This is a genomic window from Pseudoalteromonas sp. THAF3 (assembly GCF_009363775.1).
Taxonomy (GTDB): Bacteria; Pseudomonadota; Gammaproteobacteria; order Enterobacterales; family Alteromonadaceae; genus Pseudoalteromonas; species Pseudoalteromonas ruthenica.
In genome coordinates this window covers 1,842,932-2,073,617 of the sequence record NZ_CP045418.1, presented here as the reverse complement: position 1 = coordinate 2,073,617, position 230,686 = coordinate 1,842,932, and the positions used below count along the sequence as shown (strand labels likewise).

General features: G+C 47.6%; 196 protein-coding genes, 14 tRNA genes, 1 other RNA gene and 1 pseudogene (1 of these 212 only partly in view). 133 read left to right on the top strand and 79 right to left on the bottom strand.

The window, feature by feature from the left end; all coding sequences use genetic code 11:
• On the top strand, positions 1-189 hold the 3' end of the coding sequence (locus tag FIU82_RS09535) for a class I SAM-dependent methyltransferase (RefSeq protein WP_022946713.1). The gene continues 570 nt to the left of window position 1, outside the view; only the last 189 of its 759 coding nucleotides appear in the window; its start codon lies off the left edge, out of view; it ends in the stop codon at positions 187-189.
• Here FIU82_RS09535 and FIU82_RS09530 read toward each other — a convergent pair.
• Positions 137-958: an MBL fold metallo-hydrolase gene (locus FIU82_RS09530; protein ID WP_152440944.1), complete on the bottom strand. Its 822-nt coding sequence runs from the start codon at positions 956-958 to the stop codon at positions 137-139. The two genes, FIU82_RS09535 and FIU82_RS09530, sit on opposite strands and share 53 nt — an antisense overlap.
• Before the next feature lie 90 nt (positions 959-1,048).
• A complete protein-coding gene (gene rnhA, locus FIU82_RS09525) occupies positions 1,049-1,519 on the bottom strand; it encodes a ribonuclease HI (protein ID WP_152440943.1) in 471 nt (156 codons plus the stop codon).
• A 66-nt stretch (positions 1,520-1,585) separates the two neighbouring features.
• Between rnhA and dnaQ the strand changes: the two genes are divergently transcribed.
• The 9 genes from dnaQ (at position 1,586) to FIU82_RS09480 (ending at position 4,521) form a co-directional block, all read left to right on the top strand.
• A complete protein-coding gene (gene dnaQ, locus FIU82_RS09520) occupies positions 1,586-2,299 on the top strand; it encodes a DNA polymerase III subunit epsilon (RefSeq protein ID WP_022946716.1) in 714 nt (237 codons plus the stop codon).
• Between the two features lie 24 nt (positions 2,300-2,323).
• Complete coding sequence (locus tag FIU82_RS09515) at positions 2,324-3,694, top strand: TIGR03503 family protein (RefSeq protein ID WP_130148401.1); 1,371 nt, start codon at positions 2,324-2,326, stop codon at positions 3,692-3,694.
• Between the two features lie 100 nt (positions 3,695-3,794).
• Positions 3,795-3,871 (top strand) — tRNA-Asp (locus tag FIU82_RS09510).
• Between the two features lie 25 nt (positions 3,872-3,896).
• Positions 3,897-3,973, top strand: a tRNA-Asp gene (locus tag FIU82_RS09505).
• Positions 3,974-4,000: 27 nt separating this feature from the next.
• Positions 4,001-4,077: transfer RNA gene (locus FIU82_RS09500), tRNA-Asp, on the top strand.
• Between the two features lie 29 nt (positions 4,078-4,106).
• Positions 4,107-4,183 (top strand) — tRNA-Asp (locus tag FIU82_RS09495).
• A gap of 43 nt (positions 4,184-4,226) precedes the next feature.
• A tRNA-Asp gene (locus FIU82_RS09490) sits at positions 4,227-4,303 on the top strand.
• A gap of 38 nt (positions 4,304-4,341) precedes the next feature.
• A tRNA-Asp gene (locus FIU82_RS09485) sits at positions 4,342-4,418 on the top strand.
• 26 nt (positions 4,419-4,444) lie between these two features.
• Positions 4,445-4,521: transfer RNA gene (locus tag FIU82_RS09480), tRNA-Asp, on the top strand.
• Between the two features lie 233 nt (positions 4,522-4,754).
• Here the strand turns inward: FIU82_RS09480 and FIU82_RS09475 are convergent.
• Both FIU82_RS09475 and fadE read right to left on the bottom strand, forming a co-directional pair.
• Positions 4,755-6,680, bottom strand: coding sequence for a S9 family peptidase (locus FIU82_RS09475; RefSeq protein WP_152440942.1), 1,926 nt, complete (start codon positions 6,678-6,680; stop codon positions 4,755-4,757).
• Between the two features lie 188 nt (positions 6,681-6,868).
• Positions 6,869-9,328: an acyl-CoA dehydrogenase FadE gene (gene fadE, locus FIU82_RS09470; RefSeq protein ID WP_152440941.1), complete on the bottom strand. Its 2,460-nt coding sequence runs from the start codon at positions 9,326-9,328 to the stop codon at positions 6,869-6,871.
• Positions 9,329-9,780: 452 nt separating this feature from the next.
• Here fadE and FIU82_RS09465 point away from each other — a divergent pair, with 452 nt between their 5' ends.
• The 5 genes from FIU82_RS09465 (at position 9,781) to FIU82_RS09445 (ending at position 18,833) form a co-directional block, all read left to right on the top strand.
• A complete protein-coding gene (locus FIU82_RS09465) occupies positions 9,781-10,545 on the top strand; it encodes a class II glutamine amidotransferase (protein WP_022946720.1) in 765 nt (254 codons plus the stop codon).
• Between the two features lie 108 nt (positions 10,546-10,653).
• On the top strand, positions 10,654-11,604 hold the full coding sequence (locus FIU82_RS09460; RefSeq protein WP_022946721.1) for an acetoacetate decarboxylase: 951 nt from the start codon (positions 10,654-10,656) through the stop codon (positions 11,602-11,604).
• Entirely contained in the window at positions 11,597-13,813 is a 2,217-nt protein-coding gene (locus tag FIU82_RS09455) for an NAD(P)-binding protein (protein WP_152440940.1), read from the top strand. Before FIU82_RS09460 ends, FIU82_RS09455 begins: the two co-directional genes overlap by 8 nt.
• Positions 13,814-13,866: 53 nt before the next feature.
• A complete protein-coding gene (locus FIU82_RS09450; protein WP_253946311.1) occupies positions 13,867-16,122 on the top strand; it encodes a TonB-dependent receptor in 2,256 nt (751 codons plus the stop codon).
• 20 nt (positions 16,123-16,142) lie between these two features.
• Entirely contained in the window at positions 16,143-18,833 is a 2,691-nt protein-coding gene (locus FIU82_RS09445) for a 7TM diverse intracellular signaling domain-containing protein (protein ID WP_253946310.1), read from the top strand.
• 60 nt (positions 18,834-18,893) lie between these two features.
• On the opposite strand, the gene rsmS is transcribed toward FIU82_RS09445, so the two are convergent.
• Genes rsmS through dinG form a run of 6 tightly spaced genes read right to left on the bottom strand, consistent with a single transcriptional unit; the run spans position 18,894 to position 23,739 of the window.
• On the bottom strand, positions 18,894-19,055 hold the full coding sequence (gene rsmS, locus FIU82_RS09440; RefSeq protein ID WP_022946725.1) for a pleiotropic regulatory protein RsmS: 162 nt from the start codon (positions 19,053-19,055) through the stop codon (positions 18,894-18,896).
• A complete protein-coding gene (locus tag FIU82_RS09435) occupies positions 19,027-19,317 on the bottom strand; it encodes a late competence development ComFB family protein (protein WP_022946726.1) in 291 nt (96 codons plus the stop codon). Before FIU82_RS09435 ends, rsmS begins: the two co-directional genes overlap by 29 nt.
• 53 nt (positions 19,318-19,370) lie before the next feature.
• Positions 19,371-20,285, bottom strand: a complete 915-nt coding sequence (locus FIU82_RS09430; RefSeq protein WP_152440939.1) for a histone deacetylase — start codon at positions 20,283-20,285, stop codon at positions 19,371-19,373.
• Positions 20,282-20,890 (bottom strand): primosomal replication protein, encoded by a 609-nt coding sequence (locus FIU82_RS09425; RefSeq protein WP_022946728.1) that lies wholly within the window; start codon positions 20,888-20,890, stop codon positions 20,282-20,284. Before FIU82_RS09425 ends, FIU82_RS09430 begins: the two co-directional genes overlap by 4 nt.
• Positions 20,890-21,666 carry a TSUP family transporter gene (locus FIU82_RS09420; RefSeq protein ID WP_022946729.1) on the bottom strand — a complete coding sequence of 259 codons (777 nt, stop codon included), beginning with the start codon at positions 21,664-21,666 and terminating at the stop codon, positions 20,890-20,892. The genes FIU82_RS09425 and FIU82_RS09420 overlap by 1 nt, the downstream gene beginning before the upstream one ends.
• Complete coding sequence (dinG, locus tag FIU82_RS09415) at positions 21,667-23,739, bottom strand: ATP-dependent DNA helicase DinG (RefSeq protein WP_152440938.1); 2,073 nt, start codon at positions 23,737-23,739, stop codon at positions 21,667-21,669.
• A 147-nt stretch (positions 23,740-23,886) separates the two neighbouring features.
• On the opposite strand from dinG, the gene FIU82_RS09410 reads away from it, so the two are divergent.
• The 3 genes from FIU82_RS09410 to FIU82_RS09400 all read left to right on the top strand — a co-directional run bounded on the left by FIU82_RS09410 (position 23,887) and on the right by FIU82_RS09400 (position 31,025).
• Positions 23,887-26,187 (top strand): DNA polymerase II, encoded by a 2,301-nt coding sequence (locus FIU82_RS09410; protein WP_253946309.1) that lies wholly within the window; start codon positions 23,887-23,889, stop codon positions 26,185-26,187.
• 246 nt (positions 26,188-26,433) lie between these two features.
• Complete coding sequence (locus tag FIU82_RS09405) at positions 26,434-29,295, top strand: TonB-dependent receptor (RefSeq protein WP_152440936.1); 2,862 nt, start codon at positions 26,434-26,436, stop codon at positions 29,293-29,295.
• Between the two features lie 95 nt (positions 29,296-29,390).
• Complete coding sequence (locus tag FIU82_RS09400; protein ID WP_172972725.1) at positions 29,391-31,025, top strand: sulfotransferase; 1,635 nt, start codon at positions 29,391-29,393, stop codon at positions 31,023-31,025.
• A 6-nt stretch (positions 31,026-31,031) separates the two neighbouring features.
• Here FIU82_RS09400 and FIU82_RS09395 read toward each other — a convergent pair whose 3' ends face one another.
• The 3 genes from FIU82_RS09395 to FIU82_RS09385 form a co-directional block, all read right to left on the bottom strand.
• Complete coding sequence (locus FIU82_RS09395; protein WP_301539935.1) at positions 31,032-31,277, bottom strand: putative 2OG-Fe(II) oxygenase; 246 nt, start codon at positions 31,275-31,277, stop codon at positions 31,032-31,034.
• Positions 31,278-31,283: 6 nt separating this feature from the next.
• Positions 31,284-31,538, bottom strand: coding sequence for a hypothetical protein (locus FIU82_RS09390; protein ID WP_152440933.1), 255 nt, complete (start codon positions 31,536-31,538; stop codon positions 31,284-31,286).
• 335 nt (positions 31,539-31,873) lie between these two features.
• Positions 31,874-33,079 carry a DUF547 domain-containing protein gene (locus FIU82_RS09385; RefSeq protein WP_152440932.1) on the bottom strand — a complete coding sequence of 402 codons (1,206 nt, stop codon included), beginning with the start codon at positions 33,077-33,079 and terminating at the stop codon, positions 31,874-31,876.
• Positions 33,080-33,516: 437 nt separating this feature from the next.
• Between FIU82_RS09385 and FIU82_RS09380 the strand changes: the two genes are divergently transcribed.
• The 7 genes from FIU82_RS09380 to FIU82_RS09350 all read left to right on the top strand — a co-directional run bounded on the left by FIU82_RS09380 (position 33,517) and on the right by FIU82_RS09350 (position 39,555).
• Entirely contained in the window at positions 33,517-34,287 is a 771-nt protein-coding gene (locus FIU82_RS09380) for a DUF3450 domain-containing protein (RefSeq protein ID WP_026111376.1), read from the top strand.
• Between the two features lie 6 nt (positions 34,288-34,293).
• Positions 34,294-35,658 (top strand): MotA/TolQ/ExbB proton channel family protein, encoded by a 1,365-nt coding sequence (locus FIU82_RS09375; RefSeq protein WP_022946737.1) that lies wholly within the window; start codon positions 34,294-34,296, stop codon positions 35,656-35,658.
• Positions 35,658-36,182, top strand: a complete 525-nt coding sequence (locus FIU82_RS09370) for a MotA/TolQ/ExbB proton channel family protein (protein WP_045979764.1) — start codon at positions 35,658-35,660, stop codon at positions 36,180-36,182. The genes FIU82_RS09375 and FIU82_RS09370 overlap by 1 nt, the downstream gene beginning before the upstream one ends.
• 14 nt (positions 36,183-36,196) lie before the next feature.
• Positions 36,197-36,598, top strand: coding sequence for a biopolymer transporter ExbD (locus tag FIU82_RS09365; protein ID WP_022946739.1), 402 nt, complete (start codon positions 36,197-36,199; stop codon positions 36,596-36,598).
• Positions 36,598-37,215 (top strand): energy transducer TonB, encoded by a 618-nt coding sequence (locus FIU82_RS09360; protein WP_022946740.1) that lies wholly within the window; start codon positions 36,598-36,600, stop codon positions 37,213-37,215. The genes FIU82_RS09365 and FIU82_RS09360 overlap by 1 nt, the downstream gene beginning before the upstream one ends.
• A gap of 12 nt (positions 37,216-37,227) precedes the next feature.
• A complete protein-coding gene (locus FIU82_RS09355) occupies positions 37,228-38,493 on the top strand; it encodes a lipopolysaccharide assembly protein LapB (protein WP_022946741.1) in 1,266 nt (421 codons plus the stop codon).
• An 81-nt stretch (positions 38,494-38,574) separates the two neighbouring features.
• Positions 38,575-39,555, top strand: a complete 981-nt coding sequence (locus FIU82_RS09350) for a hypothetical protein (RefSeq protein WP_152440931.1) — start codon at positions 38,575-38,577, stop codon at positions 39,553-39,555.
• On the opposite strand, the gene FIU82_RS09345 is transcribed toward FIU82_RS09350, so the two are convergent.
• A complete protein-coding gene (locus FIU82_RS09345; protein WP_138509042.1) occupies positions 39,524-39,895 on the bottom strand; it encodes a TraR/DksA C4-type zinc finger protein in 372 nt (123 codons plus the stop codon). The two genes, FIU82_RS09350 and FIU82_RS09345, sit on opposite strands and share 32 nt — an antisense overlap.
• Positions 39,896-39,998: 103 nt before the next feature.
• Complete coding sequence (locus FIU82_RS09340; protein ID WP_152440930.1) at positions 39,999-40,955, bottom strand: tRNA-dihydrouridine synthase; 957 nt, start codon at positions 40,953-40,955, stop codon at positions 39,999-40,001.
• A gap of 188 nt (positions 40,956-41,143) precedes the next feature.
• Here FIU82_RS09340 and FIU82_RS09335 point away from each other — a divergent pair, with 188 nt between their 5' ends.
• The 4 genes from FIU82_RS09335 (at position 41,144) to FIU82_RS18650 (ending at position 43,526) form a co-directional block, all read left to right on the top strand.
• On the top strand, positions 41,144-41,674 hold the full coding sequence (locus FIU82_RS09335; RefSeq protein WP_152440929.1) for a hypothetical protein: 531 nt from the start codon (positions 41,144-41,146) through the stop codon (positions 41,672-41,674).
• Between the two features lie 80 nt (positions 41,675-41,754).
• The gene (locus FIU82_RS09330; protein WP_022946746.1) at positions 41,755-42,600 is read left to right on the top strand and encodes a DUF692 domain-containing protein; all 846 of its coding nucleotides are present in this window, start codon (positions 41,755-41,757) and stop codon (positions 42,598-42,600) included.
• Positions 42,601-42,602: 2 nt separating this feature from the next.
• On the top strand, positions 42,603-43,346 hold the full coding sequence (locus tag FIU82_RS09325; protein WP_152440928.1) for a DUF2063 domain-containing protein: 744 nt from the start codon (positions 42,603-42,605) through the stop codon (positions 43,344-43,346).
• 18 nt (positions 43,347-43,364) lie between these two features.
• The gene (locus tag FIU82_RS18650) at positions 43,365-43,526 is read left to right on the top strand and encodes a hypothetical protein (RefSeq protein ID WP_022946748.1); all 162 of its coding nucleotides are present in this window, start codon (positions 43,365-43,367) and stop codon (positions 43,524-43,526) included.
• A gap of 52 nt (positions 43,527-43,578) precedes the next feature.
• Here FIU82_RS18650 and FIU82_RS09320 read toward each other — a convergent pair whose 3' ends face one another.
• From FIU82_RS09320 to map, 4 genes are all read right to left on the bottom strand, one after another.
• A complete protein-coding gene (locus tag FIU82_RS09320; RefSeq protein ID WP_152440927.1) occupies positions 43,579-44,628 on the bottom strand; it encodes an LD-carboxypeptidase in 1,050 nt (349 codons plus the stop codon).
• A 122-nt stretch (positions 44,629-44,750) separates the two neighbouring features.
• A complete protein-coding gene (gene dapD / locus FIU82_RS09315) occupies positions 44,751-45,575 on the bottom strand; it encodes a 2,3,4,5-tetrahydropyridine-2,6-dicarboxylate N-succinyltransferase (protein ID WP_026111377.1) in 825 nt (274 codons plus the stop codon).
• 22 nt (positions 45,576-45,597) lie between these two features.
• Complete coding sequence (glnD, locus tag FIU82_RS09310) at positions 45,598-48,228, bottom strand: [protein-PII] uridylyltransferase (RefSeq protein ID WP_022946751.1); 2,631 nt, start codon at positions 48,226-48,228, stop codon at positions 45,598-45,600.
• Positions 48,229-48,246: 18 nt separating this feature from the next.
• Positions 48,247-49,035: a type I methionyl aminopeptidase gene (map, locus tag FIU82_RS09305; RefSeq protein WP_152440926.1), complete on the bottom strand. Its 789-nt coding sequence runs from the start codon at positions 49,033-49,035 to the stop codon at positions 48,247-48,249.
• A 304-nt stretch (positions 49,036-49,339) separates the two neighbouring features.
• Here map and rpsB point away from each other — a divergent pair, with 304 nt between their 5' ends.
• The 13 genes from rpsB to lpxA all read left to right on the top strand — a co-directional run bounded on the left by rpsB (position 49,340) and on the right by lpxA (position 62,339).
• Positions 49,340-50,068, top strand: a complete 729-nt coding sequence (rpsB, locus tag FIU82_RS09300) for a 30S ribosomal protein S2 (RefSeq protein ID WP_022946753.1) — start codon at positions 49,340-49,342, stop codon at positions 50,066-50,068.
• Between the two features lie 111 nt (positions 50,069-50,179).
• Complete coding sequence (gene tsf, locus FIU82_RS09295; protein ID WP_022946754.1) at positions 50,180-51,031, top strand: translation elongation factor Ts; 852 nt, start codon at positions 50,180-50,182, stop codon at positions 51,029-51,031.
• Positions 51,032-51,242: 211 nt separating this feature from the next.
• Complete coding sequence (gene pyrH / locus FIU82_RS09290) at positions 51,243-51,989, top strand: UMP kinase (protein ID WP_026111378.1); 747 nt, start codon at positions 51,243-51,245, stop codon at positions 51,987-51,989.
• A gap of 13 nt (positions 51,990-52,002) precedes the next feature.
• Positions 52,003-52,560: a ribosome recycling factor gene (frr, locus tag FIU82_RS09285; RefSeq protein WP_022946756.1), complete on the top strand. Its 558-nt coding sequence runs from the start codon at positions 52,003-52,005 to the stop codon at positions 52,558-52,560.
• A gap of 81 nt (positions 52,561-52,641) precedes the next feature.
• Positions 52,642-53,427, top strand: a complete 786-nt coding sequence (uppS, locus tag FIU82_RS09280) for a polyprenyl diphosphate synthase (protein WP_022946757.1) — start codon at positions 52,642-52,644, stop codon at positions 53,425-53,427.
• A gap of 16 nt (positions 53,428-53,443) precedes the next feature.
• Positions 53,444-54,310: a phosphatidate cytidylyltransferase gene (locus FIU82_RS09275; RefSeq protein WP_138590905.1), complete on the top strand. Its 867-nt coding sequence runs from the start codon at positions 53,444-53,446 to the stop codon at positions 54,308-54,310.
• Positions 54,307-55,512 carry a 1-deoxy-D-xylulose-5-phosphate reductoisomerase gene (ispC, locus tag FIU82_RS09270; protein WP_152440925.1) on the top strand — a complete coding sequence of 402 codons (1,206 nt, stop codon included), beginning with the start codon at positions 54,307-54,309 and terminating at the stop codon, positions 55,510-55,512. Before FIU82_RS09275 ends, ispC begins: the two co-directional genes overlap by 4 nt.
• Positions 55,505-56,857, top strand: a complete 1,353-nt coding sequence (gene rseP, locus FIU82_RS09265) for a sigma E protease regulator RseP (protein WP_152440924.1) — start codon at positions 55,505-55,507, stop codon at positions 56,855-56,857. The genes ispC and rseP overlap by 8 nt, the downstream gene beginning before the upstream one ends.
• A gap of 202 nt (positions 56,858-57,059) precedes the next feature.
• Positions 57,060-59,531, top strand: coding sequence for an outer membrane protein assembly factor BamA (gene bamA / locus FIU82_RS09260; protein ID WP_152440923.1), 2,472 nt, complete (start codon positions 57,060-57,062; stop codon positions 59,529-59,531).
• Between the two features lie 17 nt (positions 59,532-59,548).
• Positions 59,549-60,067, top strand: coding sequence for an OmpH family outer membrane protein (locus tag FIU82_RS09255; RefSeq protein ID WP_022946763.1), 519 nt, complete (start codon positions 59,549-59,551; stop codon positions 60,065-60,067).
• Positions 60,067-61,092 carry a UDP-3-O-(3-hydroxymyristoyl)glucosamine N-acyltransferase gene (lpxD, locus tag FIU82_RS09250; protein ID WP_172972741.1) on the top strand — a complete coding sequence of 342 codons (1,026 nt, stop codon included), beginning with the start codon at positions 60,067-60,069 and terminating at the stop codon, positions 61,090-61,092. Before FIU82_RS09255 ends, lpxD begins: the two co-directional genes overlap by 1 nt.
• A 21-nt stretch (positions 61,093-61,113) precedes the next feature.
• Positions 61,114-61,566 carry a 3-hydroxyacyl-ACP dehydratase FabZ gene (fabZ, locus tag FIU82_RS09245; protein ID WP_022946765.1) on the top strand — a complete coding sequence of 151 codons (453 nt, stop codon included), beginning with the start codon at positions 61,114-61,116 and terminating at the stop codon, positions 61,564-61,566.
• 2 nt (positions 61,567-61,568) lie between these two features.
• Positions 61,569-62,339, top strand: coding sequence for an acyl-ACP--UDP-N-acetylglucosamine O-acyltransferase (gene lpxA, locus FIU82_RS09240; RefSeq protein ID WP_022946766.1), 771 nt, complete (start codon positions 61,569-61,571; stop codon positions 62,337-62,339).
• A 55-nt stretch (positions 62,340-62,394) separates the two neighbouring features.
• Here the strand turns inward: lpxA and cydC are convergent, their stop codons facing one another.
• The 5 genes from cydC to FIU82_RS09215 are packed head-to-tail and all read right to left on the bottom strand — an operon-like array spanning position 62,395 to position 68,715.
• Positions 62,395-64,107, bottom strand: a complete 1,713-nt coding sequence (gene cydC / locus FIU82_RS09235) for a thiol reductant ABC exporter subunit CydC (RefSeq protein WP_152440922.1) — start codon at positions 64,105-64,107, stop codon at positions 62,395-62,397.
• Positions 64,100-65,866: a thiol reductant ABC exporter subunit CydD gene (gene cydD, locus FIU82_RS09230; protein WP_152440921.1), complete on the bottom strand. Its 1,767-nt coding sequence runs from the start codon at positions 65,864-65,866 to the stop codon at positions 64,100-64,102. The genes cydC and cydD overlap by 8 nt, the downstream gene beginning before the upstream one ends.
• Positions 65,867-65,869: 3 nt before the next feature.
• The gene (gene cydX / locus FIU82_RS09225; RefSeq protein WP_022946769.1) at positions 65,870-65,995 is read right to left on the bottom strand and encodes a cytochrome bd-I oxidase subunit CydX; all 126 of its coding nucleotides are present in this window, start codon (positions 65,993-65,995) and stop codon (positions 65,870-65,872) included.
• Between the two features lie 9 nt (positions 65,996-66,004).
• The gene (gene cydB / locus FIU82_RS09220) at positions 66,005-67,144 is read right to left on the bottom strand and encodes a cytochrome d ubiquinol oxidase subunit II (RefSeq protein ID WP_152440920.1); all 1,140 of its coding nucleotides are present in this window, start codon (positions 67,142-67,144) and stop codon (positions 66,005-66,007) included.
• On the bottom strand, positions 67,141-68,715 hold the full coding sequence (locus FIU82_RS09215) for a cytochrome ubiquinol oxidase subunit I (protein WP_022946771.1): 1,575 nt from the start codon (positions 68,713-68,715) through the stop codon (positions 67,141-67,143). The genes cydB and FIU82_RS09215 overlap by 4 nt, the downstream gene beginning before the upstream one ends.
• Before the next feature lie 263 nt (positions 68,716-68,978).
• Here FIU82_RS09215 and lpxB point away from each other — a divergent pair, with 263 nt between their 5' ends.
• Genes lpxB through FIU82_RS09185 form a run of 6 tightly spaced genes read left to right on the top strand, consistent with a single transcriptional unit; the run spans position 68,979 to position 76,865 of the window.
• A complete protein-coding gene (gene lpxB / locus FIU82_RS09210; RefSeq protein ID WP_152440919.1) occupies positions 68,979-70,133 on the top strand; it encodes a lipid-A-disaccharide synthase in 1,155 nt (384 codons plus the stop codon).
• A complete protein-coding gene (gene rnhB, locus FIU82_RS09205) occupies positions 70,123-70,719 on the top strand; it encodes a ribonuclease HII (RefSeq protein ID WP_138588302.1) in 597 nt (198 codons plus the stop codon). The genes lpxB and rnhB overlap by 11 nt, the downstream gene beginning before the upstream one ends.
• Positions 70,719-74,210 (top strand): DNA polymerase III subunit alpha, encoded by a 3,492-nt coding sequence (gene dnaE / locus FIU82_RS09200; RefSeq protein ID WP_152440918.1) that lies wholly within the window; start codon positions 70,719-70,721, stop codon positions 74,208-74,210. The genes rnhB and dnaE overlap by 1 nt, the downstream gene beginning before the upstream one ends.
• A gap of 16 nt (positions 74,211-74,226) precedes the next feature.
• Positions 74,227-75,183, top strand: coding sequence for an acetyl-CoA carboxylase carboxyl transferase subunit alpha (accA, locus tag FIU82_RS09195; protein ID WP_022946673.1), 957 nt, complete (start codon positions 74,227-74,229; stop codon positions 75,181-75,183).
• Positions 75,184-75,231: 48 nt separating this feature from the next.
• The gene (gene tilS, locus FIU82_RS09190) at positions 75,232-76,545 is read left to right on the top strand and encodes a tRNA lysidine(34) synthetase TilS (RefSeq protein WP_152440917.1); all 1,314 of its coding nucleotides are present in this window, start codon (positions 75,232-75,234) and stop codon (positions 76,543-76,545) included.
• Positions 76,518-76,865 (top strand): hypothetical protein, encoded by a 348-nt coding sequence (locus tag FIU82_RS09185; RefSeq protein WP_152440916.1) that lies wholly within the window; start codon positions 76,518-76,520, stop codon positions 76,863-76,865. The genes tilS and FIU82_RS09185 overlap by 28 nt, the downstream gene beginning before the upstream one ends.
• Here FIU82_RS09185 and FIU82_RS09180 read toward each other — a convergent pair.
• On the bottom strand, positions 76,790-77,767 hold the full coding sequence (locus FIU82_RS09180; protein ID WP_082342223.1) for a GGDEF domain-containing protein: 978 nt from the start codon (positions 77,765-77,767) through the stop codon (positions 76,790-76,792). The genes FIU82_RS09185 and FIU82_RS09180 overlap by 76 nt on opposite strands.
• A gap of 142 nt (positions 77,768-77,909) precedes the next feature.
• Here FIU82_RS09180 and FIU82_RS09175 point away from each other — a divergent pair, with 142 nt between their 5' ends.
• The gene (locus tag FIU82_RS09175) at positions 77,910-79,877 is read left to right on the top strand and encodes a monovalent cation:proton antiporter-2 (CPA2) family protein (protein ID WP_152440915.1); all 1,968 of its coding nucleotides are present in this window, start codon (positions 77,910-77,912) and stop codon (positions 79,875-79,877) included.
• On the opposite strand, the gene FIU82_RS09170 is transcribed toward FIU82_RS09175, so the two are convergent.
• The gene (locus tag FIU82_RS09170; protein WP_022946669.1) at positions 79,874-81,013 is read right to left on the bottom strand and encodes a patatin-like phospholipase family protein; all 1,140 of its coding nucleotides are present in this window, start codon (positions 81,011-81,013) and stop codon (positions 79,874-79,876) included. The genes FIU82_RS09175 and FIU82_RS09170 overlap by 4 nt on opposite strands.
• Positions 81,014-81,159: 146 nt before the next feature.
• Between FIU82_RS09170 and FIU82_RS09165 the strand changes: the two genes are divergently transcribed.
• The gene (locus FIU82_RS09165) at positions 81,160-82,050 is read left to right on the top strand and encodes a DUF3014 domain-containing protein (RefSeq protein ID WP_152440914.1); all 891 of its coding nucleotides are present in this window, start codon (positions 81,160-81,162) and stop codon (positions 82,048-82,050) included.
• A gap of 45 nt (positions 82,051-82,095) precedes the next feature.
• Here FIU82_RS09165 and FIU82_RS09160 read toward each other — a convergent pair whose 3' ends face one another.
• Complete coding sequence (locus FIU82_RS09160) at positions 82,096-83,940, bottom strand: M20/M25/M40 family metallo-hydrolase (RefSeq protein ID WP_152440913.1); 1,845 nt, start codon at positions 83,938-83,940, stop codon at positions 82,096-82,098.
• Between the two features lie 59 nt (positions 83,941-83,999).
• Entirely contained in the window at positions 84,000-86,180 is a 2,181-nt protein-coding gene (locus FIU82_RS09155; RefSeq protein WP_152441488.1) for a M4 family metallopeptidase, read from the bottom strand.
• A 468-nt stretch (positions 86,181-86,648) separates the two neighbouring features.
• Between FIU82_RS09155 and ffs the strand changes: the two genes are divergently transcribed.
• Both ffs and FIU82_RS09145 read left to right on the top strand, forming a co-directional pair.
• An RNA gene (gene ffs, locus FIU82_RS09150) (signal recognition particle sRNA small type) lies at positions 86,649-86,745 on the top strand.
• Between the two features lie 758 nt (positions 86,746-87,503).
• Positions 87,504-88,364 (top strand): DUF417 family protein, encoded by an 861-nt coding sequence (locus FIU82_RS09145; protein WP_152440912.1) that lies wholly within the window; start codon positions 87,504-87,506, stop codon positions 88,362-88,364.
• Here the strand turns inward: FIU82_RS09145 and FIU82_RS09140 are convergent.
• The 3 genes from FIU82_RS09140 to FIU82_RS09130 form a co-directional block, all read right to left on the bottom strand.
• Entirely contained in the window at positions 88,361-89,329 is a 969-nt protein-coding gene (locus tag FIU82_RS09140; RefSeq protein ID WP_152440911.1) for a sensor domain-containing diguanylate cyclase, read from the bottom strand. The genes FIU82_RS09145 and FIU82_RS09140 overlap by 4 nt on opposite strands.
• Before the next feature lie 233 nt (positions 89,330-89,562).
• On the bottom strand, positions 89,563-90,387 hold the full coding sequence (locus FIU82_RS09135; protein ID WP_152440910.1) for a DUF4437 domain-containing protein: 825 nt from the start codon (positions 90,385-90,387) through the stop codon (positions 89,563-89,565).
• Positions 90,388-90,461: 74 nt separating this feature from the next.
• Entirely contained in the window at positions 90,462-91,448 is a 987-nt protein-coding gene (locus FIU82_RS09130) for a zinc-dependent alcohol dehydrogenase family protein (protein ID WP_152440909.1), read from the bottom strand.
• Between the two features lie 106 nt (positions 91,449-91,554).
• Between FIU82_RS09130 and FIU82_RS09125 the strand changes: the two genes are divergently transcribed.
• The 3 genes from FIU82_RS09125 to FIU82_RS09115 are packed head-to-tail and all read left to right on the top strand — an operon-like array spanning position 91,555 to position 94,151.
• Entirely contained in the window at positions 91,555-92,457 is a 903-nt protein-coding gene (locus FIU82_RS09125) for a LysR family transcriptional regulator (RefSeq protein ID WP_138509059.1), read from the top strand.
• 44 nt (positions 92,458-92,501) lie between these two features.
• Positions 92,502-93,125: a TetR/AcrR family transcriptional regulator gene (locus tag FIU82_RS09120; RefSeq protein WP_216651813.1), complete on the top strand. Its 624-nt coding sequence runs from the start codon at positions 92,502-92,504 to the stop codon at positions 93,123-93,125.
• Positions 93,126-93,170: 45 nt separating this feature from the next.
• Positions 93,171-94,151, top strand: a complete 981-nt coding sequence (locus tag FIU82_RS09115; RefSeq protein ID WP_138509016.1) for an MDR family oxidoreductase — start codon at positions 93,171-93,173, stop codon at positions 94,149-94,151.
• A gap of 163 nt (positions 94,152-94,314) precedes the next feature.
• Here the strand turns inward: FIU82_RS09115 and hmpA are convergent, their stop codons facing one another.
• Genes hmpA through FIU82_RS09100 form a run of 3 tightly spaced genes read right to left on the bottom strand, consistent with a single transcriptional unit; the run spans position 94,315 to position 96,981 of the window.
• Complete coding sequence (gene hmpA / locus FIU82_RS09110; RefSeq protein ID WP_152440908.1) at positions 94,315-95,496, bottom strand: NO-inducible flavohemoprotein; 1,182 nt, start codon at positions 95,494-95,496, stop codon at positions 94,315-94,317.
• Between the two features lie 15 nt (positions 95,497-95,511).
• Positions 95,512-96,708 carry an NnrS family protein gene (locus FIU82_RS09105; protein WP_152440907.1) on the bottom strand — a complete coding sequence of 399 codons (1,197 nt, stop codon included), beginning with the start codon at positions 96,706-96,708 and terminating at the stop codon, positions 95,512-95,514.
• A complete protein-coding gene (locus FIU82_RS09100; RefSeq protein ID WP_152440906.1) occupies positions 96,709-96,981 on the bottom strand; it encodes a hypothetical protein in 273 nt (90 codons plus the stop codon).
• A 174-nt stretch (positions 96,982-97,155) separates the two neighbouring features.
• Between FIU82_RS09100 and norR the strand changes: the two genes are divergently transcribed.
• The 6 genes from norR (at position 97,156) to FIU82_RS09070 (ending at position 109,160) form a co-directional block, all read left to right on the top strand.
• On the top strand, positions 97,156-98,778 hold the full coding sequence (norR, locus tag FIU82_RS09095; protein WP_152440905.1) for a nitric oxide reductase transcriptional regulator NorR: 1,623 nt from the start codon (positions 97,156-97,158) through the stop codon (positions 98,776-98,778).
• 219 nt (positions 98,779-98,997) lie between these two features.
• Complete coding sequence (locus FIU82_RS09090; protein ID WP_152440904.1) at positions 98,998-101,109, top strand: EAL domain-containing protein; 2,112 nt, start codon at positions 98,998-99,000, stop codon at positions 101,107-101,109.
• Positions 101,100-102,017: a diguanylate cyclase gene (locus FIU82_RS09085; protein WP_152440903.1), complete on the top strand. Its 918-nt coding sequence runs from the start codon at positions 101,100-101,102 to the stop codon at positions 102,015-102,017. The genes FIU82_RS09090 and FIU82_RS09085 overlap by 10 nt, the downstream gene beginning before the upstream one ends.
• An 84-nt stretch (positions 102,018-102,101) precedes the next feature.
• Entirely contained in the window at positions 102,102-103,370 is a 1,269-nt protein-coding gene (locus FIU82_RS09080; RefSeq protein ID WP_152440902.1) for a PotD/PotF family extracellular solute-binding protein, read from the top strand.
• A 9-nt stretch (positions 103,371-103,379) separates the two neighbouring features.
• Positions 103,380-105,671, top strand: coding sequence for an ATP-binding protein (locus FIU82_RS09075; protein WP_152440901.1), 2,292 nt, complete (start codon positions 103,380-103,382; stop codon positions 105,669-105,671).
• A gap of 12 nt (positions 105,672-105,683) precedes the next feature.
• Positions 105,684-109,160 carry an ATP-binding protein gene (locus FIU82_RS09070; RefSeq protein WP_152440900.1) on the top strand — a complete coding sequence of 1,159 codons (3,477 nt, stop codon included), beginning with the start codon at positions 105,684-105,686 and terminating at the stop codon, positions 109,158-109,160.
• Between the two features lie 103 nt (positions 109,161-109,263).
• Here the strand turns inward: FIU82_RS09070 and FIU82_RS09065 are convergent, their stop codons facing one another.
• The gene (locus FIU82_RS09065) at positions 109,264-109,443 is read right to left on the bottom strand and encodes a DUF6435 family protein (RefSeq protein ID WP_152440899.1); all 180 of its coding nucleotides are present in this window, start codon (positions 109,441-109,443) and stop codon (positions 109,264-109,266) included.
• A 112-nt stretch (positions 109,444-109,555) separates the two neighbouring features.
• On the opposite strand from FIU82_RS09065, the gene FIU82_RS09060 reads away from it, so the two are divergent.
• The 4 genes from FIU82_RS09060 (at position 109,556) to FIU82_RS09045 (ending at position 111,876) form a co-directional block, all read left to right on the top strand.
• Complete coding sequence (locus FIU82_RS09060) at positions 109,556-109,876, top strand: cupin domain-containing protein (RefSeq protein WP_152440898.1); 321 nt, start codon at positions 109,556-109,558, stop codon at positions 109,874-109,876.
• 77 nt (positions 109,877-109,953) lie between these two features.
• Positions 109,954-110,589 (top strand): energy transducer TonB, encoded by a 636-nt coding sequence (locus FIU82_RS09055; RefSeq protein ID WP_152440897.1) that lies wholly within the window; start codon positions 109,954-109,956, stop codon positions 110,587-110,589.
• Between the two features lie 41 nt (positions 110,590-110,630).
• Positions 110,631-111,269, top strand: coding sequence for an RNA polymerase sigma factor (locus FIU82_RS09050; protein WP_152440896.1), 639 nt, complete (start codon positions 110,631-110,633; stop codon positions 111,267-111,269).
• On the top strand, positions 111,262-111,876 hold the full coding sequence (locus FIU82_RS09045) for a hypothetical protein (RefSeq protein WP_152440895.1): 615 nt from the start codon (positions 111,262-111,264) through the stop codon (positions 111,874-111,876). Before FIU82_RS09050 ends, FIU82_RS09045 begins: the two co-directional genes overlap by 8 nt.
• 37 nt (positions 111,877-111,913) lie before the next feature.
• On the opposite strand, the gene FIU82_RS09040 is transcribed toward FIU82_RS09045, so the two are convergent.
• The 5 genes from FIU82_RS09040 to cmoA form a co-directional block, all read right to left on the bottom strand.
• On the bottom strand, positions 111,914-112,711 hold the full coding sequence (locus FIU82_RS09040) for a DUF3108 domain-containing protein (RefSeq protein ID WP_081604421.1): 798 nt from the start codon (positions 112,709-112,711) through the stop codon (positions 111,914-111,916).
• Positions 112,644-113,303, bottom strand: a complete 660-nt coding sequence (purN, locus tag FIU82_RS09035) for a phosphoribosylglycinamide formyltransferase (protein ID WP_152440894.1) — start codon at positions 113,301-113,303, stop codon at positions 112,644-112,646. The genes FIU82_RS09040 and purN overlap by 68 nt, the downstream gene beginning before the upstream one ends.
• A complete protein-coding gene (purM, locus tag FIU82_RS09030; RefSeq protein ID WP_022945148.1) occupies positions 113,303-114,355 on the bottom strand; it encodes a phosphoribosylformylglycinamidine cyclo-ligase in 1,053 nt (350 codons plus the stop codon). Before purM ends, purN begins: the two co-directional genes overlap by 1 nt.
• A gap of 98 nt (positions 114,356-114,453) precedes the next feature.
• Positions 114,454-115,422 (bottom strand): tRNA 5-methoxyuridine(34)/uridine 5-oxyacetic acid(34) synthase CmoB, encoded by a 969-nt coding sequence (cmoB, locus tag FIU82_RS09025; RefSeq protein WP_045978442.1) that lies wholly within the window; start codon positions 115,420-115,422, stop codon positions 114,454-114,456.
• An 11-nt stretch (positions 115,423-115,433) separates the two neighbouring features.
• Positions 115,434-116,159: a carboxy-S-adenosyl-L-methionine synthase CmoA gene (gene cmoA, locus FIU82_RS09020; RefSeq protein WP_152440893.1), complete on the bottom strand. Its 726-nt coding sequence runs from the start codon at positions 116,157-116,159 to the stop codon at positions 115,434-115,436.
• A gap of 223 nt (positions 116,160-116,382) precedes the next feature.
• Between cmoA and FIU82_RS09015 the strand changes: the two genes are divergently transcribed.
• Positions 116,383-117,072, top strand: coding sequence for a DUF3334 family protein (locus FIU82_RS09015; RefSeq protein ID WP_022945145.1), 690 nt, complete (start codon positions 116,383-116,385; stop codon positions 117,070-117,072).
• 85 nt (positions 117,073-117,157) lie between these two features.
• Here the strand turns inward: FIU82_RS09015 and FIU82_RS09010 are convergent, their stop codons facing one another.
• Positions 117,158-118,015, bottom strand: a complete 858-nt coding sequence (locus FIU82_RS09010) for a DUF72 domain-containing protein (RefSeq protein WP_152441486.1) — start codon at positions 118,013-118,015, stop codon at positions 117,158-117,160.
• A 186-nt stretch (positions 118,016-118,201) separates the two neighbouring features.
• Here FIU82_RS09010 and aspS point away from each other — a divergent pair, with 186 nt between their 5' ends.
• The 17 genes from aspS to FIU82_RS08925 all read left to right on the top strand — a co-directional run bounded on the left by aspS (position 118,202) and on the right by FIU82_RS08925 (position 130,187).
• Positions 118,202-119,980: an aspartate--tRNA ligase gene (gene aspS, locus FIU82_RS09005; protein WP_045978441.1), complete on the top strand. Its 1,779-nt coding sequence runs from the start codon at positions 118,202-118,204 to the stop codon at positions 119,978-119,980.
• A gap of 111 nt (positions 119,981-120,091) precedes the next feature.
• Positions 120,092-120,613: a crossover junction endodeoxyribonuclease RuvC gene (ruvC, locus tag FIU82_RS09000; protein WP_152440892.1), complete on the top strand. Its 522-nt coding sequence runs from the start codon at positions 120,092-120,094 to the stop codon at positions 120,611-120,613.
• Positions 120,614-120,615: 2 nt separating this feature from the next.
• Positions 120,616-121,236, top strand: a complete 621-nt coding sequence (gene ruvA / locus FIU82_RS08995; RefSeq protein WP_152440891.1) for a Holliday junction branch migration protein RuvA — start codon at positions 120,616-120,618, stop codon at positions 121,234-121,236.
• Between the two features lie 13 nt (positions 121,237-121,249).
• Positions 121,250-122,257, top strand: a complete 1,008-nt coding sequence (gene ruvB, locus FIU82_RS08990; RefSeq protein WP_022945140.1) for a Holliday junction branch migration DNA helicase RuvB — start codon at positions 121,250-121,252, stop codon at positions 122,255-122,257.
• A gap of 797 nt (positions 122,258-123,054) precedes the next feature.
• Positions 123,055-123,756 carry a protein TolQ gene (gene tolQ, locus FIU82_RS08985; RefSeq protein WP_022945138.1) on the top strand — a complete coding sequence of 234 codons (702 nt, stop codon included), beginning with the start codon at positions 123,055-123,057 and terminating at the stop codon, positions 123,754-123,756.
• Complete coding sequence (tolR, locus tag FIU82_RS08980; protein WP_022945137.1) at positions 123,743-124,168, top strand: protein TolR; 426 nt, start codon at positions 123,743-123,745, stop codon at positions 124,166-124,168. The genes tolQ and tolR overlap by 14 nt, the downstream gene beginning before the upstream one ends.
• Before the next feature lies 1 nt (position 124,169).
• On the top strand, positions 124,170-125,102 hold the full coding sequence (tolA, locus tag FIU82_RS08975; protein WP_138547487.1) for a cell envelope integrity protein TolA: 933 nt from the start codon (positions 124,170-124,172) through the stop codon (positions 125,100-125,102).
• Positions 125,103-125,111: 9 nt separating this feature from the next.
• Positions 125,112-126,467, top strand: a complete 1,356-nt coding sequence (gene tolB / locus FIU82_RS08970; RefSeq protein WP_152440890.1) for a Tol-Pal system beta propeller repeat protein TolB — start codon at positions 125,112-125,114, stop codon at positions 126,465-126,467.
• A 122-nt stretch (positions 126,468-126,589) separates the two neighbouring features.
• Positions 126,590-127,123: a peptidoglycan-associated lipoprotein Pal gene (gene pal / locus FIU82_RS08965; protein WP_022945134.1), complete on the top strand. Its 534-nt coding sequence runs from the start codon at positions 126,590-126,592 to the stop codon at positions 127,121-127,123.
• 17 nt (positions 127,124-127,140) lie between these two features.
• On the top strand, positions 127,141-127,926 hold the full coding sequence (gene ybgF, locus FIU82_RS08960) for a tol-pal system protein YbgF (RefSeq protein WP_152440889.1): 786 nt from the start codon (positions 127,141-127,143) through the stop codon (positions 127,924-127,926).
• A 186-nt stretch (positions 127,927-128,112) separates the two neighbouring features.
• Positions 128,113-128,188 (top strand) — tRNA-Lys (locus FIU82_RS08955).
• Positions 128,189-128,236: 48 nt separating this feature from the next.
• Positions 128,237-128,312, top strand: a tRNA-Lys gene (locus tag FIU82_RS08950).
• Between the two features lie 42 nt (positions 128,313-128,354).
• Positions 128,355-128,430: transfer RNA gene (locus FIU82_RS08945), tRNA-Lys, on the top strand.
• Positions 128,431-128,472: 42 nt separating this feature from the next.
• Positions 128,473-128,548 (top strand) — tRNA-Lys (locus FIU82_RS08940).
• Between the two features lie 184 nt (positions 128,549-128,732).
• Positions 128,733-128,808, top strand: a tRNA-Lys gene (locus tag FIU82_RS08935).
• Between the two features lie 142 nt (positions 128,809-128,950).
• A complete protein-coding gene (gene nadA, locus FIU82_RS08930) occupies positions 128,951-129,994 on the top strand; it encodes a quinolinate synthase NadA (RefSeq protein ID WP_138547550.1) in 1,044 nt (347 codons plus the stop codon).
• 102 nt (positions 129,995-130,096) lie between these two features.
• Positions 130,097-130,187, top strand: a tRNA-Ser gene (locus tag FIU82_RS08925).
• Between the two features lie 663 nt (positions 130,188-130,850).
• Here FIU82_RS08925 and FIU82_RS08920 read toward each other — a convergent pair.
• From FIU82_RS08920 to FIU82_RS08895, 6 genes are all read right to left on the bottom strand, one after another.
• On the bottom strand, positions 130,851-131,135 hold the full coding sequence (locus FIU82_RS08920; protein WP_138507897.1) for a hypothetical protein: 285 nt from the start codon (positions 131,133-131,135) through the stop codon (positions 130,851-130,853).
• A gap of 14 nt (positions 131,136-131,149) precedes the next feature.
• Positions 131,150-132,088, bottom strand: a complete 939-nt coding sequence (locus FIU82_RS08915) for a LysR family transcriptional regulator (protein WP_022945972.1) — start codon at positions 132,086-132,088, stop codon at positions 131,150-131,152.
• A 61-nt stretch (positions 132,089-132,149) separates the two neighbouring features.
• Complete coding sequence (gene aceK, locus FIU82_RS08910) at positions 132,150-133,856, bottom strand: bifunctional isocitrate dehydrogenase kinase/phosphatase (protein ID WP_152440888.1); 1,707 nt, start codon at positions 133,854-133,856, stop codon at positions 132,150-132,152.
• Between the two features lie 65 nt (positions 133,857-133,921).
• Complete coding sequence (locus tag FIU82_RS08905; protein ID WP_130147574.1) at positions 133,922-134,404, bottom strand: DUF4124 domain-containing protein; 483 nt, start codon at positions 134,402-134,404, stop codon at positions 133,922-133,924.
• Positions 134,405-134,519: 115 nt separating this feature from the next.
• Positions 134,520-136,010 carry a DUF3413 domain-containing protein gene (locus FIU82_RS08900; protein WP_152440887.1) on the bottom strand — a complete coding sequence of 497 codons (1,491 nt, stop codon included), beginning with the start codon at positions 136,008-136,010 and terminating at the stop codon, positions 134,520-134,522.
• Positions 136,011-136,014: 4 nt separating this feature from the next.
• Positions 136,015-136,227 (bottom strand): DUF1414 domain-containing protein, encoded by a 213-nt coding sequence (locus FIU82_RS08895; protein WP_022945968.1) that lies wholly within the window; start codon positions 136,225-136,227, stop codon positions 136,015-136,017.
• Positions 136,228-136,289: 62 nt separating this feature from the next.
• On the opposite strand from FIU82_RS08895, the gene yejK reads away from it, so the two are divergent.
• Positions 136,290-137,300 (top strand): nucleoid-associated protein YejK, encoded by a 1,011-nt coding sequence (gene yejK, locus FIU82_RS08890; RefSeq protein WP_022945967.1) that lies wholly within the window; start codon positions 136,290-136,292, stop codon positions 137,298-137,300.
• Between the two features lie 101 nt (positions 137,301-137,401).
• Here yejK and rne read toward each other — a convergent pair whose 3' ends face one another.
• A complete protein-coding gene (gene rne, locus FIU82_RS08885; protein ID WP_152440886.1) occupies positions 137,402-140,626 on the bottom strand; it encodes a ribonuclease E in 3,225 nt (1,074 codons plus the stop codon).
• A gap of 637 nt (positions 140,627-141,263) precedes the next feature.
• Here rne and rluC point away from each other — a divergent pair.
• Together rluC and FIU82_RS08875 are read left to right on the top strand one after the other, a co-directional pair.
• On the top strand, positions 141,264-142,220 hold the full coding sequence (gene rluC / locus FIU82_RS08880; protein WP_152440885.1) for a 23S rRNA pseudouridine(955/2504/2580) synthase RluC: 957 nt from the start codon (positions 141,264-141,266) through the stop codon (positions 142,218-142,220).
• Positions 142,221-142,260: 40 nt separating this feature from the next.
• Positions 142,261-142,863: an HAD-IA family hydrolase gene (locus tag FIU82_RS08875; RefSeq protein WP_152441485.1), complete on the top strand. Its 603-nt coding sequence runs from the start codon at positions 142,261-142,263 to the stop codon at positions 142,861-142,863.
• Here the strand turns inward: FIU82_RS08875 and FIU82_RS08870 are convergent.
• Positions 142,852-143,439, bottom strand: a complete 588-nt coding sequence (locus FIU82_RS08870; protein WP_152440884.1) for a nucleoside triphosphate pyrophosphatase — start codon at positions 143,437-143,439, stop codon at positions 142,852-142,854. The two genes, FIU82_RS08875 and FIU82_RS08870, sit on opposite strands and share 12 nt — an antisense overlap.
• Positions 143,440-143,559: 120 nt before the next feature.
• Between FIU82_RS08870 and yceD the strand changes: the two genes are divergently transcribed.
• The 14 genes from yceD to FIU82_RS08800 all read left to right on the top strand — a co-directional run bounded on the left by yceD (position 143,560) and on the right by FIU82_RS08800 (position 155,284).
• Positions 143,560-144,084, top strand: coding sequence for a 23S rRNA accumulation protein YceD (gene yceD / locus FIU82_RS08865; protein WP_022945961.1), 525 nt, complete (start codon positions 143,560-143,562; stop codon positions 144,082-144,084).
• 10 nt (positions 144,085-144,094) lie between these two features.
• On the top strand, positions 144,095-144,265 hold the full coding sequence (gene rpmF, locus FIU82_RS08860; RefSeq protein ID WP_045978428.1) for a 50S ribosomal protein L32: 171 nt from the start codon (positions 144,095-144,097) through the stop codon (positions 144,263-144,265).
• Between the two features lie 11 nt (positions 144,266-144,276).
• Positions 144,277-145,311 carry a phosphate acyltransferase PlsX gene (gene plsX, locus FIU82_RS08855; RefSeq protein ID WP_022945959.1) on the top strand — a complete coding sequence of 345 codons (1,035 nt, stop codon included), beginning with the start codon at positions 144,277-144,279 and terminating at the stop codon, positions 145,309-145,311.
• 79 nt (positions 145,312-145,390) lie between these two features.
• Complete coding sequence (fabD, locus tag FIU82_RS08850) at positions 145,391-146,320, top strand: ACP S-malonyltransferase (protein WP_152440883.1); 930 nt, start codon at positions 145,391-145,393, stop codon at positions 146,318-146,320.
• Between the two features lie 12 nt (positions 146,321-146,332).
• Positions 146,333-147,079, top strand: a complete 747-nt coding sequence (gene fabG / locus FIU82_RS08845) for a 3-oxoacyl-ACP reductase FabG (protein WP_022945957.1) — start codon at positions 146,333-146,335, stop codon at positions 147,077-147,079.
• Between the two features lie 242 nt (positions 147,080-147,321).
• Positions 147,322-147,558 (top strand): acyl carrier protein, encoded by a 237-nt coding sequence (acpP, locus tag FIU82_RS08840; protein WP_022945956.1) that lies wholly within the window; start codon positions 147,322-147,324, stop codon positions 147,556-147,558.
• Positions 147,559-147,643: 85 nt separating this feature from the next.
• Positions 147,644-148,882 carry a beta-ketoacyl-ACP synthase II gene (fabF, locus tag FIU82_RS08835; RefSeq protein WP_152440882.1) on the top strand — a complete coding sequence of 413 codons (1,239 nt, stop codon included), beginning with the start codon at positions 147,644-147,646 and terminating at the stop codon, positions 148,880-148,882.
• A 79-nt stretch (positions 148,883-148,961) separates the two neighbouring features.
• Positions 148,962-149,774 carry an aminodeoxychorismate lyase gene (gene pabC, locus FIU82_RS08830; protein ID WP_152440881.1) on the top strand — a complete coding sequence of 271 codons (813 nt, stop codon included), beginning with the start codon at positions 148,962-148,964 and terminating at the stop codon, positions 149,772-149,774.
• Positions 149,774-150,763 (top strand): endolytic transglycosylase MltG, encoded by a 990-nt coding sequence (mltG, locus tag FIU82_RS08825; RefSeq protein ID WP_152440880.1) that lies wholly within the window; start codon positions 149,774-149,776, stop codon positions 150,761-150,763. The genes pabC and mltG overlap by 1 nt, the downstream gene beginning before the upstream one ends.
• Positions 150,753-151,376: a dTMP kinase gene (gene tmk, locus FIU82_RS08820; protein ID WP_022945952.1), complete on the top strand. Its 624-nt coding sequence runs from the start codon at positions 150,753-150,755 to the stop codon at positions 151,374-151,376. Before mltG ends, tmk begins: the two co-directional genes overlap by 11 nt.
• Entirely contained in the window at positions 151,376-152,275 is a 900-nt protein-coding gene (gene holB / locus FIU82_RS08815) for a DNA polymerase III subunit delta' (RefSeq protein ID WP_022945951.1), read from the top strand. The genes tmk and holB overlap by 1 nt, the downstream gene beginning before the upstream one ends.
• A 13-nt stretch (positions 152,276-152,288) precedes the next feature.
• The gene (locus FIU82_RS08810) at positions 152,289-152,615 is read left to right on the top strand and encodes a PilZ domain-containing protein (protein ID WP_022945950.1); all 327 of its coding nucleotides are present in this window, start codon (positions 152,289-152,291) and stop codon (positions 152,613-152,615) included.
• Positions 152,616-152,649: 34 nt separating this feature from the next.
• Positions 152,650-153,429 carry a TatD family hydrolase gene (locus FIU82_RS08805; RefSeq protein WP_045978422.1) on the top strand — a complete coding sequence of 260 codons (780 nt, stop codon included), beginning with the start codon at positions 152,650-152,652 and terminating at the stop codon, positions 153,427-153,429.
• A 19-nt stretch (positions 153,430-153,448) separates the two neighbouring features.
• Positions 153,449-155,284 carry a metallophosphatase gene (locus tag FIU82_RS08800; RefSeq protein ID WP_152440879.1) on the top strand — a complete coding sequence of 612 codons (1,836 nt, stop codon included), beginning with the start codon at positions 153,449-153,451 and terminating at the stop codon, positions 155,282-155,284.
• A 3-nt stretch (positions 155,285-155,287) separates the two neighbouring features.
• Here FIU82_RS08800 and FIU82_RS08795 read toward each other — a convergent pair whose 3' ends face one another.
• Positions 155,288-155,605: a hypothetical protein gene (locus FIU82_RS08795; protein WP_045978420.1), complete on the bottom strand. Its 318-nt coding sequence runs from the start codon at positions 155,603-155,605 to the stop codon at positions 155,288-155,290.
• A gap of 302 nt (positions 155,606-155,907) precedes the next feature.
• Between FIU82_RS08795 and FIU82_RS18645 the strand changes: the two genes are divergently transcribed.
• Entirely contained in the window at positions 155,908-156,057 is a 150-nt protein-coding gene (locus FIU82_RS18645) for a hypothetical protein (RefSeq protein ID WP_172972724.1), read from the top strand.
• Positions 156,058-156,203: 146 nt separating this feature from the next.
• Here the strand turns inward: FIU82_RS18645 and FIU82_RS08790 are convergent, their stop codons facing one another.
• Both FIU82_RS08790 and rsmF read right to left on the bottom strand, forming a co-directional pair.
• Positions 156,204-157,025, bottom strand: a complete 822-nt coding sequence (locus FIU82_RS08790; protein WP_253946308.1) for a polysaccharide deacetylase family protein — start codon at positions 157,023-157,025, stop codon at positions 156,204-156,206.
• Positions 157,026-157,553: 528 nt separating this feature from the next.
• Entirely contained in the window at positions 157,554-158,996 is a 1,443-nt protein-coding gene (rsmF, locus tag FIU82_RS08785) for a 16S rRNA (cytosine(1407)-C(5))-methyltransferase RsmF (RefSeq protein WP_152440877.1), read from the bottom strand.
• A 229-nt stretch (positions 158,997-159,225) separates the two neighbouring features.
• On the opposite strand from rsmF, the gene FIU82_RS08780 reads away from it, so the two are divergent.
• The 6 genes from FIU82_RS08780 (at position 159,226) to azu (ending at position 166,475) form a co-directional block, all read left to right on the top strand.
• Complete coding sequence (locus FIU82_RS08780) at positions 159,226-159,912, top strand: GntR family transcriptional regulator (protein ID WP_022945943.1); 687 nt, start codon at positions 159,226-159,228, stop codon at positions 159,910-159,912.
• 24 nt (positions 159,913-159,936) lie between these two features.
• Positions 159,937-160,815 carry a methylisocitrate lyase gene (prpB, locus tag FIU82_RS08775; protein ID WP_053910898.1) on the top strand — a complete coding sequence of 293 codons (879 nt, stop codon included), beginning with the start codon at positions 159,937-159,939 and terminating at the stop codon, positions 160,813-160,815.
• A gap of 43 nt (positions 160,816-160,858) precedes the next feature.
• Positions 160,859-161,983 carry a 2-methylcitrate synthase gene (gene prpC, locus FIU82_RS08770; RefSeq protein WP_022943823.1) on the top strand — a complete coding sequence of 375 codons (1,125 nt, stop codon included), beginning with the start codon at positions 160,859-160,861 and terminating at the stop codon, positions 161,981-161,983.
• 57 nt (positions 161,984-162,040) lie between these two features.
• The gene (gene acnD / locus FIU82_RS08765; RefSeq protein WP_152440876.1) at positions 162,041-164,629 is read left to right on the top strand and encodes a Fe/S-dependent 2-methylisocitrate dehydratase AcnD; all 2,589 of its coding nucleotides are present in this window, start codon (positions 162,041-162,043) and stop codon (positions 164,627-164,629) included.
• 43 nt (positions 164,630-164,672) lie between these two features.
• Complete coding sequence (gene prpF, locus FIU82_RS08760) at positions 164,673-165,842, top strand: 2-methylaconitate cis-trans isomerase PrpF (RefSeq protein WP_152440875.1); 1,170 nt, start codon at positions 164,673-164,675, stop codon at positions 165,840-165,842.
• Between the two features lie 192 nt (positions 165,843-166,034).
• Positions 166,035-166,475: an azurin gene (azu, locus tag FIU82_RS08755; protein ID WP_022943820.1), complete on the top strand. Its 441-nt coding sequence runs from the start codon at positions 166,035-166,037 to the stop codon at positions 166,473-166,475.
• 47 nt (positions 166,476-166,522) lie between these two features.
• Here azu and FIU82_RS08750 read toward each other — a convergent pair whose 3' ends face one another.
• The gene (locus FIU82_RS08750; RefSeq protein WP_152440874.1) at positions 166,523-167,425 is read right to left on the bottom strand and encodes an AraC family transcriptional regulator; all 903 of its coding nucleotides are present in this window, start codon (positions 167,423-167,425) and stop codon (positions 166,523-166,525) included.
• 138 nt (positions 167,426-167,563) lie between these two features.
• Between FIU82_RS08750 and FIU82_RS08745 the strand changes: the two genes are divergently transcribed.
• Positions 167,564-169,084, top strand: a complete 1,521-nt coding sequence (locus FIU82_RS08745) for an aldehyde dehydrogenase family protein (RefSeq protein WP_152440873.1) — start codon at positions 167,564-167,566, stop codon at positions 169,082-169,084.
• A 103-nt stretch (positions 169,085-169,187) separates the two neighbouring features.
• Here FIU82_RS08745 and FIU82_RS08740 read toward each other — a convergent pair whose 3' ends face one another.
• From FIU82_RS08740 to FIU82_RS08725, 4 genes are all read right to left on the bottom strand, one after another.
• Positions 169,188-170,699, bottom strand: coding sequence for a leucyl aminopeptidase (locus FIU82_RS08740; RefSeq protein WP_152440872.1), 1,512 nt, complete (start codon positions 170,697-170,699; stop codon positions 169,188-169,190).
• A gap of 93 nt (positions 170,700-170,792) precedes the next feature.
• Positions 170,793-171,827 (bottom strand): CNNM domain-containing protein, encoded by a 1,035-nt coding sequence (locus FIU82_RS08735; RefSeq protein WP_022943816.1) that lies wholly within the window; start codon positions 171,825-171,827, stop codon positions 170,793-170,795.
• 153 nt (positions 171,828-171,980) lie between these two features.
• Positions 171,981-172,397 carry a hypothetical protein gene (locus FIU82_RS08730; RefSeq protein ID WP_152440871.1) on the bottom strand — a complete coding sequence of 139 codons (417 nt, stop codon included), beginning with the start codon at positions 172,395-172,397 and terminating at the stop codon, positions 171,981-171,983.
• A gap of 54 nt (positions 172,398-172,451) precedes the next feature.
• Positions 172,452-172,940: a helix-turn-helix domain-containing protein gene (locus FIU82_RS08725; protein WP_152440870.1), complete on the bottom strand. Its 489-nt coding sequence runs from the start codon at positions 172,938-172,940 to the stop codon at positions 172,452-172,454.
• A 249-nt stretch (positions 172,941-173,189) separates the two neighbouring features.
• On the opposite strand from FIU82_RS08725, the gene FIU82_RS08720 reads away from it, so the two are divergent.
• Complete coding sequence (locus FIU82_RS08720) at positions 173,190-174,512, top strand: AarF/ABC1/UbiB kinase family protein (RefSeq protein WP_152440869.1); 1,323 nt, start codon at positions 173,190-173,192, stop codon at positions 174,510-174,512.
• Between the two features lie 41 nt (positions 174,513-174,553).
• On the opposite strand, the gene FIU82_RS08715 is transcribed toward FIU82_RS08720, so the two are convergent.
• Complete coding sequence (locus tag FIU82_RS08715; protein ID WP_045978407.1) at positions 174,554-175,138, bottom strand: hypothetical protein; 585 nt, start codon at positions 175,136-175,138, stop codon at positions 174,554-174,556.
• Between the two features lie 173 nt (positions 175,139-175,311).
• On the opposite strand from FIU82_RS08715, the gene FIU82_RS08710 reads away from it, so the two are divergent.
• Positions 175,312-175,560: a hypothetical protein gene (locus FIU82_RS08710; protein ID WP_045978406.1), complete on the top strand. Its 249-nt coding sequence runs from the start codon at positions 175,312-175,314 to the stop codon at positions 175,558-175,560.
• 29 nt (positions 175,561-175,589) lie between these two features.
• On the opposite strand, the gene FIU82_RS08705 is transcribed toward FIU82_RS08710, so the two are convergent.
• On the bottom strand, positions 175,590-176,075 hold the full coding sequence (locus tag FIU82_RS08705; RefSeq protein WP_349284443.1) for an acyltransferase: 486 nt from the start codon (positions 176,073-176,075) through the stop codon (positions 175,590-175,592).
• Between the two features lie 523 nt (positions 176,076-176,598).
• Here FIU82_RS08705 and FIU82_RS08695 point away from each other — a divergent pair.
• The 4 genes and pseudogenes from FIU82_RS08695 (at position 176,599) to FIU82_RS08675 (ending at position 182,129) form a co-directional block, all read left to right on the top strand.
• The gene (locus FIU82_RS08695; RefSeq protein WP_152440868.1) at positions 176,599-178,725 is read left to right on the top strand and encodes a retron Eco8 family effector endonuclease; all 2,127 of its coding nucleotides are present in this window, start codon (positions 176,599-176,601) and stop codon (positions 178,723-178,725) included.
• A gap of 111 nt (positions 178,726-178,836) precedes the next feature.
• Positions 178,837-179,871, top strand: a complete 1,035-nt coding sequence (locus FIU82_RS08690) for a reverse transcriptase family protein (RefSeq protein WP_152440867.1) — start codon at positions 178,837-178,839, stop codon at positions 179,869-179,871.
• 1 nt (position 179,872) lies between these two features.
• Complete coding sequence (locus FIU82_RS08685) at positions 179,873-180,754, top strand: DUF6602 domain-containing protein (protein ID WP_152440866.1); 882 nt, start codon at positions 179,873-179,875, stop codon at positions 180,752-180,754.
• 236 nt (positions 180,755-180,990) lie between these two features.
• Positions 180,991-182,129 (top strand): annotated as a pseudogene (locus FIU82_RS08675) (IS3 family transposase).
• A gap of 897 nt (positions 182,130-183,026) precedes the next feature.
• On the opposite strand, the gene FIU82_RS08665 reads toward FIU82_RS08675, so the two are convergent.
• Positions 183,027-183,103, bottom strand: a tRNA-Pro gene (locus FIU82_RS08665).
• A gap of 153 nt (positions 183,104-183,256) precedes the next feature.
• Complete coding sequence (locus FIU82_RS08660; RefSeq protein WP_152440865.1) at positions 183,257-183,877, bottom strand: arylesterase; 621 nt, start codon at positions 183,875-183,877, stop codon at positions 183,257-183,259.
• On the opposite strand from FIU82_RS08660, the gene FIU82_RS08655 reads away from it, so the two are divergent.
• On the top strand, positions 183,878-184,594 hold the full coding sequence (locus FIU82_RS08655; RefSeq protein ID WP_138587619.1) for an ABC transporter ATP-binding protein: 717 nt from the start codon (positions 183,878-183,880) through the stop codon (positions 184,592-184,594).
• Positions 184,584-187,085: an ABC transporter permease gene (locus tag FIU82_RS08650; RefSeq protein ID WP_152440864.1), complete on the top strand. Its 2,502-nt coding sequence runs from the start codon at positions 184,584-184,586 to the stop codon at positions 187,083-187,085. The genes FIU82_RS08655 and FIU82_RS08650 overlap by 11 nt, the downstream gene beginning before the upstream one ends.
• A 30-nt stretch (positions 187,086-187,115) precedes the next feature.
• Here the strand turns inward: FIU82_RS08650 and FIU82_RS08645 are convergent, their stop codons facing one another.
• Positions 187,116-188,006, bottom strand: coding sequence for a TIGR01777 family oxidoreductase (locus tag FIU82_RS08645; RefSeq protein ID WP_152441483.1), 891 nt, complete (start codon positions 188,004-188,006; stop codon positions 187,116-187,118).
• A 157-nt stretch (positions 188,007-188,163) separates the two neighbouring features.
• Here FIU82_RS08645 and FIU82_RS08640 point away from each other — a divergent pair, with 157 nt between their 5' ends.
• Positions 188,164-189,210, top strand: a complete 1,047-nt coding sequence (locus tag FIU82_RS08640) for an AI-2E family transporter (protein WP_045978403.1) — start codon at positions 188,164-188,166, stop codon at positions 189,208-189,210.
• Here FIU82_RS08640 and FIU82_RS08635 read toward each other — a convergent pair.
• From FIU82_RS08635 to FIU82_RS08615, 5 genes are all read right to left on the bottom strand, one after another.
• Positions 189,207-189,617 carry a lysozyme inhibitor LprI family protein gene (locus FIU82_RS08635; RefSeq protein WP_022943805.1) on the bottom strand — a complete coding sequence of 137 codons (411 nt, stop codon included), beginning with the start codon at positions 189,615-189,617 and terminating at the stop codon, positions 189,207-189,209. The genes FIU82_RS08640 and FIU82_RS08635 overlap by 4 nt on opposite strands.
• 7 nt (positions 189,618-189,624) lie before the next feature.
• Positions 189,625-190,962, bottom strand: coding sequence for an ATP-binding protein (locus tag FIU82_RS08630; protein ID WP_026110951.1), 1,338 nt, complete (start codon positions 190,960-190,962; stop codon positions 189,625-189,627).
• Positions 190,956-191,630 (bottom strand): response regulator transcription factor, encoded by a 675-nt coding sequence (locus tag FIU82_RS08625; protein ID WP_022943803.1) that lies wholly within the window; start codon positions 191,628-191,630, stop codon positions 190,956-190,958. Before FIU82_RS08625 ends, FIU82_RS08630 begins: the two co-directional genes overlap by 7 nt.
• Positions 191,630-191,884 carry a PepSY domain-containing protein gene (locus FIU82_RS08620; protein ID WP_022943802.1) on the bottom strand — a complete coding sequence of 85 codons (255 nt, stop codon included), beginning with the start codon at positions 191,882-191,884 and terminating at the stop codon, positions 191,630-191,632. The genes FIU82_RS08625 and FIU82_RS08620 overlap by 1 nt, the downstream gene beginning before the upstream one ends.
• Positions 191,885-191,984: 100 nt before the next feature.
• The gene (locus tag FIU82_RS08615; RefSeq protein ID WP_026110949.1) at positions 191,985-192,287 is read right to left on the bottom strand and encodes a YciI family protein; all 303 of its coding nucleotides are present in this window, start codon (positions 192,285-192,287) and stop codon (positions 191,985-191,987) included.
• A gap of 171 nt (positions 192,288-192,458) precedes the next feature.
• Here FIU82_RS08615 and FIU82_RS08610 point away from each other — a divergent pair, with 171 nt between their 5' ends.
• On the top strand, positions 192,459-193,883 hold the full coding sequence (locus tag FIU82_RS08610) for a sodium-dependent transporter (RefSeq protein ID WP_152440863.1): 1,425 nt from the start codon (positions 192,459-192,461) through the stop codon (positions 193,881-193,883).
• A 20-nt stretch (positions 193,884-193,903) separates the two neighbouring features.
• Here the strand turns inward: FIU82_RS08610 and FIU82_RS08605 are convergent, their stop codons facing one another.
• Both FIU82_RS08605 and FIU82_RS08600 read right to left on the bottom strand, forming a co-directional pair.
• Positions 193,904-194,542, bottom strand: coding sequence for a CPBP family intramembrane glutamic endopeptidase (locus FIU82_RS08605; protein WP_152440862.1), 639 nt, complete (start codon positions 194,540-194,542; stop codon positions 193,904-193,906).
• A gap of 59 nt (positions 194,543-194,601) precedes the next feature.
• Entirely contained in the window at positions 194,602-195,183 is a 582-nt protein-coding gene (locus FIU82_RS08600; RefSeq protein WP_053910389.1) for an inner membrane-spanning protein YciB, read from the bottom strand.
• A 133-nt stretch (positions 195,184-195,316) separates the two neighbouring features.
• On the opposite strand from FIU82_RS08600, the gene FIU82_RS08595 reads away from it, so the two are divergent.
• Entirely contained in the window at positions 195,317-195,595 is a 279-nt protein-coding gene (locus FIU82_RS08595) for an HU family DNA-binding protein (RefSeq protein WP_022943797.1), read from the top strand.
• On the opposite strand, the gene trpA is transcribed toward FIU82_RS08595, so the two are convergent.
• From trpA to FIU82_RS08565, 6 genes are read right to left on the bottom strand one after another with little or no spacing between them, the layout of a single operon-like run.
• Positions 195,592-196,398 carry a tryptophan synthase subunit alpha gene (trpA, locus tag FIU82_RS08590; protein WP_152440861.1) on the bottom strand — a complete coding sequence of 269 codons (807 nt, stop codon included), beginning with the start codon at positions 196,396-196,398 and terminating at the stop codon, positions 195,592-195,594. The two genes, FIU82_RS08595 and trpA, sit on opposite strands and share 4 nt — an antisense overlap.
• The gene (gene trpB / locus FIU82_RS08585; RefSeq protein ID WP_045978473.1) at positions 196,395-197,582 is read right to left on the bottom strand and encodes a tryptophan synthase subunit beta; all 1,188 of its coding nucleotides are present in this window, start codon (positions 197,580-197,582) and stop codon (positions 196,395-196,397) included. The genes trpA and trpB overlap by 4 nt, the downstream gene beginning before the upstream one ends.
• 7 nt (positions 197,583-197,589) lie before the next feature.
• Positions 197,590-198,954 carry a bifunctional indole-3-glycerol-phosphate synthase TrpC/phosphoribosylanthranilate isomerase TrpF gene (gene trpCF, locus FIU82_RS08580; protein ID WP_152440860.1) on the bottom strand — a complete coding sequence of 455 codons (1,365 nt, stop codon included), beginning with the start codon at positions 198,952-198,954 and terminating at the stop codon, positions 197,590-197,592.
• On the bottom strand, positions 198,947-199,951 hold the full coding sequence (gene trpD, locus FIU82_RS08575; protein ID WP_152440859.1) for an anthranilate phosphoribosyltransferase: 1,005 nt from the start codon (positions 199,949-199,951) through the stop codon (positions 198,947-198,949). The genes trpCF and trpD overlap by 8 nt, the downstream gene beginning before the upstream one ends.
• Before the next feature lie 3 nt (positions 199,952-199,954).
• Positions 199,955-200,545, bottom strand: coding sequence for an aminodeoxychorismate/anthranilate synthase component II (locus FIU82_RS08570; protein ID WP_152440858.1), 591 nt, complete (start codon positions 200,543-200,545; stop codon positions 199,955-199,957).
• The gene (locus FIU82_RS08565) at positions 200,542-202,119 is read right to left on the bottom strand and encodes an anthranilate synthase component 1 (protein WP_022943565.1); all 1,578 of its coding nucleotides are present in this window, start codon (positions 202,117-202,119) and stop codon (positions 200,542-200,544) included. The genes FIU82_RS08570 and FIU82_RS08565 overlap by 4 nt, the downstream gene beginning before the upstream one ends.
• 482 nt (positions 202,120-202,601) lie before the next feature.
• On the opposite strand from FIU82_RS08565, the gene FIU82_RS08560 reads away from it, so the two are divergent.
• From FIU82_RS08560 to rluB, 5 genes are read left to right on the top strand one after another with little or no spacing between them, the layout of a single operon-like run.
• A complete protein-coding gene (locus tag FIU82_RS08560; protein ID WP_152440857.1) occupies positions 202,602-203,435 on the top strand; it encodes a PHP domain-containing protein in 834 nt (277 codons plus the stop codon).
• A gap of 25 nt (positions 203,436-203,460) precedes the next feature.
• Positions 203,461-204,081: an L-threonylcarbamoyladenylate synthase gene (locus FIU82_RS08555; RefSeq protein WP_152440856.1), complete on the top strand. Its 621-nt coding sequence runs from the start codon at positions 203,461-203,463 to the stop codon at positions 204,079-204,081.
• A complete protein-coding gene (locus FIU82_RS08550) occupies positions 204,081-204,899 on the top strand; it encodes a ScpA family protein (RefSeq protein ID WP_022943562.1) in 819 nt (272 codons plus the stop codon). Before FIU82_RS08555 ends, FIU82_RS08550 begins: the two co-directional genes overlap by 1 nt.
• Positions 204,900-204,957: 58 nt before the next feature.
• Positions 204,958-205,548 (top strand): SMC-Scp complex subunit ScpB, encoded by a 591-nt coding sequence (scpB, locus tag FIU82_RS08545; RefSeq protein ID WP_022943561.1) that lies wholly within the window; start codon positions 204,958-204,960, stop codon positions 205,546-205,548.
• Positions 205,545-206,408 carry a 23S rRNA pseudouridine(2605) synthase RluB gene (gene rluB, locus FIU82_RS08540; RefSeq protein ID WP_138507858.1) on the top strand — a complete coding sequence of 288 codons (864 nt, stop codon included), beginning with the start codon at positions 205,545-205,547 and terminating at the stop codon, positions 206,406-206,408. Before scpB ends, rluB begins: the two co-directional genes overlap by 4 nt.
• Before the next feature lie 58 nt (positions 206,409-206,466).
• On the opposite strand, the gene FIU82_RS08535 is transcribed toward rluB, so the two are convergent.
• On the bottom strand, positions 206,467-207,216 hold the full coding sequence (locus FIU82_RS08535) for a YciK family oxidoreductase (protein ID WP_152440855.1): 750 nt from the start codon (positions 207,214-207,216) through the stop codon (positions 206,467-206,469).
• Positions 207,217-207,414: 198 nt separating this feature from the next.
• Here FIU82_RS08535 and FIU82_RS08530 point away from each other — a divergent pair, with 198 nt between their 5' ends.
• Both FIU82_RS08530 and sohB read left to right on the top strand, forming a co-directional pair.
• Positions 207,415-209,820: a VolA/Pla-1 family phospholipase gene (locus FIU82_RS08530; protein WP_152440854.1), complete on the top strand. Its 2,406-nt coding sequence runs from the start codon at positions 207,415-207,417 to the stop codon at positions 209,818-209,820.
• A 100-nt stretch (positions 209,821-209,920) separates the two neighbouring features.
• The gene (sohB, locus tag FIU82_RS08525) at positions 209,921-210,937 is read left to right on the top strand and encodes a protease SohB (protein WP_152440853.1); all 1,017 of its coding nucleotides are present in this window, start codon (positions 209,921-209,923) and stop codon (positions 210,935-210,937) included.
• A 54-nt stretch (positions 210,938-210,991) separates the two neighbouring features.
• Here the strand turns inward: sohB and FIU82_RS08520 are convergent, their stop codons facing one another.
• Positions 210,992-212,326 carry a dicarboxylate/amino acid:cation symporter gene (locus FIU82_RS08520; protein ID WP_152440852.1) on the bottom strand — a complete coding sequence of 445 codons (1,335 nt, stop codon included), beginning with the start codon at positions 212,324-212,326 and terminating at the stop codon, positions 210,992-210,994.
• Positions 212,327-212,491: 165 nt separating this feature from the next.
• Between FIU82_RS08520 and FIU82_RS08515 the strand changes: the two genes are divergently transcribed.
• Positions 212,492-215,383 carry an Ig-like domain-containing protein gene (locus tag FIU82_RS08515; RefSeq protein ID WP_152440851.1) on the top strand — a complete coding sequence of 964 codons (2,892 nt, stop codon included), beginning with the start codon at positions 212,492-212,494 and terminating at the stop codon, positions 215,381-215,383.
• A gap of 266 nt (positions 215,384-215,649) precedes the next feature.
• Positions 215,650-218,295, top strand: a complete 2,646-nt coding sequence (topA, locus tag FIU82_RS08510; RefSeq protein WP_152440850.1) for a type I DNA topoisomerase — start codon at positions 215,650-215,652, stop codon at positions 218,293-218,295.
• Between the two features lie 77 nt (positions 218,296-218,372).
• Here the strand turns inward: topA and FIU82_RS08505 are convergent, their stop codons facing one another.
• Complete coding sequence (locus tag FIU82_RS08505) at positions 218,373-218,609, bottom strand: hypothetical protein (RefSeq protein WP_022945095.1); 237 nt, start codon at positions 218,607-218,609, stop codon at positions 218,373-218,375.
• 187 nt (positions 218,610-218,796) lie between these two features.
• A complete protein-coding gene (locus FIU82_RS08500) occupies positions 218,797-220,416 on the bottom strand; it encodes an alpha-glucosidase family protein (protein WP_152440849.1) in 1,620 nt (539 codons plus the stop codon).
• Between the two features lie 652 nt (positions 220,417-221,068).
• Between FIU82_RS08500 and FIU82_RS08495 the strand changes: the two genes are divergently transcribed.
• From FIU82_RS08495 to FIU82_RS08475, 5 genes are all read left to right on the top strand, one after another.
• Positions 221,069-223,873 carry a TonB-dependent receptor gene (locus FIU82_RS08495; protein WP_152440848.1) on the top strand — a complete coding sequence of 935 codons (2,805 nt, stop codon included), beginning with the start codon at positions 221,069-221,071 and terminating at the stop codon, positions 223,871-223,873.
• Positions 223,874-223,959: 86 nt separating this feature from the next.
• Positions 223,960-225,453: a tryptophan halogenase family protein gene (locus tag FIU82_RS08490; RefSeq protein ID WP_152440847.1), complete on the top strand. Its 1,494-nt coding sequence runs from the start codon at positions 223,960-223,962 to the stop codon at positions 225,451-225,453.
• The gene (locus FIU82_RS08485) at positions 225,453-227,267 is read left to right on the top strand and encodes a glycoside hydrolase family 13 protein (RefSeq protein ID WP_253946307.1); all 1,815 of its coding nucleotides are present in this window, start codon (positions 225,453-225,455) and stop codon (positions 227,265-227,267) included. The genes FIU82_RS08490 and FIU82_RS08485 overlap by 1 nt, the downstream gene beginning before the upstream one ends.
• A gap of 82 nt (positions 227,268-227,349) precedes the next feature.
• Entirely contained in the window at positions 227,350-229,182 is a 1,833-nt protein-coding gene (locus FIU82_RS08480) for an alpha-amylase family glycosyl hydrolase (protein ID WP_152440846.1), read from the top strand.
• Positions 229,182-230,669, top strand: a complete 1,488-nt coding sequence (locus FIU82_RS08475; RefSeq protein WP_152440845.1) for an MFS transporter — start codon at positions 229,182-229,184, stop codon at positions 230,667-230,669. The genes FIU82_RS08480 and FIU82_RS08475 overlap by 1 nt, the downstream gene beginning before the upstream one ends.
• The last annotated feature ends 17 nt before the right edge of the window (positions 230,670-230,686 follow it).

Genomic DNA, 230,686 nt, shown 5'->3' with positions numbered 1-230,686 from the left:
GCCCGCTGGCGCAGTTTTTGCCGTCAATATTTAAAACCCATGGGCAGTGTGTATATGCTGGTGGCACGTAAGCGGGTGACACCCCTGACCCCCATAAAGCCTAAATGGCACGCACGGCCAAGTTTTAAACCTGCTATTAAAGGCGTTGAGGTGAGTCGGCGGCACCGACGCGCGCACCCTGAAGATTAAATGGCACAGCTTTATCCATTAACTTAGGCTTATTGAGGGTGGCATCACGTTGCTGACGCTGTGCGATAAACTGCGGTGCTGATTGTTGTAAATGCACATTTTGTTCACGCTGACAGCCAATGGTGCTGTGGTAGTCTAAAGCTCGCCCCTCAGGTTGATAGTCGTGACACACCCACACCTTGGTGTCACTGGGTAGAGATAACAACTTTTGGATTGAATGGTAGAGCTGTTCAGCACTGCCTTTAGGGAAGTCACAGCGCGCGCTCCCAGAATCGGGCATAAACAAGGTATCGCCAATAAACAAATGGCCATCAACGTAAATGCTGATGCCATCTGGGGTGTGCCCAGGTGTTGCAAGCACCTTAAGCTCAAAATCACCTAAGGGTAGACAGTCGCCATCATTGACTTGCTTATCAAATTGCTCGCCATTAGTGGCACACGCTAGTTGGTATATGGGTTTAAGTGTTTTTTGCACATCGCGGATATGTTGACTGACCACCGTTTGCCCACCACATTGCTCACCAACGTAGTTACATGCGCTGAAGTGGTCGGCGTGCACATGTGTTTCAATGAGCCATTTAAGTGTTAATTGGTGGCGCTCAAGGTAGCGGATAATGATATCGGCACTGGCAAAACTCAGTGTGTCTGTCGCCGCATCGTAATCAGCGACCGCATCAATCAACGCTGCATGTCGCGTGGTAGGGCAAAACAGCACATAACTTAACGTGTGACTAGGAGAATGATAAAAAGGCACCACGGTGAGAGACATAGTTAATCCGTTTTAGGTATATGATATAACCAAAACTTATATTATATGTCTGCGTCTGTAAAGAGGGACAAGATGGGTGCCTCAACACCGTCAATCTGTTGGTTGATAGCCGGTGTCTTCCAACAACGATGCGCTGGTTGCGGCAGTGCGTGCGAGCTCATCGACGATGTCATTTTCTTTATGTCCGCTGTGGCCTTTAACCCAGCGCCAATCAATGGTGTGGCGTTGGCAAGCCTCGTCAAGGCGCTGCCATAAATCAACATTTTTAACCGGTTGCTTGCTGGCCGTACGCCAGCCGCGTTTTTTCCAATTCGCTAACCAACTTTCTATGCCTTCTTTTACGTATTGGCTGTCGGTAGTAAGGACAATGTCACAGGGGCGGGTGAGCGATTCCAAAGCGACAATTGCAGCGAGTAATTCCATGCGGTTATTGGTCGTGGTTTGATACCCTTGACTTAGCGTTTTCTCGTGCTTTCCGTAACGCATAAGAATACCGTATCCCCCAGGACCAGGATTCCCCAAACACGAACCATCGGTATAAATTTCTACGCTTTTTTGCACGCTTTACCTTGTTATTATGTACAATGAACGAAGCAGCAAAGATAGCAAATATGAGCGTAAACTGATATGGCGCAAAGACAAATAGTGCTTGATACCGAAACTACAGGCATTAGCCCGAAAGAGGGGCACCGCATTATTGAGATTGGTTGTGTGGAGTTGATCAACCGCCGGCTAACCGGTAACAATTTTCATGTTTACATTAATCCCCAGCGCGACATCGAAGACGAGGCCATCGACGTGCACGGGATCACCAATGAGTTTTTGCAAGATAAACCGCTATACCACCAAATAGCCGATGAGTTTCTTGACTATATCCGTGGTGCAGAACTCGTTATTCACAATGCCCCGTTCGATGTGGGCTTTATGGACCACGAATTTGCCATGCTGAATCGAGGCTACCCTAATACTGAGCAGGTGTGCCAAGTACTCGACACTTTAACCATGGCCCGGGAAATGCATCCCGGACAAAAGAATAACCTCGATGCGCTTTGCCGCCGTTATGATATTGATAATGCAAAGCGAACGTTGCACGGCGCATTGCTGGATTCTGAGATTCTTGCTGACGTCTACTTAGCGATGACCGGCGGTCAGAAGAAACTTAATTTGGCGCAACATAATGAACAGCAAAACCAAGGCGACGATGGTGACATCATTCGTTTAAACCCAGATAGACCTGCCTTAACGGTGCTGCGTGCCGACGAACAAGAGTTGGCGGCACATGAGCAGCGTCTAGACTTGGTAGAGAAAGAGGGCGGTCATTGTTTGTGGCGCACTCAGTAGAGATAAAAGGTGAAAAGGGTGGTGATGGCAAAATTAATTCTCATCAGTATGGTGCTGCTACTTGGTGTCGGTGTCAGTGCGCCAGCACTGGGCGATGAGCAGGAAAAGCTGACCGTATTGGCCGAGGGCAATGAAATCCCGCTGTTGGATAACCGCTTTCGGATTGACCACGATGTTGACAAGATTACGCTGCTCTTTTTTCGCCGCCAAGGCTCACCCGCCGTTGTGTTGGTGCGCCCGGATGGAAGTAAAATTTATGCCACCCACTCACTCAATGACGACAACCTACAATGGCATGATGAGCTCGGCTACGACTTAATCGTGCTCAACAAACCGATGCCAGGGCCTTGGCAAGTGGTTGGGCAAATTTTGCCGGACAGCCGTATTATGGTTATCGGCGATATCTCTCTTCAAGTTGATGAACTTCCCCCTCTGCTTTTCCGTGGCGAAATTATTAAGCTGACGGGGAAGGTGTTAAATGATGGTGAGCAGGTGAAAATTGGCCGCTTCCGTGATGTCATTAACATGCAAGTTGATTTCGTTAGTACTAATAATAATGAATATAGTAACTTTGGTGCCCGCACAGAGCATGTTGCCAACTTTAAAGATGATGGCCGAGGTTTTGATGAACGCCCGGGTGATGCGATTTTCACGGGGGAGTTTCGTCTTGATTTTGCCGCCGGACAGTGGCGGCCAGAGATAGCCCTGACCACGCCCATCATCCAACGTAAAGTGGTGCAAGAGCCAGTGGTGGTCAAAGAGCCGCCGCTCACCTATGAGCTTCATGAGGGAGCCAAAGGCGAAAGCCACGAGTTACACATTACCCTTGATGAGCAGCTACTCGATCCGCAATCGGTGTTGCTCCAAGGAAAGATCTTTTATCCCAATAACGATGAACAAGCCTTTTCATTGCCAGCTGAGCAAGATAACACGCGCGTGATCACCATTAGCAATTACGAATGGGGGCGTTATTCGCTGCAAATAGAGCTATACGGCACGAACAGTAATGGTCGTGAGTTTATGGCAGCCTTACCGGATTATGAATTTGCCATTGCTCGGCCCATAGAAAAGGTCGAAGAAATAGCGCCCCCGGTGAGCCAAGGGCCTACCGAATTGGCAGAGCAAAGTGATCAGCCAAGTGCGATGAGCAATGCGTTATTCTACAGCTTAGTGGTGTTAGGGAATGTGTTTATTTTGCTCGCTGGGTGGGCAGCCATTCGCGTCTTGGTGCAAAAAAAGCCACTTTTAGGCAATATTAATTTATTGTTCTGGAAGAAAAAAAGTGCCCAAAGTGATGAGCAAGAAACAAACAGCTCTGAAGCTAACTCAGATAAAAATGGCTCAAAAAGTGATAAATCAGGTGAAATTTTAAACCTTTCGATGTCAGATGACTAAAAAAGCCCTAAAAATTCAAAAAAACTATTGACTCACCAAGGGGTGATTCGTATCATTCACGCCGCTGTCAGGGCAGAGCTTCTGGCAGTTTGGATATCGCGGAGTGGTAGTTCAGTTGGTTAGAATACCGGCCTGTCACGCCGGGGGTCGCGGGTTCGAGTCCCGTCCACTCCGCCAGTTATCCAGTGTTTGCTTACTCGTTGGAGTGGTAGTTCAGTTGGTTAGAATACCGGCCTGTCACGCCGGGGGTCGCGGGTTCGAGTCCCGTCCACTCCGCCAGTTAAGTAAACAGCCTTATTCCGTCGCGGAGTGGTAGTTCAGTTGGTTAGAATACCGGCCTGTCACGCCGGGGGTCGCGGGTTCGAGTCCCGTCCACTCCGCCATTCGGAATAGAAAAAATATAAATCTCTGCGGAGTGGTAGTTCAGTTGGTTAGAATACCGGCCTGTCACGCCGGGGGTCGCGGGTTCGAGTCCCGTCCACTCCGCCATCTTTATATTTTTTAGTACATTGCTTTATTCAGCGCTTGTCGCGGAGTGGTAGTTCAGTTGGTTAGAATACCGGCCTGTCACGCCGGGGGTCGCGGGTTCGAGTCCCGTCCACTCCGCCAATGTCTGAATCAATGCTATGTACACACATCGTCACTGCGGAGTGGTAGTTCAGTTGGTTAGAATACCGGCCTGTCACGCCGGGGGTCGCGGGTTCGAGTCCCGTCCACTCCGCCACTTAGACGATGCACTCATACCACTGCGGAGTGGTAGTTCAGTTGGTTAGAATACCGGCCTGTCACGCCGGGGGTCGCGGGTTCGAGTCCCGTCCACTCCGCCACTGAGTGTGCTCACTCAGTATTTCCAGATACATTCTTGTTATTCCTTTATCTATTCCCTTTTAATCCCCGCTATGGGTGCTGCTTCTATTTACCTGTAATAAGCCTAGATAGGCGGGTGCTGTGTTTTCTAGCTATAAGCGCGCTAGCAAAGAACGACGCGACATGTGTAGGCGGTGCGTGAAGGCAGTTAACAGGGGAAAGGTGTGGCCAGCATGCACTGGCCACAGCAGTATTATTGATCTCTTAAATGTTTATCAAGAAAAGACAGATACGCATTGGCCGCTGTAATGCGGTTCTCACGCTTACTAAAGCCGTGGCCCTCGTCGGGGAAGAGTACATACTCAACTGGCACCCCGTTGGCTTTCACTGCGGCAACAAGCTCATCGCTTTCAACCTGTAGAACTCGGGGATCATTGGCTCCTTGTACCACTAATAACGGTTTTTTGATGTTATCTGCGTGGAACAGCGGTGAAATACGACGATGACGCCCTTCATCGGTGGCCGGATCGCCCATCTCATCGTAGAGTGCCTTTTTGTAGCTCTCCCACCAAGGTGGAATGGATTTTAGTGTCCGCACCCAGTTAGTGACACCAAAGATATTGATACCCACTTCAAATTCGTCGGGGGCGAAGGCGAGTGCTGCCGCCGTCATATAGCCACCGTAACTGCCGCCGATAATGCCAATCTTATCGTTATCGACCCAATCCAGTGTTTGTAAGTGCTTTTTGCCGTAGATAATATCTTGTAAGTCTTCTTCACCGTGCTTTTTGTCATCGAGGTGAAAGAAGGTTTTGCCATAGCCGGCACTGCCACGGTTATTCACTGCAAAAACCGCGTAACCTTGGTTCACTAAGAACTGTCGCATAGCATTATAACCCGTGCGGCTTTGGCCACCTGGGCCACCGTGCACCCAGACTAAAGCAGGAACTTTATTCGTGGCTGAAGCCTGCTTAGGCTTATATAAAATGCCCGGAATGGTGAGTCCATCAAAGCTTTTAAAGCGGACCACTTCGCTGCTAACGAGGTTTTCTTCAGCAATGTTTGCACTCAGGGTGTTGGTGAGACGCTGCGCTTGGTCGCTGCCAATTCGCCATACATATAGATTGCGTGGGCTGGTATCTGAGCTTAAATAAAATGACATGATTTGCTCATCATCACTAAATTCGACGCCACTGAGCGTGCCTTTAGGCAGTGTCGATGGCAATGCCAGCTCTTGGTTTGTCTTAGTATCTAAAATCGTTACCTGCGTGCTGGCATCGGCATTGACGGCGCTGACGCGGTATCGTCCAGACTTTGAGTACTCCATAAAGCTGACATCCCAGTCGGCGTCCAAAGCAAGTTCATGCTCTTGTGTGGCCAAGTTATAGCGCCACATCTGGCGAAACTCGCCTTTGGCATTCGTAGTGTAATACAGTGATTGCCCATCAACACTGAAACTCCAGGCGCTATACTTGGCTGGTTGCTCGTGAGCGCTGAGAAGCTTAGGGCCTTCACCCGATGCAGTATCCAGTAGGTAAAAATCACTATCACGGTTATCGTGATGCTTAGTTAGCGCAATATAACGGCCATCTGGGCTAATGGCACTGACATCAAGCCCCGTTTCGTTGGTATAAACACGCTGAGACTCATAACTATTGCTATCGAATTTGTATAAGTCCATAAACTTGGCGTCACGCTGGTTGCTCAGCACATAAAAATGTTGCCCGTCTTGGCTAAAGCCTGCAAATGCCGCGCGGGTCTCTTCGCCGGGCGTTAAATCGGTGATCTCGCCTTGCTGATCGCGAACAAACACGTGGGTACGCTCGTTACCCCCGCTATCTCGGCTAAACAGAATTCGGTCGTCCTTGGGGAAAAATGCCAGTGCATAGGTGCTGTCTTTGGCATCGGTTAGCTGTGTGCGGACGCCGGTTTTAATGTCTACCTCATAGAGGTTAAACACCCCATTCTCATCACTGCTCAGTAGCAGTTTATCACCACTATGGTTGATGCTATTGCCCGTTAAACTTACGGTATCGTAGAAGGTCTCGGCACTGTAAGTTTGGAACTGGCTTTGCGTTTGTACACTTTGTAGCTCGTTAGAAGCGCTCTGCTGGCATCCAGCTAGAGAGAGCGCGATGGCGCCTGCTAGGGCGCTGGCAATAAAATGCTTCGCTATCATAAATATATATCCTGTTAGTTTTTTAGGTATTGTTATTTTCGCTTTTAGTGTTCGGGTTCACGCTGGGAAAAGCAAGGCTAGGGAGGGGCTTTTTTAGGTGCAAATTGTTAGCAAATTTTGCAACAGCCATAAAAAAGCCAGCATATGCTGGCTTGGTGTCGTGGAAAAGTGCAATTGTGCACAAATTATTAAGCAGCAGACGCCTTTTTGTTTGGTCGTCTGCGCGCCGCTTTACCCGCGAGTAGGTCGGCGGGATCAAAGTCATCAACGTTGATCACATCCAAACGTTGCTGCTCGACATCGCGCAATTGATGGGCTTCTTGCTCACTGAGCACGCCTTCATTAAGGCCCATTTGTGCCACCTTATCAAGCTGAGTGAAAGGCAGCTTTTTGCCCGTCGCGCGGCATACCTTATCGAACAGCGGCTCCACAGCAAGAATGTTGCGTAGTGTCTGCTCTTGTTTACCGAGTAGGCTGTGTGGGCCATCGGTTAAGAAAATATGCTGTGACAAGCGCTCACGAGTCTCGTTAGGCGTTTGCAGTAGCTGGGCAATAACATGCTCTTGCTTATCGGTTGGCTTGCGCACTGGGCGGCCCCAAGGGAACAAAATAACCTTAAGCACACCGCGCAAAAACACTGAGGGCATGTTATTGATTAAATCAGCCAGCGCACGCTGACAGCGATACAAGTATTCCTGACAGGCCCATTTAACTAATGGCAAATCTTCTTTGCGGCGGCCTTCGTCGTTGTAGCGTTTCAAAGTCGCTGAGACTAAGTACAGGTAACTTAGCATGTCACCAAGGCGTGCAGAGATGCGCTCTTTGCGTTTTAGTGAGCCACCAAACACTGCCATACAAATATCAGACATCAGCGCCAAAGAGGCACTGAAACGCGCCGCATCGCGATAAAACTCTGTGGTTTCATCCTTATAAGGCACGCTGGTAAAACGCGCTCCGGTTAATGCTAGCCACTTCGTACGTACCAAGTTAGAAATGGTGTAGCCGATATGGCCCATTAGGGCATTGTCGAATACATCCAAAGCTTCATTGCTGTCTTCGATGCTGCAGGCATTCAGCTCGGTTAACACAAACGGATGACAGCGAATCGCGCCTTGACCGTAAATAATCATGTTACGAGTGAGGATGTTGGCGCCTTCTACGGTGATCGCAATAGGGGCACCTTGATAACCTCGGCCAAGGTAGTTATTTGGCCCTAGGCAAATGCCCTTACCGCCATGAACATCCATGGCATGCATGGTGGACTCACGCATTTGCTCGGTCAGGTGATATTTCAAAATGGCTGAAATGACAGATGGCTTTTCACCTAAATCAACCGCGCCGGTAGACATACTGACCGCCGCATCACTGGCATAGGCGTAACCGCCCAGTTTCGCCATAGCTTCTTCAACACCTTCCATTTTGCCAATGGGTAGGCGGAATTGGCGGCGAATACGGCTGTAAGCACCGGTGGCAACAGCAAGCGATTTAATGCCGCCCGTTGAATTTGAGGGTAGGGTAATAGCACGACCAACCGACAAACATTCAACCAGCATACGCCAGCCTTGACCAGCCATTTTTGGACCACCAATAATGTAGTCTAATGGCACGAAAACGTCTTCGCCTTGGGTTGGACCATTTTGGAACGGCACATTCAAAGGGAAGTGGCGACGGCCAATTTTAACGCCTTCCATATCGGTTGGAATAAGCGCACAGGTAATGCCGAGTTCTTTTTTATCGCCCAGCAAGCCGTCTGGATCACGCAGCTTAAAAGCAAGACCAAGCACTGTCGCGACCGGTGCAAGTGTGATGTAGCGCTTGTTCCAAGTTAAGCGAATACCAGTAACTTCTTCGCCGTTAAATTCACCCTTACAGACCACACCAAAATCAGGAATGGCACTGGCATCAGAACCCGCTTCGGGTGAGGTCAGTGCGAAGCATGGGATCTCATCACCTTTAGCCAAACGAGGGAGGTAATGGTCTTTTTGCTCTTTGGTACCATAGTGCTGGAGTAGCTCGCCCGGACCTAATGAGTTAGGGACACCGACAATTGACGATAACAAGGTCGACTTACTGGTGAGCTTTTGCAGCACACATGATTGGGCGTAAGCTGAAAACTCCAAGCCACCAAATTCTTTTTTGATGATCATGGCGAAGAACTTATTGTCCTTCAGATATTGCCAAACCTCTTCCGGTAAATCGGTAAGCTCGTGGGTTGCTTCCCAATCGCTAAACATACCGCACACTTCTTCCACGGGTCCATCAAGGAAAGCCTGCTCTTCAGCGCTCAGCTTTGGAATGGGGTACTGATGTAGTTTATTCCAGTTAGGACGACCACAAAAAAGATCCGCTTCCCACCATGTAGTACCAGCATCAATGGCTGACTTTTCGGTATCTGACATCGTCGGGGTGACTTTTTTGAAAGCCGCAAAAAGAGGTTTTACTAGGTATTGCTGGCGAACTGTCGTTACAGACAGAGGCACGGCAATAACTAAAAAGATAAGCCAGCTAATGATACCAAAACCACCGGCAATGGTGCCGACAATCATTGTTGCAACGGCAAGACCGAGGCAGGTATTAAAACTGGCGCGATGGTAACTGGCGTAAGACAGCACCACAATAAGCGCAAGTATAAAAAAAAGAAGTGTCATAATCTGATTCCTTGTTAGAGGTCTGACCACTAGCAGCTAGATTAGCGTTACTCAATTAGGGTTGCAAGCCCTCTTGGACTAATTATAGGGTGCTTGCACCTTTTATCACTGACAAATTTTAGTCAATGATAACAAAGGTGATAGGCTCTACTCGTTTTATGCTCAATCTAGTACGTACAAACGGCAATAATGGCGTAAGTCTGATCATTTTAAAATGGGCTGTGCACCTTGCCTTCTCGTTATTTATTCAATAATCAAGTGGTAAGAGTGCAGCCAGATAAGCAGGGGAAAATTTGAATTTGGCTCTGGCTTTTAACCCCTTGGCGTTTTTGTGAAATAATAGCAGTATAGAAAGCTGGCGAATAACCCCTTACTACTAGTTGCGCAGCTTGAATACCAAAACATGCTTGTTCTTAAGCTAGTTTATCTTTGATTTTATTGGGAAGTGTTAAATGTGTGAGTTGCTTGGCATGTCTGCCAACGTACCAACAGATATTTGTTTTAGTTTTACCGGCTTGTTAGAGCGTGGCGGAAATACGGGCCCGCACAAAGATGGTTGGGGGATCACGTTTTATGAGGGTAAAGGGTGTCGCTCATTTAAAGACCCATTGCCGAGTAGCGAGTCGGAAATAGCCAAACTGGTGCGCGCGTATCCCATAAAAAGTAAGTCGGTGATCAGTCATATTCGTCAAGCGAATCGTGGACGAACTTGCTTGGAGAACACCCATCCGTTTACTCGCGAGTTATGGGGTAAGGAGATAACCTACGCGCACAATGGTCAGCTCTCAGACTACAGTGATTTAAAGCCCTCTTACTATCGTCCTGTTGGTAATACCGACAGTGAGCTGGCGTTTTGCTGGTTGCTCGACAAAATTCGTGAAAAGTACCCCACAAAACCCAGCAATATGGCGAGTGTTTTTCGTTACGCAGCCAAACTGGCGCACCAACTAAGAGAAAAAGGCGTATTTAATATGCTGCTAACCGATGGTGTGTTTGTACTGGCGTATTGTACTAACAATTTGCACTGGATCACTCGCCGCGCACCTTTTGGTAAGGCCACGCTAATCGATGCTGATATGGTGGTTAACTTTCAACAGGAAACAACACCTGATGATATAGTGACGGTCATCGCAACGCGGCCATTAACCAATGATGAGCGTTGGCAAAAAATGCAACCTGGCGAGTTCGTCTTGTTTAAGTTGGGCGAGAAAATTTAACAACGTACTTGTTTAAATAATGTGAACAAATAAAAAGCCATCTATACTCGGTGCACGCGTTGCCCTAACTTTTGGGCCTAAAAGATTAAAACCAGCGAGTAGAGTAGGATGGCTTTACCTTATATTCATTACCCTTCAAACCCCATCGCCAAACCGCCGTGTGGCATGAAAGATGCGCGCATGTTCGGCTTTTTCTTAGCAGGCTGTGAGCAAAAAATGCAGCACTTTGTTGATACCACGTTGAATTCAATCGACTCCTCACCTTACTTTTTTAAAGTACTGGGCTCATCGCCGTTACTAAGCTTTACTGATATCACCCGCATCGCTTCGTTGCAGGCGCCCTTTAGTGAGTATGGCTGGATGCAAGAGACTGATATCATCATCTGGTTGCCCGTCGTCAAACAAGCAAAGGGTGACGACCGCGCTTTGCATCTATATTGGTTTCCTGCCTTTATTTGTGTAAATAACATTAATGCTTTAATTAATGGCCGCGAGATTTGGGGTTATAACAAATATTTATGTCGCTACAGCATGCCCGAGAATAAGCAGGCAAACAGTGACTTTTCGCTGCAACTAGAAACCTTTCAACCTTACCACCCAAACACACAAATGGCCTGGCATGAGCTATTACGGGTTCGTAGAGTGGATGATAATGACAATTGGCTAAGCGAAGCGTATGAGACGACTAAAGAGATAGCCGAGTTATTGTCGCAAGGAGCGCAAGGGGCGCACCTGAGCAAAGAGCTCATCAAACAGTTGTTAGGCGGGGTTACACACCCTTATTTAGATCAAATTTTGTTTAAACAATGCCCGGATGGAATGGCCCAAAACAGTCTTTACAGCGCCGTGCTGCACTCGCCCTCAACCATCAATGCGATTCATGAGGTGGGGTTATTAGAGGGGGAGTATGAGGTTGATATTCGCCATCTTGATGCCTTTCCACTGCAGCAACTCTTTGGTATCGCTACAGGTAAGCAATGGGCGCGGCTGCCTTATTACGTCAATATGGACTTTGAGCAGGCTGGAGCAAGGGTAATTGTGGAGCAAGGCTATGTCTGAGCAGCAAAAAATCGCGATTCTTGGTGGTGGCGTCAGTGCTATGACCGCTGCTGTGTATTTAACGGAAAAAGCCAATTGGCAACAACAGTTTGATATAACCGTGTATCAGCAAGGCTGGCGTTTGGGTGGCAAAGGCGCCAGTGGTCGCAACGCAAATATGGGCCAACGTATTGAAGAGCATGGCTTACATGTTTGGTTTGGCGCCTATGTAAATTCGTTCCGCACCATAGAGCGAGTTTATCAAGCACTGGATAGACCTGCGACTCACCCTATGGCAACGTGGCAACAGGCATTTAAACCCCATGATGTTATCGCCTTGCAAGAGCATATTAACGGCCAATGGCAGCCTTGGGCCATTGAATTTCCACGAATCGAGGGGAACCCTAGTGCGGGCACTTTGGATTTACACTTTTGGCAAATTGCTCGGCTTTTGGTCGCCTGGCTAGAGAAGTTTGTCGGCGATATAGAGCATGAGCTGGCACATAAACCTGTACTCACCACTCGGAAGCGGCGTGATCAGCATCTTTTAGCCAGCATTATGGAGCAAGTGCAAAGTACCTTCAGCAGTATCACTCTGGAGGTAAGTCAGTTTTACACCGAGCTACGTCAAGATGCGCAGCAGGTTATTTCTAACCCTAGGTTATTATTAGAGCAGCTTAGTGCTTTACTCAATTTGCGTGTTAACGACGAAAGTTTTAGTCACAAGTCGGATCGTTTGGGAACTTGGTATATTGTCCGCAAGCTTAAGCGCTGGCTGCGTGAAGAAGTTCGTGAATTACTCGATGACAATGCGAAGCTGCGTCAAGCCTATATTTGTGCCGATTTAGCGATTGCCATGTTGGTTGGTTTAATACGCGACAAAGTTCATGAGCGTGGCTTTGCCAGTATTAATGACCGTGATTTACGCCAGTGGCTTAGCGATAATGGTGCAGACCCGCACTTTAGCGTTGATAGCGCTCCAGTAAGAGGGTTTTACGACTTAGTGTTTGGCTACCAAGATGGCGATTTTAGCAAACCGAATGTGGAGGCGGGGGTCGCAGCCTTGGCTATCCTACGAATTCTGCTGTGTTACCGTGGCGGCGTAATGTGGAAGATGCAAGCGGGAATGGGCGATGTTATTTTTGCGCCCATCTACGAGCTATTAAAGCAGCGCGGCGTGAAATTTGCCTTTTTTCATCAGGTGCAGCAATTGTATCCCGACAGTAGCGGGCGCTTTGTGCAAAAGATTGAGCTGTGCAAGCAAGTTGATCTTAAGCACCCAGATTATCATCCTTTAGTGGATATCCACGGCTTACCTTGCTGGCCAAGTGAGCCGTTATATACACAAATTAACGCAGACCAAGCGCAACTATTAAAGACCCACAACATAAACCTAGAGTCACATTGGAGTGATTGGGAGGCTGTGTATGAGCGTCATTTCTCTGCACCGCTTGAGCGCATTACCCTTGAGCGCGCAGTGGACTTTGATCATGTGATATGTGGTGTATCAGTGGCAAGCATGGAGCATATAGCGCCGGCGCTTTTAGCAACAGACACTCGGTTAGCGACGAGTGTTAAGGAGCTTGGCACCGTGGCGACCCAAGCAATGCAGCTGTGGCTAAATAAAGACGACCGGCAGCTAGGTTGGCAAGCATCGACAAAACCGCCTATCCTCAGCGCGTTTTCCAAGCCCTTCGACACCTGGGCCGCGATGGCACACCTATTACACTGGGAACAGTGGCCAGAGGATAATCAACCAGTTAATGTCGCGTATTTTTGCAGCGCGTATACGTGCGCTGATTTCCCTCCCGCGAGCGACACGGGTTTTGTGCAGCAGCAATTGCAAAACGTGAAAAACAATTGCCTCAACAAACTCAAGCACAGCATGCATTGGCTGTGGCCAGAAGCTGGCGATAGGGAAGGCTTCCAATGGCATACTTTGTATGCTCCTGCGAGCGCACAGGGTGAGCAACGTTTTGATTATCAATATTGGCGCGTAAACCTCGACCCCAGCGAGCGTTATGTGTTGTCATTAACTGGCACGAGTCAGTACCGTTTGCATACGCAAGAAACCGACTTTAGCAACCTCTACATTACTGGAGATTGGATTAGCACCGGCGTTAATGCCGGTTGTGTAGAGGCGGCGGTGATGGCTGGCATGCAAACAGCACGGGCGCTATCCGGCGTGCCAACCCATATTAGTGGTGAGCGCGGCTTTTTACCTTGGTAACACGCTACTGTTATGACGAGGTTTCTTCTATACTAAGATCAATAATTAAATTAATGCGTTATAAAAAAATGACTTGGCAACTTAAGCGGACTCTGCTGTGTATACCTTTTGCTTGTACGACGGTCGCACAGGCTCAACAAACTTCAGCTGATGAGCAGATGGAAGTGATCGAAGTGTACGCGCAAAAACGGGCTCAGCAAGCCAGTGAAGTCGGTGTATCGATTACCTATATCGGCGAGCAACAGCTCACGGATGCGGCTATCAAAAATACCACCGAGTTAGGACGGTTCTCGGCAAATGTGAAAATATCGCAAAATGCCGCCGAAGGTACACCGCCGGCCATTAATATTCGTGGTGTCGGGCTGATTGATTACAATACCGCTAATACTTCCCCGGTCGGTTTGTATGTTGATGGGGTAAACAGCGGCTCTGCCAGCCATCAAATTGCTAACCTATACGATATACAGCAAGTGGAGGTTCTGAAAGGGCCACAAGGTACGCTTTTTGGCCGTAACACCACAGGGGGCGCAATTTTAGTGCGCACTGCACGCCCTGAGTTCGATAACTACGGCTACGCCAAAGGCGCTATCGGCAGTGATGATTGGCGTCAAGCGCAGCTGGTGGGGAATATGCAGCTGTCCGAACAGCAAGCTTTGAGAGTAGCGTTAAATCACCAGAAATATGATTACACCAGTTACAACCTAGCCCAAGCCTACCCCGAAGCCGGCCTTGAGCAAAATGACGCCCGGGTTAGTTATTTAGGGCAGTGGCAACAGCTCAATTGGTTCACTAAAGTTGAGTACAGTCGCTGGCAGGGACTGACACAGCCTGTCGGAAACATCGGAATTATATCTCCCAGCGATGGCTCACCTTGTACATTGGCTCAAATTAACCAAGGTGGGTGTGTTGACGCATTTGGTTTTAATGATGGCAGCGATGACTTCTGGGCGGTGAAGGTAAACAACAACAATGCTCATGAAACCACCCGTTGGGGACTCACTAATGAGTTAGGTTGGCAAGTGAACACTCACTGGCAAGCGCTCTGGTTACTGGGAGTGAGCGACCTTGAGCGCGACCATGGTTTTAATTGCGATGGCTCGCTCGCGCGGTTGTGCGAGGGAAACCTCGGGTTGCAGACACGCAGCTTGAGCAACGAACTAAGACTGCAAGGGCACTATCAGCAGCATCATATTACTTTGGGTGCATATCAGTTATCCGAGCAAATAGAGCAGTTAAATAATAATGATTTGCTGCGTGACTTTCGCGGCATCTTAGACCCGAGCCTGACGGCTAATTTTTTATACGATAACGAGATAGACACTCGCTCTTGGGCACTGTTTGCTCATGCCCAATGGCAGTTATCGCCGCGTTGGGCATTGATAACTGGGGTACGCTACAGCGATGAAACTGTCGAGTATGATTCTCTCTCCACACTCAATGTGCCGATTGCCGCAGACCCTCAAGGCGGCATCACCATTGATTATTACCAAGTCAGTGGACAGCAAGATGATGACGGCGTTTCTACGGAGCTGGCGCTGCACTACAATGATAGCCGTGATAACCTTTATTATTATCGTTATTCAGACGGCCACAAGAGCGGGGGCTACAATGGCGGTTTCTTATCTACGCCAGAGCAGGCGCAACAGGCTAACTACGGACCAGAGCAGCTTAGTGCCCATGAGATAGGGTTTAAAACGCCATTAATGCGCTCAGGGTTTGGTTTTGATGGGGCTATTTTTTACTATCAGTACGACGACCAACAAGTCTTCATGAATCAAGCTTCAGCTAACCCACAGCAACCGCCTTTGCAATTGTTGGAAAATGTCGCTAGTTCGCGTATTAGCGGAGCGGAGCTGGCAATGCACTATCGCCCTAAAGGGCCCTGGCGTGCACACTTAGCACTTGGTTATATCCCTAATGCAGAGTTTGAGCAATATACAGATCCCTTAGGCAACACCTTGACGGACCATAGGTTGCCATTTACCTCTAAGTGGAATATCAATGGCGCACTGGCTTACTCGTGGGTATGGACCAACGTCGATATGAGGGCGGGGGTGTCATTTGATTTCCAATCAGATTATTATTTTGATCAAAACGAAAACCCTATTGCGTCTCAAGGCGATTATACACTGTGGGATGCGCATATTGTGGCCGATTACCAGCAATGGCAAGCAAGGTTATGGGCAAAAAATGTGTTTGATACACACTACAGCCATTTAAAGTTCGATCTCAGCGAGTTTTTAGGAATGTATGAAGACTTCAAGGGCGAAGGCCGGCGTGTAGGTTTGGATGTAACCTTCCATTTTTAAGATAGATCCTTGAGGTTGTTGTGACGAGGCACTTAATACAGGTATTGATGGGGTTACTGTTGCTGATAAGTGCCCAGACACATTCGGCGAGTTTGCAGCACGTGGTGGTAACACAGAATTCCATGGATTTTGACGCGCCACCCCATTACTACCGCATCAGCGAAACAGCTCAATTACCGACATCAAAAAAACAGTTACTTAGCTGGCTGGAACAGCAGCCTAAAGTAGAGCGTCCGCAGTTATTTGGTGGGCGTTACGTCAGCGTTTACAAGGTCACGAATCAGTCTTCGCAGCAGCAGTGGGTGTATGCCCCCTACAATAGCGTGGTATCTGTCATTAATACGCAGGTATTTACGCAATCAGGAAGCACGCTTTATCAAAGCGGTGAGCGCGGTCAGTATGAGTTTGCTTTTCACTATGGGAAAACACTCACCCTGCCGTTAGATGAGTCGGTAATTATCGTGACCGAGTTTCATAGCGCGGCATTTTATACCCCGCCAAAGATAAAGCTATCTACGCCGAGTGACTATCAGCAGCAAGCGATTTGGGAAAACCTCATCATGATGCTGTGTTTCAGTGTGGGTATTGTACTGGGGCTCTATAACTTATTGATTTACCTAGGCTCAAAAGACAAAACCCATCTTTACTATGCATTTTTTACTGCTGCCTGGGTGTTTGCATGGAGTCACTTCTTTCATATTCCGAGCCAGCTTTTTGCCATCGACTTGACCGCTCTGCACTGGTTTGGCTTTATTCTAACACCTTTGGCTAACACCCTATTTTACATCCACCTGCTCAAGCTTAATGAGACCCATCCACGATTTGCCCGAGGAGCGTTAATCTTCTCATGGGTGTCGTTAATTGGTTTGCCAATAAGTGTAATCTCCCCCGGAGCTGGGTTTATTTGGGCCACATTCGCGACCGCGATAGCGCTGTGTTTAGGGCTTTACATTGGTATTAGACGAATAATGCAAGGCTACAAACCAGCCCGTTATTTTGTGTTGGCTTACATGTGTATGGCGCTACCAAATATGGTGGGCAACTTAACTAATCTTGGGCTATTGCCTTCGGTCAATATTAATTTGTATCACCTTGGTTTAATCGGTACAGCGTTGGATGCGTTGTTACTCGCTTTTGCCGTGGCCGACAAGTTTAGACTGATTAATGATGCCAATGTTGAATTAACTAAAAATCTTGAAGCAAAAGTGCAAGAGCGTACGGGTGAGTTGCAGGCGTTAACGGTTGAGCTACGGGATGCCAGCGAAGCAAAAACTCGCTTTTTGGCGAACATGAGCCATGAGATCCGCACTCCTATGACATCTATCATTGGTTACGCTGAAGGGCTGTTATTAGGGGATGTAAAAGCGAATGAGCAAAGCCAAGCGACCCATGTGATTGCACAAAACGCCCGCCATGTGCTTGGGTTACTCAATGATATTCTCGACATGTCGAAAATAGAAGCAAACCGTCTTGAAGTCGAAAGCGCGAAAACGCACTTATTTAGCGCCATAGGCCAAGTGGAGTCTATTCTTGGTAAGCAAATTCGCGATAAAGGTTTGGGATTTTCGTTGCATTACCACTTTCCATTGCCGGACTATATCTACACCGACGCCACTCGGTTACGACAAATACTGTTAAATTTAACCGCCAACGCCTTAAAATTTACCAGTGTTGGCAGCATTAATATTGATGTTGCAGCAAAGGGTGAGCGCCTTATTATCACCGTAAAAGACACCGGTATTGGCATGAGCGAGCAAGAACAGTTTCAGCTATTTGAAGCCTTCTATCAGGCGGACTCTTCCACTTCACGTAAATACGGTGGCACTGGGTTGGGCCTAAATATATCAAAGAGCTTGGCGCGCAAGCTCGGTGGCGACATTGACGTGCAGAGTATTCAGGGGCAGGGCACCGCTTTTACTGTAGATTTGGCACTTAAAACAACCGAGCAAACGCAGTGGTTAGAGAGCTACAGCAAAGCGCTCAATGCGGATGAGCATAGTGAGGACTGTATCGCTCAAAGTGAGCTGCATGGCCATGTACTGTTGGCAGAGGATAACCGTGATAATGCCAAATTGCTGCAACGTATATTGGAGCGCATGGGATTGCAGGTGACTTGGGTCGAAAACGGTCAGTTAGCTGTCACTCAGGCGTTGGAAAGAGACTTCGACCTAGTGTTGATGGATATCCAAATGCCCATTATGGATGGCGAGCAAGCACTGTCGTTTTTGCAAGCGACGGGGTGTACTACGCCGGTGATTGCACTCACGGCGAATACCATGAGCCATGAAATTGAGCGATATTTAAAGCTTGGATTTGCGGATCACCTTGGTAAACCCATCGACAGAGAGCAGTTTGCTAAAAAGATTGCCCACTATCTCGCACTGCCGGAGCAATTTGTTGATATTGATTTGCCTGAGTCGGATATGCAGGCTCTTCGCGATGACTATGTATCAGGGTTGGCTGAGCAGCGGGTGCAGCTAGAAAACCAATCCAGATATGGGGACCTGATCGGGCTTGGTAAGTCGGTTCATGCCCTTAAAGGAAGCGCTGCAATGTTTGGTTTCGAGCAGCTTCAAGCGTTAGCGGAGCAAGCGGATAAAATATTAAAAAGTGAGCACCCGGAACAGGCTATGGGGTTAATTGATGGCCTCATCGCAGAGCTGGCTAAGCTTGAGCACGATGCGCTTAAGCGCGACCCGAACTTATGTTAATGGGTCGCTTTTTCAAGTTAAAGCAAGCGAGGACAGTTGACGCGGTTTAGATTAGACGACTCAGTCTGATTGTAATCGCCTTTGCATATCTTGGCGCACAATATCCAGTGCCGCGAGCGCGGTACTTGGTTCAATGTCGTTTTGTTCCAACAGCATGATTAGGTCTACGGCTAATTTTACTTCTTCTGGTGCGTTATCGAGATTGTTCTCGGGTTTGGGCATGACTTCCTCGCTTTGCGATTAGGCTTAAGGCTACTTTTACGGCGGCCTCAACCTTCTCCTGCATTTGCTCAGCCTCAGCTGTGGATAGGTAAAATGCCATGTCAACATCAAAGCGAATATAGCGGGGTGGAAGTTGATTGAGCACCGTACAACATAGGTCCGCTAGTGTATCGCTGTCATACATATGCTGCAATTGTTGGCGATCGATTTCCTCTAATACCAACTTTTCGTAATAATTGTGGACGTCGTCATGTAGTTTCATAACTCACTGTTTTCCCGTAACTATACCATCTTAATTAGCATAGCTCAGGTTACCTAACTGTCCAATATAAAGCACTGATGAAATTGCTCTACAAGTTGCCAATGTACTTTGACAAGCTGCTCTACATTGCGTTGATATCCGCCGCCAAGCATAGTGCAAATTGGGATTTGATGGTGTTTAGCATGAGTAAGCACCTGAGCATCACGGGCGCCGACACCGGCCAAGCTTAGGCTCAGGGTTCCTAACTCGTCATCGCTGTGTACATCGGCCCCGGCATTATAGAAAATAATATCCGGGCGATGCAGACGCTGCGTTAACTTTAGCGCTTGTGTGAGTGTCTCCAAGTAAACACGGTCGTCGCAATGCAAGGGCAGAGCAAAGTCGTAGTCTGAGCTTTGCTTGATGCGTGGAAAGTTGCGCTCACCATGCAATGACAAGGTTGTAATGGCGTCGTCCCTTTCAGCGATGGCGGCGCTGCCATCACCTTGGTGAACATCTAAATCAATAATAAGGGCGTTATCAATGAGCCCCACTTGATACAAATATCGAGCTGCGGTGATAGCATCATTAAAAATACAAAAGCCACTGCCATAGTTGCCAAAGGCATGGTGGTAACCGCCCGCTAAATTCATCGCGGCCCCGTCTTTAAGTGCCGCTTGGGCTGCGCCCAAAGTGTTGCCAACTGATTGTAGGGTGCGCTCTACCAATGCGTCGCTGTGGCAAAAGCCGATGCGTTTTTGCGCTTTATCCGCCAACGTGCCAGTGATGAACTGATTAACATAGTCAGCATCATGAGCAAGCTCTAACGTGCTCACCGAGATAGGTTCGGCGCAACTAATAGTAAAACCTGATTTGAGTTCTGGGTGTGCGCACAGCATGTCGAAGAGTTGTTGATATTTACTGATTGGAAAACGATGGTGAGCAGGTAGGTCGAGCTGAGAGTAGATAGGGTGATAAAATAATTTCATCGTATCGCTTGTTTCTCTGCTAATTGTATTTTTTCTTCACAGGCGCTAATGGCCTTACGACAGCGTCCTAAGCGTGCGTGCAGCGCTAAGACTTCCTGATTTAACTTAGCAACGGTGGTGGCATCAGCGCCATGCATCTGTTGTTTGCGGTCGTCAATCATTTGCCCCAAGCGACGTTCAAATTCGTGATTTTTAGCCAGCTCTTGATAAAGCTCATTGGTTGGCTGAATAATTTTTTTCACCGCTTTTTGGTACTTTTTTGCCCTCGCCGTAGGTGTATTTTCTTTCGCCCACACAGAGGTTGCTTTAAGCACTTTGACGATGGCTTCTATTTGCTCGGTAATGTGCGTGAGAGCGAAACCATATTGATGACGACCTTGATGCTCAAGGCTTCTCGTGAGTCTTTCAAGTTGCGTTTGCACTTCATCAACGTAATCAACGAGCAGCATACTTTTGCTATTAAACACACTGCGATCGAACAATGCATGTTTGGATTGCATAAAACGATTTTTAGCAAACCAATTGGCTTTATCAAACTGTTCAGCATCGCTGCGCAGACGCTCCAGTTGTTGCTGTAATCGCGCTAATGCATGGCCAGAGCTCATTATAAATAAGCCTCATAGACGAGTTTCAGTGCTAGCACAATAACAACGGTGTTAAATACCGGGCGGATCATTTTTGAGCCGAAGCGAATAGCTGAATGAGCCCCGAGCCAGGCCCCTAACATCAAGAATAACCCCATGGTGGCGCCGAGTAAGAAGTTAACATGACCGAGTGCTACAAAGGTGATCAGCGAAATAAAGTTACTGACAAAATTCATCGAGCGGGCTAAACCGCAATTGATCAACAGGCTCATTTTATAAAGGAGGCTATTTGACGCGGTCCAGAATGTGCCCGTGCCCGGGCCAGCCATGCCATCGAAAAAGCCTAAGGCTAAGCCTTGGAGCCACTGTTTTATACGCATAGCGCCAGAGAGCAGCGGTAAATCGTTACTTTGCTGTGGACTGAGCTTGCCAAATAAGGAGTAGATAGCGACGGCGATGATCACCACAGGAATGAGTTTGTTGAGAAACTCGGTGCTCATACTATCGACCAATAAGGTGCCTAGGGTAGCGCCGATAGCGGTGGCTAGAATCGACGCAGCCCAGAATTTAGGGTCGAACAAACGTTTACGGTAATAGGTGACACTGGCTGTCAGTGAGCCAAAACTGGCCGCTAACTTGTTAGTCCCCAGAGTTAAGTGCGGGGGTAATCCGGCAGTAAGTAGGGCAGGTACGGTTAACATACCGCCGCCGCCGGCGATAGCATCTATAAAGCCTGCAGCAAGGGCTACGGCGCATAAAATGGCCCAAGTCGATGGGTCGAGAGCTAGTTCAAACATCTAATAATCTATTTTTCGTTTAAAGGGCGGCAAGGTATCGAGCATGGCTTTACCATAACGCTTGGTGATTAAGCGGCGGTCGAAAATGGTAATAACACCACTGTCTCTTTCTTTGCGCAGCAGTCTACCACAGCTTTGTACTAATTTCTTGGCGGCGTCCGGTACGGTAATGGATAAAAACGGGTTGCCTCCTTTTTGCTCTACAAACTCTGCTTGCGCTTCTTCAATCGGTGAGGTGGGCACCGCAAACGGGATTTTTGTGATCACTAGATTAGTCAGGTAATCGCCTGGCAAATCGAGGCCTTCAGACAAACTTTGGGTGCCAAACAGCACACTGCCTTGGGCATCATCAATACGGCGCTTATGGCGTCGGATCAGTGTATCCCGAGAGAGCTCGCCTTGCATTAAAATATCCCACCCTTGTTTACGCAAACGCTCTGCGACATGGTGCATTTGCCAATAGGAAGCAAACAACACCAGATTGGCTTTGGATTTATCTAGGGTATTGGGCAGTGCTTTGGCAAGGTAATCGCTAAACGCTTTGTCGGTTGGTTCACACTCGGTTTTGGGAATATGCAGCTGCGCTTGATTGGGGTAATCAAACGGTGAGGGCACCTTGATAAACTTAACTCCTTGCTCTGAGCGTAGCCCGCTTTCATGGGCAAAATGTTCAAAGGAGCCCAAGACGCTGAGCGTGGCCGAGCACAATACCGCTCCTGCACACTCGCGCCATAATTTATCTTTGAGGTAAAACCCCACTTCAATAGGGCAGTCACTCAGGAGGTAGTCATGGTGGTTTTTATACTCCATGCGCTTTATCCACCTGGCATGGGGAACGCTTTCGCTTTCTTTAGCATAACTTTGCCACAGCTTTTGTAGCGTTTCTAAACGGGCTATATATTGCCCACTTTCGGCTAAAATAGGGTCAGCAATAAACGGCTTCACATCGCCATCATTTACGTCGCTACTGAGCGCTTCGTGCATCTTGTTGAGGGTGCGTAGTGCCGTTTTACTGGCTTCACTGATATCTTTGGCTTGCACTGTGAGCTGTTGGGGCAGCACTCCGTGAGAGAAACGATAGGTGTCGTCTTCGGTATATTGAAAGTCTGCACTATCAAGCATACTCAGCACGGCTTTCATGCCTCTGGCCACATCATCAAGGGCATCATTGAGTTTAAACTGGCTACCTGATGCGCTGGCGCTAAAAATGGTTTGCGCCATTTTGCCGCTGAATTTGAGTAGTTTCTCGAGCCAATCCTGAGTCCCTTTTAAGGTGGCTGCTGCAGATGAAAAGTCGCGAGTGATATGCGGTAAGTGGTGCGCTTCATCAATGACATAAATACAGTTTTCTGGCTCCGGCAAAATCACGCCACCGCCGAGCTCCAAGTCGGCCAACAATAGACTGTGGTTGGCCACTAACACATCCATTTGCGCTATTTTTTGCCGCGCAAGATGGAAAGGGCAGGTTTGGTGTGCTTTCATCTGCCGTTGGCAGGCATGCTTATCACAGGCAATAAGGTGCCATACGCGATCTGGGATCACGTCGGCCCATGAGTCTCGGTCACCTTGCCACTGTTTGTTTTGGTAAGCATCATGCAGCTGATGCAGGCATTTTTGCTCCATGTCACTCAAAGGAGAGTTTAAAGTGGGCATCAACGCGAGTTGCTCTTGTTCGCCATTGACGGCGTTATGGAGCTTATGGGCGCAGATATAGCGCCCCCGGCCTTTGACCAAATCATAACTAAAAGTAAGACCGCTGTGCTGGGCAAAAAAGGGTAACTCTTTATAGAGCAACTGCTCTTGCAAGGCCACTGTAGCGGTTGCAATCACCAGCTTTTTATTACGTTTGAGTGCCAGTGGTAAGGCACCTAAGCAATATGCCAAAGATTTGCCGGTTCCGGTTCCGGCTTCGACCACGCAAATGCGTTGCTTTTTGTCATATTCACCAGCGAGTGTTTTTGCTATTTCTGCGACCAAGTAGTTTTGGCTAGCACGAGGGCGATAATCGTCCATGCTTGAAGCTATCCGCTGATGAGCGTTTCGGATTGTTTTTTTCAGCGGATCGGATAGCATGGTGTATCAACTTATGTATATATTTACAGTGCGACCATTTTAGAGTGTGGCTGCATATGACTCAAGTGACAATTCACTTATGTCGTGATGCTTGGGCAAAACATAGAAAACAACGCGCTGTATTTACTCACTTCTATAGGTATTCGGTTGGCTCCAATAGCAGGGTTTATCCTTTCCGCGCAAACACGGCAACTGAGCGATGGTATCAGCCATGTCTTTTGGCTTGCTACAGACAACGGCCCAGTTAAAGCACAAGCTGTCGCTGAGTCTGCGGTATTTTTCGTTGCCCAATCGCAGCAGCAGCGAGTGATAAAATTGCTCCAAGCCGCTAATTTGCCTTGTGATATACGCGCAGTAACGCTGCACTCTTTTGCCGGTAAACCCATGGCAGGGTGTTATTTTACGCACTTGAATCAGTTTTATGCAGCGCGAGAACAGCTTAAAGAGCAGGGGATTACGTTATACGAAGATGATATCCGCGCGCACGAGCGTTTCTTAATGGAGCGATTTATTCGCGGCGGCGTTTGGGTAGACGGCACCTCCAGTGCTAATGGCTCCTTAGTCCAAGCGCGGTTTAAAAGCCATCCTCACTACCGGCCCACTTTGCGGGTTTTATCGCTGGATATTGAATGCAGTGGCGATGGTGTGCTTTACAGTGTTGGCTTGGTAAGTGAACGGTTTAAAAAGGTGCTGATGGTTGGGCGTAGCACCGAAGAGCGTCCGTGGCTTGAATATGTTGAGGATGAGGCCGCTTTGCTCGTGCGGTTACAAGAGCACATACACCATATAGACCCTGATGTGATCGTTGGTTGGAATGTGGTCGACTTTGACTTTCAGCTGCTGTGCTATCGCGCTCAACAATTGGGTATTCGTCTTAATTTAGGACGCAATAACGAGGCGGTTGTGTGGCGCGGAGGAAAAGTCGCTAAGCTTATAGTTCCCGGGCGCGCTGTACTTGATGGCATTGATATGCTTAAAAACGCCACATATTACTACCCCAGCTTTGCCCTTGATAATGTTGCCCACGAAATCCTTGGCGAGCGAAAGCTTATCGAAAACAAAGACAAAGTTTCCGAGATTTCCCGGCTTTTCAACGAAGATAAACTGCAACTTGCTGAATATAACTTAAAAGACTGTGAGCTTGTATTAGCCATCTTTGCTCGTCTTGAATTGGTCGACTTTGCTATTGTGCGGACCCAGCTTACAGGGCTGCCATTGGAACGGCTAGGAGGGTCGGTGGCGGCGTTCACTAACCTTTATTTGCCATTGTTACATCGCAGTGGTTATGTGGCTCCTAATTTAGGCGATCATGGATTGACCTTCGACAGCCCAGGCGGTTATGTGATGGACTCGGTGCCCGGTCTTTATCAAAATGTTGCAGTTCTTGACTTTAAAAGCCTTTATCCGAGTATTATTCGTACCTTTTGTATCGATCCCATGGGCTTAATAGAAGGGCTCAATGCTCCTGATGACGCAATTGCTGGGTATCATGAGGCATTTTTTTCTCGCAGCAAACATCATCTTCCTGATTTGGTTGCCAGCCTCGCACAGGCCCGCCAAGAGGCCAAAAAGCACCGCGACCCTCATCTTCAGCAAGCTATTAAGATTATCATGAACAGCCTATACGGCGTGCTTGGCTCAAAAGGTTGTCGCTTTTATGACCCTAGACTAGCCAGTTCGATTACCCTGCGCGGGCACGATATTATGCAAACAACGCGACAGTGGCTGATTGAATATGGTGTTGATGTGATTTACGGCGATACCGACTCTACCTTTATCGCACTACCCGAAGAGCTTAGTGACGAACAAAGTCATACGTTAGCCAAAGAGTTAGTGATAAAAATTAACAACCGTTGGCGGCAAACACTTGAACAAAACTATGGAATACCTAGCTATTTGGAGCTTGAATACGAAAGCCTATATCGACCTTTTTTTATGCCCAAGGCAAGGCATAAAGACGTGGGAACGAAGAAACGTTACACTGGTTTATTGGTCCAGAAGCACCGAGAGCTCGTTTTTAAAGGCATGGAGTCGGTGCGTAGCGATTGGACGCCACTGGCGAGAAAGTTTCAAGGTGAACTGTTTCAAGGATTATTCACTGGTGCAAACCTGCAACATATCGTTGATAATTATGTTAACACTTTAAAGAAAGGGGATAGCGCTCAGCTCTTAACTTATGCCAAACGCTTAGGCAAAAACCCTGATGAATACACCAAAGCAACCCCCCCTCATGTGAAAGCTGCACGAAATAGTACTCAAAGTTACACTAAAGGTGATTGGGTTGAGTACGTTATAACAGTTGATGGTCCTCGCTGCACCCCTAGCAGTAGGCCACTGGACTTAGCACATTACCTTGAGAAACAGCTAAAACCCATCATCGATGATATTGCTGATGTGTGCGACGCATCGCTTCACTGCCCTCTAGATAGTCAGTTTACATTAATTTAATCTTAAAGACCTGCTATTTACATGCTGATTTGGTTTGCTCCAGATTTCCAATATGGTGTCGTGTTGTTCTGTCTGTTTTTTGATTGCTTGTTACTTTTGGAGGTGTTTTGTTAATTTGGTGTTGACCCTAGATTCTTTAATTGTTTATTATCGTAACCAAAGTGCATTACTTAGTGCATTTAATTACAAACGGTTAACAGCCGAGATAAAAACAATCACGTCTACAAGTGATCCAGGGAGAATCTAATGTTAAATAGCAAAATCGCAAAATCAGTGCGTTTAGCACTCGTTTTTGGTGCTGCTTCAACAGCAGGCATTTCAGCAAGTGCCATTGCTGCTGAAGAAGGTGCTGATGATGTTGAGCGTATCGAAGTAACCGGTTCGCGTATCAAACGTACTGATCTTGAAACAGCTACTCCAGTACAAGTAACCTCTGCAGAAGATATCGCTATGTCGGGCTTTACCCGCGTCGAAGATATCATGAATAACCTGCCGCAAATCGAGGCATCGCAAACTGCGTTCCAATCAAATGGCGCAACCGGTACAGCAACGCTTGACCTTCGTGGTATGGGTCCTCAGCGTACACTAGTACTTATCAATGGTCGCCGTGCACAGGCTGGTGGTATTTACACACAATCAGCTGATATTAACCAAATTCCAGCTGCACTAATTAAACGCGTTGAAGTAATGACCGGTGGTGGTTCAACAACTTATGGTGCTGATGCAGTAGCGGGTGTTGTTAACTTCGTAATGAATGATGATTTCGAAGGTTTCCAAGTTGATATAGGCGGCTCTGCGTACCAACACGATAATGACAATGAGTACATGCAAGGGTTGATGGACGAGAAGGGCTTCGAATACCCAAGCGGCAGCGATGGTTTTGATGGCGCGGCGTTCGATTTTAGTGCAACACTTGGCGGCACCTTTGATGGTGGTAAAGGTCATGCAGTTGGTTATGTAACCTACACCAAGCAAAATGAATTGCGTCAAGGAGCGCGTGACTACTCTTCATGTGCATTGAACGCCGCAGGTACTGAGTGTGGTGGTTCTGCCAACGCTATTGTGCCAAATTTCTTTATTGCTCCGCTTAATGGTCCTGGTGGTACTTATAACGCTAGTGAAGAGGTTTTCTGGAACTTAACCCCGGATGGAACGTTTGTCCCTGATGATGGCTCCAACCGCTATAACTATGCGCCAGTCAACCATTTTATGCGTCCTGATGAGCGTCATACCTTTGGTTTATTTGCTAACTATGAAATTAATGAGCACTTCAACCCTTATCTAGAGACAATGTTCATGCGAGACCGTACAGGCGCGCAAATCGCTGAGTCTGGAACGTTCTTTGATACGGCGTATGAGTTGCCAATCTCTAGTCCATTGTTTTCTGATGCTCAACGCCAACAATTTAAAGATGCGTTTGGAATTGGCGACGATGACTCTATAGGTGCTTATATTGGTAAGCGAAATGTTGAAGGTGGTCCTCGTACCGATGAGCTAGAGCATAGTTCTTTCCGAATGGTACTTGGTACACGTGGTGAGCTGAGCGATCTTTGGACGTATGATGTGACTGCTCAATACGGCTCAACGTCGTCGTCGTCAGCATATATCAATGACTTCTTTGGTCCACGTATTACCACAGCGCTTTCAGCGAATGGTGAAAGCTGTGCTGACACAGAGGGATGTATTCCTTACGAGGTGTTTACTTACGAGGGCGTGACTCCTGAAGCGGCTGCAGCATTAACAGGTACAGCTATCTTGAATGGTGTTACTGAACAGCTCATCCTAGGTGGTTTCGTATCAGGTGAATTTGATTACTCGCTACCGAGCTCTGATTACCCAATCGCAGCAGTATTTGGTGCAGAGTACCGTGAAGAAACCTTCGAACGTACAGCGGATGAAGTATACGCGCAAGGTCTTCTTCTAGGTCAAGGTGGCACAACTAAGAGTTTGGAAGGTAGTTACGATGTAACTGAATTTTACACAGAGGTAAGTTTACCAATTGTTGAGGGTAAAGCCGGCTTCGAAAACTTCACTCTTGATTTAGCTTATCGTTGGTCAGATTACAGCACCTCAGGCTCTGAGCCTGCTTATAAAGCCGCAATTAACTGGGATATCACGTCAGACTGGAAAGTTCGCGCTAGTTATAACCGTGCGGTACGTGCTGCTAACAATGGCGAATTGTTTGCGCAAGAAACAACAGGCCTTTGGGAAGGTTCAGACCCTTGTGCCGGAGCTACACCAGAGCTAAGTGCTGCGCAGTGTGCAAACACAGGTGTAACAGCAGCTCAGTACGGTACAATTAATCCTAGTCCGGCTTCTCAGTACAATGGACTTTTCGGAGGAAATCAGGAGTTAAAACCTGAAATCGCCGATACAGTTACTTTTGGTTTGGTAGCTGAGCCAATTGAAGGATTAAACTTCACTATTGACTACTGGGATATCGAACTAGAAGGTGCAATTGATAATATTGATCCTCTAATTATATTAGAGCAATGTGCAAAAACTGGTGACGCATCATTTTGCGACAATGTACAACGTACTCCAGGAAATGGCAGCCTATGGGTAGGTAGTGGTCAAATTACATCCTTTGACGTTAACTTAGGTCAGCTAACGTGGGAAGGTATTGATCTGTCTGCCAACTATGATTTTGAGGTTGCTGGTGGCACTTTATCGACTAACCTTCTTGGCTCCTATTTCATTACTAAAGAGTATGACAACGTACCGGGAATTTCTGACATTTACGATTGTGTAAGCAATCTCAATGATGGTTGTTTCGCGCAACCTGAGTGGCGTCACGTGTTCACTATGGACTACGATACGGGAAGTTTCTGGCGTGCAACTTTGAAATGGCGTTATTATGGTGAAGTCAGTGACTACACAGGTCCTGATACGCTTGTTCAAGATGGTATCAGTTCACAAAGTTACTTAGACCTTAAAGGTAGCTTCACTATCAATGATTACACCAGCGTATTAGTGGGTGTTAATAACATCATGGATAAAGAGCCACCATTAGTAGGCGGTTCACTTTCTACCAACGGTAATGCGATTGCGGGTTTCTACGACACATTAGGTCGTTATTTCCACGCAAACGTAACATTCAAGTTCTAAACTTGTTTAATGTCTGAAAAAGCGAGCTTCGGCTCGCTTTTTTTGTTGCTAAATTTTAATATTAATAATCCTAATTTATGGTTTTTGGAGGCCGCTTGACTAGCTTGCAACATGCCGCAGCGCTATTAAAAGAAGACAATAAAAAGCAAGCCATTACTCTGCTCCAAGAGTTGGCTAAGAAAACCGACAAAAAAGAGCCTGCGTTTCGCCAATTACTGCGTTTAGCCTTAGCAGAGCAGCACTGGGAGGAAGCGAAAAACTATGTTGTGTGTTTACAGCAACTAAACCCGAGTAGTCGCGAGTACCGTCAAGTTATTATGGATATCGGTACGCGTTTGGGAGACTTCGCTTTTATTTTCGCTGGATATGAGCGTTATCTGCAGTGTCATGACACCGACGACACAGCACATTTCAATTGTGGGTATTACGCCCGCAAGGCGAGACGTCCTAAAATAGCGATAGCGCACTTTAAGCGCGCCTTAGAGCTCGGCATTGAAGACCCTCATGAGGTGCATCTCAATCTGGCGTTAGTGTACTCCGAGCTGTTACTCGACCCAGAGACCGCGCAACAGTGGCTAGGTAAAGCATTGGAGCTAAAACCTGATTATGTTGATGCACTCTTTAACCTAGCTGCGATCAAAGAGTTTGCCGGAGACAGACGTGCTGCAAAGCAATTGTTTGAACAGGTACTGACCATTGACGCGCAGCACCCATTGGCACTGTCGCGACTTGCGGACCTTGATCAGTTCAATACTGAGTCGGCGCACAATTATGTGACTCGATGCCAAGATGTGATGACTAATATGCCCGCGCAACTAAGGTGTGATTTACACTATAGTTGTGGCAAAGCGCTCGATGATGCGAAACTGTATGAACAGGCATGGATGCATTACTATCAAGCTAACACTGTCAATAAGCAATCTCTTGCACCTTTCAATGTCGCTTCACTTGAGCATACTGAACGAAATATTTTTGCCCGCGCTGAACATATATCTCAGTTAGCCGCGCAAGACTCGCCATCAGTACAGCCAATCATCATTTGTGGTATGTTCCGCTCGGGGTCGACCCTAGTAGAACAAATATTAGGCGCTAGCGGCTGTATTCAGGCTGGTGGTGAGTTGGAGTTTGTACATCGCCAGCTTTTTGAGCTCACCAACAAACCAACTCAATTGCTAAATAAAGCAGGGACGCCGGATTTCGCTCAAGCGTATGATGACTTGTTAGTGAGTGTGGCGAAAGGGCACGATTGGGTTACTGATAAGCGGCCCGAAAATTACCTCTATATAGACATATTAAAGCAGCTCTACCCCGGCTTAAAAGTGATATGGACGCAACGTGATTTAAGAGACAACGCGCTTTCAGCTTACTTTCAGCGCTTGGGGCCGAGCCTTAACTATGCAACTGACCTTGATAACATTCGCCATATGTATGAACATCAACAGCGCCTCAAAGCGCACTGGCATCAGCAGTACGGCAATGACATCATTACTGTCGAGTATGAAAAACTAGTAGCGCAGCCGGAGCAAGTGCTCACGACATTGTTTTCTCAGCTAGGTATCCAGTATAACGGAGAGGCAGAGCGCTTTCATAATCAGCGCTCACATGTCAGAACTGCAAGCGTATGGCAAGTTAGAAAGCCTTTGTATAGCTCATCCGTCGGCCGTTTTGAGCATTATAAAGAGGCGATTTTAGCGCAGCGCGCATTCCCCTATTTCAGTGAACTGCTGTGAGCCGGTTCAAGCGGTTGGCATAATGTCTGTGGGCAAGGTGATACGCGGTTGTTCGCTGGTGATAGGGTAGGTGCCATGCCACAGGTAGCTTGGGAAAATAATAATCCGCCCCGACTGTGAGCAAATGAGTTTATTTATCTGCTCTCGCTCACCTAAATTCAAACAGGTTTCTCCAAGGCGCAGCCACCCACTTCGTATGGGATCGTTCTCATGCATTGACTGCGGTACTTGAATATAAGCCGGGGCTGAAATCCATCTTTAGGGGTGGATATGGTTGCGATGATAACCGCCTTTTCCAAGCTGTACCGACCAACTGCCATTGACTTTAAACTGGCCATAGTTACGTCTATAAAGGGAATGTGAACGATCGGTTGGTAGAGATGCTAAATATTCTGTAATGGCTAGGTGCAATGCCCATTTGTATTCTTTTATGAGCACATAATTAGGAAACAGCAAGTTACCTGAAGTTTGTGTGCCTAATTCAACGCTTAGATCTAATGGTTGTTTGGTCACTTTACGGTGCTTGGCTGTTAAAAGCGCTGAGAGTTCTGATAAAAAGCTAGGTAGTCGAGAAAGCTAGCAGGCGTAGGTAATGATTTAATCTTAACCGTGTGCTCGTAGTCCGACAGCTATTGCTCATCAGCAGTGTACTAATAACCCTGATTAATTTTGCAGTTGGTTAGGCTAATTTGGAAACGAGCTGTACAGGGTGTAAACTGACGGCATCTCGAAACTAGGTATGTATAAAAATACTTATTTTGATAAAGCGCGAGCACCGTTAATAGCTCAATACAGCATTGAGAAGTCAATCTCACTTCATGGTAACGTCTCAATGCTGCATTTGAAATTTAGTCTTTTGACTTTTCCTTTTTCACTCTATCAATATCTTTGATTTCCACAGAGCCGGCAGCCAATTCCTGTTTCTCCTTTAGTTTACGCAGAATTTCTGCTTGCTCAGGAGTAAAGCGACCAAAGTTCGCTGTGCGTGTTTGCATAGTTTGTGATACCACGCCCACGTTTTGTGCACCTAAACCGCCATCCGCGCCCGCCATACCCGTAGCTTGTCCACCAGAACCATTGACAACAGCATCGAGCATTCCTGCTTGATTATTAGCTACGCCGCTACCTATTTGGCGGGCTGAACTGGTTAAGTCGGCGAGTGTGTAATCTTCAATTTCAATCTCCACTTTTTCAACGTTACGTAGGTCATATTCGAATTGGCCTTTAGCATAAATAGCAATATGGCGTTTCAAGTCATCTTGAAGCTGAGGGAAATAAAATGTGGCTTGTCGGTAATACTGCGACACTTCAAGTATTTCATCATCAATTTGAGCGCCGCGATTTGAATTAATGAACTCTTCTGCGCGTTTTTCTAGTTGCTTATATACAGTGGCCCCTTTAAACGCTGTGGGATGAAGGCTGGGGCTGCCAATGTAACCTTGATAGAAGCCATAGATGACATTCGGCTTTTCTGAGAAATTGGGATACACAATACGTTGCTGGATGTCATTGAGTGAAAGTGGGTGGCCCGCAACGGTAATGAGTTTAGCGTCAAGGAGCCCTTCATCTTCAATTTCATCATCTAATGAGTGCAGCGGATAACGCTTAACCAGCTGCTCTAACAGAGTCATGTTATAAAGATTGAGCCAATAGGCGAGCTGCTCTTTCTTATTAAGCTCACTTAGGGGCATTTCTTGCGGTAAGTTTTCCAGGCTTTCTCTTATTTTAGTGAGTGCGAGCTTTAGATCAGACTTTTTGACTCCCTCGAAATAAAAGCGATTAGCTTCAAGCGCTGTTGCTTTATTACGACCCGATGTCATGCGCGTGCCGATAGTTTGCTCGCTTTTCAAGCGCGAGCGATCCGACATTCCCGTGTTAACAACGGTCATCGCTAACAGTTGGTCAATATCATCGTATGCGACTTCAAATTGGGAATTCCATTTGAAACCACCGAAGGCCTGCGCCAATGTTTGCTCCTTAGCTTGCTGTGCCAAGCTTGGAGCACTGCATACAAATATAAGCACGGTGGTGAGTACAGTGGTGAATCTAAACATAGAAGGTCCTTGTTATTTATTGTTATATAGTTGCCTTATGTTGATTGCGAGCAACACAGAGTAACTAACCTACACCTACCAAGTAGGTGTGAGACTACTTATAAAAGGTACAAATGGCCGATATAGACTGACTTAGTAAGCAACTTACCGCTAATACCTCACTTACTGTAAAAAAAAAGAAATTTAACTTTTCATTTCCAAATTATGTCAATGCCCAGTATAGCGGCTTATAAGTAGAATTGATTTGTTAAAAATATGTTTAAACCAAAAAAGTAAGACGAAATCAAGGAAAATTGCGATAAACATCAAGTTGACAGCACTGGAACCTTTTAGCATTATTGGCAAGTTGGTATCAGTAGAAAGATACCTAGGTTGGTTTGTCACAAGGCAAGCTAATTAAAATTCAAAAAGTAACATTACTTAATTGGTTGGGAACTATGTCTGTTAAAATCAGAAAGAGTCTTGTAGCTTCTGCGTTGGTTGGCGCAGCTGCACTTGCAAGCAACAATGTGATGGCAGATCCGTTGAATGACATCCACAAAGCGGGTGCAACTATCCAAACGGCTGCTAAAAAGTCTCAAACTAAAATCGATAACATCTATGGTCAAACGCAAGAGCTAATCGCTGATTACCGCGCGACTGTTGATGAAACTGAAATCATGAAGGTCTATAACGACCACGTTCAGCGTCTAGTTGATGATCAAAATTCACAAATTGAATCACTAGAGCGTCAGATTGCAGGTATCGACAAAACTAAACAAAACGTTGTGCCTTTGATGTATCGCATGATCGATACGCTTGAGCAATTCATCAAAGCGGACGTTCCGTTTAATACCGAAGATCGCCTAGCTCGCGTTGAAAAGCTACGTGAAATCATGAGCAGTGCTTCTGTAACGACTTCAGAGAAGTTCCGTCAGGTACTTGAAGCATACATGGTTGAGAAAGACTACAGCACGACAATGGTTGCTGACCAAGGTAGCCTGAATATCGACGGTCGTGACATCTCTGTAGACTTCGCACGTCTAGGTCGTATTGCTTATGTTGCGCAATCATTCGACCAGAAGAATGCTTGGGTGTGGAACAACAGCACTAAGCAGTGGGAAGCTTTGGGTGAAGAATTCCTAAAGCCTGTTAAAGAGACAATCCGTATGGCCCGTAAACAGGCTGCACCGGATCTTGTTAAACTTCCAATCTTCGGCGCGGAGTAATAGAGAATGAAGAAACTATTTAAAGGTTTTGCTGTTGCAGCAGTACTATCAGTTTCTGCCGGTGCTGCGCTTAACGCTCATGCAAACACAGAAGTACTTGACCAGATCCTTGATCAAGTTAAAAAAGAGCGTATCTCTGAAGGCAAACTAAACAAACAGCGTGAACAAGAGTTCTTGTCTGCACGCGCTGACAAGCAAGCGTTGCTTAACCAAGCAAAACGTGAACTTGCAGCAGAAAAGGCACGTGGCGAGCGTCTACAAAAAGAGTATGCTCAAAACGAAGTAACCCTAGCGGAAAAAGAGCAAGCGCTTGAAAACGCAAAAGGTACACTAGGTGAGATGTTCGGTGTTGTACGTCGTGCAGCGCAAGAAACCATTGGTTCAATCGAAGCGTCACTAGTTAGTGCTGAAAAGCCTGGCCGTGCTGAAATTCTTCGTTCACTAGCGGCAGCGAAAGAGCTACCAACTACACGTGAACTAGAAGAGCTTTGGATTGCCCTACAAACTGAAATGACTGAGTCTGCGAAAGTTTCTTCTTTCGAAGCTGAAGTTTCAGAGCTAGACGGTTCAACATCAACTAAGCAAGTAACTCGTATCGGTAACTTTAACCTTATTACTGATGACGGTTATTTAGTTTACTCTGCTGAAAACCAAGCGATTCAACCGCTAGGTCGTCAGCCAGACGGTTTCGTACTTGATTCAGCGAAAGACCTAATCGGTACTTCAGCAGACCAGTACACAGGCTTTTACATTGACCCAACTCGTGGCTCAATCCTGCGTCTGAACACGCAAAAAGCTACACCTGAAGAGCGCTTCCACCAAGGTGAAGAAGTAGGTTACATCATCGCTGTACTACTAGTGATTGGTCTACTTATCGCTGTTGTGCGCCTAATCGACCTAACTATCGTTTCAGGTAAAATCAAGAGTCAGCTTAAGAACACCAGCTCACCTTCAGAAGGTAACCCGCTGGGCCGTATTCTTAAAGTTTACCACGACAACAAAAACCAAGACGTTGAAAACCTTGAGCTTAAACTAGACGAAGCGATTCTACGTGAAACGCCACGTATCGAAGCGGGTATCAACATCATCAAGATCTTAGCTGCTATCGCGCCGCTACTAGGTCTACTTGGTACCGTTGTTGGTATGATCAACACCTTCCAACAAATTACCTTGTTCGGTACAGGTGATCCGAAGATCATGGCTGGTTCAATCTCAATGGCTCTAGTAACCACAGCTCTAGGTCTAATTGCGGCACTACCGCTAATCCTAGTTCACGCTATTGTTGCTGGTCGCAGTAAATCAATCATCCACGTTCTTGATGAGCAAAGCGCCGGTATTATCGCTGCTCACGCGGAGAAGGAGAAAGCCTAATGCTAGTCCTGATGGAGATTTGGGAATCTATCAGGGATTTTGTTGGCACAGGCGGCCAGGTATTATACGTGGTCGCGATAGCACTCTTCCTCATGTGGGTTTTAATGATTGAGCGCTATTGGTTCCTACTCTCTGAGTTCCCGAAAATGAAAAAGGGGATTGTAGCGAAGTGGGACGCCCGCCAGGACACTACGTCTTGGTACGCACACAGAATCCGCGATGCATGGATTTCTGAAGCGTCTGAAAAATTAGATGAGCGCATGTTGTTGATTAAGACATTGGTAGCTGTATGTCCACTTATTGGTCTATTAGGTACTGTAACTGGGATGATCGCGGTTTTCGAAACCATGGCAACTCAGGGCACAGGTAACCCTCGACTAATGGCATCAGGTATTTCAATGGCAACAATCCCAACAATGGCTGGAATGGTTGCGGCACTATCGGGTGTATTCTTTAGTACACGTCTTGAAGCACGTGCAAAAATGGCTAAAGAGAAGCTCGTCGATAGCTTGCCTCATCACTAGAGAGAGATTTGAATATGGCACGTAAACAACGTTTTCGTGAAGAAGAAGAAGCAGCCGTCGATATGACGCCGATGCTGGACATCGTATTCATCATGCTTATCTTCTTTATCGTAACTACTTCGTTCGTTAAAGAAGCGGGTATTGATGTAAATAAACCGGAAGCAGCGCAAGCGACTAAGAAGAAGAATGCAAATATCTTCATCGCTGTTCGCTCTAACGGTGAAATTTGGATGGACAAGCGTCAGGTTGATGTCGAGCGTGTTGCTGCAAACATTGAACGTCTATTGGCTGAGCAGCCTACCGAAATCGTAATTATCCAAGCGGATAAAGATGCGAAGCACGGTGTGGTTGTGAAGGTCATGGACCAGATTAAAGCTGCAGGTATCGATAAGATATCAATCGCTGGAGATAAGTAATGATTCGTTTTCTGTTTTCACTGATTGCAGGTGGGGCAGTTACTTTCGGCTTATTCTTTTTCATGGCTTACCTAATCTCCGGTGGAGATAACAGGGCAGCCAACGAGAAAGAGAAGATCGTTGTCGAAATTATGACGAATCCACCTGAATCCAAGGTGCAGGAGCGTAAGCGTGTACCGCCGCCGCCTCCACCACCGCCTAAGCAGCCGCCTAAACCGCAGCCGCCACAGCCTGAGAATAGTAACCCTAACCCAGGTTCACTCGGTTTCAATATGCCAAGTGTTAATGTAGGTAGCTCAGCGGGTGGTCTAAGTGGCCCAGGTGCATTTGGTCGAGATGGTGATGCAACACCTCTTGTTCGAATTGAACCTAAATACCCGGTGCAAGCCGCGCGTGATGGTAAAGAAGGCTGGGTACAGCTTTCATTCACCATTAACGAAGTGGGCGGTGTAGAAGATGTAGAGGTAATCGATGCAGAACCTCGTCGTATCTTCGACCGTGAAGCTAAGCGTGCCTTGCGTAAGTGGAAGTACAAGCCAAAAGTAGTTGATGGCAAGCCGGTTAAACAGCCTGGCATCACTGTTCAGCTTGACTTCAAACTTAACCAAGACCAGTAAGGAGAGTGTAGTATGAAAAATCTATCTAAAGTGACTGCACTCGCTCTGCTTATCTCGTTGTCTGGTAGTGTAGTGAGTACTTCGGTATTTGCTGCGCCTAACTACGAAGAGATAGAAAAGCGCAAAAACGCTAAGACCAAGGTCATGAGTGAGCGCACTGGTAAGAAGGTCATGAAAGCGTTTGAGTTTGTTGATGCAGAAGACTTCAACGGCGCAATCGCAGTTCTTAAAGAACTCGACCCGTCTGATGAGTTTGACCGTGCGACTATTGATCGCTACTTAGGTCAGCTGTATGCCCAAGTAGACAACTATCAGTTGGCTATTAAGTATACACAAGACGCAATCAAGCCAGATGAGCTTAACTTTAACGACCAAGAGCAGGCGATGAAGCTGCTTGGTGACTTGTTGGCTAACATCAAGAAGTACAAAGAAGCAAAGCAAGCGTATATCGACTGGATGGACTTCACTGGTGAAGAAGATCCCACTGTATACACGCGTATCGCTCAAGCGAGTTATGAGCTTGGTCAGTTTAAAGATGTGGTAGAGCCTGCTGAGCGTGCTATTGAGCTCAATGCTAAAAAAGAGCCAAAGAAAGCACCGTTTCAGTTATTGATGGCAGCTCACTATGAAGCAAAAGAATTTGATAAAGCAGTAAAAATTCTTGAGCGCATGGTGAAAACCTGGCCAACAGACGGCAAAGCCTGGGTTAACCTTGGTAAGTTCTATATGCAAGTAGAAGACTATGAAAAAGGTCTCACTACGATGGATATTGCTTACGACAGTGGTTTCTTTGAATCAGAAACTGACTATAAAGTGTTAGCACAGCTCTACTCATTTGTAGGCGTTCCTTACAAAGCCGGTTTCCACATGGAAAAGGCCATCACTGATGGTAAGGTTAAGCGCATTAAGCAAAATGTCACGGCAATGGCTAGCTACTTTCATAATGCTAAAAACATTAAGACAGCAGCGAAGTATTACGAGGAAGCCGCAGAGTTTGATAACGATGCAGAGCTATTCCGTAAAGCCGGTGCCTTGCGCTTACAAGAGGAACAATTCGATAAAGCAGTGGTTTTATTGAAGCGTGCTCTTGATGAAGGCTCTGATAAGAAAGGGACTATTTACTCTGACTTAGCAGAAGCTTACCTACAGCAAGAAAAGTATAAGCAAGCCTACGCTGCGATTACTAAAGCAGCAGAAGATCCAAGCACGCGTAAATTCGCGCGTAGTTGGAAAACCTTCATTAAAGATAAAGCACAACGTAATGGTGTGAGTCTTTAAGCTCCTTATGCAATAATAAAAGGCCCCTTCATTGGGGCCTTTTTTATTTCCACGCAATGCTTATTTAAGGAGCCATACGCGGTGCGCATACACAGCTTAATCTTGCTTGCTTTAGTAACAACAGGGTGCTCTGAGCCTCAATCTATTTCAGCAACTACCTCGCAGCAGGCCTTAGTACAATTGAACGCCAAACTTACAGGCGATTTAACCAGCCCCTTAACGCCTTGGCCTTATTCTGATGCGTATCTCAAGCAGCGCCACGACCTATATCAGCAGTTTGATAGAGCGGCGCTCAGCAAGGCACAGCGCGCAACCTTGGACTATTTAATTACCGAGCAAAGGTATGTACGTCGCTATCAACCTTGGCCGCTAGGCAGCGCTATTTTCCGCTCTGAGCAGGCATTGCAAGATAGTCAAACGCAAGAACAAGCAGCGCAGTGGCTTGAGTTAGTGAAAAGCCGCTTGCAGCAAGGTGAACAAAGCCAAATTTTTGTTAATCGCTATGAATTAGCAATGATGCAAGGTGAAGTAGAGCGGTTAATCGAGCTCGCTGATAACAGTAAACTCAAAAGTGCAGCGGCCCAACTACAACAGTATTTAGTTAACTATCGCCCTCGCAACCAGCTGGGGCTAAGTCAGCTGCCAAATGGCACTCAGTGGTATCAAGCAAAACTAAATTACTACACTGACCAGGTGCAGGCGCCGATTAAATGGCTTATGCAAATTCAAAGTAAGCTGGCTACACTCTCTGAATATGGCATCGCGCCTTTGCGCCAACCAGACAATGACCAGCGCGATGTAGGGCTAGATTGGCGACAAGGCTATGTGAATAAGCGCCTGTGGGCTCAGCAACAGAGTTTGAGTGTGGAACAAACGCGGTTAGCGCTTTTGTATATGGAGCTTGATATAGGTATTCACAGCCAACTTTGGACTGAGCAAATGGCGCTAACGTCGCTAGCCAAACAGGGGATCAGCGAGCGACGAGCAAAGCAAATGGTGTATGAGGTGGTCGCTTATCCAGCGATGAGCTTTATTTATGGCCATTTAATTGCGCGCGACTGATACTGTCGCAGCGCGCGCAGCGCTGCGTCGTCACATCTTTTTCTAAACGGTGTGGCTCTATGGGCTCTTCGCAGTCAGAGCAAAAGCCAAATAACCCCAAATCAAACTGGCACTGAGTCGCTTCTAAGCGCTCTAGCCGGATAATGAGGTCTTTGTATTCTGGGCCTAAATGTTCGCTCAGTAATGCCACCCAGTCGCTTTCCGGCTCGTTGGTAAGCTTAGCATGCAGTCTTCTTTCATGGACTTGTGAAGCTTGTTGTAGCTTTGCCAAGAGTTGTCTGCGCGCATCCGCAAGTGCCTGAGAAACCTGTTGCTCGAAGTCATGGGTGAGGATACTCATAAATCGCCCCGTGTTTGCCTTGAATTGACTTTTATTGTGGCCAATATTCAAACTTGGGAACATGACAAGGATCAACCTTGGCGAATTTAGCAGATATTTTTTATCATCGTTGAGCGTGGTGCTGTAATTGTGCGAGCACTTCTTCCTTATCATGTAGCCGACGAATATCATCAAATAGCTGATCTGCTTGATGGTAAGTTCGTCGTAGATACCCTAACCACTGTTTAGTTCTGTTGGCAAAATAACGCTTCGCTTTGGTGTCGTCATCGTGCATAGATGAGTGAATAATATGGTAAAGCACATCGTGCCAAGTCATTTTCTCATGTATTTTGTTTTGGTCTGCGGCTTTGATCCAAGCCGCTAAGTCTGGCATTGCAAGCGCGCCGCGACCGAGCATCAGATGTTGGCATAAGCTTTGATTTCTCGCACTATGAGCATCGTCGAGGCTCCAAATCTCTCCGTTTGCAACAATTTCAATATCAGCGTTACGCTGCACCAGCGGTGCCAGCAAGTGCCAATAAGCGGGAGGGCGATAGCCGTCGCGTTTAGTACGGGCGTGGATAGCAATACTGTCTGCGCCTGCTTGCACAACAGCATCAAAAATTTCACTACTACGTGAGGTATCGTCAAAGCCCAAGCGTACCTTAGCGGTTACCTTGTGTTCTTGTGCTACTGCTTCACGTACTGTTTTAACGATTTGATAAAGCTGTTCGGGCTCTTTGAGTAGTACGGCGCCGCCTTTACTTTTATTGACCGTCTTTGCTGGGCAGCCAAAGTTAAGGTCAATGCCATGAGAACCGAGCTCTATAGCCTTAATCGCATTTTCTGCCAGGCACTGTGGATGCTGTCCAAGTAGTTGAATCCTCACGGGCGTTCCTGCACGCGTATAACCGCCGTTGAGTAGCTCAGGGCAATAGCGTAAGAAAACACGGCGCGGTAATCGCTGATTGACTACCCGCACAAACTCGGTCACACAGAGGTCAAAGCCGCCAATATCGGTAAGTAGTTGGCGCATTTTAAAATCAACAACGCCTTCCATGGGGGCTAAAATTAGTTTCATATATGACCTTCACTGCTAGCTGGGCGCGTATTCTAACCCGTTCGTCGCTATTGATAAAATACCTATATCGCGCCATAGTTATTCTGGTAATCGATATACCACATAAAAATTTAAAAATAATTTGAAAGGATCCAGGATGCATTCGGGTCTGATCTGTTGAATGCTACCAACCGAGAGAGAGCTAAAGCATGAATAATTTAAAAAAGAACTCCATCGCCTTAACCTTAGGTGCTGTTGTTGCATCGGGTGCGGCTGTGACTGCAACTGATGCGCAGGCCAACCCATTTGAAATGCAAGAGATGGTTGCAGGATACCAGCTTGACGCAGCAGAGGGTAAATGTGGTGAAGGTAAGTGCGGCGGCGAAGCCAAAGGCAAAGAAGGCAAGTGCGGCGAAGGTAAATGCGGCGGTGAAGCCAAAGGCAAAGAAGGCAAGTGCGGTGAAGGAAAATGTGGCGGTCACGGTCATGCCAAAGGTAAAGAAGGCAAGTGCGGCGAAGGTAAATGCGGCGGTGAAGCCAAAGGCAAAGAGGGCAAGTGCGGTGAAGGCAAATGTGGCGGTCACGGTCATGCCAAAGGCAAAGAAGGCAAGTGCGGCGAAGGTAAATGCGGCGGTGAAGCCAAAGGCAAAGAGGGCAAGTGCGGCGAAGGTAAATGTGGCGGTGAAGCCAAAGGTAAAGAAGGTAAGTGTGGTGAAGGCAAATGCGGTGGTCACAGCTAATCAGCCGTGAACTATCGTTAATTACCCGTAGTACCTAACAAGCCGCCGTCGAGCGGCTTGTACACTTTAAGGAGTGCAATATGTTGCAGCAGTCAGCGCCATTAGCTAATGTGGGCCTGGGTCTACGTCGTGAAATGCTGAGCGATATGCTTAATCATATTCCTAAGCAAATTGGCTTTATGGAGGTCGCCCCTGAGAACTGGTTGCGTCTAGGTGGTAAGCTTGGCAAGCAGTTTCGTGCGCTCACAGAGCGTCATCCGTTCATTTGCCATGGTTTATCTTTATCATTGGGCTCGCCCGATCCTTTGGATGTGGCGTTTTTAAAAGATCTGAAGCAGTTTTTTGATGTGCACGATATTCGCCTTTACAGCGAGCACCTCAGTTATTGCTCCGCCGATGGTCATATGTATGATTTGATGCCCATTCCTTTCACAGAGGAGTCGATAAGCTATGTCGCTGCGCGGATCCGCCAAGTGCAAGATGTATTAGAGCGTCCTTTAGTCATTGAAAATGTGTCTTACTATGGCGCGCCAGGGCAGCAGCTTACAGAACTTGAATTTACTCAGCGTATATTGGCAGAAGCCGATTGCCAGTTGCTGCTTGATGTTAATAATATTTATGTGAACTCAGTAAATCATGGCTATGATGCCGAGCAGTTCTTGGCCGGTCTCCCCAGCGAGCGGATCGCCTACATGCATGTGGCTGGGCACTACAACGAGGCCGAAGATTTAATTGTCGACACCCATGGCGCTGATGTGATCGATCCCGTCTGGCAGCTGCTCAGACGAGCTTATGAGTTGCACGGTGTACAGCCAACGTTATTAGAGCGGGACTTTAATATTCCACCACTTAGCCAACTACTTAAAGAAATCGATACCATTGCTGATATCCAACAGCCTTTTTTAGCCCAACAGCAAAGAGCCTGATCATGCAGTTTCAACAACTACAGAAGCAATTTAGCGCCCATATTCGCGACCCCGAAGCTAATCCGCGTCCCGCAGATGTCGAAGACCGGCGAATGAAAATTTATCGTGAGTTGTTTTTCAATAACGTCAATGGCTTTTTAGAAAGCGGCTTTCCTGTGCTGCGAAGCTTGTACGATGATCAGCGGTGGCAGCAGTTAGTACGTCGATTTTTTGCTAGCCATCACGCCACATCCCCCTATTTTTTGGATATTTCTAAAGAATTTGTACTGTTTTTGGCACAGCAGTATGAGTTACAACACAGCGATCCGCCTTTTTTACAAGAGTTAGCCCATTACGAGTGGGTGGAGTTGGCAGTGTCTAGTGCACAAGACAGTGGCCAGTTAAGGCCGCTTTTTAATGTGCAAAAGCAACCTTTGTATATGAGTGAAACCGCGCAAGTAGTGTGTTATCACTTCCCTGTACAAACCATCTCGGTGGATAATCAGCCGCAGCAAGCGGATGAACAGCCCAGCTATATTTGTGTTTATCGCGACCAACAAGATGAGGTGCAGTTTCTTGCCTTAAATATGATGACCGCGTTATTGCTTGATACCCTTTCACAGCAACCAGGCATCACCTTAGCGCAAGTATGTGAAGCTTTACAGCGCCAGGCGCCGCAATTTAATTATCAGCAGCTTTATCAGGGAGCCCTACAAATTGCAGAGCAACTGGCGCAGCGTCAAGTACTGCAAACGCTGGATTGTTAAACTCGATTCGATTATTATATGCGCCGTTTTATCGTGCTTAAAGAGGTAATGAAGATGGCGCAAAAAGGTGATTTTAAAGACCCTTTCAACTTTAAATATTTCGTCGCGTTTATCGCTGTATTTGCTGGCATTGGTTGCTTAAATGCCATTCTAGGTTGGGCCACATCTTTGGCCGCCTAATCACAGTACATACAAAGAAATTGAAGCCCCGTGTTATTCGGGGCTTTTTAGTTTAACTAAACACCTCTTCTAAAACACGGATACTGCCTTGGTCCGCGTCAAGCTTAACTTGGGCACCTACAGGTAAAATAAATTGTCTCTCAATATGGCCGATCATGGCTCCGTGATAGGCTGGAATGTTCAGCGGGGCAATGTAATCAGCCCAGATTTGTTCCAGCGTTAACGACCCATACCCACTGCCAGGCTGACATTGGTTGCAATCACCAAACACGAAGCCGTTAATCTTATCCAATGCGCCCATGAGCTTGAGTGTACTCATCATGCGGTCAATGCGATAAGGCGCTTCATCAATATCCTCTAAAAATAAAATCGCGCCCTCAAAATTGGGTAAATAGTCACTGCCCGCAAGCGCCGATAGTACGGATAAATTACCGCCGATAAGGTGTCCTTGCGATTGTCCTGAGGTAATGGTTTGGGTGAGGTAGTGACGATTAACTAGCTCATCATCAGCTTTGTCTAAATTTTGGTATAGCACTCGCTCGCGATGAACAAATAACTGTTTAAATTGGTGTACATTAAAGGGATTCCACTGGCTTGTGGCGTTGGGACCGTGGAAGCTGATCAACCCAGTTTTAGCAAGCAGGGCGTTATGCAGTGCAGTGATATCAGAGTAGCCCAGTAAGGGCTTAGGGTTAGCCTTGATAATTTGGTAGTCGAGCAGTGGCAAAATGCGTGCAGCGCCAGAGCCGCCGCGCAAGCATACGATAGCATCAACACTGGGGTCGGCAAAAAAGCCGTTAAGGTCGTCAGCGCGCTGTTGATCTAGACCCGCTAAATGCCCACGCCGCGCCATGATATGGGGGCTGAGCTTGACGCGATAACCCAGTGCTTTGATTAACTGCTGCGCTAATATGATGTCTTTATGTTCAGCTGTGGCTGCCGACGGACTGACAACGCCTATCATAGCCCCATCGGGTAAGGCTTTAGGTTTCAGTGTTGCTAAGGTGCTTTGCTGTGGCACACCAATCGCTTGGGCCGCAGGAGCGAGTAGCGCACCGGCACCGAGCACAGTACAGCTTTTCAGGAAGTGACGTTTATTCATGGTATTGCCTCATCGTTTACCCTATAGGTAACGTAATGAAGCAATTATTTCAAATAAAAAAGTTGGCAGGAATAAAATAGTTTTAAGGCAGCCCTCAAAGTGATCTGAAGGCTGCTTTACAGTTACTCTACACCACGAAGTAGGGCGTTGACGCCAACTTTCTCGCGTGTCTGTTGGTCAACTTTCTTGACAATAACGGCGGCATACAGGCTATGGCTGCCATCTTTGCTAGGAATGGACCCAGGCACTACAACGGCTCCGGCTGGAACGCGACCGTAATGAATTTGCCCAGTTTCACGGTCAAAGATACGCGTGCTTTGCGAGATGTACACACCCATAGAAATGACCGCGCCTTGCTCGACAATAACGCCCTCAACAATTTCAGAGCGCGCACCGATAAAGCAGTCATCTTCAATGATAGTCGGGTTAGCCTGCAGTGGTTCGAGCACGCCGCCGATACCGACGCCCCCGGAAAGGTGCACGTTTTTACCAATTTGCGCGCATGAGCCCACTGTGGCCCATGTATCGACCATGGTACCGTCATCGACATAAGCACCAATATTAGTGTAAGAAGGCATCAGAACGACGTTCTTACCAATATAGCTGCCTTTGCGTGCAACGGCGTTGGGCACTACACGCATGCCTTCACGTTGAAATTGCTCGCTGCTGTAGTCGCTAAATTTAAGCGGCACTTTATCGTAGAACTGATTAACGCCATCGCTAATAGGCTGGTTGTCACGGATCCGAAAAGACAACAGCACCGCTTTTTTAAGCCATTGGTGCACCACCCACTCACCCGAGAGCTTTTCAGCCACCCGAGCATCACCTTTATCCAAACGCTCCAATACCGTATCTATCGCGTTTTTTACATCAGCATCAACCGTACTTGGGCTAATCGCGTCACGGTTTTCCCACGCGTTTTCAATAAGGGTTTTTAAATCTGCCATGGTGTCCTCATTAGTGAGCCGATTAAGCGGTGGTCGCTTCATTATCGGCATTTAGTTTTTTCCGAAGTGCCTGATGGATTTTAACTTGTTCTTCATCCGTCAGAGCTTGGTAATCATTATTTGAGACGACAAAAAAGTCTTCTGCGCGCTCACCCACAGTGGTAATGCGGGCGGCGTGTATGTGTAAGCGATGGCGCTGAAAAACCTGCGCTATTTTTGTTAACAGGCCAGGAATATCCACCGCTTGTATTTCAATTAAACTACGGTCTTTGCGCGCGTGCGGCCGCAATACAATTTTTGGTTTAATATTAAAGTCTTTAAAACGCTGCGAACGATTTTTCTTGATCCGGATCTTCTTCTTCGGATCCTGCATTATTTGCTCAAGAGCACGGCGCATGCCGTTGCCGCGACTTTTACTCAACGGCTCGCCATTCACCTCAAGAACAACAAAACTGAAAATGACATAGCCATCTTTGGTGGTCATTACTTGAGCGTGCTGAATCTGTGCTTTTTTAGAGCCAATGACGCTAACTAAACGCGCAAATAAGCCGCCGGTATAAGGGCTATAGGCAAAAACCTGAGTGCCGCCATGCATTGCACAATCGGAAACGGTGACACTCGGTGCGGATAAGTCCTGTGCATTGAGTAAGTGTTCACAGTGCCAAGAGATTTGCTGTTCACTAAAGGCGGTGAAATAATTGGCTTTAAAGCGGCTCCAAAGCAAGTCGATGTGACTCTCATCATACCCTAGATTGATTAACCGCTGCTTAGCTTGCTGCTTCTTATCACGAATTTGGTCACGCATATCCATGGGGTTTTCTAGCCCTAAGCGCAATGCCCGCTGAGTATGCAAATACAGCTCGCGCAGCAGGGTGTTTTTCCAATCATTCCACAGGTTATCGTTGGTGGCACGAATATCGGCCACAGTTAGGCAATAGAGGTAGTCCAGCTGGCGCTCATTTTTTACCTTAGAAGCGAACTCGTTGATCACATCCGGGTCGTTAATATCCTTGCGCTGCGCCGTGACTGACATTAATAAGTGGTTTTCCACCAACCAAGCAATCAATTTACCGTCGGATGTAGGTAGGCGGTGCAGCTTGGCGAATGCAAGTGCATCGACAGCTCCGAGTTCGGAGTGATCGCCGCCGCGACCTTTGGCTATATCGTGAAAAATAGCCGCAAGATATAACAGTTCCGGCTTATCCATGCGGGTGACAATCTCACTGCACAAGGGGAAGTCGCTGACCTTGGATTTATCACTGTACTGATAGATGTTGTTAATCAGCTTATGAGTATGTTCATCGACGGTGTAAGCGTGAAATAAGTCGAACTGCATTTGTCCGAAAATATTACGCCACTGGGGTAGATACGCAGCAATGATGCCGTGTTTGTGCATTAAGGTGAACGCGCGGCCCATGCCGTTGGGGTGTTTTATTAGGCGTAAAAATGCATCGCGACAGGCGGCATAATCTTGCAAGTCACCAAGTAGACGCCGACGGACTTGGCGCATAGTGCGAATGGTGCTGGGGTAAATATGAGTGATTTGCGGATTACTGGCGATGTGCTCGAACAGCACTAACAGCTGATCGCGGCGGAAAAACACAGAAGGGTTTTTAACGCGAATTTGATGACCGATACGCTCAAAGCTGCGGTCCAATTCAACCACCGGTAAATCCCGATGATCCGGTAAAATGGATTGCTCAAAATAAGACAGCAGCATTTGGTTGAGTTCACGGACCCGACTCATAATCCGAAATAGGCGCTTCATCATACGCTCGACCGAGGCTTTACCATCACTACCAAAGCCAAGTATTTCTGCGGCATGGGGCTGGTAGTCGAACAACAGGCGGTTCTCGCTGCGCTCGGCGGCCAAATGCAGAGCAAAACGAATATTCCACAAGTTTTCTAAGCACTCGAGCAGCTCTTGGTACTCCTCGTGGGTGAGGTAACCATGGTTGATGAGCTCTTCTAAGGTTTCGGCATGAAAGTGTTTTTTCGCCACCCAAATGATGGTTTGTAAATCACGCAGACCACCTGGGTTCTCTTTGATGTTCGGCTCGAGATTATAGGCGGTGCCATGGCATTTTCGGTGTCGTAGGTCTTGCTCTTGACGCTTTGCTATAAAAAACTCGTCAGAGCGCCACACCGGGGTTTGTAAAATATGCTGTTTGAGCTTTTCAAACTCGATGTGGTTACCAAAAATAAGGCGGCTTTCCAGTAAGCTTGTGGAAAAACTGACATCTTCACGCTTTTGCTCAATCACTTGCTCTATGGTGCGTACACTGTGACCAATTTCCAAATTCAGATCCCACAGCAGAGTCACAAACTGGCCTATTTTTTCACGCAGCTCGGCGTTGGGCTCTTCGCTAACCAGCAACAGAAAGTCGATATCGGAGTAGGGGTGTAGTTCTCCTCGGCCGTAGCCGCCTACGGCAACCAAAGCCAGCTCAGGCTCATGGGCAAGGTTGCAGCAGTGAAACAGCTTGATCAATAAGCGGTCGATATATTCCGCGCGCGCACGGATGAGTGACCCTACCGGTTGTTTATCAAATTGGTTGCCCAGCCACTTATAAAAGTATTGGCTACAGGCCTTATATTCTTCCAACTCGTCAGCCTGCTCAAGCAGGTCTTTTAATTTATTCGGTAAGGCCACAGGTTTGCCCCTTTTTAATTAGCTGTGTTCAATCACGCGAGGAAGCTTTTCATCGCTGCGTAGGGTTAGTACTTCTACGCCATTGTCGGTCACCAACAAAGTGTGCTCCCATTGTGCTGATAGGCTACGGTCTTTAGTGATCACCGTCCACTCGTCTTTGAGCAGCTTACATTGGCGTTTGCCAGCATTGACCATGGGCTCAATGGTTAAGCACATACCGGCTTTGAGAGTCTCACCGGTGCCTGGGCGACCATAGTGCATGACTTGCGGCTCTTCATGAAACTCTTTACCTATACCGTGGCCACAGTATTCGCGCACAATCGAGTAGCTAAAGCCTTCTGCGTATTTTTGAATGGCGGCACCGATATCGCCTAAACGCACGCCAGGCTTCACCATTTTTATGGCCAGATACAAGCTCTGTTGGGTAATCTCACACAGGCGCTTACCTTGAATAGTTGGCTGGCCTACATGAAACATTTTTGAGGTATCGCCGTGGTAACCATCTTTAATCACGGTGACATCGATATTAATGATATCGCCTTCTTTTAATGGTTTGTCATTGGGGATGCCATGACAAATAACATGGTTAACCGAAGTACAAATTGATTTTGGGAAACCATGATAATTTAACGGCGCCGGAATAGCCCCTTGCTCGTCAACAATGTAGTTATGGCATAGGGTGTTGAGCTCATCAGTGGTCACCCCAGGCTTGACATGTGGGCCTATCATTTCCAATACGTCTGCGGCCAACCGGCCGGCTACGCGCATTTTTTCGATTTCTTCCGGGGTTTTGATCACTGCAGTCATTGATGCTCCAATTGTGTTCTTTAAATAAGTTAAGTGCGCACAAATAGTGCACAAAAGATTGAGTCTTCACGGCCAATATGGTATAAAGCGCGCCGTCTTTTTACAAATTAAAATCACTTGCTTGTTGTTGGTGTTCACCTATAACAGTGAAGTGCTTTATCTGTAACGAAGACACATAACCATTTAATATTAACACACACACATATCGACACATACACTTGGGTGCATCGCGGAATAACTTCCAAGGTGTTGGTGCTATGGGATATGTGGAGGCCTAACCCTAAACATTAGAGGAAAAAATACCATGGCAAACGTTTCAATGCGCGATATGCTTAAGGCGGGTGTACACTTCGGTCACCAAGCTCGTTACTGGAATCCAAAGATGAAGCCGTTCATCTTCGGTGCTCGCAACAAAGTTCATATCATCAACCTTGAGCAAACTGTACCTATGTTTAACGACGCGTTGACTTACCTGTCAAACGTAGCGTCTAACAAAGGCAAAATCCTTTTCGTTGGTACTAAGCGCGCTGCAAGCGAAGCAGTAAAAGAAGCGGCAGTTAAATGTGACCAGTTCTACGTAAATCACCGTTGGTTAGGTGGTATGTTGACTAACTGGAAAACTGTTCGCCAGTCAATCAAGCGTCTTAAAGATCTTGAGACTCAAAGCCAAGACGGCACGTTTGAGAAGCTAACTAAGAAAGAAGCGTTAATGCTTACTCGTGAAATGGCTAAGCTTGAAAAAGGCCTTGGCGGTATCAAAAATATGGGCGGTCTTCCTGATGCGCTTTTCATTATTGATGCAGACCACGAACACATCGCGATTAAAGAAGCAAACAACCTGGGCATCCCAGTAGTATCTATCGTTGATACTAACTCTAACCCAGACGGTGTTGACTACGTTGTTCCTGGTAACGACGATGCAATCCGTGCGATCCAGCTTTACACTAATGCAGTTGCTGATGCAGTTGTTGAAGGTCGTGAAAGCAACATCGCAGTGCAAGCTGAAAAAGACGATTTCGTTGCCGCTGAGTAATTGCAACTCGCTTGTCATCAAGTCTTCATCCTAGTGCGATGAAGACTTGATATTCTTATTTCAAAGTGACCTTGGTCACTTGCTCTAACACATTGATTTGAGGAAATTCCCATGGCTGTAACTGCTGCCCTAGTAAAAGAATTACGCGAGCGCACTGGCGCTGGCATGATGGATTGTAAAAAAGCATTGACTGAAACCAACGGTGACATCGATGCAGCAATCGAAAACATGCGTAAAAACGGTCAAGCGAAAGCTGCTAAAAAAGCAGGTAACATCGCTGCCGAAGGTACTATCATCATCAAAGAAGCTGATGGTGTTGCTGCGCTTGTTGAAGTTAACTGTCAAACAGACTTCGTTGCTAAAGACGACAGCTTCCTAGGTTTCGCTAACACAGTAGCGGACGCTGCAATCGCTGAAAAACTAAGCATTGAAGAGCTTCAAGCTAAGTTCGAAGAAGACCGCGTAGCGCTAGTTGCTAAAATCGGTGAAAACATGAACATCCGTCGTGTTGAGTACATCGAAGGTGCAAACCTGGCTTCTTACCGTCACGGCGAGCGCATCGGTGTTGTTGTTGCCGGTGATGCAGACGCAGAAACGCTTAAGCACGTTGCTATGCACGTTGCCGCTTCTAAGCCTGACTACGTTAACCCTGAAGACGTACCAGCAGACGTAGTTGAAAAAGAAAAAGCAGTACAAGTTGAGATCGCGATGAACGAAGGCAAGCCTGCTGAAATCGCTGAAAAAATGGTTACTGGCCGTATGAAGAAATTCACCGGTGAGATCTCACTAACTGGTCAAGCTTTCATCATGGAACCAAAGCAAACTGTTGGTGAAATGCTTAAAGAGCGTGGCGGTTCTGTTGCAACCTTCAAGCGCCTAGAAGTGGGTGAAGGTATCGAGAAGAAAGAAGAAGACTTCGCTGCAGAAGTTGCGGCTCAAGTAGCTGCTGCAAAAGGCGAGTAATCGCTTAGGTTGGAATTTAACCATGTTGTGTTGGCATTATAAGCAACTTGTTCAAGGCTTCGCGGGTAGCGGGTTTATCCCTCTATTTACGGGGTTGAAGCGATGATTTGCTTTTGCGTCAGACAGCAAAATTAATTAGAATAACCGCGCTCTTATGTACTCACATAGGCGCGGTTATTTTTTATCTCAATTCGTTATTGGCCAGGAAAATATGAATATTAATCGCAAACCTATTTTTAGACGTGTTCTTCTCAAGCTCAGTGGTGAAGCACTGATGGGAGATGAAGGCTTTGGTATAGACCCGAAAGTCTTAGATCGTATGGCTCAAGAAATTAAAGAGCTGGTAGAACTCGACGTAGAAGTGGGTTTGGTGATCGGTGGTGGTAACTTTTTACGCGGTGGCTCGTTAGCAGAGGCGGGTATGAACCGTGTTGTTGGTGACCACATGGGGATGCTGGCCACAGTGATGAATGGCTTAGCGATGCGTGATGCACTTCACCGTGCATTTGTAAATGCTCGCCTCATGTCGGCGATTCCTTTAAACGGTGTATGTGACGCCTATAACTGGGCAGAAGCTATCAGCCTGTTGAAGTCTGGCCGTGTCGTTATCTTCTCGGCGGGCACAGGTAATCCTTTCTTTACCACAGACTCAGCAGCCTGTTTACGTGGCATTGAAATTGAAGCAGATACCGTGATTAAAGCCACTAAAGTGGACGGGGTATTCAGTGATGATCCAGTGAAAAACCCAGATGCCACGCTTTATCGCCATCTTGCCTATAATGAAATTATTGAAAAAGAGTTGAAGGTGATGGACTTAGCGGCATTTACTTTGGCCCGCGACCACAAAATGCCTATCAGCGTCTTTAATATGAATAAACCTGGCGCGCTTAAGCGCGTGATCATGGGTGAAGAAGAGGGAACTTTAATTTCCTCAGAAGCCTCAAGCGAGACAAAATAAGTAGGATACTAGCGTGATAAACGATATTAAAAAAAGTGCGCAAGAGCGCATGCAAAAAAGTGTCGCTGCTCTAGGCAGCCAACTATCTAAAATCCGTACCGGTCGTGCTCACCCAGCATTACTTGACGGCATTACTGTCTCTTATTACGGCGCCGATACTCCGCTTAACCAAGTGGCTAACGTAACAGTTGAAGATTCACGTACATTGGCTATCAGCGTATTTGACAAATCGTTAGCGCAGGCAGTAGAAAAGGCGATCATGACCTCTGATTTGGGCCTTAACCCAGCTGCAGCTGGCACGGTTATTCGGGTACCACTTCCTCCACTTACGGAAGAGCGTCGTAAAGATCTTATCAAGGTCGTGCGTGGTGAAGTAGAGAGCGGCCGCGTAGCTGTGCGTAATATCCGTCGTGACGCGAACAGTGAAATTAAAGCCTTGCTAAAAGACAAAGATATTTCTGAAGATGAAGCGCACCAAAGCGAAGATGAAATTCAGAAACTCACAGATAAGTACATCAAAGAAATGGACGCGCAACTAAGCGCTAAAGAAGAAGAATTGATGGAAATCTAACGCCCAATTTATGGGCATATTGCTCATAAATTGCCATTAGGCTTGTAACGCCGTCTAGGGTATACTAGGCGGCGTTTTTTTGTGGATAATGTGAGTTTTATGGCTTTAGACGCACAGCAAATAGCACAACAATCGCTACCTAAACATGTCGCGATTATCATGGATGGCAATGGCCGCTGGGCACAGGCGCAAGGGCGTCCTCGTGTGTACGGACATAAGAAGGGTGTTGATGCGGTTAAAGATGCAGTGAAATTTTGCTCTAAGCTAGGTATTGAGTCGTTGACTCTGTTTGCCTTTAGCAGCGAGAACTGGCGTCGTCCTGAGGAAGAGGTCAGCACGCTCATGGAACTATTCATGATGGTACTGGGCCGCGAAGTTAAAAAACTCCATAAAAATAACGTTAAATTATCCATAATTGGCGACATGAGTCGCTTTTCTAACAAGTTACAAGAAAAAATAGCTGCAGCTGAGTCACTAACTGCTGAAAACACCGGGTTACGCTTAAATATCGCCGCCAATTATGGGGGCCGATGGGATATAGGGTACGCCGCACAACAGTTAGCGAAGCAAGTACAAGCAGGCGAATTATCAGCGGATGACATTGACGAGCATTCGTTGGCAAAGCATATTAGTCTTAATGAACAAAGTGAGCTGGATTTATTGATCCGCACTGGTGGTGATTTACGCATCAGCAATTTTTTACTTTGGCAGGCGGCCTATGCTGAGCTTTATTTTACGCCGACGTTGTGGCCAGACTTTAACGAGTCGGCTTTTGCTGACGCGATCGCTTGCTACGTATCGCGAGAGCGCCGGTTTGGATGTACTGGTGAACAAATAAAACAACTACTCTGTACAGCTCAGCCCTAAGTTGAAGGTATAACATTTGCTAAAACAACGAATTTTAACGTCTTTGGTGTTAGCGCCACTGGCCTTGGTGCTGGTATTTTTAACACCGTTAGACTGGTTTAGTTATTGTGCAGGCGCAATCGTCTTACTAGGCGCCTATGAATGGTCTGCACTAATGGGTATTTGTAAGCGTGTACAGCGCCTAGGCTATGTTGCCTTGGTCGGCGTAGTAGTCGCATTGATGCAGTGGCATTGGCCAGTCGATAGTTTATGGCAGCAAGGCCAATTGCTGGCAGATGCCAATTATGTGTTCACCTTATCCTTCGCCTGGTGGTTAGTGGCCACCATCTTGGTCATTCGTTATCCTAGATTCAGCGATGCTTGGTCACAAGGTCTGGTAATGCGCGGTGTGGCCGGGCTGTTGACTTTGGCTCCATTGTGGCTGGCATTAAACGTATTGCGCAGTGCCAATTACACCGACTCCAGCCAATTTGGCTCATTTCTTATTCTTGCCGTACTCGGCATCGTATGGAGCGCCGACATCGGCGCCTATTTTTGCGGTAAAAACTTTGGTAAACACAAGCTGATGCCTAAAGTGAGCCCAAACAAAACAATTGAAGGCTTCGTCGGTGGTCTCGCAAGTGCTGCTCTTTTTGTCGTGGGATTTTGCTATTTCAATGGCATCGACCCCAGCTTATGGCTTATCTACGGCGCTATGGCGGTGATTGTGGCGGCGTTTTCAGCCATTGGCGACTTACTTGAGAGTATGTTTAAACGCGAAGCAGGTATGAAAGACAGCGGTAAATGTCTCCCTGGCCATGGCGGCATTCTTGACCGTATAGACAGCCTAACGGCAGCCGCGCCTATTTTTGTGGTGTTCTACGCATGGACCATGACACTATGAGCAAAAAGTGGGTCACTGTATTAGGCTCCACCGGCTCAATTGGGCAAAGTACACTGGATGTTGTTAGCCGTAACAGCGAGCGTTATGGCGTCTTCGCCCTTGTCGCTGGCAGCAATGTGACGCAGATGGTTGCGGATTGCCAGCGCGTTAATCCAAAGTTTGCTTGCCTTAGTGACGATGTCGCCAATCAGGCGCTCACAGCAGAGCTCAATCGCTTGAAACTGCCCACCAAGGTAATTGATTACCGAACAGACCTCGCTATGGCCTGCCAAGACAGCGAGGTCGATATGGTGATGTCCGCTATTGTCGGAGCCGCTGGGCTATTACCAACACTGTATGCTGTGGAAGCTGGCAAAATTGTGTTGTTAGCGAATAAAGAGTCCTTGGTGATGTCGGGGCAGCTGTTTATCGACAAAGTAAAAGCGCATGGGGCGACGCTATTGCCGATTGATAGCGAGCACAATGCTATTTTCCAAAGCATGCCCTCTGGGATTCAAGGGCACAGCGATCAATGCTTGCACCACCATGGGGTGAGCAAAATTTTATTAACCGGCTCGGGTGGCCCTTTTCGTGAACGGCCATTATCGACCTTTGACGATATTACTGTTGCCGAAGCCGTTGCCCACCCAAATTGGTCTATGGGGCAAAAGATTTCTGTAGATTCCGCCACCATGATGAATAAAGGGCTTGAATTTATTGAGGCAAAATGGCTCTTCAACGCAGAGGTCGACGATATTGAGGTGGTTATCCACCCGCAAAGTATGATTCACTCCATGGTGCAGTATGTCGATGGCTCAGTGCTTGCGCAAATGGGACAACCCGATATGCGTACACCTATCGCTCATGCCATGGCTTATCCCGAGCGCATTGATGCCGGCGTAGCACCGCTAAACTTTAGCCAAATGAAAGACTTTAGCTTTCACGCTCCTGACTTTACCCGCTACCCCAACTTAAAACTGGCGATGGATGCATGTCGTGTGGGGCAAAATGCCACCACCACCATTAATGCTGCCAATGAAGAGGCCGTGGCGGCGTTTTTACGCGGTCAGATCCGTTTTCCTGATATCTACAGTATTAATGCTGACACTTTATCAGCGCTGACGCTTACGTATGATGCCAGTCTCGAGGGCGTGTTGGCTTGTGATGCGGATGCACGAACAACGGCGCAGCAATTAATTACAAAGAGGGCGGTTGATGTTTGAATTTGTGTGGCACCTAGGCTCGTTTATTCTCGCTCTGGGCATTTTGGTTACCGTTCATGAATATGGCCACTTTTGGGTGGCGCGCAAAGCGGGCGTTAAAGTGCTCCGCTTTTCTATTGGCTTTGGCAAGCCACTGGTACGCTGGCATGATAAATATGGCACCGAATATGTGCTGGCAATGATCCCCCTGGGCGGTTACGTGAAAATGCTCGATGAACGAGTGGATGACGTACCGCAAGAACAAAAGCATTTATCCTTCAACAGCAAATCAGTGTATTGGCGTATTGCTATTGTCAGTGCCGGCCCATTGGCCAACTTCCTATTTGCAATCTTTGCGTTGTCGTTGATGTATATCATCGGCGTGCAGTCAGTCAAGCCCATTGTCGGTGATGTGACAGAGCAAAGCCGTGCTGAAGCGGCGGGTCTACAGGCGGGCGAACAATTGCTGACTATTGACGGCAAACAAACTCAAGATTGGCAAGAAGTCACATTGGCATTGATGCAGCACCTAGGGGATGACGAGGTGAATGTCAAAGTGCAAGCTGAGTCTGGTTCTCAAGCAGTGCGCACCTTAAATTTACAAGGCTGGACGCTGCAGCAGCGCGATGAGTCGCCCCTGACGTCGATAGGTATTAAGCCTTACCGACCCGATGCAACGCTGACGCTTGCGATGGTTGCTCCAGACTCGCCCGCACACAGTGCGGGGCTCAAAGAGGGCGATGTGTTGGTCAGTGTTGAGGGTGAGCTTATCAAAAGTTGGCAGGCCCTGGTCAATCGTATTGAGCGCTCAGCAGGGCAAGCATTGAACTTTTATGTTATGCGCGGTGCCCAAGGCCTTGATGTGACCATTACCCCAGCTAACAAGCCTACCGAAGATGGTTTCTCTCGAGGTTACTTGGGAGTGGTGCCGGTAGTTGAGCCTTGGCCAGAAGAGGCCATTTCAACACGCAGCTATAACGTGATTGATGCAGCTGGCCTGGGCGTGGCAAAAACATGGCAAATGATTAGTCTGAGCTTTGAGATGATAGCTAATTTAGTCACCGGGCAAGTGTCAATCAAAAATATCAGTGGCCCGGTGGGCATTGCAGTCGGGGCTGGAACTAGCGTAAGCTACGGCTTCGTTGCCTTTTTGAGCTTTTTAGCGTTAATCAGCGTCAGCCTAGGGGTGTTTAATTTGCTCCCCTTGCCGGTGTTAGACGGCGGGCATTTAATGTATTACGTAATTGAACTAATTCGTAAAAAGCCAGTCTCTGAAAAGACACAAGAAATTGGCTTTCGCATCGGTGCCATGTTGTTGTTAGCGCTTACCGCGTTTGCATTACTGAACGACATAGCAAGATTGTAAACAGGTACACCATCCGCTTAACGCGTCAACTGCGTGTTTTTTGAGCGTGATGTATAAAGAAACAGCTGTGTAAGCCAAACAGCAATGATAAGATGGCAGCCAATGATGCAGCCAACGGCCTACTCACCCAGCCAGCCGTGCGCAAAACGGGAATGAGGGTGAGCTAGGTGAAGACACTGTAGTAAAGGACAAAGATAATAAAATGGCTATAAAAAAACATTTGGCAGTTACGAGTTTATTAGGGGCAAGCTTTGCAGCCCTAGGCCAAGAATCCTTTATCGTAGAAGATTTAAAAGTAGAAGGGTTGCAGCGTGTTGCACTCGGTGCAGCGCTGACACACATTCCAATTAACGTTGGCGATCAGGTAGACACCTACACTGTGTCAAAAACCATCAAGTCGCTTCACAAGTCTGGTCACTTCGATGATATCGAAGCGTATCGTGATGGTGAACGCATCGTGTTCAAAGTGACCGAGCGACCCACGATCAGCTCTATCGAATTCGATGGCAACAAAGATATTAAAGACGAGCAGCTTAGTGAGAGCTTGAATCAACAAAATATCCGCCAAGGCGAGCCACTCGACAGAACCGTGCTTGATAGTGTTGAGAAGGGGCTAATCGACTTCTTCCACAGTATTGGTAAGTACAACGCCAAAATCGACCTTGAAATCACTCGCCTACCACGTAACCGGGTTCGCTTAAAGTTAAACTTCGATGAAGGTGATGCCGCTTCAATTCGCCAGATTAACATCGTCGGTAACGAGTTATTCCCTGATGAAGAACTACTGAACCTCGCAGAGTCTAAGCAAGATTTGCCTTGGTACATGTTCATGTCGTCGGATCGCTACCAAAAGCAAACCATTGAAGGGGACTTGGAGAAAATCCGCAGTTATTACCTCGACCGTGGTTACCTGCGCTTTAATATTGACTCAACCCAAGTATCAGTGAGCCCCGAGCGTGAATCAGTCTATGTCACTGCGAACGTCACCGAGGGTGAGCAGTACATGGTCAAAGGCTTTGATTTCATCGGCGACTTGTTAGGCCGTGAAGAGTTAATTAAAAGCGTTATCCCGCTCAAAACAGGTGAGTTGTATAATGGCTCGGTGGTGACGTCTTCAGAAGAATTCATTAAGAGCTTTTTAGCCCGTTTTGGATATGCCAATGCTGAAGTGCGTACCATCCCTGAAATCGACGATGAAAATAAAGAGGTGCAATTAACCTTGTCAGTTGACCCTGGCAAACGTGTTTATGTGCGCCGTATCGATATTTCTGGTAACCAAAACACCGCTGACGAAGTATTGCGCCGGGAAATGACGCAGCTTGAAGGTGCGTGGTTATCAAACCAAAACCTAGAGCGCTCAAAGCTGCAAATTCAGCGTCTTCCTTACATGGAAAGTGTTGAGTTTGATGTTACCCCGGTGCCCGGTATTGATGATGAAGTCGATGTTGATTTCACCGTAAAAGAGCAGTCAGCAGGTAGCTTTACCGCCGGTCTGGCTTATGGTTCTTATTACGGTCTGCAATTTAACATTGGTGTCAGTGAGTCAAACTTCCTAGGGTCAGGCAACCAGGTGTCGTTTAATATCAACACCTCGCGCGGCTCTGAAAGTGTGAGCTTGTCCTACACCGACCCATATTTCACTCCAGATGGGGTATCTCAGGGTTCAAGCATTTTCTATCGTAACTACGATGCCAGTGAGTTCAGCTTGATTGACTATAAGTCAAAGAGTTATGGCCTTGGTACCAACATTGGCTTCCCAATTAATGCCAATAACCGAGTTAATTTCGGTATTCGTTGGATTGAAGAAGAGCTCTCAGACTTAGCCGAATACGAGCAAACTCGAGTGTTGCGTGAGACCTTCTTAGATCCTGAAAATCCGGATGCGGGTTTTGAGTTCACTAAATTTGAGCTCTCAACCGGTTGGTCACGGGTGACCGTGAATCGAGGGTTATTCCCAACAGCGGGTTCACGTCAGTCGCTTAACTTAACGGCAACCACGCCGAACTCTGACCTTAACTACTACAAAGTGAACTATAACTCGCGTTTTTATTGGCCTATCAGTAATGACCATCGCTGGGTATTCTCAACCCGTGCGGCGTTAGGCTATGGTAATGGTTATGGCTCTACCAACGGCTTTGACCAAGTATTACCAGTGCAAGAATTCTTCCGAATCACGGAACAAGAGCTTCGTGGATTCGATAGAAACACCATCTTACCGCGCGCAGTGGTAAGAGCACCTCAGAACATTCCTGGCACCACCTTGCCAGATGGCACGCCAGCTGGCAGTATCGGTGGGGCAGAAGAGTTCGACACCTTGCGCCTTGCTGGGCGTATTGGTGGTAACGCCAAGGCCGTGGCTGGTATGGAAATGATTGTGCCAACGCCATTCTTGGACGAGGAAAATACCAGTTCCGTACGTACCAGCTTCTTTGTTGACGCAGCTAACGTATGGGATACTGAGTTTAACGTAGATCGTTATCAAAATTTACAACCTGATGAACGTGCTCGCTTAGATGACTATTCAGATCCGTCACGCTTTAGGGTGTCGACAGGTCTATCCATTCAGTGGATTTCACCTATGGGGCCGATGTTAATTAGTTTTGCGTATCCGTTGAAAGAACAAGAAGATGATGATACCAAGACCATTAGCTTTAACATCAGTAATACTTTCTAATTCTTAAGGAGTTTTTTGTGAAAAAATTATTTAAAAGTACGGCTATGGCGGTACTCGCTGCACTAACAATGGGTACTTCAATGAGCGCTTTGGCGCACAAAGTGGGCATTGTTGATATGCAAACAATCTATGCGCAAGTACCGCAAACTGCAGCCATTGAGAAGACCCTGCAAAGCGAATTTGCTGAGCGTCGTCAGGAGCTAGAAAAGCTACAAGGTGACATCCGCTTTGAAACTGAGAAGTTCCAGCGTGAAGGCACGGTGATGAGCGATGAGCAGAAGCAAGAGCTGCGCGCGAAGATCCAAGGTATGCAAAAGCAACTAATGGAGAAAGGCCGTCCGCTTGAGCAAGAGATCAAGCGTCGCCAAAACCAAGAGCTAGGCAAATTGCAGCAAACTATCGTTGCAGCGATTCAAGAAGTAGCCAAAGAAGGCGACTTTGACGAAGTTAAAGTGAAAGATGGCACTATCTACTTCAACCCAAGTGAAGTGACCGACCTATCTGAAGACGTTATCGACGCTGTTAGTAAGAAGTAATAATGACAACAACACTAGCGAACATTGCTCAGCACTTAGGTGCTGAGCTAGTTGGTGACCAGGGCCTGCAGATTGACGGTATTCAAACACTGGAAAAAGCAGGCCCTAAACATATCAGTTTCCTCGCCAATAAAAAGTACCGTAGTGCGCTGAACACCACCCAAGCTGGTGCGGTGATCCTCAGTGCGGATGATGCCGAGCATTATGATGGCAACAAGGTTATCTGTGCCGATCCTTATGTCGCCTATGCCAAGTTAGCACAGCTATTAGACACTACGCCGGCAGCAGCACAGGGGGTGCACCCCAGTGCGGTGATAAGCAGTGAAGCAACAGTCAGTGAGAGCGCCAACATTGGCCCTTTCGTGGTTGTTGAAGCCGGTGCTCACATTGGCGAACATGCTCAAATAGGCAGTCATTGCTTTATAGGTGCTAATGCGCGTATTGGCGCAGGTACTAAGTTATGGAATAACGTCACTGTTTACCACGAGGTGAATATAGGCGCGCAGTGCTTGATTCAAGCAAATACCGTGGTGGGTGCCGATGGTTTTGGTTATGCCAATGAACAAGGGCAATGGGTTAAGATCCCGCAGCTTGGATCTGTTATAATCGGCGACCGTGTTGAGATTGGTGCCAGCACCACCATCGACCGAGGTGCCATTGACGACACCCTTATCCACGACAATGTGATTATCGACAACCAATGCCAGATAGCACATAACGTTGAGATTTGTGAGGGGACCGCTATCGCTGGTTGTACCGTGGTTGCAGGCAGTACTAAAATTGGCCGTTATTGCCAAATTGGTGGCCTAAGCGCCATTACCGGTCACGTAGAAATTTGCGACAAAGTAGTACTAACCGGCATGAATATGGTTACCAGTGGCATCAATGAGCCAGGTATTTATTCATCTGGTGTTCCGCACAGCAAAAACAAAGAGTGGCGCCGCACCATCGCGCACTTACGAAATATTGGTGACATGCACAAGCGTATCAAGTCCATTGAAGCGCAGCTGAAGTCGCAAGAGTAAATTAGTTTTAAGGAAAATAAGTTGGCTAATCAGTTAAATAGCTTTGATATTCAAGAAATATTAAGCCTGCTACCCCATCGTTACCCTATGCTGCTCGTTGATCGTGTTATTGATTACACGCCCGGTGAGCGTTTGCATGCGATTAAGAACGTGACCGTGAATGAACCGATTTTTACCGGCCACTTTCCCGATCAGCCCATATTCCCCGGGGTGATGATTCTCGAGGCCCTAGCCCAAGCAACTGGTTTACTCGGCTTTAAAACCACGGAAAATCGCGGTGACAATGAGCTATACTTGTTTGCAGCTATTGATAATGCACGCTTTAAGCACCCAGTAGGGCCTGGCGATACCATGCATTTGCATGTTGAGTTTTTAAAAGAGCGTCGCAATTTATGGAAGTTTTATGGCGAAGCACGCGTCGACGATAAAGTCGTGTGCAGCGCCGAATTGATGTGTGCTAGAAGAGAGTTTTAATCGTGATTCATCCGACCGCAATTATCGAACCGGGCGCAAAGCTTGCCGACGATGTGCAAGTAGGTCCATACAGCTACATCGGCAATGATGTAGAAATCGGTGCAGGGACAATTATTGAGTCGCATGTGGTAGTTAAAGGGCCATCTACTTTAGGTCAAAACAACCACATCTATCAATTCGCATCGGTTGGTGAAGCCTGCCAAGATAAAAAGTACAAGGATGAACCAACGCAGCTGATTATTGGTGATAACAATGTGATCCGCGAATGTGCCACTATCCACCGTGGTACTATTCAGGACCAGGGTATTACCAAAATCGGTAGCAACAACTTATTTATGGCTTATACCCATGTTGCTCACGATGCCGTGATTGGTGATAACGTTATTTTTGCTAACAATGCCAGTGTGGCGGGGCATGTGCATATCGGCAATTGGGTTATTTTGGCTGGCAACTCGGGTGTACATCAGTTTTGCAAAGTAGGCGATCATGCCTTTATCGGTATGTACTCTGGGGTGAACCAAGATGTGCCGCCGTATGTTACCACCATTGGCACGCCGGCACGCCCTGTGGCAATTAATACTGAAGGACTCAAGCGTCGTGGTTTTGAGTCTGATGAGATTATGGCCCTTCGCCGTGCGTACAAAACCTTGTTCCGTAAAGGTTTAAAAGCCGACGAAGCCGTGGCCCAATTAACTGAAGATGCGCAGCAATTTCCAGCCATTCAGCCAATGATTGACCTCGTTCAACAGTCTGAACGCGGTATCATTCGCTAGACTCGATATTTTGAGTGAATAATAAAAAGCGCCTTGAGGGCGCTTTTTTTGTGGCTTAGTTAATCACACTGGTTAGGCGGACATAATCACGGTGCTTTTGCAGTTGCTGATGTGTGCCCGTGGCCCTAACACGGCCCTGCTCGAGCCAAACCACCTGGTCCATACGGTTTAACAGCGTGCTTTCATGGGTCACGGTGATCACGGTACGAGTGTTAAACAGTGCCATTAAGGCGTCAATAACCAGCTCTTGGTTGCGGTTATCCAGTCCGCGTGTGGGCTCGTCGAGTAACAGCACGCGTGGGTCGCGTAATAATTGCTGGGCGATGTGCAAACGTCGCGCTTCGCCTCCAGATAGAGTCCGCCCGCCAGTGCCCACGAGTGTATCGAGCTGATGCTCGGTTGTCGCGACAAAATCCTTCAGCTGCGCTTGAGCAAGCGCCTGCCAAAGTTGCTGCTCGTTGGCATCGCCTTTCGCCAACAGCAAATTGTTCTTAATACTACTACTGAACACATGGCATTGTTGCGACAACATACCCAAGTGCTGGTAAAGCCAATGCGTGTTAAGACTCGAAAGCGGGCGAGAAAAACACTCTAGGCTGCCGGAGCTTGGCTGCAGCTGGGCACTGAGTAATGCCAGTAGGGTGGACTTGCCAGCACCGCTGGCACCAACAATAGCCACTTTTTCGCCTTGCTTAATGGTGAAGCTGATATCGGTTATGCCGTTACTGCTATCGGGGTAGGTGTAATTCAGTGCGTGCAGGGAGTACACCTCTTGGCTAGTGAGCTCGCCTATCTCCGTAGCTTCATTGTGCTTGGGCTGCGCCACCAATTGCCGTAAGCGCTCGCTGCTTGCCAATGTCAGTTCGAGTTTAAGCATGGCATCTGGGAGTGTTAGCACAATTTCAAAGCCCCCGAGTACCAGTAACATCAGCATCGCCAGGTTGACGTTAACCATAGCGCCACTGGTGACCATGGGGATCATAACGATAAGCACGAAAATAATGGTCAGTTGGCTAACAAGTAATGACAGTCCCTGATGGCGCGCATACCAATTTTGTGAGCGTTGTTGCTCGTTAGCTAAAGCATGTTGGGCATGATCGATGTGCTCCCAGTAGCGCTCACAGGCGCCGGCCAGTTGTAGCTCTTTTAATCCCCGGGTCGCTTCCACCAAGCGCTCATTAAGTTGTGTGTGAGCCGCTTGGGTGTGGGTGCCAATGCTCTTTAAGTTGCGGCTCAACCACCAGGGTAACAGTACGCCGCACAGCAGCAGTGCACTGACGCTGACCACCATCAACATTATGCTATACAGGCTTAATACCCAAGCGAACAAAGGCAGCGCAACAAGGGCAAGTAAAATCGGTAAAAGCACACCAATGTAAAACTCATCAAGGCGCTCAACATCGTCTTGCAATTGCGATAGCTGTTGGCCAATACTGGTGAATTGTTGCAAGGGCACTTTAGTGAGCGCTGCAAACACGCTCACTCGCAAGGTTTTGAGCACCAAAAACGTGGTGTTGTGATTGACCAAGCGTTGACCGTAACCACTGGCGGTGCGCACCACCGCCAAAAAACGAATAATGCCCGCTGGGGTAAAATAGTTCATGGTGATCCCTTGCAGCCCGGCACTGGCCATGGCTGCAAGAAACCAACCGGAGATCGCCAGCAAAGTAACATTCGCTATTAAGGCGCACAGCGCCAGTGCCAAGCCAATGACTGCCCACTTTAGGTGGGGGCGCAATAACGATAACAAAAACTGCCAATTAGCCATGATCGACCGCCGCTCCTTGGAGTAAGTGGTTGAGTGCTGAGTGGGGTTGCTGTATCAACAGTGAGTAATTACCTTGCTCAACGATACGGCCATGCTCCATGACCACCACCTGCTGTGCATCGCTGATGGTATGCAAACGATGGGCAATAACGATAATTAAGCAGTGTTTACTGAGCTGCTCTAAGCACCGCTGCACATGCGCCTCACTGTGCTTATCAAGAGCCGCTGTGGGCTCATCTAAAAACAGCACATCGGGTTTGCCTAATAGTGCACGGGCCAAAGCTAGGCGCTGTATTTGCCCTCCGGATAACCCTCTACCGAGCTCGCCTATGGGCGTGTCGTAGCCTTGCGCCAGAGTCATAATATAATCATCCAGGGCAACATCTTTACAGACCGCGCGAATGGCACTCAGTGGTGCCTCTGGTTGCGCCAAGGCGACATTCTCGGCGATGCTGCCACTAAAGAGGGTCGGCGATTGGGCAACCCAAGCGATGCGCTGTTGGTAATGCTGGATGTCCAAAGTGCTTAAGGCGTGGTCGTTTATTTTAATGGCTCCGGCGACACTTGGTTTTAGGCCCATTAAGCAATCCAGCAATGTGGACTTGCCGCTGCCGCTTGCGCCGACAATGGCATGCAGACCGGGGCCGCAGAACTTAAGCGATAGCTGCTGTAAGGTGTCGTGCTGGGCGTCGTCAAAGCGCCAGCACAGATTCTCGGTGCTCACTGTATGGATAGGGATGTCATTTGCTAACGGCTCACCTTTAAGGGTGTCGCTGTCTGCTTTTTGTAGCAGCGACAGCATCGAGCTGGCACTGGCTAAACCTTTGAGCTTGGCATGGTAGTGTTGACCTAACTGGCGCAGCGGCAGATAAAACTCCGGCGCCAACAACAGCACCACAAAACCCGTGGCAAAATCTAACGAGCCAAAGTAAAGGCGAAAGCCAATAATCACAGCCACTAAGGCGATACTGATGGTCGCCAAAAATTCCAGTGCTAAGGTGGATATAAAGGCAATGCGCAGCACCGAGAGGGTGGTGATGCGAAATTTATCGGCCATCAGCGCGACATTTTCAATTTGCTGGCGCTCGTTATTGAATAGCTTCAGCTGCACTAAGCCTTGTAGGCGGTCCATAAAATAATGGCCAAGACGCTGGAGCTGCTGCCAGTTTTGCTCATTGAGCGCCTCGGCTTTATAACCGATTAAAATCATGAAAAAAGGAATGAGTGGCGCCGTAACAAGAAAGATTAACCCAGATTGCCAGTCGATAGGAAACACCACCGCGATAATAGCGAGAGGGATAAAGCCCGCGTAAGCGACTGCGGGAATGTATTTGGCGAAGTAATCGTGCAGTGATTCCACGCCTTGGTTAAGGGTGTTGACCAGCTGCGCTGGGCTGTGTTCAAGCTGACCTTGGCGCTGTTTTGCGACTATGGCTTGCCAAAGTGCATGGCGCATTTGCTGTTTTAGGGCAATGGCGCAGCGCTCACTGACATAGCGACTAACGCCACTGCACAGCGCTCGCAGTACCACTATACCAGCCAGTATGGCTAACTGGGTGTGTTGTTGTGTTAAGTGCTCATCTGCAAACATCACCGCATGGCAAATGTGTGCTAATAAGTAACAGCTCACTATCATCAGTAAGGCATTGACGATACCTAAGGAAATGCTTATCAGCATCGCGCCATTTTGTGAACGTGAAAAGGTTTTTAAAAAAACGCGCAGCTGGTTTTGCTGCGCGCGGTTGGGGCGGGGGGTCATGTATTAATCATGCTCCTTGTGATCGTCGGCCACACAATCATTGTGCTGGCCCATTTCATACCACATGACGTTGATCACGCCGAAGGCAACAGCGAATAATACCCCTAAAATCCACGTAAAATACCACATAGTGCCTCCTTAATAGCTGCCATGGGTGTTGTTTTCAATCTCTTCACTGCTTACTCGGCGCCACATCTTCACATAACACCAAGTGGTGTAAGACAGTACTATAGGGAGCAGTATAGCGACCACAATAAACATGATATTCAAAGTCATGTGGCTGGAAACGGCGTCCCAAATGGTTAAGCTCATATTGGCGTCATGGCTGGATGGCATAATGAAGGGGAACAGGGATGCGCCAAAGGTCATAATAATGCCTAACAACATGATGCTCGAACAGATGAAGCCAAAACCAGGTCTACCCTTAAGTGAGCACAACAAAGCCAACAGACCTCCGGCAAACGCCAAGATTGGGAACGCCAAGGTCCAACTGCGTTCGCTGTAATTGTTCAACCATAATCCAGTTGCCGTGGTCACTGTTTTTGCTAATGGGTCGGCATGGGCATTGGTATCGGCCATAGTGACAATCTGCATGCCGTCGATTTGCGTCAGCCACGCCCCGGCCAAGGCAAAGCCAGCGAGGGCGACAACCAGCGCGATGCGACCGAAACGGGCGCTACGTGAAGCGACGGGCTCAGCAGTGCGCATTTGTAACCATATGCCACCGTGGCCAACCAGCATCGCTACACTGATCACACCGCATAGAAGTGCAAAAGGATTCAACAGCCCAAAGAAGGAGCCGTGATAGCTCACACGCATGAGATTATCGATATGAATAGGCACCCCTTGCAACAAGTTACCAAAGGCCACCCCAAAAATCAGTGCTGGAATGAAACTACCGCAGAAAAGCGCCCAATCCCAGCGGTTACGCCATGTGGGGTTATCCAGTTTCGAGCGATAGTCAAAGGCCAAGGGGCGGAAAAACAGCGCAAACAACACCAGCATCATGGCAAAGTAGAAGCCTGAAAAGGCAGCGGCATACACCATTGGCCAAGCGGCAAAGAGTGCACCGCCTGCGGTAATAAGCCAGACTTGGTTACCGTCCCAGTGTGCACCTACGGTGTTGATCACTACTCGGCGCTCGACATCCTGTTTGGCAACGAAAGGTAACAAGGTGGCAGCGCCCATATCCATGCCGTCAGTAATGGCAAAGCCAATGAGCAATGCGCCAATAAGCACCCACCAGATAAGTTTTAGCGTTTCATAATCAAATATCATGATTTGCTCTCCTGTAGTTGCTGCTGACGCTCGAAGTAATACTTCCCTGTATGCAGTGAGCTTGGCCCCTGCTTAATAAAGTGCAACATTAACCAGATTTCGATAATGGCCAATATGGTGTAAAAGGTAATAAAACCAATTAAAGAGATAAGCACATCATTAAAGGTCAGACTCGAGGTGGCCATAAAGGTCGGTAATACCTCGGAAATAGCCCAAGGCTGGCGGCCATACTCAGCCACAAACCATCCTGTTTCAATGGCAATCCAGGGCAGTGGTATGGCAAATAACGCCGCTTTGAGTAGCCAACGTTTTTGCTCGATTTGACGTTTAGCATTGTAATAAAATGCGGCGGCAAAGATCAGCAGCATCACCATGCCACAGGCAACCATAATACGAAATGCCCAAAACAGGGGCCCAACTTGCGGGATAGAGTCTTGGACCGCCTTTTGGATTTGCGCTTCATCGGCGTTATACACGTCATCCAAATAACGCTTTAATAGTAAGCCGTAGCCTAAATCGTCTTTGTACTGATTGAATTGACGAATATTTTCTGGTGTTTCCTCGCCATTACGCAGCTTTTCCAAGTAGCGATAAGCCACCATACCACTGCGGATACGTTGTTCATGGTTTTGTTGCAACTCTTTAATGCCGGTGACTTCCTCGTCCAGCGAGCGGGTAGCAATAATGCCCATAACATAGGGGATTTTCACCGCCGCATGGGTTTGTTGTGTTTCAGAGTCTGGAAAACCAAATAACGTGAAAGCGGCTGGGGCAGGCTCGGTTTCCCACTCCGCTTCAATCGCCGCGAGTTTCACTTTTTGCACCTCGCCGACCTCGTAGCCGGACTCATCACCGAGCAGAATTACACACAATACCGAGGCTAAGCCAAAACTACAGGCAACCGAAAACGAGCGTTTAGCAAAAGCAACATCACGGCCGCGAAGAATATAAAAGGCACTGATCCCAAGCACAAACATAGAGGCGGCAACATAGCCGGCAGAGACGGTATGAATAAACTTAACCTGTGCCACCGGGTTAAACACCAATTCGGCAAAGCTTTGCATTTCCATACGCATGGTCAGGTAGTTAAACTCTGAACCCACAGGGTTTTGCATCCAGCCATTGGCGACTAGAATCCACAGCGCGGAGAGGTTGGTGCCCACCGCCATAAAGAAGGTCACCCCCAAGTGCTGCACTTTACTGAGCCGATCCCAGCCTAGAAAGAACATGCCGACTAAGGTGGACTCTAAGAAAAATGCCATTAGCCCTTCAATGGCAAGGGGCGCACCGAAGATATCACCAACGTAATGAGAATAATAAGACCAGTTGGTACCAAACTCGAACTCCATAGTCAGTCCGGTGGCCACCCCTAAGGCGAAGTTAATACCAAATAACTTCCCCCAGAATTTCGTCATATCACGGTAAATCTCGCGCCCTGTCATTACATAGACAGACTCCATTATCACCAAAATCCATGTCATCCCTAACGTGAGCGGCACGAACAAAAAGTGATAGAAGGCAGTGATTGCAAATTGTAGACGGGAGATGTCTACAAAGGATTCATCTATCATGGAACACCCCTTAATGTAAGCTTATTTGAAGTTTCAGTAATTATTGAAACTTTGGTTAGTATCCAGACTACTGCTTACGAAGTCAACACAATATTAGCAACATCTAATTTAAAAGAAAGGCACACAGGAAAAATATCAATCAGCTCATCAAGCTAGGCCGTAGAAGGATTGTGCATTTAATAGCAACGAGGTTTTAAGCGCATCGCAAACAGGGTAGACTAGGCGGTTAATAACAACAGCCCAAAGTGGAATCTGTCCCCAATATGAGCGCCACTCAACCTCTTCGCATCGGCATCGTTGCTGGTGAAATGTCCGGTGACATTCTTGGTGAAGGCCTAATAAAAGCCATTAAACAACGCCACCCTGATGCCCAGTTCGTCGGTATTGGCGGTCCCCGTATGAACGCCCTCGGGTGTGAAAGCTTGTTTGATATGGAAGAGCTCTCGGTAATGGGACTCGTTGAGGTGCTCTCGCGCTTGCCTAGGCTGTTAAAGATTCGTAAAGGATTGGTGCAGCACTTTATCGACAATCCCCCTGATGTATTTATTGGCATTGATGCGCCCGATTTTAATTTGCGCGTTGAGCTGCCGTTGAAGCAAGCGGGGATCACCACTGTGCATTATGTCAGTCCTTCGGTGTGGGCGTGGCGACAAAAGCGCATTCATAACATCGCCAAAGCCACCAATTTAGTACTGTCGCTGTTGCCTTTTGAGAAGGCCTTTTATGACAAGTACCAAGTGCCATGCACCTTTGTCGGCCACACCTTGGCCGATGATATCGCTGTAGAGCAAAGCAACCAGCATGCGCGGGCGCAACTGGGGCTCAGTAGCGACGAAAAAGTGTTGGCGCTGTTACCGGGTAGTCGTGGCTCGGAAGTGGGACTACTGACACCCACCTATGCGCAAACCGCCGAGCGTCTGCAGCAAGCCAATCCAGACTTAAAAGTTGTGGTGCCCTTGGTGAACGAAGCGCGCAAAGCGCAGTTCTTAGCGTTGCAACAACAACATGCACCGAAGTTAAACGCGCTATTACTTGATGGTCAATCGAGCTTAGCGATGCAAGCCAGTGACGCGATTCTACTGGCCTCGGGAACCGCCTCACTAGAGGGAATGTTATATAAGAAACCTATGGTGGTGGGTTACAAGCTCAAAGCCATGACCTATTGGATGGTGCAGCATGTGTTTACCTTCACCATCAAATACTTCTCGTTGCCTAATTTATTGGCCGACGAGGAGCTGGTCCCTGAGTTTTTACAGCACCAGTGCAATGTTGATAACTTATGCGCCGCGCTTGAGCCAAAGTTATACGGGGATAATCAAGCCTTGATTGCGCGTTTTACGCAAATCCATAAAGACATTCGCTGCGATGCCAGTGCTCAAGCAGCCAAAGCCGTATTGGAGCTTATTGATGCAAATTAATCGTCCCGATGTTCAGTATATTGCCGGTGTAGATGAAGTGGGGCGTGGCCCGCTGGTGGGGGATGTGGTGACCGCAGCGGTGATCCTTGACCCCAATAAACCGATAGCCGGATTGAGTGATTCAAAAAAGCTGAGCGATAAAAAGCGCACCGCCTTAAGTGCTGAGATAAAAGAAAAGGCATTGAGTTACTGTATCGCCCGTGCCAGTGTCAGCGAGATAGATGAGCTCAATATCTTGCACGCCACCATGCTGGCCATGTCGCGAGCGGTGGCGGGGCTCGATATTACTCCTGACTTTGTCTTTGTTGATGGTAATCGCCTACCGCAACTCGATGTGGCTGCACAAGCCGTGGTCAAAGGCGACGCGCTGGTGGCTGAAATCAGCGCCGCTTCGATTTTAGCTAAGGTGGCGCGGGATGAGGAAATGATAGCCTTGGATGCGCAATTCCCCGAATATGGCTTTGCGGGCCATAAAGGCTACCCAACTAAAGCTCATTTTGCGGCATTGGCCGAACATGGAGCCACCGAGTTTCACCGCAAGAGCTTTAAACCGGTGCAGCGTGTACTCGCCGAGCGGGGGCAATAATGGCCGCACCTGAATTTGTCCATCTGCGCGTTCACAGCGACTTTTCCATGGTTGATGGCTTGGCTAAGACCAAGCCTATTGTCAGTGCGGCGCAAGCACAGCAGCTCAGCGCCTTAGCCATTACCGATCAAATGAACCTGTGCGGTCTGGTGCGTTTTTATGGTGCCGCCCATGGCGCTGGGATAAAACCCATTGTCGGCGCCGATATTTGGCTCAATAGCCCGGAGTTTCCCGATGAGCCTTGTCGTTTGGTGGTATTGGCTAAGAATAACGAAGGCTATAACAACCTCACCTTACTGATTTCTAAAGCCTATTTGCGTGGTCATGTGATGCACCGCGCTATGGTTGACCGGCAGTGGTTGGCGGAGCACAGTGAGGGGCTAATTTTACTCAGTGGCGGCAAAGACGGTGACTTGGGCAAGGCGCTGCTTAAAGGCAATGCCGGAGTGATTGAGGAGATCAGCCAATTTTACCGCCAACATTTTGCCGGCAATTTCTACCTTGAATTAATGCGCACCGGGCGCGCTGATGAAGAAAGCTACTTACATTTGGCCGTTGAGCACGCGACAGCGCATCAACTGCCCGTGGTGGCAACCAATGAAGTGGTGTTTCTTGAGCAGCAAGATTTCGAGCCCCATGAAATTCGTGTCGCCATCCACGACGGCTACACCTTAGAGGATAAGCGCCGACCGAAGCGCTTCTCCAGCGAACAGTATTTAAAAACCCCAGCGCAAATGGCCGAGCTATTCAGTGATATCCCTGAGGCGCTCGCCAATACCGTTGAAATCGCCAAGCGCTGTAACGTGACCGTCCAGCTAGGCACTTACTTTTTGCCAGATTATCCCACTGGTTCGCTGAAAATAGACGACTTCTTGGTTAAAGTCTCTCGTGAAGGTTTAGAAGAGCGGTTGCAATTCCTGTTTCCCGATGAGCAGGTACGCGCTGAGCGTCGCGGCGAATATGACGAGCGCCTGCAAATCGAGCTCGATGTGATTAACCAAATGGGTTTCCCCGGTTACTTCTTAATCGTTATGGAATTCATCCAGTGGTCCAAGGATAACAATATCCCAGTGGGCCCAGGACGTGGTTCCGGTGCCGGTTCACTGGTGGCGTATGCCCTGAAAATTACCGACTTAGACCCACTGCAATTCGATTTGCTATTCGAGCGCTTTTTGAACCCCGAGCGGGTCTCAATGCCGGATTTCGATGTCGACTTTTGTATGGACCGACGGGATGAGGTGATTGATCACGTTTCCAAATTATATGGTCGTGATGCAGTATCACAGATCATCACCTTTGGGACTATGGCCGCAAAGGCGGTGATCCGCGATGTGGGGCGGGTACTGGGCCATCCCTACGGGTTTGTTGACCGTATTTCCAAGTTGGTGCCTGGCGACCCGGGTATGACTTTAGAAAAAGCCTTTGAGGTGGAGCCGCGACTGCCAGAAGCCTACGACGGCGATGAGGAAGTGCGCGATCTCATTGATATGTGCCGTATTCTAGAAGGTTGTACACGAAACGCCGGTAAGCACGCTGGCGGCGTGGTGATATCGCCGACCACCATCACTGATTTTGCGGCGCTGTATTGTGATGAGGAGGGCAAGTTCCCGGTCACGCAATTCGATAAGAATGACGTGGAAACCGCCGGCTTAGTGAAGTTTGACTTCCTCGGTCTGCGTACCTTGACCATCTTGCAATGGGCACTGGATATGACCAACGAGCGCCTAGCCCGTGAAGGCAAGGAGCCGGTGGACATCAATGCCATTCCCCTTAACGACCGCGCCAGTATCGACTTGCTGTTACGGGCCGAAACCACTGCGGTCTTCCAGCTCGAATCGCGCGGGATGAAGGACCTTATCCGCCGCCTGAAGCCGGACTGCTTTGAGGATATGATAGCCCTAGTGGCTTTGTTCCGACCCGGTCCATTGCAATCGGGCATGGTTGATAACTTTATCGACCGTAAGCACGGACGCGAAGAAATCTCCTACCCAGATTCGCAGTATCAGCATGACAGCTTGAAACCGATTTTGGAGCCCACTTACGGGGTTATCCTTTATCAAGAGCAGGTCATGCAGATTGCTCAGGTACTCGCCGGCTACTCACTCGGCGGCGCAGATTTGCTACGTCGAGCCATGGGTAAGAAAAAGCCAGAAGAGATGGCGAAGCAACGTTCAACCTTTGCCGAAGGGGCGCAAAGTCAGGGAATTGACAGCGAATTGGCGATGAAAATCTTTGACTTGGTGGAAAAATTCGCTGGGTACGGATTTAACAAATCGCACTCTGCTGCCTACGCCTTGGTGTCTTACCAAACACTGTGGATGAAAACCCATTACCCCGCTGAATTTATGGCGGCGGTGATGTCAGCAGATATGGATAACACCGATAAAATCGTGACCTTGGTTGATGAGTGCGAGAATATGAAGCTCGCCTTGTTGCCACCGGATGTTAATGCCGGTCTCTACAAGTTTACGGTGAATCGCCAAGGTGAGATTGTGTACGGCATTGGCGCCATCAAAGGCGTGGGTGAAGGACCCGTTGAAGCTATCCTCAGTGCTCGCGAGCAAGGTGGCCCGTTTAAAGATCTCTTTGATTTTTGTGCTCGGGTGGATTTGAAGCGCCTGAATAAACGGGTGATTGAAAAGCTCATTATGTCGGGAGCCATGGATAAACTTGGCCCAGACCAAGTACAAGGTGGACGTGCTATTTTAATGGCCTCACTGCCCGAAGCGATTAAATCAGCCGAGCAGCACAACAAGGCCGAGCAATTAGGCCAAGGCGATATGTTTGGGCTCTTGGCTACCGAACCTGAGGAAGTCAAACAAGCCTTTAAGCGGGTACCTTATTTTACCGATAACCAATGGTTGGATGGCGAGCGCGAAACGCTCGGGCTGTTTTTAACTGGCCATCCCATTAACCAATATCGCAGTGAGCTTAAACATTACACCAGCGGCAAGTTGGTGGATTTAGTGCCCACAGAGCGTGATGTGCAAACCACAGCGGCCGGGCTGGTGATAAATGCACGTACCTTGGTTAATAAAAAGAATAAACGTTGGGGATTGCTGACCTTAGATGACAAGAGTGCGCGAATTGATGTACGCTTATTCCCAGAACAGTTCGAAACTTTCCAAGAATTGCTACAAATCAACAATATCTTGGTTATAACCGGACAGGTCAGCTTTGATAACTTCTCTGGCGGCATTACAATGACCGCCAGAGACGTCTGTACACTCGCTGAGGCCCGTGAAAAGCGCATTAAAGCGATGAAAATGACGGTAGATATGGCGCAAATTGATGCTAACTTCTTCGAAAAGTTAGAGAAAGTGCTGGAACCATATAAGTTCGGTACGTGTCCGATAAAAGTCGTTTATCGCCGGCCGGACGCCTTAGCCGAGCTAGAACTAGGAACACAATGGTGTGTGACGCCAGCGGATGATTTGATTCATAAGTTATCCTTACTGACGGCGCAAGATATCGAATTAGAATTTAATTAAGTGGGTTAATTAGAGCATGAGTCTCAATTATTTGGATTTCGAACTGCCAATTGCCGAATTGGAAGCGAAGATTGAAGAGTTACGCACAGTGAGTCGTGCTGGCGAACTAGATTTAGGGCTGGAAGAAGAAGTCAGCCGTTTAAAAGAGAAAAATGTCGAACTAACTGAAAAGATTTTCTCTGAGTTAGGCGCATGGCAAGTTTCGCAGTTAGCGCGTCACCCTTTGCGTCCTTATACGCGCGACTACATTGAACGTATTTTTACCGAATTTGATGAACTAGCGGGCGATCGTGCCTTCGCTAACGATCCTGCTATTCTCGGTGGTGTAGCCCGTTTAGACGGCGAACCAGTGATGGTGATCGGTCAGCAGAAGGGCCGTGATACGGCAGAGAAGATCAAACGCAATTTTGGTATGCCTAAACCGGAAGGGTATCGCAAAGCGCTGCGCCTAATGGAAATGGCCGAACGTTTCAAAATGCCTATATTCACCTTTATCGACACCCCTGGAGCCTATCCAGGTGTGGGTGCCGAAGAGCGCGGCCAAAGTGAAGCAATTGCTCGTAATTTGAAGGTCATGGCAGCATTAAAAGTGCCAACGGTATGTACCGTGATAGGTGAAGGTGGCTCGGGTGGTGCATTAGCCATTGGTGTTGGCGACCGGGTGAACATGTTGCAATACAGTACCTACTCAGTGATCTCCCCTGAAGGCTGTGCATCGATTCTATGGAAAAGTGCAGAAAAAGCGCCCTTGGCAGCCGAGGCGATGGGTGTGACTGCGCAGCGAGTAAAAGAGCTTGATCTCATCAATACCGTAATTGAAGAGCCTTTAGGTGGCGCTCATCGTAACTACGATGCCATGGCGAAAAGCCTTAAAGCACAGCTTAAGCGCGATTTAGCCGAGCTGCGTGAACATAGCGTTGACGAGATGCTTGATGCTCGCTATCAGCGCTTAATGAGCTTTGGTTACTGTTAAGCCATCGCTAGTAAGGCCGATATTTGTCGGCCTTTTTATTGCCTACCTATGCAAGATACCTTTTCCTCAGAGCTTGATGCTTTACTAAAATGTGCGCCAGACACAAAAGGGTTGGCGGTGGCCCTAAGCGGTGGCCTCGATTCTATGGTGCTTTTAGAATTGGCTTGGCGCTATGCTCAGCGTGAAAACCTAGCGCTGTGTGCTATTCACGTTCATCATAACTTGAGCGCTGATGCCGATCAGTGGTTAGACTTCTGTGCACAGCAGTGTGAGCAGCGTGAGATAGCGTTTTTCAGCGAGCGTGTCCACATTGGCACACAAACGCGTCGTGGTATTGAAGATAAAGCTCGGCAAGAGCGGTATCAAGCACTTGATAGCTGTGCGCCAGCGGGTTATGTGTTGCTACTTGGTCAACACCGCGACGACCAAGTGGAAACCTTCTTTTTACGCCTTAAACGTGGTGCTGGGTTGAAAGGGCTTGGTGGCATGCAGGCGTTGAGCTATTGGCATCAACGGCCGCTATTAAGGCCCCTGTTGGGTTTTTCTCGCGCCGAGCTTAACGATTATGCAGAGCGTCAGGGCCTGCTTCATATTCATGATGAATCAAACGATGATAACGGTTTTGATCGTAATTTCTTACGCAATCAAGCATTACCGCTGCTCAGTGCGCGTTTTAACGGTTTTTATAAAAAAGTCGCGCAGAGTATGGCAATCATACAACGCCAGCAGCGGTTGTTGGATGAAATTGCGCACGATGATATTGCCAACGCCCAGAGCTCACTTAATCTAACATCACTACGTAAGCTCAGCGACGCGCGCTACCACAATGCGTTACGTTATTGGTTACACAGCCATGATGTGGTGATGCCCAGTGAAAAGCAACTACAGGACTTAGCTCAGCAGTTATCGTGCGCTCGCGCTGACAGTCAGATGCAAGTGCCATTGAAGCGTTTGCACGGCTCGCCATGTGTATTACGCCGATATCAAGACCATGCTTATTTGTGCACGGAGCAACCGAGCTTGGAAGCGCAGCGTTTAAGCACTGATTGTACGAGTGTGACGTTGAGTGATGGCACCGTGCTGAGTGCTCAAGCAGGCGAAGGAGTGCGCCCTCTAGAGGGAGCAGAGCAGTTGAGCGTGCGCTTTGGACAGCTAAGTAGCGTAATTCGTCCTCATAATAAAGCGCACTCTAAGAAGTTGTCACAGTGGTTTAAAGCCCTGCAAGTGCCTCCGTGGCAGCGTCAACGCGTGCCGCTTATTTACTACGATGATGTCTTGGTGGCCGTGGTCGGCTATTTCTATAATTATGATTATTTCAGCAAAAACGGAGTGCAATGGCAGTGCAGCGAACGCCCCAAGTAGGTTTATCTTTAGTCAACAAAGCCCCTGCGGCACTAGCCGTTACTTTCACGTTATTAGTGGTGGCGCTGCTGCTGAGCACATTACATGTCAATGTATTGGCATATGCAGGGTTTAGTGGCGTATTATGCGGTGCTTTGTTACTCGCTTACTGGCTAGGCAAGGGCGGCATGTTTTTCGTGCTCGGGATACTGGCACCGCTGGTGAGTGTTATTGCCATTGATATACCCAGCTTTACATCCTTGTTTCAGCTGATTTTGGCATTCTTCTCTGGGTTTTGGCTGCTATTGTGTGTATTTAAGTTAGTGCGCTCTAAAGCGTGACTGTTAGCCTCACCATAATGGGTATCGCGGCCTAAGTTCTTCGCTTGATATAAGGCTTTGTCGGCGCGGGCAAATAAACTCATACTAGAGTCTTTGGCCTCAGCCAAGGCATAACCAATACTGCTTGTCACACCATGACGAGACATCAACGCATTGGCATGCACCGCCTTTTGCACTCGCTCGGCGACAACTTGGTTGGTATCAAAATCGTCGTCGTCAATCAGCACCGCAAACTCATCGCCGCCAAAACGAAAGACCGAGTCGGTACCGCGTACTGAACTTTTTAAGATCATGGCAAACTCTTGTAGAGTTTCATCGCCTACTTGGTGGCCCTGTTGGTCGTTAACCTGCTTAAAGTTATCTAAATCCAATAACATCAAGCTGAAAGGACGGTTCTGACGGCGGCAAACCTCGAGCTTCTTTTCCATGCCAATATTGAAGTCGCTGCGATTATTCAGCCCTGTTAATGGGTCGCGCGTGGCTAGGCGTAACACCCGGTTGTAAGTGAGGGCATTGCGCAGTGGATAGCTGAGTATTTGGTGCCATTGTTTTAGCTGCGTACATAGCTGATCGCTAAACGGGCTGTGGCTGTAGTACACCAGTTGCCCGAGATGTTCTTGTTCAACGTCAATATCGAAGCGATTGGCGACACTGGTGTTGCGGCTGTTGCTCATTTCACTGACGCCCAAACTACTGTGTAATTGCAGGCCATCAAAACTGGCATAAGGCGCTACAAATTGCGCGAACGTATCAAGCAATACCACCACCTCCAGACTACGCTGAAGTTGCTGGGTTAACGCCACGACATTGACCGCAGATTGCGGGCGGCAAAACGATGCCGCTTGCTGCTGATCATGGCTTGATTGTGTATTGGCATAAGTCAAAATGTGGACATTATCCATCTATTGCACTCCCAGACTAAATTCGTAGTGTTTACAAGCGAAAAACATGCCAAATTTTTAAACTGGATATAAAACAAGCCCTTGCTATAGTTAATGGTAAAGTATTAGCCCAGAGTCAGGTCTTTGACGCCAAAGGAGTGCCATGCAACAGCTGTTTATTGAATTGATGGGTCTATTACTCAGTGCGGTGATCTTAGTGTGGATGTTTAAACGCCTTGGATTGCCGCCTATCTTAGCGTACTTAGCCACAGGGTTGTTGGCCGGACCGCATGGATTTGCCTGGCTTGCCAATGGCCATGAAATGCATGGTATCGCTGAGCTTGGCATTGTCTTTTTACTATTCAGTTTGGGCCTCGAATTCTCCCTGCCACGCTTGATTGCCATGCGTAATATCGTGTTTGGTGTTGGCTTACTGCAAGTGGTGCTCACTTCTGCGGTGTTTTTCTTGTTGTTGTGGGGTTTTGCGTTTGACGCGTTGAGCGCGTTTGCCATCGCAACGCTAATGGCGTTGTCCTCTACGGCGGTAGTGGTTAAATGCTTGAAGGATACTGGGCAGCTGCAGAAACGGCGCGGTCAACTCGCTGTTGGGGTGTTGCTGTTCCAAGATTTAGCCGTGGTACCGCTGCTTATTACCATCCCGTTACTGGCCAGTGATACTGAGCAATCATTAACCTATAGTTTGGCAATGGCTTTGGCCAAAGGGGCCGTTGTGTGCACCTTGCTGTGGGCCATCGGCAAATGGTGTTTGCCACGGATTTTCAATGAAGTGGCGCGAATGCGTAATGAAGAGCTGTTTGTATTAACCACTTTATTGGTGACGTTATTTGCCGGTGGGCTAACTTACTGGTTCGGGTTATCCATGGCTTTAGGGGCTTTTTTAGCGGGAATGATGTTGGGTGAAAGCCAGTACCGTCACCAACTTGAAAGTGATATTAGGCCGTTCCGGGACATCCTTATGGGGCTCTTTTTTGTCACCGTGGGGATGCAGTTAAACCTGGCCTATGTATTAACGCATGCCCATATTATTTTCGCCGCGTTAGCGGTATTGATGCTCAGTAAGCTGGTGTTACTGGCTGGTATTGCGCAACTGATGGGGGAGCGCAAAAGCGATGCTTTGAGTGCAGGCCTGATGCTCTGTCAAATGGGGGAGTTCGGCTTTGTATTGGTGGCTTTAGCTGGAAACCAGGGAATTTTTGCCGGTGAGTTGGCGTCGTTTCTCATCGCCTTAGGGGTGTTTTCCATGGCCATTACTCCGTATTTAATAGAGCACTCGCCTAAGTGGGTACATCATCTTTTTCGCGCCAGTACTGAAGCCCCCGAACGCATTGAGTGTGTTGATGAAAGCCTCAGTGAGCATGTGATAATTTGTGGCTACGGGCGAGTTGGACAAAATATCGGGCGTTTTCTTTCCAGTGAGGCGTTGCCTTTTGTTGCCATTGAACTGGACCCTTACCTCGTGCAACAAGGAAGAAATTCCGGTTACCATGCCATGTTTGGCGACGTCACGCAAAAAAGCATTCTTGAGCGTGCAGGAACGGCACAGGCGCGTTTGGTGGTGATTACCTTCACTGATCTTAGCAAGGTACAAATGGTCGCCGAGGTAGTGAAACAAGTCGCGCCGCAGGTGAATATCCTCGCGCGCATGCCCGATGATGCCCATCTTGATGAGTTAAAAGAAAGTGGCGTGTCAGAGGTCGTTCCTGAGTCGTTAGAAGCGAGCCTGATGTTGTCGTCTCATGTACTATTTATGAGTGGGGTGCCGATGAAACGCATTATTCGCCGGGTTAGCCAAGAGCGAGAAAACCGTTACTCCTTATTGCACAGTTATTATATTAGTGATGAGGCGCCACATCGCGATGAAAACACCGAGCGTTTAGAGTACTTGCATGTGTTTGCTTTGGCAGATAACGCCTATGCCGTGGGTAAAACCATCGCCGAGCTCAACCTGCAAGCACGGCGTGTAAGTATTGCCGCACTGCGCCGTCAAGGACGTGAGATAGAAGCGCCCAGTATTGAAACCAGTCTACAGGGGCATGACGTGCTGGTATTAAAGGGCAAACCACGGCGAGTAGAGCGTTGCGAGCGCTTTTTACTTAATGGCGGCAGTTAATCGAGACATAAAAACGCGCGCAGTTGCTCCAGTTGCGCCAGCCCGTCCTGATAACCTAGCTCCATCAAGTGTTGGGTATAGCGGCGTTCAAACAACAAGTAGCTCGGCAAGCTCGACTCACTGTAGCGTTTTACGCCGATACCACGTAGTAGGGTGCGAATGGCCAGCGGCATGTCATCGTAATACTCGCTACTAATGGCATTAAAGTTATGTGATGGGTTGATCACCATTGTATCGATATGCTTGAGCTCACGATGTTTATCTTTCGCGCTCAACAACCCCACCGTACGGTTAATGCGCTCAAGACGCTCTAAATCACCATGCAGTGTGTCAGCAAACACACTGTCCAACAGATGCCCCGCGATATGCGAAATGCCCGGGTAGTGCGGCGCATATTTACGATGTTCCTCTTTGGGCTGTTCAACACCGATAACAAAGATGCGCTCGGCACCAAGGTGAATGGCGCTGGACAGGGGAGACATCTGGTGAATGGAACCATCACCATAGTATTGGTGTCGAATCTTTACGCTGGGAAAGACCACGGGGATAGCACTGGAGGCCATCAGGTGTTCTAAATGGATGCGAGCTTTGACACCCTGACGTTTGGCCCGCCGCCAGGGTTTGGCCTCATTGCTTTGATAGAAGGTAACGGAGTCACCGGTACTGTAGTTAGACGCAGTGACTGCTAACGCATCGAGCACACCACGGTGAATGTTACGGTCGATACGCTCCATAGGCAGCACTTCGGCTAATAACTGCCGCAGAGGGGCATTGTTGAATAAGCTCGCTGGGGCATGGTTGGCGTGCCCAGAGCGAAAGCTCGATAAAATATTTTTTATAAGGTGGCCAAATACATGCGCAAAATCACTGCGATAAACATCGCTGGTGTGAAACTGTCCCCAGACTTGCTCAAGCTTGCGGCTCGCCAAATGAGCACACGAAGCCCAGCATCCAAGCGCCACAGAGTTAATTGCTCCGGCAGAGGTGCCTGTGATCACTTTAAATGGCAGTGGCGCCGTTCTTGGAAGGCTTTGTGTTAGCGCTTTGAGGACACCTACTTGATAAGCGGCTCGGGCGCCGCCGCCGCTCAGTAGCAACGCTGTTCCAGCGCGACCGCAATTAGTTTGCTTTCGCATTGTATTTGCACTTAAATGGACACATAGTGTTAATGTAAAAGATTCTAAAATAAAAAGATATGCTCAACGGCGAGTATACTCGCAGCAATTAGGGCAGATTACTTTTTGAAGATTGGCGATTTTGACTTTTTCATAACGGAGCCTTTATGAGTGAACAACCTACCGAACATGAGAGTAAACGCGGACCCAGCCGTAACAACATCATCCTAGCATTGGTGGTGTTAGTGGTGCTGGCTGTGGTGGTAATTTTTATCGTCAGCAAACAATCTCAACAGCCCTTACCACTTGAGGCCACCCCTGAGCCTGCGCAGTTGCCAGTGGAAGACAAACCTCAGCCTGTTGCAGAGCCCGAGCCTGAAAGTAAACCCCAAGCCGCGCCGACAACCACAGACGTGAGCAACCCCGATGAGCAGCAACAGCGTCCACAGTCTCGTGAAGACGAACAGCCCGAGCCGCAACCCGAGTTGCCGGCCTTGGACGATAGCGATGAGATGGTCAGCGCCAGCTTGCAACAATCACTGGCTCAACCTAGCGCTAATTTGTTGGTCAATGACGACTTGATCCGCCGCACTGTGGTGTTTGTCAATAATCTCGCCGAGGGGCGTGTGGCCACAAACCACTCGCCAGTGGAAAAACTCGAGCAGCCTTTCACAGTGGAAGAGGGCGATGTGCTGACGATGGATCCGAAGAGCTTTGAGCGCTATGACCCGTATGTTGGTATTTTGACCTCAATGAATACCGATCAGTTGGTGGCACTGTATGAACAATATGAACCGCTGATTGAACAGGCCTATGGTGAAGTTGGCGACCCTAACAGTAGTTTTGAGGCGCGCTTAAAGCAGTCGATTGACTTGCTTTTAGAGACACCCGAAATGACTACTCAGGTCCCCTTGTTACGAGATTCAGTCACCTACAAGTACGCTTATTCCGAATGGGAGAATTTACCACCTGCTCAGAAGCAGCTATTACGTATGGGGCCAGAGAATGTTGAGAAGGTAAAAGCGGTATTGAAGAAGCTGCGCGCAGAATTGGATTAATTCAACTTTCGTTAAAAAAGGGGCCATCGGGCCCCTTTGTTATTACTAATTGGCGGTGATCGATAAATTTACACCCGTGGCGCTATTATAGCCGTACAAATCAATGTACCAAGTTCCACTTTGCGGGTTGCTAATGGTACAGGTTTCATTGTTACCATTTTTGTATGGACGGCATTGCCATTGCGACTGACTCGACGGTGAGCCAAGGTTTAAATACAGATCGGCATCGCCGCTACCGCCGGATATACTCACCTGTAATTGCGAATAGCCGCTAGTAAGAGGCTGCTCAAAGCGTTGCCATTGAGAAGACGCGACCGAAATAGGCCCTTCGCTACGATTAATGGGAGTTGGACCGGTTGAACCTGATTGATACTCACCGACCAGGTTGACACCGGAAATGGCATTCCAAGCCTCAACCATCACGTAGTAAGTCCCTGTTTGTGGCGCGCTAAAGCTACAGCTTTCGGTGCTTGATGCCGTGGTACTTTTGCAATCATAGCTACTGAGTGTCGGTGGCGTGCCAAATTGCACGTATAAATCAGCATCACCGCTGCCGCCATAGGTATTAAAGTTAAGATCAGTGGCATCGCTGGGTACATCCATGGTGTAAAGTAGCTGTTCCTTAGCACCAGCGCTAAGGCCAGACTCAACCACACCATTAGTGAGCTCGTTATCACTCGGTGGTGGCGGCGCAGAGCCAGCGCTTTTCGCAAGCTCAGCGAGATAAACACTGGCCAAGCGTGCAAAATTGATGGCATGACTGGCATCAAACTGGTCGTCACTACTGGTGTGAATTCGGTAGTTGATATCACTCATTTTTGATTCAAACGGCATCGAGGCGGCAAAGCCTTGGTTATGCCAAGAGGCATGATCCGAGCATCCGTAACCACATTGATCATAGCCAATAACCAGGTCACTAAGATAAGTGCTGGCAAGGTTTGCCATAAATTGATTCTGGCCGCTGTTGGTATAGTCGGTCATCAATACAATATCTTCAGCTGAGCCGTTATTACCGGTCATATCAAACTGCGCCATGCCCACCACATTGATGCCTTGGCTTTTGTAATCGCTAGCTATAGCGCCGGAGCCTCTGAGTCCCACTTCTTCAGCCGCAAAGCCCATAATTTTGATGGTACGTTTAGGCTTAAAGTCACTGTCGACGACCGCTCGCAGCGTTTCGGTTAATACAGCAATGCCGCTGGCATTATCATCAGCTCCTGGTGCACGACCTTGGCTGGGTGATGATTGGTTAATCGAGTCTAAGTGACCACCAATGATCACCACTTCATCACTTAACTCTTGTCCGGCGATTGTCACCACCACTGAATCTTGAGCCCAACTATGGTTGTAACTTTGCACGGTGATGTCACTGCGACTACTGGCGATTTGTTGCCAGTGGGTGCGTAACCAATCTGCTGCATCAACACCGCTTTGTTGTGAATAATAACGGTTATGAAATGCTGCTAGGGTACTTACGGTGTTATCTAGACGAGTAGTGCTCAGCTCAGCCAGCAGCGCCTGGGCTGCAGCGGGGTTATCGATGCTGTAATTAACAGTGGCAACTGTTTGCGTGTTATTGACTTGAGCCTGTTGCAAGTAGGCTTTCGCCGCTTGCTCAGATTCATGATAAATAAAGCCGCCACAGCGTTTGTACTCATGGTGCATAAAGTCGCTTAGCCGATGTATATGCTTAGGATCTATAGCGATAACATCAACTGCTGTGCCAGCGATTGATTGCGTTGCAGCGCTTTGCCACTGTGTTTTTTGCTGTTTTTGATAGTGCGCCATGGCATGGGCCTCGACCGTGATCCATGCCTTTTCTGGTGCCGCTAAGGCGCTGTTCGTAGCGCAAGTAAGCGCCGCACCGATGGCGAGGTAAGAATATTTCATAAGATGGGTCCTTAAACGAAAAAGGGGCCAGTAGCTGGCCCCTACTCAGGGAGAATGATTTAGTCTGCTTGGATGGATAGGGTGACACCACTTGCTGCGCGGTAGCCACGTAAATCCATATGCCATGTACCTGCTTGCGGATTGCTAAAGGTACAGGTTTCTGAGTTGCCATTGCGATATGGACGACAATCCCAGTCGCTGGTGGTTGATTGCGAACCAAAGTTGACATACAGATCGGCATCGCCGCTACCACCGCTAATGGTTACTGTGAGGTTACTGTAGCCACTGCCAATGTCTTGGCTAAAACGAGCCCAGCCGCTTTGGTTAACACTGATGTTGCTCTCGGTGCGATCAATCGGCGTTGGCCCCGTGCTACCATCGTCATAGTTACCTTCTAAGGTCACATTACTGATCTGGTTCCACGCTTCGACCATGACATAGTACTCGCCGCCTTGAACGGGGCTAATTGCGCATGACTCAGTACTGGTTGATGACGTGCTGTTACAATCGTAATCGTTAAGCGTTGGACGTGAACCGTATTTCACGTATAAATCAGCATCACCCGAACCACCTGAGGTGTTAAAGGTAAGGTTCGTTGCACCTGCGGGCACATTCATAACGAAGAACATTTGCTCTTTCGCCGCACCGGAAATACCTGTACGTGGCACGCCGTTGGTGATTTCTTCGTCAGGTGTTGGCGGAGTTGAACCACAGTCACTACCCGCGCTTAGGCTTGATGTTACCCCTACGGCCGCGAGGGCTGCTTTAACATCATTAGGCTCATAACCAAGATCGCACGCGGCATCCATCACACCGTTACCTGCTAAGTCCCAGTTAGTACTCGCTGTCCAATAAAGCTGGTTAGCACGTGCCATGGTCTTAAAGGCCTTTTGTGTATCCCAGCCGCTGGTGGTTGCCAACAAATAGAAGGCCTTGTTGTACACCCCTGAGCTGTAATGCACATCCATGCCTGAGTAGTAATCTGATTGATTACCAATGGAGCGGCCGTCTTGTGGAGGATTAGCCATGTAACGTAACGCACCATTACCTTTGAAGATTTGCTCACCGACGAGCCAATCATTACTACCCAGCATGTAAGCTTCCGCAGCTTCACCGGCCATATCGGAGAACGCTTCATTTAAGCCGCCTGATTTACCAGAATAAACCAACCCGGAGTTTTGTTCGGTAAAGCCGTGGCTGACTTCGTGTGCAGACACATCAAGGCTGACTAATGGGTAAAAGGTTGTGGCTCCGTCACCGAAGGTCATCGCTTGGCCATCCCAAAACGCATTTTCATAGTTATTGCCATAGTGCACGCGCATACGTAACTGGAATGACAACGGCGCAGTACCAACCCAATCGTTGTACATATTAAACACTACGTTGCCAAAGTAATGGGCATCATTAAGAGGTGAATAGGCGCCATTCACTTGCTGGTAGGTATTTTCTGGGCAGGTAAAGCTGTACGCTGTTGAGCCGCTAGTACCATTATTGAGGTTAATGGTGCGCACATTGGCGTTTTCCATGGTACAAGTGCTGCCAGATTGGCTCACATCCAAATAGCCGTAGTCGGTTCCGTAATTGTATTGTCCGGTTTTCTGGTTGCCGCCTGGGCCGGTGGCATCAGCATGCTGTAAATTGTCGAATTGATGCAATACATTACCGCTTTTGGCGTCGATAATCATGTAGGGACGCGACGGGGTATCACCATAACTGTTGTAGGTCACCTCATAAGCAAGGTGCGCTTTGTTCGCATCGTCTAACCAAATGACTAAGCGAGACTGCTCATTCTCGATGGCAGGCGCTGCTTTGCCTTGATGCATTTTACGATGCATGGCGCGCACTAGTTTGCCTACTTGCTTCTTACTTACCTTGGCGTTTACCGAGGGGACGTCGGCAGCGATGTTATTGACCACGGCGCCATGGGCACGAATAAGCTGATCATCTTTGTTGTAAGTTAGAATGGCATGATCGCCGATAACAGGAATGCCTTTGTGCATTTGCTGATAGCGAAACGTTTTATCGCCGTTTTGACTGTTGTACTGCTTTACAACACTGATACCATCCTGAGTATCAAGGCCGAGTACCGTTGCAGCGGGGGAGGCTGAAACGGCAGTCGACTTTGCCATCATAATATCTTTAATTTGATTTTGTTCACTTAGGTAGGTTTTTTGCGCCGCAATACTCGTTGCGGGCAAAATTGCTGCCAGTGAAACGGCTATTGATAAGGTTGATAGCATAAATCCTTGAGGTTTATTCATTGTTTGCTCCCGATTAGTTTTCCCGAATGGGTGGTGCTGAGCACCGCTAATACTCGTTTGATCCTGCAAACTTCTCCAAAGCGAGCGATTCTAATCTAGTCAAAATGGGTACTAATGTAAAATAAAAGTAAAAATTATTAATTTAAAATTAAATAAATATTAAATTTATCCAGGTTGCTCAATGCCTTGACGAGTAATTTAATGTGTTAAAACGTAATCAAGGTTAAAATGTGTACACTTTTGTTTCCAAAATGTGTAAGTGAAAGGTTATAGCTTCGCGTTGGGTTAGCGAGTTACAAAAGTGGAGCAGGGCTAAAGTGATGCGTATTACTGCGAAATGGTCAGTTACTAGGCAGTTGGTAGTAAATAGTAGGATTTTCCTTGAATCCCAGTAGTAAAGTCGCGATAATCCCTCCTGCGCCCAACAAAGGCCCTCAATGGTAGCCTTATTGGTCCTCTCGCAACACTAGCAGGTGAATCTGGTCAGGCCCGGAAGGGAGCAGCCACAGCGTGTGACGTGTGTGCCGAGATGTGGCTGGTAAGGCTGCCACCCAAATTTCCCCCTTGTTGTTTGAAGTATAAGTTGACAAATTTGAAGTTAAAGTTGACATAAATTTGAACAATAAGTTGTCATAGCCTATTTTTTAGTCAGTGTGCTAAAAAAACACTTAAGTACTGACGCAAACTCAAATACTCTAAAGTAAAAAACTTTTTAAATTTGCTAGTCAAAAGAACAAGGCTTGTTGTCTTATCAAATTGCTCTGTGAGCGCTCAGTCTGCTTCCTCGATCCGTATCACCGTTAATCAGCCAAGATAACTGGATTTGTGCGGCGCTAATAATGAAAATCAACGGCGCTTATTCAGGGTAACCTAAAAGCTCAAGAATCAAATATTAATCATGAAGATGTTCGTCCACACACCCCCACATTAACGCTTTGAAACTACCTAGAAAAATGCAGCTGAGGATGGTGTACGCATCGTTTGGCGGTGTGCTTAGCCAACGAGCGTTGAGTAAATAATTATCAGGCACGCGAAAAGTCACTAGTACGAAAGCGATGGGCTGTCAGAGTGACTTATGGCGTTTGATGGTGGATATGTGGTTTCGATGCCCTAAAAGTAGCGCTTAAATCCACTAGATGCATATCCTCGAGCATGACACCTACTATTTAAAGTAGGAATTTTTCTACTTATCAAAGGTTTTAAGAAAACACCTAAAGAGCTGAGTTATTTATAGAAATTTAAGAGTGAGATTTTTTACTGCTTGGTTGGGTCTATTGAGCTTTCCATGCAGTGAGATAAAAAATGAATTTAAAGTACACGAACTTGATAGTACTCATTTTGATGAGTTTCAGCCTTCTAATACTAGGGCTGTCCTTTACGCTGGGAGCTAACCCTGCAGCAGTTAAGGAGTTTTCAACATTTTATAATGTGACTGGTTTGATCCCAACAAGGACGTTAGGGTTTGTCTTTGGGATTGGCTTATGCTTTATGGCTATGAGCTTTTTACTGACTTATATGGAGGTGATGGATACAAAGGTATCGTTTTTATTGGTTACCATCGTTTGTGTTTTCGTGCTTTTGACTCTAGTGTCACCAAGTCGATGGTTAGCCTCTGAAGGTGGGTTCCCGGTTATTGGCTCTGGGCAGGGAATTATCAAATATTTTGCGATACTGCCAGTTTTCACATTTTTGTTTTATAAAGATAAATTCAAAGATAATTGCCACACTGCTTTAAATTATCTGCCTGTTGCAATGGTGTTGTTTTGGATTGGAGGCGTGAAGTTTATGGAGTTTGAGGCTAAAGCAATTGTAAAACTGGTTGAGACCTCTCCTTTTATGTCTTGGATGTACGAAGTGTTTAGTGTTCAAATGGCCTCTAACGTTATAGGTTTTTTCGACATCACTTTTGCCTTTCTTTTGGGTGTAGGCATTATTTTTCGTCAGCAAAGGCTAATTCTACTCAGCGTGTTGGCTTGCTTTTCAGTTTTCTTGATGACTCAAACGTTTATGTTTAGCGCAGAAGCTGCACTGAGCGACGAAACTTTACTGAATCGGCTAGGACAGTTTGTAATAAAAGATCTATGGTTCATAGCCAACCTTGTGATAGTGCTTCACCTCACAACCAGTAATGAGGGCAAGGTGTTTATGGCGAAGAGAGCCTAACTAGCTTTATCTTTACACGAGTACATTTGCTGATCTGCAATGTGTATGAAATCCCTTAAATTGGCATTTTGGCTGGGAGCAATCTCCGCTCCCCCCGCTGAAAAACAAATCTCGGGGGCCCCTAAATTGTCACACTCGCTATTTTGTTTATCATTTATGCGCTGTATGAATTCTTTTTGTGCGACCTGGTCATCACTGTTAAGCATTACGACAAATTCGTCGCCTCCCCAACGGCACAATAAGTCGGACTCTCTAGTGCAAGACTTTAGGATATGGGCGAAGCGCTGCAATACCTGATCTCCGGCTTCATGCCCTAAAGTATCATTGATGGACTTAAAGTTGTTTAAATCTATGAAAAGCAGCTGTGCGTTTCTATTGAGCCGACAGGACAGGGCAGTAAACTTGTCAAAGGCTTCCTCGAAACCACGGCGGTTATAGATGCCAGTGAGTGGATCAAGACGGCTTTCAACTTTCAATTCATTCTCTTTATATATATGCGCTAAATCGCTATTAATGACGTCTCTCATTAGCTCAAAAACATCGAATAAATGCTGCTTGTAGTCGGTGGGAGCCGTATCCATAACACACAAGGTGCCAAAGCTTCTGCCATCAGGCCACTGTATTGGATATCCCAAGTAGGAGACGTAATTATCTTTGGTATATTCGGGGTTGTCATTCCATTGGTCGGTTGTTGAAGTGTCTTTAACATACATTGGTGTATTACTTTGCACCACATGATGACAATAAACATTGACTTCTTTGCTAGCTGAACCACCAGGAGAGTAATGGGTTGTTGGTAACTCCGAAGCCACTAACACCTCAATGCCTTTGGTTGAAGCTTGGTTGATAAAAGCCACCGGGGAATTGAATAGTGCAGCGACCGTGTTTACTAGTTTTTGCCATCGCATCCATTCAACATCTTCTATCGCTAAATCATGAAGCGATTTATAAGGATACCCTGACATACTTACTCCTCAAGGCTAGATTGACTACGAAATTATAGTTCAATTTAAGCGGTTGTCATTAAAGTAGTTCATCGAGTGGATAGCTGGTTTGCGTTGGCAATGCTAATTTATCTGTATTACTGCGTAAGTAACGCCTTAGACTATGTTTGGTCATCACCACTGATAAGGCAAGTCGCCAGTAACAAGCAAACTTGCCTTTTGTTTACGGAACTGAAAGTGCAGTTAATAAACCCTTATACTTTTATCACCTTAAATACGTCGTTGGTGCGGATGTACAGGACCGTTTCTGATTGAGTGGTAAAGCGGTGGTCGGTAACGCCTTCAGAGCTAAAAAGGCTGCCTGCTTTAAGAGAAGTTGTGGTGTTTTGGCCTTCGTACTCGATATTTCCTTTGATGACGACGGCTTTAAATTGTGAAGACTCACTCTTTAAGTTAACAGATGTATTTGCGGCCACTTTCAAGAAATACCCGGTCATTGCAGTGCCTGAACTGCTTTGCCATAGTTTTGACAAGGCGATTCCGGAGCCTGACAACATTTTTGATTGATGAGAATCAACCCATGCTATATTTGACCAATGAAGATTGAGGGGTTGCTCTTTTGTAGCAAATTGCTGTTGCGGCGGTTTGACTAAGTAAGGACCCTCGTCTATCTCCAAGTAAATCATATTTTCAGCGCTGTTCGCAGCGGTTATATGATTTGAGCCTGCCGGCTGAGTCCAGAATGAACCTGTGGTCATCCAGTTCGGCTGCGCTGTAGGATCGTCATTGTGCAGACTACCACTAATAACCACCGCACGATACGCGACATTATGAATATGTGGGGGAGATGAAAAATCAGGCTTGAACTTTACCAGCATGCCTGTGGCACCTGACGTTGTTCTATCACCCCATAGATTGAGCGCTTTTGGGCTATTCTCACCACGTAAAGGGTTTAGGTACCCCCATTCAATCTTGTTATCAAACGGCTTTACAAAGGTCGACTGCGCCTCGTCAGCGTTTACAAAGTGGCTACTAAGTATTACCAAGCTTATAAATGAAAGCCTTAAAGTGAGTAGCATAAGATTCTCCTAAAGTGTGAGTGTGAGGAGCTTTCCCAGTTGGCTCCTCACAGAAAATTGAAGATACCGAAAAACTACAGCGTCACCACAACTTTACCTGTTGCTTTACCGCTTTCCAGCCGTTGATGAGCTTGACCAATTTGCTCAAGGGTATAACGCGATTCATCCAAGACTGGTTTTAATTTTTTACTATCAACCAACTCTGCCAACCGCGCCAATATCACTCCATGCTCGCTGCGACCAGTGTTATGAAGCATTGGAATAAGCATGAACACTACATGCAGTGACAAGCCTTTAAAGTGAACCATGTTTAAGTCTAAGTTGAGCATGGAAACGGTGGATACGACATGTGCGTTAAGCGCCGCAGCTTCGAAAGAGTTTAGGAGGTTCTCGCCACCCACCGAATCGAACACCACGTCAAATCCCTTGTCCTTGGTATATTGCTGCGTGTAACTGGCAACGGACTCTGTTTTGTAGTTAATAGGGGTTGCTCCAAGCTGCTCTATTAACTCAAGTTGGCGCTCCCCTCCGCCTGTTGAGTATACTTCTGCTCCAAAGTGGCGAGCTAGTTGCAGTGCAATGTGGCCAACGCCTCCAGAGCCGCCATGGACTAGCACTTTTTGGCCTTGCTTTACGTTGGCGCGAATAAGCCCTTCATATGCTGTTATCCCCACTAGTGGAATTGCAGCGGCTTCCTCCATAGATGCTGTTTTAGGTTTGATGGCGACTAAATCAGCATCCGCAACAATATATTCAGCGAGAGTGCCTGGAAGGTCAGCTAAACCGCCTGCACAACCGTAAACTTCATCCCCCACTTTAAATGACTGAACGCCTTCACCAACTGCTTCAACCACTCCTGCAAAATCCATCCCTAAAAGGGCTGGAGCCGAAGGAGATAAAGGCAGATCAGCGCCCATTTGACGGATCATCGTATCCACTGTATTGACGCTAGTGGCCGCAATTTTCACAAGTACATGGCCTTTTTTCACTTCCGGCTTTGTGAGTTCTGTTAGCTCGAATACATCCGGACTTCCGAATTTATTTACAATCATAGCTTTCATAACGTGACCTATTGTCGATTTGATTGGAACGTTTTTTAGTCTAATTGCTGTGTTTTCATTTGAAAATTGCTATTTTAAAAGAATCAGTTTTTTGATTTTATTGAAAATGAATTTAGATCACTTAAAACTATTTATTCGCGCCGCACACACGTACAACATCAGTCAAGCAGGTAAGGAGTTAGGCTTAAGTCCCGCTGTTGCCAGTGCACATATTTCTAAACTTGAAAAAGATTTAGGAATACGATTGCTACACCGTACAACACGCAAGGTATCCCTTACTGAGGATGGCCATGCCTTTGTCCGTTATGCAGAGGACGTGATTGATAGTATCGAGGCTGCTAAAGCATCTGTGGGAATCGGCAATGCGAGTCCTCGGGGGACATTGCGCATTGCCGCTCCAGCTTCATTTGGCAGAATGCATTTGCTTCCGGCAATACCAAAATTTCTGACTAAATATCCACAAGTTTCGATTGACCTAAAATTATCCGACACGATTATCGATCTTGTAGAAGGGGGGTTTGACATTGCTATTCGCAATGCTGAAATGACTGACTCAAGCCTCATCGCGCGGAAATTGGCAGCAGACACTAGAGTAATATGCGCCGCCCCAGATTACCTATCCGAACATGGTCTCCCCACGACCCCCAGCGATTTGTATGAGCATAACTGCATTACGCTAAATAATGTCGACCGTTGGTCTTTTCTTGGCCCTGAAGGTCAGATAAACATCAAAGCAAAAGGAAACTTCTCGACAGATAATGGTGAGGCTATTCGTGATGCCTGTATCGCAGGTCTTGGGATTACCATTAACTCACGATGGAGTGCCTATAAGGAACTCGCCTCAGGAAAGCTAGTAGAGCTCCTTCCAGAGTATCCACTTGTTTCCGATACGGCAATATGGGCGGTATATCCGAGCTCGCGCCAACTGGCGCCTAAAGTGCGAAGCCTTATAGATTATTTGATCGAATATTTTGGTTCCGTTCCTTACTGGGATAAATACGGGTCTTGATTTTTATAGACGATCAGTCTATTTTTTTGATTATGAGTACAAATATGAAACCAAAGCGTCCACGAGGGCGCCCGGCAAAGGTCTTGGGCGAGCATAACGATACCCGTCGTAGGTTACTTCATGCCGGAGTTGAGGTGTTGACGGAAGCTGGCTATTCGAGTATTGGAATAGAAACCATACTAAAGAGAGAGGGGATCCCGAAAGGATCATTTTATCACTACTTTGATAGTAAGGAGGCTTTCGGTAAGGCTGTTATAGAGAGCTACAATCAATTTTTTAAAAAAAAGTTAGCAAAGCATTTGCAATCCGATGAACATAAGCCGCTCAGTGGTTTTCACGCATTTGTCGCAGATGCTATGTCCGGAATTGAGAAATATAAATTTCGCCGAGGCTGCCTTATCGGTAATCTTGGCCAAGAGCTTAGTACTTTGCCTACCAGCTTTGGTGATCAGTTAACTGATGTATTCACTCAGTGGAGTTATCTATTAGCAGAGTATCTTAAAGCAGAACAAGATAAGGGCAATGTCTACAGTTCCATAGACTGCACTTATCACAGTAAGCTATTTTGGATAGGTTGGGAGGGGGCAATTCTTCATACTAAGCTTCAAAAGGATGTTGAGCCAATCAGAATGTTTGTAGATTTTTACCTAAGCGGTTTAAAAGCGTAATTTTTTTTATATTTTTATAGACGATCGGTCTAATTTGGAGGTTTTATGTTTAACGCTTTAGTCATAGACAAAAACGGTGAGCAAACAACGGCGCTAAAATCCGTTGACCAATCACTATTACATGAGGGCGATGTTGTCATTGATATCGCCTATTCGACCCTAAATTACAAAGATGCCTTGGCTATTTGCCATAAACCGGGTGTCGTAAAGCAATGGCCAATGATCCCAGGTATCGACTTCGCAGGGGTTGTCAAAAGCTCATCTCATAGTCGTTTCAAGGCGGGAGATGCGGTACTTCTCAATGGGTATGGTGTTGGGGAAAAGCATACCGGTGGCCTTGCCCAGCAAGCTCGTGTTAACGGCGATTGGCTGGTTCCACTGCCAGAAAATCTAAGCCTTAAGCAATCAATGGCTATTGGAACCGCTGGATACACATCTATGCTATGTGTTTTAGCCCTAGAGAAGCAAGGTGTTACTCCTGAGTCAGGGCCTATATTAGTAACCGGAGCTGCAGGAGGAGTGGGCTCGATAGCAATCTCAATCTTAAGTAAGCTGGGTTACAACGTAACTGCTGTTTCAGGGCGTTTAGAACAAGAAAGTTACCTCCGTAATCTAGGAGCGAATGCAGTTTTGCCGCGTTGCGAATTTGAAGGTGAGGCGAAACCACTCTCCAAGGAAAAGTATGCAGGTGTTGTAGATGTTGCAGGCTCAAACATATTGGCCAATGCTATTGCTCAAACTCAATACGGTGGAGTAGTAACAGCTTGTGGATTGGCTGCAGGCATGGACTTGCCTACAAGTGTAGCCCCTTTTATTTTAAGAGGCGTTAAACTCATTGGTATTGATAGCGTCATGGCACCAATGGAGCAACGCTTAGAAGCTTGGCAGCGTCTAACGGTCGACTTGGAACTGTCGATGCTCGATGATGTGATACAGTGCATCCCTTTAAGTGGTGTGCAAGAGGTAGCACAGCAGTTACTGCATGGCCAAGTGCGAGGTCGGGTTATTGTCGATGTTAATGCGTAATATTTTGTATCTGGTTGCGAGAGACTCGCTTTAGTTTGGCAATATTAAGGAACTTCAAATAGCCGCCGGGAGTATTGATAATTTTGATTTATCTCCCAACCTTCGTCATCAGTGGCCCAAAGCAGTGCGTGGTAACTGCCAGCGAGCCACTGTGCATTAATGACTAAAGCTCAGCGTGGGGGCCAAACACTTCGTAATGTATACGATGATCACTCACCCCCATTGCGATTAAGTGGGTTTTTACAAACTTCATAAAGGCCAGCGGACCACATACGTAAAAGTCACCATTGTCGATGGGCAGTGTGATAGCACAGAAGTTCATGAAGCCGTTAAATGTATTTACCATGTCGCCTGGCTCGTGGTTATACCAGGTCGCATGTTGCCAGTGGTGATCAGCGCATAGCGTTGCGGTGCGCTGAGCGAACGAGTGTTGAGCACGGGTCTCGCAGGCATGGAGATAGGTTACAGGGAAGGGGTAATTACGTGCGGCTAGGGTTTCTAACATGGCTTGCATGGGCGTTACGCCTACGCCTGCAGAAATTAAAACCACAGGGGCTTGTCGGTCTTGCCAGAAAAAATCTCCCGTTGGCGCATGTAAGTCAACGATGTCGCCAAGTTTAAGATGATCATGTAAGAAGTTCGACATGACTCCTGTATGTTCACCCACCTCACGCTTGACCGAAATGCGGTAACTTTTGCCATTTGCTGTGCTCGATAGCGAGTATTGGCGGATTTCGGTGTGGGCCGAAGTAGAGGGCTTAAGCTCGATAGCAATGTATTGCCCGGGTTTGAAGTCCATCACTGCTTGCTGATCAACGGGCTCGAACGTAAAGCTGGTGACCAGCTGTGATTCCTTTACCTTGTGAGTCAAGCTAAAGGCGCGCTTGCCGCGCCAGCCACCGCTTGCTTGCTCGCGAGCTGTATACAGAGCCTGCTCACGCTGAGTAAACAGTTGCGCCAACACCGCATAGGCAGCGCGCCAAGCCTGCTCAACCTCACAACTAAAGTGGTCACCTAGCAGCTCGCGCATGGTTTCAATTAAGTGATGGCCAATGATGTGGTAATCATCAGGCTGTATGTTAAAGCTCACATGCTTGTTAGCAATACGCTCCACAGCGTGCTTGAGTACAGCGACATTATCAAGGTTGTTAGCATAGGCTATTATAGCTTCAAATAGTGCCACTTTCTGGCGTCCTGAATGTTGATTACTTAAGTTAAATACGTCTTTTAATTCAGGGTTATGGGTAAACATTCGTTGATAAAAATGATCGGTCACTGTCGTCCCTGCTGCACTTATTAAGGGCAGCGTTGATTTAACCGTATTGATGTGGTGTGAAGATAACATGCATACTCCGCAAAGTTATTGGCGCGGTGCACTGAGCACCGGCCAGTAGGTGAAAAAGAAAATCGTAAATGAGGCAATCCAAAGCGCGGCGCTCAAGGCCCAGCCTACAAATGCATGGCCAGTCAACGTCAGAGTAAAGCGCAGCAATGTAGCCCCAACCAAGCATATAAAAGCGGCTGTGATCTGGGGTTTAACGTTGAGTTTGCGCCCTGTGTGCCCTAACGAGACGCGACTTATCATCGCGAGGATCATCAAACCAATGGCTCCGAGGGTGATTAGGTGCAGGGCGTTGCTAAAGAGTAATGTGTCGATGTAGTAACTCAGACCCAGCGCAATAAGCCCGAGCCCCATAAAAGCGTATGCGCTATGCAGCGACCACAGCAAAGGAATGGTGAAGGTACTTAAGCTAGACCACGGTTTCATACGAATAAGGTGCACGCACCCTGTGCCTATCAACAATATGGCTGGGGAAAAGGGCAATAATTCGAAGTGGCTGGTGATAAACACAACTAGGCAAGTGATCGTGAGTGGCAGCTGTATTTTCTCTGCCCATATCATCGGTGTTTGGGCATCAATATTTGCACCGCGAGCCGTAAAAAAGGGGATCACCCGGCCGCCAACGACCCCAATGAGAAGCGTAAACAGCAATACAGCTGAGCGGATAAGGTGCAACGCGATTAAATGCTCACCCATGAGCGCGAGCACCAAGGTGGCTGCGTTTAGTGTCGCCAGTGCCATTAGCATGGGCACGAAAAGGTAGTTGCGTACATTGCCCGCGCTGAAAACGATACGCGTAAAGGTGAACACAATGGCGGCCCACCATAAAAGCGACATAATTAACGCGGCGATAATAGTGGTGTGCGTGTTAGTAAATACCAGTATACGAGTACACACCCAAAGTAACAGTAAAGCTGCCACGGGGAGGCCCGTTATACTGGGCAACCCTGTCCATGTTTGCACCGCCGTCATTATAAAACCAACGGCGATGAGCGCTGCAAAACCAAAGATCATTTCATGACTGTGCCACAGCACGGCTGGCAATATTGGTTGCGGTAAAGTGATGAGCCCGGCCAGCATCGCTGCCCATAAAGCAATAGCTGTCGCCGCAAATAGCGCGCCAGTTAAGAAAAATGAGCGAAACGCTAATTGCCAAAACGGATGGTGAAAGCCATTTTGTTTATTGTCGGGCGTGTTGGGTTCTTGTATTTGCATTTAAAATACCCTGTAGCCCAAGCCATAAACGCCGACACAACGCACCACATACGCCAACTTAAAGATTGCCGCGAACACTATGGTGCCGATATGGGCAGTTATCTGAATGGAGATGGGTAAATATGAGTCGAAATAAAAGCTCATTAATAGGCTGCAAATAACGAGGCCAAGTGACAACACCATGCTCCAGTTAGCAGCAATAATGCATTTTTGAAAGCTTAACTGTGCCCCCTCAAGTGCATGATTAGTGGGAAGAACAAACTGCGAGTACATAGGCGCTCCTACAAATGAATCTATTGGAGCTATATCAAAACTAGTGCCATCTTTTTAACTTGTTGATAAATATAAGTTATCTAATGAATTGGATTGTTTTTGTGTCATTAAGACATACTTGTTATGCGTGTCTTAATGACTACAATGGAGTTAAAATGATTTCGGGCCACGTATATGAACCGCCTTACCGACAACCAACTTTTGGAATTATCCATCACCCTCGCGCAGAGCGTCGCCAGTCAACAGCGCTTTGATGAATTGCTCAGTGCCATTCGTAAAGTGATCACCTGCGATGCCATCATGTTACTGGCTCACAAAGGCGACTATTTACAGCCTCTGGCTCATCAAGGGCTGAGCCATGAAATACTTGGGCGTCGCTTTGTTATTGCTGAGCACCCTCGGTTTGTTGCGATTTGTCAGTCCTTAACAGCTACGCGTTTCCCCGCAGAGTGTGAACTGGCTGACCCATATGATGGCTTACTCACGGCTATGGAGGGCGACTTACCTGTGCATGCGTGTATGGGGATCCCGCTGTATTTCCAAAATCAGCTACTTGGTGTATTAACGTTGGATAGTCTATCTCCAGGGGTGTTTGATTCACTTTCGGAGCGCTCATTGGCGTTAATTGCATCCATGGCCTCGGTGAGCTTACATACGGCACTGACTGTTGATTTGCTTGAGGCCAATGTCAGCCATTCACAAGAAGTATTGCGTGCTCTGAGCGAACCCAGTGCCTCAGGCTGTCCGGCGGAAATCATTGGCCAAAGCCCCTGTATTGATAAACTTAAAAATGAAATTTCCTTGGTGGCCCCATCCAATTACTCGGTACTTATTGAAGGCGAAAGCGGCACAGGTAAGGAGCTGGTGGCGCACAGTGTGCATCAGCAATCAAGTCGGGGTGACCAAGCGCTTATTTATGTCAATTGCGCGGCGCTGCCAGAGAACTTGGTAGAGAGCGAATTATTTGGTCATATTAAAGGTGCGTTTACCGGGGCTGAGCGCAAACGAGCGGGTAAGTTTGTCATTGCCAGCGGTGGCACCTTGTTTTTAGATGAGGTGGGGGAGTTACCCTTAGCTGCGCAAAGTAAGCTTTTACGGGCGTTACAAAGTAATGAGGTTCAACCTGTTGGCCAAGATGAAGTGATAAAGGTGGATGTGCGTGTTATTGCCGCCACTAATCGTGATTTAAAAGCTGAGGTGGAAAGCGGGCGCTTTCGCAGCGACTTGTATCACCGCCTCAACGTATACCCATTAAAAGTGCCGCCTTTACGTGAGCGTATGGCAGACATCCCACTATTGGCTGGTTTCTTTATCGAGCGTGCAAGGCGAAAACTCGGTGTAAACCAGCTGAAAATTTCCCCAGCGCTTTTAGACAGACTCGCCCAGTATACTTGGCCGGGCAATGTTCGCGAGTTTGAGCACTTATTGAACCGCGCAGCATTAAAGGCCTGTGCCAAAGTACCAATACACAGCCGCCATGATAGCCTGGTGACCTTGACGCTCGGCGACTGCGATGAACTGCACGAGACAACGCAAAGAAAATCAGACCCGCTAAACACCGAGGAGAACACGCAAACGCCACTTCTATCAGATATAACGCCTGACTCCATGACGATAAAGGAACCGATTAATTTGCGCCAGGCTGTGGATGATTACCAACGCCAGATAGTCAAACGTGCCTTACAGGCTCATCAAGGCAACTGGAGCCGAACAGCCAAGCATTTAGGTGTTGATCGCGCTAACTTAATTCGTCTGGCTAAGCGTTTGCAAATACACGTTGAGAAAGTCGTGTTTTGAAAAAGGCGATGATTGACTTCGGGGTTCCCAGCTAAAGAGCGGTCACTACTTAAATGCTCATTAAAGAAAACGCTGTTTCGAAGAGGTTTGCTTAGTGTGACAGCATAATTAAGCAATAAAGTAGACGCTGCACCCATGACTAAACTCGTTTTGTGGTGTCGCTTTTCAAAATGTTTAACGCTATCTTTATTGAGCGTCTTGTTTGTTGTGAGAGTGTAAATGACCGATTTAAGTAAAGTTCTCGTGATTGACGATGAGCCCATTGATACCCTTCAGTTGGAGCATGCGTTGGCAGGGGTAGGTGAAGTTCAATCATGTAACGAGAGCAGTGGAGCGATGGCGCTTATTGCCGATTTTAAGCCAGATATTTTGTTGCTCGATTTAGAAATGCCCACCATGAGTGGTTTTGACTTACTGGCCCAAATTCAACGCCAGCCCTCATTCAGTGCGCTGCGCATTATAGTTATCACTGCGCACAACGACCCGGAAATCGAAGAGCGCGCACTCGCGCTGGGTGCAATCGACTTTATCTCCAAGCCTTTGAATCTTACGTTATGTCGTATGCGAGTAGAGAACCATGCCAAAGTGCGTGCACAAGAGCGAGCATTGGAAAAGACACAAAGGTTACTTGCGGCAGAAAAAGAGCATCTGCGCATTACCCTAGACTCTATCGCGGATGGCGTAATTTCGACCGATGAGCATGCCTGTATCACCTACCTGAACCCGGTCGCACAACGTTTGACTGGTTGGTCGCAAACCGCTGCTAAGGGACGACATATTGAAGAGGTGATGAAGCTAAGGGATGCCTCAACGAAAGAAGCGTCTATTAATCCTTTGACCGTGGCATTAAAAGAAAACAGGCCTGTGGCCATGGCAATAAATACTCAACTGGTCAGTAAACAAGGGCTGGAGTACCGCGTGGAGGACAGTGCTGCGCCAATCCTTGACGAGCAACGCCAACAGCGTGGTGCCGTGATGGTGTTTCAGGACGTGAGTGAAACCCTCGCTATGTCAGTGCAAATGACCTACCTCGCTCATCATGATCAGCTCACCGCACTGCCTAATCGAGTACTGTTGCATGACCGGCTTACACAAGGCATTGCCAGAGCTTCAGCTGGCAACCGTAAAGTAAGCTTAATGCTGCTTGATTTAGATAACTTTAAATATATAAATGACGCCATGGGCCATCACATTGGCGATGAAATTATCGCGCATGTTGGCCACAGTCTTGACCGCTTTGCCTGTAGTGATATTACTGTCGCTCGTGTCGGCGGCGATGAGTTTGCTTTGGTGGTGCCGCAAGAGAAAAGTTCGTTCGGGTTGGAGGGTTTAATTAGCCAGTTGCTAGATGTCATCGCTAAGCCTTTTCGGTTGGGAGGCGAGCAACATAACTTGAGTGCCAGTGTGGGTATCAGCGTCTATCCAGACGATGCCTCCAGTGTTGAAGAAATGCTTCGTCATGCCGACTCAGCTATGTATAAGGCGAAACAAGCAGGGGCGAATAGTTACTGTTATTTCAGCGATGATTTACAACACGAAATGAACCAACGCTTAGCTGTCGGCTATACGCTTCGTGAAGCACTGGAGCAAAACGCGTTAGAAGTTCACTATCAGCCTAAATTTGACTTACATACCAATGACATTATCGGAGCAGAGGGGTTAGTGCGATTAAGAGACGCAGATGGCAAGTTAATATCACCAGCTCAGTTTATTGAATATGCTGAAGAGTCAGGCTTGATTTATCGTCTTGGTGAACAGGTTCTAGAGCAATGCTGCCGTGACGCCAAAGCATGGCTCGATGCTGGGCATGCGCAGAAAGTAGCGGTTAATATTTCGGCAAAGCAGTTTTCTGACTCTGCGCTGGTCGATACCGTTGCCGCTATACTTGAGAAAACTCAGCTGCCGAGTCGATATTTAGAGCTCGAGGTTACTGAATCTGCCCTTATAGACAGTTACGAGCAAACGGCCACTCAACTACAATCTATTGCCGATATGGGCGTAAGCATTGCTCTTGATGACTTTGGTACCGGCTACTCAAGCCTTTCTTATCTAAGGCTTTTCCCCCTGAATGTATTGAAAATAGACCAATCTTTTGTGCGAGATATGCTGGCAGAGCCCCAAGCGTTAGATATTGTGACGGCTATCATAGACCTAGCAAATTCGCTAGGCTTGGAAATTGTCGCAGAGGGCATTGAAACCGAACCGCAAGCCAAAAAGCTCCGTTCTTTGGGGTGCGGCATTGGCCAAGGGTATTTACTGGCTAAACCCATGGTATCTGTGTCATTGTCACAGTTATTAGAGCAACAAGCAGCAGGAACGCTATGCACCTAGATATAAAACCGTTTTCCCAGTGTAAAGTGCTGGTGGTCGACGATGATGAAATTGCGCGGCTAACCTTAGAAGCAATGTTGGAAGAGTACTTTGATGTCACTACATTGAGTGATAGTTCCCAAGTTTTAGCGCACTGCGCTGCTGAGGTACCCGATTTAATTCTACTCGACGTCAATATGCCCCATATTAGCGGCTTAGAGGTCTGTAAAGAACTAAAACAAAGCGCTTTGCTTGAACAAGTGCCCGTGGTCTTTGTGACTGGCACCTATGACACCCAATCGCAAAATGCATGCTGGGAGGCGGGAGCCAGTGATTTTATCGGAAAACCCGTTGCGGCCTCAACGCTAATTCACCGAACGCAAAATCACCTTGAAAATAAGTTGAGACTGGAAGCTCTCATTAAGCTCACATATAAAGACTCTTTGACAGGACTTTACAATCGTCATTACTTAGATGAGGAAGTCGTGAACTCATTGCGTCAATCTATACGTGAATGTAAACCTTTTAGTGTACTGATGGTCGATATTGACCACTTTAAGCAATATAACGACCACTATGGCCACCCTCAAGGCGATGAATGCCTTAAGCAAGTTGCGCAGGTGTTGCATCAGAGCCTGCGCAGACCCCATGATGTGGCGGTACGCTTTGGCGGTGAGGAGTTCCTAGTGATCATGCCCTATACGGATGCAAGTGGTTGCGAGTATATTTGCAAGCAAATAATGAATAATTTAAGCGCAGCTAATCTTAAACATGACTATTCGCCGTTTGCGCAGGTGACCGTTAGTATTGGTGCTACAACCAGTAATCAGAGCGCTGAAGTAGCCCTTGAAACACTGATAGCAGATGCAGATCAAGCCCTTTACGAGGCTAAACGAGCGGGTCGAAATCGGTATCAGTGTCTAGCTTAAGTACAGCCAAGCAAGAAGAAATTTTTTCTAATTTAAGGGCTTAGTCTACACTTTGTAGCAAACTTAACGACAGGAATCCGGTTAATGAGCTACTCTCCCACACGTCGGCGATTTTTACGTACCCTAGGTCAGGGAGCAGCGGTATCAACGCTTGCTCTCAAAGCGCCCTATGTCTTCGCAAAGAAAAAAGTCACCCTCAGGGTCATGGGCACACATGTGACCTTACAAGAAGAGCTACGCCAACGGGCGATGCGCGAGTTGGGTATTCACTTAGTGTTTGCCCCTATGGGCAGTGCGGCACTGTTACAAAAAGCAGCGGCAGACCCAAGCTCGTTTGATGTATACGAGCAATGGTCAGACTCTATTAATATTTTATGGCAAGCAGGCGCGATACAACCCATTGACGTTGATAGGTTAACTTACTGGGATGAAATTAATAACCTAACAAAAACGGGGCAACTGACCAAAAACGCACGAGTGGGGGCGGGGGATGCGCCCAATAAAATCTTGTATGTGCAGGATGATGGCCAGTTAGGGCCGCAGGCCACAGACAAAGTTAGCTTTATGCCTTACGTGCACAATGTTGACTCCTTTGGCTATAACACTCAGCACATTGCTAAAGGCCGGGCTTATGAAACTGAGTCTTGGTCATGGCTTTTGGATGAGCAAAACAAAGGTAAAGTGGCGCTTGTGAATGCACCAACCATCGGTATTTTCGATGCTGCTTTGGCAGTACAGGGTCAGGGGCTCATGACATTTAAAGACATGGGTAATATGTCCATTGCTGAAATTGATAAGCTTTTCAGTATTTTGCTTGCTAAAAAGCGCCAAGGTCATTTCTCTGGCTTCTGGACCTCTGTACCCCAGTCGGTCGATTTTATGAAAACGAACCGAGTGCACATACAAAGCATGTTTTCACCGGGGGTGAGCGCCTGCCGAGGGCAAGGAATCCCTGTGGTCTATGCAGCGCCTAAGGAAGGCTACCGGGCCTGGCATGGGGTCATGTGTTTATCAGCACACACCACTGGAGCTGTTAAAGACGCAGCGTATGAGTATATGAATTGGTGGTTATCAGGTTACCCAGGGGCCTTTATTGCACGCCAAGGCTACTATATTTCTAACCCCCAACGTAGTCAGCCATTGATGTCCAAAGCAGAGTGGCAATATTGGTATGAGGGGAATGAAGCCAGTATGGATTTGCGTGGCACTGATGGCAAGGTATCGGTCCAGGCTGGGCAAATACGTAACGGTGGCAGTTACACAAAACGTTTTTCTAATGTTGCGGTGTGGAATACGGTGATGCCAAATTACGACTATAGCCTTGATAAATGGTATGAATTACTCAATGCGTAAGGATAGGTGGTGATTGAATTCATATCTCGCTCCGTTGCCGCGAAAATGACACTGGCACTGGCCCTAGTAGTTGCTACGCTCGTTGCTAGTTACCTTGTAATGGACCGCAGGCTACAGAGTATAGAACGCTCTGTTGATGATATTACCGACATTAGCAATCATGCCATCGGTATTTTGCGTATTAATAAAGACATTGTTGAAATGCAGCGCGATATTTCGGTATATGGGGCCTCTGGGAGTATCGCCGTATTTGAAAAAATAGAGCAAAACTACCGCAGTATTCAGCAGCGCCTTGATACCCTCAACGACGTCAGTGTAGCGCCTAGCGAGCAACCCTACATTGATGCAATGAACGATTTGGTTGAACGCTATGGTAACAACCTCAAGGTGTTGACTAAACGCTATACCATCCGCAGTTCACTGATTGATGACGACTTACCAAGAATTTATCAAGGTGCCATCGACCGTCTAGAAGGTCTCAAAAAATTAACCACTAATACCGACGAGCGTTTACGTATCACGGAAACGATTAATTCATGGCACCGCTTGCACTATAACGCTCGACTGTTTTTAACAAAAAAGGACTATGCTAAGCGTCAAGAGGTCAGACAAATTATTACCTCCCTTTTAGTGTTCGAGCGCAATCTCAGTGCACCCTTAGTGAACAAGTATCCTGAATTGGTAGGGTCAATTGTGCCGTTGGTAAAAGAGTACCAGAGCGTATTTAATAAAAGCGTGCAGGCCAACCGCAACTACTTTACTTTAGTTAATGTAGTGATGGCAGGGGATGCCATTGAATTTAGCGCCCTAGCAGATACGTTAAGAGAGCAATCACTAGAAAGGTTGCAGCAAATCAAGCATACGGCAGAGTCCAGTGTTTCGAATACGACTCATATTCTTAACTTTTTAGGGGGGGCGGCAGCACTCTATGTCGTCGTTCTAGCGCTGTTTTTCCACTTTCATATTGCCAAAGCGGTGCGCCGACTGACCAATAGCTTTCGTTGCTTTTTACAAGGAGATTTATCTGCACCGATTACTGACACTGAACGCAAGGATGAAATTGGCGTGTTGGCTGGCGCTGCCAACCGTTTTCGCGAACTCAGCAAGGAGTTTATTGTTGCTAAGCAGGCAGCTGAGCGCACGAGCAAGGTGAAGTCAGAGTTTTTAGCCAATATGAGCCATGAAATTCGCACGCCTATGAATGGTATTCTCGGTATGGCAAGGCAGCTTAGTAACACGACATTAAGCACTGAACAAAAACGTATGCTGGGTATGATTCGCTCTTCTGGCACTAGTTTGCTGGTGATCATTAACGACATCCTCGATTTGAGCAAAATTGAGGCCGGAAAAATTGAACTCGACTGTCAACCTGTCGCACTTACCTCCCTTCTTGAGGAGCTTCGTCATCTTTTTACTGAACAAACTGAGGCCAAAGGTGTTCAGTTATTTATTAGCGCAACACAGAGCGACAATGAGCTTATCTTTGACGCAGATGAGACCCGCTTAAAGCAAGTACTCATGAATTTATTGGGCAATGCCGTGAAATTTACCGAAAAAGGCAGTGTGGCTTTGAACGTGACCATGAGCCAGCAAAAAGGCGATGAGCTAACATTGCTGTTTAGTGTCGCAGATACAGGGATTGGCATAGCACCAGAGCATATCAACTCGCTTTTTGAAGCCTTTTCTCAAGCTGATACATCCATTACTCGGCGCTTTGGCGGCACGGGCTTGGGGCTGACTATTACCAGCAAACTATTGGCACTAATGGGAAGCGCTTTAAAGGTGGAAAGTGAGCTTGGTCAAGGGTCCCATTTTTACTTCGAGCTCAGCACTCAAGTGAGTGCGTACAAGCAACAGACCGACGTAAGCTTGCAAGAACAGAATACCCACACGCAAGACTTCTCAACACTGAGCGTGCTAGTTGTCGAGGATAATGAAGTTAATCAAATGGTGACAGAGGCGCTACTTAATGAATTCGGGATATCGGCTATTAGTATAGCAAGCGACGGGGAGCAAGCGATTGCCATGTGTGAGACTGGAGCCTATGACATTATCTTTATGGATATGCAAATGCCTGTGCTTGATGGCCCGCAGGCGACGCGAGTGATTAAAACGTTGCCCAATTACGGCTCAGTCCCAGTGATTGCGCTAACGGCCAATGTGCTATCGGCAGACCGACAACGCTGCTTTGATGCGGGGATGGATGATTTTCTTACTAAGCCTATTGAGTATCAGTATCTAGAACGCGTATTAATGACTTGGTGTGTGATGTGTACAGCTCCGAAAAATGTAATTAGCTAGTGGAGAGCGATAATGAAGTTACTTAGCAATAAACGTATAAACAAACTAACATCGCGCACGTTCGTTGCCGTTATCTTGACTTCTTTTATTCTCTCGCTATGTTCTGCCATTTTGATATTTGAAGGGAATGTTAAAGGAAATACGCTAAAGCAGATACGCGTTGACCTGGAGGAAACTGCGGAGCGACTCAAAGAAGTGGTGACCAAATCCGTTGCTAACTATAAGGCCGATCTACGTTTTTTACATTCTACGCCGCCGATTGCAGGCTTGCCGCAAGCACATTATAACAATGGCAAGGACCCCGCCGATGGTACAACCTATTCACAGTGGAGAGAGCAGCTTGAAACCATTTTTATTGGCTTTATGGAGAACAACCTTGCTGTTGAACAACTACGAGTAATTAGTATAAGCGCTGAGGGCAAGGAGTTGGTGCGCGTACAACGCCGAGGTGCTTCTGTAGAAGCTGTACCGGAGCATGCTTTGCAAGCTAAGGCTGGCGAAAGATACTTTTTGCCCAGCTCACAGCTGGGGTTGAATCAAATTTATATGTCGCCTTTATCGTTAAATCGAGAATTTGGTGATATATCTTTCCCCTATAAACCCATGTTGCGTTTTGCAATACCTATTTACAGTGAACAAGGTAAGCGGTTTGCGTTTTTGATTATGAATGTCAATGCCAATCAACTTATTTCACAATTGGTGGGGACTACGTTTGATTATTCACATCTAGTGATCACCAGCTCGGAGGGAGACGTTGTTTATCACCCTATCGAGCAGTATCGATTCACTCGTGATTTAGCCCCAGATATAACTTGGTCGTCGCTCTATAGCAGGCCCATCGAGTATCAAGGTATTTACTTCGCAGAGCAACGTTTCCTAGAGCAACAGGGAGTGTATATTTATTCCGCAAAAGTGCAAACCCGTCCCAACAACGAATTTGGATTCGTTAACTTTAATCTACTCACTCCCGAAAGCCATATTCAAGCATTAGTGAACGAAAAACGGCTCTTCACTTACGCTTTCATAGCGATAGTGGTGGTACTTTGCTTAATTATGATGATTACTTTTCACCGTAGCGCCATCCGTAGTCAACTGCTTGCGGACGCTCGCCGTGAGTCCTCAGCGATTGTGGAAGGCTCAATTGATGCCATAGTCGGTATTAATTTAAAAGGGCAGGTAACTAGCTTGAACCATGCCGCTGAACAGCTGTTGTTTGTCACTAGCCAAGCTGGAGTTGGTAAACATTACGAGCAACTATCGCTGCTACAAACACTACCGGTGAAAAAGTATATTACAGATTTGCAAACATCGGAAACACAAATAAAAGATCAGTGCGAAGTGGTTATTGATGAGCGTGCATTATGCTTGGCAGTTTCTGTTAGCCCCGTCGTATCTGAAGCTCAAGATTTAATCGGTATCGCGCTCATTATTCGCGATATCAGTAAAGAAAAAGCGGCAGAGCTGAAAGTTAAACGCCTAAATTCTGAATTAGAGGCCAAGGTTCGACAGCGTACCCAGGCTCTCGCACAAGCTAAAGATGAAGCCCTAAAGAATAGTGATATTAAAAGTGCGTTTATTTCTAACATCAGTCATGAACTACGTACTCCACTTAACGGCGTGATTGGCACGCTCAATATTTTAAAGCGTGAGCCATTGCCCGAGAAGGCAAAAAAGTTAACCGATATGATGGAGCTAAGCGCGTCTAACTTAAGGCTGCTTATAAACGATATTTTAGATTTATCAAAAATAGAAGCCGGAAAGCTCGATTTAACTCCCAAACCTTTTGACCCTGTCTCTTTATTGGAAAGCTTGGTTGAGTCCTGTGCTGCTCGTGCCTATGACAAGGGGTTGGAAGTGTTTATTGATCCCCAGCAGCTGTGCTGCACGCAGGTAGTGGCTGACCCTCTTCGCTTTACGCAAATAGTGAATAACCTTATCAGTAACGCTATTAAGTTTACGGAACAAGGGTATATCCGTGTTATTGCTTCAGGTGATGTCAATGATGGCCAATCATATCGTTTACAGGTAAGTGTGGAAGATAGTGGTATGGGCATTGACGAGCAGGTGCAACCACAGTTATTCAAGGCATTCAGCCAAGCCGATGGCAACATTGCCGCGCGCTATGGGGGAACGGGCCTTGGGTTATCTATTTGCAAGCAATTATGCCAATTAATGGCTGGTGATATTAGTGTGACCAGCCAACAAGGTGAAGGCAGCACGTTTAGCTTTTATATCTCCTTGCCCCTGGAAAGTGTGAGGATGACTCAGAAAATAACTCATTTCGACCAAAAACGCAGCGCTGTGATAAGCCCGAATAAATACACGCAAACGCATATATGTCACTTGATTGAAGGCGAAGGAGGGCTTGTTGACAATGATATAGAACAAGCACCTGGTAGTGCAGAGTACGACTTTATCTTTATTGATGGTGTGGCTTACAGTGCTGAGGAGCTAAGTAAGTTGGTCACCAAGTGGCAGCAAGACTGCCCGCAAGCTCAACTTGTATTGCTACAGCAGCCGGGTACGGGATCGCCAAAAAGCCTCAGTGTTGATGTTGTTACAATCAGTAAGCCATTGACTCACAGCGACTTGTTAAGGCTCATAGGCGCAAAAGAGGTCATACCGCTAACGCGCGGACAAAATGATGCTAATGAGCGTGCTGATGATATCTCAGAGGAGTTAATGCAACGTATTAGTGGTTGTCGAGTGCTGATAGTTGATGATAATGAAATTAATGTTGAAGTGGCGTGCGGCGTATTGAATACTTTGCCAGTAGAGCTTGAGAAAGCATATAACGGCAAACAAGCCATTGATCTGTTGCAAAACAGTGCGCGCGAGGGCAAAGCCATTAACTGTGTGTTGATGGATTGTCAGATGCCTGTTCTCGATGGTTATCAGACTAGCGAGCAAATTCGTGCGGGTGCCGCCGGTTCTGAGTTTACCGATATTCCCATCATTGCGATGACGGCAAATGCCATGATGGGGGAGCGAGAGAAGTGCTTAACAGCGGGCATGAGCGATTATATTAGTAAGCCTATCAACCCAGATGAAGTACTGGAAAAAGTTCTGCACTGGGGGCTATCAAATTATGACAATCATTCTCAGCCCCAGATAGGTGAGCAAGTTAGCAATACTCAAGGCGCCAAACAGCCGCTTTGGGATAGAGACGCGGCGCTCTCTCGGATGCTAAATAAAGAGGTGTTGCTGAATAAAATATGCCGACTGTTCATCAAAACCGCGCCGCAAAAACTGGTTCAACTGCATCAAAGCCTTAGCGATGAAAATCATGAACAGGTGCGTCAAGTGGCGCACTCGTTGAAAGGCCTATGCGGCGAAATTAGTGCAACAAGACTACACCAGCTGCTAGATGAAGTGGAACAGCACGCTGGCAAGGGAAACCTACAAGTGCAGGCTCAAGTGCAGGAAATCGATAATAGTCTGCCTGATCTTATTGCAGATATTGAGCATCATTTAGAAGTGTCTGACTAGATATTGCTGTTAAGGGGCTTGAGCCCACGCAGCGGCAAATGCACCTGCTATAAATAGAAGGCCGCAATGGCCTGCATATAGTTCGGTGCTAGTATCTCTTTTTTTAGGTGTTTTGCGCTGTTTCTAGCTCTTTAATCTTTTTATAGATTTCATCGGCCTCGTAGGTTAATAGTGAATAACCGCGAGTGTTGCCGTTGCGCTGGGCATGCATGGCTTGTTCGAGTTTCTGCGCGTGTTGGCGTTCAAGTTTTTTGCTGGGATTCGATTTAAACCATGAGAACATCGGCTGACTCCTTCTTATTGTCCAGATTTGTACGGGGCCTAAACCCAAAGAGTTTAAAATCATCTATATTTTTCATCAGTGGCAATATTTTTCACACCATTAAGGAGCACGAATGCCCGGAAGTTACCCAGATAAAATACGTGGACTGGCGCTCTATGATGGCCGTTTTGATGCCTACCAATTAAAAGCGCAGGGCTGCGACGTGTTATTTGCTTCATACCCCGCAGGTACCACCATTGCAGCGCACACCCACGACACAGACAACCATGGGGTGATCATAAAAGGAGAATTAATACTGACGATGAAGGGTAAAACGCAGCGCGTTGGTGCAGGGCAGTGGTATTGCGTACCTGCTCATGTTGAGCATGAGGCGCACTTTGAAGTGCAGACCGATGAGATTGAGTTTTGGTTTAACGCAGAAAAAGAAAAATAAATTCACCCCTTTTTGTTTCCCCCGGCGTTTTGTTGCTAAGCCCGTTTAAATGGGTGTGTTTTCAAAAGGGGATTACTATGCAACAAACGCAAACTTTTCATAATCAGCTCTTCGCTCCCAGCGCAAAAATATTGGCGTGTGTATTTCTTGGTAGCGCAGTGACCTTCGCTATTTTCTTATTTATGGTGTCTTTACTCGATGGCCCTACTAGGGTGCCTGATGCACCGAAGGAGTATCCCATCGTCGAGATCCTCCAGCCCAAAGAGCCAACCAAGGTCATTGAGAAAGCGAAACCGGTGCCGCCTAAAGTACCACCGCGACCGCAGGAGCGTCCACAAGTTGCGGCTGAGCCTGCCTTTGAGGGCCCGGGGACAATAGCGGTTACCCCTGATGTACCTGCACCCTCAACTCAACTTGATGCTTTTCCAAGTGCGGCACAAGGCGCGGCAAGACCTTTGGTAAGAGTACCACCTCAATATCCACCGCAGGCGGCGCGCGAGGGTATCGAAGGGTTTGTGGTATTAAGATATGATATCTCCGCAACGGGGGCGGTAATGAACGCCGAGGTTATCGACAGCGAACCCAAACGTATTTTCGACCGCCATGCCTTAAAAGCACTGCGCAAGTGGAAGTTTAACCCCATGCTTGATAACGGTGGTGCGCAAGTACAGCGCAATCAACAAGTAAGGTTAGACTTCAATTTGCAGCAATAAAGGGAGAGCGGCAACTGCGGTTGCCGCACCAAGGAGTCGTTATGATAAAAGCCGCAGCGGCTTGGTTTTTAAAGCCAAAGTTACAACAAAATGAGCCGTTGAGCGATGAGCAGTTAGTGCACCAAGCACTCAAGGGGGATGCTCAGAGTAAAGCGGCGAAGCACGCGTTAGTATCGCGCTTGAGCGACGATTTACTTTACTTTTTGCAAGCGCAACTAGGCAGTGTGATTGACGATACGCACACCCGTCGGCAGCTGGCATTAGATATGCTGCAGGAAATATGGCTAATGTGGCTCTCGCATCCGCAGCGCTATCAAGACCAAGGTCACGGCAGTTTTAAAGCGTGGTTGTTTCGTGTTGCTCGAAATCGCGTAATCGATTATGCCCGTCGGGTCAAAGTGACGTTAGATATCGACACGGATGAAATAGCTATCACCTTGAATATAGACCATCAGCAGGTTGATAGACTCATTGCTGATGCCGAACTAGCCCAGTTATCAGCGGCCATGCAGCAGCTGCCCTTTCATCAAAAAGAGGCGCTGATGCTCCAACTCGAGGGGTTCAGCTTGGGTGAGATCGCGACCATTACTCACACCGCTAAAGAGAGTGTCAAAACCCGTTTACGCTATGCCAGAGACAAGTTGGCGATAGTACTGCAAGCAGGAGCAAAGAATGACTAAGTTAAGTGACGAGCGTTTACACCAAGCGCATCAGCGGCAAAAGCGAGAGCTGCGATTAACTGATACTGAAAAGAAGCAGTTGCACCACACCTTGTTTAAATCAAGGCACATCAAACAAGCATGGTGGATGCGAACACAGTGGCTCATGGCTTGTGCCGCTGTGTTTGTGCTCGGCGCGATAAGCTGGCAGCAGTATCATGGGCCGGCACCGAGTACTTACACCTTGGCGTCTTATCAGCGTATTGAAATCTATGACTTGCAAGGCAGTGAGCAGCGCGTACGTGTGAGTGCGGTGGTGCCCAGAGAAATTCGCAACATTGAAGATGCTGAGCGTCAATTAAGCGCGCAGTTACAGCGCCAACAACTTGCTTATGGTGCGGCAATTGAGGGTGAGTACCAGCGTATAGCGCGTGTTGTGCACCTTGATGATGATTGGCTACTTGCTGATTGCCAAGAGCAAGTACTGCTTGCGTTGAGTGCCCCATTATTGGCGCGTTTAAATACGCCGGCGAGGGTGCCTGAAAAGGATATGCTTATGCAGTTAGAGTTTAATACTCAAGGCCAACTCGTTGCCGTGCGTGGCGCACCGAGTCAATCATGTGGGTAGCGAGCGTGGCAAGCAGCGATGCTACTTGCCGACATTTTTATAGCGGGGTGTAGGGAACATATTTGGCCAATTCAACCTGGAATTGTTCGACACCATCTTTGCCCTTGTACATACGCACCATCATGTAATTCATTTTTGGTGCAAACCAAGCGATTGCTTGGCGCTTATCGTTATCGTAAAGGCGCTTTACCTTAACTGTTTCTACATTGCCAATAGGCAAGGTGATGGTTTCAGTGCCGACAACCTCAAAAGCATATTCGCGACTATTACCTTTTTTATCCACTATGGGGTAGGCAAATCGCTCTTGTCCTTCGGCTAATGCTTTGCGTAGGGCTATTTGGTAAGACAGTACATCTTGATAATCTGCTTTCCAAGGGCAATCGAGCGCGTATTTAGATTCGTTACTGAATACTTGTTGATTGCTGTGATCGAAGCTGATCTTGTACTCTTTATCAGGGCCTGTACCGGTGCGCTCCATGGTGTAGTAAATAGGCGTTACTTCGCCATCGGTAAACTGAAAGCGACTGGTTTCTTCACGTTCGTCGGAAAAAATCATCCACTCTATATCGCTGCGATAACTCAGTTGGTAGTGGCTATCGTCAATACGCGTGAGGGCGCGCCTGGCTTTACCGTGGCGTTCACCTTGGCGAGTGACATGGTACTCCGCGCTGTATTCAGTAAGGGCAGAGGTTGCATCGCTGGCTTGAGATTGCGGCTGTGCATCAGCGGCGAAAGAGCCGCAGCCTAAAGCTGCGACCAATAAAATATTAGCTGTCCAAGTACGCGTTAAGGTCGGCACCTTGGCTAGGAAGGGGGTTGTTATCGAGCACTGCATAGTTATCTTCCATCGTCAGTCGTTGTTCGCTGAACCACTTTACTACCAACGGATAGATTATATGTTCTTGTGCGTGGACTTTTTGTGCCAGCGTTTGTGCTGTGTCACCATTTTCAATGGGCACTTGGGCTTGGACAATTACAGGTCCGCCATCGAGCTCCTCGGTAACAAAGTGAACGCTAACGCCATGCACTTTATCGTTTGCATCTAGTGCGCGCTGGTGGGTGTTCAGCCCTTGATACTTAGGCAACAATGAAGGATGAATGTTCAACATTTTTCCTTTAAATTTTTGCACTAAGCTAGGGGTTAGAATACGCATAAATCCAGCTAATACAACACAGTCTGGTGAAAAACTATCAATAAGCTCACCCAGAGCCACATCGTATTCATCGCGAGAGGCAAAAGCTTTATGGTCTAGTACTTCAGCGCGGATCCCGCTATTGCGAGCGCGCTCTAGGCCATAGGCGTCGGCTTTGTTGCTGATCACCGCGCATACTTCAGCGGGAACATTTCCCGCTGCACAGGCGTCAATAATCGCTTGCAAGTTTGAGCCGCTGCCCGAAATCAATACTACGAGTCGGGCATGGGCCATTACTTACTTCCACCTAGAATTTCTACTTGCTCTTCATCGGCGCCGGCATCTTGAATTTCACCGATGTGCCATGCGTCTTCACCTGCGTCTTTCAGGATGCTTAAGCTTTGCTCTAGTTTATCGGCTGGCACGGCAATAACCATACCGACACCACAGTTGAAGGTGCGATACATTTCGTGTGTTTCAATATTGCCGTTTTCTTGTAGCCAGTTAAATACCGCAGGCCACTGCCAGCTATCGCCTTTAATCACGGCTTTAGCTGATTGTGGTAATACACGTGGGATATTTTCCCAGAAGCCGCCACCTGTGATGTGTGAAAGCGCATGCACATCAACTTGTTTAAGTAGCTCCAGTACCGGCTTAACATAGATACGGGTAGGTTCCAGTAGATGCTCGGCAAGAGGTTTGCCCGCAAATTCGCTGCTGGTATCTGCGCCCGACACTTCAAGTACCTTGCGGATCAATGAATAGCCATTGGAATGAGGACCACTTGAGGCTAACGCAATGAGTTGATCGCCAGCTGCGACTTTGGTGCCATCGATAATGCCTTGTTTTTCCACCACACCAACGCAAAAGCCAGCCATGTCGTAGTCATCACCTTCGTACATTCCCGGCATTTCTGCAGTTTCACCACCTATAAGGGCACAACCTGAAAGCTCACAGCCTGCGCCAATACCGGTGACCACATCGGCGGCGGTATCAACATCTAACTTTCCAGTGGCGTAGTAATCTAGGAAAAATAATGGCTCCGCACCTTGGACGATCAAGTCGTTGACACACATTGCCACAAGGTCAATCCCTACCGTATCGTGCTTTTTTAAGTCGATAGCGAGGCGTAGCTTAGTGCCAACGCCATCAGTACCAGCAACAAGAACAGGCTCTTTGTAGCCAGTGGGGAGCTGGCAGAGCGCGCCAAAGCCACCAATTCCGCCCATCACTTCAGGGCGTTTAGTCTTTTTAACAACGCCTTTAATGCGCTCAACGAGGGCGTTACCAGCGTCAATATCGACGCCAGCGTCTTTGTAGCTAAGAGACTGTTTTTGTTCGCTCACAGGTTTTCCTCAAATAAATTTAGGGGTTGCTTAGAAACGCCGGGCATTTTACAGCAAATGCCCCTTGGAGGCTAGAAAAAGGAGGACGAATGTCCTTGTTAGGCTGTGGCAACCAGCACGGCGCGAAGTGGCGCTGGATACCCTTCGATGGTTTTGTTTACATCATTTGGGTCAAGGAAGTCGGCCAGCGACTCATTTTCCATCCACGACGTGCGCCGTTGCTCTGCCAATGACGTCTGATCGGTGTCAACAACGCGAATATCTTTAAAGCCGACGCGTCGCAACCACAGCTGCAATGCGTCGGTGCTTGGGATGTACCACACGTTGCGCATCTTTGCGTAGCGGTCTTCCGGCATCAGTACCGTGTGAATATCGCCCTCCACGACCAAGGTCTCTAACACCAGTTCACCTCCCGGGCGCAATTGCGCTCGTAGCTGTGCTAAGAAATCGATAGGGGAGCGCCGATGATAAAGCACCCCCATGGAAAATACCGTATCGAAGGCTTTTAATGCTGGCAGTTGTTCAACGCCCAGAGGCAGCAAATGCACGGCAGGGTCTGGGTGATACTGTTTAATGGCTTGGAATTGACACAAAAACAAGTCGCTGGGGTCGATGCCCACCACCAGTTCGGCGCCTTCACCACGCATACGCCACAGGTGGTAGCCTGAGCCGCAGCCAATATCTAGGACCTTACGATGTGATAAATCGCTAATATGGGGTAACACGCGATCCCATTTCCAGTCGCTGCGCCATTCGGTGTCAATGTCGATACCAAACAGTGAAAACGGGCCTTTACGCCACGGCATAAAGCGCTTTAGTAGATGCGTTAACTGTTTACGTTCGCCGTCGCTAATGTCTTCGGCTTGGCCTATTGCGACCTGCGTACGAACATCAATGTTTGATGGCGTTAACTCAGGCAGGTTGTTTAGCACTTTTTGCCATTTTGGCATATCGCCATGACGAGCTTGGTCCTGCCAATGTTGCAACTGCCCAGGTAAGGTATTTAGCCAGTGGCTCAAATCGGTGCAGGCAATGTGTTGATAAAACTGATTAAACCATTGATTCATAACTGTTCCGTTTATTTAATTGCGACCATAGAGCAAAAGTTAAAGCACTGATACCACACTTGGTTTTGGCTAAAGCCGACGTCTTGCAAGCGTTCAATATGGGTGCTCAAGGTGTCGGTGCGCATGACATTTTCAATGGCGGTGCGCTTTTGGCTTATCTCTAACTCCGAGTAGCCATTGGCGCGCTTGAAATCATGATGGAGGTCAACCAATAACTCATCGACATCGGCATTTTCGCCCTTGAGTTTTTCACTTAGCAGCAATACACCTCCGGGCTTTAGGGCGTTAAAAATGCGCGTTAGCAGGGCATGGCGTTGCTCAGGTGGAATAAATTGCATGGTGAAGTTCATCGCCACGACAGAGGCGTTTTCAAGTTTGGCGTCAAGAATGTCGCCAAGCAGCACGTCAACGGGCACAGCAGAGCGAAAGCCTTGCAAATGCATGCGACAACGTTCAACCATGGCTTGAGAGTTATCAATGGCAACTATTTCACAGCCACTTTGGGTGAGGTTACGGCGCATACTAAGGGTTACGGCGCCTAGCGAGCAGCCTAAATCATACAGCCGCGTATGTGGCTGTGCGTATTTGCCGGCTAATTTACCAAGGGTGCTAACGATGGTGGCATACCCTGGTACCGAGCGTTCAATCATATCTGGGAACACCTCGACGACGTTGGCATCGAAGGTGAAATCTTTTACTTGCTGTTCAGCAGCATAAATACTGTCTTTCACTGACACTTTGCTAAGCTCTAGATAGAAACAATGACAATATTTTATCAAATTTGTTGGCGCTGTGGTGAGCTTTAGCAGCACAAATCGGCCGCGTTAGGCTGCATTCGCTTTCGCTGGGTCACAAAAGGTGCCAAAAAATGTAAACAGTACTGGCTAGTTTTTCGGTTATTCAGTAAGTTAACCGCTGTAGTATGGTTTTATGCCAGTAAATAACGATGTGAGACAGTGCATGAAAAAAAGCAAAGTAATTAGTACCGAGGATATTCTTTCCACGTTATGTCATTCGGTGACCGAGGTGTTGTCTTCTGCCAGCGGCAATAACATTAGCTATTCGGCCATGGTGCAAAAAATAACCCGCACCTGTATGCGCCCGGATATTGGCTGCTTCGTGTTATTCGATGGTGGCTTTACAGGGTTGGTGGTGACGAATTTTACCGCGCAAGCGGCGATGGAAGTCTATTCGGACTACTTGCGTAACATGGGCATGCCCGAGGAAGAGTTAGCGAAGAGCCACCTTTCTGATGATGTTTCCAATGTGCTAGGGGAGCTCATGAACCAAATCGTCGGTGACTTTACTAATAAAGTCAGGGAGCAACTGCACACGTCGATCACCCAAAATCAGCCGAAAATGATGGCCATCAACAAGCAAGTGCAAATCTCTGTGGATACCACTATGGACAGGCCTCAGGCGCGCCGTGTGACGTTTACCACACAGAACCAAAACATTTTTTATCTTGAATTGGCGATGGATAAAACGGAGTTCATCAAGCTTCATGATTTTGACATCACCGATGCGGTAGACCCTGATGACATCATTGAAAGTGCCCATGCCGATAAGCAACAAGCTGAAGAAAAAGCAAAAAAGCAGCAGGCTGAGCAGGATATCGATGATGATTTTATGGAAAACTTAGGTCTTTAATAGCCCCATACACGGCGTGAGGCTAACAATATTTGCGACCCTCTGTGACTGGTGTGATGCCAGTACATAGGCCAGCGCAGCTGTGCTAAAAGAGCTGTTCCTGTTGGTGCTTTTCACCCGGGAATGGCTCAACGGCACGGTGATAATAGCCACAAAAGCGCTGCAAATCCTGCGCAAACTGGCGTGCCAGTAAAGGCGCTCCGTCGTTATCAGCGGTGTGTAAAAACACATAAGGTGACTTGCCTTCATCTAACCACTGTTTAATCTTTGCCAACCAAGGCTGGTAATAGTGCTGATACTCATCACTTAGCGCAGCAATCACAAAACGCACCACTGGGCGCTCGCCCAAGGCCACCGCATGCACTGGTAAATGAGGTTTCTTCTGCTGTGCGTCAATAATGGCGTCACTATAGGGAGAGACGGCAAACAGCGCCCGGGTGTCCATACAAACACGATCAATATTATGTTGATGTAAAAATCGGTTCAGCGCGCGCTCGCTGTCACCTTTGGTAAAAAAATCGCGGTGGCGCACTTCCACGCTGTAGTGCAAGTCTTTGGGTAGTTGGGCAATAAAGTGTTGCAGTCGGGGTAGGTGCGTTGGTGTAAAGCTTGCTGGCAATTGCAACATCAAGCTGCCTACTTTGCTGAATAAGGGCGCCATTAGTTCAAGCCAGTGTGTGAGTTCTTGCTTTGGAGCTTGCAAGGCACTGTCGTGGCTAAAACGCTTTGGAAATTTAAAGGTAAAGCGGAAGTGCTCATCACTGCTGTGCAGCCAGCGTTTTACCACATCGGGGCTGGGGTCGGCATAGAAAGTGGTGTTTCCCTCCACTGCATTAAATACTTCGCTGTAACGGGCGAGCATCTGTGATTGTTGGCAGTGTTGGGCAAATAATTGTCCTTTCCACGCGGTATTAGACCACTGTGGACAACCTAGATAAAGCATGGTTAGAGCACGGTTCATAGTGATTGGCAGCTATGCTAGCACAGCTTTATGGCTTTGGATGTTCAATAAGTGTGCAACTCGGAGTTTGCTTCGTGACATTGACTGCCGTTTTTATATAATTGACGCAATTAATTTGGCCACTGCGTGCTTAAACCAATGCGCGCTTACAATTAAAACAGGAATATTATGCGCTCTATATATTGCGGACACTTAAATAAAAGTCATGTCGACCAAGAAGTTACTCTGTGTGGGTGGATCAACAAACGCCGCGATTTAGGTGGTTTGATCTTCGTCGATGTGCGTGACCGCGAAGGTTTGGTGCAGGTGGTGTTCGACCCGGAAGTCGAAGGGCTTATGGATGTGGCGAATAAACTTCGTCAAGAATTCTGTGTACAAGTCAAAGGGGTAGTCCGCGCTCGCCCTGACAGCCAAGTCAACAAAGACATGAGCACAGGTGAAGTGGAAATTCTGGGTACTGGCCTTGAGATCATTAACCGCAGCGACGCTCTACCACTGGATTTTAACCAGCAAAACTCCGAAGAGCGCCGTCTAAAATACCGTTACTTGGATCTTCGCCGCTTAGAGATGAGCGACCGCATTAAGTTGCGTGCCAAAGCCACAAGTTTTGTTCGCCGCTTCCTTGATAGCAATGACTTCCTCGATATTGAAACGCCGGTACTGACGAAAGCGACCCCTGAAGGAGCACGTGACTACCTTGTGCCAAGCCGTGTGCACCATGGTAGTTTCTATGCACTGCCGCAGTCGCCACAGTTGTTTAAACAATTGTTGATGATGTCTGGCTTTGACCGTTACTACCAAATCGTTAAATGTTTCCGTGATGAAGATTTACGTGCCGACCGCCAGCCAGAGTTCACGCAAATCGATATCGAAACCTCATTTATGAGTTCAGACCAAGTTCGCGGTGTTACTGAAAAACTGATCCGTGATATGTGGCAAGAGTTGCTGAATGTTGATTTGGGCGAGTTCCCGGTGATGGCCTACAGCGAAGCCATGCGTCGTTTCGGTTCAGATAAGCCTGACCTACGTAACCCGATGGAGCTTATTGACGTTGCTGATTTGGTTAAAGACGTTGAGTTTAAAGTGTTCTCTGGTCCTGCCAATGATGAGAAAGGCCGCGTAGCTGTGCTTAGTGTGCCAGGCGGAGCGTCGTTGTCACGTAAGCAAATTGATGAGTACACCAAATTTATCGGCATCTATGGCGCTAAAGGTTTAGCCTGGATGAAGGTCAATGACCGCGACGCAGGTGTGGAAGGCGTGCAATCACCGATTGCTAAATTCTTGAACGAAGAGGTGATCACCGCCTTACTTGAACGCACCAATGCGCAAACAGGCGATATCATTTTATTTGGTGCCGACTCACGCAATGTGGTCAATGAAGCCATGGGTGCGCTGCGCTTGAAGATTGGTTTAGACCTTGAGCTAACTGATTTAACTAAATGGGCACCATTGTGGGTCGTAGACTTCCCGATGTTTGAAGAAGACGATGAAGGTAATCTACACGCGGTTCACCACCCATTTACAGCGCCAAAAGATGTCAGCCCAGAGGAGCTGGAAGCTAACCCTGCCGGCACGCTTTCTGATGCCTACGACATGGTTCTTAATGGTTACGAAGTCGGTGGTGGTTCGGTGCGTATCCACAACAATGCGATGCAACAAGCGGCGTTCCGAGTATTGGGGATTAATGAGCAAGAGCAACAAGATAAATTCGGTTTCCTACTCGATGCGTTGAAGTATGGTACACCGCCGCACGCTGGCTTGGCGTTCGGCCTTGACCGTCTAGTGATGTTGCTTTGTGGTACAGACAATATTCGTGATGTCATTGCCTTCCCGAAAACGACGCAAGCATCTTGTTTGATGACCGATGCCCCGAGTGTAGCAAATCCCGACGCTTTGCAAGAGCTGGGTATCGGAGTGACTGCCTCTGAGAGTGAACAAAGCGAATAAGCGATAGCGATAAAAGAAGCGGCTCAGGCCGCTTTTTTTATGCTTCAGCTTTACACTGGTCATACATACAGTTACCATTTCCATAAGCGAGAATAATAAGAAGGTCAGTGGGTGAGTATAATTTTGGGAATTGACCCCGGCTCGCGCTTTACCGGCTATGGTGTCGTGCAGCAGCAAGGGCATAAGTTCCATTACTTGGGCAGTGGCTGTATTAAGCTAGGTGATAACGCCTTTCCGTTGCGTCTAAAAATGGTTTTCCAAGGCGTCAGCCAACTCATTGAGCAATTTAACCCTACCGCGTTTGCCATAGAACAAGTGTTTATGGCCCACAATCCTGATTCGGCATTAAAGCTAGGGCAAGCCCGGGGCGCAGCCATTGTCGCCGCCACCTTGGCCGATATTGACGTGTCAGAATACTCCGCGCGGCAAGTGAAACAAGCAGTGGTTGGGCGAGGCTCTGCGGAAAAGGCACAGGTACAACACATGGTGAAGCATATTTTGAAGCTGCCAGCGACGCCGCAAGCAGATGCCGCCGACGCCTTGGCTATTGCCATGTGCCATGGTCACTCACAACAAAACTTAATAAAACTGTCCGGTCAAGCACGTAAAACCGTGCGCGGACGCTTGAGGTAACAATGATAGGACGAATTAGAGGATTGTTGGTTGAGAAGCAGCCCCCTGAAGTGTTAGTGGAAGCAGCGGGCATTGGCTATGAAATCAACCTCCCCATGAGTTGCTTTTACGCACTTCCCGAGTGTGGCGAACAGGTCACCTTGTATACCCACTTTGTGGTGCGAGAGGATGCGCAGCTGTTATTTGGGTTTAATACGAAAAACGAACGCGCCCTGTTTCGAGAATTATTAAAAGCCAATGGGGTAGGGCCTAAACTAGGCCTAGGTATTTTATCGGGAATGTCGGCAGAGCAATTTATCCATTGCGTTCATCATGGCGATGCAAGCACCTTAGTAAAGCTTCCCGGCGTTGGCAAAAAAACCGCAGAGCGGTTAGTGTTAGAAATGAAAGACAGGCTTAAAGATTGGGGTCCTGACTTATTTACCCCTCACACTGACGCGGCACCAATAGATGCGCCCAATGGTGATACTTTGGTCGCGAATAATGCCCAAGACGATGCGGTAGCAGCACTTGAAGCTCTGGGCTATAAAAATACTCAGGCAGTGAAGTCGGTAAAAGCAGTCGCGAAGCCAGGCATGGCCTCCGAAGAAATGATTAAGCAAGCGCTCAAAGCGATGCTATAACAGAGATACCATCATGATAGAAGCGGATCGGCTGATTGAGCCAGAGGTACAGGGTAATGAGGATGTGGTCGATAGAGCCATTCGGCCTAAATTATTGGCCGACTATCACGGCCAACCTCATGTTAAACAGCAGATGGATATTTTTATCGAGGCCGCACGCTCACGTAGCGAGGCCTTAGATCATCTCCTTATATTTGGTCCCCCAGGGTTAGGTAAAACCACGTTAGCCAATATTGTTGCTAATGAACTCGATGTGAGTATTAAAACGACTTCCGGTCCGGTGTTGGAAAAAGCCGGCGATCTCGCCGCCTTACTGACAAACTTAGAAGCTCATGATGTGCTGTTTATCGACGAAATTCATCGTATGAGTCCGCATGTTGAGGAAATACTCTATCCAGCCATGGAAGACTATCAACTCGATATCATGATTGGTGAAGGCCCCGCAGCGCGCTCGATTAAACTTGATTTACCGCCATTTACTTTAATTGGTGCTACGACCCGTGCAGGCTCATTAACCTCTCCGCTGCGCGATCGCTTCGGTATTGTGCAACGTTTGGAGTTTTATTCTGTTGCCGACCTTGCCGCCATTGTCAAACGCTCCGCCGATCATCTAGGTTTAGCAGTTGACGAGCAGGGCGCTTTAGAAGTCGCCAAGCGCTCGCGAGGGACTCCCCGCATAGCTAACCGACTACTGCGTCGAGTGCGAGATTTTGCTGAAGTTAAAGGTGATGGTCGTGTATGCATTGATATTGCCGCACAAGCGCTCGATATGGTCGATGTAGACAAAAGCGGTTTTGATTATATGGACCGTAAATACTTGTTAGCGATTATAGAAAAGTTTATGGGCGGGCCGGTGGGGCTGGATAATCTCGCAGCAGCCATCGGCGAGGAAAAAGAAACCATAGAAGATGTGATTGAACCCTATCTAATACAGCAAGGCTTTATCCAGCGTACGCCGCGAGGACGGATTGTATCAGATCATGCCTATGCGCATTTTGGTCTCAGTAAAACAACAGACTAACCTTGGCACACCATGCCGAGCGTTTTGGCTCGGCCCAACCTGCCTCATTCTCTTCCCAATACACCCAAGTCTAGGTCGACGTTACTAAGCTGCTCGCCTCATAAGCTTATTAAAAGTAGAGTAATTCACAACAGATTAAGCTGTGCTTGGTATCTTATTGCAGGCAAAAAAAAGCCCGCTAACAAAGCGGGCAAAACAACAAGTTGAAGGAAGTAAATCCAAATAAGCCAAGTGAATGAGCAACGCTAAAGTTAATCAATCAATGGCCGAGGTGGGGAATCAGAAACCACCTCTTGAACTGTGCATAAGAGCTCAATTGGTTGCGCTAGCTCAGTACAGGGTGAATATTACGGACTAAATGGGCCCTAATCAAACTAGAAAAATTATATTTTTCGGATAAGAAAATCTAATATTGAATATTTTTTTAAGATGGTAATTTTCATCGTAAAGTATGGGTTTATGTTTTTTCAATATTGATATTAAAGGGAAATATTATTTGTGTGCTTTTTTTGTTCTATTAGATTTACTAGTTTCTAACGTGTAGATATTTTAGCAAATGAAAGCTTATGCGAACAAAGTGCATAAAACGCAATTAATTTGAACTTTTGTTAGGGTTTTAAAGCCCAATAATGGCGTGTACTTTTTTACATCGCATCATTAATTAGGTGTTTAACTTGGGTTTGTAGCAATTCGTGGCAAGGCCATTGTCAGCGCTACAACGACTGGTTACACTAGTGCTCATTGTGTCGTGCTCAAAGACACGTGGAAGTTGTAAACTGCGCCTCAGGAGAAAAGACGTGGATTCTGGATTAAATTTTATTGATCTTATTTTAAAAGCCAGCTTTTTAGTACAGCTGGTGATGCTTACCTTAGTAGCTCTGTCGGTAATATCGTGGGCCATCATCATTCAGCGTCGTAAAACCTTGGGCCATGCGCTTAGTAGCGCCAAGAAATTCGAATCGCGTTTTTGGTCAGGTGTTGATTTGTCGAAGCTTTACAGTGAGATTTCGGCGCGTGGCAATAAAAGTGAAGGACTAGAAGCGTTATTTACCTCAGGCTTCAAAGAATTTGCACGACACAAAAAGAATAATGTTCATTCTGCGGGTATGGTCACCGAAGGCGCACATCGTGCGATGCGTGTGGCACTTTCTCGTGAGATTGAAAAACTTGAAACAAGCTTGTCCTTCCTTGCAACCATAGGTTCAATCAGCCCCTACATTGGCTTGTTTGGTACCGTGTGGGGGATCATGACAGCCTTTATCGCCCTCGGTGAAGTAAAGCAAGCAACACTGCAAATGGTCGCCCCGGGTATCGCCGAGGCCTTGATTGCTACTGCAATGGGCTTGTTTGCAGCCATCCCTGCGGTTATCGCGTACAACCGCTTTGCCAATAAAGTTGAGAAAATAGAGTCGCATTACGCCAACTTCATGGAAGAATTTTCCAATATTCTTCATCGCCAAGCGATCACCCAAGAGGTAAAGTCGAATGTATCAGCGTAAGAAACGTCGTCCGGTCGCAGAGATCAACGTTGTTCCTTACATCGACGTGATGTTGGTGCTGCTGATAATCTTTATGGCCACAGCACCACTTATCACCCACGGGGTCAAAGTTGATTTGCCAAAGATGGAAAAATCCGAGCTGGTGGAAACTAAAGATGCACCGCCGATTATTGCCTCTATCGACGCCGATGGTAAGTACTATGTGAGTGTGGGTACTGACCCCGAAGCACCGATGGAAGCGGTGGATGTCGCCGCTGTCATCAAACTCAAGTTAGAGCAAAACCCCGATACTCCAGTGATGATTAAAGGATCAGGCCGCGTCAGTTATCAAGAAGTATTGCTATTAATGGACTTTTTGAAAAACGCCGGAGTACCCGAGGTAGGCTTAATGACGGAGTCGTTTGAGGATTAGCATGCAGCAGTATAAAACGCCACTTCTCATTTCCCTCGCTTTACACCTTGCGCTTATTGGTGCTTTGGTGGGCGTGGGTTTATTTCGTGATTCAGCACCTGAAATCATGAAAGTGACTCTTAATACACCGAGTAATGAAGATACGCCAGAGCAAGCAGTTAGCGCCGTGTCTGTTGATCAAAAACAAGTGGAGCAACGCCTCGCTGATCTTAAGCAGAAAGAGGAAGCCAAAAAGCGTGCCGAGCAACAGCGTATTAAAGAGTTGGAAGAACGCGCCGCCGCCGCCCGCAAACAGCGTGAGGCCGAAGCCGAGCAGATCAAAAAGTTAGAGCGGCAGCGTCAAGCCAAAGAGCGTGAACGTAAACAGGCTGAGGCCGAAGCTAAACGTGCTCGAGAGCAAGAACGTAAAGAGCGCGAAAAAGCACGTAAAGCCCAGCAGGAAAAAGAAAAGGCAGAGCAAGCGGCTAAAGCGGCTGCTGAAAAACGTCGCAAGGAAGAAGAAGCAGCGCGCAAGGCCGAAGCTGAACGTAAACGCAAAGAGCAAGAAGCTGCCCGCAAGGCTGAAGAAGCAAGACAAAAAGCGCTGGCTGAGCAACTGCTGCAAGAGCAATTGGCTGCCGAGCAAGCGGCACGCTCGAAAGCGCGTCGACAGCAAGTGATGTCGGAAGTGGACAAATACCGCGCTCTTATCGCCCAACGCATTCAGCAAAACTTGCTATTAGATCAGAGCTACCGTGGTAAAGAGTGCCGATTAAACATTAAATTGGCATTCAACGGCTTGGTCACCAGTGTCAGTTCACTCGGTGGCGACCAGCAAGTCTGTGAAGCTGCGGTTCGTGCAGTGCGCCGTGCCGATACCTTACCGGTCTCTAAAGATCGTGATGTATTTGAAAAATTAAAAGATATTAACTTAACGGTTAAACCAGAGTTTTAGGGGAACACCATGGTAAAGATGTGCCGATACCTGTTTATTTCCATGCTAGCTAGCGTCAGTCTATGGGCTAATGCAGCGTTGGAAATTGTTATCACTGAAGGGGTCGACAGTGCCCGACCTATCGCTGTGGTGCCGTTTGCCTACGAAGGCACCGGTGAAATGCCGATGCGCATAAGTGAAGTGGTCGCCGCTGACTTGCGTCGCAGTGGTAAGTTTAAGTCAATCGCCAGCATTAACATGCCACAGCGCCCAAGTACTGATGCTGATGTGGACTACAGTGCCTGGGTTCAAGAAGGGGTGGAAGCCATTGTTGTTGGTCGTGTACAGCAACAAAATGGCGGCCGATACCTGGTCAGTTACGAGCTAATCGACGTGCTCCGTGGGCAAATAACCGGTGGCGAGACACGCATTCTCAACAACGGTAAGTTAATCAAAAGCCAAGACCATGTACTTGACGCTCGGGAAACAGTCATCACGGCGCAAAACTTCCGCCGTTACGGTCACCGCATTAGCGATGTCGTATACGAGGCGTTGACGGGTGAACGCGGCGCATTTTTAACTAAAATTGCCTACGTGATTGTACGTGATCAAGATGATAAGCCTTATCAGCTTGTTGTGGCGGATTACGATGGTTATAACGAGCAGGTACTACTGCGCTCTAAAGAGCCACTGATGTCACCCTCATGGTCACCTGATGGCAATAAATTGGCTTATGTCACCTTTGAAAATCGTCAAAGTCAGATCTATATCCAAGATATTTACACAGGCCAGCGACAGTTAGTCACCAGCCACCCAGGTATCAACGGTGCCCCGCAATTTTCACCTGATGGCACGAAATTAGCTATGGTGCTATCAAAAGACCGCACCGGTGCTACTGAGCTTTATTTGTACGACTTACAAACAAAGCAAGAGCGTCGTTTAACTCGCCACCGGAGTATCGATACCGAGCCAACTTGGCATCCAAACGGCAAAGAGCTCCTGTTTACCTCGGAAAGGGGTGGTAATGCCCAGATTTATAAGTTAAATTTAGATTCAGGCCGAGTGAAACGCATGACGTTCGACGGTGATATGAATTTAAATGGCTCAGTTACGCCCGATGGCAAGCACTTAGTGATGGTAAATCGGACGCTGGGCCGTTATCACATTGCTAAGAAGGATCTTGAATCAGGCAACTTCCAAGTACTTACACGTACACGTTTGGATGAGTCGCCGAGCGTGGCGCCCAACGGCTCCATGATTATTTACAGCACGATGCATAACAACAAAAATGTATTGGCTTTGGTTTCAATGGATGGTCGTTTTAAAGCGCGTTTACCCGTACTTGATGGACAAGTAAAAGCGCCAGCTTGGTCACCGTTTTTATAATTCGCTCAGGGTATAGTCAGCTTTGGACGCATAAACTTGAATTTTATGTAAATTGCTTACTATATTAAGACAAATTGAAAATCAGGTGCTGGTTTCACTTTTTGATAATAGGAATCTACTCAATGCAACTTAAAAAAATAGTTAAAGGTCTGCTTATTGCAGTGCCAGTTATGACGCTAGCGGCATGTAGTTCTTCATCTAGCCAAGATGAAGGCCAAGCCAACGAGACAAATCAAGTTGAAACCCAAACAACTGATACAGTTGAAGTGGAAACAGTAAAACGCGAGAAAACAGCAGAAGAGAAGCTGCGCGAAAAGTATGAAGCGCTTCGTCAACAGCAAATCATTTACTTTGATTTTGATAAGGCAACCATTCAGAGCAAGTATGCTGAATTGCTACAAGCTCACGCTCAGTTCCTAACGCAGAACCCTTCTGTAAAAGTACTTATCGAAGGTCACGCAGATGAGCGTGGTACGCCAGAGTACAACATTGCACTAGGTGAAAGCCGTGGTCAGTCTGTAGAAAAATACCTACAGAGCCTAGGTGTTAATCCTAACCAAATGTCTGTTGTTAGCTACGGTGAAGAGAAGCCGATGGTTAAAGCGCGTAACGAAGAAGCGTTCGCCAAAAACCGCCGTGCAGTCTTGGTATACTAAAATTTAAAAGAGTAACAATGAAGCCGAAAATTATTTTGGCAGCCTTACTCATGAGCGGGAGCACCCAAGTTTGGGCTGCTCCCGCTCCTGTTTCAGAGGCCTCTGCCAGTGAATCAAGTGTCGAAAAACGTTTAAGCCGCTTAGAGCAAATGATGCAAACTCGCAATTTGCTTCAAGCCGATTTACAACAGCAACTGGATCTGTTGCAAGATGAAGTGAGTCAGTTGCGCGGGGTGACCGAAGAGCACAGCTACAAGCTAGAAAAGGTGCTGCAACGTCAGCGCGAGCTATATCAAGAAATAGAAAACCGTGTTAGCGCCGCTTATTCGCAGCAGCAACAGCCAAGCTATGATGATGGTTACAGTACGTCCAGTGCCGCGACCACCAGTGATAGCGCTGCCAGCAGTGCCGCGCCGATGAGTAGTAACCTGTCGGAAAATGAAGCGTATGACAAAGCGGTCAAGCTGATCATGCAGGACAAGCGCTACGATGCAGCTATTCCTGAGTTTCAAGCATTTCTGCAAACCTATCCAGAGTCAGTATACGTGCCGAACGCACATTATTGGTTAGGCCAACTTTTGACGATTAAAGGTGATACGAGCGGCGCCAAGGGCCACTTCGAAACCGTGGTGAATCAATATACTGATTCTAATAAGCGTGCCGATGCGATGCTTAAGTTGGGTACCTTGGAACAACAGCAAGGCCAACTCGCCAAAGCGAAGCAATTGTTTAATAAAGTGATTGCTGAGTACCCTAACACCACAGCCGCTAAATTAGCGACCGAGCGTGTTAGTAAGTTGTAGCAGATTTTGCTAAGTGTTTGCTTTTAGACCGCAGGCAGTTTAAAGCGGTCTAAAATTAGGCAACTAAGCGGAAAAACTAAAAAAAACCGAGCATTTGTATTGCACTTGGTTTTTAAATAAGTATTATAAGCGCCCGCAGCAGACGATAACCCCTCGGGGATAACGCTGCGCAAATAACGACAAAATGGGTCATTAGCTCAGTTGGTAGAGCAGTGGACTTTTAATCCATTGGTCGATGGTTCGAATCCATCATGACCCACCATTTTTTCGTTATCCAGGCATTGCCTGCTGAAGAAGCAAGCAAGGTGTTGGGTCATTAGCTCAGTTGGTAGAGCAGTGGACTTTTAATCCATTGGTCGATGGTTCGAATCCATCATGACCCACCATTTTATATAAAGCCTACTATCAAGCGATTTAGTCGCAATGATGGGTCATTAGCTCAGTTGGTAGAGCAGTGGACTTTTAATCCATTGGTCGATGGTTCGAATCCATCATGACCCACCACTTTATATAACGCCTACTATCAAGCGATTTAGTCGCAATGATGGGTCATTAGCTCAGTTGGTAGAGCAGTGGACTTTTAATCCATTGGTCGATGGTTCGAATCCATCATGACCCACCACTTTACATCATCAGCTACATGCGTAGCGCACTTTCAAATATTGAAAGACACCAGTTATGGGTCATTAGCTCAGTTGGTTGAACAGTCGACATCGAGATATTATTTCGATGGTCTGTGAAAGCGAGTCAGGACGACGAGCCGGAACACCGCTTCAGGATGAATTAATGGCATTAAAACTCGGTATGGGTCATTAGCTCAGTTGGTAGAGCAGTGGACTTTTAATCCATTGGTCGATGGTTCGAATCCATCATGACCCACCATCCCCTTTTCTCATTATTACCCAACTTCTTATAATTAAGCGCACAAGAATCTAGTCGTAGCGCAGACCTTTGCTTCTTTTTAGCGTCATAGTTTCGTATAATTACGGCAATACTTTTGCAATGTAGATGTAGTTTGACCAGTATGGGTATCAGCGAGAATATCATGCCGGAGGATTATATTTTTCCTCCTAAGCCAGCTCCTCTTTCTGATGAGCAGAAACAGCAGCACAAGGCGCGCATTAAACAATTACTGCAAGAAAAAAATGCAGTGTTAGTGGCGCATTATTATACCGATCCAGAGATCCAGGCCCTAGCAGAGGAGACCGGCGGCTGCGTAGCAGACTCGTTGGAGATGGCTCGCTTCGGCGCGCGCCAAGAGAACGCTGATATGATCATCGTAGCGGGTGTGCGTTTTATGGGTGAGACAGCGAAGATCTTAACTCCAGAAAAAACCGTGGTCATGCCCACCTTAGAGGCAACATGCTCATTGGATGTGGGTTGCCCAATTGATGAATTTAGCCGCTTTTGCGATCAGCACCCTGACCGTAAAGTAGTCGTGTATGCGAATACTTCAACGGCTGTAAAAGCGCGCGCTGATTGGATCGTTACGTCATCTTGTGCGTTAGAAATCGTTGAGCATCTAGATAGCGAAGGCGAGAAGATCATTTGGGGCCCAGATAAGCACCTCGGTAGCTACATTCAAAATCAGACCGGAGCTGATATGATCATGTGGAATGGCGCATGTATTGTTCATGATGAGTTTAAAACCAAAGCGCTCAAAGATATGAAAGCGCTGCACCCTGATGCAGCGGTTTTGGTGCACCCTGAGTCACCTGCTGAGATAGTTGAACTTGCTGATGCCGTAGGCTCCACGAGTCAGCTTATCAAAGCGGCACAAACCATGGACAACAAGAAGTTTATTGTTGCCACCGATCGCGGTATTTTCTATAAAATGCAGCAGCTGTGCCCAGAAAAAGAGTTTTTTGAAGCACCGACTGCAGGTGAAGGCGCAACGTGTAAAAGCTGTGCCCACTGCCCGTGGATGGCCATGAACGGCCTCAAAGCCATTGAGGAAGCGCTCATAGACCCGCAAGGCAAAGAGGTGTTTGTGGACATGGAACTGCGCCAAGGCGCACTGCGCTCGCTTAATCGCATGCTAGACTTCACCGCCGCCATGGCACGTTAACGGTGTTTTACTAACCAGTTGATTTGGTTTTGTTAAAAACACCTTGCAACCCCGGCAGTGATTGCATAGTATATGCGGCGCTGCCAAGGCAGCGAAAAGTGCGGAGAGGTGGCTGAGTGGCTGAAGGCGCACGACTGGAACTCGTGTATACGTTAATAGCGTATCGAGGGTTCGAATCCCTCCCTCTCCGCCATTAATTTAATACAAAAAAGCCCAGCATTATGCTGGGCTTTTTTGTTTCAATGTCCGGTCGCAAGCTTCTTTCCATCTATCAATCTTCACTTTGTAGGCAAGGCTTTTAGCCTTACACAGGGTTTAGTCAGGCTAAAGCCAGACCCACAGGAGTATATTGTAGGCAAGGCATTGGGCCTTGTGATTGTCAGGCTAAAGCAAGACCTACAGGGGATTGTGTTGTAGGCAAGGCATTGGCCTTGCGGTTGTCAGGTTAAAGCCAGACTTCCAGGGGGTTATGTTGTAGGCATGGCATTGGCCTTGCGTTTGTCAGGCTAAAGCCCAACCCGCAGGAGTGTGTTGTAGGCAAGGCATTGGCCTTGCGATTATCCGGCTAAAGCCCAAACCACAGGGGGAATGTGTTGTAGGCAAGACATTGGCCTTGTGATTGTCAGGCTAAATCCCGACCCACAGGGGATTGCTTGTAGGCAAGGCATTGGCCTTGCGATTGTCAGGCTCAAGCCCGACCCACATGAGTCTGTTGTAGGCAAGGCATTGGCCTTGCGGTTGTCAGGCTAAAGCCCGACCCACAGGAGTGTGTTGCAGGCAAGGCATTGGCCTTGCGATTGCCCGGCTAAAGCCCAAACCGACAGAGATACTTGCGCATTGCCGCTCGCATTACTCCCTACTCGCACTTTATTTGCTGCTCACCGAGGTGATATACGTTATTAACGGCGACGTAGCCACCTGAGAGAATGGCGGTGGCGGGCAGAAGTATCGGCGTGAGTAATATCCCAGAGAGGGAATAATAAGTGTTCGTCTCTTCAGCTACGTTCACAATGCGCAAAGTCTTCTTGTCTGACGAGAGCTCACACTTACGCTCTACATAAGGGGTGTCGCTGGGCATCACAACGCAGGCGCTAGAGATGATACACAGCGTGGCTATAACGACTGATTTGAGGTATTGCATCGTAGTCCCTTCGATTAAGCTAGTTCATCAGCGACTTCAGCTATTTTTTGCCGTAACCATACGTGGCTAACATCGCGATGTAATAGCGGCGACCAAATCATATCCAACTCAAAAGGTGCAATGGGGAAAGGCGGCTCTAAAATGGTGAGCCCGGGATCGTCTTTATAAATTTTTGCGGCTTTGGAGGGCAAGGTGGCAATGAGATTTTGCTCCTTGGCCAAATGAATAGCCACGTGGTAATTACGGGTAAAGGTGGCGATATTCCGATGCTTACCAAAATGTGCTAAGGCTTCGTCCACCCACCCGAGTTTTTGCACATCCTCTGGGTCCATGCCTACGCCCACACCAAAACCGGTTTTGCTAACCCAAATATGGCGGGCATGAAGATAACTGTCGAGGTTAAAGTTATTTAAAATCGGGTTGTCTGATTTGACCAAACACGAGAAGCTGTCTTTCCAGATACGTTTATGATGAAACGACTGAGGCAGTTTTTCAAAACGGTTAAGCGCCATATCAACCTTGCCATTTTCAACATCATGAAAGGTCACATCACTGGGCGTAAGAATATCCAAAGTGGTATCCGGGGCTTCCTCATGTAACTTACTCAGTAATCGTGGAGCCAAGGTACTGGCTGCGTAGTCACTGGCCATCATGCGAAACACACGCTTACTGCTTTGCGGCTCAAAGTCGCGATTCGGCGCTAGCGTTTCCTCTAACGTCATGAGCACACCACGGATCACGGGTTGCAGCTCCAGTGCGCGCTCAGTGGGAACCATGCCCTCACTGGTGCGCACTAGCAGCGGATCATTAAGCAGATTTCGTAAGCGTTTTAAACCATTACTCATTGCCGGCTGAGTAATACTCAACTGATTCGCGGCCTTTGTTACATTGCATTCGCGAAGCAAAGTATCAAGATAGACGAGTAGGTTTAAATCAATCTTATTTATATTCATTACTTGCTGCCATTTTTATTATTTATGCCTAGTGTAGCTTAAAGGTGGCTAAGAAAACACACTACCAATGATGTATAAAGCGTTGGCACTGTGGGTAGGGATAAACCTGTTTATACTCACCTTGAGTGATTTTAGCTTGTGCTTGGCGCCAGTAAGCGGGGTCGAGAAGCTCAGGGTGAGTGGCCAGTAGTGCTTGTTTGTGCACCGGGTTGGGTAATACAAAGGTGCTTAGTTGCTCGGGGAACACATCGTTAGGTGCGACCGACAAAGTGCTTTCTTCGCCGCAGGCATCGTCATGGCCAAGCTCGCGAAACTGCATATCGGTGAGGTACTGCACTTCGTCATAGTCATAAAATACCACGCGGCGATGTTTCGTCACGCCAAAGTTCTTTAATAACATATCACCGGGAAAGATATTGGCGGCAATCATATCTTTGAGTGCTTGGCCGTATTCATCAATGGCTTGCGCGGCTTTAGTACTATCCACTTCCTGCAAGTATAAGTTCAACGGCGTCATACGGCGCTCAATATACAAATGCTTGATGATGAGCATATCGCCTTCAATACGAATAGAGTTGGCAATACTCGCCTTAAACACCTCAAGTAGTGGCGCGCTAAAGCAGCTCAAAGGTAAAGCAACATCTGAATATTCCAAGGTGTCTGCCATGCGGCCAACACGGTCATGACGCTTAACCAACTGGTAGCGCTCGAGCACTGTTTTACGGCCAAAGGGTTTGCTTGAGCCAAAGCGATCACGGATCACTTTAAACACATAGGGAAACGAGGGCAGGGTAAATACCATCATCACCATGCCGGGGGTGCCGGCAGCCAATTCAAACTGCTCATGAGCGTGACCCATATGCTCGAGTAACTCGCGGTAGAATTCTGTCTTACCTTGCTTATGAAAGCCAATGGCATTGTAGAGCTCAGCTTTGGTTTTACCGGGCATCAACTGATTGAGAAAGTGCACCAGCGCCGAAGGAGCATGGGTTTGCACCATAAAATAAGCACGGGCAAAGCCAAAAATGACCCGCATTTGCGACGACCGAGTCAGCAAGGCATCAATATACAGGCCCTTGTTACCATCATGAAGCACGGCTATGACAAAGGGTTGTGTGCCTGTTTGCGAAACCACACGGCCAACAATATAGGCGGCCTGGCCGCGATAAAAGGGCGCTTGTAAAATATCAAAGCGCATTTGGTAACTTTGCACATGGGTCTCGGGCGCTTGTTTGATAAAGGCTTTCACTAATAAACGAATGTCTCTATCGAGATTGGCAAACGCACAGCCAAATTCAAATTGCGTAATGATTTTGCGAATCGTCGGCTTAAGTCCCTCGGTAACCGGAAAATAACTACGATATTCGGCTTCCACTGGGAGCGCGGGAGCATCGGCAAGCGTGGCTTGCACAAAGATAAAGTTATTATGGTAATACTTGCGATGGAACAAGCGACAAAATACCGAGTTATAAAAGGTTTCGGCCAGCTCTGCTTGGGGATGAAAAGTGAGGAAAGCGCGGTAACATTCTTTAGTTTGGGTCCATAAACTGGTCTGCTCAGCCGGGTCACCGACGCAATCGCGAAGCTGCGCTACAGTCTCATTCACGCGTTTGTCGTAGTAACTAATACGCTTACTGGCGATGGCGCGCATTTGGCTCCAATCGCGCTCAGCAAAAGCCGCAGGAGCTTGAGCTGTTATTGATTGAAACAACTGATAGTGATGGTGAAAGCCATCAAGAATGCGTTGCGCTACGGCCTGTGCTTGCACTGGGATCCCTCTTAGAGTAGAAGCTCTAAACTAGACTATGCCAAGGGCAAGCTATGGTGCAAGCCTTATTGATATTTTTTTAACGACTTTTCTAATTGCGCCAAACGCTTTTCCGTTTGCTTAATGCGTTCGTTGTAGCGCTGCTCAATCCCCTTGATGTTAGCATTAACTTCTTTTTTCAGGGCTTTGCGCTCATCATCAGACATTAAGCGTTCTAAACGTTGTTCTTCGGCTAGTGTTTTAGCGCTACGTTCACGTTTTAAAATAACCAGCCGGTGTTTAGTTGAACGTAACTGCAGCTCGATATTATCTCGGCGCTGTTCTAGCTGTAGCTCGGTAAGTTGCTTCGAAAAGTTGTTATCAAGCGGCTTAATTTCGACATTTGAGTGACGTACTTCATGCTCTTGTGCCTGCTCATCACAGGGAAACTGGCTAAACGTCGTGCCATTTTTTGTCTCGCACTTATAGTAAACGGTATTAGCCGTAGCCTGTGTAGCGGCGGCCGCACACATTGCCAAGGCAGTGGCAATAACTCTTTTCTTTGTCACTTTGATACCTCTGATCAGACCTCATTCATTTTTTAATATAGATGAACTAAAAATGAATGTCACTAAAGCAATACTAAGGTATGAAAAAGGTTCAATCAGTCACGCTCAGCAGTACCTACTGAGCGTTGAATTTCTTCAGCTGTTTTAAGCCTTGAATAAGGAAGGGAATATCAAGCTGTTGATCAACGCCAAAGCCCTCGGTGGCAGAAATGTGTTTATAACTACCGTCGCTGTTGAGCAGCGTAATGCGGTCTTTACGCATGGCAATAAATACACCCTGCGAGTAATTGATATTCGCCATGGCGTCAGTGTGAGTCAGGCTGTTAGCGATAAGGGCGGCGCGAGCTAACTCATCGCAGTCCCAATATTCGCTCAACACTGTGGCGATAATATCTTGTGGCTGGGCAATGAGCGTACTCTGTTGTAGCTGAGGGTCATTGCTCCATAGCTGTGAAATAGCGGTGATACGAGAAGGGTGCTCAGCCTCCAGAGCAAAGGCAAACACCTTACGCTGGCCATCTAGTGGTGCGGTATTATCCTGATCGATGCGCACTCGGGGCGACGGATCGCTATGGATAAAACGGTAGGCATCGATATTGGTATCGAAGGTGATAGGCGTGCGACGCCACAGAGGGTCAATACTGTCTTTAGTGAGACTCTGACGGTAGTAGCTAGGCAGCCCATACACTAAATTGAATAATGCATCTTGCTTGGCAACCGGGTGTAGTAGCTTTGCTGCAGGTTGCAGTGCAGGGTTTGCAGCAACAAACTCGGCTAGTTGCTGGGTGGATGAGAACACCCGAATATCGACTTGCGGCGCATCGGCGTCAAGTTCACAGCTCGGTAAGGTTGCGGGCATGACAAAACTAACAGTTGGGCCATTAACATTAACCTGGCGTGCTTGCTCATATTGCTCAAGATCTAATAAGTCGTTTTTTGCCAGTAGCGACTTGGCTGTTGTCGGATAAGACAGGGGTAACATATTGTCTTGTTTAGTAATATCAAACTCTAGTGCAGCGTCCGCCCAAATATGAATACTGTGGCTTAGCGCAAAACACAGCACCAACGAAGCGGAGATATATCGGCCAAATCGAAGTCGTTTTAATTGCGCTAGGTGATGCCAAGCATAATTACTTATCAGTAACTGATAGGCGAGTATCATCAAAATTAGGGCGCTCACCAGCAAGGTTGACAACGCGGGCGTGTTGGTTACGTTGCGCCAAAATAACGATAAGATTTCCCCCAGTGCACTGTAATTTAGATGATACCCGAGGTTGTAATACACGAATGCATCGACCGCCAGTAGCGTCATACCTGCCGTGGCAAGTACCGAGGCCATACCGCGAATATGTCTGGGATAGGGGAAGATAAGTGACAGTGGGAAAATAGTCAGCACAAAGGCTAAAAAGGTAATAAAGGCGGTGTGGCTGAGCCACGTAACCACCATATAAACACTGCCAATAGCTGTTGTTGGGGCGGCATCAGCAAAGAGGTAGGCAAGGCTAATAACCAGCGCAAGACCAATATTCGCCAAGGTAAACCAATGGCCCCAAGCAAGAAGCTGACTCGCTTTTGAGGCGAATTGATTTTGCGCAGATAAGTTCATTACCTTACTTTACCGAGTCGGCAAGGGCGTTGGCAAAGTTTTGTGCAACTGAGGCCCTTTTTGCTTCGGGCACATGCTCTTTAATAATATGCGTGATAGTATTGCCCAAACACATCAGGCTTAAATCTACCGGCGCCTTCTTTTCGGCAAGGACAGCAACTAGCTGATCGACAAGTTGTTCTACTTCTTCATTAGTATATTTAGATAACGCTGGCATCGGTGGATTTCATACTGATTATATATTCTTGTATTTTAACACCGCAGGAGTGAAAAACAAAGATGAGCACTGAGGTTAAAAAGCTGGTTGTGCACTACGTCGACAAAGAAGACGACAGTACCCAAATTCATTTGCGCAACGACGAAATGCCAATTAATGATCGTGTAAACGTGTTTATTGAACAGCTCCACCATGCTTATAACGGCAAACCTGGAAAAGGCTTTTGCGCCTTCAGCCCTGAGAAAAGCAGTGTGGTTGCCAGCAGTATGCAAAGTTATCGAAATAACGAGTTGGGATTTTGGCAGGTCACCGAGCAAGCGGCGAGTGTGCTAAAAGAAGAGCTCGATAAATACGCTTTCAATGAAAGTGGTTATTTAGTTTTTTGCCATTATCAATATGTCGCCAGTGACTATATTTTAATCGCGCTTATTAATATTAAAGAGCATTATACTATTACCTCCGAGCTTGATTTGGCGGCGTCTCGCCATTTAGATATTACCCGCATGCAATTGGCAGCGCGTATTGACCTTGCCGCGTGGGATACACAGCCCGAGGATAATCGCTATATCTCCTTTATTAAAGGTCGCGCTGGGCGCAAAGTGGCCGACTTCTTTTTAGACTTTTTAGGGTGCGAAGAGGGCATTGATCCGAAGCAGCAAAGTCGCTCTATGCTTAGCGCCGTAGAAGATTACTTAAGCGAGCAAGAGCTAGATAAAGAAGAAAAAGATGAGCGCCGTCGCGAGGTGTTTGACTACTGTAGCGACAGAATCAGTAGTGGTGAAGATGCCAATATTGAAGACATAGGGCGCGCCATCAGCAAAGATGATGAGCAAAGCTTTAACAGCTTTTACGAGCAGCAAAGCTATGATTTGGCTGAATCTTTCCCGGTGGATAAAAAGACCGTGACCGGCATGGTTAAACTCTCGGGCATGGGTGGCGGCGTGAGCGTGGGATTTGAGCGCAAGCACCTTGGTGAGCGAGTGATTTATGATCCAGTCAACGACACCTTGACTATCAAGGGCGTGCCGCCAAATTTAAAAGACCAACTCGATCAGCTCGGTGATGAGTCTTAGTACTATACAGTGGGGTTAACGTCCACTGGGAACTGAGCGTTATAGAGATACAAAAAAGCCGCTGTGAAAACAGCGGCTTTTTTTATGATGGTACAAGCGCCTTAGTCGTTGACTGTCTGTGCTTGATGCTCATCTTGGTGTGCAGCATGTGCCACCTTAGTGTCAGTCGACACTGTCTTCGGCGTTGCTGCATCGGCATAAGCATGGCCTACCGGTGCAACCGAACCAGGCTTCAATGTGCTGCTTTGTAGCGTCATACGCGCTTCGCTTGGCATGGCTTTCGGCACTTCAGAAGCAGCCACCAATGCTACCGCTTGCGGTTGTGTCGCAGGCGCACTGGCGTGACCTAAAGCTTTGCTTATAGCGGGTGTTACCGCTCGCTGTGGCTCAGGTGCAGGCTCAGCTGAAGGCTCAGCCGCTTCTTGCTTAACAACGGCTGCGGGTGCAGGTTCAGCTGAAGGCTTATCTTCTGGCTCTAATGACGCTTGCGGTTCGCTCTCAGGCTGTTTCGCTTCGCTAGATGCGGATGCTTCAGCGACTTCAGTCTCAGGCTGCTGCGCAGGTTCTCCAGATTCTACCTCAGCAACGCTTTGCTCAGGTTGTACCTCGGCTGCTGGCTCATCAGTATCAATGATTTGCTCAGCGGCAGGAGCGGTCTCTTCTTGCACGGCCGCAACCGGAGCTGCTTCAGCTTCTATAGCCGGGGCCTGCTCAGCGGTCTCTTGCGTACCGTTAGTTGGCGCTGTCTCTGCTGCTGCGTTGTCAGTGGCTGCAGTCGTTTTTGTATCGTCGTTCACTTGCTTTGGCGTGTCATCGCTTGGTTGTTGCGACTGCTCAGCCATGGCTTGATCTGCGACGGGTACAAATGCCGGTGAATCACTGTCACCTTCTTGCTTATCACGACGGCGGCGTTGACCCGCAGCGCGTAAGTGACGTGGTGAGCGGCGAGTACGGGTACGACCCTCTTTTTCACCTTCACCTTGCTCATTGCTCTGCGCTTGCTCGTCAATGGTTTGCGGTGCTTCGTCAAGCGATGCTTTCTTTGAAGCCACATCATTGTGCTTGTCCGCAGTCTCTTGCTGCTTTTGCTCTTTACCTTGCGTTGGCTTGGTTGGCTTATCCGCCTTCTCAAGTGCCTTTTCTGGCTGAGCCACAGCTGCTTGCTGCTCAGGGTTTTCAACAGCAGCTACTGGCTTCTCTTCGCTAGCAGTGTTGTTCTGAGTGTTTTCTACGCGTACTTTCTTACGCAGATTGCGGCGTTGGCGACGCTGCTTTGGCTTCGCTTGCTGTTGCTCGTCGCTTTGCGCATCCTTGGCAGTATTCGCAACATCTTTATTTTCTTGCTCGTTGGTGGTGTTGTTGTCGTTACGGTTATCGCGACGACGGTTTTGACCGCCACGACGACGCTTATTGCGATTACCACCGCGCTCGTTTCGATTATTGCTTTCTTCAGCCTTATCTTTATCTTGCTCAGCAACCTCGGCGTTTTGCGTGCGCGGACCTTTTGGCTTATTGCGCGATTGATTATTACGACGACGCTGATTATTGCGACGACGATCACCACCGCCACGACGCTCGTGATTGCTCTGTTGTTTACGTTGCTTATCTTGCTCTGGCTGCTCTTGCTCATCACTAAACAAGCTCTTCAACCATTGCCCGATACGGCTTAGTAAACCTGGCTCTTCTGTGGCTTTGGGTTGCGCTTTAGGGGCGCTCACTGGCGCCGGGTCCTTCGGCATAACTACACCCTTAAGCACAGGCTCTTCGCGCTTCGGTGCGACAGGTGCGCGTGAGTACTCGACTGCTTCCGCCTCAGGCTCAGCAATCTGCTCGTAGCTAGCCGCTTCTAAGGTTTCATCTTTACGTAAACGCACTACTTCATAGTGAGGTGTTTCCATGTGTTGGTTTGGAATGATCACTACATCACAGTTATGACGTTTTTCGATTCGTTGTACGCTGCGGCGTTTTTCATTTAACAGGTAAGCACCGACGGCAACAGGGACCTGGGCATTCACTTGTGAGGTGTTGTCTTTGATTGCTTCTTCTTCAATCAAGCGCAAAATTGAAAGCGCAATGGATTCGTTTGAGCGGATTGTGCCTTGGCCACTACAGCGTGGGCAGGTGCCTTGGCTCGCTTCACCAAGAGAAGGGCGCAAACGTTGACGCGACATTTCCAACAGGCCAAAACGTGAAATCTTACCGATTTGCACGCGGGCACGGTCTTGGCGTGCAGCATCTTTTAAGCGGTTTTCTACTTCACGTTGGTGACGTGGAGGAGTCATATCGATAAAGTCGATTACGATCAGGCCACCAAGGTCACGCAGGCGCAGTTGACGGGCGATTTCATCGGCCGCTTCTAAGTTGGTGTTCAAGGCCGTTTCTTCGATATCACTGCCTTTGGTTGCCTTTGACGAGTTGATATCAATAGAAGTCAGGGCTTCAGTTGGGTCAATAACGATTGAACCACCTGATGGTAAGCGTACTTCACGCTGGAACGCTGACTCAATTTGGCTTTCGATTTGGTAATGAGTGAACAAAGGCACATCGTTTTGATACAACTTTACACGGCTCATGAAGTCAGGGCGGAAGCGCTCAATATGCGCTTTGGCTTCTTCAAATACCTTTGGCTTATCAATTAAGATTTCACCAATATCACGGCGTAAGTAATCACGAATAGCGCGGAAAATCACGTTGCTTTCTTGGTGAATCAAGAAAGGGGCTTTATCGCTATCGGCTGCTTCTTTGATTGCTTGCCAGTGAACCAGCAGGGCCTTAAGGTCATAGTCAAGCTCTTCGAATGATTTACCAACACCAGCGGTGCGGACAATCAACCCCATGCCTTTAGGCAAATCTAAGCGGCTAAGTGCGTCTTTTAATTCGGCACGCTCTTCACCTTCAATGCGACGAGAAATACCGCCGGCGCGAGGGTTATTCGGCATCAGGACAAGATAGCTACCAGCAACACTAATAAAGGTAGTCAGAGCCGCGCCTTTTTGACCACGTTCTTCCTTATCAACCTGAACAATGACTTCTTGACCTTCTTTGATCACGTCTTTGATGTTTGGGCGACCGTTGAAGGTATAACCGCTAGGGAAGTAAGTACGAGCGATTTCTTTTAGAGGTAAGAAACCGTGGCGTTCGGCGCCATAATCAACAAAAGCGGCTTCAAGTGAAGGTTCGATACGGGTAATTTTACCCTTGTAAATATTGGCTTTTTTTTGTTCGTGTCCAGGGCTTTCGATATCTAAATCATACAGGCGCTGGCCATCAACCAGTGCAACGCGCATTTCTTCTTGCTGCGTCGCATTGATTAGCATACGTTTCATATTGTTACTCTTAAATTCTGTGCATAGTGCCCGACCACTTAGGTCTTTCGGCGCTCTTATTTTTGTCTTCGGTGCAGTCTCACGACTGGGCTTTTAACGCAAAAGCTTAACGTTCTAGTTTCACCTTGTGTTGCAACTGGCGATAAAAATAGCGGCCAATAGGGCCTTATTTGTCACACTCAACGCGTGGACTTAACGCAGTGCAGTTTATCTTCAACAAGATGACTGTGTCGTTTTTACCGATACACCTTCACGGTGGTCGATAGCATTATGTTCATTGTCTACATTAGTGGTATTTGCCCTAAGCATGTGCTTAATCAAAGCAAAAACCCATCGTTTTATTGTTCGTTTCCGCTTGCCCTTTTGGGCGCTTGCCACTTGCGGTCGCAGCCAGCGAAGCAATCTATTACGCGCATTGCTTGCTACTGCCGTCACGTGGGTTCTGGGTGATAAAAGCTGTGGAAATACGAGCTCGAATCTGTATGATCGCTTTCCCAGAATGTGTTTCACGCAAGTTTGGCCTAAGCCAATGGCAACGTAAACAACTACCGCTTAACGGTGGTTTTACGTGCTTGGATTATCCCATTAAAACCGCTGCGTTAGCAACTAAATTATGACTCAAATCAGTGATTAGGCAATGAAAGACTCCATAGGCACTCAGGTAAGCTTTGTAACAGTCGATGAAGACTACAGCGGACAGCGCATCGACAACTTTTTGATTACCAAACTAAAAGGGGTGCCCAAAAGCGCGGTATACCGTATTTTGCGCAAAGGCGAAGTGCGGGTGAACAAAAAGCGGGTGAAGCCGGTGTATAAGCTGCAAAGCGGCGATACTGTGCGCATTCCGCCGATAAAAATTGCCGAGCGTCCAGAGCAGCAGGTACCCACTAATCTTGATAAAGTGAGCAAGCTCGAAGACGCTATTTTATTCGAAGATAAGTACCTTATTGTCATCAATAAACCCGCAGGTATGGCGGTGCATGGTGGTAGTGGCTTAAGTTTTGGCTTGATTGAGGCGTTACGAGCGCTGCGACCGCAGGAGAAGAGCCTGGAATTGGTGCACCGCTTAGACCGTGACACCTCCGGGTGTTTATTGATTGCTAAAAAACGCGCGGTGTTAAAAGGCTTGCATGAGCAACTGCGAGAAAAAACCATGGAGAAAAACTATTGGGCGCTGGTTGCCGGACAATGGGATGCTAAGGTGCGCAACGTGACTGAGCCGCTCAATAAAAACACTTTGCAATCCGGTGAGCGAGTGGTGCGGGTTGACCATGAACGGGGTAAAGCGTCCCATACTCGTTTTCGCGTGCTCGAGCGTTTCGAACAGTGCTCCTTGGTACAGGCATCGCCAGTGACCGGGCGGACTCACCAAATCCGCGTGCACACTCAGTGCAAAGGCCACCCGATTGCCTGTGATGATAAATATGGCGAGCAAGTATTCGATACCGCGATGCGCGAATCGGGCCTGAGCCGCTTGTTCTTGCACGCTCGCGAGCTGCGTTTTATTCATCCTAAAACGGAAACCACCATGGCACTTGAAGCACCGTTAGACAAGGCTTTAACGCATTGCTTGGAGAAGTTACGTCGTGCTTAATAGCAAAGAGCTTATTATTTTTGATTGGGACGGCACGGTGATGGACTCGGTAGGCAAAATTGTTGCCACCCTGCAAGGCGCTGCACGTCATTTTAGCGTGCCAGAACCCACCGATGAGGCGGCCAAGAATATTATCGGGTTGAGCTTAGAAACCGCGATTGCCACGTTATTTCCCGAGCACAGTCAACTCCACACCGACCTGGTGGCGCGTTACAAACATCACTATGTATATGAAGATAATACGCCAACGCCGCTTTTTGCTGAGGTTGAAACGACTCTTGCAGCGCTTAAAAGTCAGGGTTATCGGCTGGCAGTAGCAACGGGTAAAAGCCGCAAGGGTTTAGACCGTTTACTCGCTGAGTCTCAGTTGACTGATTACTTTGAGTATACGCGCACCAGTTGTGAGGCTCATTCAAAACCACACCCCGATATGCTCGAGCAAATTTTAACGATGTGTGATGTCAGTGCTGATAAAGCACTGATGATTGGGGATACGCAAATTGATATGCAGCTGGCGGCCAATGCCAAGGTCGATGCCGTGGGAGTCACCTTCGGGGTGCATAATGCCGCGCAGTTGCAACAGTTTTCCCCCGTTGCAACCGTCGATCATTTCAGCGATTTGCGTACGTTATTACAGCGCTAGCGGGTCAATTTGCCAATTCAGTAGCATGGTGTTGAGTTGCAACAGTGGAAGTCCTACTAGGCTATTAGCGTCATTCCCTTGCATGCGGGCAAATAAACAAACTCCCAAGCCTTCGCTTTTAAAGCTGCCTGCGCAATTAAGCGGTTGCTCTTTAGCAATGTAATTGGCAATTTGCTGCTCGCTTAGGGTGCGAAACTGCACCGTAAAAGGTTCGACAACCACCTGGGTCTTATCCGTTTCTAAATCAAGCAATGCCAGCGAAGTTAAAAAGGTGACTTCATCGCCACTAAAGCGCGCCAGTTGTTGCTGAGCTCGAGCAACCGTATGCGGTTTTCCTAAAATGTCGCCTTGATGCACAGCGACCTGATCAGAGCCTATTACGATGCCTTTGTTATAGTGTTGGTGCGCGGCATTGGCTTTGGCGAGGGCGAGGCGACGCACTAATACTTCTGGGGCTTCATTGTGTTCAGGTGTTTCGTCAATATCAGGGGAAAAATGAGTGAATTCAGGGATAATTTTTTTTAATAATTGCTGCCGAAATGGCGAACTAGAGGCTAAGATAAAAGCTAATTTCATGGCCCGATCATCGATTTGTTAAACATCGGCCTTAGAATACGGCGCAATCAGGCGAAAAACAAAAGGAAAGTCGAATTTTATTTTGACTCTACTAGCAACTATCTATATGATGCAGCCCCTATGCAAAAGGTGAAGATTCCCGTCACCCTTGACCCGGGCAGGGCCGCAACACGCAAGTTAGAATATGACGGCGTGATTCGGCTTGAAGAACTTTCTCGATTCGAGCAAGTTGTGCTGGACTCAAGTGGTGAGATAGCGGTACATGTTCATTGCAAACATGACGAGCAAGGTTTAACGGTGCTGTCGGGGTCGATTAAGACCACGGTGACACTAACCTGTCAGCGTTGCAATGAAGAGTTTAGGTTGGATTTGGATCAACACTTTGCTTATACGCCAGTTGGCATAGGTGCAGAGTCTGGTGATCTTCCGGATTACTATGATGTCGTGGAGCTAGATGAGAACGGCGAAGTCAACCTTCGGAAATTAGTGGAAGATGAGTTGATATTGGCTATTCCTATCGTGCCTATGCATGACGAAGCATCTTGTCGATACTCTGAAGAAGCGAAAAGCTTTGGAGAGATCGAGGCAGAAGATGAAAAACCAAATCCATTTGAAATTTTGAAACAACTTAAGAAAGATTCTTAGGAGAAGGCTAATGGCGGTACAAAAAAGCAAAAAGTCTCGTGCAAGACGTGGTATGCGTCGTTCACACGATGCGATCAGTGGTCCAGCTCTAACAGTTGATAAAGTGACTGGTGAAACTCACCGTCGTCACCACGTCACTGCAGACGGCTACTACAAAGGCGTTAAAGTAGTTTCTAAGTAAGAGATTGCTTTATGCAACGCAGTCTAACCATTGCGTTAGATATGATGGGGGGCGATTACGGCCCCCGTTCATCTATCCCCGCCGCAGTTGAAGCGGTTCATCTACATCCAACACTTACCCTGATCCTCTGCGGTAATGAGCAGTTATTACAAGAGCAACTTTCTCAGCTCGATGCACTGCAACATCCACGATTAAAAATTCAGCACTGCACGCAAATTGTCACTAATGCTGACGAGCCAGCTTCTGCGCTGCGTAATAAAAAAGACGCATCAATGCGTATTGCCCTAGATTTAGTCAAGCAAGGTAAAGCGCAGGCTTGTGTTAGTTCTGGGAATACCGGGGCGCTATTTGCCATGGCCCATTATGTGCTAAAAATGTTGCCCGGCATTAAACGCCCAGCGCTGATCTCATCGGTGCCCACTGAGACCAAAAAACCGGTTTATTTACTTGATTTAGGCGCTAACGTTCACTGTGATGCCCATACTTTGTATCAATTTGGCATTATGGGATCGGTGGTTGCTCGCGAGTCACAAGATATCGAGCACCCCCGTGTGAGCTTGCTTAATATCGGTTCGGAAGATATTAAAGGTCATGAAGGCATTAAAGAAGCGGCGCAGATGATGCAAAAGAACCCCGCGCTTAATTACACTGGTTACAGCGAGGGCAGTGATATTTTTAGCGGCAAGTCAGATGTGATCGTGTGTGAGGGTTTCGTCGGTAATGTGGCGCTCAAAACCTGTGAAGGCATTGCTAAATTGATTATGCACAAGATGACGCGTGCATTGAAAAAGCATTTGCTTTATCGCGGTTTGGCGCTAATTCTTATGCCTGTCATAAAAAAAATATATAAAAAGGTGAACCCCGACCAGTATAACGGTGCATCTTTGGTAGGATTGCGCGGTATAGTGGTTAAAAGTCACGGAAATGCCTCAGCGAGTGCATTTCTTGCGGCAATTAATGAGGCTGTAAGGGAAGTGCAACGACAGTTGCCAGAGAAGATACAAACGGCCTTTGCAGAGCATGAACCCATGCAAGACGCGAGTTAAGCGCTGCGCCAACCTCCCTCCTCATTAACTGCCTGCCAATATTCGCGAACATCGCTAAAACAAACGAAAAGAGCAGCATATGTCTGAAAAAATCGCAATTTTATTTCCAGGTCAAGGCTCCCAGAGCGTTGGTATGTTAACCGAGCTATTGGCTGAGTCGAGCACCGTGCAAGAGACCTTCCGTGAAGCGTCTGATGCCCTTGGCTATGATTTGGCTGACTTGGTACTTAATGGTCCACAAGACAAGCTAAACGAAACCCATCGTACGCAACCAGCACTACTGTGTGCATCAGTGGCTATTTTCCGCCATTGGCAACAGCAAACAAATCAAGGGCACGAGTTGGTGCTTGCTGGGCACAGTCTAGGCGAGTATTCAGCGCTGGTGTGTGCTGGGGTATTAAGCCTGGCCGATGGCGTGAAACTCGTAGAAAAACGCGGCCAATATATGCAGCAGGCGGTTCCTGCTGGCGTCGGCTCAATGGCTGCGATTATTGGTTTAGATGATGATGCAATTGCCAAAGCGTGTGCCCAGAGCGCACAAGATCAAGTGGTTGCACCGGTGAATTATAACTCACCAGGCCAAGTGGTGATTGCCGGTAACAAAGAGGCGGTAGAGCGCGCCAGTGAAGCCTGTAAGGAGGCCGGAGCGAAACGTGCATTGCCACTTGCTGTGAGTGTGCCATCGCATTGTGAGTTGATGAAGCCAGCGGCAGAGCAATTAAAGGCTGATTTAGATGCGTTGGCGTTGCAGGCACCTAAATACAGTGTCATTAATAATGTTGATGTCAGTGCCGAGCAAGACATTGAAGCAATCAAAGATGCCTTGGTCCGCCAACTGTATTCGCCTGTACGTTGGACTGAAACCATGCAAGCTATTGCAAAGCAGGGCGTGACACAAGCGTATGAATTTGGCCCAGGTAAAGTACTTACAGGGCTAGTAAAACGAATTGATAAATCAGTTGCATGCAGTGCAGTGAATGACATCGCCAGCATTGATGCAGCGAAATAAAAGAGAACAATGATGGCAAATTTATTTTCCTTAGAAGGCAAAGTTGTATTAGTAACGGGCGCCAGCCGAGGTATCGGTAAAGCGGTCGCTGAATTACTAGTAGAGCAGGGCGCCACGGTTGCCGGCACCGCGACCAGCGACAACGGTGCAGAGAAAATTTCTGCATACTTAGGTGAAAACGGTAAAGGCTACAAGCTAAATGTCACGGACAGTGATTCTATTGCTGACACGTTAGCGGCCATTAAAGCTGATTTCGGCGATCTTGATGTGCTTGTTAATAATGCCGGCATCACCCGCGATAACCTCTTAATGCGCATGAAAGACGATGAGTGGCAGGACATTATCGACACCAACTTGTCGGCTATTTATCGTTTATCGAAAGCGGTGTTACGGCCAATGATGAAGAAAAAGTCAGGGCGTATTATTAACATCGGCTCGGTTGTTGGCACCATGGGTAATGCTGGGCAAGCAAACTATGCCGCTGCCAAAGCAGGTGTTATCGGTTTTTCAAAATCCTTGGCCCGTGAAGTGGCTTCGCGCGGTATTACTGTAAACGTTGTGGCTCCAGGTTTTATTCAAACAGATATGACTGATGAGCTGACTGATGAGCAAAAAGCGGCTACGCTTGCCAATGTACCGGCAGGACGTTTGGGACACCCGTCTGAGATTGCCGCTGCGGTTTGTTATTTAGCCTCTGATGCGGGCGCATACGTTTCTGGTGAAACTTTGCATGTAAATGGCGCAATGTACATGGTGTAAAGGCTAAAACAGCCGTAAAAAGGTCGCAAAAACTCGGCTCAAAACGTTGAAGTTTTTGTGATCTTGCTTTAAACATACTTGAAATCGCTGTGAAAATGGGCGATAAAAGGGCAACTTTTGAATCTTAGAGGTTTGACCAGCCAAAAAACTCTGGGCAAATCCTTGAATCAGACAAATATGCTGCGTAAACTACGCCGCAATCTGAAAAATAACGCAATAGCGTTTAAATAAAGGAAAGAAGAATGAGCGACATCCAAGAACGCGTAAAGAAAATCATCGTTGAGCAGCTAGGTGTTAAAGAAGAAGAAGTAAAGCTTGAAGCGTCTTTCGTTGACGATCTAGGTGCGGACTCTCTTGATACTGTTGAGCTAGTAATGGCGCTAGAAGAAGAATTCGATACTGAGATCCCAGACGAAGAAGCTGAGAAGATCACTACAGTTCAAGCAGCTATCGATTACGTTACAGCTCACGCTGAGTAATCAACGCATTTCTATTTAAGGGCAGCATTCAGCTGCCCTTAGTCTATCTGAGACTCCCATCACATATTCCCTTTTGGAGGACACCGTGGCTAAACGTCGAGTCGTAGTGACTGGCTTAGGTATGCTAACGCCGCTGGGTAACGATGTAGCGTCTACCTGGCAAGGCTTATTAAATGGACAAAGTGGCATAGGCCCTATCACCCATTTTGATACAACAGATTTTGGCACCAAGTTCGCCGGTTTAATTAAAGATTTTGATGCCACTGATTACATGGCAAAAAAAGATACCAAGAAAATGGATTTATTTATCCAATATGGTATCGCTGCAGGCCTTCAGGCGTTGGACGATTCTGGCTTAGAAATCACCGAACAAAATGCTGATCGCGTTGGTGTAGCTGTAGGTTCTGGTATTGGTGGCTTGTCTCTGATTGAAGAAAACCACGAAAAGCTTTTAAATTTAGGCCCACGTAAACTGTCGCCTTTTTATGTGCCATCGACCATCATTAATATGATCTCTGGCCATCTTTCAATTATGAAAGGTCTGCGTGGACCGAATATCTCCATCGTTACTGCCTGTACGACCGGTTTGCACAATATTGGTCATGCAGCGCGTATGATTGCCTATGGCGATGCCGATGCCATGCTTGCCGGTGGTGCTGAAAAAGCATCCACGCCAATGGGTATGGGCGGCTTTAGCGCCGCACGAGCGCTCTCCACTCGCAACGACGACCCGCAAGCGGCATCACGTCCTTGGGATAAAGACCGCGATGGTTTTGTACTCTCTGATGGTGCAGGTGTGATTGTGCTTGAAGAGTATGAGCATGCCAAAGCGCGAGGCGCTAATATTTATGCTGAGCTCGTCGGTTTTGGTATGAGCGGCGACGCTTTCCATATGACTTCGCCGCCAGCGGATGGTGCTGGCGCCGGTTTATCAATGGCCAATGCTATAAAAGATGCGGCCGTGAACCCAGAACAAGTGGGTTATATCAATGCGCACGGAACGTCGACTCCTGCAGGTGATAAGGCAGAGACCCAAGCCGTGAAGAATGTCTTTGGTGATGCCGCCAATAAAGTCATGGTCGGCTCTTCGAAATCGATGATGGGCCACCTTCTAGGTGCGGCGGGTTCTGTTGAATCAATCATCACTATCCTATCGCTGCGCGACCAGCAGGTGTCACCGACCATTAATTTGGATAACCCGGACGAGGGCTGTGATCTAGATTACATTGCCCATACTGCGCGAGATGCAAAACTTGATTATGCACTGTGTAACTCGTTTGGCTTTGGTGGTACTAACGGTTCATTGTTATTCAAAAAAGTATAAAGTGAATCCCTAGTTACGGCGTAGACCGCACTAGGGCTATACTGGTACTATAAGCTCGGTTATGACCGAGCTTTTTTATATGGATAAAACAATAATAAACGGCCAAGTGGCCACTTCTTTAAGTATCAATGATCGTGGGTTGAATTATGGTGATGGTTTTTTTACCACAGCTAAGGTCAGCCAGCGTGAGGTTGAACTGTGGCCTTTGCATATTGCTCGGTTGCAACAGTGTGCAACTCGCTTAGGTTTCCCTGAATTAGACATAGCTGCGCTCGAAGGAGACGTAGATGCTTTAATAGCAATGGCTCCAAGCGATGACTATGTTCTTAAAATAGTGTACACACGCGGCAGTGGCGGGCGTGGTTATGCTCCTCCAACAGATGCCCACATCCAGCGTATTGTGCGATTAATGCCGTACCCCACTCAGTATCAAACATTGGCAGAGACCGGCTTGAGCTTGTCGATTGCGCAGACCCGTTTAGCACAGCAACCGCTGTTAGCAGGGTTGAAAACGCTTAATCGTTTGGAGCAAGTATTGGTGAAGCAAGAAGTCGCAAAAGCACCCAGTGATGATATGCTAGTACTTGATACAACCGATAATGTTATTGAGACTTCCAGCGCTAATTTGTTGCTGTATCAACAAGGCGAGTGGTTTACCCCAAAACTTGACCAAGCGGGAGTAAAAGGGGTGTATCTAACGCATTTAAGCCAACATTTAGCTGTGCGCGAGCGACGTGTAAACTTAGCCACACTCTTCAGTGTGGATGCCTTGTATTGCTGTAACAGTTTGATGGGAGTGATCCCTATAAAGCGCTTGGCGCATCACGACTACAATGTAGATATTAGTAAAAGCGTGCTCACCAAAGCACTGAATAATAAGGGATTGGGTTAATGTTACGGGTGGTCATATCGGTGTTGTTGTTAGCCATTGTTGCGACGGCAACGGGTTACTATCAAATTAAACAAGCTATGGTGGCACCACTGCATTTACCTGAATCTCAGTTGGTGGAGGTACACAGTGGCACCGGGTTCAACCAACTGTGCCACCAATGGCAGCAAAAGCAATGGCTTGATAGCTGCTGGCGGTTCCAAGTATTAGCCAAGCTTGACCCCACGTTAACTGATCTTAAAGCCGGACTTTATCAGCTCAACCCGGGCACTGCACTTGCCGCGTTTAGACAAATTAGCCAAGGCAAAGAGCACCAGTTTAGCTTCACCATTATCGAAGGCGATAACTTGCGCCAGGTGCTAAGTCGACTTCAGCGCGCTCCCTATATAGAAAAGCCGTTGCATTGGGGCGACGAATTTCTTGGAAAGCCACTGGATGAGCAGCTGGAAGGGCGTTTTTTTCCCGATACGTATCATTATCATGGCGGAGACCATGCCGTGCAGGTGCTGACTCGCGCCTATCGTAAAATGGAAATTGAATTAGACCAAGCGTGGCAGCAACGTAGTAGCAGTTCGCCACTCAATAGTGCTGATGAGGCATTAATTTTAGCCTCAATTATAGAGAAAGAAACCGGTGTTGCTGGGGAGCGGGCGTTAATTGCATCGGTGTTTGTTAACCGTCTTAACAAAGGCATGCGCTTGCAGACTGATCCTACGGTTATCTATGGTATTGGCCCTGAATTCGATGGCAATATTACCCGCGCCCATCTACGTGAAAAAACGCCATATAATACCTATCGTATTGATGGCTTGCCGCCTACGCCCATTGCTATGCCGTCAAAAGCGGCCTTAGTGGCTGCGGTGCAACCGCAACAATCAGACTATTATTATTTTGTCGCCAAGGGCGATGGCAGTCATCAGTTTTCAAAACGGCTTGAAGATCATAACCGAGCCGTACGTCAGTATCAGTTAAAGAGTCGAAATGACAGCTAAGTTTATTGTAATTGAAGGCCTTGAGGGGTCGGGAAAGTCGACGGCAATGAAAATTTGCGCCGACACGTTGGCGCGTGCCAACATTGACTATATTACTACCCGCGAGCCCGGTGGCACGCCCGTGGCTGAGCAGCTGCGCACTATTGTTAAACATGCAGAGAAAGAATCCATTAGTACGCAAACCGAGTTACTATTGATGTACGCTGCACGCTCGCAGCTATTGGAAAATGTGATTCGCCCGGCGCTTGCCAGTGGCCAATGGGTGCTTGGCGATCGTCACGATTTATCATCACAGGCTTATCAAGGTGGCGGTCGACAAATTTCTTGTGAAGTAATGAACTTCCTTAGCCAGTATGTACTGGCCGGTACTCGCCCTGATCTTACTGTGTATTTAGACATCGAACCTGCTTTAGGTTTGGCTCGTGCTCGAGGCCGAGGTGAGTTAGATCGCATCGAGCGTGAAGACTTAAGTTTTTTTGAGCGCACACGCGCGCGCTATCTTGAACTTGCTGAACAGGATGAACGCATTGTTGTTATTGATGCCTCTCAAGCAATTGAAAAAGTGCATCAGGATATTGAGCAAACGCTCTGTGAGTTTATAGCGAGACGATAATGTACCCATGGTTAAGTGCTATTGGGCAACAGTATGCCCGCCAGTTTGCGCAAGGGCGTTTGCACCACGCACATTTACTCTACGGTCCACAGGGCGTTGGTAAAAGGGCACTTGCTGAGTATTTAAGTGAGGCGCTGTTATGCCACCATAATGAGGGTATGCACCCCTGTGGACAATGCAAAAGCTGTCAGCTCAACCAAGCAGGCACACACCCAGATAGCTTAGTGTTGAGCGATGAGGGGGCCTCTATCGGGGTCGACAGTGTCCGTGCCATTAGTGATTTCGTGCATCACAGTGCGCAGCAAGGCGGGGCTAAATGTATCATTGTCCCTGAGGCTCAACGCATGACGGTGGCGGCCAGTAATGCTTTGTTAAAAACCTTGGAAGAGCCTAACGCGCACTGTTACCTGTGGCTATTAAGTTCAGACAGTGCCACGTTACCGGCAACGATTCTAAGCCGCTGTGCTAAGCAACACGTATATGTTGATGATGAGCATGCAGTGCAGCAGTGGCTAACTCACCATGCGGCGATGGCAATGGCAAGCGCCTTTGCAAAGCACTTTATCTCGCAACCTTTGTTACTAAAGCACTGGCAAGATAATGATGAGCTAGAGCAAATTCAAACCTTGTATCAGGCAGTTAGCCAGCTACAAAATGGCACAGATGGGCACAAGTTAGTTGATATTTTGACGCAAAACTCACAATATATTGCTATCTTTAGGCTGTTTGTCAGCCAATTTTTATTGCAACAGTCTCAAAAAGGGGCCAGTTTTGCGTCGCTGCAACGTTGTGAACAGCAATTGCAACGCTTTAGTGAAACGTTAACACAGACCTCAGGACTAAATATTACTTTGGCGGTGTCGCAGTTGCTGCGCACCCTAAGACGAGAATTCCAATAATAAAGGAGCCAATGTGCAAGAGCTACTTGTAGAATTAGACGATTTGGATGAGTTGTATCGTTGTTATATGCCTTATATAAAAAGTGGCGGCTTGTTCGTGCGCACCAACATGAATTACGAAATGGGCCAATCGCTGGCGCTACGCGTTACCTTGCCAGACTCGCTCGAAGACGATGTGGTCACCGGGAAAGTCGTATGGGTGACGCCGATTGGCGCGCAGAGCTCTAACCCCCCGGGTATCGGCATCGGTTTTATCGACGATAAGACGCATGTGCGCGACAAGATCGAAAAAATGCTCGGCACTATGTTAAACTCCGGCAATCCAACGTACACCATGTAAGGCCCAAGGCCTTACATCAACCAAGCAGTATTCCATGATTGTAGATTCGCATTGCCACCTCGATAAACTTGACTTTGATAAGCTAGACACAGACTTAGACGGTGTTTTACAACAGGCGCGAGAGCGTGATGTTGAACACTTTTTGTGTGTTAACGTGACCTTGGATAAATTTCCACAAATGCTTGAGACGATTGCTCCTTACAGCGATGTATCGGCATCTTGTGGGGTGCATCCATTGGACCAAAAAGACGCGCTCAATATTGACCAGCTCCGACAATTGGCTGCCAGTGATAAGGTCGTTGCCGTTGGTGAAACCGGTCTTGATTACTACTACAGTGCTGAAACCAAGCCAGTACAACTAGAGAGTTTTGTCGGCCACATTGATGTCGCCAACGAGTTGGATAAACCGCTTATTATTCACACCCGAGATGCGCGCGAGGATACCATTAACCTCATGCGCGAACACCACGCTGAACGCTGTGGTGGCGTGTTGCATTGCTTTACTGAAGATTACGACATGGCAAAAAAAGCCATGGATTTGGGCTTTTATATCTCTATCTCCGGAATTGTGACATTTCGCAATGCTGAGCAGTTACGTGATGTCGTTAAGCAAATTCCGCTCGACAGGTTACTGATTGAGACCGACTCGCCTTATTTGGCACCGGTGCCGCATCGTGGGAAAACCAATCAGCCTGCGTATGTGCAGGATGTAGCTTACTTTATTGCTGAGCTTAAAGGCATCAGTTATAAAGAGCTGGCAACGGCCACTACCGACAACTTTTATCGCTTGTTCAACCGTATTCCTCGGCGTTAATTAGGGTAGGGCCGGCGCAATGACATCGTTACCTGTGTTGCTTTTAGGCCCTGTGGTGCGCCGCGCTGAGAAACAGCAAATCCGCATCCAGCTGGCGACTTCCCAGGCGTTAGAGCCAGTGTTTAAGCTTCATCAGCACCCCAGTGAGCAACACACCGAAACACTGCGCCTGGGAGAGCATTTATACCTCCATAACTGTACCCTTACGCCAGTGAATGGCGCATTTAGTACCGATATCCACCTCGCTTACAGCCTGTATTTTGGTACTGAAGCCCATGATTTGAGTGATTATTGTTACGCTGATACCCGGGCGCCAAGTGTACTTATCCCGGAGCAACTGCGCTCTGTGCTTCATGGCTCCTGCCGCAACCCTCATCACTACAGTGAAGATGCCCTCGTGCAGGGCGATAAGTTAATGCAGCAAAGTCATAGTAATGCCGAGAAAAGATCTCAGCTGTTGCTCCTTAGCGGCGATCAAATTTATGCTGACGACGTGGCTGGGCCGATGCTGCTGGCTATCCACCAGCTGATTGAGCGTCTCGGCATTTATCGCGAGGGTGAGCAGCTGATAGCGCTCAGCCAACAAGTACAAGATGACTTGTATAATCGTGCTTGTAAATTGCCCCATACGCCATGGCAAAAGCGCTCGAAGTGGCAATTAGGCTATTGGCTGCGCCGCGACGAGCCGCACTTTAGTAGTGTCAAAAGTGCCAACCACTTAGTGCATTTTGAAGAATTCATAGCGCTTTACCTATTGAGCTTGGGGGCACCGTGTTGGCAACTAATCGACACCGAGCAACTTCAACTCAGTGACAGTCACCCCCATTACCAAACCTTCCAACAAGAGCGCACCCACGTGCTTGATTTCGCTGCCTCGCAGCCTTATGCGGCGCGGCTATTTGCTCATGTGTCGAGTTTGATGATTTTTGACGACCATGATGTGACTGATGATTGGAACCTTACCGCAAATTGGGAGCAAGCGGTGTATACCCACCCGGCTAGCCGTGCGATTATCGGCAACGCCATGCTCAGCTATGCGTTGTTTCAGGGTTGGGGGAACTGCGCCAGTGACACGCCATGGCCGTTCTTTGAGGCATTGAAAAAAGCCCGAGGGGATGGCTTTTGGCATTTAGCGCCACTGTATAAGCCATTATTAAACTACGACTATTGGCACTATGAATTGCCAACTAGCCCTAAGGTTGTGGTACTTGACACGCGTACCCACCGCTGGCGTAACGAACAAGATTTTAACGAACCTTCAGGGCTATTAGATTGGCAGCGACTACTGGAGTTGGAGAACAGTCTTCAGGGCTCGGAGCAAGTATTACTGGTATCGCCTGCGCCGGTATTTGGGGTTAAGTCCATTGAAGCTATTCAAGCTGTGTTTACTCTGTGTAATCAGCCGCTGGTGGTAGATTGTGAAAACTGGATGGCACATGAGGGATCAGCTAAAAAGCTGCTGAATATTTTCCGCCGTTTGGATACGCCCCAAGAAACCATTATTCTCTCTGGCGACGTTCATTATTCGTTTTGTTTTTCGGTGCGGGCGCGTTTCTCCGAACGAGAAAACCGCATTTGGCAACTAACCGCTAGCGGCATTAAAAACGAATTTCCACGAAAGCTGATTAACGTGCTCGACAAGCTTGATTCGATTTTGTACTCACCACGAAGTCCACTGAATTTATTCACTAAACGCTGGCAAATGAAAGTTGATAAACACGACACCACCTCGGGGCCACAAAAGCATTTGGTCAGTCATGCAGCGATTAGTCTAGTGGAGCTAGAACACGGCAAATTGTGTCGTTATCGACTGTTACACAGTGACGACAGTGTCACCGAATATGAGCTTGATTAGCCCTTAGCTACGCTGTAGGCACTGAATAATGCTTTGCGCCAAAACTAAGCTGGTTTGCGGTAAAGTGCTGAGAGAGTTTGCTAGCGGTTGATAGTTTTCGTCGCTGTTATTACAGGTATCTAGAAGAGTGAGCTTGGGCGCTGCAGCAGAATAGCTGCGCTGCTGTAAAAATGCGTAACTGTCTGAGTCTTTGCTGTATTTGGGCGCCACTTGCGCGTGCATTTGTGCATCAATACTGCGCTCAACCAAAATTGGAGGGATCACACCGATAAGACCAAATAGACCAAATGCGTACACTGTGTTTATTATTTTATCCTTCATCGCTGTTTTCCTCTGTGTTTGTAAAGTTTTCGCGGACATTGAAATTTTTATCAATGAATGTCGCTAAATAGCGACATTTTTCGTCTTTGCACGGTTAAGTATCAAAAACAGTGCCAACTTAGTTCAACGTGTTCTATTCGCGCTGATAATGGTGTGAAAGCTCCTGTTGGCGACCTGGATAAAGTGGCAAAAGCCCGGTTTTCGAATGTGTTGATGAAAAGGCCAGCAAAGTGCAAACATAGATTGGTGATGTACGCATTCCATTCGCTGAAGATGGTCAACCAGAGACTAAAGCACAAGTGATGCGCTTTGAAAATGGTGAAACAGTGATGCAGGGAGATATGACTATTGTGCTCAATAATGCCGTGGCGTTAGCAGATAAAGTAACTTACATATCGTCAAAGAGTGGTTTGATTGCAAAAGCAGATAAAGTGGCGGTTAACTTTAAGTGATTGGCAACGCTTTGACTAAGGTGTACGCATGCTCGCAGCATTAGTGCGAGCGATAAGACAATATAACTATCTGAGCTAGCTGAGGATATGGTCATAACTGTCAAAGTTCAGATTGGACGCCTTGTTAACCTGAAGTCCAACCGAAGTTAAGGAGCCGTACGATTACTGCGTACGTAGTCGGCGACCTCGCTGACGGTGCCCACCCAAAAGCCATTTTCGGGGTCGTTAATATACGCGAGCAGTTGCTCCAACGCTTGTGTGTCGACGGTATAAGGGCCCCGTTGGCCAATATCGTGGCCTGCTAAGATAACCCAGCTGTTATTTTCGCGATAGCGCTTTAGTAATTCTTTGATTTGCGCAAAACGCAGACCATCAATACGTATTCCAGTGAGCTGGGCAAAGTCGGTAAAATTGGGATTGTTGGCCGTCTCATCATTCCAAGTGCGGCCGGTATCAAACAGGGTCGCTACCAAGGGCACATAGCTTTGTGTGTCTTTACCCCGGCCAACAAAAGTATGACCACAGGGATAGGCAAACGCGCGAGGGGTCACACCTAAATGTTTCTTAAAATAGTGGTTAGCCTCTTTAATGTCGTTTTCTAACCAAGCTAGGGTGGTCTGCTCTAGAGACAGGCCTTTTTTACGCAGCCATTCAAAGTTACCAGAGCATAAATGGTGGCTTGTGTGATTGCCTAATTCATGGCCATTGTTAATCGCCGTTTGCCACTGCGCTAAGCGCTCAGCAATGGGCTCAGGTTGGGCATAGAAAGTCGCTTTTACTTGGTATTTGTCTAAAATGGCCATGCCTACATCAACTTGAGAGTGGCGACCATCATCAAAACTTAGACTGATGGCATTGGGCTTCCCATTGGGGTAGCTAAATCCGCTATAAAGACCGTTTGGTTGATCTTGGGCCTTTGCTTTTGCGTCACTCATTCCCAGTGCAGCACTCAGCATAGCAGTTACCAACAAAGCTCCTCGCAAAACCATAATAACTCACTCCCCATCAGAACCTTATGCCACTATATTAAGGGAGTGTGGGCGCGGCTAGAGGACAAAGGGTAAAAGCAAAAAATTTCATGTTCGTAGTGCCTTATTTGGGGAGACGGGCGCACTGTGTTGTTGCTCAGGTAAGGAGTAGACAGTCATGGGCGGCTAGACGTGCCCAAGCAACCTAAGGTTTAGGGAAGTAGCTTTAACTTTCAATGCTTTAAAATATTAGAGTCGGCTTTCAAAGAAGCATGAGGCGAAAAAATGCCCAGGACGAATCCGCATTGTCCTGGGCCCAGGGGAATGGCTCATGATGAGCCGTGCGCTAACTAATAAACTTTACACATTCATACGGGAGAAGCGAAAGTTCTTATAATTGTAGTTAACGCCGGGCGAAAATGGAAATAAAAACCTAGTATTAAATTACTATAAAAAACAACTTATTAACTAAACTCTGTAAATAATTGTAAAAAACTGGCCAGTGTTTCTTAACCGTTTATTACCAAGTTATACCCAAGTTATTAACTGCCCATCCATCACTAAATCGCGGGCCAGCGCATTCTTAATTTTCTGCCCTTGCCATTTACCTAAGCCTACGGGCGCGCCGTTAAGCGTGAGGATCACCTCACCTTTGTGCTTGCTCGGCTCATCTAAGCGGATATCCTGACCGTGAAAGTACTGCTGAGCTTGCTGTGGGTTTAGCGCCATGGTATTGCGCGTTGCATACTGGCCTAAACAGGTTGCGAACTCATGCTCTAGCCGCACCCCATTTCTGTGAGTGGTGCCTATTTGAATACCAATGCGCGAGTATTTAATGGCTGTAAATAATTGCTCATCGTCGATGTCGGGGAACAACCATATTTCCTTATCGCGTTGCATCAGTCGGCCAGCTAATTTATCCATGGCAAATTGTTGCTGCACATATTGCTGCAGTTGCTGTTGGGCCTTTTTCTCCATTGCCGTAAAAGGGAAGCGACCTTTTTTGGTTTTCGGCGTACAGCTACTTTGACTGCCCAATTTTTTAAAGCGGGCGATAAAGAAACCTTCACTATCGAAAAGCTGTGGCCACACATGTAAATAGCCTTGCTCAGTGCTGGCTTCATTGGCGTCAGGGAACAGCCCATGTAAGGGTTCAATCTCGATAAGCCCTGGAAATTGAGCGAGCAAATACTCGCATACCGCATGATTTTCTACCGGGGTCAGTGTACAGGTAGAATAAACTAGTGTACCGCCGGGTTTTAAAGCATGAAATGCGCTTTTGATCAGCGTTTTTTGTACGTCGCTAATATCAATATTGGATTGCAATGACCAGTTCTTTAATGCGTCTGGGTCTTTGCGCACGGTGCCTTCACCGGAGCATGGTGCATCGAGCAAAATGGCATCAAAGCTTTCCTGCATATAATCGCCGAAAACGGCACCATCAAAGTGCGATAAGCCAACATTGCGAGCGCCCACTCGTTTGAGTGTGGCACTGAGTGCTTTTAGCCGTGATGATGACAGTTCGTTGGCCACCAGCAAGCCTTGGTTATCTAATAGCGCCACTAATTGCGAGGTTTTACTGCCTGGTGCCGCCGCCATATCGAGCACCGTTTCAGCGCCTTCAAGGGCATCGGCTAGGGCCATCGGCGGCAACATGGAGCTGGCCTCTTGCACATAAATACAGCCACTTAAGTGAATGTCGGTGCGGCCAATGGGCAATGCCTGTTCTTCCTCTTGCGGGCGAGTGAGCCAAAATCCCTCAGGGCACCATGGAATAGCAGTAATGTGCCACTGTTTGTCGGCGCAATAATCGCGAAATGCTGCCACCGACATTTTTAATGTATTCACCCGTACCGCGCGCTTCAGCGGGCGTTGGCAGGCGGCAACGAAGTCTTGTAATTGCAAGTGTTCGGGGAGGTAGGACGCAACGTCGTCCAAAAAGGCATCGGGAATATAAGTATGCTTATCCATCGCGATTTTAACTACAGCGGCTGTGACGGTGAGCTATAGTTTATCGCATCCGCTTTGGCATTGCTTTGCTTTTTAAGCTGTCGACACTTTTATGTAATAAAGCGAGTTTACAGTGTGTACAACGCTATAAATTGTGTTTATGTCGACAATTAAAGGTGAGGGTTATTGACAATTACCGGCATCGATCCCATAGTACAGGCCTAGATTGTCGACAATTTCGAGAAAAGCCGTGAGCGAACAGCTGCATTCACATCAACCTATTACCACTGCTGCCGATCAAGTGTTTGTTGATCTGCGCCGCGCTATTGTCGAGGGCGATATTGAGCAGGGCTCAAAAATATCCGAACCCGAGCTGGCCAAACGCTTTGGGGTGTCACGTGCCACCCTGCGCGATGCCCTTAATCGCCTAGAGGCCTGTAATCTGGTCGAGCGCAAAGCCAACGTCGGTTGTCGCGTGGTGGCGCTTACGCCGGAGCGGTTAATTGAAGTCTATCAGGTACGCGCCGCACTAGAGGGGTTAGCCTGTCGCCTTGCCGCCGAAAACATGGCTGATGAAGAAATTGCCTCGCTGAAAGGCTTATTGAATAAACACCTTAACGAGCAACGTGTTAAAGAAGGCGAATCCTATTACCAAGAAGCGGGTGACTTGGATTTCCATTATCGCATTATTAAAGGCTCTAAAAACGAGCATTTATTCAACTTGTTATACAACGACCTATATCAGTTGATCCGCATGTATAGGGTGCAAATGGGAATGACAGGGCCAAGGGTATCTAAAGCCTTCGACGAACACCTTGCCATTATTAATGCCATTGACAATCGCGATGGCGAGCTTGCCGAGTTGCTGATGAAACGTCATATCAGCTACTCCATGAATAATATTGAAAATAAGTTTAACGCGGCCCACTCAGGATAACCGCGCATCTAACAGGAGAACCCCATGTCCGCAGGAAAGAAATTTAGACAAGCATTGGCGGCAAACAAGCCGCTGCAAGTAGTGGGCACCATCAATGCTTACTGCGCCATTATGGCCAAACAACTGGGTCATCAGGCAATTTACCTCTCAGGCGGTGGCGTAGCCAACGCTTCTTATGGGTTGCCCGATTTGGGCATGACCTCATTGAACGACGTAATTGCCGATGTGCAACGTATTACTTCGGCCTGTGACTTACCTCTGTTGGTTGATATCGATACCGGTTGGGGCGGCGCATTCAATATCGCTAAAACCATTCGCGATATGGAAAAAGCCGGGGCCGCAGCGGTGCATATGGAAGATCAGGTGGCGCAAAAGCGCTGTGGTCACCGCCCGAATAAAGAAATCGTCTCAGTTGACGAGATGGTTGATCGCATTAAAGCCGCCGTTGATGCGCGCACCGACCCTGACTTTTTCATTATGGCGCGCACCGACTCGTTTGCTCAAGAAGGTCTAGAGGCCGCCATTGAACGGGCAAAAGCCTATGTGGCCGCCGGTGCCGATGGCATATTCGCAGAAGCGGTGCAAACCGAGGAGCACTATCGCGCCTTTGCTGAGGCCCTTGATGTGCCGATTCTCGCCAATATTACCGAGTTTGGTAAAACCGAGCTTTGGAATCGCAAAGAGCTAGGCGAGTGGGGCGTGGATATGGTGCTTTACCCGCTGTCGGCGTTCCGTGCCATGAATAAAGCGGCGGAGAATGTGTATAAATCAATTCTTGAAAATGGCGACCAAAAAGCGGTGCTAGATGAGATGCAAACACGCATGGATCTATACGATTATTTGGGCTATCACGAATACGAGAAAAAGCTCGACGCCTTGTTTGCCGAAGGCAAAAACAAGTAACGCATTGACAGTTTCAACAGGAAAAAAATTCAGGAGCAAGAAAATGGTAGATAAAGCATTAGGTGGCGCAGGCTTGCGCGGACAAGTGGCCGGCGAAACGGCGTTGTGTACAGTAGGTAAAAGTGGCTCAGGGCTGACCTATCGTGGTTACGATATCAGTGAGCTGGCTGACAAGGTGCAATTTGAAGAAGTGGCGTATTTATTATCGCGCGGCGAGTTGCCAAACCAAGGCCAGCTGGTTGAATACAAAGCCAAACTAAAGTCGCTACGGGGCCTACCGCAAGCACTGAAAAGCGTGTTAGAGACCATCCCTAAAGATGCACACCCGATGGACGTGATGCGTACCGGCTGTTCTATGCTTGGTAACCTAGAAACCGAAACTGATTTTGCCAATGCTGATGATGCTATCGACCGCATGGTGGCTATTTTCCCAAGCATTATCTGTTATTGGTATCGCTTTACCCATGACGGTGTGCGTATTGACGTAGAAACCGATGATGACACTGTGGGGGCGCACTTCTTACACTTGTTACATGACAAAGCGCCATCACAACTGTTTGCCGACGTAATGAATGTGTCGTTGATCCTTTATGCTGAGCATGAATTTAACGCCTCAACCTTTACCGCTCGTGTGTGTGCTTCAACCTTGTCAGACATTCATTCATGCGTAACCGGCGCTATAGGCTCATTGCGTGGCCCACTGCATGGCGGTGCCAATGAAGCGGCGATGGATATGATTGAAGGCTTTAAAGACGCCGAACATGCCGAGCAAGAGTTAATGGGCATGCTGGCACGAAAAGACAAAATCATGGGCTTTGGCCACGCCATTTATCGTGAGAGTGACCCACGCAATGTGATCATCAAGAAATACTCAGAGCGCTTGGCGAAAGAGGTGGGCGATGATGTGCTTTACCCCGTGTCGGTGCGCTGTGAAGAAGTGATGTGGCGCGAGAAAAAGCTGTTCTGTAATGCCGATTTCTTCCATGCTTCGGCGTATCACTTTATGGGCATCCCTACTAAGCTATTCACGCCCATTTTCGTGATGAGTCGCGTTACTGGCTGGACTGCTCATGTTAAAGAGCAACGTGCCAATAACCGTATTATCCGTCCAAGCGCCGAATACACTGGCCCTGATTCTCGTCCCGTGCCCGCGATGAGCGAGCGCTAAACACCGTTTCTTTATGGCAGCCTTTGGGCTGCCTTTTTCTGCAATGTAGAGCGAATTATGAATTCTTTATACCGTAAGCCGCTGCCCAACTCGGATCTAATTTACTACGATACCCAAGAGGCGGTGGATGCCATTGAACCGGGGGCTTATGCTAAGCTCCCTTACACCTCTAAAGTTCTGGCTGAGAACCTTGTGCGTCGCTGCGAACCAGCGCAGTTAACCGCGAGCTTAGAGCAACTTATTTACCGTAAACGCGATTTGGATTTTCCTTGGTACCCAGCTCGGGTGGTGTGTCACGATATTTTGGGGCAAACCGCGCTGGTGGATTTAGCCGGTTTGCGTGACGCTATCGCCGCGAAAGGCGGCGATCCGGCCAAGGTTAACCCTGTGGTGCCAACCCAGCTGATCGTTGACCATTCACTGGCGGTGGAACATGCAGGGTTTGAAGAGGATGCCTTTGAGAAAAACCGCGCCATTGAAGACCGCCGCAACGAAGATCGCTTCCACTTTATTAACTGGACCAAAACAGCGTTCAAAAACGTCGATGTGATCCCACCGGGCAACGGCATTATGCACCAGATTAATCTGGAGAAGATGTCGCCGGTGATCCAAGCCCGTGATGGGGTTGCCTTTCCAGATACCCTAGTGGGCACCGATAGCCATACACCGCATGTGGACGCGTTAGGCGTTATTGCCGTGGGCGTTGGCGGCCTAGAAGCCGAAAGCGTGATGCTCGGGCGAGCTTCTTATATGCGCTTGCCTGATATTGTTGGTGTGGAGCTAACCGGTAAGCCCCAACCGGGCATTACCGCAACCGACATTGTTCTGGCGTTAACCGAGTTTTTACGTCAGCAGCGTGTTGTTTCAAGCTACTTAGAGTTTTTCGGCGAGGGCGCAAGCCACCTTACTTTGGGCGATCGCGCCACCATTTCCAACATGACACCAGAATATGGTGCCACGGCGGCAATGTTCTATATCGATGAGCAAACCATTGATTACCTTAAACTCACCGGTCGTGATGACGAGCAGGTACAGTTAGTTGAGCAGTACGCGAAACACACAGGTTTGTGGGCAGATGCGATGACCCAAGCTCAGTATGAGCGGGTATTGCGTTTTGATTTAAGTGCCGTGGGTCGCAACTTAGCTGGGCCATCAAACCCTCATGCTCGCCTTGCGACCGCCGATTTGCAAGCACGAGGCATAGCCAAAGAAGTTGAGCAACAGCCTGGGTTAATGCCCGATGGAGCGGTGATCATTGCCGCCATCACTAGTTGTACCAATACCTCAAACCCACGTAATGTGATAGCCGCCGGCTTGTTAGCGCGTAACGCCAATAAACACGGCTTAATGCGTAAGCCTTGGGTGAAAACCTCACTGGCGCCGGGCTCAAAAGCGGTAAAACTCTATCTTGAAGAAGCCAATCTACTACCGGAGTTGGAGCAGTTAGGTTTTGGTGTGGTCGGTTTTGCCTGTACATCCTGTAACGGTATGAGTGGCGCACTCGACCCGCAAATTCAAAAAGAAGTGGTGGAGCGAGATCTGTACGCCACAGCGGTGCTCTCAGGGAATCGTAACTTTGATGGTCGTATCCACCCCTACGCTAAGCAAGCGTTTTTAGCATCACCGCCTTTGGTGGTCGCCTACGCCATTGCTGGTACCATTCGCTTTGATATTGAAAAGGATGTCCTAGGTCATGATAGCGATGGCAATGCCATTACCTTAAAAGACCTATGGCCAAGCGATGAAGAAATCGATGCGGTGATTGCCAAGAGCGTCAAGCCGGAGCATTTCCGTCAGGTCTATGAGCCGATGTTCGATTTAAGTGTCGACTATGGCGAGAAAAACGACCCGCTCTATCAGTGGCGAGAAAAAAGCACCTACATTCGTCGTCCGCCATACTGGGAAGGCGCGTTGGCAGCAGAGCGTACACTCACGGATCTGCGCCCTTTAGCGGTATTAGGGGATAACATCACCACCGATCACCTATCGCCATCAAACGCCATCCTGGCCAGCAGTGCAGCAGGGGAATATTTAGCGTCGATGGGGGTGCCGGAGGAAGACTTTAACTCTTATGCCACGCACCGTGGTGACCACCTAACCGCTCAGCGGGCGACCTTTGCTAACCCAAGACTGCGCAATGAAATGGCCGTGGTAGACGGGGAAGTGCAAGAGGGCTCACTGACGCGTTTAGAGCCGCAAGGCGAAGTCATGCGTATGTGGGAAGCAATAGAAACCTACATGCAGCGCAAACAGCCGCTGATTATCGTCGCTGGTGCTGATTATGGTCAGGGCTCATCACGAGACTGGGCCGCCAAAGGTGTACGCTTAGCGGGTGTGGAAGTGATCTTAGCCGAAGGCTTTGAGCGCATTCACCGCACCAACCTGATTGGTATGGGTGTGTTGCCGCTGGAGTTCAGTGCTGGTGAAAATCGCAAGACCTTGGCCCTTGATGGCAGCGAAACCTACAGTGTGGTGGGTGAGCCAGCACCGGGAGCCAGTCTTGAAGTGCGCATTACCCGTGCCAATGGCGACGAGCTCACTATCACCAGCAAATGCCGTCTCGATACCCAGGAAGAGCTGTCGATTTACAGCGCCGGCGGGGTATTACAGCGCTTTGCGAAGGACTTCCTCGAGGCCACCACCTAGCAACAACAGGTGGGCTACGGCCCACCTTCACTGAGGTAGATAAATGTCACAACAAATAAAAATACCGGCCACATACATGCGCGGCGGTACCAGCAAAGGGGTGTTTTTCGCTCTCGATGATTTACCTGAGCCAGCGCAACAACCCGGACCTTATCGTGATGCCTTGTTGCTCCGTGTTATCGGCAGTCCCGACCCCTATGGTAAGCACACCGATGGCATGGGTGGGGCGACATCCAGCACCAGTAAAACGGTGATCCTCTCAAAAAGCACGCAAGCCGAGCACGATGTTGACTATTTGTTTGGTCAAGTGGCCATAGATAAAGCATTCATCGATTGGAGCGGTAACTGTGGCAATTTAACCGCAGCGGTGGGCGCGTTTGCCATAAATAATGGCCTAGTCGATAACCACCGAATTCCTGAAAACGGCATCGCCGAGGTGCGTATTTGGCAGGCCAATATTGAAAAAACCATTATTGCCCATGTACCCATGCAAGACGGGTTAGTACAAGAGCTGGGTGATTTTGAGCTCGATGGTGTTACTTTTCCTGCCGCAGAGGTCAAAATTGATTTTATCTCGCCGGTGGGTGAGGGCGCAGTGCTGCCAACGGGTAACGCAGTGGATAGCCTAGCGGTGCCGGGCGAAGGGGAGCTTAAAGCCAGCTTTATCAATGCTGGGATCCCCACCATTTTCGTTAATGCCGAGGCGTTGGGGTATCGTGGTAATGAATTGCAAGAGCACATTAATGGCGACCCTGAGGCGCTGGCTCGTTTTGAGCGTATCCGTGCCTATGGCGCCTTAAAAATGGGGCTCATCAAGAATATCGACGAAGCGCAAGCGCGTCAGCATACACCGAAAATTGCTATGGTGGCACCGCCGAGCGATTATACCGCCTCCAGCGGTAAAGCAATCAATGGCGATGACATTGATGTGCAAGTACGCGCTTTATCAATGGGCAAATTACATCATGCGATGATGGGCACCGCCGCCGTAGCCATTGCTACTGCCGCTGCGATACCCGGCACCTTAGTGAATATTGCCGCCGGTGGGCAAACGCGCAACGGCGTGACCTTCGGACACCCCTCAGGGACTTTGCAGGTGGGAGCGAAGGTGACGATGCAATCCCAAGATTGTGACGTGCACAGCGTCAGCATGAGCCGCAGCGCGCGACGACTGATGGCAGGCTGGGTTTACGTTCCTGAACCGCAATCGTGACACTCAAAAAAACCGAGCACCTTGAGGGTTGCTCGGTTTTTTTGTACCCAGAGCTGATCTCTGCTACCGTAACTGCCGTACTGAAAAACAGTCAATAAAGCTTTGCTATCAAGCGATTAAGGCTAATTCTGTTGCTTTTTTGGGTTTTATTTAATAATCTGAATGATAGCTATTAACATTACGGAGAAAGGTATGTTTAAATCTCTCACTGCCATTGCGGCTTTGTTCTTTTCGTCAATGACCTTTGCCAATTGCGAGTTTACCATCGAAGGTAACGACGCAATGCAATTCAATAAAAAATCAATGGAAGTCCCTAAAAGCTGTGAAACAGTTAAAGTCACGCTTAAGCATACAGGTAAGATCCCTAAGAAATCAATGGGTCATAACTGGGTGCTAACCACTAAAGGTGACATGCAGGCTGTAGCCAGTGCCGGTATGGGCGCGGGCTTAGATAACAACTACCTGCCTGCAGGTGATGAGCGCATTATTGCTGCTACCGACATCATTGGCGGCGGTGAGCAAACCACGGTGGAATTTTCTACCAAAGATATGAGTGCTGACGGCGAGTATATGTTTTTCTGCTCGTTCCCGGGTCACTCAGCGTTAATGAAAGGCACTTTCAAGCTTATCTAACGCCAAATAAGCCGAGCGTCCGCTCGGCTTTGCTCTCTTTCCCGCCTTTACCTTTCGCTCTTGTTATTTTGTGCAATATAAGCGCTCGGCGCTTGCCCGTAGTACTGCTTAAAGCTGCGGCTGAAATGACTAATACTATTGAACCCACAGGCAAAGCAAGTTTCGGTGACGGCTTTAGAGCGCTCTAGCATTAAACCTGCATGTTCTAAACGGCGCTTAAGAATGTAAGCATGGGGAGTCATGCCCAAATGGCGGCGAAACTCACTAAAGAATTTGCTGCGGCTCATACAGGCGAGACGAGCAAGGGTATCCACATCGAGTGGGGCGGCAATATGCTGCTCAATGTGGCTTAAGACTTGATGAAGAGCGGTTGCCTGCGGGTCGTGTAAAGCGCAGCGCAATAATGCGTGATGATCTTGTTCGCGCAGTAGCCGCACAATCAGCTCAGTGGTTGCCAGCTCAATCAGTAAGGCTCTATCGCTTTTATTTTCTGTAAACGCCCCGGCCAAGCGCTGGTAGATGGCCTCGGTGGTGGTGCTATGGGTAAGCTGCAGAGTCGCAGGTTGCTGATCATGATAGCTGCACTGGGCGCTTAATGACATTTGCTCGGCCACATTGGCGATGCGCTCGGCGTCGACTTCAAGGGTCAGGCAACGGGTTGGACGCTCTAGGGTCGCTAATGGAAAGTCGATGTGCACCTGCTCATCGGCGGCGATAACAAAGCTTTGCCCTGGGGTGAAATCCCGCGCCTGCTGTAAGCTTTGGTGATGCATTACCTTTTTACCCTCGACCATGGCACAAAACATCAACTCATCGGTGCGAAAGGGGACTTGTTCACAGCGTTCAAAGGTTTCATACATGCACAATTGAATGCCAGGCGCATTCACGACACTGCGATGGTCAATAAGAGTGTGGACGCTGTCGAAAGCGCTGGGGTTGCCATATAACATGTTTAATTCCTTTGCTTTGTGCTTGCTCTAGCATGGCTAAAAAATGGACATTTAGTCAAGCGCTTTGGATGTAAAGACAACCGCTTCACGGGCAAAGTTGTGTAGTTTTGCAGTGATGCAACAACAAGGACAATAACGATGATATACGCAAATCCTAATACTCCCGGTGCGGTGGTTGATTTTAAGCCGCAATATGAGAACTACATTGGTGGCAAGTGGGTAAGCCCGGTGCAAGGTCGGTATTTTGATAACACCACACCGGTGACTGGGGAGGTTATTTGTAAAATCCCGCAATCGTGTGCAAAAGACATTGAACTGGCCTTGGATGCGGCGCACCAAGCACAACAAACATGGGGCAAAACATCGGTGACAGAGCGCAGCAACTTATTGCTGGCGATTGCTCAGCGGGTGCAAGAGCACAGCGAGCAGCTGGCCGTTGCTGAAACCTGGGATAACGGTAAAGCAGTGCGCGAGACGCTGAATGCCGATATTCCCCTGGTGGCCGATCACTTTCGGTATTTCGCCGGCTGTATTCGCGCTCAAGAGGGCAGCATTGGTGATTTAGATGAGCACACCGTGGCCTATCATTTTTACGAGCCTTTAGGCGTGGTTGGGCAAATTATTCCCTGGAATTTTCCGTTGCTGATGGCGGCGTGGAAACTTGCACCGGCACTGGCGGCAGGGAACAGTGTGGTGCTCAAACCGGCGGAGCAAACCCCAGTATCCATTTTGAAATTTATTGAACTCATTGGCGATATTTTGCCTGCGGGGGTGCTTAATGTGGTCAATGGCTATGGCGCCGAAGCGGGTCAGGCATTGGCCAGCAGCACGCGCATTGCAAAAATTGCCTTTACTGGCTCGACCCCGGTGGGAGCGCATATTCTTAAGTGTGCCGCCGAGAATATCATTCCCTCCACGGTGGAATTAGGCGGTAAATCTCCCAATGTCTATTTTGCCGATGTATTGAATCAAAGTGATGAATTTATTGATAAGTGCGTTGAAGGCGCCGTGCTGGCCTTTTTCAATCAAGGGGAAGTGTGTACTTGTCCATCGCGGTTATTAGTACAAGAGAGTATGTACGACGAATTTATCGCCCGGGTGATTGCCCGCACCAAGCAAATTAAACGCGGTAATCCGCTCGATACCGACACCATGGTTGGCGCTCAAGCCTCACAGCAGCAATTCGATAAAATCATGAGTTACTTTAGCATCGGCAAGGAAGAAGGTGCCGAAGTGCTTATCGGCGGTGACGCCGAACGCTTCGACAATGAGCTTAATAATGGTTTTTATATTCAGCCGACCTTACTCAAAGGACACAATCAAATGCGGGTGTTCCGCGAGGAAATCTTTGGTCCTGTGGTCAGTGTCACTACCTTTAAGGACGAACAAGAAGCGATTGCCATTGCCAACGATACCGAGTTTGGGTTGGGCGCAGGGCTTTGGACGCGGGATATGAATCGTGCCTATCGGGTTGGCAGAGCCATTGAAGCGGGTCGGGTGTGGACCAATTGTTATCATCATTATCCTGCCCATGCCGCGTTTGGCGGTTATAAAAAGTCGGGCGTTGGCCGCGAAACGCATAAGATGATGCTTGAGCACTATCAGCAAACCAAAAACCTACTGGTTAGCTACAGTGATAATGCCTTAGGGTTTTTCTAACTCACCATCCCCTATAACGTCTTGATATATTTCCATAGCAAGACAACAAAAAGGGCAGGTAACCCCTGCCCATAACTGACTCATAGTGCGCTATCAGTGCACCTTATTTGGTTTTGAGCAACCATTCGCTTAGTAGCCTGACCCCATAGCCGGTGCCGCCTACATTCACTTCACCGTCAGCCTTGCTCGCTAACGCATTACCGGCAATATCGAGGTGAACCCAGCGGGTGTCTCCAGCAAAGTGTTGTAAGAATGAAGCCGCCGTGGTTGCTCCCGGGCCTCCTGAGCCGATGTTTTGAATATCAGCAATGTCTGACTTTAACTTGTCTTTATAGCCTAAAGGTAAGCGCCATACTTGCTCGTTCACCGCTTTGCCTGCTGCCGTTAATTCGCTGACTAATTGCTCGTCATCAGAGAAAATTGCGCTATAGCGATTGCCTACGGCGCGTACTTTTGAGCCAGTGAGTGTGGCTACATCCACCATAATCTGCGGCTTAAACTGGCTGCGCGCATACCACATGGCATCGCTGAGCACTAACCGGCCTTCGGCGTCGGTATTGAGTACCTCGACACTTAAGCCTTCAGCGGTGCGCAGGATGTCTCCCGGCGCTATGGCGGTTTCAGACACCATGTTGGCGGCCATGCCCATTACGGCAACGACATTAACATCGGCTTTGCTCAGCGCCATGGCTTTCACGGTACCTAGCACCGCCGCAGCACCGGCCATGTCGGATTTCATCCGCGCGATTGAAGCGCCGGTTTTAATGCTATAGCCACCTGAATCAAAGGTAATGCCTTTACCAACCAAAGCAATGGGTGCGTCATCGCTGCCTTGATAATGTGCAACCACCAGTCGAGCACCGTCTTTGCTGCCTCGGCCAACGCCTTCCAACGCCCCCATGCCGAGGGCTTTGACCTGCTCAGGCCCCAATACCTCGACTTTAACACCGAGCTCGCGTAGTTGCTGCGCTGCTTGTGCAAACTCTACAGGGGTTAAGGCGCTCGGCACCTCGGAGGTGAGGTCACGGGCTAAAAATACACCTTGCTCTATATGACTTAGGGCTTGATATGCCTGCTCGGCGCGCGCTTGATCAGCAACATCAAAGTGATAGCTTAGCGTCGTTTTTGCTGCATCGCTTTTTTTATAGGTATCGAAGCTGTGGTCGCGCAGGTTAACGCCATGGGCAAATTGAGCCGCTAATTCGGTATTAGATAACTGCCCATTGATAGTGGCAAAATCGATGTTTGCCGTCGTCACCTTCATGCCCTCAAGCAGGCCATGCACGTTGCCACCGAGTTTGGCTGTACGCGCTGCATCAAGCTCGTCTTGAGCGCCAAGGCCGACGACAACGACGCGTTCATAGTTTGAGTCTACAGGGGCTAGAAGCTGTACATGCTTATTATACTCGCCGTTAAACTGGGCGGTGTTAAGTGCTTTTTGTAATTGTTGTTGCGCTTGTGATGATAACACTGAGGTATTGAGCGCTTGGTCTTGCTCTTGCAGCAAGACCAAAGTGCCGTTACTTGCTAATTCGCTATGGAATTGGATATCGGCTCCATGGCTGCTGGCTGCAACCATGGCTAACGACAATGCACTGAGTTTAAGGTACGACATAGACTTTCCCTTTAATACGTTAAATCGCTGCCTTTTTACCTTATTTCAGTGCATTTGATAACAGTTTGTCGTTCAATCGCGGGTTTCTGCCGATTAACGCCCTGATTGTGAGCGGCGCTCATGCTTCTTGCGCTGCAACCAGCGTCGGCGCGCGAAACGGCGCATGTTAGCAATTTGGTCGGTTTCATCCAAAATAGCTTGGCCAATAATGGTTTCTATGATGTCTTCTAAGGTGATTAAACCTTGCCATGAGCCGTATTCATCATACACCAAGCACATGTGTTGCTGCTCCTCAATTAACTGGCTTAACAAGTGTTCCACGCTGATGTTATTGGCAACCACTTTAGCCTTACGCGCCAGCTCAATAGCGTATTCTTTGTCGCCGGTGGCAATTAAATCACTTTTAAATAACACCCCATGTGGGGCTTCATCGTCATCAAGCAGTGGGAAGCGAGAAAATTGGCTCTTGATTACTTTTTCACGCACCTCACTAAGATGGGCATCGGGTTTGAGCGTTTCACATACAATGCGCGGCGTCATAATATCGCGCACCTTGATGGTATGAAGGTCAAGAATGTTGGCGATAGCGCGGTGCTCACTGTCATCAATACTGTTTATTTCTGCTCCCAGTGATGCCAAGGCTTTTAACTCGACGCGCAAATCTTCCTCAGTGGCGCTGCCGCCAAGCAGTCGAGTAATTCTGTCTGATATCCAAATAAATGGCTTGAGTACCCATATTAAAAAGTTGAGCAGTGGAGGCATGGCCACCGCAATTTGCGGCCAGAACCGCGCACCTAGGGTTTTCGGGATGATCTCCGAGAGCAATAAAATAAGAATGGTCATCACCGCTGAGGCAATGCCTAAATAACCATTCCCAAACACCACGGTGACTTGCGCACCGACACCCGCAGCGCCGACGGTGTGGGCTACCGTGTTTAAGGTAAGAATGGCAGCCAAAGGTTGGTCGATGCGATCTTTTAAGCGCTTGAGTTGGGTGTAACGCTGTGGGTGTTCAAGCTTTTGCTTGGCAATAAAGCTGGGGGTGATGGATAGCAATGCTGCTTCAAGAACAGAACAAATAAACGACACGGCAATAGATAGCACCGCGAAAGCGATAAGTAATATCATGGTTGCTCTGGGCAATCCTTCTTAGTTAGTTGAAAAATGCTATACGCAAAGCATGTATATTGAGGTCAAAAACAATAGATCAAGCGCGACCTTATGACAATATAGCAATCAAAATAACGCGGGCTAAAACTTATGTTCAGCCCGCGTTTGGGATTAGCCTGCCAGCTTGGCTTGGGTGCTATGAATAACCCAATATGCCCCGGTTATTACTGCAAGTGTGGGCAGCGCTAATTTGGCAAAATGAACCATCAGCGGCTGCTCAAGGTGTGTGAATACGCTTAGCAAACCATACAGTGTGATAAGCATTGCCAAGGCCAGGGCATTGCGTAACCCTTGGCTTTTAGTCATGTAGGTCACCAACATCCCCGTTAATATGCATGCGCTAGCGCCAATGGCTAAGGTCAGTGCAGTTAAGCTCATATCTTGGCTCGCTAAGCTTTGCGCCTGAGCCATATCCACTCCTTCTGGCAGCCAAACTTGGATTGCTACGGCACTGGCGATTGCGGTAACCAGCAGATAAGCTAAAAAAGCCAGTATTACAGATTTTATTACTAATTTATCGTTGAACATGGTGCTCTCCTTTTTGTTAATTGAATCAGTTAGCAAGGAGTGCAGGGCATGAACTTATAAGTCGAATTTAAACACCTGTTTGCGCCAACCGCGATAACAAATGACCGCGATAGATACTAATAAAGAGACAGCGACGGTATCTTTAAGTAGGGTCATGGTCTGTTGGTCAATGCTGCCACTTTGAAAAGCGGAGTATACCCCCCAAAAACCAAAACAATTTGCCGCAATCACCGCCAGCAGCCCAATCAAGTATTTTACTCGCAGGTGTTGCGGTGCAGGTAAGGGTTGAGAGGGTATAGGCTGTGATGGTGGCACAGGTGCCTCGGTATTGTTCGTTGTCGATTGCACAGCCAGTAATTGCTGGCAATCTAAATCAAGAGCGGCAGCAATGCTTTTAATGGACTCCCCTGAGGCCACGCCTTTGGCTTCTATTCTTTGTACTGTGCGTAAGCTCAATCCGGCTATCTCGGCAAGCTGCTCTTGTGATAGGCAACGTTTATCTCGTTGGTTTTTAATTTCTGTAGTATTGATGTTCATTTTCATTGTTGTGGTCTCCTTGCTAACTGAGCCTTTAAATTAGCAAGTGAACCGCTCCTACTGTACGTTAGCGATGTGTTATCTACCCGACACCTTTACGACACTCAAGCGCCAGCGCCTGTTATTAGTGGCTTTAACAAGCCTTGCATGCAATTTAAACAAATGCAACTTGGCGGTAAACATACGGGTTGCTCGATCGTTTTTTCGGCTTTTTTCGTACTGAGCCACAGTTTTAAGATCACAATCAACGCGCAAATGAGTAAAGATAAAGCAGTGCCTACTTCCAAGTTCTCCCGAGCCTTACGATTTGGTTCATTGGCAGGGCGAGTAGCCAGCAATGTTGCCTATGGCGGCTTAAAATCCATGGTCACAGGGCAAAATAAAAGCACCAAAGAGTTAGTGTTAAACAGCAAAAATATTGAGCAATTGGCGCAGCAATTGGCGCATTTGCGTGGTGCGGCGATGAAACTCGGTCAGTTATTGTCAATGGACGCCGGCGAGCTATTAAGTCCGGAGCTCAGTGCGCTATTGTCGCGGTTACGTAACAAAGCCACACCCATGCCACACAAGCAGCTGACCCAAACCTTAAAGCAGCAATGGGGAGCACATTGGCTAGACGGTCTGGCTAATTTTGAGTTGCGCCCTTTCGCTGCGGCATCCATCGGACAGGTACACCGTGCATACACTGATAGCGGCACAAAGCTAGCCGTGAAAGTGCAATACCCTGGGGTGGCCAAAAGCATTGAAAGCGATGTGGATAATGTCGTGAGGCTGCTTAAGCTCACTGGTTTACTGCCAAAAGGGTTGGACATTGACGAGCTAATTGCCGAGGCGAAAGCTCAGCTGCTTAATGAAGCGGACTACACCCTAGAGGCGCATTACATGAACCAGTACCAAGAAAAGCTGGGGCCAAGTTCACACTTTGTGGTGCCAAAAGCGCAGAGCGAGTTGTGCACTGAACAAATTTTAGCCATGGAATTTGTTGAGGGCGAGGCCATTGAGCAGGCGCTTACCTGTACGCAAGAAGAGCGCAATCGTTTAGTGATGCATCTACTCACCCTGTTTATGCATGAGCTTTTTGACTTTCGCTTAATGCAAACCGACCCCAACTTTGCTAATTACCTGTATCAGCGCGACACCGGTCGTATTGTACTGCTCGATTTTGGTGCGACCCGCGCCATTAGCGAGTCCATTAGCCGGGGATATTGGCGGCTTATTGAGGGCGCCATAACAGGCGAGCGCGGCGTCATGGCACATGCGGCCCGTGATATCGGTTATTTTAGTGATGATGTGGATAAGGCTTATGAGCAAAACGTGCTCGATATTTTTGCTTTGGCCTGTGAACCGCTAACGGCAGATGGTGAGTACGACTTTGCCAGCAGTGATTTGGCTGCGAGAATCAAGCAAAAAGGCTTGGCAATGAGCAGTCGCGAACAGCAATGGCATAGCCCCCCTGTGGATGCATTGTTTATTCATCGCAAACTCGCTGGGCTATTCTTAATTGCAGCTAAGTTGCAGGCGAGGGTCAATGTTAACGATATTTTTAATGAGCAAAGAAAAAGTAGTGGTGTGAGCTAACTCACACCTAATTAGGGACAAAAACGGGAGGGGTTAAGAGATTAGTAGTTTATTTCGATTTGACCTACAGAGACTGAACCTGTCTGCCATGTAGTACGGCACTGTAAGTTCAAGATTGCGTCTGGCTCAAAGTTATTATCAATTGTGGTGACATAATTCACGAATTGCTTAGACGAGATAGTATCATCTGATATATCTGTCCAATCAAACCCTTTACCAGTACCGAAACGAAGCCATTTGTCTTTGCCACCATCAGGCGTTTTACGAATTCGAGAGATTAGACAGCCTCCGGCTGATACATTCAGACCTTGAGTAATACCATGGACGGTAAGGGTCACATTCCCCATGTTTTCGTTCAGCGGCACACTACAGTGGAAGAAGCGCTCTGTGCGCGAAAATTTTGGATCAAAGATGAAATAACCATTGGCAGAAGCACCGACCTCTTCCAAGGCCACTTGGGTTAGCGCATTTAATTCACCTGATGAAGCAATAAGGTTGTTTACAGCCTCTGCTTTTAGCGCTGAGTCTTCAAAACAATGTGCTGCTCCGGGGAAAACAGCAGTTTGAGCGAATGCAGTACCTGAAGCTAGGGTAATAGCCGCTGCGATTAGTTTTGTTTTTAACATAAAAATTCCTTGTCAAATTGATTGTCCCTAATACGTGTAACTTACCATGTATTTATGTTATAAGAATAAGAAATTATTATTATTTTTATTGCGTTTAGTGGTACGAGTTAAAAATTAACTAGTTCGAAGTATTGAGATGTAACTATATGACTAATATATAAATTAGGGATGATATGGGCTTTAAAGTAAACCATTACGCAGCAAAAACGATCAACCGCACCTTTAGCACCGATTGGGAAACACTCATCATCGAGTTGATAATTGGCGGCATCTGCGCCGTGTTGGCGGTCGTTGGCTATCAAGCAAATTTACTACTGGTGTTTGGCCCTGCGGGGCTCATTAGCGCCATTTGCTTTTTGGGCATTACCTACAATCTATACCAGTATTGGCAGGATAAGCGCCACTCGGCGAAAGGTGATTAGAGAGGCCCTAGGCTCAAGGTAATTCGACGTTAGACTGCCCAATGCTGAGCGAGTAGGTTTTCCAGAGCAAAAGTAACCATGAGCGATACGCCTAGCAAAAGAGCATTTGTCGTTGCTCGAACCAACCAAGGGGCGGCTGTATAGGAGAGCCTCTTGGGGGTTGATACTAATGCCAGTGCACCCATCAAGCCAAACCATGGAGTGAAAAACACAATTAGCTGCCATTTGATCAGGGAGACCGCTAAATCATGCAGCGCACCACTGAACAAAAACGTAATCCACACAGCCAACGCCTTAGGTAAGTAGATATTAAGAGGGCGCATAATATAACGCGACAAGTAATAGCCCCAGATGGGGTTCCAGTAGTGCCAAAAGGTCGCGAACGAGCCTGCTCCAAAGGCGCGATAAAGCATATTCCTCAATGAGTGCGTTGCCCCCATGGGCACGCCATTTGTTCTTTTTACATATTGGCGAAGTGACAGCATAAAGGCCTTTATCATAGAAATGATGAACATAGCCACGTACAAAGCGAGCTTGTGTGAACTAACATCAGCTCACAACCGATTGGTTCAAACTTACCATCAGTGCTGCTATGTGCCAATTTTAACTATTGTTTTATAAAGTTTTACGAGTTCGGCTATACACCTGCTATCTCCAGCTCAACACACATACCCAACAAATAGTCTGTTAGCCCTTAGACTAAGTGAAACCTGGTGAACAGGTACTGGGATTAAGCGGTTTATATTGTTTCTGGGCCCAGTTTAAAGGAAGTGGACACCACGACTTACAAAGAACAGTGGCTACATGTTTGGGTGATGATGATATTGGAACTGATCCTATTGTGGTTGAGAAGATACTTAACCACCAGTTGCAAGGGATGCGAAAGGTTTATAACTTGCAGGAGTATATGAAAAAGCGTGTAGAAGCCCTGAAAGCTTGGGGAAGCAAGCACTCAGAAGTTTTGTAAATTATTGATTTATTAGACGAAAGTGATAATGTTAGCTTGTTAATTCATAATGGTTAGTACTTAGGTTGCGAATGGGCATAAAACGTATTCAAATAAGAAATATTTTATCCTTTAAAGAAGCTGATATTTCAGGGCTTGAGCAAGTTACATGTTTACTCGGTAAAAACAATGCTGGTAAATCAAATTTACTCAAAGCTATCAGTTTTTTCTATAAAGCTTTGGAAGGTGTTAGATGTATTCCTTTGGAGTTGAATAGCAATTATGACTCATATGGTCAGATTTCGATTACATTTGATACATTTCATATTAATAAGCTTGTACACTCTTATAAAGCTCAGAAAAACCATTACTTCTCAAAGGTTAGATCCGCATTATTCCCAAGGGAAAAAAATATGTGGTTTAGCTTTTTTAGTACGGGAGAAAGGCCAAAGGAATATGATGAATTAACCTTAACCCTTAACATTCGAAATGATAGTAGTTATAGCTTCGAAGGCGGATCTAGCACATTACGAGAATTGATTTTAGATATATTCCCATTATTTGAAATTGACTCTAGACATTTGGAACTTCATGACTGGAATCACTTGTGGCAATTTTTAGGCAAATTACGCCCTTTTAACGCAGTTGAATTTCAAACCCAGTTTGAGAGCTTTTTAGAAGAGAGTGAACTTGAAACTTACAGAAAAAAAATTGATGAGATAAACAGGCTAAGTAGTACTATACCTTACAGGTATAGAGATAAAATAATGGCTTATTTAAAGGCTGGTTTGAAAGGCGATAAGTTTGAGTTTAATGGATTTGACTTGAGTAGAACTTCAGATGGAACAAATTCATACAACTATATCTTAACTGTGCTAAACCTTATTTCTGCTTTATCTAAAAGGACATATCAAACCCCAGTTATTTTTGTTGATGAGCCTGAGATAGGGTTGCACCCGAAAATGAGTGAAAAGCTTATTCATGAATTTCAATATAGACTTGAACAACTCTATACAAATAAAGAGGGAGAAAAACTGAAAACTTCTAGGCCAAAACTAATACTCTCGACCCATTCTCAAAATATTGTAAAACAAGTGATTAAAAGCTTTAATAATGAACATAAAGTGATTCACTTTTATAAAAAAAACACGGATTTCTCAACAAGTGTTTCCTATGCGAAATCTAAATTCGATGATTCGAATTTTATTTGTAACTTTGGAGATAATGAAGCGAGGCTTTTTTTTAGCTCATTTATACTATTTGTTGAAGGTCAGACAGAAAAAGAAGTTTTTGAAAATAACCATTTAATCAGAAAGTTCCCATGGCTTCTAGGTGTAGATGTCTACAAAGCTAGCGATGAAAAGGTTAGCAAAAAAATAACCCCCGATTTTATAAATACAAAAATACCATACAAGTTTCTCTTTGATGCAGATAAGGGAGTCAAAATTCACTATGATAAGAGTATAGGTGAAAATATATTAAAATTTGACCGATGTGGAAGCTCACTAGACTTAAGACCTATCGCCATAAAGAAAATAAAAGAACGCGCCTATATGTCTTATTCTTTAACAAAAAATGATACACCAAACTTAGCACGTGAAGTTTATCGCTTGGCTGGCAAAATCATTAGTTTGGATAAAGCCCCTATCTCGATCTGTCCTCTTCGATTGACTTGTAAGAAAAGCGATTTCTTATCTGATTTATTTTTTAGTATCAATAGAGTTCTAAGGGGACAAAATGTAATTGTACTAAGCACGACAATTGAAGGTGCATTAATTAATGAAAAGTCATTGAACTTATTCTTGAGTTGGTTAAGAACTAAGTGTGATGTTGATGAAATATATAAGAAAATTAATGAAGTTTCTTTTCTCAATAATAGTGCACTTACGCAATACTTAAGGATTGCATTTTCAGGCAAATCTGACACATTGGTAAAAATGAAAAAATTTAAAAGAAACGATACACCAACAACTCTCGTTGAGGATGAAGCCAAGAAAACAATGAAGTCCTTGGAAGCTATACTTAACTCCTCTGGGAACACCCACAAGACAAGCGGTTGGGTTTCTGACTTTTTGAACTATGCAATATTAGAACTTGAACATGAGTCTAAAGAGAGCAAATCTGAATTTGAGAAACTATTTCGAGTTTACTTCAAGGAGCTTTATGATACTCTTTCTCAGCTACGTTACGGTAGTTCAGAAGGGGAAAGCTTGCTTTAAAAGGTTGTCACCTTTCAAGCCCTTATTTACTAGCTCCATATGTCTAGTAGTTCGATTCTAAAATCCCACTAAAGTGGAACTTTGTAATTTGTACCGTAACGTAGCCAACTTATGAAATTATCTCAAAAAGAAATATTTAAAGCTCTCCAAGTTGAGTCAATAGACGATATCAAAAATATTAGTAGTGACTTTTCTTTTAAGGGTGGGTTTTATATTCCAAACGACCTGAAATATAAAACATCAAGTCAAAATCTAAGTAAGCTCTTTTCTAAACTTCCTTTAAGCTCTGCAGCAAAGGCATATCGTAAAAATCATTCTTACTTCGACTTTTTCAGGCCCCATTTAGGAGGAAAGTATTTTCTTAGATTGGATATAAAAGCGTTCTTTAATTCAATCAAAAGAGAGCAAATTGAAGACTTTCTTATTTCTCACCTAAAAGGTAAGAATGCATATGAGATTAAGTTTCTTGCTAAAAGGATTTCGTTTTTTCTTACTGTTGAAGCTGATAAAGACCAGATATTACCTATCGGTTTCCCAGCATCTCCTGCCATAGCAAACCTTGTTTTTAGGCCTTTAGACATTGCTATCGAAAAGCTATGCCAAGAAAAAAAAATCATATATTCTAGATATTCTGATGATCTTATGTTTTCAAGTGAGAATAGCTCAACAATCCATTCTAATTGGTTTGAATCTCAAATTTCATATATCATCAGTAAGCTAGATATGCGTTTGAACACAAGGAAAAGAATAGCTACTACAGACACAATATCCTTAAATGGTTATGTTATTTCTGGTGAAAGTCCAAATAAGAAAATTAGTTTTTCGAATCAAAGGCTAAGAATTTTAAAGAAGCTTATTCACTATAAAAAGGTTCGAAAGCTTCCAGATAAAGTGATTGCAAAAAAGTTGTTTCAAGATAATCTAAAAAGTTTGGATTCAAGTTTGAAATTTGCTAAAAAGGAAAGTTTTCTTGATACTTTCTGTAGAGATCAAGTGATTAACAAACTCAGAGGTTTTAGGTCTTACTTAATAAGCTTATTGAATTATGATGATCTCTACTCTTGTGTTCAAAGCGAACATAGGGAACATATCAGCAGTCTAACCGAAGAACTCAATACTATAATTTTAAGCTATGATAGAGGTTGATATGGATGGTGAAAGATTACGCCGTTACTGGTCTAAAGAAGTTGAAGCTCTATTGTTAACTTACAAGCAGTTTGAAACTCTTATTCCTGCACATGGAAAGCATGGGGCGGCTCATACCGGTGAAGATGGTCGATTTGTTGAAGACCTTTTGTCAGAGTACCTCAAAAAGTTTCTTCCTAATGGTATTGAGGTTTTGACAGGTTTTATTTTACGTCCAGCCGTAAAAACCGGGGGAAGTGGAAAGAAACGTAAATCTGATACAGATGAACACTCTTCTCAGTTAGATATTATTGTTTATGATTCTCAAAATTTTCCAATATTTCAAAGGTTTGGTAATAGCGTCATCGTACCTCCCGAAGGAGTGATTGGTATTATTTCAGTCAAAAAACATTTAAACGACGGTGACATTGAAAAGGAATGTAAAGCTTTGTACCAAGCTGCAAAGTTGTGTAGGTCTTTAGAGAGTTTGGGCTCTAAGACATCAGTTAGAGGACCTTTCCTCTCACTTGTATCTATGAAATCGAAGATCAAAAAGGCTGACCCAGATACGATAGAATGGATTTTTAGGCGTATGCAAAGTGTATATTCCGTTGGGGAACGCCCCAAATATGACTATCTAGTAAATTACATTGGCTCACTTTCTGATTTCAGCATCCACAAGAAAAAATCTAAGCTTGAAAGAGGAGAGCTTTCAGCAAAGTACATCGCTTTTAATCATACAGAGAATGAGCTTCACCTAGGACTGCAATATCTTTTGAGTGGACTATTGTCCGTTTATTATGACGAAACTCGGAGAAATATCGCAAGGCCAGGGTTTACTTCTTTTCCAGCCAAAGACATTGAAATGTCTTTGGGAGAGATAATATGTAGTACAGAGAGGTAAAATGCTCTGAGCCTAATTAAGATAAACTAAAATTATCTCAGACCTAAAATGGCCCATTTTCTGTGAAATGGTCTCTAAGACCTTTTCATACTTATGCCCCAAGCTTTTCGGTTCAAACATTTGCTCTTGAGCATAACTATGTCTAAGACCGTGAGCGCCAGTTGAAAATAATAAAGCGCGGCTTGAGGCTGTCCACTTTCCCTAAACTGAGACAGACATAATTAGAGTTTTCTGTAATGATTAACGCAGGAGACGACTATGAAAAAACACGCTATACAAAGTCTCAGATCATCGTAGTATTAAAAGAAGCCGATGCGGGTAGGAAGGTTGAGGAAGTGTGCCGTCAGCAAGGTATCAGCAGTGCAACCTATTACAACTGGAAGTCCAAATACGGTGGGATGGAAGCCTCTGACGTCAAACGGTTGAAGGAGCTTGAAGAGGAAAATGCCAAGCTTAAGAAAATGTTTGCAGATGTCAGTTTGGAAAATCATGCGATTAAGGAGCTTTTCGAAAAAAAGGGGTTGGTGACAGCGGATAAACTAGAATGCGTCAGCGTATTCGTTGGTCCGGGGCTAATTATCGTAAGGGTTTGTCTGTTTGTTGGCATGGGCCGTTGGCCGTTCGACCTTTTATCGCCCTGAACGAGACTGGTTTAAAGCAAATGCTGCTGTTATTGATGCTATCAATGCCGTGCTTGAAAAGTTGCCAAGAGCAGGCTTCTGGAGTTGTTTTGGCCGAATGCGCTTTAAAGGTTTTCCCTTCAAACATAAACGCGTTTATCGCGTGTATTGCCAGATGGAGTTGAATCTAAAACGAAGAACGAAACGTGTGCTACCCAAACGAATTGCTCAGCCCTTAGAAGTGCAGGAGCAAGCCAACCACAAATGGGCGCTCGATTTTATGCACGACATATTGTATTGCGGTAAACGATTCAGAACGTTGAATGTGGTGGACGAAGGAACGCGAGAGTGCCTTGCAATTGAGGTAGATACCTCGTTGCCCGCTGGCCGTGTCGTACGCGTGTTAGAATAGCTTAAGGCTGAGCGCAGATTACCGAGTCAGCTGCGCGTAGAATGGCCCAGAGTTAATATCAGCTACCCTGACTGATTGGTGCGAGGCTAATCAGTCAGGGTAGCTGATGTATATCCAGCCTGGCAAGCCGCAGCAAAATGGCTTAGTTGAACGCTTTAACGGTTCATTCCGAAGAGAGCTTCTTGATGCCTACTTGTTTGAGAATCTCAGCCAAGTGCGAGATATGGTTTGGTTCTGCCTATTGGATTATAACGGAGAACGAACCCATGAAAGTCTCGGAAATCTGCCGCCGGCAGCTTACCGAGCAAAACTGGAAAATTATCATTTAGAACTGTGTCATTAACGGGAAAGTGGACAGAATCAGACCACTTTTTTCCGCCAGCGATGTCGTAACGCTGAAGATAATTTATTTTTCTGTCCACTACAGTGATTGGCTGAGACAAGCGTTGTAGCTCCAACTTATCGGCAAGAGTAGCTGGAATACCTACACAAAAGATGGTTGTTGAAACTATTAAGTACAGTTAAGAGGCTATGGAGGGCTGTACTCAAAGAATGTGACGATTATGCTTCCAAAATCACATAAACCCAGTGTCGTATAGTGCTCCATGCAGAATGCTTAGACTATCTGGGAAAGTGAAGTTTTTTCTTTTCTTATTAAAAGGATCTAAATAGTTGTACGGCTCACGAACAGCATACAAAGGGTTGTGGTAAACTTGTATATATAGGACTCGATGACGCTTTGAGGCTTTAAATACAGCATAAACTTCGCTCTCAAAGACCATATTGATACTATCGAACGAATACTCGAATGGATGCTCATGCATATCAGGTACTTCAGGGAGAATGATAGTTCTTGAGCAAGATAGTATCAATAAACAGCTGAACACCTTTGCCTCTAACAATTGGCTGTGTTCTAGGGGCGGGAGCAACAAGATCTACCCGGTACTTAGCCTTTCTTGATATTGCCATGACATCAGATCCCTCAATGAATCCATTCAATATGTCTAACATTACACGAGAGTGAAAAATACCTTAGCCCTAATGACAATTGTATGTAGGTGTCCTCCTATATATGCCCCCAGTATGGGTATGGTGAGAAAAATAATTAGGTTTAGCCAGTAAAATATTTAAGGAGGTATTGGTGCGATAAATATGCGATATAGATTTAAATAACTAAGCAGTTAAGTGCGAAAAAGTTGATTATGGAAAGATGTAACTTATTGAATAGGGGGGAGAAGAATGGTCGGCATAGCAGGATTTGAACCTGCGACCCCTGACACCCCATGACAGTGCGCTACCAGGCTGCGCTATATGCCGACTTGGATTGCAATAGTACGGAAATATTTTGTAAATGCAAGCATCGGCTGATGCGTTTGCTTATAAAACGTTCATATTCGCCGATTTAATTACAAAAAAGAAAAAAGCGCTAATTTTCAGCGCTTTTGTTGAGTTATTTTGGTGTATCAGAGGCTATTTGTTCAGCCAGTTACTGATTTGTGTTTTCATAATATCCCGTAGGATCGGCTGCGCTTCAGCATTAGGGTGAATGTTATCGTTTTGCATTAATTCACCGTTGGTCGCCACTTGCTCTACAAAAAAGGGCATTAAGGTCACTTGCTTTTCCTTGGCCACATCAACAAAGCTTTGCTCGAATAATTCGGTATAACGGCGGCCATAATTGGGTGGAATACGAATTTGCATTAACGCCACCTCAGCACCGGCCTCTCGGCTTTTATCTATTAGTGCTTGCAGGTTGGCTTTCATTTTAGTGACGGGAAAACCACGTAAGCCGTCGTTCCCGCCAAGCTCAATGAGCACATGGGTAGGGGTGTGCTCTTTAAGAGTCGCATCAAGGCGGCGCAATGCTCCCCCTGTGGTTTCACCGCTTATACTGGCATTAATCAGGGTAGTGGGCGTATTTTGTTGTTCGTACGTATCTTGTAACAATTGCACCCAGCCTTGGTGTTGTTTTAACCCATAGGCTGCGCTTAAGCTGTCACCTAGGACAAGTATCTGATTGTCAGCCCAAGCGAATAATGGTTTAGTGACAAGCAGTAAGACGATAAAAACACGTAGGATTGAAGCACTCATATGTCAGCGTTATCTCAATTAAATATTATTCAAGTCAAAGAATTAACTAAGTCCGTTAATACGCTTGACGGCGATTTAACGATCCTCAGCGACATTACCTTTAATGTCAAGCCAGGCGAGTCGGTGGCCATTGTTGGCGCCTCGGGCTCGGGTAAATCCACATTGTTGAGCTTGTTAGCAGGGCTTGATGTGGCAAGCTCGGGAAGCATTACCTTAGATGGTGATGCTTTGGAGCAACTGGACGAAGAAGGGCGCGCGGCCTTGCGTGCGCAAAAAGTCGGGTTTGTATTCCAATCCTTTATGCTGGTGCAAAGCCTCAGTGCACTTGAGAATGTGATGTTGCCAGCTGAGCTTGCTAACCAAAATGATGCCAAAGAGCAGGCGTTGGCGCTGTTGGAGAAGGTCGGTTTGAGTCATCGCGTTGAGCATTACCCTTCGCAGCTTTCGGGTGGTGAACAGCAGCGAGTTGCTATCGCACGTGCCTTTATTGGTACGCCGCAAATCCTGTTTGCTGATGAGCCTTCGGCAAACTTAGATAGTAAAAACGGTAAAATGATTGAAGAGCTGTTGTTTGAGCTTAACCAACAGCAAGGCACCACGCTGGTGCTGGTTACACACGATGAAGCACTGGCACAGCGATGCGACCGTATTTTGCACATCGAAGGCGGCAGTCTAACCGAACTGAGTGAGCCGAAGGAGCAGGTCAATGTGGGCTAAATTGGCATTTAGACTGTTTTTGAGAGAGCTGCGCCGAGGCGAGCTCACGGTGATATGTGCAGCCATTGCGTTGGCAGTGATGACGGTGTTGACCTTGTCCTCGGTAACTGACCGTATTGGTCAGGCCATTTTGCAAAAATCCAACGCTTTTATCGCTGCCGATAGAGCGCTGGCCAGTAACCATGCGTTGCCAGATGAATACCGCCAGCAAGCACAGAAAATGGGCTTGAAAACGGCGCAGCTTACGTTTTTCGATACCATGCTCTTTGCCAATGACCGCATGCAACTGGCGGCAATAAAAGCAGCGTCATCAGCCTATCCTCTTAAAGGTGACCTACTCATTAAAAGCGATTTTGATGCCCAAGAGCAAGTGGCCGAGGGCGGTCCTAAAGAGGGCAACGTTTGGCTCAATGAAACGGTGATGTATTCATTGGATCTGCAAGTGGGCGATGAGGTTGAGTTAGGTGCTGCCACCTTTACCGTTAGCCATATTTTGAGCGAAGAACCGGATGCGCCGTTCAATATTTTCTCTGGCAGTCGCCGGGTGTTGCTTAATGAAGCAGATATCGCCAAAACTGAGGTGATCCAACCGGGGAGTCGGGTGTTCTACCGTCAACTCTATGCTGGCGACGGTGACGATGTCGAAGCGTTCTATCAATGGCTAAAGCCTCAACTGGCCGAAAACCAACGTTGGTATGGGGTGAAAGACAGGCAGTCGCCCATAGCTAATTCGCTAGAGCGTTCGGAGCGCTTTTTACTGTTGGCAGGTCTGTTGGGCATTATTCTCGCGGCAGTGGCTATTGCGGTATCAGCAAAGCGTTATTGCGAGCGCCAATACGACCCAGTGGCAATGATGAAAACCTTAGGCGGGGCTCGTGCACAAATACGCGCCATTTATTTGCTGCACTTGTCACTGGTGTGTGGTTTTTCACTGCTAATTGGCCTTGCTGTAGGCTATTCGCTGCAGCACGTGGCCGCCGACTATATGGCTAAAAGTATGGATATTAGCCTGCCGCCCGCGTCGCTGCGCCCGTGGTTAAGTGCGGTATTCATCGGGGTTGTGTGCGCGGTGATGTTTTCTATTAAGCCGCTGCTCGATCTATTTGATATTCCGCCGTTACGGGTATTGCGTCGAAACCTCGGTGACAGGTTGGTGGTGAGCAAAATCCACCTCGCGCTCTCGGCGTTGACGGTTTTTGGGTTAATGTGGTTATTCAGCGGTAAAATCAAAATTACCCTAATCTTATTCGCCTCATCGGCCCTTGTGGTGGTGGTGCTGTTTGTCGCCTCAAAAGTGATTTTTGGCACAGGGCGAAAGCTCGGTCTCAGCCCCGGTAACAGTTGGTCTTTAGCGCTGGCGTCAATTCAAAAGCGGGCTAATGCCAATGCCGTGCAATTAATCAGCTTTGCGCTGGCGATTAAGCTGTTACTGTTTCTCATTGTGCTTAAAAATGACATGATCAATGACTGGCAATCGCAATTACCAGCGGATGCCCCTAATGCGTTTCTTGTTAATATTAGCGAGCAAGAAAAACAGCCCGTTGCTGATTATCTCGCGACTAATAACATTGAGGTGTCGCGCTTTTACCCGACCATTCGTGGGCGCGTCAATGCCGTTAATGGCGAGAAAGTCGCGCGAGAGGTGTCATTAGAGGATAACGAGAAAAAGGATGAAGAAGCACGCTCTGGCGTGGGCCGTGAGCTGAACTTGACGTGGGTTCGCGATATGCCAAGCCATAACACCCTAACCAAAGGGCAGTGGTTTACAGAGCAAAGCCAAGGGGAAGTCTCTATTGAGCAATCAATGGCTGAGCGGTTGGAGATTCAACTGGGCGATACCATTACCTTTTTAATCGGCTCGCAAAGCTTTGATGCCGAGGTTACCAGCTTTCGTGAAGTGAATTGGTCCACCCTAAAACCAAACTTCTTTATGATCCTAAGCCCAGACTTGCTCGCTGAATTCCCGGCAACCTATATTGCGGCAGCACGTATTGATGATGGCGAAAATAAAGCCTTTACTCAGCTATTGCGGCAGTATCCCACCATTACGGCTATCGATGTCGACAACTTTGTCGAACAAATTCGCTCAACCATCGAGCAGGTGTCGTTAGCCATAGGGTTTGTGCTGGCAATCGTGGTGGTCTGTGGTGCCTTGGTATTAATTTCGCAAGTCCAGGCGAGCTTGGGTGAGCGGATGCAAGAGGTCGTTATTTTACGCACCTTGGGAGCGCGCGGAAAGTTGATCCGAGGAGCCACCTTGTATGAATTCTTACTACTGGGGTTGATAGCTGGCGTAGTTGCCGCCTTAGTGAGCGATGTGGCGCTTTTCATTGTGCAGAGACAGTTATTTGAGCTACCTGGAAAGTTCCACCCTGATATATGGTTCATCGGGCCCGTAGCGGGTGCTTTGTTTGTGGCACTATTAGGGTACACTATGATAGCGCGAACACTCAACAAGAACACCAGTGGTTTGCTACGCAAACTGATGTAGACAAAAAGGCCGCTTTAACAAGCGGCTTTTTTAATTGCGGTTAAGGAGTTGAGCCAGGGCAGGTTTGAGTTCGGGGTGGCGAAAGCGAAAGCCCTCGTCTATCAGCCGCTGGGGTTGAACATTTTGCCCATAGAGCAATAAATCGGCCATTTCTCCCATCATCAGCCGTAATGCAAAAGCGGGCATGCGCACGATGGCAGGGCGGCGCAGTACTTCAGCGAGCGTTTTAGAGAATTCCTCATTATTGACGGGCTTAGGCGCGGTGGCGTTGATGGCGCCGCTAATATGATCGTATTTTATTAGGTACATAATTAGCTGCACCATGTCATCAAGGTGGATCCAGGACATGTATTGTTGGCCATCTCCTATGGGGCCACCGAGGCCAAAGCGAAATGCGGGGAGCATTTTTCCTAAGGCACCGCCTTGGGCACTTAGCACAATACCGGTACGCAGTAAGCACACACGGGTTTGTGCTTTGCTTGCAGCTGCCTCCCAGTCGCGACAAAGCTGGTGGCTAAATTCATCATAGCAGTGGCTGAAGTCTTCGGTGATCTCCACATCTCCTTGGCGGCCGTAATAGCCAATGGCGCTGCCCGATATTAGTGCCTTTGGTTTGTTGTCTGCGGCATTTATCTTGGCCACGATAGCTTCGGTGGTATTGAGTCGGGAGTCGTAGATACGCTTTTTTTGTTGCTCGCTCCAACGCTTATTAACGATGGGCTCACCGGCGAGATTGATCACGATATCGACATTATTAAAATCAACCTCATCCAAGCTTTGGATGGCTTCAATACGATGACCCAACTTTATGTACGCCCGTGAGGGGGAGCGAGTGAGTACCGTAACCCTATGGTGGTTAAGTAAATGCTTGTATAGTTCGCTACCTATGAGCCCTGTGGCTCCGGTGATCAAGATATGCATGGGTGCCATCGTGTTGCTAATTCACTTTGTTTCTAGTTTAGTTCAAATACTACGAAACTGGCGAATTTAAGATCATTTCCTATGGCCAATCAATGGTTTATTTTCAAACGTATCTCACCTAAACTAGCATCACTTGTCTGCTTTAAGGAAACGAACTGTGCCCAGCTTCACTGGAGCGAGTAAAAGCCTCCTAGTTATGGCCGCCTTGGTGGTGGTTTTGGCAGGGGTGAAAACCGCAAGCGCCTTGGTGGTGCCTTTTATTCTATCGGTATTCATTGCCATCATCTGCAACCCTTTGATTGATACTTTAGGTCGCTACCGAATTCCCAAAGGCGTGGCAGTGAGCATTGTTATACTGCTGGTGGTCGCCGTCCTTTTGAGTATTGGCGGCTTGGTAGGGCAGTCGGTGAATGATTTCTCGCAAAACCTGCCGCAGTATAAAGAGCAATTAAAGAAAGAGTTTGTGTGGGCGGTGAACACGTTAGCGCAATACAATATTTTCCTAAATAAAGAGCAACTGATCTCAATGTTTGACCCTGGGAAAATGATTGATGTAGCCACCAACATGTTAACTGGGCTAGGCGGGGTGATGGCTAACCTGTTTTTAATCATCATTACCGTGGTGTTTATGTTATTTGAAGGACCCAGTATTAGTCGCAAAATTCACTTAGCGTTAGATGACCCAGATATGAAAATGGCGCAAATAGACCGTTTTCTTGAGTCCATTAACTCGTATTTGGCGATTAAAACCTTAGTTAGCTTAGCGACAGGCTTTTTAGCGACCATGTTATTGTGGGCGCTGGACGTCGACTACTTTATTTTGTGGGGCGTGGTTGCCTTTATGTTTAACTACATTCCCAATATCGGCTCTATTATCGCCGCTGTGCCGCCGGTATTGCTGGCTTTGATCACGCAAAACCCATTGACTGCGGCTTTTGTGGGCATGGGATACTTAGTCATCAATGCGGTGATGGGCAACGTGGTCGAGCCTAAATTTATGGGTCGGGGATTAGGCTTATCGACCTTAGTGGTGTTTTTATCGTTAATCTTTTGGGGCTGGTTATTGGGCACAGTGGGTATGCTGCTGTCTGTGCCTTTGACTATGGTGGTGAAAATAGCCCTAGAAGAGAGCGAAGAAGGACGCTGGCTTGCCACCTTACTTGGCGCCGACGTAGACGACGCTAAGCAAAGTGACCAAGGTTAATCCAGTGGTACGCGATAACTGTCGATACGCTGCTCAATAAGCCGTAACTCACAATGTTTATACGCCATCGCCGCAGCCGCAGCGTCGGGCATCACACGCAGATAACGCCACCGACAGCTGTCTTCAAGATAGCTGTCAAAGCTCTGCTGCGAGCGTAAATAAATATCCAATGGCTGAGTGATCCCCGATTGCTTAGCGAAGTTTTCGAGCTGCAGCTGACGCTTATTCTGCCACGCAGTCAAATCTCGACGCAGAAGCTCTAACTGGCGGTCAAGACATTGGATATAGTCACGACGACTATCGGGTGTTTCGCCTACCGGCGCGCATTGCGCAATTTCATTAGCATCAACAGTATTGAACAAACAGGCGCCGAGGCCAATGGTTAACACAAAAAAGTGACGTTTCATAATGACGTTAGGTTATCTCTTGGTAATCAAACTCAAGCATAAAGCGAGCGCCGCCCAAGGGGCTGTCGTCAATGCTTAAAATACCATGATAGCCGTTTACGAGATCAGCGACAATGGCCATACCCACACCGTGGCCGCTTTCATAGCTATCAAGGCGGGTACCACGCTGCAACAGCAACTCACGCTTCTCCTCAGGCACGCCAGGACCATCGTCTTCAATCATCAGTTTAAGACGCTTCTTACGTTGCTCGACCTTTAAACTCACCTGCGAGACACAGGCTTTACAGGCGTTATCAATGAGGTTGCCAAGCAGTTCCATTAAATCGGTTTTATCGCCCAAGAAAAAGTGTTTGTCGCTCACATCGACACTGAATTCGATGTCTTTATCACGATACACTTTACTCATGGCATTGAAGATAGAATCTGCTACCGGCTTAATATGCGTTTGTTTTTTCCATGTATCGGACGCACCCGTGGCTGCGCGCTTTAATTGGTGTTCGATCATCACATTGATGCGGTCCAACTGCTCTTGGGCATCGTCATCGCTGGCCATAGGGCTTGACTTAAGTACAGCCAAGGGGGTTTTCAGGGCGTGGGCAAGGTCACTTAAAGACGCGCGATAACGCTCTTTTTGCCGTTGCTGTGACTCCAACAGTAGGTTCAAATCGGCTTTTATATTTTGCAGCTCAACAGGGTAGTTGCCTTTGATACGCGTGCCTTCGCCCGATTCAATGGCTTTTATCTCTTTATCTAAGCGATGTAATGGACGAGAGTTCCAGATAAAGCCGATGATCATCAACACGGTGATCACCACACCCATAATTAACATCCAGTTTATTGATGTCTCCTTAAACCCTTCCATCAGCCTTAATAAACCATCGTTACTTTTAACCACAATGAAGCGGGCTTCAATGGTTTGGTCGAGATTCGCGAGGATCCCAGTGAGTGACAGTTGCCAGTATTTGCGACCATTGACGGTCACGAGGCGAAAATCCGCTTTACCGGTTTCGGTGATCACTAAGTCCGGTTTGTAATCAATATTTAAGGCGGACTCACTTTGCCAGACTCGCTCGTTGCCATTATAAATCATGGCATAGGTGTCTGATGTGACGCGGTTCAGCTCGGGGGCAAGAATACTGCGTGGCATTTCTACACCACGCTCACTGTATTCAACTTCAGATATTAATGAGTATAAATGCGCTTCGAGGGTTTTTTCAGTGGCCTCCACTAATGAGGCACGATACGCGTTGCCAATCGAAGCAAATAAAATAGGCATGGCTACGATCAACAAAAAGACAAGGATAAATCCTTGTCTTATTTTCAGTGAAACTTGATTTCCTACCACTGGGTGCGCAGCCTGTATCCTCGCCCACGTAGGGTCTCAACGGGGTTCAGGGTGCCTTCTGGGTCCAGTTTCTTGCGCAGACGCAGGACAAATACTTCTATCACGTTAGAGTCGAGATCAAAGTCTTGGTCGTAAATGTGCTCGGTCAATTCCGATTTAGAAATCACTTTTTGTGGATTCACCATCAGATATTCCAACACTTTATATTCGTAAGCGGTCAGGTTGAGCTCGCGCTCTTCTACCCATACCTGCTGCGAGCGTGTATGAATACGGATTGGGCCGTTTTCAATTTCAGGGTTAGCCTGACCCGCACTGCGACGAATTAATGCGTTACAACGAGCGATTAACTCTTCCACATGAAATGGCTTGGTAAGGTAATCGTCGGCACCGGCATCGAGGCCTTCGACCTTATCTTGCCAGCGATCGCGCGCAGTCAAAATTAAGATAGGGATGTCGACACCATTTTTACGGGCTTGTCTGATAAGCTCAATACCATCAATTTTTGGTAAGCCTAAATCAACCACCGCCATATCCAGTGGGTATTCACAAATATGGAAAAGGCCCGCTTCTCCATCATTGCACAAATCAACGCTGTAGCGCTCTTTTTCTAGGGCACTACGCAGGTTATCTGCCAAATGTAAGTCGTCTTCAATTACTAGTATGCGCATTAATTATTTTCCTTCTCTACCTGCCCGGTGCGTTTTGAGACGCTGACGTCAACCACACGGCCCTTGGGCTTTAATATACGAACAATAAACTTTTCCCTTTGTTCAGATATCTTTAACACTTTACCGTTTTCGGCTTCTTTGGCAATTGCCACTGCCTGCTTTTTATCAATGTCTTTGGGGGGCGTTGAGCCAGCCTGGGCCACTGACGTGGCTAAAACAAAAGCAGTAAATATAGCGGCTATATATTTAAGCATGGTTCAAAGAACTCCCAATTGATCTTTCGTTGCGCAACATACACTGCACTTGCAGCGGCAATGTCGCAAGCATACAAAAAATCAATTAACCTTTACTGAATTACGCTGGAAGCACCTTCTTGAAGGGCTTGACTACTGAGTTTTCATATACACCAGCGGCGATATAGGGGTCATCAGCGGCCCATTCCCGTGCATCTTCTAAGGATGCAAATTCAGCTACGACTAATGAGCCCGTAAAGCCAGCTCCACCCGGGTCGTTACTGTCCGTCGCTGGAAGTGGTCCGGCAAGGTGTAAGCGCCCTTGGTGCTGTAACTCTTGCAAGCGTGCAAGATGCGCTGGACGCGCCTTAAGACGCTGCTCGAGCGAATTTTCCACATCGGTGGAATAAATCATGTACAACATAATAATAACCAAGTACTTGGTATCGATTACATTTATGATAGCCAGCAATGATAGGCGTTGTAAATTAATATCGTTGTTTAAATGGGACCGCGCCCACCAGCAGTCGTTAAAGCTTGAAAAGCTTTGTTTAACACTGGTAGAGTCGGGTTAAAACAATAACAAGGTTTTTCTATGAGCGAAAAACGTGAACATTTTAGCTCTCGCTTGGGCTTTATTCTTGCTGCTGCAGGCTCTGCGGTAGGTATTGGCAACCTCGTTGGGTTTCCCGTTTCGGCCACCAAAAACGGCGGTGGTGCCTTTCTTTTAGTTTATGCACTGTTTGTGGCGTTTATTTGTTTGCCAGTCATGATGGCGGAAATGGCAATGGGCCGAAAAGCGCAAAAAGACCCTTATGGTGCATACAAAACACTGTCGGATAATTCACCGCGCTGGCGCGGTGCAGGAATTCTTGCGGTACTGACGCCGTTTATGATTGCGGTGTTTTACATGGTCATTACGGTGTGGATTTTCGGTTATCTGGCACAAACAGCCATGGGCAACCTTGATGCGCTTGCCGACCCCGGTAACTTTGGCCGCTTCATTAATGAATACAGTATTTTTGGCTACATGGTGGTGGTCGCCATTGTGGTTAACTTAATCCTGGTCGGTGGCGTTAAAGAGGGCATTGAAAAGGCTGCGAAGTTCTTAATGCCAGCCCTTTTTGTGCTGCTCATCGGTTTGGTTGCCTATGTATTGACCTTGGATAATGCTATGGCGGGTGTGCGTTATTATGTGGTCCCGGATTTCTCCAAAATGAATGCCAGCGTACTCAATGGTGCCTTATCACAAGCGTTTTTCTCGCTGTCGTTAGGGATGGGGATTTTGATGACCTACGCGTCCTACATCTCGAAAAAGGATGATATTGTTGGTGGCGCAAAGATGGTCGCCATCACCGATTCACTGGTGGCTTTTACCGCTGGCTTAATGGTGTTGCCAGCCATTTTTAGCTTTAATCCGGATACTGACCCAAGCCAACTCTCAGAGTCGTCGGTGTCGATGATATTTGTTTATTTACCGAAGATTCTTTTGGCACTGCAAACCGATATTGGTTATATGGGCGCGTCTATGGTGGCGTTTGTATTTTTCTTGTTGGTGTTTTTCGCTGCCATTACGTCGTTGGTGTCGATTGTAGAGGTGCCCACAGCAACGCTTATTGAGGAAAAGGGCTACAGCCGCAAAAAAGCGCTGTTAGTTTTAGCTGGCGCTATCGGCTTACTCACCATTGGCTGTACCGTATCATTTGGCATGGTCGATTGGTTGACTCAGTTCACCCACTACGGTGATGCTGATAAGAGCTTCTTTGATGTGGTTTATGACGTGTTTTATGACACCATTTTACCTCTTAATGGCTTGATGGTGTGTTTGTTTGTTATGTATCGTTGGAAGAAGGCGCGTTTGAATGATGAGCTTTTGCAAGGCTGCGCTAGTTACGAAGGCAGCTTCATGCAAAAGTACGTGAATTTCTCACTATCAACCTTTATCCCAGCGATTTTGCTGTTGATTTTCATCAATACTGTGGCAACCAAGTTTTTCGCCATCAGTATCTTCGGCTTTTAATTCGCCGGTCGGGGGCTAGCCTAAATAGCCCCCGAATCTAAATAACTGCCAAGTCCCAGAGTAAACATCCACAACCCCCACAAACTATGTTCCAGTACACACACAAGTGTGGAGCGTGAGTGCGCATAGGTATAAGAAAACAATAGCCCACCGCAAAACGACAATACTATCGCAACCCAATTCCCATAAACCATGTGTGCCAAGGAAAATACGCTGGCACTTAACCAAATACGCCAAGTTTTGCTAGGAATGATGGGCTTATAGCGGTGAAAGAAATAGGTGCGAAAAATCAGCTCTTGTGGCAACACAGAGAGCAGCGGGTATAACACCAGTAGCATTAACCAGCTCAATGGTGATTGCAGCGGGTAGCTAAACCAGTTTTCCTGATTGAGAATGCCATAGAGCACACCCGAGAATAATGCTCCGGTGAGAAAAAACGTGGCAATGCGCTTACGCACTGCTGAGAACTGCCCCATGGATGTGATGCGAAAGCGTTTAAAGTGGGGATCGGTAAGCAGAATAAAACAGCATACGGTAGTCAGGGTGATCAACGCAGGGATCAGCCAGTTATGCAAATACTCGCGCATCAGCAAGCCGGCAACCGGCAATAGGATAAAGATACAGAACAGTTCTAGCCAGCGATACTGCGCGTTATTCAATGTTTCAGCCCATTGCTACACTCAATATGTACTCAGTGTAGCAGGGCTGTACGACAGCTTTATGACTCTTCTTCAGGAAAGTAAGGGTAAAGACGCATAATCGTGGCAATAATAGCCACAAAGGTGATGCCGATAAGGCCGAACACTTTGAAGTTTACCCAAAAGTCGAGCGAGAAATTGTAGGCAACATAAATGTTGAGCACTGCAATAACGGCAAATAAAATAACCCAGAAAATGTTTAACTGCTCCCAAATCCGCTCTGGTACCGCAATCTCTTGGCCTTGCTCACCGCCTTGCTTCTCTTCTACCGACTTGAGTAACCCAGTGAGTGCCTTTTGCACTAGGTTCTTTTTGAAAAACAGCCGTGCGGCTAATAACACCACCGCTAACAGCGCATAAATGAAGGTGGCCTTCCATTGGATAAAATGCTCATCTCGAAACAGAATAGTCATGGTTCCTAACACCAGGGCGATAGCGAAAAACACCCAATGACGCTTAGCAATATGGCCCTCTTTAAAATAGCCATAAGCAAGCTGCAGGGCACTGGTGCCGATTAATACGCCCGTCGCCCAGTAGATATCAACGAGTTTATAAACAGCGAAAAATAAAATTAGCGGAATGTATTCAATTAAAGTACTCATTCACGACGTCCATTACATTAGGTAGCAGCCGTTTTACCAGTATCTGAGAGCAAGCTCAAGGATCAGTGCGACATTGACATTTTCATTGTCGCCTTTTAGGCTGCGCGGCTTTGAGTTTTCAGTAGGTAGCACCGTGAACAAAAAGCAACTAATTGACGCCATGCATGGGCGCAGTGGATTAACTAAGCAACAATCTGCGGCAGCGTTAACATCGCTCATTGAGGCGATAACGCGGTCTTTACACGAAGGGGATGCGGTATTTATACCTAAGTTTGGTAACTTTTCGCTTAGCTATCATCCGGCGAAACGCGGTCGTAACCCGCAAACAGGGGAGGAAATAGAAATAGCAGGGCAAAATAAAGTGGCCTTCAAATGCGCCAAGGCATTAAAAGACCACATACAGCCAGGCTAACCCTTGGTCGCCTCTTTCATGGCGATAGTAAACACTTTCAGCTCTTCACACATGGCCTCTGGGTGGTCCAGGTTGGCGGCAATAATTTTTACCACGGCGGAGCCACTGATAGCCCCCGCAGCACCACTGCTCAGGGCTTGGCTCACATCATCCGGAGTGCTAATACCAAAGCCAAGCAACGCAGGTGCGGCATGATATTCTTTTAGCTTGGCAATCATCGAATCTGCTGGCATTTGCGCTTTGGTTTCAGTGCCCGTGACGCCTGCTCGGGAGAGCAAGTAGGTGTAACCGCGCCCGTAAGAGGCGCACTGTCGAAGGGTGTCATCATCGGCATTGGGGGTGGCGATAAAAATCGGCTCAATGCCGGTTTCAGTGGCCGCTTGACGGAACATTTTCGACTCATGTAAGGGCACATCGGCGACCAAGATTGAGTCTACCCCAGCGTCTTTGGCTTGTTGGTAAAACTGCTGCGGTCCACGGGCTAATACCAAGTTAGAATACAGTAGTAAACCAATTGGAATATCTGCGTTATAGGCACGAATTTCGCGAATGATGTCAAAGCAATCATCGGTGCTAATGTTCGCCTCTAAGGCGCGAATATTAGCAGCTTGAATCACCGGGCCATCGGCAATTGGATCGGAGTAGGGGATGCCCAACTCTAATGCGTCGGCACCGCCATCAATCAGGCTTTTAATAATGGCAATACTTTGTGCTTTACCTGGATCGCCCAAGGTCACAAAGGGCACAAACGCGCCTTCATTGCTCTCGGCGAGGTTGGCGAAGGTGGTGGCATAACGACTCATGATATATCTCCTTTAGCAGCAAGCACTTGATGCACATGGGCCAAGTCTTTGTCACCTCGGCCGCTGAGGTTTACAACAATAATACACTCTTCACTTTGTTGCTCCGCGTACTGGAGGGCATAGGCCAGTGCGTGGCTCGACTCAAGTGCCGGTATAATGCCCTCATGGCGTGCCAGCGCCTTAAATGCATCCAGCGCTTCATCATCGGTGATACCCACATATTGGGCGCGGCCGCTTTCATGCAGATGCGCGTGCTGAGGCCCCACTGCGGGGTAGTCTAAGCCTGCCGATACTGAGTAGGACTCTTCAATTTGGCCTTGTTCGGTTTGCATGATGTAGGTGTAAGCGCCATGCAAAATTCCTTTGCTGCCACGACATAAGGTCGCGCCATGTTCACCGCTATCAAGGCCCTTACCTGCGGGTTCAACGCCGATCAGCTTGACGCTCGGCTCATCAATGAAATCGGTGAACATGCCAATGGCGTTAGAGCCGCCGCCGACACAAGCAATGACCGCATCGGGTAAACGTCCTTCGGTTTCCAGAACCTGTTGTTTGGCTTCTTCACCAATCATTTTTTGGAACTCGCGCACCACCGTTGGGAAAGGGTGTGGTCCGGCAGCGGTACCAAGCAGATAGTGCGCCGTTTTATAATTCGCTGACCAGTCACGCAGCGCTTCGTTCACGGCGTCTTTCAAGGTGCCAGAGCCGGCGGTAACAGGTATCACTTCAGCGCCCATCAAGCGCATACGAAATACATTAGGCTGCTGGCGCTCGACGTCTTTAGCGCCCATATAAATGCGGCACTTTAAACCCAACAGCGCACAGGCTAAAGCCGTAGCCACACCGTGCTGACCAGCACCGGTCTCAGCGATGACTTCCTCTTTGCCCATGCGTTTGGTGAGCAAGGCCTGGCCCAACACTTGGTTGGTTTTATGGGCGCCACCGTGAAGTAAATCCTCACGCTTAAGATACAGTTTGACCTTGGGGTTTTTCACCAAGTTACGCGTTAATGTTAAAGGTGTCGGACGGCCGGCATATTCATTGAGCAAAGAGTGAAACTCTTTCTCAAAAAGCGGGTCGTGTTGTGATTTATTAAACTCGGCTTCTAGCTGTTTAAGCGCCGGCACCAAAAGCTCCGGCACAAACATGCCGCCAAAATCGCCAAAATAGGCTGAATTACTCATAACCACCTCAATAATTCCGAATTGCCGCAAAGGCAGCATTAATTTTCTGTGTACATTTTTTACCGGGTGCGGTTTCTACGCCGGAATTAATATCCAGCCCGGTTGCGTTGTGTGCTAAAGCGTCAGCAATATTGCCAGGGGTCAAGCCGCCTGCCAGCATGAAAGGGGGTTCAGCCTGCGCCAGCAGTTGCCAGTTAAATTGCTCACCGGTGCCACCTTTCGCTTGTTTGCTATACGTGTCATAGAGAATACGGTCGACGCCCGCGAGCGCTTTAGGCAGCTGTGTAGCCACCGCTTGTGCTTTCCAAATTTGGCACGATAACGGCAGCGCTTGGCGTAATGACTGAATATAATGCTCATCCTCCCCTCCATGCAGCTGCACGGCAGCCAGTTTTAATCGCGTGGCATAGTCGCTGACTTGCGCAATCGGTGCGTCAACGAAAACCCCTACGTAATGCAGCGGCGCACTATCAACAATGGCCTTGGCGCAATCAATGTCAACATAGCGGGGTGAGCCTGGATAGAAAATCAGGCCACCATAATAGGCACCAGCTTGGTATACCGCTTGTGCATCCTGTGAGCGCGTAAGACCACAGACTTTATGCTCGCCAAAAATTAAGGCGCGACAAGCGCTTTCAATATCAGCCTGGGCCATAATAGAACTGCCAACCAGAAACCCGTCACACAAGGTGCTTAAGCGCTGCACGTCTTTATGGCTGTAAATGCCCGACTCAGAAATCACCACTTTATCACTGGGGATCAATTGGCGAAGCCGTTCAGTGGTCGCCAAATCGGTCGATAAGTCGCGTAAGTCACGGTTATTGATACCGATGATCTCGGCGTTCAACGCCAGCGCCCGAGTTACTTCCTGCTCATTGCTCACCTCAGTTAATACATCCATATTCAGTGACTTAGCCAGTTTGCTAAGCGCCGTGTAGGTGTCGTCATCAAGCACTGAGAGCATCAATAAAATAGCATCACCGCCGTGTAAACGAGCCAAATAAACTTGATAAGGGTCGATAAAGAAATCTTTGCAAATCAGTGGCTGGCTGACTTTCTGTCGTACCTGGGTTAAGTAGTCAAAATGGCCTTGAAAGTACTTTTCGTCGGTCAGCACACTAATACAGCTGGCGTACTTTTTATAGACGGCAGTGATTTCATCCAGGTTAAATACATCGCGAATAAGCCCTTTTGAGGGCGATGCCTTTTTGCATTCCAGAATAAAGCTCGTTGGGCTCTGTTTCAGGGCACGATAAAAATCACGGTCGCTCGCAGTGATGTCGTCAATAAAACTCGCTAACGGTTGCGTGCGTTGACGCTGCGCTACCTCATGGCGTTTATCGGCAACAATTTTTTCTAATACATTAGCCATGACTTACCTCAATGATGGTATCAAGCGTGCGTTGTGCTTGCTGGGATTGTAAAACGTCTTGAACCTGCGCGCTGGCCTCTTTGAAATTAGCCGCTTTGCCGGTCAATACTAATAACGCTGCGACATTGATCACCACCGCACTGGTGTGCGCTGGCTCTCCTTGGCCGCTTAAAATCGCCCGCGTGGCATTGGCGTTGTAGTCTGGCCCCTGACCACTGAGTTGCGCAAGTGAATAGTTTGCAAGTCCGAAGTCACTGGGGTTTAAGGTGTACTCATGCAGTCGCCCTTGGTTGAGTTCAACCACTCGAGTCTCACCGTGTAAGGCGATTTCATCGGTGCCGGCACCATGGACGACCATCGCCCGTTTGCATCCTAAGGTTTGCAGGGTCTTTGCCATAGGTAAGCATAAGGCAGGGTCGTACACCCCGAGTAATTGATAATCCGGTGCCGCCGGGTTAGCAAGCGGCCCGAGAATATTAAACAGGGTTCGTGTTTTAAGGGTGGTACGCACCGCCATCGCGTGCTTGACCCCTTGGTGGTAAAGCGGAGCGAACAAAAACGCAAAGCCGGTTTGCTCTAGCATCGCGGCGGCTTGCTCTGGGCTCATGTCGATATTGATACCCAGGCTTTGTAACAAATCAGACGACCCTGAGTTACTCGATACACTGCGGTTACCATGTTTAACCATATTAATTCCACAGGCGGCGGCTACAAGCGCTGCCGTGGTGCTGATATTAATAGTGTTGGCACCATCACCACCGGTGCCACAGGCATCGACCAAGTGTTGCGCCGAGGTGTTAAAGGGTAGGGCATTGGCGCGCATAGCGGCGGCGGCCCCGGCAATCTCGTCGGCGCATTCACCCTTAATTTTCAGCGCGGTAAGCATGGCCGACAGGGTGATATCATCAATCTCGCCGCGCATTACGCTATCGAACAGTTGCTGTGACTCTGCAAAGGTTAAGTCCTGCTGCTGATACAGCTTATTCATTACATCCATGAGTTACCCCTGTGCTGTTAAATATTCAAGGCTTTGCTGCAATAGTTGCGCGCCATGAGGAGTTAGAATCGACTCTGGGTGAAACTGATAGCCAAGCACCTTATCTTGATGCTGACACACAGCCATCGGCATGCCCTGGTACTGCGCGATAATCGCTAATTGCTCGCTTACCTTGGTTGCCACTAAGGAATGGTAACGGGCCACCACAAGGTGCTCGCCAAAACCATTAAAAGCGGGGTGAGGCGTTAAGCTAATGGTGGATGATTTACCATGCACCGTTTGCTGGGCATGGCCAATTTCACCCCCATACGCCAGCGTTAATGCTTGTTGCCCGAGACAAATCCCAAGCATCGGGAAACGTCCCCGACACAGGTCAATGAGCGCCATTAAACATCCCGCGCTGTCGGGCGCGCCGGGCCCGGGGGACAGCACGAGCACCACCGGCTGGGTTTCTGCGCACATGCGCTCGAATATGACTTCCGCCGCCACGGTATTGCGATACACCACCAACTCTTGGCGCAACTGCGCAAATTCATCCACCAAGTTATAACTGAAAGAGTCTTCGTTATCTAAGAAGTAAATCTTATAATTCATGCGTTTGTTGCTCCTTGGCTGGTGGCGATAGCGCGCAGTACGGCGCCGGCTTTTGCGCGAGTCTCATCGGCTTCACTTTGCGGGTCTGAGTCATAAACCACCCCAGCACCGGCTTGCACATGGGCCAGGCCATCTTTGACAAAAGCACTGCGGATAACAATACAGGAGTCCATGGCTCCCTCACCCGTGAGATAGCCGACGGCACCGCCATAGCTGCCTCGGCGTTTCTTTTCTACTTCACGAATTAAGCGTGCAGCGCTGACCTTGGGGGCGCCAACTAAAGTGCCCATATTCATGCAGGCCGAGTAAGCGTGCAGTGCATCAAGGTCTTCTTTTAACTGTCCTACCACCCGCGAAACAAGGTGCATGACATGGGAGTATCTATCGACTTTGAGTAGCTCTTTAACGTGACGCGTGCCGGCCTGGCTGATACGAGCTACGTCGTTACGCGCTAAATCGACAAGCATGATGTGCTCGGCGCGCTCTTTGCCATCATTGCGCAAATCGAGCTCGATGCGCGAATCGAGGTCTAAATTTAAACGTCCATCGGCATGTTTACCACGCGGGCGCGTGCCCGCTATCGGGTACACCTCAACTTGATTGCTCTGGGCGCAGTATTTTAAGGCCGATTCAGGCGAGGCGCCGAACAGCGTAAAATCTTGGTCGCGCAAATAGAACATATAGGGGCTGGGGTTTTGTGTTTTCAGCTGTGCATAGGCCGCTAATGGCTGTTGGCAAGGCAGAGTAAAGGTTCGTGAAGGCACCACCTGAAAAATATCACCATCGATAATATGTTGCTTTAGTTGGCTAACCTGCGCCTTGAAGTCTTCGTCACTGATATCGACACTGGCTTCTACAGGCTGCGCCGTTGCCTGCGGTGCTGGTAGTACCTCCACATCATCACAGAGGGTGTTTAAGCGTTCGACTTTTTGTCCTACCTCAAAGCAATTAGCATGCACTTGCGGGCCATTGAACACGTTACCGATAATTTCAGTGCTCTGTGCTTGGTGATCAACCACCACTAGGGTTTCAGCAAGGTAAAAAACATAGTCTGGGCAGCTGTTATCTTTTGCCTCGACGGCGGGCAGTTGCTCAACATTCGCGACCATGTCGTAGCCCATTACGCCGCCTAAGAAAATGGCAAACGGATTGTCAGAGTTGTTGCTGATGCGATTAATGCACTGACGTAGGGTATCGAAGGCGTTGGCTGCTTTGAGCTTGGCATGCTCATCTAAGTCGCCGGCCACGGGCGGGTAGCTGATTTGCAAGGTGGTGTTATCGAGTGTGGTGGTGCCGGCATCAATGTGGCGCTGCAAGTAAGGCAGCAGTTGCGCGCCGTTATTGGATAGCGCGACGACACTGACCTCGCTGCCGTTACACTCTATGCGCAATGCGCTATCAACTAATACGATACTTTTTAAATTGGCTTTGGAGTCTATTTCTGCGGACTCCAGTAACAGGCTATTATCGGTATCGAGCTTGGCGAATAGGCTCAGCGCAGAGGGGATGTAGTCTCGCCGCTGGCTAATGCTGGTCACCTGACCGGGCTCGGTCGAGATGTGGCTAAAAATCATAAAAAGTCCTCATTCCCAAAATGTATTGCCATCGGTTTTATTGCTGCTAGCAATGATGATGGCCTAAAAACAAAAAACCCGCATACTTCGAAAAGCTGCGGGTTGCAATTATGCTCAGCCGTAACAAGGCCCACCCGCTATCTCGAGTGCCACCACCAAATTACTGTTACGAACTGCGTTAAAATCATGTTACTTACCTTAGTGTAGATACAAAAAAACCCGCTTGCTGCGGGTTTTGTTAATCAGGCAGTACTCACTGCGCACGACTAATTCCACCCGCGATTACGAGTGCCACCACCATGTCATATGTGTGTTGTTAGCCTGTGACTGCATGAGCTTGATAATCCTAATTAATTGATGGCTGTTAGTTAAACCTAGCTGAGCATCAGTGTCAACCATTTTATAAATAAAAAGTTATTGCCGCGCTGCGGGGTGAAAAATGATAAGCTAATGGCATTATTGATAGCTGTTAAGAGGGCTGTGTGCTTAAGTACGATTTACATTGCCACAGTAATTTTTCCGACGGGACCTTAAGTGTTGATGAGCTGGTATCGAGAGCCGCCGACAAGGGAGTTGATGTGCTCGCGCTCACCGATCACGATACCATTGCCGGTATCGCTCCAGCGCGCGCCGCGATAGCTGCGCAGGCGCTCGACCTAGAATTGGTTGCCGGAGTCGAAATATCCACGCGCTGGCACAGCTTTGAAATTCATATTGTTGGCTTGCAGGTTGACACCCAGGCTCTGGAACTGACAGCGTTATTGGCTGAACAACAGCAAAAGCGCAGTGAACGAGCGATAAAAATAGGCGAACGTCTGCAAAAGGCAGGGTTTGAAAACACCTATGAACAAGCCTGTGAGCTGGCCGCTGAGGCGCAAGTAACGCGTGCCCATTTTGCCCGGGTGTTAATGGCGCAAGGCGCAGCGAAGACCTTTCAAGGCATCTTCAAAAAATACCTCAGTCGCGGCAACACCGGGTATGTGCCAAGTACATGGTGTGACATGCACACCGCCATTAAGGCCATCGCCGCAGCAGGCGGGCAGAGTGTGCTCGCGCATCCGGCTCGATACAAAATGTCGAATAAGTGGCTGCGTAAGTTAGTAAACGAATTCGCCACGCTCGGTGGCGATGCAATGGAAGTGGCCCAAACCCAACAAGCGCCCTGTGAAAGGCAGTTTTTAGGGCAGCTAGCGCGTGAGCATGGACTGCTGTGCTCGCAAGGTTCTGATTTCCATTTTCCTTTACCTTACATAGAATTAGGAAAGAACCTATACTTACCTAAAGACTGTGAAGGCGTATGGCAGCGTTGGCAGTAGTCGTTATCACAAAGCAAGGATAAACATGAGTCAATTTTTTCACATTCACCCGCAAAATCCGCAGCCACGGCTGATCCAACAAGCGGTGGATATTGTGCGCAAAGGCGGCGTAATGGTCTATCCCACCGATTCTGGGTATGCCATAGGGTGCCAACTAGGGGAAAAGGCCGCGCAAGAGCGGATCACCCGAATTCGGGGTATCGAAAAGCACCATAATTTTACTTTGATGTGTCGCGATTTATCAGAGCTTGCGACCTATGCGCGCGTTGATAACCAGATGTTTCGGTTGATCAAGAATAATACGCCAGGCCCTTATACCTTTATTTTCAAAGGCACTAAGGAAGTACCACGACGAGTATTAAACGATAAAAAGAAAACCATTGGTATTCGCGTCACCGATCATCCTATTAGTAAGGCGTTGCTTGAAGAGCTTGGCGCACCCTTAATGTCGTGTTCATTGATTTTGCCAGGCGCTGAATTCACCGAGTCTGACCCCGATGAAATTCGTGATCGTTTAGAGAAGCACGTCGATGTGATCATCCATGGTGGTTTTTTGAGTGAACAGGCCACTACTGTGGTGGACTTGTCCGATGACGCAGTGGAGATTTTGCGTGTCGGCTGTGGTGATCCCAGTCCCTTTGAATAATGACCCAAGATACTTTGGTAGAGCAGCAAAAGCTGCCGCTGGCGTTTATTCGCGGCGAGGCCGTGGTTGAAAAGCCAGAAGATTTATATATTCCACCGGATGCCCTAGAAGTCGTACTCGAGACTTTTGAAGGGCCTTTGGACTTGCTGCTTTATCTTATCAAAAAGCACAAACTCGATGTTCTTGAGCTGTCTATTTTTAGCATCACCGAGCAATATATGCGCTATGTGGAAATGATGCGTGAGTTTCAATTGGAGCTCGCCGGTGAGTATTTGGTGATGGCGGCGCTATTGGCGCAGATAAAATCACGTTTATTGTTACCTGTGCATGAAGAACTCGGTGAGGAAGAGGAAGACCCTCGCGCCGAGCTGGTCAGACGGTTGCAAGAATATGAGCAATTTAAAAAGGCGGCGGAGCAGCTCGATGAATTGCCGCGCATGGAGCGCGATATTTTTACCGCTCACGCGTTAGTTGAAGAAGCGGCTATGCCTGAGCCTTTATTTCCTGAAGTAGCGCTAGAAGAATTAATGCTGGCACTCAGTGATGTCATGGCCCGAGCCAAAACCTTTGAGCATCATCATATCACTCCTGAGCAGCTATCGACCCGGGCACGCATGAGCGCTATTTTAGCGCAATTACAAAACCACTCCGGTTATATTGATTTTGCCTTGCTATTTACCCCACAAGAAGGGCGCGCCGGTGTGGTGGTGACCTTTATAGCCATATTAGAGCTCACCAAAGAAGGGCTTATTCACTGCCAACAAGCTAATAGCGAAAGTGCCATACATGTGCGTTTAAAAGAGCATGCTGCAGCGTGATTTGCATTGCCTTATGGTGTAGCTCTGCCATAATAGCGCCCGCGATGGAGGTCTGAGCATGAGCACGCGACGCATTAGTGACGAGCAGCTTATAGAGTTGCTAGAGGCGGCAATTTTCGTTGCCCCTAAACCGCTGACAAAAAAACAACTCAAAGAAACTGTACTCAGTGATATTAATGTGTCTTCTAAGCGCGTTAATGAAGCTTTAGAGGCCATCAGCGCGCATTATCAAACCCGAGGGATCCGCTTAGTGCACGTTGGCTCAGGCTATCGCTTTCAAGCGTGCAGTAGCTTAAGCCCTTGGCTCAGCAAGCTATTCCAAGAACGGGCACCGAAATATTCAAGGGCGTTAATGGAAACCCTGTCACTGATAGCCTATCGTCAACCTATAACCCGAGGCGAAATAGAGCAAGTGCGAGGTGTGACTGTTGCTAGCAATATTATGAAAACATTGCAGGAGCGCGGTTGGGTGAAGGTGATTGGCCATAAGGAAGTCCCTGGTCGCCCCGCGTTATATGCGACGACGAATGAATTTTTAGATTATTTTTCGCTATCTGGCTTAGAGCAATTACCGCCGCTCCCTGAGCAGCAACAAAGCCAGATAGACAAGTTATTACACGATCCTTCTGTGAGAGAACCATCTGAATGAGTGAAAAGTTACAAAAAGTCCTAGCCAGAGCCGGCGTCGGCTCCCGTCGCGAGATGGAAAAGTACATCGAGGCCAACCGCGTGAGCGTTGATGGCAAAGTGGCGCGCTTAGGCGATCGCGTTGAGCCTAATCAAACCATTCGTGTTGATGGCCACATTGTCAAAGTTGAAGAGCCACAAGAGCGAGTGTGTCGGGTATTAATGTACCACAAACCTGAAGGTGAGCTGTGCACCCGTAAAGACCCTGAAGGGCGTCGTACGGTATTTGACAGACTACCGCGAATTGAAGGCGACCGCTGGATTGCTATTGGTCGTTTAGATATTAACACCTCAGGGTTGCTGCTATTTACTAACGATGGAGAGCTCGCCAATAGGGTGATGCACCCGAGCTACGAAATTGAGCGTGAATATTCGGTGCGCGTATTTGGTGATGTAAGCAAAGAAGCAGTTCGCAACCTCACCAAAGGCGTGGAGCTCGATGATGGGCCGGCACGTTTTCATAGTGTTAAGCCTATGGGCGGTGAGGGCATCAATAAATGGTTTAACGTTACATTGAGCGAGGGGCGTAACCGTGAGGTACGTCGTATGTGGCAATCCCAAGGGGTGGAAGTATCGCGCCTGATCCGCGTACGTTATGGCGAGCTGGAGCTCAATAAGCGCTTACCACAAGGTGGCTGGGAAGAACTTGAACTCAGTAAAGTGAATTACCTGCGTAAGACCGTTAAGTTAAAGCCTGAAACACAAACTAAGTTATCGGTTGACCCTATCAAGCGAAAAGACAAACGCGCTAAAGTGAACCGCATTAGAAAGGCTGTTAAAAAGCATAATCAGCGCGTGCAACAACAAAAGAAGCGCCGTTAATTCAGATACAAAAAACGCCGCAATCAACGCGGCGTTTTTTACATCTATGATGTGCTAATTATTTCTTTTTAATTTGCGCATCCAACGACTGACCATTAACTTCACTAGAGTCATCACTCATTAAATAAAGGTACGTGGGCATCAAGTCTTCAGGCGTTGCTAGCTTGTCTTTGTCTTCTCCCGGGTAAGCACTGGCACGCATACTCGTGCGGGTCGCGCCTGGGTTAATACAATTGATGCGAATATTGGTTTTATCGACTTCTTTCGACCACGTCTGCATCATGCCTTCGGTGGCAAATTTAGAAATAGCATAAGCCCCCCAAAATTCGCGGCCTTCGCGGCCAACACCCGACGACGTAAACACAACCGATGCATTGTTTGATTTCTTTAACACAGGAAACAACGCTTTGGTCAGCATTGCTTGCGCAGTGACATTGACCTTCATGATGTTCTCGAAAGTGGATGTACAGAAATGTTCCATTGGGCCTAATGCACCTAGGATACCAGCATTGTTTAATAAGCCATCGAGCTTACCAAATTGCTGATCAATAGTGGCGGCCAGGTCACGGTAATTTTGCTGCGTGGCGCCTTTTAAATCTAATGGAACAATCGCTGGTTGTGGGCCACCTGCAGCGACGATTTCATCGTAAACTGCTTCGAGCTTTTTAGTTGTTTTACCTAATAAAATTACTGTAGCACCGTATTTGGCATAGGTTAACGCGGCAACCCGACCGATGCCGTCGCCAGCCCCAGTAATTAATATGACTTTTTCATCTAATGCATTTGCACTTGCTTGGTAGTTTTGCATAAGCTGCACCTAGAGCATGATCTTTTTAAGAATTTTACCATACTCAAATAACAAGTAATCGATTTAATTACAAAATTAAGTGGCGAAAGGCATAGGTTTACGTTAAGTTAAACTGGTCTAATGTGTCATTAACATTTTGCTATCTTTAATACACACATAATAAGCAGATAACAATAAAAAAGGTTTGGAGCCAACAACATGAAAAAATTGCTACTTCCTCTCGCTGTAGCGTCTGCGCTCGCTGGCTGTGGTGGCGGAGAAACGCTCGAAGACGTTAAAAATGAAACACCTACGGTTGTTCCGCAATCCACAGTGGTGTTTGACCCCGGTGCCGGGGAAATCTCCGTACCCAATGATCTGCTTTTAAGCGGCACCACCGATGGCACCTTGAATATTCCTGGTGAAGGCGATGATTACACTAACCCCCAACTGGCGCTCGGTGCGTTAGATGGGTGGTCGACGCAAATGCCGTATGCCATTGATTTCGATTTTTCCCCTGGTGTAAGCCTTGATGCAACATCGGCTGCAACACCGGGTAATGTGCGTATTTTTGAAGTTGTGATGGGCGCCGACCAAAGCTCACAAACCTGCGCCCAAGTACCGGCAGGCATCGCCTGTGAATATGTTAAAGAGCTTAACTTTGGCGTTGACTTTATCACCCAAGCCAGTGGTAATTCCGTGGCCGTGGTGCCACTTAAGCCATTTACTCAAGGGCGCTCGTACATTACGGTATTGACCAACGGCCTGACCGACTCAGCCGGTAACGCCATTGCCCCGTCATCGACCTATGCAAGCGTTAGCAGTGAAGACCCACTTGTTACTGAGCAGCAACTGAGTTTGCAAGCGGTGATCAATAGTTACGAAGACGTTATTGTCGGCGGCAGTGACCTAAGCAAAGACGACATTGTTTACTCAGCAGCGATGACCATGCAAAGCGCAGGTGAAGTGCTCGGCACGATTAAAAGCTTGCTTGCTGCGTCGCTCACTCAAGATAGCCTACCAAAGCCTGAGATGATGATCCCACAACAGCCTGCGCTCACAGTAGGGCAGGTTTTTGCGGCTCAAGGCATGCAAGACATTAATCCTGCATTTAACGCTGTGAGCTATGAAAAAGGCAGCATTGTTCTTCCTTACTACTTAAAAAGCCCACAAGGCAAAGAGCTCAGTGATTTAAACAACACCTACTGGCAAGCAAACTGCGACAGCGCTGTAACCGTGCTTGGTTATAAAGAGCAGGCTGGCGAAGCATTCCCTGAGCAACCAGTGAGTGAAAATGATGCGATATGTGCCACTCTCAGCGGCGGTCAATTGCGTGATTTGAGCTTGGATGACAAACGTCACCTCACGAAATACAACACCATTCCGAAAGTGCAGAGCTATCGCAATATACCTGTACAGGTTACAAAACCGGCAGATTTAATGACCTTAAACGCTATCCGCAGTCAGCTTGGGCTTGATGCCATGAGCATGCCTGCTGCTGGCTGGCCAGTTGTTATCATGCAACATGGGATTACCAGTCGCAAAGAGGATATGCTGGCGTTGACCGCGGCGCTAAGTATTCAAGGTTTTGCCACCGTTGCTATTGACCACCCGGCTCACGGTGAGCGTGGAATCGATGTCGACAATGATGGCACTGACGATTTTAATGCGACCACAGGCTCTGTGCTTGCGTATATGAATTTGAATTCATTGCTGGTCGCGCGTGATAACTTACGCCAATCAGCTGCGGATTTACTGGGTTTGCGCCTAGGCCTTAATTTTGCCAACGACCCTATGCTCAACACGATGGATGTGGGCTTCGTCGGTCACTCCTTAGGTGCGGTTGTGGCCCCGGCTTTCTTATCTATGACGAATGCGGAGCTTGACCCTCAGGTTGATCCATTGTTTAAAGTGAACACGGTGGCACTTGGCAGTGGTGGTGGCGGCATCGCCAATTTCTTACTTGCATCAGATTCATTTGGGCCATTTATCCAAGGTTCAGTCTTAGCTGGTGCAGGAACCGATGAGTCAGCAGCGTTTGGCGCATTCCTACAAGAAGGCGCAGTCTCTAGCTGTGCACAATTTATTGATAACCAAGAGGCGTACGTTGGCTGTGGTTATCAAGCGTTTTTAGCGCAGTTAACAGCTCAAGGTGACACTGCCAGCTTGGCTAATATTCAAGGGTTGTTAACGCAGTTTACCTACGCTGCACAAACATTGCTTGATGCCGGTGACCCAACCAACTACGCAATGCGTGTAAACGCACAGCAAACCCCAGTTTATACCAGCGTGGTTGTGGGTGATGGCATGGAAAACAAGCCGGATACGGTGATCCCGCCTATGGTTGAGAGCAACCCCATTGCCGGCACTATTCCACTTGCAATGATGATGGGCGCTGACAATGCAGCACAAACGCAGTTAGCAGATAGCCCACAAAGCTACCTAGTACGCTTTAGTAAAGGCCACCATGGTACCCTTTTGACGCCAGCTGCGAACCCGCAAGCAGGAGCAAGTGCAGCAGATAGCGCTGCAGCGAATGCTGAAATGCAACAGCAAGTAGCGACCTATCTGAAATCCAAAGGTACGATATTGCCTATCACTAATGAAGATGTGATAGCCCAGTAAGCACACTGGTTTCGACTATCAGCCGCGCAATTGCGCGGCTTTTTTGTGGCTAATGGCTGTGCTACATTGCCGTGCATCAACAATGAAAGAGGGACTCTAGGTGGAGTATATTTATGAATACGGGTTATTTTTTGCAAAAACCCTGACTTTTTTAGTGGCAATCGTCATTATCATCGCAATGATTGCAGGAGCGGCAAATAAACCTAAAAGTAAAGAAGGATCACTTCAGGTTGACGATCTCTCAGCAAAGTTAAAACAGTTGAAAGATGATTTTTTAGCAAACACCCTAGATAAAAAAGCCTTAAAAGCGCTGAAGAAAGAACAGAAAAAGGCAGCTAAAAGTGACAGCGGTGAAACACAGCAAGGGCGCCTATACGTGATTGATTTTGTTGGCTCCATGGATGCTCATGAAGTTGAGAGCCTACGTGAGGAAGTCACGGCGATTTTAACATTGGCCGATAAGCAAAAAGATAAGGTATTAGTGCGCTTGGAAAGCGGCGGAGGCGTTGTCCATGGGTATGGCTTAGCAGCGTCGCAACTGGCCCGTTTGAAAGCGGCACAGATACCACTGACCATCGCCATTGATAAAGTCGCCGCCAGTGGTGGATATATGATGGCATGTGTTGGCGATGAAATCATTGCTGCGCCTTTTGCTATTGTTGGCTCTATTGGTGTGGTTGCGCAAATACCAAACTTTAACAAGGTGCTGAAAAAGAACGATATTGATCTAGAGCTCATTACCGCAGGGCAGTATAAGCGGACCCTCACTTTGTTTGGTGAAAACACTGATGAAGGGCGAGAAAAGTTCCGCCAAGAAATTGAGCAAACGCATCAATTGTTCAAACACTTTGTCAGCGAGCATCGCCCTGAATTAGACTTAGGCACCGTCGCTACCGGGGAGCACTGGTTTGCGATTGATGCCAAAGAAAAAGGCTTAGTGGATAGAATCACGACCAGTGATGATGAATTACTGGCACTGAGTAAAGAGCGACAAGCTTACAAAGTGAGCTATAAGAAAAAACAAGGCTTGGCGGATAAAGTCGCGCATAGCCTAAGCCTCGCGGTGGAAAAAGCAGGTTTAAAGATATGGTCTAAGGGTCAGCGCCTGAGACCTTAATTTAGATATAAAAAAACCTCGCTACAACGGCGAGGTTTTTTTATACAAGTGAAGTTAGCTTCTTGCTTTGGGCTTATATTCTTCCAGTTCTTTAGCCGACTCGAGATCGTTAAAGACAGTCTCATCAAGCTGCCCTTCAGATTTGGCAACAACACAGGTAACCATACAATCACCGGTCACATTAACCGCAGTACGCGTCATATCTAACAATCTATCGACGCCGATAATAATCGCGATACCTTCGACGGGTAGCCCCACCTGATTCAGTACCATCGCCAGCATAATCAAGCCCACTCCTGGCACTCCAGCGGTTCCAACGGATGCCAATGTGGCGGTAAGAATAACCATTAGGTAATCTGAAATACTTAAATCGACACCAAACACTTGAGCGATAAACACGGTTGCACAGCCTTGCATAATGGCGGTGCCATCCATATTAATGGTGGCTCCCAGTGGCACAGTGAATGAGGCTACGGAGTTACTGGCACCGAGCTTTTTAGTCGCGGTCTCAAGTGTAATAGGCATGGTTGCACTGGAGCTTGAGGTGCTAAACGCAAACAAACAAGTGTGCTTCATCTGCGATAAAAAGGTGACAGGACTTAAGCCAGTCAGCACTTTTAATAGGATAGAGTAGTTAATTAACCCATGGATCAGCAGCGCTGCGACCACCACACCGAAATACTTCATCAGGCTCCAAATAAGCCCCAGCTCAATGGTCGTAAACAGTTTTGCCATCAAACAAAAGACCCCGTAAGGGGCAATGTTCATAAGTAAGGTAACCAGTTTAAGAATGACGTTATTGAGGTCCTCAAAAACGGCGCTTAGGCGCTGGCCCGCTTCGCCACTGAGGGCCATAGCAATACCGAATAGTAGCGCAAAAACAATGACCTGCAACATGTTACCACTGGCCATAGCATCAATAGGGTTGGTGGGGAACATATTGATGATGACCTGAGCCAGCGTCGGCGCTTCTTTCGCATCAAAGGTTGCATCATTTGGCAAGGTGACGCCATCGCCTGGGCTTACTAACAGCGCTAAGGTAATGGCGACGGTGATGGCAATGGCGGTGGTACCCACATACATGGCGATAGACTTACCACCTAAACGACCTAAGGTTTTCGGGTCACTGAGGCTACAAGTACCACAAACGAGGGACACAAATACCAGTGGCACCACCAACATTTTTAAGCTGGCAATGAAGATTTGCCCGCCAATATTGAATAAACCGTCAACAAAAAAGCCTTTAACAGGAAAGGCAAACAAGCCTAAATCAAGTAATAATTCGTCTTCACCGGCCAAAATCAACTTGAACAAAAAGCCGACAACAACACCTAGCGCCATACCAATCATAATACGCGTGGTGAGAGACATTGAACCTTTTTCAGACATAGGTATGATTCATCTTCGTTATTGTAATTCGCTATAGCCTATCAGCGAAAATCACTCAATGCAGCGAAAAACGACAACTTTTTTCAAAAAAGGAATGCGTAATTCACTCATCCTGGGTTAATATTAAGTAAATAATTTAAACAATAAAACGTTAGGGAGAAGTCAATGCGTTTTGTGCGATTGCTCAGTGCCTCTTTACTGAGTTTACTTCTAGTCGCCTGCGGTGGCGGCGGTAGTTTAGAAGAAGGTGGTGACACGGGGGGAGATGGTAGTTCTTCTGGTAGTTATTCCATTACCGTAACCGTGGTGGACAGTGAAGGCAATGCAATATCTGCCGAAAATCCTATTTCTAATGATAACCCGGCGCAAGCAGTAGCAACGCTCAGCGCAACTTCAGGCTCGGTGTCCGGTAAGGCCATTGAGTTTAGCCTGCAGCAAGTAAGTGGCAATACCCTAGGTGAGCTAAAACCTGCTTCTGCACAAACGAACGCAGATGGTGTCGCACAGGTCACTATTGGCCCAGGTCAAGTGAAAGGCGCGGGTCGTGTAACCGCAACTTACATTCCGGCTGCGGGAGACCAAGTGACAGCGCAAGCGGATTTTACCACCCAAGGTGATGACGTTGTTATTACCGAGGAAACCGCCGATGTTGACGTGTTACTACTCACTGGTTGTAACGCTGGTTGGGATGATGACCGTGATAACGTCATGCTTGACCCCCGTGACCCAAATACTGGTTGTAATATCGTCAATAGCATTTCTTCTAATGAAGTGGGCGAGATTTACGTTGAAGTAACCAGCATTCAAAGTGGCGACGGCGTGGGCTCGGCAATCGTTAATGCCCAGACCTCAGTGGGTACGGTATTGCCATCATCTGGTACTGCATTAACCGACTCGTTTGGCCGCGCTTTATTGCGTTTACAGCCAGGCAACCAAGGTGGTGCAGGCACGATCTCGGTTGAAGCCTTGGGCGTCACTGACACCACTAATTTTGCAGTAGGTGTGGTAGATTTAGAGCTGACTGTTGATAACGGCTTGGCAACGGATGACAACAATAATGTTATTCCACTTAAAGCCGGTGGCAGTACGGTTATCGAAGTGCAACTTCGCGATGATGAAGGCAACCTATTCCAAACTCCGACCGATGTTGAATTTAGCTCCACTTGTGCCGCCAGTGGCCAATCGACCCTGGATGATAAAGTAAAATCGCGTGCCGGTATTGCTACAGCAACCTATCGCGCAAACGGCTGTAACATTGAAGATAATGTCACTGTAACAGTAGAAACTGGCGGTAAAAACTACACCGCGACAACTATTATTCCGGTTGAAGCGTCGCCTGTGCAATCTATTCAATTTATGGATGTAAGCGAAGCGTTTATCGCACTTCCTCCGGGTGAAGGCGGTGTTCCTACACAATCTGTGGTGCGCTTTAAACTTCTTGATGAAGATGGCAACCCAGTGGCTCAAGACCGCATCGATTTTCGTTTGACGGACGGTACCGGTGAAGCGACACTGACTCAGGCAACGGGTAATACCGATAATAACGGTGTGGTGCAAACCACAGTGACCTCTGGTGTGGTCCCAGGTGCCCTAGTTGTAAAAGCTTGCTATGTGCCAAAAGCCGATGTGGCCGCCTTGCCTGAAGGTGATGATTTGACCTGTTGGGTTGATGAGTATCAAGCCTGCCAAGCAGCCGATGCACCCAGCTCTTGCCCTGAAGGTGAACTTCGACTTATTCCGCTAAGTGAGCAGATCAGCTCAGTATCGAGCTTGCTTACTTTAAGCTCAGGCGTGACCGATCAGAACAGCTTTGATTTAAGCACCGATGTTATAAATTCCAACTCGCTTTATTACAACGGAGTTACTTCAAATCTAACGGTATTTTTTGGCGACCAGTTCAACCAGCTAAGTGGTGATGGTGTTGAAGCAACCGTATTAACCGAAGCCGGTGTTACGGGGGTTATTGATGGCACGCAGTTTAACCCCACCTTTAAGTGTCAAACCACCGATGCGGCCTGTACCATTCAATGGCGCAGCCAAGGCGATAGACCGTTTTGGGATTACAAATGGGGTAACCGTATTGGTGATATCGATGGCGACTCATCTACCACCGAGGGCGTTAACCCAAAAACGGGTGTGCAAAACTGCGATCCTTGGTTTGGCGTTGCTGCACCTTGTATTAATGGTATGGTACGCGCTAAAAACGACCCTAATGGTATTGTAATGGGCGGGCGCGTTACCGTGATGGCGGTAGCCAAAGGCCAAGAAAACTTTGTTGATGAAGAGTCAAGCGGTGGTGTGACCCGCCGTAACGGCCTGTTCGATATTGGTGAGTACTATCAAGAGTATGACTTAACCGAAGCATTTATCGACCATAACGAAAACGGCGCCTTCGATAAAGCCAACTGCGATCCAGCACCTGGGCCTACTGACCCTTGTTCAGAGCTAATCTCACGAGGCGGTCATAACGAAACATGGCGTGATCTTGATAACGATGGCATCTTTGATGAAGCAGATGGCAAATACAACGGCTTACTGTGCTCACAAGAAGCTGAAGCGGCCGGTGAGTGTACTCGTGAGTTAATTGAAGTGCGCAGCAGCGTAGAGCTGGTGATGTCTGGTGATGAGCCTTATGTTCGCTTTGCGATTGACTCAAACAGTTGTACAACCGATGCGCAGCGCGTGCTTGAGTCAACTAATGTCGCTGGTAAATGTGACATTGAACTCGTCAATGTAAGTACTGAAGCGGGCGGAGGCTTGGCATCACAAGCTATCGACATCTATTACAGTGATGAATTTGGTAATCCACTGCCAGCAGGAACGGAAGTGGAAATATCTACTTCAAATGGTTCTCTAGATATTCTAGAAAACAGTGCGGTAATCGGTAATACCAACAGAGACACACCTATTCGTTCACGCGTACTTATCTCTCGCGAGTCTGAAGGTAACCAAAAAACAGCAGGTAGTTTAACAATTACCTTCACTATTCCATCAGGGTTTGATGATGGTGATGCCAAGGTTGTATCTGCATCCATGACTGTTGTTGATGATCAGTAGCAAATTGCTTGATTAAACAAAATGCCAACCGCTCGGTTGGCATTTTTGTTTTTATTCCTATATATTGCCCGGCGTTAGCCTGTGCACCGGTGATTAATCACCATAACGGACAAAATCACAGCAACAGCTGGTCAAAAAATCGCTGATTAGATAAAAGTTTAGCGTCAAAGCTTGTAACAATAGGTGTTTGTAGATATACCTATATTTATTCGTGCCCACGAACAAGGGCAATCATTATAAAAAGAGATAGGTCAACTTAGGCTATTATGGGCAAATCGCTAGTCATTGTAGAGTCTCCTGCAAAAGCAAAAACAATTAATAAATACCTAGGCAAGGACTATGTTGTTAAGTCCAGCGTAGGTCACGTACGCGACCTTCCCACCTCTGGGTCAGGTAAGGCGAAGGCGCCTGCGGCAAAATCCCCCGCCGAAGTGCGCAAAATGGCCCCTGAGGAAAAAGCCGCCTATAAAAAGAAGCGTGACTATCAAAACCTAGTTGCACGCATGGGTATTGACCCAGAAAAAGGCTGGGAGCCTCACTATGAGGTGCTACCCGGCAAAGAAAAAGTTGTTCAAGAATTAAAAAAACTCGCCGAAACGGCAGATGAAATTTATCTCGCAACGGATTTGGATAGAGAAGGGGAAGCCATTGCATGGCACCTTGAAGAGATTATCGGCGGTGATAAGTCGAAGTACAAACGGGTGGTTTTTAACGAAATCACCAAAAATGCCATTCAGCAGGCCTTTTCTACCCCGGGCGAGCTGAATACCGATATGGTACAGGCTCAGCAAGCGCGACGCTTCCTAGACCGTGTTGTTGGCTTTATGGTCTCGCCTTTGTTGTGGCAAAAAGTGGCGCGCGGGTTATCTGCTGGGCGCGTGCAGTCTGTTGCCGTTCGTCTTCTTGTGGAACGCGAGCGCGAAATCAAGGCCTTTATCCCGCAAGAGTTTTGGGATATTCATGCCGATGTACAAGCCAAAGCCGATGCGTTACGTCTTCTGGTGACCAAAGAGCAAGGTAAAGCCTTTAAACCGGTTAATAAAGATCAGGCAGACTCTGCTGTGGCGCAGCTGCAATCGGCTCAGTACCAAGTTACCGACGTTGAAGAAAAACCGAGTAAAAGCCGCCCAAGTGCGCCTTTTATCACCTCCACCATGCAACAAGCGGCCAGTACGCGCTTAGGGTATGGCGTTAAAAAGACCATGATGCTAGCGCAGCGTCTTTACGAAGCCGGTTATATTACCTATATGCGTACTGACTCGACTAACTTGTCACAAGACGCTATCGCCATGTGTCGCGGCTATGTGGCCGATAATTTTGGCGACAATTACCTGCCGGAAAAAGCTAATATTTACAGCGCAAAAGGCAACGCACAAGAAGCGCACGAAGCAATCCGGCCGTCAGATGTAAACGTTCTTTCAGGGCATGTTGAGGGTGTTGATGCTGACGCGAAGAAACTGTATGAGCTTATTTGGCGTCAATTTGTTGCCTGCCAAATGGTGCCAGCGCAATACGATTTAACCACAGTGACGGTTACAGCGGGTGAGTTTGAGCTTAAAGCCAAAGGCCGCGTATTGCGTTTTGATGGTTGGACCCGAGTACAACCTGCCGTGCGCAAGAAAAGCGATGAAGAGCAAGCGCTGCCAGCATTGAGTGTCGGTGATAAATTAAGCTTAGATAAGCTGGACCCACAACAGCACTTTACCAAGCCGCCAGCGCGATACAGTGAAGCAAGCTTGGTTAAAGAGCTTGAGAAGCGCGGTATCGGTCGACCCTCAACCTATGCTTCGATCATCGGCACTATTCAGGACAGAGGCTATGTGCGGGTGGAAAACCGTCGTTTCTTCGCTGAAAAAATGGGTGAAATCGTCACCGATCGCCTTGTTGAGAACTTTACCGAGCTGTTGAACTACGACTTTACCGCCAAAATGGAAGAGCGCCTGGATGATATTGCCGAGGGCGAACGCCAGTGGACTCAAGTGCTGGATAACTTTTATGCCGACTTCTCGGAAAAGTTAGCCATTGCCAGTGGCGATGAGGCGCAAGGCGGAATGCGTCAAAACCAAATGGTCGAGACTGACATTGATTGTCCTAGCTGTGGCAGAAAAATGGGGATCCGCACAGCATCAACCGGTGTGTTCTTAGGTTGTACTGGGTATAACTTGCCACCTAAAGAGCGCTGCACCACCACCATGAACCTTACGCCAGGTGAGGAAGCGGTCAATGCTGATGAAGTTGAAGATGTTGAAACATCAACACTGATGCAAATGAAGCGTTGCCCTAAATGTGGAACTGCCATGGATTCATATTTAATTGATGAAACGCGCAAATTGCATGTCTGTGGTAATAACCCCGCGTGCAGTGGCTACCTCATTGAACAAGGGCAGTTTAAGCTCAAGGGCTATGATGGTCCGATTATTGAGTGCGATAAGTGTGGCGCAGATATGGAGCTGAAAAACGGTCGTTTCGGTAAGTATTTTGGCTGTACCAATGAAGACTGTAAAAACACCCGTAAACTGCTCAAAAATGGCGAGCCGGCACCACCTAAAGAGGACCCGGTGCACTTGCCAGAGCTTGAATGCGAGAAATCGGATGCCTATTTCGTGCTGCGTGATGGCGCTGCCGGTATATTCTTGGCTGCCTCTACTTTTCCTAAGTCACGGGAGACTCGAGCGCCTAAGGTTTCTGAATTAAAGCGTTTTCGCGAGCGTATATCACCTAAATTTTACTATTTAGCCGATGCGCCAGAGACTGACTCTGATGGTAACCCAGCGGTAGTACGTTTTAGCCGTAAGACCAAGTCGCAGTATGTAATGACTGAAGTCGATGGTAAAGCGACCGGCTGGAAGGCAACCTACGAAAATGGCAAATGGGTTGAAGAAGAGAAAAAGAAAGCGAAAAAGAAAAAGTAACCCGCAGAAAAAAGAAAAAGCCGCTCACAATGATTGAGCGGCTTTTTTACTCCCCTAGGCCCATATTAGGCAAGTGGCTATTTGATATTCACTTGTTGTACGTGCTGGTAACCATTGTCACTGAGCTCATCATTGACACAGTCGAGCACATACTGATACTGGCTTTGCGCATCAATGTCATCTTCCGTGGCCCAGTCTAGGCACATCTGCGTGTGCTCCTTGATTATCTCCTCGGGGGCGACTGGTAGGTCATCGCTGGCAAAAGCACTTTGTAAGCCAATAGCAAACAGCGCACTTAAAACAAGGTATTTCATTGCATAGTTCCTCTTTGGAAAGTGCTTTATTTTTAGCGTAATCCCCGGTTTTTAGAAAGTGAGTTATTTTTATCGTCAAGATAACCGACGTTGTCCTTGGGTGAACAATATGACTTTTGAACAAGCATAAAAAAAGCACCCCGTAGGGTGCTAAAAAATGTCACGTTTTATGACACAAGGGAAGGGGTTAAAGACGAGCAAACCAACAACCAAATGCAGGTAAATGCAGTGTTTGGCCTTGCAATTGCCCAGTGTGATGGCACAGCGAGCCTTGATATTGATGACTGGGCGCGTGCGTTACCTCGACACTCACGGGTTGCTCCGATAGGTTAAAATAACAACATATGGACTCATCACCGTGGTTGCGGGTAAAGGCAAGAACGGGCTCATGAGTATCAATAAAGTGAATGTCACCTTCAACTAACGCACGATGCTGACGCCGCCAAGCCATAAATTCGCTGTAGGCATTGAGCGTTGAATGAGCATCCTGTTGTTGTTTGGCAACATGTTGTAGACTGTGAGCATGGCTTACCGGCAGCCATGGTTTTACCGTGCTAAACCCGGCGTGCTCACCGTCTTGCCAAGGCATCGGCGTGCGACAGCCATCACGGCCTTTAAAGTTGGGCCAAAAAGTGATGCCATAGGGGTCTTGCAAATCTTCGAATGCAACATCCGCTTCGCCTAATGCCAGTTCTTCACCTTGATACATGCACACACTGCCACGTAGGGAGCCAAGCAGTGCGGTCAACATTTTTACCTGTTCAGGGTTAACTTCGCCGTTTTTTGCCCAACGGCTGGCAACACGCTCCACATCATGATTACTAAACGCCCAGCAAGGCCAGCCCTCGAGCATATTCGCCTCTAAGGTCTCGACCGTTTTACGAATATAGGCGCTGCTGTAATCATCGGTTAGTAGCTCGAAACTATATCCCATATGCAGCTTGTCACCGCCGCTGGTGTATTCGGCCATGGTCGCAAGGGAATCCTCAGAGGAGATCTCCCCAAGTGCTACCGTACCCGGGTACTTGTCGAGTAAGGCACGAATATCGCGCATAAAGTCGAGGTTTTCAGGTTGCGTATTGTTGTAGTAATGGTATTGAAAAGCGTACGGGTTATCTTCGCTAAAACCACGGCCTTGGCGCTTTTCTTTTGGCTTTGCCGGGTTATCACGTAATTGCGCGTCGTGATAACAAAAGTTAATGGCATCTAAGCGGAAGCCATCAACCCCTTTTTTGAGCCAAAACTCCACGTTATCCAGCACCGCTTGACGCACTTGCGGGTTATGGAAATTAAGGTCTGGCTGCTCGGTAAGAAAGTTATGCAAATAATACTGTTCGCGACGAGGCTCCCATTGCCATGCTGGGCCGCCGAAAATGGATAACCAATTGTTAGGCTGCGTACCATCTTCTTTAGCGTTTGCCCACACGTACCAATCGGCATAGTCATTATTGTTTGATTCGCGGCTTTGCAAGAACCAGGGATGCTGATCAGAGGTGTGGCTCAATACCTGATCAATAATGATTTTAATATCGCGCTGATGTGCTTCGGCGATCAGTTCATCGAAGTCTGTAAGATCGCCAAAAATAGGGTCAATATCACGATAGTCGCTGATGTCATAACCGAAATCCTTCATTGGCGATTTAAAGAACGGTGAGATCCACACCGCATCCACACCCAAGCTTTTTATGTAATCAAGGCGGTTAATAATACCTCGGAGGTCGCCAATTCCATCGCCGTTTGTATCTTGAAAGCTGCGGGGGTAAATCTGATAAATTACCGCACCTTTCCACCAAAGAGGGTTCGCCATGTTTCGCTCCAGAACATCGGTTAATTTTTTTGCTTGGCAAAGAATACGGCAACCTCAGAACGCTTGTAAAAAATCTGCATACGTATGCATGATGTATTCGTATGCAAAAGCGCATTAGGTGGCTTTAGTGTTTGCTTGGCTTTGTCACCAAACTGATACCAAAAGGCTGTTTACCAATGGAAACAGTGCCATTGAGCTGGCTGGTTCCGGTAATCGGGTCTTGCACTTATTTAAGGCGATTCAGCCCACCAATGCACTAAAGTAGTGCGAAAATGAATGGTAAGACCAATTACCACGCCACAGTATGGGCTTTTACTATCATGTTCTCAGTAGCCCTAACAGTAAGGGATGTGGGCTTATTTATCGGTTCAGGGGGCTGGCGTAGGCTAGGGCAGCGTATTGTTGGGGGTGTTAAATTGTAACTGTGCTGTAAAGGCTAGCAAGCTCGCATATTTACTGGATTGTTGCTAATTTTTATGTAACTAAAATGTAAAATATTGCAGCTGCAATTACATTGAATACGTATGCATAAGTTTGTTAATAATTTAAGACGAGCGTTAGTATTTTTTGCGACAACAACACGAGCCAAATTGGTGCAGCGCTAACTATCACCAATTGGTCCTAATAAAATGGTTAATCGGGATAAAACACTATGTCTATGTTCAAACCAAGTATGCTAACGCTTGCACTGTTGAGTGCCGGTTTAGGTAGCCAAGTCGCGTATGCTCAAGGCAACGAAGCGCAGGCGCAAGCCGATGAGCAGCAAGATGTTGAAGTGATTGAAGTACGTGGCTTTCGCCGCAGTGTCGTCGAGTCAATCAATACCAAGCGTTTTGCAACAGAAGTGGTAGAGTCAGTGTCTGCTGAAGACATTGGTAAATTACCAGATTCGTCTATTGCTGAATCTATTGCTCGCTTACCTGGTTTGACTGCACAGCGCTTAGACGGTCGCGCATCACGTGTCAGCGTACGTGGTTTTAGCGAAAACGAGAGCGCCACCACCTTTAATGGTCGTGAACAAGTCTCTATCAGCGACAATCGTGGCGTAGAATTCGACCTTTACCCGTCAGAAATTATGAGCGGTGTAACGGTCTATAAAACACCGAGTGCGTCACTTGATGCTGAAGGCATTGCCGGTGTTATCGATATGCAAACAGTCCGCCCGCTAAGCAAGGGCGAGCAGGTCATTCAGTTTAACGGCCAGCTTGAGCAAACTAGTTTCGATAAACTAAATCCAGACGGCGATGACAAAGGCTTCCGTGGTACGGTTTCTTACATTGATCAGTTCGCTGACGATACCTTTGGCGTTGCTTTTGCCTATACAACAATGAGTTCACCCAACCAAGAGAAGCGTTGGAACTCATGGGGCTACCCTGAATTTACTACAGACTCAGGGGATACGTATTCAATCTTGGGTGGGGCGAAACCTTTTGTGCGCTCATCAACGCTCGAGCGTGACTCTGCGATGTTAGTGCTTGAATACGCGCCTACCAGCGACTTGAGCATGACCTTTGACGCGCTTTATGTTGATTTTACTGACGAAAAAATCCTTCGTGGTATTGAAGTCCCGTTTGCTTGGGGTCAAGGCTCAATCTCTCCTGAGAGCGCAACGGTTGATGCAGACAGCGGCTTTATCACCAGCGCTTTAACAGAAGGTCAACGCGTTGTCGTTCGTAACGACTTTGAAGAGCGTAAAGCGGATCTGAGTCAGTTTGGCTTTAATGTAGAATACCTCCTTAGTAACGACTGGGAGCTGGAATTTGACGCTAGTCGCTCCGAAGTAGAGCGTCAAGTATGGAGTATCGAAAGCTACTCAGGTACAGGTCGTGGTGACAATAACGGTATTTCCGATAATATCGGTTATGCCTTTGATGATGGCAACACCGGCGCCCAGTTCTCGCACCAGCTTGATTACAGCGACTTCAACCTTATTCAATTAGGTGGGCCTTTATCTTGGGGCTCCAGTGCGGCATTAAATAATCAATATGGCTTAACCGGCACGCCATATGAGAATACCGCACAAGATGGCTTTATTAATGCTCCAGAAGTGGAAGACGAATTAACTACGTTGAAATTGGCCGCTAGCAAGGCAATGGATAACGCCTACATCAGCGGTGTGGAATTTGGCGTGTCTTATCGTGACCGTGAGAAAACCAAGGTCTCTGAAGGCTACTTTATGACTTTGGCTGATTTCTCTTACCCAGAGAACGTCGGCATGCTCGAAGTGCCTGAGCAGTATCGTCTAGGTAGTGCCGATTTAAGCTTTATTGGCATGGGCCCAATGGTCGCTTACGATACCCGGGCGCTCGTGGATGACGGTTACTATAATCTGCTGCGTGAAAGCCTAACCGACTCTAAGCACTTAACACGTTCATGGACAGTGCAAGAAGAAGTCACCGCCGCTTTTGTACAAGCCAATATTAATGCAGAGCTAGGTGATATCCCAGTAACGGGTAATGTCGGTGTGCGTTATGTGTATACCAAACAGTCGTCACAGGGTAATGCCTTTAATGTCGTTGATGGCCTCGTTGTGGCCGAACCCACCGATATTAGCCACGACTACAGCAATGTGCTGCCGAGCCTAAACCTTAACTTTGCTCTAGATGAGCAGCAAACGCTGCGTTTTGGTGCGGCGAAAACCATTTCTCGTGCGCGCTTAGATGAAATGAATGCCTCAATCAGCGCGTCGTACAATGCCCAGCAGCCAGATGAAAACGGCAATTATTGGTCGGTATCCGGCGGCAACCCGGAGCTTGAACCCAAAGAGGCGACGGGCTTCGACTTAAGCTATGAGAACTACTTTAGTGAAGAAGGTTACTTCTCGGCAGCGGTGTTCTATAAAGACCTGAACCAATGGATTTTTGACGGTAACTATGAGATTGATATGAGCGGCGTGGCGGACCCAGCTACTGGTGAAATTCCACCAAACAGCACCGGCACCGGCTCAGGTAAAATCAATGGCGGTGGCGGTGATCTGTGGGGTTACGAGCTCTCTGTGGCATTACCGTTTAACTTATTCGCCGATGAGCTAGAAGGTTTTGGCCTACTGGCTAGCCATACCGGTGTTGAGCAGGATATGGAAGACCCCAGTGGCAACGACTATGAATTGCCAGGTTTGTCTGACAGCATTCAAAGCTTAACCTTGTACTATGAGCGCTATGGCTTCACCGCACGTACGAGCATGCGTAAGCGTAGTGACTTTAAAGGCGATATTTACGGTGTGGGTTTCTCAACTGACCAAGTCGATATCCAAGGCGAAACCATCTGGGATGCACAGCTTGGGTATGACTTTGCTGATTCCGGTATTCAAGGCCTAGAGAGTCTAGAAATTACTTTCCAAGTGCAAAACATCACCGAAGAGCCGTTTATCTCGCTACAAGGTGACAATGCCCTGCAAGTACGTGATTACCAAGATTATGGTCGTACCTACTTGCTCGGTTTCAAGTATGAGCTATAACTCTTAACTGTCGTAACTTGTTTAAAAAGCCCTTGAATTTTCAAGGGCTTTTTTGAAGTTAACAGCTAATAGCGGGGCACGCAGAGATGGCAAATATTAATCGGGTGGTGATCTTAGGAGGCGGCACAGCAGGGTGGTTAAGTGCCGCGTTGCTGGCAAAAATGCTGGGTAAACAGCTGAGTATCACCTTAGTGGAGTCCACGGATATTGGTACTGTCGGTGTCGGCGAAGCGACCATACCGCCGATTGTCGCCTTTAACAACGCCTTGGGGATTGATGAAAAAACGCTGATACAGCGCACCGGGGCGACGATCAAATTAGGGATCCAGTTTGAAAACTGGGGCCGCAAGGGCGACAGCTACATGCATGCGTTTGGTCATTTAGGTAAAGCGCTGCCCTTTTGTGATTTTCATCACCTTTTTCACCATGCAAAAGAGCAAGGTCTAGGCCATTCGTTGTGGGATTACTCACTTAATTTCCAAGCGGCAAAAGCAGGGCGCTTTGCACCACTGCGACATTTACCCAATACCCAGTTAGCCGGTACTGAGCATGCGTATCATTTTGACGCCAGCTTGTATGCGCAACTGTTGCGCGAGCGCGCCGAACACTTTGGCGTTCAGCGTATAGACGCTAAGGTTGATAAGGTTGAGCAAAGTGATAACGGTGATGTGCAGGCGTTGGTGTTACAATCAGGCGAGCGCGTAGAAGGGGACTTATTCATTGATTGCAGCGGTCAACGAGCGCTGTTGATAGCGCAAACCTTAGGGGTCGGTTTTGAGGATTGGTCACACTGGTTACCGTGCGACCGCGCTATCGCTGTGCAATCGCATCACGGCGACGATAAAGACCCGCTACCTTATACCCGCTCCATCGCTCATGATAGCGGTTGGCAGTGGCAAATCCCGTTGCAGCATCGCGTTGGCAATGGCTTAGTTTACTGCTCTCGCTACCTCGATGACGACCAAGCCAAGGCGCAGTTACTAGCAAACCTTCCCGGTGAGGCATTGCATGAGCCCCGGGTGATCCCATTTCGCACTGGTGCTAGGCGCCAGCAATGGCACAAAAATGTGGTCGCCATCGGTTTAAGCAGTGGCTTCCTTGAACCCCTTGAGTCCACCAGTATCCATTTGATTCAAACTGCGGTGATCCGCTTATTGAAACATTTTCCACACCAAGGCATTGCCTCCGCCTCGGTGCGTGCATTTAACCGCTTATTTAGCACCGAAATGGCGCAAATTCGCGACTTTATTATTCTCCATTATGCCCTCAATCAGCGCCAAGATAGTCGTTTTTGGCGTTACTGCGCCGATATGGAACTGCCGCCATCTCTTGGCGAGCGTATCGCCCAGTTCCAACAAAGCGGGCAGGTGCATCGTTATCAAGATGAACTCTTTGCCGAAGTGGCCTGGCAGCAGGTATTGATCGGTCAAAACTGTTGGCCCCAACAGCACCACCCGCTGGCTGAGCAATTATCAAATGAGCAACTTGATGAATTACTGCAAAGTTTGCGCACACTGATTAACCAAGCAGTGCAAAGTATGCCGAGCCATCAACAATTTATTCAAAGGAATCTAAGCTAATGCGTGTATTTATGGTGTTATGGGCCTTATTGGCACTACCCTGTCAGGGCGTCGAAGTGGCGCCAAAACATTGGTGGGTAGGAATGCAAAACCCCGATGTGCAATTGCTGCTGCATGCCCCAAATACTGCCCAGCGGCAGTGGCAGTTACGCCCATACGACGGCGTTACACTAACGCGTCAGCATCATCTTGACTCCGATAACTATCAGTTTCTCAGCGTGCATATCGGTGCCCAGGCTTATCCAGGCACACTGCAGTTTGTCGCCGATGATGGCACGCAATTTGATTATCAACTCAAGGCGCGGGCGCACGATTCAAAGCAACGTCAGGGTTTTAGCAGTGATGATGTGATCTACCTTATTAACCCCGATCGCTTTGCTAACGGCAACGTGCATAACGATAACCACCCCAGCATGATAGAAAAAGTCGACCGTCAGGCGCGCGACGGCCGCCGTGGCGGTGATTTACAAGGGATAACCGAGCGTCTAGATTACCTGCAGCGCATGGGTTTTACGCAACTATGGCTCACTCCAGCGCGAGAAAATAATATGGCCACAGGGTCATACCATGGGTATGCGATGACCAACCTGTATGCCATCGACCCGCGCATGGGCGGCAATGAGGCCTATTTTGATATGGTGGCGCAAGCCGCTGAGCGGGGCATCGGGGTGATCATGGATATGGTGCCCAATCACATTGGCGCCAATCACCCATGGGTAGCCGATAAACCGAGCCGAGATTGGATTAACAATGGCGGTGAGTTTTTGGCTAATAATCATCGCCGACAAACGGTGATGGACCCTCACAGCAGCGTATACGATCGCACTCGCTTTAACGATGCGTGGTTTGTACCAGCAATGCCCGACCTGAATCAGCGTGTAGACGAGCTCAGCACTTATTTGATTCAGCACAGTATATGGTGGATTGAGCAGGCCGGGCTTAGCGGTATTCGCGTCGATACCAATTCCTATTCCGATAAAGCCTTTATGGCCCGTTGGAGTCAGGCCATTATGGCCGAGTATCCCAACTTTAGTATTGTTGGTGAAGAGTGGACCACCAACCCAGGAATTATTGCTTATTGGCAGCGAGGCAAACATAACCAAGACGGTTTTAGTACCGCCATCAATTCAATGATGGACTTCCCGCTGCAAGCGGCTCTGGTCAAAGCCCTCAATGAAGAGCCCGGTTGGCACACCGGTTGGGTGCGGGTGTATCAAAGTCTCGGTAATGACTTTATGTATGCCAACGCCGATGACTTGCTGGTGTTTGCCGATAACCATGACATGAGCCGCATATACACCCAGCTCGGGCAAAGCGTTAACAAAACCAAGTTGGCAATGACACTGATGCTTACTATTCGTGGCATTCCCCAAGTCTATTATGGTACAGAGGTGTTACTTGATAACACCCCTTCGGATGCCCATGGGGATATTCGCATTGAGTTCCCCGGCGGTTTCAGTGGCCATCAAGCCGATGCCATCACTGGGCAAGGCTTGAGCGCAGAGCAAACACAGATGCAAGACTATCTGCGCACCTTATTGCAGCTGCGCAAACAATTTAGTGCGCTGCGTCAAGGTCGGATGGTGCACTTTGCTCCCAAGGACAATGTCTACCTTTATGCCCGTATTGATAATGAGCAGCGCATTGTGGTGATATTGAACAAAGGCAATAAACAGCACCTAGAACTGGCGCCTTATGCCGAGATTTTACAAGGCGCAAAGCAGGCCAAAAACCTGCTAAGTGGTGAGATGTTACGGTTAAATCAAACGCTGGCAATCGGCGCTGAACAAGCCATGATTTTAGCACTGCAATAGAGTGAATACGTATGCACGGCATATCAAAGGGGCCGTGGAGAACGTAGTATTTTTGTCATAAAAGAAATAACAAAGTGTACCCATGAAAGACAACAAGTTAACAACCACGCTACTGGCTGGGTCATTGGCTGTAGCCCTGCTAGGCTGCTCTGAAAACACCAGCTCCTCGCACAGCAAAGACGCTGAAAAAGAGCTGCAACAAGATGCCGAGCAAGTACAAAAGCCGGTGGTCTACCAAGTGTTTACGCGCTTATTTGGTAACACCAAGCAAACTAATAAACCATGGGGCACGCTCAGCGAAAATGGCGTAGGCAAATTTGCTGATTTTGATGACAAAGCCCTCGCGGGGATTAAAGAGTTAGGAGTGACTCATATTTGGTATACCGGGGTGTTACACCACGCCACGGTCACCGACTACAGTGACTTCGGTCTGCCAGGTGATGACCCTGATGTGGTTAAGGGGCGGGCGGGCTCACCCTATGCCATTAAAGATTATTATAACGTTAACCCCGACCTAGCGGCGAAACCAAGCGATCGCTTACAAGAGTTCGAGGCCTTGATTGCCCGTACTCATGAGCAGGGCATGAAAGTGCTTATCGATATTGTGCCTAACCATGTCGCCCGTGACTATCACTCGGTATCTAAGCCCGAGGGAGTAGCGGATTTCGGCGCCAATGACGATACCAGCGTCAGCTATCGCCGCGATAACAACTTTTATTATGTGGTCGGTGAGTCATTTAAAGTACCGCAGTCGCCACAGTATCAAGTACTCGGGGGGATGAGCCACCCCAAGGCCGATGGCCACTTTGCGGAAACACCAGCGAAATGGACCGGCAATGGTGCACGCAAGGCGCAGCCTGATATCAATGATTGGTACGAGACGGTAAAGATCAATTATGGTGTCAAACCCGATGGCAGCTATGACTTCCCGCGTTTGCCTGAGGACTACGCGAACAAAGATTACCGTGCTCACTACCAGTTTTGGCAAGATAAATCCCTACCGGATAGCTGGTATAAATTCCGCGATATCACTCAGTACTGGCTGGCCAAAGGCGTTGATGGCTTTCGCTATGATATGGCCGAAATGGTGCCAGTAGAGTTTTGGAGCTTCCTAAACTCCGCTATAAAAATGACCAACCCCGATGCCTTCTTACTTGCCGAAGTGTATAACCCAAGCCTATATCGCCCTTATATTCACCAAGGGAAAATGGATTACCTGTACGACAAGGTGGGTTTTTATGACACCTTAAAAGCCATTATTCAGGGCCAGCAAGGTGCGGATACTTTGCTTGCTAAGCACCAAGAGGTGGCGGATATTGAGCAGCATATGTTGCACTTTTTAGAAAACCACGACGAGCAGCGTATCGCCAGCAGCGATTTCGCCGGCGATATGAACTGGGGCAAGCCCGCGATGACGGTATCGACCCTAATCGGACGCTCGCCAAGCATGCTCTATTTTGGCCAAACGGTGGGCGAAGATGGCTCCGAAGAGCCCGGGTTTGGCGACCCAACACGCACCAGTATTTTTGACTACATTGGGGTGCCTGCTCATCAACAGTGGATGAATAACGGTGCTTTTGACGGTGCACTGCTGAGCCCAGAGCAGCGCCAATTACGGCAGTTTTATGTCCAACTTATGGCCCTTAATTCGTTGCCTGCCATTGTCGGCGGTGAGCTGCAGAGCGTTGCCAACTCACAACCAAAGCAGGTGGTTAGCTTTGTGCGCCAACTCGCGCAGCAGCGCATTCTTGTGGTGGCTAACTTCGCGCAGCAGCCACAGTCTGTGCGTATTGATATCGCCAGTGGCGAGGGGGAAACCTTACTAGGCACAGAGCCACAACTCGATGCCCAAGGCATCAGCTTAACATTGCCATATCAGGGTGTCAGTGTGGTGCAATTAGGAAGTAAACAATAATGCAAAACGAAAGACCCAGCTTAAGCTTTTGGCAAATATGGAATATGTGCCTCGGATTCATGGGGATCCAGTTTGGCTTTGCGTTGCAAAACGCCAATGTCAGCCGCATTTTCCAAACGCTCGGAGCAAAAATCGATGACATCCCCATTTTATGGGTGGCGGCGCCGCTTACCGGGCTTATCGTGCAACCCATTATTGGCTATATGAGTGATAAAACGTGGGGGCGCTTAGGACGTCGCCGTCCGTATTTCTTTTACGGTGCGATCGTCACCACGGCGGCCTTAGTGGTGATGCCTAACTCACCGACACTGTGGGTTGCAGCGGGCATGTTATGGATTATGGACGCGTCAATTAACGTCACCATGGAACCCTTTCGTGCATTAGTCGGTGATAACTTGCCGAACAAGCAACGTGCGCTCGGCTACTCACTACAGAGCTTTTTCATAGGCGTGGGTGCGGTGGTCGCTTCCAGTTTACCGTGGATCTTAAGCAATTGGTTTGATGTCAGTAATACCGCTGCCGCCGGGGTGATTCCTCCTTCAGTGCAGTATGCCTTTTACGTCGGCGGTGCGTTCTTGTTGGGAAGTGTTATGTGGACAGTGTTTACCACCAAGGAATACAGCCCAGAGCAGCTCGCGGCGTTTAATGACGACGCACAGGCCAATGCCACTATCAATACCACGCAGGTCATTAACTTTGCTCGCACTTTAGTGGTCAGCGGCCTATCAGGGGCGGCGATTATCGCAGCCGTTGGGGTGATGGACTTAGAGAAAGAATTGTACTTGCTCGGGGGTTTACTGCTGGCCTTTGCCATGTTACAAGGCATCGCCGCTTGGCAACAGCGCCAAGGCTACACAGGTAACGGCTTCTTCACGGTGGTACACGATGTTTTCACTATGCCCAAGGCCATGCGTCAACTTGCTTGGGTGCAGTTTTTTAGTTGGTTTTCGCTCTTTGCGATGTGGATTTACACCACGGCTGCGGTGACCAGTCACCACTATGGCAGTGTCGATGTCACTTCTAAAGCTTACAATGATGGTGCTGACTGGGTTGGCGTGCTGTTTGCCGCTTATAACGGCTTTGCTGCGCTGGCCGCACTGGTGATCCCGGTGATGGTGAAGCGCGTTGGTATTCGCATCGCTCATGCCCTTAACCTGCTCTTAGGTGCACTGTCGCTGGCCAGCTTTTTGGTTATTAGTGACCCAGCCTGGCTGATGCTGCCTATGGTGGGAATTGGCTTTGCGTGGGCGTCTATTCTTTCGTTGCCTTATGCCATGCTCTCGAGCGCGCTACCGAGCTCGAAAATGGGCGTGTACATGGGTATTTTCAATTTCTTTATCGTTATTCCGCAGTTGCTTGCAGCCAGTATTCTCGGGCTTATTTTAAAGCATGGCTTTGCCAATCAACCTATTTACGCGCTCATCATTGGTGGCGTGTCTTTTGTGTTGGCAGCGCTTGCACTTACGCGGGTGAAACTTAATCATTAATCTAAGGGTGATACAGT

Excerpts from the sequence above, each read along its gene's own strand:
- FIU82_RS09420 (WP_022946729.1), bottom strand. The coding sequence starts at position 21,666 with ATGTTTGAACTAGCTCTCGACCCATCGACTTGGGCCATTTTATGCGCC.
- FIU82_RS08550 (WP_022943562.1), top strand. The coding sequence starts at position 204,081 with ATGACCCAAGATACTTTGGTAGAGCAGCAAAAGCTGCCGCTGGCGTTT.
- tsf (WP_022946754.1), top strand. The coding sequence starts at position 50,180 with ATGGCTGTAACTGCTGCCCTAGTAAAAGAATTACGCGAGCGCACTGGC.
- FIU82_RS08505 (WP_022945095.1), bottom strand. The coding sequence starts at position 218,609 with ATGAAATACCTTGTTTTAAGTGCGCTGTTTGCTATTGGCTTACAAAGT.
- aspS (WP_045978441.1), top strand. The coding sequence starts at position 118,202 with ATGCGCTCTATATATTGCGGACACTTAAATAAAAGTCATGTCGACCAA.
- FIU82_RS08750 (WP_152440874.1), bottom strand. The coding sequence starts at position 167,425 with ATGTTATATGGCAACCCCAGCGCTTTCGACAGCGTCCACACTCTTATT.
- FIU82_RS08715 (WP_045978407.1), bottom strand. The coding sequence starts at position 175,138 with ATGTTAAAAACAAAACTAATCGCAGCGGCTATTACCCTAGCTTCAGGT.
- FIU82_RS09425 (WP_022946728.1), bottom strand. The coding sequence starts at position 20,890 with ATGAGCTCTGGCCATGCATTAGCGCGATTACAGCAACAACTGGAGCGT.
- FIU82_RS18645 (WP_172972724.1), top strand. The coding sequence starts at position 155,908 with ATGCGCTTTGAAAATGGTGAAACAGTGATGCAGGGAGATATGACTATT.
- pyrH (WP_026111378.1), top strand. The coding sequence starts at position 51,243 with ATGAATATTAATCGCAAACCTATTTTTAGACGTGTTCTTCTCAAGCTC.
- FIU82_RS08730 (WP_152440871.1), bottom strand. The coding sequence starts at position 172,397 with ATGTTCAACGATAAATTAGTAATAAAATCTGTAATACTGGCTTTTTTA.
- FIU82_RS09050 (WP_152440896.1), top strand. The coding sequence starts at position 110,631 with ATGATAAAAGCCGCAGCGGCTTGGTTTTTAAAGCCAAAGTTACAACAA.
- prpB (WP_053910898.1), top strand. The coding sequence starts at position 159,937 with ATGTCCGCAGGAAAGAAATTTAGACAAGCATTGGCGGCAAACAAGCCG.
- FIU82_RS08620 (WP_022943802.1), bottom strand. The coding sequence starts at position 191,884 with ATGCTTAAATATATAGCCGCTATATTTACTGCTTTTGTTTTAGCCACG.
- pal (WP_022945134.1), top strand. The coding sequence starts at position 126,590 with ATGCAACTTAAAAAAATAGTTAAAGGTCTGCTTATTGCAGTGCCAGTT.
- FIU82_RS09345 (WP_138509042.1), bottom strand. The coding sequence starts at position 39,895 with ATGAGTATCCTCACCCATGACTTCGAGCAACAGGTTTCTCAGGCACTT.
- prpF (WP_152440875.1), top strand. The coding sequence starts at position 164,673 with ATGTCACAACAAATAAAAATACCGGCCACATACATGCGCGGCGGTACC.
- FIU82_RS09015 (WP_022945145.1), top strand. The coding sequence starts at position 116,383 with ATGAAAAAAAGCAAAGTAATTAGTACCGAGGATATTCTTTCCACGTTA.
- norR (WP_152440905.1), top strand. The coding sequence starts at position 97,156 with ATGAACCGCCTTACCGACAACCAACTTTTGGAATTATCCATCACCCTC.
- FIU82_RS09120 (WP_216651813.1), top strand. The coding sequence starts at position 92,502 with ATGAAACCAAAGCGTCCACGAGGGCGCCCGGCAAAGGTCTTGGGCGAG.
- FIU82_RS08800 (WP_152440879.1), top strand. The coding sequence starts at position 153,449 with ATGACATCGTTACCTGTGTTGCTTTTAGGCCCTGTGGTGCGCCGCGCT.
- FIU82_RS09100 (WP_152440906.1), bottom strand. The coding sequence starts at position 96,981 with ATGTACTCGCAGTTTGTTCTTCCCACTAATCATGCACTTGAGGGGGCA.
- map (WP_152440926.1), bottom strand. The coding sequence starts at position 49,035 with ATGACTGCAGTGATCAAAACCCCGGAAGAAATCGAAAAAATGCGCGTA.
- FIU82_RS08725 (WP_152440870.1), bottom strand. The coding sequence starts at position 172,940 with ATGAAAATGAACATCAATACTACAGAAATTAAAAACCAACGAGATAAA.
- tolA (WP_138547487.1), top strand. The coding sequence starts at position 124,170 with ATGCAGCAGTATAAAACGCCACTTCTCATTTCCCTCGCTTTACACCTT.
- FIU82_RS09055 (WP_152440897.1), top strand. The coding sequence starts at position 109,954 with ATGCAACAAACGCAAACTTTTCATAATCAGCTCTTCGCTCCCAGCGCA.
- purN (WP_152440894.1), bottom strand. The coding sequence starts at position 113,303 with ATGGCCCATGCCCGACTCGTAGTATTGATTTCGGGCAGCGGCTCAAAC.
- FIU82_RS09165 (WP_152440914.1), top strand. The coding sequence starts at position 81,160 with ATGAGTGAACAACCTACCGAACATGAGAGTAAACGCGGACCCAGCCGT.
- trpCF (WP_152440860.1), bottom strand. The coding sequence starts at position 198,954 with ATGGCTAATGTATTAGAAAAAATTGTTGCCGATAAACGCCATGAGGTA.
- FIU82_RS09010 (WP_152441486.1), bottom strand. The coding sequence starts at position 118,015 with ATGCTTTATCTAGGTTGTCCACAGTGGTCTAATACCGCGTGGAAAGGA.
- FIU82_RS08650 (WP_152440864.1), top strand. The coding sequence starts at position 184,584 with ATGTGGGCTAAATTGGCATTTAGACTGTTTTTGAGAGAGCTGCGCCGA.
- FIU82_RS09465 (WP_022946720.1), top strand. The coding sequence starts at position 9,781 with ATGTGTGAGTTGCTTGGCATGTCTGCCAACGTACCAACAGATATTTGT.
- FIU82_RS08740 (WP_152440872.1), bottom strand. The coding sequence starts at position 170,699 with ATGTCGTACCTTAAACTCAGTGCATTGTCGTTAGCCATGGTTGCAGCC.
- FIU82_RS09170 (WP_022946669.1), bottom strand. The coding sequence starts at position 81,013 with ATGCGAAAGCAAACTAATTGCGGTCGCGCTGGAACAGCGTTGCTACTG.
- rne (WP_152440886.1), bottom strand. The coding sequence starts at position 140,626 with ATGAAACGTATGCTAATCAATGCGACGCAGCAAGAAGAAATGCGCGTT.
- yejK (WP_022945967.1), top strand. The coding sequence starts at position 136,290 with ATGAGCACTGAGGTTAAAAAGCTGGTTGTGCACTACGTCGACAAAGAA.
- rseP (WP_152440924.1), top strand. The coding sequence starts at position 55,505 with ATGTTTGAATTTGTGTGGCACCTAGGCTCGTTTATTCTCGCTCTGGGC.
- FIU82_RS09180 (WP_082342223.1), bottom strand. The coding sequence starts at position 77,767 with ATGGATAATGTCCACATTTTGACTTATGCCAATACACAATCAAGCCAT.
- tolR (WP_022945137.1), top strand. The coding sequence starts at position 123,743 with ATGTATCAGCGTAAGAAACGTCGTCCGGTCGCAGAGATCAACGTTGTT.
- FIU82_RS09450 (WP_253946311.1), top strand. The coding sequence starts at position 13,867 with ATGCGTTATAAAAAAATGACTTGGCAACTTAAGCGGACTCTGCTGTGT.
- FIU82_RS09155 (WP_152441488.1), bottom strand. The coding sequence starts at position 86,180 with ATGCTATCAACCTTATCAATAGCCGTTTCACTGGCAGCAATTTTGCCC.
- FIU82_RS08655 (WP_138587619.1), top strand. The coding sequence starts at position 183,878 with ATGTCAGCGTTATCTCAATTAAATATTATTCAAGTCAAAGAATTAACT.
- FIU82_RS09085 (WP_152440903.1), top strand. The coding sequence starts at position 101,100 with ATGCACCTAGATATAAAACCGTTTTCCCAGTGTAAAGTGCTGGTGGTC.
- mltG (WP_152440880.1), top strand. The coding sequence starts at position 149,774 with ATGTTACGGGTGGTCATATCGGTGTTGTTGTTAGCCATTGTTGCGACG.
- FIU82_RS09515 (WP_130148401.1), top strand. The coding sequence starts at position 2,324 with ATGGCAAAATTAATTCTCATCAGTATGGTGCTGCTACTTGGTGTCGGT.
- FIU82_RS08695 (WP_152440868.1), top strand. The coding sequence starts at position 176,599 with ATGGGCATAAAACGTATTCAAATAAGAAATATTTTATCCTTTAAAGAA.
- cydC (WP_152440922.1), bottom strand. The coding sequence starts at position 64,107 with ATGGCTAATTGGCAGTTTTTGTTATCGTTATTGCGCCCCCACCTAAAG.
- FIU82_RS08915 (WP_022945972.1), bottom strand. The coding sequence starts at position 132,088 with ATGAATATAAATAAGATTGATTTAAACCTACTCGTCTATCTTGATACT.
- dinG (WP_152440938.1), bottom strand. The coding sequence starts at position 23,739 with ATGCTATCCGATCCGCTGAAAAAAACAATCCGAAACGCTCATCAGCGG.
- FIU82_RS08720 (WP_152440869.1), top strand. The coding sequence starts at position 173,190 with ATGAGTAAAGATAAAGCAGTGCCTACTTCCAAGTTCTCCCGAGCCTTA.
- FIU82_RS08875 (WP_152441485.1), top strand. The coding sequence starts at position 142,261 with ATGGACTCGGTAGGCAAAATTGTTGCCACCCTGCAAGGCGCTGCACGT.
- ruvA (WP_152440891.1), top strand. The coding sequence starts at position 120,616 with ATGATAGGACGAATTAGAGGATTGTTGGTTGAGAAGCAGCCCCCTGAA.
- FIU82_RS08565 (WP_022943565.1), bottom strand. The coding sequence starts at position 202,119 with ATGATTTTTAGCCACATCTCGACCGAGCCCGGTCAGGTGACCAGCATT.
- FIU82_RS09405 (WP_152440936.1), top strand. The coding sequence starts at position 26,434 with ATGTTAAATAGCAAAATCGCAAAATCAGTGCGTTTAGCACTCGTTTTT.
- plsX (WP_022945959.1), top strand. The coding sequence starts at position 144,277 with ATGCAACGCAGTCTAACCATTGCGTTAGATATGATGGGGGGCGATTAC.
- FIU82_RS08570 (WP_152440858.1), bottom strand. The coding sequence starts at position 200,545 with ATGAATTATAAGATTTACTTCTTAGATAACGAAGACTCTTTCAGTTAT.
- holB (WP_022945951.1), top strand. The coding sequence starts at position 151,376 with ATGTACCCATGGTTAAGTGCTATTGGGCAACAGTATGCCCGCCAGTTT.
- rpsB (WP_022946753.1), top strand. The coding sequence starts at position 49,340 with ATGGCAAACGTTTCAATGCGCGATATGCTTAAGGCGGGTGTACACTTC.
- FIU82_RS08515 (WP_152440851.1), top strand. The coding sequence starts at position 212,492 with ATGCGTTTTGTGCGATTGCTCAGTGCCTCTTTACTGAGTTTACTTCTA.
- FIU82_RS09370 (WP_045979764.1), top strand. The coding sequence starts at position 35,658 with ATGCTAGTCCTGATGGAGATTTGGGAATCTATCAGGGATTTTGTTGGC.
- hmpA (WP_152440908.1), bottom strand. The coding sequence starts at position 95,496 with ATGTTATCTTCACACCACATCAATACGGTTAAATCAACGCTGCCCTTA.
- tolB (WP_152440890.1), top strand. The coding sequence starts at position 125,112 with ATGGTAAAGATGTGCCGATACCTGTTTATTTCCATGCTAGCTAGCGTC.
- FIU82_RS09115 (WP_138509016.1), top strand. The coding sequence starts at position 93,171 with ATGTTTAACGCTTTAGTCATAGACAAAAACGGTGAGCAAACAACGGCG.
- FIU82_RS09385 (WP_152440932.1), bottom strand. The coding sequence starts at position 33,079 with ATGTTTAGATTCACCACTGTACTCACCACCGTGCTTATATTTGTATGC.
- cydB (WP_152440920.1), bottom strand. The coding sequence starts at position 67,144 with ATGATATTTGATTATGAAACGCTAAAACTTATCTGGTGGGTGCTTATT.
- topA (WP_152440850.1), top strand. The coding sequence starts at position 215,650 with ATGGGCAAATCGCTAGTCATTGTAGAGTCTCCTGCAAAAGCAAAAACA.
- FIU82_RS08500 (WP_152440849.1), bottom strand. The coding sequence starts at position 220,416 with ATGGCGAACCCTCTTTGGTGGAAAGGTGCGGTAATTTATCAGATTTAC.
- FIU82_RS08520 (WP_152440852.1), bottom strand. The coding sequence starts at position 212,326 with ATGTCTGAAAAAGGTTCAATGTCTCTCACCACGCGTATTATGATTGGT.
- FIU82_RS09040 (WP_081604421.1), bottom strand. The coding sequence starts at position 112,711 with ATGCAGTGCTCGATAACAACCCCCTTCCTAGCCAAGGTGCCGACCTTA.
- FIU82_RS09430 (WP_152440939.1), bottom strand. The coding sequence starts at position 20,285 with ATGAAATTATTTTATCACCCTATCTACTCTCAGCTCGACCTACCTGCT.
- FIU82_RS08480 (WP_152440846.1), top strand. The coding sequence starts at position 227,350 with ATGAAAGACAACAAGTTAACAACCACGCTACTGGCTGGGTCATTGGCT.
- tilS (WP_152440917.1), top strand. The coding sequence starts at position 75,232 with ATGCAAGATACCTTTTCCTCAGAGCTTGATGCTTTACTAAAATGTGCG.
- fabD (WP_152440883.1), top strand. The coding sequence starts at position 145,391 with ATGTCTGAAAAAATCGCAATTTTATTTCCAGGTCAAGGCTCCCAGAGC.
- trpD (WP_152440859.1), bottom strand. The coding sequence starts at position 199,951 with ATGGATGTAATGAATAAGCTGTATCAGCAGCAGGACTTAACCTTTGCA.
- FIU82_RS08600 (WP_053910389.1), bottom strand. The coding sequence starts at position 195,183 with ATGAGTACTTTAATTGAATACATTCCGCTAATTTTATTTTTCGCTGTT.
- FIU82_RS08535 (WP_152440855.1), bottom strand. The coding sequence starts at position 207,216 with ATGCAAAACTACCAAGCAAGTGCAAATGCATTAGATGAAAAAGTCATA.
- FIU82_RS09185 (WP_152440916.1), top strand. The coding sequence starts at position 76,518 with ATGGCAGTGCAGCGAACGCCCCAAGTAGGTTTATCTTTAGTCAACAAA.
- FIU82_RS09365 (WP_022946739.1), top strand. The coding sequence starts at position 36,197 with ATGGCACGTAAACAACGTTTTCGTGAAGAAGAAGAAGCAGCCGTCGAT.
- FIU82_RS08475 (WP_152440845.1), top strand. The coding sequence starts at position 229,182 with ATGCAAAACGAAAGACCCAGCTTAAGCTTTTGGCAAATATGGAATATG.
- acnD (WP_152440876.1), top strand. The coding sequence starts at position 162,041 with ATGAATTCTTTATACCGTAAGCCGCTGCCCAACTCGGATCTAATTTAC.
- FIU82_RS08530 (WP_152440854.1), top strand. The coding sequence starts at position 207,415 with ATGAAAAAATTGCTACTTCCTCTCGCTGTAGCGTCTGCGCTCGCTGGC.
- FIU82_RS09060 (WP_152440898.1), top strand. The coding sequence starts at position 109,556 with ATGCCCGGAAGTTACCCAGATAAAATACGTGGACTGGCGCTCTATGAT.
- cydX (WP_022946769.1), bottom strand. The coding sequence starts at position 65,995 with ATGTGGTATTTTACGTGGATTTTAGGGGTATTATTCGCTGTTGCCTTC.
- FIU82_RS09135 (WP_152440910.1), bottom strand. The coding sequence starts at position 90,387 with ATGCTACTCACTTTAAGGCTTTCATTTATAAGCTTGGTAATACTTAGT.
- FIU82_RS09160 (WP_152440913.1), bottom strand. The coding sequence starts at position 83,940 with ATGAAATATTCTTACCTCGCCATCGGTGCGGCGCTTACTTGCGCTACG.
- FIU82_RS09375 (WP_022946737.1), top strand. The coding sequence starts at position 34,294 with ATGAAGAAACTATTTAAAGGTTTTGCTGTTGCAGCAGTACTATCAGTT.
- trpA (WP_152440861.1), bottom strand. The coding sequence starts at position 196,398 with ATGAGTCGTTATGCCACCACCTTCGCCAACCTCGCCGAGAGCAATGAA.
- FIU82_RS09065 (WP_152440899.1), bottom strand. The coding sequence starts at position 109,443 with ATGTTCTCATGGTTTAAATCGAATCCCAGCAAAAAACTTGAACGCCAA.
- FIU82_RS09455 (WP_152440940.1), top strand. The coding sequence starts at position 11,597 with ATGTCTGAGCAGCAAAAAATCGCGATTCTTGGTGGTGGCGTCAGTGCT.
- FIU82_RS08485 (WP_253946307.1), top strand. The coding sequence starts at position 225,453 with ATGCGTGTATTTATGGTGTTATGGGCCTTATTGGCACTACCCTGTCAG.
- cydD (WP_152440921.1), bottom strand. The coding sequence starts at position 65,866 with ATGACCCCCCGCCCCAACCGCGCGCAGCAAAACCAGCTGCGCGTTTTT.
- cmoB (WP_045978442.1), bottom strand. The coding sequence starts at position 115,422 with ATGAATCAATGGTTTAATCAGTTTTATCAACACATTGCCTGCACCGAT.
- rpmF (WP_045978428.1), top strand. The coding sequence starts at position 144,095 with ATGGCGGTACAAAAAAGCAAAAAGTCTCGTGCAAGACGTGGTATGCGT.
- FIU82_RS09130 (WP_152440909.1), bottom strand. The coding sequence starts at position 91,448 with ATGAAAGCTATGATTGTAAATAAATTCGGAAGTCCGGATGTATTCGAG.
- FIU82_RS09045 (WP_152440895.1), top strand. The coding sequence starts at position 111,262 with ATGACTAAGTTAAGTGACGAGCGTTTACACCAAGCGCATCAGCGGCAA.
- FIU82_RS09360 (WP_022946740.1), top strand. The coding sequence starts at position 36,598 with ATGATTCGTTTTCTGTTTTCACTGATTGCAGGTGGGGCAGTTACTTTC.
- rluC (WP_152440885.1), top strand. The coding sequence starts at position 141,264 with ATGAAAGACTCCATAGGCACTCAGGTAAGCTTTGTAACAGTCGATGAA.
- dnaQ (WP_022946716.1), top strand. The coding sequence starts at position 1,586 with ATGGCGCAAAGACAAATAGTGCTTGATACCGAAACTACAGGCATTAGC.
- FIU82_RS08735 (WP_022943816.1), bottom strand. The coding sequence starts at position 171,827 with ATGATATTACTTATCGCTTTCGCGGTGCTATCTATTGCCGTGTCGTTT.
- FIU82_RS09215 (WP_022946771.1), bottom strand. The coding sequence starts at position 68,715 with ATGATAGATGAATCCTTTGTAGACATCTCCCGTCTACAATTTGCAATC.
- FIU82_RS09435 (WP_022946726.1), bottom strand. The coding sequence starts at position 19,317 with ATGAAACTACATGACGACGTCCACAATTATTACGAAAAGTTGGTATTA.
- FIU82_RS09340 (WP_152440930.1), bottom strand. The coding sequence starts at position 40,955 with ATGAAACTAATTTTAGCCCCCATGGAAGGCGTTGTTGATTTTAAAATG.
- FIU82_RS08920 (WP_138507897.1), bottom strand. The coding sequence starts at position 131,135 with ATGCAATACCTCAAATCAGTCGTTATAGCCACGCTGTGTATCATCTCT.
- tmk (WP_022945952.1), top strand. The coding sequence starts at position 150,753 with ATGACAGCTAAGTTTATTGTAATTGAAGGCCTTGAGGGGTCGGGAAAG.
- FIU82_RS09070 (WP_152440900.1), top strand. The coding sequence starts at position 105,684 with ATGAAGTTACTTAGCAATAAACGTATAAACAAACTAACATCGCGCACG.
- fadE (WP_152440941.1), bottom strand. The coding sequence starts at position 9,328 with ATGACACTTCTTTTTTTTATACTTGCGCTTATTGTGGTGCTGTCTTAC.
- FIU82_RS09145 (WP_152440912.1), top strand. The coding sequence starts at position 87,504 with ATGAATTTAAAGTACACGAACTTGATAGTACTCATTTTGATGAGTTTC.
- FIU82_RS09320 (WP_152440927.1), bottom strand. The coding sequence starts at position 44,628 with ATGAATAAACGTCACTTCCTGAAAAGCTGTACTGTGCTCGGTGCCGGT.
- FIU82_RS08745 (WP_152440873.1), top strand. The coding sequence starts at position 167,564 with ATGATATACGCAAATCCTAATACTCCCGGTGCGGTGGTTGATTTTAAG.
- FIU82_RS08645 (WP_152441483.1), bottom strand. The coding sequence starts at position 188,006 with ATGCATATCTTGATCACCGGAGCCACAGGGCTCATAGGTAGCGAACTA.
- acpP (WP_022945956.1), top strand. The coding sequence starts at position 147,322 with ATGAGCGACATCCAAGAACGCGTAAAGAAAATCATCGTTGAGCAGCTA.
- FIU82_RS08795 (WP_045978420.1), bottom strand. The coding sequence starts at position 155,605 with ATGAAGGATAAAATAATAAACACAGTGTACGCATTTGGTCTATTTGGT.
- fabG (WP_022945957.1), top strand. The coding sequence starts at position 146,333 with ATGGCAAATTTATTTTCCTTAGAAGGCAAAGTTGTATTAGTAACGGGC.
- FIU82_RS08625 (WP_022943803.1), bottom strand. The coding sequence starts at position 191,630 with ATGCGCATACTAGTAATTGAAGACGACTTACATTTGGCAGATAACCTG.
- FIU82_RS08635 (WP_022943805.1), bottom strand. The coding sequence starts at position 189,617 with ATGAAACGTCACTTTTTTGTGTTAACCATTGGCCTCGGCGCCTGTTTG.
- FIU82_RS08690 (WP_152440867.1), top strand. The coding sequence starts at position 178,837 with ATGAAATTATCTCAAAAAGAAATATTTAAAGCTCTCCAAGTTGAGTCA.
- FIU82_RS08870 (WP_152440884.1), bottom strand. The coding sequence starts at position 143,439 with ATGAAATTAGCTTTTATCTTAGCCTCTAGTTCGCCATTTCGGCAGCAA.
- dnaE (WP_152440918.1), top strand. The coding sequence starts at position 70,719 with ATGGCCGCACCTGAATTTGTCCATCTGCGCGTTCACAGCGACTTTTCC.
- FIU82_RS09105 (WP_152440907.1), bottom strand. The coding sequence starts at position 96,708 with ATGCAAATACAAGAACCCAACACGCCCGACAATAAACAAAATGGCTTT.
- FIU82_RS08615 (WP_026110949.1), bottom strand. The coding sequence starts at position 192,287 with ATGTTGTACATGATTTATTCCACCGATGTGGAAAATTCGCTCGAGCAG.
- rsmF (WP_152440877.1), bottom strand. The coding sequence starts at position 158,996 with ATGGATAAGCATACTTATATTCCCGATGCCTTTTTGGACGACGTTGCG.
- FIU82_RS08495 (WP_152440848.1), top strand. The coding sequence starts at position 221,069 with ATGTCTATGTTCAAACCAAGTATGCTAACGCTTGCACTGTTGAGTGCC.
- FIU82_RS09475 (WP_152440942.1), bottom strand. The coding sequence starts at position 6,680 with ATGATAGCGAAGCATTTTATTGCCAGCGCCCTAGCAGGCGCCATCGCG.
- bamA (WP_152440923.1), top strand. The coding sequence starts at position 57,060 with ATGGCTATAAAAAAACATTTGGCAGTTACGAGTTTATTAGGGGCAAGC.
- ybgF (WP_152440889.1), top strand. The coding sequence starts at position 127,141 with ATGAAGCCGAAAATTATTTTGGCAGCCTTACTCATGAGCGGGAGCACC.
- FIU82_RS09125 (WP_138509059.1), top strand. The coding sequence starts at position 91,555 with ATGAATTTAGATCACTTAAAACTATTTATTCGCGCCGCACACACGTAC.
- FIU82_RS08900 (WP_152440887.1), bottom strand. The coding sequence starts at position 136,010 with ATGAACTTATCTGCGCAAAATCAATTCGCCTCAAAAGCGAGTCAGCTT.
- ispC (WP_152440925.1), top strand. The coding sequence starts at position 54,307 with ATGAGCAAAAAGTGGGTCACTGTATTAGGCTCCACCGGCTCAATTGGG.
- ruvB (WP_022945140.1), top strand. The coding sequence starts at position 121,250 with ATGATAGAAGCGGATCGGCTGATTGAGCCAGAGGTACAGGGTAATGAG.
- FIU82_RS09140 (WP_152440911.1), bottom strand. The coding sequence starts at position 89,329 with ATGTCAGGGTATCCTTATAAATCGCTTCATGATTTAGCGATAGAAGAT.
- accA (WP_022946673.1), top strand. The coding sequence starts at position 74,227 with ATGAGTCTCAATTATTTGGATTTCGAACTGCCAATTGCCGAATTGGAA.
- dapD (WP_026111377.1), bottom strand. The coding sequence starts at position 45,575 with ATGGCAGATTTAAAAACCCTTATTGAAAACGCGTGGGAAAACCGTGAC.
- scpB (WP_022943561.1), top strand. The coding sequence starts at position 204,958 with ATGAGCACGCGACGCATTAGTGACGAGCAGCTTATAGAGTTGCTAGAG.
- rluB (WP_138507858.1), top strand. The coding sequence starts at position 205,545 with ATGAGTGAAAAGTTACAAAAAGTCCTAGCCAGAGCCGGCGTCGGCTCC.
- FIU82_RS08685 (WP_152440866.1), top strand. The coding sequence starts at position 179,873 with ATGGATGGTGAAAGATTACGCCGTTACTGGTCTAAAGAAGTTGAAGCT.
- FIU82_RS08895 (WP_022945968.1), bottom strand. The coding sequence starts at position 136,227 with ATGCCAGCGTTATCTAAATATACTAATGAAGAAGTAGAACAACTTGTC.
- rsmS (WP_022946725.1), bottom strand. The coding sequence starts at position 19,055 with ATGCCCAAACCCGAGAACAATCTCGATAACGCACCAGAAGAAGTAAAA.
- FIU82_RS08705 (WP_349284443.1), bottom strand. The coding sequence starts at position 176,075 with ATGTTCATCATTTCTATGATAAAGGCCTTTATGCTGTCACTTCGCCAA.
- FIU82_RS09175 (WP_152440915.1), top strand. The coding sequence starts at position 77,910 with ATGCAACAGCTGTTTATTGAATTGATGGGTCTATTACTCAGTGCGGTG.
- FIU82_RS08710 (WP_045978406.1), top strand. The coding sequence starts at position 175,312 with ATGGGCTTTAAAGTAAACCATTACGCAGCAAAAACGATCAACCGCACC.
- FIU82_RS09325 (WP_152440928.1), top strand. The coding sequence starts at position 42,603 with ATGCAGTTTCAACAACTACAGAAGCAATTTAGCGCCCATATTCGCGAC.
- FIU82_RS09530 (WP_152440944.1), bottom strand. The coding sequence starts at position 958 with ATGTCTCTCACCGTGGTGCCTTTTTATCATTCTCCTAGTCACACGTTA.
- pabC (WP_152440881.1), top strand. The coding sequence starts at position 148,962 with ATGGATAAAACAATAATAAACGGCCAAGTGGCCACTTCTTTAAGTATC.
- lpxB (WP_152440919.1), top strand. The coding sequence starts at position 68,979 with ATGAGCGCCACTCAACCTCTTCGCATCGGCATCGTTGCTGGTGAAATG.
- FIU82_RS08490 (WP_152440847.1), top strand. The coding sequence starts at position 223,960 with ATGGCAAATATTAATCGGGTGGTGATCTTAGGAGGCGGCACAGCAGGG.
- prpC (WP_022943823.1), top strand. The coding sequence starts at position 160,859 with ATGGTAGATAAAGCATTAGGTGGCGCAGGCTTGCGCGGACAAGTGGCC.
- yceD (WP_022945961.1), top strand. The coding sequence starts at position 143,560 with ATGCAAAAGGTGAAGATTCCCGTCACCCTTGACCCGGGCAGGGCCGCA.
- FIU82_RS08610 (WP_152440863.1), top strand. The coding sequence starts at position 192,459 with ATGAGCGAAAAACGTGAACATTTTAGCTCTCGCTTGGGCTTTATTCTT.
- nadA (WP_138547550.1), top strand. The coding sequence starts at position 128,951 with ATGGGTATCAGCGAGAATATCATGCCGGAGGATTATATTTTTCCTCCT.
- FIU82_RS08555 (WP_152440856.1), top strand. The coding sequence starts at position 203,461 with ATGAGTCAATTTTTTCACATTCACCCGCAAAATCCGCAGCCACGGCTG.
- trpB (WP_045978473.1), bottom strand. The coding sequence starts at position 197,582 with ATGAGTAATTCAGCCTATTTTGGCGATTTTGGCGGCATGTTTGTGCCG.
- FIU82_RS09380 (WP_026111376.1), top strand. The coding sequence starts at position 33,517 with ATGTCTGTTAAAATCAGAAAGAGTCTTGTAGCTTCTGCGTTGGTTGGC.
- FIU82_RS09460 (WP_022946721.1), top strand. The coding sequence starts at position 10,654 with ATGGCTTTACCTTATATTCATTACCCTTCAAACCCCATCGCCAAACCG.
- FIU82_RS08805 (WP_045978422.1), top strand. The coding sequence starts at position 152,650 with ATGATTGTAGATTCGCATTGCCACCTCGATAAACTTGACTTTGATAAG.
- FIU82_RS18650 (WP_022946748.1), top strand. The coding sequence starts at position 43,365 with ATGCGCCGTTTTATCGTGCTTAAAGAGGTAATGAAGATGGCGCAAAAA.
- FIU82_RS08660 (WP_152440865.1), bottom strand. The coding sequence starts at position 183,877 with ATGAGTGCTTCAATCCTACGTGTTTTTATCGTCTTACTGCTTGTCACT.
- FIU82_RS09335 (WP_152440929.1), top strand. The coding sequence starts at position 41,144 with ATGAATAATTTAAAAAAGAACTCCATCGCCTTAACCTTAGGTGCTGTT.
- azu (WP_022943820.1), top strand. The coding sequence starts at position 166,035 with ATGTTTAAATCTCTCACTGCCATTGCGGCTTTGTTCTTTTCGTCAATG.
- FIU82_RS09330 (WP_022946746.1), top strand. The coding sequence starts at position 41,755 with ATGTTGCAGCAGTCAGCGCCATTAGCTAATGTGGGCCTGGGTCTACGT.
- FIU82_RS09080 (WP_152440902.1), top strand. The coding sequence starts at position 102,102 with ATGAGCTACTCTCCCACACGTCGGCGATTTTTACGTACCCTAGGTCAG.
- rnhB (WP_138588302.1), top strand. The coding sequence starts at position 70,123 with ATGCAAATTAATCGTCCCGATGTTCAGTATATTGCCGGTGTAGATGAA.
- FIU82_RS09355 (WP_022946741.1), top strand. The coding sequence starts at position 37,228 with ATGAAAAATCTATCTAAAGTGACTGCACTCGCTCTGCTTATCTCGTTG.
- FIU82_RS09090 (WP_152440904.1), top strand. The coding sequence starts at position 98,998 with ATGACCGATTTAAGTAAAGTTCTCGTGATTGACGATGAGCCCATTGAT.